Raw genomic sequence first — 215,778 nt, forward strand, 5'->3', positions numbered from 1 at the left:
CTCGGTACGCGTCGGCACCAAGCTTGGCGAGATCGCCGCGCGCAGCGTCAAGCGCGTCGGGCTGGAACTCGGCGGCAAGGGCCCGCAGATCGTCTTCGCCGATGCTGACCTCGAGGCAGCTGCCGATGGCATTGCATACGGCGTCTATCACAATGGCGGGCAGTGCTGCATTTCCGGCAGCCGGCTATTGGTCCAGGAAGGCATCCGCGACGCATTGATGGAGCGCCTGCTCGACATTTCGCGCAAGGTCACCTTCGGCGACCCCCTGAACGATCGCACAAAGATCGGCGCGATGATCTCCGAGGCGCATGTCGAGAAGGTTCATTCCTACGTGGAAGCCGGCATCGCATCCGGCGCGGAACTGCTGCTCGGCGGCGAGCGCGTCGGCAAGGACAAGGGCATCTATTACGCCCCCACGGTGTTTGCCGGCGTCAAGCCACAGATGTCGATCGCCCGCGAGGAGATATTCGGACCGGTGCTCTCGACCATGACCTTCAAGACCGCGGACGAGGCCGTCGCGCTTGCCAATGCCAGCGAGTTCGGCCTTTCCGCCTCGGTATGGTCGACCAACCTCGAAAACGCGATGCAGAGCATCCGCCGCATTCGCGCCGGCCGCTGCTGGATCAACAGCGTCATCGACGGGACGCCGGAACTGCCGATCGGCGGCTACAAGAAAAGCGGCCTCGGCCGCGAGCTCGGCCGCTACGGCTTCGATGAATATTCCCAGTTCAAGGGCGTGCACGTGACGTTCGGGCGACCGGCGCCGTGGTTCGGCTGACAGGGAAACAAGGGACAGGGCGTTTCCGCTTTTGGGAGAAGGCGGGACGTCTGGGAGGAAAATCTCGGCCGGCGTGATCTTTGGTCGGAGCCCGCCAGCCGAGACTTGGGTCTTTCGACCCGCATTGCACATCCAAAGGGAGGATACGCAAATGAAATTGACCAGGTTGAAAACCGCAGCACTCGCCGCGGGTATCGCCACGATGATGACATCTACGGCATTGGCCGCCGACGTCAAGGCAACGATGATCATCTATCTCGATCCGAGCGTCCAGTTCTTCAACCCCGTGGTGAAGGGCGCCAAGGATGCGGCGGCACAGTTCGGCGTTGATCTCGACGTGCAATACGCCAACAACGATCCGGTCCGCCAGAACGACCTGATCGAGAGCGCCACGGCAGCCGGCGTCGATGGCATCGCCGTCGCCATCTCCTCGTCGGATGCCTTCGATGAAAGCATCTGCGCGGCCGTGAAGGCCGGCATCGTCGTCATCGGTTTCAACAACGACGACCTAGAGGGCGCCAAGGGCAATTGCCGCCAGGCCTATGTCGGCATGAACGAGTTCTCCTCCGGCTACGAGCTCGGAAACCGGATGATCAAGGAATTCGGCCTGAAGTCGGGCGACGTCGTCTTCAATCCGCGCGAGATCCCCGAGGCGAGCTTCGCGGTCGCGCGCGGCGGCGGCATCGAGAAGGCGATGAAGGAGGCCGGCATCAAGGTCGAGACGGTCCGCGCCGGGCTTGATCCGGCCGAGGCGCAGAACATCATGGCGCAGTTCCTGATCGCCAACCCCGGCGTCAAGGCCGTGTTCGGCACGGGCTCGGTCACCTCGACCGTCGGCGCCGGCGCCATCAAGGACGCAGGCGTGAAGGTTCCGTTCGGCGGCTTCGACCTCGCGGTCGAGATCGTCAATGCGGTCGAATCCGGTGCGATGTTCGCGACCATGGACCAGCAGCCCTACCTGCAGGGCTACTATCCGATCGCCCAGATCGCACTCTCGAAGAAGTACGGGCTGACCCCGACCGACGTCGACACGGGGCAGGGCGCCTTCCTCGACAAGTCGCGCATCAGCTCGGTCAAGCCGCTGATCGGCAGCTTCCGCTAACCGCGTTTCGTGGGAGCCTGCCGGCAATGCCGGCGGGTTCTCCGTCTCCAATCGATCGAGTACCAGACCGTGACACCAATTCTCGCAGAAAGTGCCGCGCCCCGGTCGCGGACGCAGAAACAACCGATTATCCGGCAGATCATGGCGATGCCGGCAGGCGCGATCTTCCTCGTCTTCATGACGCTGCAGATCGTCTGCATCGCAGGCGCGCTTCTCTATCCCGATCAGTTTCGCTACCTCTCGCCGCAGAACCTGACGATCCTGATGAAGGCGATCCCCGTGCTGGGCTGCCTGGCGCTCGGCGCCGGCGTGCTGATGATCGCGGGCGAATTCGACCTCTCCATCGGCTCCGTCTACACCTTCACCGCCATCTTGATGGCAAGCCTCGTCGGCGCCGGAATGAGCGCCTTCATAGCGGCACCCCTCGGCGTCTTGGCCGGCATCATGATCGGCTTGCTCAACGGCCACATCACGCTGCGCTTCGGGCTGCCGTCCTTCATCGTGACGCTGGGCGGCCTCTTGTTCTGGCGCGGCGCGGTGCTGCTCTATAACGGCGCCGTCCAGGTGCGCTTCGATCCGGAGCCGATCTTCACCAGCCTGTTTTCCGGCACGCTGCTCGGCATCAATGCCGCCTTCATCTGGATCGTGCTCTTCGTCGTCGGCTTTCACTACCTGGTCCACCGCCACCGCTTCGGCAACCACGTCTTCGCCACCGGCGGCAATCGCGGTGCTGCGGAAGCGATCGGCATCAACACCAACCGCGTCAAGCTGGTGGCCTTCGCGATCGCCGGCGGCATGGCGGCTGTGGCCGGCATCATTGCCACATCGCGTGTCGGCAGCGTGCAGCCGGGGCAGGGGGCCGGGCTGGAACTGCAGGCGATCGCCGCTTGCGTGATCGGCGGATTGTCGTTGCGCGGCGGGCGCGGCTCGATCGTCGGCGTCTTTCTCGGCGTGTTGCTCATCCACACGATCACCGACGTGCTGCTTCTCTTGCGTGCACCCGGCTTCTATCTCGACATGTTCATCGCGACGCTGATCGTGCTGGCCGCCATCTTCAACCACCTTATCGAGCGGCGAGGTCTTGCGTGATGTCGGCCCCCAATCTTCTTGAACTGCACAATATCTCCAAGAGCTTCGGCGCGCTGACGGCGCTGCGCAATCTGAGCTTCCATATCGGCGAAGGCGAAGTGGTGGGATTGCTCGGCGACAACGGCGCCGGCAAGTCGACGACAGTCAATCTGATCTCAGGCATCCACAAGCCGACGGACGGTTATCTCAGCGTCGATGGCAAAAAGACAGCGTTCACCTGCCGCTCGGATTCCGCCGATGCCGGGATCGAGACCATCTATCAGCATACGGCGCTGGTGGATTCGCTATCGATCACCCGCAACATCTTCATGGGCCGCGAACTCACCGATCGCTTCGGCTTCCTGCGCCAGCGCGAAATGCGCGAGATCGCCATGGACGTGCTTGAGAACGCCGTCCATATCTCGGGCATTGACAGCCCCGATACGCTTGTCGGCAACCTCTCCGGCGGCCAGAAGCAGGCCGTCGCCATCGCCCGCGCGGTCTATTTCAAGAAGCGCGTGCTGCTTCTCGACGAGCCGACCTCGGCGCTGTCGGTGCGCGAGACGGAAGCGCTCTTGAACCAGGTGCTGAAGCTCAAGGCGGAAAACGTCTCCAGCGTGCTTGTGACCCACAACATCTACCACGCCTATCAGGTCTGCGATCGCTTCGTCATCATGAGCCACGGCACCAAGGTGTTCGATGTCGACAAGGCGGACACGACGATCAACCAGCTGACCGAATATGTCGTGCTCACCTGATCCCACCCAACAGACAGAAGGGGCATAGCCCGTGACCATTTCAGTATCAGTACGCCAGGTCGTCGGACCCGAGGATGCCGCAAGGCGAGACACCAAGGGCCTGCGCGACGGCTTCGTGATCGAGGAGCTGTTTCGCCCTGGTGAGGCCAATCTCACCTACAGCCACCTCGATCGCATGATCGTCGGCGGCGTAACGCCGACTGCCGGTCCTCTGGAGATCGCCGCCATCGCCGAGACCGGCACGGAGCGCTTTCTCGACCGGCGCGAGGCCGCCATCGTCAATATCGGCGGTGCCGGCACGGTGAGCGTCTCGGGAAAGCCTTACGAACTCGGCTTTCAGGAGGCGCTTTACGTCGGAATGGGCGAGGGTGCTTTGAGCTTCGCCAGCCGCGATCCGGCGGAGCCGGCGCTTTTCTATCTGTTAAGCGCACCGGCGCATCGGACGTGCCCGACGGTGCACATCACCCGTGAGATGGCGAGGAAGGTGGTCGTGGGCTCGGCGGAGGAATCCAACGCCCGCACCATCAACCAATATGTCCATCCAGACGTCTGCGACAGCTGCCAATTGCTGGTGGGGCTGACGATGTTCGAACCCGGCTCGGTCTGGAACACCATGCCGGCGCATGTTCACGATCGGCGCATGGAGGTCTATCTCTATTTCGGCATGCAGGAAACGACGCGCATCTTCCATTTCATGGGCGAGCCCAGCGAGACGCGGCATGTCGTCCTGAAGAACCACGACGCGGTGCTGTCGCCCGGCTGGTCCATACACTCTGGCGCTGGCACCGGTCGCTACGCCTTCATCTGGGCGATGGCCGGCGATAACATGAGCTTCACCGACATGGACAAGGTGCCGATGGAAGACCTGCGATGAGCCTTTTCGATCTTATCGGCCGCTGGGCCATCGTTACCGGCGCCAATACCGGCATCGGCCAGGCCATCGCGGTCGGGCTTGCGCAAGCAGGCGCGGATATCGTCGGCGTTGGTCGATCGGCGATGGACGAGACAGCGGACGCGGTCACGTCGACGGGGCGCCGGTTCGTATCGCTCAAGGCGGACCTGTCCGATACCGGGGAGGCGAAGGCCGTTATCGAACGCGCCCTTGCCGCCGGCGTCTCGCCCGATATCCTCGTCAACAATGCCGGCATCATCCGCCGCGCCGATGCGCTGGAGTTTACGGAGGAGGATTGGGATGCGGTGCTCGACACCAACCTGAAATCGGTCTTCTTCCTCTGCCAGGCATTCGCGAAGGCCGCATTGGCACGCCAAGCGCCGGCGAAGATCATCAACATTGCCTCGCTGCTGTCGTTCCAGGGTGGTATCCGCATTCCATCCTACACGGCCTCGAAGAGCGGGCTTGCTGGCATCACCCGGCTGATGGCAAACGAATGGGCCTCGAAGGGCATCAACGTGAACGCCATCGCCCCCGGCTATGTCGAAACCAACAACACAGAGGCGCTTCGAGCCGATGCGGAGCGCAGCGCGGATATCCTCAAACGCATTCCGGCGGCCCGCTGGGCCAAGGCCGAGGATATGGCGGGCACGGCGGTCTATCTTGCGTCGCGCGCTTCCGATTATGTTCATGGCACGGTGCTGCCGGTCGACGGCGGCTGGCTTGCCCGATAGGAGATGATGATGGCCGATCACTACACGCTTCCCGACGATATCACCTGGACGGAGGTTGCGCCTGGCAACCGGCGCGCCGTTCTGTCGCACCGCCCGGAAATGATGCTCGTCGCCTTCAGCTTCGAGCCCGGCGCCATTGGCGCGCCGCACTCGCATCCGCACACACAGGTGAGCTATGTCGCCGAGGGCGCCTTCGACGTTACCGTGGATGGCGTCACCACCCGGCTCGACGCCGGTTCCAGCTTCATCGTCGCTCCCAATCTGGTGCATGGCGTCGTTGCGCTTGAGAAGGGCCTCTTGATCGACACGTTCACACCGCGGCGGGACGATTTCCTATAGGCGAGGTACATGCGGCACGAACCGACGATCTGTGGGTCGCCGGCGCCTTGCGGATCTCTCGGAGGTAACGTAGACCCGGGTTGATATTTGCCGCCGTGAGAGAATGCCTTTTCATGATCGATGATGGTTCGTCCGATATTTATGCGATTGCCGATGTCCACGGGCGTGCAGACCTTCTGGAAGTCCTGCTGCGTCATATCGCCGACACCTCCGCCGAGCGCCAATCGAAGCCCACCGTCATCTTTCTGGGCGATCTGATTGATCGCGGACCACGGAGCCCCCAGGTTCTCGATCTCGTGGCGTCCACGCTCGACCTCTATCCGGGCTCGCAACTGATCCTGGGCAACCACGATTTCTACCTGCGCTCACTGCTGCGCGGGGAACTTGCCCCCGAGGACGCAGTCAACTGGATGGATTGGGGCGGTGTTGCTACCGTCAGCGCCTATTCTCGCCGGCCGGTGCCTGACTTCAGGGGCATCGCCGCTGATATACGCGAGGCTTTCCCGCATCATGCCACCTTGCTGGACAGTGCGCTGACCTACAGGCAGATCGGCAGCTTCTGTTTTGTTCATGCCGGAATTCGTCCGGGAGTGTCGCTGGCCGCGCAGACCGATTATGACCTGAGGTGGATACGCGCGGGCTTCCTCGACCATGTCGAAGCCTTCGAGTACATCGTTGTCCACGGCCACACGATCACGAATTCCCTGCGCCCCGAAGTCTACGACAATCGTATTGCCATCGATACCGCGGCTTACCGAACCGGCCGCCTGAGCGCGGCCGTCATCCGGCACGACAAGCTCTCGCATTTCATCTGCACGGCCCTCGGCGCCACCGGTGAGATTACCGTTGAAAACTGGCGAGCTGACTGACGGCTCTAAATTCCGGACCCGTCCAGCAGCAGCACATCGTCAGCCTCCCAAGGGGAAGGCATGGATGCCCGGCTGAAATTGGCCGATGGCATCGGCATCCAACACTTCAGTTCCGGTTCGGCGTAAGCAATGATGCGCCCGGGCGAGGAATCGGAAGCACGCCAGCCCTCCGCACCATACTGATCGCCATGCGACCAGTATGCGAGATCGACTTCAGCCTGTCCCTGTTCCGAAGGGTAGATCGTGACAAGAATCCGGCTGCCGTCTCTCGGCGCGCTCAGCATGTGGCGCCAACGATTTGGTTCGTCCATCATTTCTCCTCCGGTGTCAGGCTTCGAGTGTCGCCTTCCCACGCGGAGCGGTCAACTCAAACCTTTCGCAATCCAGTCGACAGGTTTTAAGAGCTTGTGCGTGGCCGGGGTCTGTGCGCCACGACCGATTTTACTAATATCCTCTATCGCGGTAGCATGAATTCAGTCTGGGAGGACTGGCGACATGCTGGAGTTGGATTTCGGGCTTTCCGAAATGGCGGAGACGATCCGCGAGACGACGCATCGCTTTGCGACTGATCGCATTGCCCCGCTTGCATCAGGGATCGATCGGGAGGATCGGTTTCCGATCGAGCTCTGGCCGGAACTGGGGTCGCTCGGTCTGCATGGCGTGACCGTCGCCGAGGCCGATGGCGGGCTGGGGCTGGGCTATATCGAACATGTCGTCGCCTGCGAAGAAATCAGCCGCGCCTCCGCATCTGTCGGTCTGTCCTACGGCGCTCACTCCAATCTCTGCATCAACCAGATCGCCCGCTGGGGATCTCCCGAACAGAAACAGCGTTACCTTCCCGCGCTGATAGCGGGCGCGCATGTCGGAAGCCTCGCCATGTCGGAGGCGGGGGCGGGCTCGGACGTGGTGTCCATGCGGCTGCGCGCCGATAAGGTGAGCGGCGGCTATCGCCTCAACGGAACCAAGTTCTGGATCACCAATGCGCCCTATGCCGATACGCTTGTGGTCTACGCCAAGACCGTGCCCGATGGCGGCTCGCGGGGGATCACCGCCTTTCTTGTCGAGAAGGACTTCAAGGGTTTCTCCATCGGTCAGAAGATCGACAAGGTCGGCATGCGGGGATCACCGACGGCCGAACTGGTTTTCGATGACTGTCATGTTCCTGAAGAGAACATCATGGGCCCGCTGGATGGTGGCGCCAAGGTGTTGATGTCCGGGCTCGATTACGAGCGGGTCGTGCTGTCGGGCATCCAGCTCGGCATCATGCAGGCCTGTCTGGACGTCGTGCTTCCCTATGTCCGGGAGCGCAAGCAGTTCGGAACGCCGATAGGAAGCTTCCAGCTGATGCAGGCGAAGGTCGCGGACATGGTGGTTGCGCTGAATTCAGCCCGCGCCTATGTCTATGCGGTGGCGAAAGCCTGCGATGCCGGCAGGACGACGCGGCATGATGCGGCGGGCGCAATCCTTTACGCGTCGGAAAGTGCCGTGCGAGTGGCCGAGCAGGCGGTGCAGGCGCTGGGTGGCGCGGGATATACCCGGGATTGGCCGGTCGAGCGGTACTGGCGGGACGCCAAGCTTCTCGACATCGGCGCCGGCACCAATGAAATACGCCGCATGCTGATCGGCCGCGAGGTCATCGGCGGCGAAGGGAGAGGCTAATGGCTGAGCTGCAGACGATGCTCGACCGCGCCTCCGACAATTTCGCAACCAACCGGGCCCACAATCAGGCGCTGGTCGAAGAGCTTCGATCGCGGGTGGCGGCTGCCGCTCGTGGTGGCTCCGAGAAGCATCGCGAGCGCCATGTCACGCGCGGCAAGCTTCTTCCCCGCGACCGCGTCCAGCGCCTTCTCGATCCCGGCTCGCCATTCCTCGAGATCGGACAGCTCGCCGCTAACGGCATGTATGACGACGAGGCGCCCGGCGCGGGCATGATCGCGGGCATCGGGCGGATCTGCGGCGCCGAATGCATGATCGTCGCGCACGACCCGACCGTGAAGGGCGGCGCCTATTTCCCGATGACGGTAAAGAAGCACCTGCGGGCGCAGGAGATCGCGTGGGAGAACCGGCTGGCCTGCATCTATCTGGTGGATTCCGGCGGCGCCAACCTGCCGCATCAGGCGGAGGTGTTTCCCGACCGCGATCATTTCGGGCGCATCTTCTACAACCAGGCGCAGATGTCGGCGGCGGGCATCGCCCAGATCGCCTGCGTCATGGGAAGCTGCACGGCAGGCGGCGCATATGTTCCGGCGATGTCGGACGAAACCGTCATCGTCCGCAATCAGGGAACGATCTTCCTGGCCGGCCCACCGCTCGTGAAGGCGGCGACGGGGGAGATCATCTCGGCCGAGGAACTCGGCGGCGCCGACACCCACGGTCGCAAGTCCGGCGTCGTCGATCACGTCGCGGAAAACGACGAGCATGCGCTGCTCATTGTTCGCGATATCGTCGCCACGCTCAATCGTCCGAAGCGCGTCGATATCGACGTGGTCGAGCCGCAGCCGCCGAAGCTCGATCCGCAGGAGCTCTACGGCATTATCCCGCGCGACGTCCGCACGCCCTATGACGTTCGCGAGGTCATTGCCCGCATCGTCGACGGCTCGGAATTGCAGGAGTTCAAGGCGCTCTACGGCACCACGCTGGTCTGCGGCTTCGCCCGCATCTGGGGCATCCCCGTCGCCATTCTCGCCAACAACGGCGTGCTGTTTTCCGAGAGCGCGCTGAAGGGCGCCCATTTCATCGAGCTCGCCTGCCAGCGGCGCATCCCGCTGCTCTTCCTTCAGAACATCTCCGGCTTCATGGTCGGCGGGAAGTATGAAGCCGAGGGGATCGCCAAGAACGGCGCGAAACTGGTGACCGCTGTGGCAACGGCATCGGTCCCGAAGATAACGGTGCTGATCGGCGGTAGCTTCGGCGCCGGCAATTATGGCATGTGCGGCCGCGCCTATCAGCCGCGCTTCCTGTTCACCTGGCCGAATGCGCGCATCTCCGTCATGGGCGGTGAGCAGGCCGCATCCGTGCTGGCAACCGTGCACCGGGATGCCGAGCGCTGGAGCCCGGAGGAGACGGAGGCTTTCAAGGCGCCGATCCGGCAGAAATACGAGGACGAGGGCAACCCCTATTATGCCACCGCGCGACTATGGGACGACGGCGTCATCGATCCCGCCCAGACGCGCGATGTGCTCGGCCTGGCATTCGCCTCGACGCTCAACGCGCCGATACCGCAGCAGGCCCAGTTCGGCCTGTTTCGCATGTAGCCGTCGAAGCAGGGAGAGGAGAGATCGTGATAGAAAGCCTGCTGATCGCCAATCGCGGCGAGATCGCAAGACGGATCATGAGAACGGCGCGACGGCTCGGCATCCGCACGATCGCCGTCCATTCCGATGTCGACGGCCGGATGCCCTTCGTGCGCGAGGCCGATGAGGCGGTCTGCATCGGCCCGGCAGCCGCGAGGGACAGCTATAACATGCAGGACCGGGTCATCGAGGCGGCGATCAGGACAGGCGCCCGGGCGATCCATCCGGGTTACGGCTTTCTCTCGGAGAATGCCGAGTTCGCCGATGCCGTCATCGCTTCCGGCCTGATCTGGGTCGGCGCACCGGCGGCGGCGATCCGCACCATGGGGCTCAAGGATGCGGCCAAGCAGCGGATGATGGCGGCCGGCGTTCCGGTTGCGCCGGGCTACCTCGGCGAGGATCAGGCCGACCAACGGCTGAAGCGGGAGGCGGACGCGATCGGCTATCCCGTCCTCATCAAGGCCGTGGCGGGCGGTGGCGGCAAGGGCATGCGCCGGGTCGAGCGGGCGGACGAGTTTGCGGCGGCGCTCGCCAGCTGCCGGCGCGAAGCCGCTGCGGCCTTTGGTGACGACCGCGTCCTTCTCGAAAAGTACGTCCGCTCCCCGAGGCACATCGAGGTTCAGGTCTTCGGCGATAAGCACGGCAATGTCGTCCATCTGTTCGAGCGCGATTGCTCGCTGCAGCGGCGCCATCAGAAGGTCATCGAGGAAGCGCCGGCGCCGGGCATGGATACGCGGACGCGCGAGGTGGTCTGCGAGGCTGCGGTCAAGGCTGCGCGGGCGGTAGACTATGTCGGCGCGGGAACGATCGAGTTCATCGCCGACGCCTCGCGGGGACTTAGGCCCGACCGCATCTGGTTCATGGAAATGAACACACGGCTGCAGGTCGAGCATCCCGTCACCGAAGCGATCACCGGCCAGGATCTGGTCGAATGGCAGATAAGGGTCGCGTCGGGCGAGCCGCTGCCGCTGCGGCAGGAGCAGCTATCGATCGACGGCTGGGCGATGGAGGCCCGGCTCTACGCCGAGAACCCTTCCACCGGCTTCCTGCCGTCGACTGGAACGCTCGCCCATCTCCGGTTCCCCGAGGGCATCAGGGTCGACAGCGGCGTCGAGGAGGGCGACGAGGTGAGCCCGCATTACGATCCGATGATCGCCAAGCTGATCAGCCACGGCGCCACGCGATGGGACGCGGCGCGGCGATTGGCGCGGGCGGCTGCTGGTGTCGAGATCTGGCCCGTTCGAACGAATGCTGCCTTCCTCAAGCGAACGCTTGTTCATCCCGATTTTCTCGAAGGCGAGGTCGATACCGGCTTCATCGAGCGGCACGCGTCCGATCTGATCCCGCCGACCGAGCCTGGCAGCCGAGTGCTGCAGGCCGCCGCCCGGGCGGTGCTACCGGAGCCGGCAGGGGATATCTGGAGGGCGGCAACGGGCTTCAGGATGAACGCGCCCGCGTACCGCGAAGTCGGCGTCGAGGTCGGCGACCGGCCTTATCGGGTCGAGATCGAGGACGGCGGCCAGCCGGTCACGACAGCGCCAGGCGTTCTCTTCATCGATGGGGAGGCGTGGAGCTACGGGCTGCCCCGCGCCGGACATGCAGGCGCGGGCGCCGGGGATTCCGATGGGGCCATCATCGCGCCGATGCCCGGCAGGGTAATCGCGGTCACGGTCGCGGAGGGGGACAGGGTCAAGAGAGGGCAGGCGCTTGCCGTCATCGAGGCTATGAAGATGGAGCAGACGCTGAGCGCGCCATTCGACGGCGTCGTTTCGGAGTTGAAGGCAAAAGAAGGCGCGCAGATCGTCGAGGGCAGCCTTCTCATGCGGCTGGAAGGAGATACGTGATGGCCGGGCGTCACTTCGAGGACTGGTCGATCGGCGATAGGATTTCCCATGAAATCCGGCGCACGGTCACCGAGACCGACAATCTCCTGTTTTCCGCCATGACGCATAATCCGCAGCCGTTGCACATCGATGCGGAAGCGGCAAGGGCCAGCGAATTCGGGCAGATACTCGTCAACGGCACCTTCACTTTCGCGCTGATGGTGGGCCTGTCTGTCGGCGATACGACGTTGGGCACGCTGGTCGCCAATCTGGGTTACGACAAGATGGTGATGCCGAAGCCGGTCTTCATCGGCGATACGATGCGCGCCGAAACCGAGGTCGTCGATCTCAGGGAGAGCCGGTCGCGGCCCGCCGCCGGCATCGTCACCTTTCAGCACGAACTGATCAACCAGCGAAACGAGGTGGTTTGCCGGTGCCTGCGCACGGTGCTGATCCTGAGGAGACCCGTATGAGGTTGCGCTCGCTGCTCTTCGTTCCCGGCGACCGGCCGGACCGGATGGAAAAGGCGCTCGGCCTTTCCGCCGATGCCCTGATCCTCGATCTGGAAGACTCCGTGGCGCCGGCACGGAAACCCGAGGCCAGAAAAGCCGTCGCCTCCTTTCTGCGGTCGGCGGAGCGGCGCGCTAGGCTCTTCGTCCGCATCAACGCACTGGATAGCGGCTTGCTAGAAGACGATCTCGCAGCGGTTCTCGATGCGCGTCCCGACGCGCTGGTCCTGCCCAAGGCGGAAGGCAGCGCCAGCGTCGAGGCGCTGGCGGCCTTGGCGCCCGGCGTGCCGATCCTGCCGATCGCCACCGAGACGCCGTCGGCCATCTTCCAGCTCGGCAGCTACGTTGCTGCACGCGATCTTCTCCTCGGGCTCACCTGGGGCGCGGAGGACCTGCCGGCCGCCATCGGCGCCACTACCGCCCGCAACGAGGATGGCAGCTATACCAGCCCTTATGAGGTCGTCCGCTCGCTCACCCTGTTCGCCGGTCATGCGATCGGCGCGGCCGTGGTCGACACCGTCTATCCCGATTTTCGCGATTCTGAAGGCATGCAGCGCTACGCGCAACGGGCGCGCCGCGACGGCTTCACCGGGATGATGGCCATCCATCCCTCGCAGGTGCCTGTGATTAACGCAGCTTTCACGCCGGCTGCGGACGAAATTGCGCGCGCGGTGGCGATCATCGACGCCTTCTCTGTTAACCCCGATGCAGGCGTCCTGCAACTGGATGGCCGGATGATCGATGCCCCGCATCTGCGGCAGGCACGCCGGATTATCGAAGCTTCGAAATAGGCGGAACGAAATGGCGGCGGCAAGCGCTGCGTCGGTCACTGCCGTCATCCCTCGGCAGCCAGGATTGTTTGCATTTTATTAAATATGATTCGAATTCCCGCCGGACCGATATGATCGATCCGGCGGCGGCTGCGTTCTACTCCTGCAACGTCAAGAGGAACGCCAATGAAAAGGCCAGCCCGCATTGTACTTGTCGTCGAGGATGAACCGTTCATCCGTCTCTCTCTCGCTGATATACTCGAGGATGCCGGTTACGCGGTCATCGAGGCCGGTTCGGTGCTGGAGGCGGTGGGTGTCCTTGGCCTGAGATCCGATATCGACGCGATCTTCACCGACGTCGATATGCCGGGCGGACTTGATGGCATCGACCTCGCAAGAATGGTGGCGAGCGTCAGCGCCAGTATCGGGATCGTCGTGACGTCGGGCCGAGCGATCGATCCGAAGGCGCTGCCGGAACGCGCGCTCTTCGTGCCCAAGCCTTATAGCGAAGCTCACGCATTGCGCGTGGTGAATGACGTGATCGAGCAGGGCGATAGAGCAATAGCGCGTGCCGCGAGCTAAGCGGCGGCATGCTGGCCGCGATCAACTCCGCGACCTGTGCCGGTGCTTGACGATGCGTGAAATGACGTTGCGCTTCTTCTTGCGCGGAACGAGATCGACGTCGCTGACCAGCCGCGCGCCTCCTTCGCGGCGTTCCAGCGTGATCTTGCGGCTGTGGAACGCCTCCAGCTCGGCGCGATGCCCGACGCTGATGATGGTGGCCTTCGGAAGGTCTTCGATCAGCATTGCCATCAGATGGTCCTGGCTCTTCTCGTCAAGCGCCGAGGTTGCTTCGTCGAGCACGATGATATCAGGGACATGCAAGAGAAGTCGCGCGAAGGCGAGGCGCTGTTTTTCGCCGCCCGATAACGTCTGATCCCACGGCGCATCTTCCTCGATCTTCTCCTTGAGATGGCCGAGACCGACCTTTTCAAGGGCGGCGCCTATCTCCTCGATCGTCCAATCGCCGGCATCTCGTGGATAGGCAACGGCACGGCGAAGCGTGCCCGAGGGGATGTATGGCCGTTGCGGCAGCATGAACAGCCGCATGTCGGGATCGAAGTCGACGCTGCCTTCGCCCCAGGGCCAAAGCCCGGCAATGGCTCGCACCAGTGTGCTCTTGCCCGAACCGGACTCGCCGGCGACCAGCACGCGTTCGCCCGGTTCGATCTCCACCTGCGTTTCCTTGACCAGAGCCGTTCCATCGCCCAGCGACACCGAGAGGTCGTTGAGGTTGAGGATCGCCGCGCCCTTCGGCTTGCCGCGCTTGATGCGCCCGAGCGTATCGCTTTGCTCGGCCCGCTCCAGTCCGTCGATCGACATCATCAGCGATGCGACGCGGCGCGCGCAGGCGTTCCAGTCGGCGAGGCGCGGATAATTGTCGACCAGCCAGCCGAACGCGCTCTGCACGATGGTGAAGGCTGATGCCGCCTGCATCACCTGTCCCAAGCTCATACTGCCATCGAGGAATTTTGGAGCGCAGAGCAGCACGGGGACGACCGGCGCGATCAGCAGCGATCCATGCGAGACGATGGTCGTGCGCATATACTGGCGCGCAAGCAGCGCCCACTGGTGCAGCACGTTGCCGAAGGTCTTGTCGAGATCGTTGCGCTCTTCCTCTTCGCCGCCGAGAAGCGCGATGCTCTCGCCGTTCTCCCGCACACGCGTCAGCGTATAACGAAACTCCGCCTCCACCTGGTTCTTCACCTCCGAGACCTGGACGAAGTGGCGCCCGATGAAGGCGATCGAGCTCGAGGTTATTACCGCGTAAAGCACGGCGGTAACGACGAGAAAGCCCGGTATCGTGATGACAGTGCCGCCGATGGGAAGCGAAAGGGCGCCGCCGATCATCCACAGCACAACGATGAACGTGGATGCCGATACGAAGGCCGCGATCACGCCGGCCACGAAATCGACGGGAGATTCGGTGGCGATCCGCATATCCTCGGAGAGACGCGCCTCGGGGTTCCTATGGTCGCCGTCGATCAGGTTGAGCTGGTAATAACGGCCATTGGCAAGCCATCGGCCGATCAGCGCCTTGGTGAGCCAGGAGCGCCAACGCCGCTGCATCTTCATGCGCATGTAGACCTGGATCGTGACGAGCGCGACGCTGCCGAGAACGAGCGGCGGAAAGAGCGCGCCGAAGAAATAGACGGTCGGAGCATCGCGTCGCTCGATCGCATCGAACAGACCGCGGTTCCAGACATTGATGCCGTATTGGAAGCCGACATTGAGGCCGATCATCACCAGCAGCCCGATCGAAAGCGGCCATGCCAGCGTGTCGCCATGCCGTGCCCAGTAGCCGCGGGCGCTGATCCAGAACCGCTTGAGAAGATAGGCCTTGCGCGCTCGCTCGAATTCCTCGGGCGTCATGTCGGTTTGCGGTTCGACAGGCTCCGGCGGAGGAACTGGCTCGGCGGCCGGGACCTTGTCTTCGGCTGTATCCGCAGCGCCATCCGGTTGCCTGCCGTCCGGCGATTTCGCACTGGTATCGACATCCCTCATACCGGCATAACGTCAGTGAACTCAGAAAGTTTCACGGCGGCAAACGCCAATGCCTTGCGTTGAAAGCCGCAATGGGCAGGTGCTGACGGGATGCTTTAAATATCTGAAATAGCAGTGATAGTCGAAACGAATTACGCGCCTTGCATCGCATCGATCAGCGCGTACACCATACGCTTCACCGCGTGATCTTACCGAGATACGAAAAGAGCGATCGGTAAGGAAGCCAGATGTGCGGAGAGGTTGATCTCATTGCCCTGCAACTCGGCATGGGAAAAAAGCTCATACCTGGCACCGGACAATTCGCGGGGAAGGTCGATGACCGTGTCCTCCCAGAAATCGGGTGAGGTTTCGAGCGTCCCAGCCTCCAGGCGACCGTACATCAATCTCGCGGCGACCGTTATTGCGTAGTGGCCTTGATCGTCGTGTCGGGCAAATGCAACGACATGCGCGCTTCGCTTGCCCCGTGCAAAGAGGGGTAGATAGTGTCCGCGGGAAAACAGCCGTGCGCGCGTTTTGCGCATGCCTAGCACCAGCCGTATCACGTGTTGCTTCAACAACGCGAATTGCTGCCTTCCGCCAAGCGTTACGTCGGCGTCGGCCTCGGCCGCGATTCTCAAGTCAAGCAATTGGCGATTGTCCGGATCAACCAGGCTGAGGTCCATCCGTTCCGATCCCTGATAGATGTCAGGGATCCCCGGAGCGGTCAGCTTGATCAAAGTCTGCGCGAGGCTATTGACGTGACCAGCGCCGATGATCGCCTGCATGGCGTCTTCGAAGTGTCGACGGAATTCCTCGTTCTCCGGCGAGGTCATGGCGGCCGCGTAGTCCCTTACCGCAGCCTCATAGCGGGCGTCAGGTTCATTCCAGCTGGTGCCGAGTTTTGCTTCCCGAACGGCTTTTTCCGCGTAGGCAAGGAAGCGGTCGCTCAGGTCGGTCTCCGCTTCCTCTTCAGGCCAGCAGCCTGCGAGCGCCTGATAGAGCATCCACTCGAGTGCCGCATCCGGCACGACACGGTCGCCATCCGCGGTCACGTACGGGTGGTTCAGCTGCGTCCAACGATCAAGGGCGGCACTCCACGACGCAGGCGCTTCGCTCAGCGCGTAAAGCCGCGCGCGCGCATCCTCACCGCGTTTCGTGTCGTGCGTCGAGGTTGCCGACAAGCCATGAGGTTGGGTCCTCAGCCGTTCCTGCATCAGCCTGTGGAAGCCCTGAACATCTTCGGGCGCGGCTTGCGGCTCGCCGCCGACTTCATTCAGGGCCAGCATCGCATTGGATCGGTAGAACAATGTGTCCTCCACCGCCTTGGCCATGATCGGTCCGCTCAATTGCTGGAACCTCTGGCGCAACATCGGTAGAGATCCATCCTGAAGTGTTGCCTGCAGCCAGGTGAGCGGTTTACTGCAGTAAACTCGATCGGCTGCCATGTCCGTCGCGCCTTGCAGGATGCTGCTGTCCCGCTCGTTCAGCACACCATCCGCGCCATAGGTTCGATAGACCGGAAAGGCTATGAGCAGCTCCCTGATCGTGTCGGCAACATCCTTTTTGTCGAAGTCGGGTCGGGCGCGCAAAACGTGCTTCACCAGCGTGTTCACCTCACCGGCAAAATTCTCATCGACCATCAGTGCCTTGGCGGCGCGAAGCTCATCTCCGTGCTGTTCGCGATGAAGCTTTCGCTTAGAGTAGAGAGAACGCATAGCCTCCCATCCACCGCGATCGACGAAAAGATTCGATAGCGCCGTGATAAACTCGTAACCGGTCGTCCCCTCGACGGGCCATTCGGCTGGAAGCGTTTCGCCATGGCCGAGGATTTTCTCGACGACGATAAATATCTCCGGGCCGACCGCATGTCGCAGTTTCGTCAGGTAAGTCGCGGGATCGGCTAGTCCATCGATATGATCGAGGCGCAAGCCCTGTACCTGACCCGAGCGAACGAGTTCGAACACCAGCTGGTGGGCATCATCGAACACCTCAACGTCTTCGACGCGCAAGCCCACCAAGCCCGTGACCTCGAAAAAGCGGCGATAGCTCAGATGTCGGGCCGCTGTCTTCCAGAATGTCAGTTGCCAGTGCTGCGCGTCGTGCAGTTTCCTGATCCCGTCGCCATCGAGCGGCAGCGACAATGCTCCGGTGCTTTTGGGGTCGAGAGGGAGAGCCGTGTCGAAGTAAAAGAGGCTTGGCTGTCCGGTCTTGGTGTCCATCCGGACATCAAGCTCCCCATCCGCGATGGCATCCTCGAATGGCTTGCCGAGGATGGGCAGGGTCAGGCGTTCGCTCCAGTCGATGTCGAAATGCCGCGCGTACCGGCTGGCGCTACCATGAGCAAGCACGTCGGCCCACCAGGCGTTCTCCGTGGAAGCGGCCATATGATTAGGCACGATGTCGATGATCAGGCCGAGATCGGCGCGCTGAAGCGCCTCGCAGAGGCGATCGAAGCCTCGGCGCCCGCCCAATGTTTCGTCGATCTGGTTGCAGTCCGTGACGTCATAACCATGTGTCGAGCCTGCAACGGCGGACATGATCGGAGAAAGATAAAGATGGCTGATACCGAGGTCGTGAAGATAAGGGACCAGCTTTTCGGCGCGTTCGAAGTTCATGCCGTTGCGTAGCTGCAGGCGATAGGTGGCTGTCGGGATATTCATACGCTGACGCTCCAGAACACCGACCATGGTTCGATCATGCTCCCCGGTGTTCCCAAGTGTAGGATTTTCTCGCCATCGAAACTTTCATCAGGGGCCTCCAAAGCTTCGTTGCCGGGATTGCAAAGGAGATGAAGCGACCTGCCGTCGCTCAGCGGCCATCTCACGGATACAAGTGGCAAGCATTCCCTATCGAACGAGCCGCAGCCGATACTCCCCAGCAGCGGAAGAATGTGCCGACGCCTGAGCGCGAGCAGGTTTGCATAGAAGGAGAGATGTTGCGCGCCAGGCTGTCCGTCGAGTTTCGACCAGTCAAGTTTTGCGGACTCGAAGACAACGGCCTCCGTTGGGTCCAAAAGATCGTCTGCATCGAACCCCGGCAATTTCGAAAGCTCTTCGCGCCTGCCGCGTCGGACCTTTTCGTTCAGTTCGGCATCGAAGTCGCAGAAATACGGAAACGGCTGGTTGGCATTCCACTCCTCGCCCATGAACAGCATCGGGATCTGCGGCGCCAGCAGGTAGATTGAAGCGAGTGCTCTGATAACGCGGTCGGGCAGCCCACTGATGACACGATCACCCATGGCGCGGTTGCCGATCTGATCGTGGTTCTGAATGAACGAGATGAAGGCGGTTGGTGGTAAATCAGCGCTGCGCTTCCCGCGGGCCTTTCCGCGATAGGGCATGTGCTGCCCCTGGAAAACAAACCCCTCGGCCAAGGTCTTTCCGAGGAGGGGCGCCGCCGGCGTGTAGTCCGCGTAGTATCCAAATGTCTCGTCGGTGGCCAGGACATGAAGGGCATGGTGGATATCGTCGTTCCACTGGGCGTCGAACAGATGAGCTCTGCCCTCCTGGTCACGTGTCAGAAGATCGCTGTCGTTTTCCTCGTTCTCGACGATCAGGTGCACGTGCCTGTTGCCTGCCGCCTCGCGGACACGGCGGGCCAGCACATCGAGGATATGGTCGTCGCCGTCGTCCTTCATGGCGTGAACCGCATCCAGCCGCAGGCCATCGAAGCGGAACTCGGTGATCCAGTAGATGGCGTTCTCCAGTATGAACTGCCGTATGGGATCACTGCTCTCCCCGTCGAAGTTCACGGCGGGACCCCAGGGTGTATCGTGTCGATCCGTAAACAGCGGCGCATAACCCGGCATGTAATTTCCGTCCGGCCCGAAATGATTGTAGACCACGTCGAGGAACACACTGATGCCGCGCAGGTGCGCCTCGTCGATCAATCTTTTCAGATGCTCTGGTCGCCCATAGCTGCTCTCCGGTGCATAGGGATAGACGCCATCGTACCCCCATCCCCGTCTTCCGGGGAAATCCGCGACCGGCATGATCTGGATCGCCGTGATGCCGAGGGACTGAAGGTGGTCGAGGCGGTCGATGGCGGCGAGGAAGGTGCCCTGCTGCGTGAAGGCGCCGATATGCAGCTCGTAGAGAACCGTCTCATCCCACGGCCGCCCGCGCCACTCCGGAACGCTCCAGGTGAAAGAACTCCCGTTGATGACTTCGCTCTGGCCGTGAACATCGTCCGGCTGGAATCTTGATGCGGGGTCCGGAACGGTCAGCCCACTGTCCAGAACGAAACTGTACAGCGATCCGGGGCGGGCTTCAGTCGAAGTATAGTGATGCCACCCGTCGCTCGATGCTCTCATGGGCCCGCGCTGAATGCCGTCGATTTGCAAGAATACGCTACGTTGGGAAGGCGCCCACAGCCTGAATTCGACGCCATGATCGGATACGCTCGGGCCGAATGCAAACATGGGGTCTCCTTTAAGCATTGTTATGGGAGACGCGGGTCCACGGGTTTCGCCCGTTCGTCGAACACGGGCGGTTTTGCGCAGCCATGGTTTATCCCTCGAACATCAGTGCGCATCCGAAACACCCAAATGAGGTTTAGGTTCCAACAACGGTTGACGCGGCGTGCTTGGCGGCGATCCAACCGGTTGTTGTATTCCTTGAGAAACTAGCATTTTCAGAGAACTTCAAGAAAACATTGCAATATGCTAATATAAACGGATGGCGATAATTCGTTGCACATTAGGTCGCCCTGTTCGGCTGGCGTCATTTTTCAGCCCACCACGTTTCCGTGACACAGCATTCACTTGTTTCTCCGAGGGAGGGAGCAATGGGGAGGTTTTGGGCGGCTTCGGCTGTCATCTTTCACAGGGCGTTTTCTTCAAGATCCACCGGATTGCCGATATTTTTCGCAGCGCTCGTTGTCGCCGCCGGTGCGGCGGAGGCCCAACAGCCTACGGATGCGCAGCGCAATGCCGTTCGCTCGGCCTGCAGGTCGGATTTCATCGCCCAATGTTCCGGTGTAACGCCCGGCGGCATGGAGGCGTTGAATTGCCTGCAGCAGCACAGCAGCTCGCTGTCGAAAGCCTGCCGTGCGGCGATCTCCGGTCTCGAAGGACAAAAGAAAACATCGAACGATCCGGCATCCGGGCAGGCTCCGGCAAGTCAACCGCCTGCCGCTGCAACGGCTCCCGCGGCAGCACAGCCGACGGCCGCGCAGCGAGATGCGGTCAAGTCGGCCTGCCGGTCCGATTTCATGGCGCAATGCCCAGGTGTGGCGCCGGGCGGAGCGCAGGCGCTTTCCTGCCTTCAGCAGCACGGCGCGGCGCTCTCGCCAGCCTGTCAATCGGCAATCGGCGCGCTTGGAGGCGCGGGAACTTCCGGCGGCGGAAGCGTGGCCAAGGGTGCGGGCAACAGTAGCGCGCCGGCCGCGGCCCCGATGGCGTCCTTCACGCCGCGCGAGGAATTGATTGTCGTGCGACGCACGTGCGGACCGGACTTCCGCGCGCTTTGTCATGCCGTGCCGCTCGGCGGCGGCCGGGGCGTGAACTGTCTGCGCGACAATTACCAGCGGCTTTCGCCAACATGTCAGAAGGTTCTGAGCAGCGGCCTCTAACCGTTTTTCGCCATATCGGTCGATACGTCATCGATTGCTCAAGGGAAAGGCATTGCCATGTCATTGATCTCCTGTGTTGAAAGGCTCGCCGGCATGGCCGCCTATGGCTTTCTCGTCGCCTGCCTGGGATTGTCCAATGCTGCTGCGGCCGATGATGCCAAGAGTATCCTGAAGGCCATGTCGGATTATCTGTCAGCGCAAAAGACGATGTCCTTCAGCTATCAATCCTCGATCGAGGCAGTCACGCCGGATTTCGAGAAGCTGCAGTTCGTCAGCTCCGGCACGGCGAGCTTGACGCGCCCGGACAAGCTGCGCGTCACCAGGACCGGCGGCTTTGCCGATGTCGATGTCGGCTTCGACGGATCGACGCTGACCGTCCACGGCAAGAATCTCGACGCTTATGCGAGTGTCCAGGCCAAGGGGTCGGTGGACGAACTGCTGGATCGGCTGATCGGCGCAGGATTGGAGGCGCCCGGAAGCGATCTTCTCGCCCAAAATCCCTTCGATCTGCTGATGACGGATGTGACGTCGGCAAAGCATGTCTCGAGTGCTTATGTGGACGGGGTGGAATGCGAATATCTGGCGTTTCGGACGCCGGAGATCGACTGGGAGATCTGGATACAAAGCGGCGATAAGCCGGTTCCGCGCCGGTACGTCATTACCAGCAAGCACGTCGTGCAGGCGCCGCAATACACGCTCGAGATCAGCGATTTCAAGACCGGAAACGACGTCGCTGCAATGCCTTACAAGATCGATATCCCGGCCAGCGCCAAGAAAGTCGATCTGAGTGAACTGCAGTCGCTCGACGAACTGCCGGTGCCCAGCCAACCGGGAGAAAGCAAATGAGATATTCCACGGCCCTGATCGCTGCGGGATTGGCCGCGGCATTCCTCTTCATGGACGCCCGCCTGCAACCGGGCGGGTGGTCGCTCGATCTCGCCACGCCCGCCCACGCCGTTATTGGTCGACCGCTGACCCCGCTCTCCTACGCCGGCGTCGCCCGCCGCACGACCCGCCGCGCCGTCGTCGGGACGACAACGACCGTTGCCGTGCTGCCGGCAGGCTGTGTCTACGGGGCCTATTATGGCGGCTACTACTATCGCTGCGGATCCGGCTACTACGCCAAGAGCGGCAATGTCTACGTGCGCGTGGTGGTGCAATAGGGGCTTTGGAGTCCTAGATCCGTTCCGCTTTTCTTCGAATCGCGGAACAGCTCCATCCTTTTGTTTTCACGCAATTCCAGACGGAAAACCGCGTCGCACTTTTCCTGGGATTGCTCTAGAAACGTGCGACCACGTTCACCTGTACGGCGCTGGACTGCAAGCCGTCGCCGAATTCGCCGGAGTAGCCAAGCGTCAGGCGGGCTGACTTCGAGAGTTTTACGGACACGCCAAGCTGCGCCAGCAAAGAATCCTGCGGCATCTCGGCACCCTCTATGAAGAAAGGCGAGCCGCCCGCGAAGGCGAGGCTTGAATAAGGCGCGACGCTGCCGATCAGGTGTCGCCAACCCAGCATCCCCGAGACGCCGACCGGCACGTCGTTCACCGGAAAGTCCATCGACCAGCGCATGCCGACCGTGGACGCCGCGATGGCGTCGTTGCCGCCGGAACCCGAAAGAGCAGCATCGCCGCCGCTTTCCCTGAACGCATCTGTGTTGAGGTTTACATAGGCGATGTTGGCGAAGGGCTGGAGCTTGATGCCATCGAACTCAAGCGCCCACGAGATGTCCGCGAACACCTGGCTGGTGGCGCTGGCGTAGTCGGCCGTCAGCCGATCGGCAAACGTTCCGAACGATATGTCGCGCCGGGTCGACGCTTCGTTGTGGCTGTAGATCGCGCCGCCGGCAAGCGTCACCGGACCGAGCTGGCCCATCGCGTAGAGGCCGGCGTGGTAGGAATCGGTGGTCGCCTGCGAGAACGAGTTCTGACCGTAGCCGACTATCCCGCCGATGCGCCATTGCTCGGCGATCGGCGCATCGGCGCCGAAGACGATACCGTTTGTCGTCACATCGATCCCGGTGGCATTGCCGTTGCCCGACCAGACGTTGGACGACATGTAGCCGGTGGACCAGAACGCCACCTCGTCGTCGCGCTGACCGGTGCCGGAGACAATCTCGTCGAGAATGGCGTCGCGGGGAAAGCGGCTCTGCCAGAGCAGCGCGCTTTTCAGCGAAGCATGCACCTCGCCGCTCAATTGCGAAAAGGCGTTGTTGGCGGTGGCGGCATCCAGCGGCAGGACGGCGTCGTAGACGGTGTTTCCCGAGCCCAGTGCCTCGACGGCGGCCGCGGTCGCCCGGCGGTTAGCGGTGTCGGCGATATCGGCGAACTGCACGTCGTTTCGGTCGAGCTGCATGCCGATGGATGTCGCGTCATAGATCAGCGTCGGAGAGAGGAAGGCGAAATCGCTCGACACAGTGTCGAAGGTCCCCGCGATGCTGCCGGCGGTCAGGATCGTATAACTGGTGGTCGTTCCGTAGCTCCCGCTGGCCGCCTTGATCGCCAGCGTCCCGCCCTCGATCGAAACGGCACCCGTCGCATCCACCCTGTCGGAAAGGCCGCTGGCGCCGATATCCACCTGATAGGTCGAGCCCGCGCGAAAGGTCACGTCGCCATTGACGCCGAGCGTTGCGATACCAGGCCCCGGCGCCAGTATGCCGCCCGCGTTGACGGCGAGGCCGCCGACACTGCCGCTGCCCGACAGAAGCCCGCCGTCATCGACATCGACGGCTCCGGATATTGTGCCGTCGTTGATCAGCGAGCCGCCCGAAACCGTGGCCGCGCCGGCGATCGTCCCGGTGTTGGAGAAGGTGCCGGCGTTGTTCTCAAGCGCCGCGATCGTCCCGTCGTTCGCGGCGGTGCCGGAATTGGTGACGGTACCCGCCACCGCGCCGCTGTTGTTGACGAATGTACCCGCCGCCTCGACGTCGACATCGGCCAGGGTCGCATTGTTGACAACGCTGCCTCCGTTGACGGTGGTGGTGCCGGTCACCGTGCCGCCGGCGTTGTTGGTGAACGTGCCCGCATCGTTCTGGACCGACGCGATCGTGCCGGCATTGGTCACGGTGCCTGAATTGCGGATCGCGCCCGCGGTGGCGCCCTGGTTGTTGACGAAGGCCGCGACCGCCGCGACGTCCGCATCGGTAATGACGAAATTGTTGGTGACCGTGCCACCTTTGATGATGGTCTGCCCGGCAATCGTCCCATCGGTATTGTTGGTGAACTCGCCGCCCGTATTCGTCAGGCTGGCGATGGTCCCGGCGTTGGATGCGGTGCCGGCATTGGTGACGGCGCCTGCGGTGGCGCCGGTGGTATTGGTGAAGGTGCCGCCGGCCGCGACGTTGACGTCGTTGAGGCTGGCATTGTTCGTTACGCTACCGCCGTTAACGTTGGTGCTGCCGGTGACGACGCCACCGGCGTTGTTGGTGAAGGCGCCGGCGTCGTTCTGAACGGAGGCGATCGTGCCGGCGTTGCTGACCGTGCCGGAATTGCGGATCGCTCCGGCGGTCGCACCCTGATTGTTGACGAAGGCGGCGACCGCCGCGACATCGGCGTCGGTGATGACGAAATTGTTGGTGACCGTGCCGCCTTCGACGGTCGTCTTGCCGGTGATCGTGCCGCCGGCATTGTTGGTGAAGGTCCCGGCCGTGTTGGTCAGGCTTGCGATGGTCCCGGCATTGGATGCCGTGCCGGCATTCGTCACTGCCCCGGCCGTGGCGTCCGTGGTATTGGTGAACGTGCCGCCCGTTCCGACATTGACGCTATTCAGGCTGGCGTTGTTCGTCACGTCGCCGCCGTTGATGACGGTCGCACCGGTGACGACGCCATCAGTATTGTTGGTGAAAGAGCCGGCGTCGTTCTGAACGGATGCGATCGTGCCGGCATTGGTAATGGTGCCGGAATTCCTGACCGCGCCCGCGCTGGCGCCCTGGTTGTTGACGAAGGCGGCGACCGCCGCGACATCGGCGTCGGTGATGACGAAATTGTTGGTGACGGTGCCGCCCATGACCGTCGTCTTCCCCGTCACCGTGCCGCCTGCGTTGTTGGTGAAATTGCCGGCCGTGTTGGTCAGGCTGCCGACGGTTCCGGCATTGGATGTGGTGCCGGCATTGGTTACCGTCTCGACGGCGCCGCCGCTGTTGTTGACGAATGTCGCGCCGGTGGACACGTCGACGTCGCCCGTCGATCCGTTGTTGGAAAGCGCGGTCCCCGTTCCGACCGAGGCACTGTCGAGCGTTCCGTTGACCGTTACGTTGCCGTTGTTGAGGTTCAGCCGGCCATTGAGGTGACCGTCGAGCGAGAGGCTGCCGCCGTCGAGGTCGACGTTAGAGCTCACCACCCCGCCGGAATTGATGCTCAAGCTGCCGGAGTTGATCGTCGTGCCAGAGGTCGTGTTCAGCGTGCCGGTGCTGGTCACCGTGACGTTTCCGCCGTCCACAGCCAGTTCGCCGACCGTCACGTCGTTGGTAACCTGAGGAGAGCCGCTATCGACGTTTGCGATATCTGTGGCTCCGGGTGCCGAGGGCGTCCAGTTGGAGGAATTGCTGAATTCGTTGTCCCCGCCGCCGCCCGACCACGCCGATTGCGCAAGGCCATGCGCCGGCACCACGGCGGAAGCCAGTGCCGTAAACAAGCCGAGACGGCGCGAGAATGCCGGGAGCAGTGGTTTCATCAGGATCGGCCGACGCTAGCGAGCACCCCGCCATGCATCGGCGGGACGGTTAACGATTCCTATAGAACCCTGGTTAACGAAGTCTTACGAAGAGCCTGAAGGCGGCTTGCCGATCGAGCCGCGTTCGATCAGTGGGCACTCGATCTTGATCTTCTGCGTGGTGCGATGGGAGGAGATGCCCTCGTTCTGATCGAGCAGGGCACCCACTGCCCATCGCGCCATCTCGTCATGGGGCAGAAGCACGGTCGAAAGCGGCGGCACCATATAGGAGGCGAGATCCTCGTCGTCGAAACCGACGACGGAGATATCCTCCGGTACCTTCAGGCCGCGGCTCTTGATGGCATCGTAGGCCCCGACGGCCATGCGATCGTTGAAGCAGAAGATCGCGGTCGGCGGGTCGGGCCGGTCGAGCAGCCGCAACGTCAGTTCGCGGCCGCCGTTGACCGTCCAGCCGCCGGTGAGAATGAGATCCTCGTCGACGGGCACGTCCCAGGTGGTCAGGGCCTGCCGGTATCCCTTTTCGCGCTCGCGGGCGGCGTCGATCCAGTCCTCGCCCTTGAGGTGGGCGATCCGCCGGTGCCCGGCTTTTAGCAGCGCCACGGTTGCCGCATGCCCGCCCGCGACATCGCCGGGGACGACGGAAGGATGGCGGCGGTGCTTGTCGTAGCAGTTGACCAGAACCGTCGGGATGTCGTTTAGCCGCTCGGGTGCGACAATCTGGCGGGTCGTCAGCGTCGTGTAGAGGATGCCGATGACGTTGAGTTCCTGCAGCAGGTCGAAGGCGGCCGCCTCTATCTTCGGGTCGAGCCGGGTGCAGAAGGTGGCGATCAGCACGTCCTGCAGCGCGGCTTCGTCCCGCGCACCCTCGATGAAGGGCATGGCGAAGGGGGTCGTGCTGACCTCGTCGATCAACAGGCCGATAACGGGCCGGCGATGTTCGGGAACGTGATGGCGAGGTCCCTTGCGGTAGCCGAGCGCCTCGGCCGCCTCCATCACCCGCGTCCGGGTCGCCTCCGAAACGCGGGGATTGCTGACCCCGTTCAATACCAGCGATACCGTTGCCTGTGAGACGCCTGCACGCTGTGCAACGTCAACCATGGTTGCACGCTTGGTCAAACTCGGTCCCACTTCATCGATCGGCCATCTCCTTCATTAAATTACAGAAAATTTGCTTTCCGACAACCGGCCAAGGCGCGATGCGGGCTATGGAATTTTCCGCTTGCCACTAGGTTATAATGCCGATACGCATAACTAATAATATTACTAATAAGATTATGCGCAAGGGAGGGACTACATGACTGCCCATGTCACGCCCGCTTTGTCGCCATCGCATGATGTGCGCGAGCGAATGACACTCGACGGCCTCTGGCAGTTCAGGTTCGAAGGCCAGACCGAATGGCGGACGACGTCGGTTCCTTCCGTCTGGCAATCCGAATTCGCCGATCTGCGCGATGCTTTCGGCACGGCGGTTTATCGTCGGCGTTTCGCGCTTCCCGGCGAATGGGCCGGCCGCGAGATCGTGCTGCATTTCGGCGCCGTGAACTATTTCTCCGAAATCTCCGTCAACGGTCGGTCGATCGGCGCCAATGAAGGCGGCTATCTGCCGTTCTCGCTCGTAATCCCGCGCGACGTGCTGAAGGCCGACAACGAGATCGAGGTCAGCGTGACGCTGCCGAGCGCCGATGCGGTGAAGTATCCGGATTTCCCCTTCGCCGAGATCCCGCACGGCAAGCAGAGCTGGTACGGGCCGCTCGGCGGCATCTGGCAGTCCGTGACGCTCGAGGCGCGCGATGCCATGCATATCAAGCACGCAACGATCAATGCCGATCTCGGCTCCGGCAACGTTCGCGTCGATCTTGATCTCTCGACTGCGGCGGGCGATGCCGAGGTTCAGGTCGTGATCCATGGACCCGATGGCGCCTTGCAGGCGACCGCGACGGGCAGGGGGCAAACTCTCGGCCTCACCGTGCCGAACGTAAAGCCATGGTCGCCGGAAACGCCCAATCTCTACCGCGCGGATATCAGCCTTGTCTCGGCGGGTTCAGTCGTCGACGCGACATCGGTTACCTTCGGATTTCGGACCATCGAGACGCGGGACGGAAAGCTTTTCCTGAACGGTGAACCGCTCTACATGCGCGCCGCGCTCGACCAGGATTATTACCCCGAGGGCATCTGCACGCCGCCGTCGCTCGAATTCCTCGAGGATCAGGCGCGCAAGGCAAAGGCGCTCGGGCTGAACACGCTGCGCGTTCACATCAAGGTTCCCGATCCGCGCTACTACGACGTTGCCGATCGCCTCGGCCTGTTGATCTGGACGGAAATTCCGAACGTCCAGACGTTCACGGAGGCCTCCGCCCGCCGCATGCGCGACACGATGGAGGGGATCATCCGGCGCGACGGCCACCATCCGTCGATCATCGCCTGGACGATCATCAACGAGGATTGGGGCACGCGTCTCGTCGAGAATGCGGATCACCGCCGCTGGCTGGTCGAGACCTTCGACTGGCTGAAGGCGCGCGATTCCGGCCGCCTCGTCACCGATAATTCCGCCTGCTTCCCGAACTTCCACGTCAAGTCCGATCTCAACGACTATCACTACTACCGCTCGGTGCCGGAGCGCCGCGAGGAGTGGGACGACATCACAAGCCAGTTCGCGACCGGCGCCGAATGGACATATTCCAGCCTCGGCGATGCTCAGTGGCGGGGAGACGAACCGCTGATCGTCTCCGAGTTCGGCGTCTGGGGATTGCCGGACCCGTCGAAGCTGCTGCTAGAGGATGGCTCCGAACCGTTCTGGATGGAAACTGGAGCCACCTGGGGCGATGGCGTCGCCTATCCGCACGGCGTGCAGAAGCGTTTCCGGGCGCTGCATCTCGACACCGTCTTCAAGGATTTCGGCTCCTTCATCGAGGCGGCGCAGTGGTACCAGTTCGCCAACCTCAAATACGAGATCGAGGTGATGCGCGCGCATCCCGAGATCGTCGGCTACGTCATCACGGAGTTCACCGACGTCCATTGGGAAGCCAACGGCCTGCTGGATATCAACCGCAACCCGCGCGTTTTCCACGACCGGTTCGCCAGCATCAACACGGATATCGTCATCGTCGCGCGCCCCAAGGCATGGTCTGCCTATTCCGGTGACGTGCTTGACGTCGATCTCTCGGTGGCGACCGGTGGCGCGTCCATCCCCGAGGGGGCGACGATCCGCTGGAGCTACGGCCAGGATGGCGAACGCCCGCTTCCGGCCATGGGTGCCAACGCGATAGCGCGCGCCGGCACCGTGCCGCTGACGATGCCGGAAACAGCAGGCAACCGCACGCTCAGCATCGCGTTCGAGGTCACGGCCGGCGGCCGGCGCATTGCCGCCAATGTCCTCGACATCGCGCTTTACGCCAAACGCAACGCGGCCGGCCTGCCGACGATCGCATCCAGAGATCCGGCACTTCGCGCCTTCGCCGAAAAGCTCGGCTATCCGGTCTCGGAGCCCGAAGCGGCCGACGTCAACCTGGCCCATGCCCTCGACGAGAGCGATATCGAGGCGATGCGCCACGGCGCGCGCTATCTTGTCATCGCCGACGGCAGCGTCGCCACGCATCGCAACCTGCGCACGGATATTCCCGCCGGTGAAATGCCCTATCGCGCGATGAGCGTCGACGAGCGCGACATGCCAGTTGGTATCGACCAGCAGGTGCCCGGAATCGGCCTCATCGCCCGCGAGGGCACGCTCTGGCGCGGAGACTGGATCGCGAACTTCAGCTGGATTCGCCGCGAGGGCGCCTTCGCATCGCTGCCGGGCGGCCCGCTGCTCGATCTGTCCTTCGAAAAGGTCGTCCCGCACCACGTCATGACCGGTTTCCGCACCTTCGAATATGCCGGGCCGGTTCACGGCGGGCTGGTGATCGGCTGGGTCCACAAGCCGGCGGTCACGATCGCCGAGCGCCGCGTCGGGAAGGGCAGGCTCGTCGCGACGACGTTCCGGCTGACCAACGCGCCCGCCGGCACCGACCCCGTGGCGGCGACCCTTTTCGATGCCATGATCGCTACCGTCAACCAGAGCAAAGGATGAGGAGAGGCCGCTTGTTCCGCCGAAGGGCGATGATGGAGATGCTCTAAAAAAACAGACGTAGAACGTGTTTTCGCAAGCAATAGGAGGAGATTGCGATGAAAGCCAGAATGAGAAGCATATTGATGGCGGCGGCGCTGACCCTGGCGTCCGGTGCCGCCTTCGCCGCCGATCCGGTCGAAATCACGCTGCAGCGCTTCTTCGGCGCCTGCGATGCCGATTGGGGGAGCAACACCGACGTCAGCAAGGCCGTCGGCGAGTGCGGCATCATCACCTCGCAGATCAACAAGTTCGTTGCCGACAATCCCGACATCAAGATCAACGTCAACACCGTGGAATGGCCGGGCTACGACCAGCTGACCGCGCAGATCGCATCGGGCGAGCCGCCGGATGTCGTCACCATGCATGAATCCGTCCTGTCCGATTATCAATCCAAGGGACTGATCGAGCCGCTGGACGACATGCTCAAGGCTGCCGGCGTCGATCCCGCCGCGTTCACCGCTGCGGGTCGCGAAGGTGTGACGAAGGAAGGCCAGATCTTCGGCCTGCCGATCGATTCCCACACCATGCTGTGGCACATCAACATGAACTATTTCCGCCAGGCCGGCCTCGTCAACGACGACGGTACGCCGATGCTGCCCAAGACCGCCGACGAGCTTCTTGCGCAGGCAAAGCAGTTCAAGGAAAAGACCGGCAAGCCCTACCTCGTGCAGAGCATGACCAACGAGAAGGGCGCCTTTTATCGTGCGCTCTACATCTACCTCACGCAGATGAAGTCGGACTTCTTCGCCGATCCGACGCATGTGAAGCTCAACACGCCCGAAGCCAAGAAGGTCGTCCAGCTGTTCAAGGACATCTACGATCAGGACCTGACGACCAAGGACGAGGATTATGCCGCCTCGCTCTCCGGCTTCACCAAGGGTGAGGGCGGCGTTCTCCTGAACGGTACCTGGGTGGTGGGTGACTTCGACGCGCAGTCGAAGCAGGCCGACAACCCGCTCAGCAACGGCTACGCCGTCTATCCTTATCCGCCGGTCTTTGGCGGCGAACCGGCCTACTGGTCGGATGGTCACTCCTGGGCGGTTACGAAGAAGGACCGCACGCCGGAGCAGACGGCCGCCATCGGCAAGTTCATGAAGTTCATGGCGGACCACAACTTCGACTGGGCACGCACCGGCCACCTTCCGGCGCAGCAGGCGGTGATCGATTCCGCCGAGTTCAAGGCGCTGCCGCACCGCACGACGATCCTCAGCATCGCCAACGTCGCCAAGCCGCTGCCGGCGCAGGTGCGCCACCAGTTCGCCGTCAACGACACGATCGGCGAGGAAATCGCTGCGGCCATCATGGGCCAGAAGGACATCGAGGCCGCGCTCACCGATGCCGAGACGCGCGTCAACGATCTGCTGGCGAACTGATCATCACCATGGTTCATCCGGCTTCAGCCGGGTGAACCACTGTCGGACGCCGGGCGAATGAAGAACGGCTTCAACCGTCCACGGCAAACCTGGTGGCGTCGAAGTCGTCTTCGGCGAGATCGAACGCCTCGTCTTCCTCGTCCTCATCGAAGTCGGTGCCATGCAGCCGCGGTGCGGTCATCTCCACGGCGCTACCCGGAGCACTGAGCGCCCATGTCACCAGGGATCGCGTCGAGATCCCCCCAACGCCAGCGGAAATGACCGGCATCGTAAAGGCGATCGGCGTGGGTGCCGACGTTTCGCCATTCAGGCCCGAAAGTGCTGCGCGCTGCTGGCTTGCGATCAAGAGTTCACCGGAATGCCCCTTGCCGACGACGAGGCTTGCCAGCGTCACCGGTGGTTTCATCGTCGGCAACGCCGGCGAGATCGACGCGACGGTGATGCCGTCGACCTGCGGGCGGGTGATCGGCAGCGGGATCACGAGCGAAGCAACCTCCGGCATCGGAGGTGTGGCGGTTTCGTCGTTCACCTTGTTGCTGGCTGCCAGTGCGAGCGCCTCGCGCGCGCGGCTCTGCGGTATCGGCAGCATCGCCGTTGCAAGGCGGCTGGGAAGCTTGGCGGGTGTGACGTCGGCACCGGCATCGTCGTCCTCGCCGGTATCGCGGGCAACCTCGATCGGCCGCGTGCTCCGCTTCTTCTTCTCAGCGAGAGCGAGATTGTAGCCGGGAAGTGCCTTGCCGTCGGCAGGCAGATGGATCGTGCGGCCGTCAGGAAACAGGCGCACCAGTTCCTGCCGCGACATGCGCGGCCAGGCGCGCACGTTGCCCACGTCGAGATGCACGAACGGCGAGCCTGATTTCGGGTAGTAGCCGACGCCGCCGACCTCAGCCTGCATGGCGAGCGCCCGGAGCGTCGTCAGCTTCACGCCCGGAATGTAGAAATCCATGGCCTTGCCGAGCATGTGCTGGCTTTTCTTCGCGACGCCGGTGTTGCGCGAACGGTTGCGCAGCATGCTGTTCGTCGCCGGCGAGCGATAGGCGGACACCACGTGGATCGGCTCCTTGGCGCCGCTGCGCTGATAGACTTCCCAGACGAGATCGAGCAGCCTGGGGTCCATCCGCGTCGGTTCGTTGCGGCGCCAGTCGCGCAGGAAGCGATTGATCCGCGCAAGGCCTTTCGGGTCGAACTTGCCGTTCCGCTTGAAGACGATCGTCGCCTTTTCGCCGGTATGCGTGAAGTAGAGTTTTAGCGCGCGCTCGTCGGTCGCGGCCTGCGCCGTTCCGGCGATGCAGGCGAATACCAAGAGAGCGATCAGGACCACGCGGTGGGCGACGGAGAAGAGGGCCAGCGCCACCGTGGCGGTCGGGATGGTCAGGATTGTTTGATGCAGGAACACGATACTCGTCCGCGATAAAAGGGATCCATGACGCGCATCCGCAACGCCGCTTTGGGGCAATTATGGTCAATGGAACCTTAACGGAGGGTTTAAGCACGCGCGAATGTACGCATATGGGACGATGCGGCGCTCGCCGGCTGTGGGAAAACGGCCTGATGCCGATGACATCAGGCGTCGTTCGGAGTAACGACCACATCCGTAAGCCGATACGACAGACCATCGCCTGAGCAGCGATGGTATCCGGCAGTATTTTCAGTTTCACCGCCGTCAACCGAACCTGACAGAACACTCGGGTCGACCGACGGGGCGGTGAGGACATTGGGGGAGTGCATGAGCGAGACGGGCGGTTATTTTCCACGTTGGCGGTTGAAGACGGAAGGGCGCATCCTGCCTGACGAGCGGCTGCCGACCGGCCAGACGGTGGTGCTCGGCTTCCAGCACGTCGTGGCCATGTTCGGCTCGACGGTGCTGGCGCCGATGATCATGGGCTTCGATCCCAATGTCTCGATCCTGCTGTCGGGTATCGCGACGCTCATCTTCTTCGTGGCCGTCGGCGGACGCGTGCCGAGCTATCTCGGCTCGTCCTTCGCCTTCATCGGGCCGGTGCTGGTGGCGACGGCTGCCTCGGCCGGTGCGCCAAATCCGAACATCGCGATCGCGCTCGGCGGTATCATCGCGGCCGGCGCGCTCTACACGCTGATCGGCATCGTCACCATGCTCGCCGGCCATCGCTGGATCGAGCGGCTGATGCCGCCGGTGCTGACCGGCGCAATCGTTGCCGCCATCGGCCTGGTGCTGGCGCCGATCGCGATTGCCAGCGCTTCGGGCACCGGTGCGGCGAGCCCTGAGGGCAGCCAGCTTTCACGCTGGGTGGCACTGCTCACCGTTGCCGCCGTCGGCCTGATCGCCGTCTACGCGCCCGGCATGACCCGCCGACTGCCGATCCTGCTCGGCGGCGCGATTTCCTACCTCGCTTATCTCGTGTTGGCGAATGGTCTCGGCCTCGGCACGCCGATCGATTTCTCCGGCGTCGCGGCCGCCGCCTGGTTCGGCCTGCCGCATTTCACGACGCCGGTGTTCTCGGCCTCGGCGATGACGCTGATTGCTCCCGTCGTCGTCATCCTGGTTGCGGAAAACCTCGGGCATATCAAGGCGATCGGCGCGATGACAGGCCGCAATCTCGATCCCTATCTCGGCCGTGCCTTCATCGGCGACGGCATAGCGACCATGCTCTCCGGCTTTCTCGGCGGCACGGGCATGACCACCTATGCGGAGAACATGGGCGTCATGGCGGTTACCCGCATCTTCTCGACGCTGGTCTTCCTGGTCGCCGCCGCGGTCGCCATTCTCCTCGGCTTCTCGCCCAAGTTCGGCGCTCTCATCCAGACGATTCCCGGCCCCGTTCTCGGCGGCCTTTCGATCGTCGTCTTCGGCCTGATCGCGGCGACCGCGGGGCGCATCTGGGTGGAGAACAAGGTCGATTTCGCAGAGCCCCGCAACCTGATCACGGTAGGTGTCGCGCTCGTGCTGGGCGCCGGCAACTTCAAGCTCGACGTCGCGGGCTTCACGCTCGACGGGATCGGCACGGCGACGATCGGCGCAATCGTGCTTTACCACGCGCTGGGTTTCGCGCGTCGCCGGAGCAACTGAAAAGCGCTCGCCTTATACGATACGGCTCACCCGCTGCTGAAACGGCGGGTGAGTCAACGTGAGCGCAACCAGATCGATCAGGAAATCCTGACCTGCGCGGCAAATCTGAACCCTTGCGCATGAACGGCATGAACCGGCAGCTCGACGTGAGCGGATTTGGCCTTCTGGCGCAACCGCCGGAGGACTGCGTCGATGCTGCGGCTATCAGCGGCGAGATTTTCATATCCGATCGCTTCGGCGATTTCCCTGCGCGTAACGACCGAGCCGTCGGCCTGGGCCATGCGCTTCAATAGTTGAGCTTCACGCCCGGATAGTCTGATGACGTCACCGGAGGGCGATACGAGCCGATGTCCGGCGATATCCAGCCGCCAGGCCGGCGCCGATTCATTCGTCGGCGACGGCGCCCGCCCCTTGATGCGCCGGGCAAGATTTCTGATCGCGAGGACGAGTTCGGCGCCATCGACGGGTTTGGTGAGGTAAACATCGGCGCCCGCGTTATATCCCTTGAGGCGGTCGTCACGACCGGCGCGTGCCGTCAGGATGATGATGCCTATGTCGATCTGGGCCTGAAGCTGCTGCGTCAGTTCGATACCATTGCCGTCAGGCAGGCCTATGTCTAAGAGGGCGACATCGAACTGCTTCCGGGCAATCGCCTTGGTGAACTCGGTGACCGATGCAACCTCGGTAACCACGATAGAGTTGAGGCGGAGGAAGTCAGTCACGCCTTGGCGCAACACATTATCGTCTTCGAGGAAAACAACTTCGATGTGCCTCGATACAGTGGCCTTGTCTTGAAATCTCGCGGGAATGCTCATGCTATTGGCTGAAAATTATATTCTAGACCATATTTCGGGGGCGGAGAATCGATCGCCGACACCCGGACGACTTCGGAGCTTCATAGAAGCTCTATTCCTGTTATCAAGACGACAAACACTTTCCAGCTTCGATTTGTTCCCGCTTTGGCTCCTTCTTTTCTTTCCGCTCGCATTGTTTGCAGCGAGCTCAATTCAAGCGGCGCCCGCTTGGCCCGCAAAGGTTCTTGCCGTTCCGCCGCATTTTAGCGGTGAGCTGTCGCTTGATGGTTTCGCCGAGGCGGCGGTCGGGGAAACGAACGAAACCACCCTGTCCGACATGCTCGGCACACGATCCGGTAACTTCAAGCCAATTGCCGGCCACGATTTCAACATGGGATTCGTGCAGCAATCCGGCTGGATGCGCTTTGCGATACGATTGGCCGATGGCAGGGACGCCGCGCAGGAAACCCTGCTTTTATCGCTGCTCCCGAATTTCACGGATATTCTCAATGTCTTTGTTGCGGTGGATCGGCCGGGGCTGACGGCTGAGAATTTCATTCGCTTCGACATGGGGGATCATGAGCCGCTTCCGCCCTACAGCCTTACCGGGCTGGACAACATTATTCCCCTGACGATTTCGTCCGGCGACACACTGCTTGTGTATGTCCGCGCCGCCAATATCGACTCGACGCTCAATCTTTCCGCACGGATATTCTCGCCGAATGACTACGATGCGAGAAGCACGGTCGGCCCGTTGGTCGTGGGGCTATGGTTCGGTGGAATGGCCATCCTCGTCATCATCCAGATCGTCTTTTTCTGCCTGGATCGCCGGGAATTCTACCTGCTGCTCGGCCTCAACATCTTCGGCACCATACTTATCTACTTCGGCGGCCTCGGCCTTTCCAGGATATTCCTGTTTCCGGCCGGCGGGGTCGGAAATGATCTGTTCATCGGTATCACGGATTGGCTCGGCCTGACGGCCGGCGCCCTTTCCATAGCCAGCGTTCTCGATCTGCGGAGCCGTTATCCGCGGCTCAACCACGTCTTCCTGCTTGCCGCTCTGATCGGCCTTCTCGGCGTCTTTTTCGTTCTCATCGGGCATAACAAGCTCTACACGCCGATTGCCGGCATCACCATCGTGGTGATCGCCACCGCGGCCTTCCTTGTCACGGCCATCGACTTCCGCGCCGCGAAAGAAATCGAAGGAGGGCTCAAACTCGCTGCTTTCGCACTACTCTGGATAGGGCTGTTCCTCACATTGGGCCAGCGACATGGCGTCATTCCGTTGCCGAATTGGGTTGCCCAATCCTACGGCCTGGTGAGCATCGTCCACTTCGTCCTGTTGACGGGTTCGCTTGCCGTACGCCTGCGAAAGGCCGAAAGCGCGGGGCGTGCGGCCGATCGCCGTGCAGTCGAAGCCGCGACAGCCGCTCGGAAATGGGCAAGCGAACTGGTTGTAGAGCGCACCGCCGAGCTCGTGGAGGCACGCCGCATGGCGGAGTTGGCGCTGCAATCCGAGCTTGATGCGCAAGCACATCAGGTGCGGTTCATGGAGGTGATTTCTCATGAATATCGCACGCCGCTGGCGATCATCCGCTCAAACATCGAAAGCGTTCGTTTTACGCTGCCTTCAAACGATGACGACAATCGTGCCAGGCTTGAACGTGCCGCGCAAGGGATTACCCGCCTCGTCGAGGTCGTGGAGATCAACCTGGCGCGAAGTCGTATGCAGGGGGTGTCCTTCAAGCCGCGGATGGAGCGGCTTTCCGTATCGGGATTGATCGATGCGACCCTTGAACATGCACGTGATCTCCTGCAGGGCGCCAAGATCAGAGATGAGGTTTCCGCATCCGCGAGAGACGCCGAGATCGTCGGCGACAACGATATGCTTATCCTCGCGCTTATCAACCTGCTGGAAAATGCCGCGAAGTTTTCCCCCTCAGATCGAAGCGTTCAGCTCAGCGTCGCGCGGAACGAAGACACTGTCGTCGTCAGCGTTCGGGACTGGGGTATCGGCATCCCCGACGAGGAACTGGAACTGGTCAAGGAGCGGGCAACACGGGGTTCGAATGCCGCGCATATCGAGGGAACCGGCATGGGGCTGTCGCTCGTATCGCGAATCACGGCAGCGCATGACGGCTGTTTTACGCTTGAAAATGCAGCCGGCAGGGGAGCCGTCGCATCGATTTTCCTGCCGTCGGCTTGAAAGCCGGCGGTAGCGAGCGATCAATCGCTACAGCTGATGCGCGTATGTCACGCAAACCGTTCCAAATCGTTCCAAACCGTTCCAATTGCGTCCTATCTTGGCGCGGTCCGTAAACGTATTTCCTTCGACGAAACGCGATCCTGCGTGAATCGAAATGGGCTGACATGTCTCTTAACTTGAGAAAACGGAATTTCTTCCAAGGTACCGCGCTCTGCGGTATCTTCTGTGCCATCGCCGCGTCCACGGCATTCGGCCAGCAGATAACCGGCGCAGTCGCGCTGAGTGATAACGGCGCCACGGCGCTGGAACGGGTCTATGGCCAGGACATAGACCAAACCTATGTCTATCGAGTGGTCGATGTTGCCACGGGCCAGCGCATCACGCTGTTGCCGGATCTCCTGTTCAAGGACATCACGGCATCGAATCTGAGCGCCAACGGCAAGAGCGTGATCGGCACACACAGAAACATCGACACCGGACTGACCTCTGCCTTCGTGTGGACCAAAGATGGCAATTATGTCGATATCGGTCTGCTTGAGGGGCAGCAGACGACCGCAAGCGGGATCAGCGCGAATGGATCTGCCGTCGTCGGCACGGCCAGCAATGATCCGGTCTACCTCCAGGGATACTACTGGAGCAAAGAAAACGGAATCCGCGGCATCGGTTACCTCGATGGTGGCAGCAAGTCCTCTGCCAGGGCAATCAGCGCCGACGGATCGACCGTTGTTGGCTGGGCCGACACCCTCAATGGCGATCGGCATGCGGTAATGTGGATAGCCGACGAACAGTTTCTTTGGGATCTTGACCAAAACAGCCTTTACGACCAGTCCAGCGCTGATCTGGTGAGCAGCGACGGCTCCGTCATTGCCGGTGCGTTCTCGATCGGCTCAGCTGGGAACCGGGTCTTCCGCTGGACGGAACTGACCGGCATGCAGGATATCGGCGACGTAGGTACCGTAAATAGCGGTAGGACGTACCTGAATGCGATGAGCGAAGACGGTCGCTACCTCGTCGGTAACAGCACGGTCGATAACAACGAAATCCGCGCATTCCGCTATGATGCAATTGGCGATTCCGCCTCGAACTCCGCGCCGATGAGGAACCTTGGCGTCCTGGAGGGCGGCAACTATTCCAACGCCAAGGACGTCAGCGATGACGGCAGCGTGGTCGTCGGCCAGGCACGGGACGCGGAAAACGTCGACCGTGGCTTCCGCTGGACGGAAGATACGGGCATGCAGACCGTCGAGGACTGGCTTGCCAAGAACGGCGCAAATATCGGTAATTTCACGACGAGTTCGGCCGACTTCGTTTCCGCCGACGGCAAAATCATCATGGGTACGGCGTCGGACTACACGGCCTATATCGCCCGTCTTGGCAGCGGCATCATCAATCCCGAAAAGTTCCTGCAGACCGTCGGCGGAACCAGCGGCGTTGCCGTCGGCTACGGTATTTCCAACGCCAACACGATCATGTTCGGTGCGCAAGGCGAGCCGATGCGCAACCTGCTTGCAACCGGCCAGAAGTCGGTATGGGGCACGTTCGACGGCGGCTATGACAATGGCGATGTCTCCGATGGCGGTCTCGGCCTTGGCGAATTCGGCTTCGGCTATGGCATTGCCGATGGCGTCACCGCCCGCCTTTCCGGCGGCGGCACCTTCACCAAGCAGAACCTCGATGATGACGGCGGCGACGTGCGTCAGCGCGGCTTCTACCTTTCGCCGGAAGTCTCCGCGAACGTTGGCGGCAATATCTATGTGACCGCCGGCGGTTATTGGGGACGCGGCAGCATCGATAGCCATCGCGGTTATCTCAATGGCGCCGTCACCGATTTCTCCGATGGCAGCACCAACTCCGAGACCTGGGGCGCCAAGCTTCGCTTCGACTGGCTGAACGCCGTGACGATCAACGACACCGCGATCACGCCTTACGCGGCGCTGTCCTACACGCATACCAAGGTCGACGGCTTTGCCGAAACCAACGGCTCCTTCCCCGTCAGCTATGACGGGTCCGAGGACCACTCGACGGTCGTGCGTATCGGTGCCGACTTCGTTCGCCCGCTGACCGAGAAGGTTCGCCTGCTTGCGAAGGCGGAAGCCGACTACCAGTTCGAGAACCGTACGGCTTCCACCAGCGGCACGATCATCGGCCTCAGCGACTTCAACCTCGACGGTCAGGATCAGAAGCAGTTCTGGCTGCGCGGCGGCGTCGGCGCCGAATTCGATGTCGGCAAGGCCAGCACCGCGTCGGTCATGGTCAACGCCACGACGCAGGGTCAGGATCCCGACGTCTGGGTCCGCACAAATCTGACGGTCAAGTTCTGATTGTCACGATCGCAACATCGAAACCCCGGAAGCGATTCCGGGGTTTTGTCATTGGGGCATATGTCTTTACGGCCCTTCGCACACCGGTGCGCGCGCCGTGGCGGTCTCTCCGGCTTCCGCGCCATAGGCGCGCAGGCCCTGGGCGTCGAGGTGGATGATCCGGTAGCAGGGGTTGCCGCCGGTCCACATCGGCGCCGGATCGTCGAGATCGGTGATGAAGCGGTGGGAGCAGGCCTGACCGGACGAGAAAGCGATGCCTTCGGCGCTGGTACCGGCAAGCGGCACATGGATATGGCCGAAGACGATATGGCGCACGCCAGCGGGGTGCGCGGCGAGGCGCTTCATGATGGCTCCGTCGTCATGCATGCCGATGTTGTTGAAATGGGCGATGCCGCAATCCATCGGCGGATGGTGGATGAACACGGTGACCGGCAGATCGCCGGCGCCGTCTAGCGCCGCATCGAGAAACGCCAGCCGGTCCTCGCCATAGATGCCGCCGATCACGCCGCCCTCATGGCTGTCGAGGAAGAGCAGCCGGCCGAATGCCGTGTCGATGAAGGACTGGACATAGCCGTTCTCGTCGCGCGGGTGATCCGCGAAGACGGCCACGAAGTTCGGACGGTCGTCATGGTTGCCCAGCATCAGGCGAACCGGGAAAGGCATGGGCGCCAGTACGTCTCGCAGGATCTCGTAGGCCTCGGGGTCGCCGTAGTTGCACAGGTCGCCCGTGATCACGAGCAAGTCGGCATCCGCATGCTTGGCGAGGATATCGGCGGCCGCGGCGCGCAGCTGTTTTTCGGGATCGACGCCGTTCACGACGATGCCCGACGGCATGAGATGCGTATCGGTGAGCTGGATGATTTTCATGGATGGTCTCTCGAAACAAAAAGCGGCCGCGGAGGAAACCTCCGCGGCCTTTATGGGTGGGATGAAGCCGATTACTTCGACATCAGCGCGTTGGTCTGCGCGACGATCTGCTTCAGGCCGTCTTCCGGCGTGACTTCGCCGCGCATGACGGTGCCGATGATGTCGCGCTGGGTGCGCCAGATGCGGACGGAGTCGCCGCCCGGATAGCCGGCCCAGGGAAGCGAGCGATCGGCCTGCAGCGAGGCCGTCTTCACATTCGGATGCTCGGCATAGTAGGGCTCGAGGAAGTCGGGGCCGGTGGCGAGCTTGTTGGTCGGCAGGTAGCCGGTGATGCGCACGATGGTGTTCTGCGCTTCCGGACCGGTGACCCACTTGAGGTACTTCCAGGCCGCGTCCTGCTTGGTCTTGTCCTGGGTGAGGATGACCGCGGAGTTGCCGCCCGTGGGAACGCCGCCCTTTTCCGGGTTGTCGAGCGGGAAGGTCGTGGTCTTCAGCTGGAAGCGGTCGCCGACCAGCGCCTCGATGGTCTGCACGTGAGCAGGCGTCGAGAACACGAAGCCGGTGAGGCCGGCGCCGAACTGTTGGCGCGACTGGTCCCAGTCGAGCAGCGTCTGGCCGCCTTCGGTCACGAACTGGCGGGTCAGCTTCAGGGCATTGAGACCGATCTCGTTGTCGAAGGCGACCTTCTTCGTCTTTTCGTCGACGAGCGTGCCGCCCTGTTCGAAGACCAGCGACTGCCAGAGCCAGTCATCCGGCCAGCCGTTGATGTCGTAGCCCATGCCTGAAATCTTCGGGTCGAGCGCGTGGATCTTCTTGGCGAGCTCGATCAGGCCGGGGAAGGTCTTCGGCATGTTGTCGGGGTCGCCGCCGGCCTTCTTCACGAGGTCGGCGTTGACGTACATGATCGGCGAGGAGGCATTGACCGGCAGACCGTACTGCTTGCCGTCGATCTGGCCGAGGGCCGCCATCTTCGGGCTGTAGTTCTTGTCGAGGAAGGCTTGGCCGCCTTCGGCTTCGATGAAGGGCGTAAGCTCGGTGATCTGCTTGCGCGGCAGGAGCGTGTGCACCAGTTCGGCCGTCAGATTGTAGCCGGAGAAATAGACGTCGGGCAGGTTGCCGGTCACGGCCGAACGCAGCACCTGCTGCTGGCCTTCGTTGTAGCCCGGCGCCGGCGCGAGGAAGTTGATCTTGATGCCGGGGTTGTTCTTCATGAACTCATCGGCCAGCGGCTGATGGAATTTGGTGAAGCCGGGCAGGTTGTAGAGCACGTTGAGGGTGACGTCCTCGGCAAGGCTGGGCGTGGCGAAGCCGGCGGCGGCAAGGCCAAGGACCAGGCCGCTCACGGCGGCGCGGCGGGTAATGTTCATATTAAAATCTCCAGAATGAAAGTTGGGAGGAAGGAGGAGAGGCTGCGGTTCGACCGGGTCACTTAACCCCGGTCATGGTGATGCCCTCGATGAAATGTCGACGGGCAAGGAGGAAGCAGATGGCCATCGGCGCCGTGATCATCGCCGCTCCGGCCATCAGCGCACCGTAGTTGGCGCCGGATTCGACATCGGCGAAGAACAGCATGCCGAGCGGCGGCGGTGCGAGATTGGTGTCGGTGACGACGATCATCGGCCAATAGAGGTCGTTCCAGTGGGCGACCAACGAGAAGATCGCGAAGGCGGCCAGCGACGGCAGCGAGCCGCGCAGCACCAGCCCGAAGCAGATCTCCAGCTCCGAGAAGCCGTCCATGCGCGCCGCCTCGATGATCTCGTCGGGATAGCTGCGGAAGGACTGGTGGAAGAGGAAAATCGCGAAGACCGAGAGGAAGAACGGTGCCATCATCGCGAAGTAGGTGTTGAGCAGATCCGCCTTGGCGAGGCCGACGAAGAGCGGCAGCGCCAGGGCCTGCATCGGCACGCAGAGCGCGGCGATGACGAGTGTCAGCAGCAGCTTGCGGCCGGGAAAGCGCAGCTTGGCGAGCGCGTAGGCGGCGGGAACGGCGGTTGCCACCTGTACGACGAGGATGCCGAGGCAGACGATGACGCCGTTCAGCATGAAGCGGGCCATCGGCACCTGGCCGGCGGCGCGGGCATAGTTGTCGGCGGCGTCGAACTGCCTGGGGATCGGCCACAGCGAGACGTCGAAGATCTCGGCCGGCGATCGGATCGAGGTCAGCATCATCCAGTAGAACGGCAGGAGCATCGGGATGGCGCCGAGCGCCAGCACGAGATGCGGCAGGTATTTGCGAAGGCCGACCATCAGTAGTGCACCTTCCGGTCCATGTGCACCATCTGACCGATCGACAGGATCAGGACGATGGCGAGGAAAATCAGGGTGAGGGCTGCGGCATAGCCGGTGTTCGAATATTCGAAGCCTTCGAGGTAGAGATCGAACAGCAGCGTCTCCGAGCCGAAGCGGCCCCTGGTCAGTACCGCTACCGTCTCGAAAACCTTGAAAGCGGAGATCGAGGTGGTGACGACGACGAACAGCGTCGTCGGCCCGAGCATCGGCCACGTGACGGTCAGGAAACGGTCGATCGGGTTCTTGGCGCCGTCGAGCCGCGCTGCCTCGTGCAAATCCTTCGGGATCGCGGTCAGGCCGGCGAGAAACAGCACCATGTTGAAACCAAGCACCTGCCAGATGCCGATGATCGCCATGGTCGGGATCAGGAGCACGGGGTCGGATAGGAAGGCGACCGGCTCGAAGCCGAAGGCCTTGATCGCTGCGTTCACGGGGCCGAGCGATGGGTGCAGCAGGAACTGCCACACGGTCGCCATGGCAACCAGCGTTGCGGTGACCGGCAGGAAGTAGGCGACTTCCCAGACGGCGCGACTGCGCTTGCGGCTATAGACCAGCATGGCGATGCCGAGCGCCAGGAACACGCCTGCCGGAATGACGATGACGGCATAGATCACCGTGTTTTTCAGCGAGCGCAGGAAAACCGGGTCGTGAAAGGCCTTGGTGAAGTTCTGCAGTCCGACGAACTCGGTCGACAGGGCGCCGAGCTGGTAATCGGTCACCGAGAAGACGGTGAGAACGATCATCGGAATGATGTAGAAGGCCAGAAGAAGCAGTACAGAGGGTGCTGCGAACAGCAGCCCCAGCCACATCATCCGGCGTTCGGTCCTGGAGCGCTGCGGCCGCGCTTTTGCCGGTGCGAAGGCGGCGGTTTCGGCGATGCTCATACGGCCTCCCGTTCGCGCACGGAAATCTCCAGACGCTTGCCATCGACGCCGAACAGGTGGGCGCGGCTTTCGGTGAAGCCGAGGTTGATCATGCCGTCGATCGCGGTATCGGCACTCTCGCCGGCGTGCTGGCGCATGACGATCTTCACCGACTGGTCGTCGATGAGATGGCAGGTGACGAAGCGGTCGGCGCCATAGGTCTCGATGCGCGAGATGCGCGCCGGCAGGCCCGTCTTGCCCGGGTGCAGGTCTTCCGCGCGGATGCCGAGCGTCGCCGGCCCGCTTGCATTCGCTGGTGCCTCCATGCCGAATTCCCGGCCGAAGGCCGCGATGCGACCGATGGAAGTGATCTCGACCGGCAGGAGATTGATCGACGGTGTGCCGATGAAGCGCGCGACGGTCAGCGTCGCCGGCCGCTGGTAGAGTTCGTCCGGCGTGCCCAGCTGCTCGATCCGGCCTTCCGACATCAGCGCGATGCGGTCGGACATCGTCATGGCTTCGATCTGGTCATGGGTGACGTAGATGAAGGTGGCGCCGAGCCGGCGGTGCAGACCCGTGAGCTCCTCGCGCATATGGGCGCGCAGCTTGGCATCGAGGTTCGACAGCGGCTCGTCCATCAGGAAGGCAGCGGGCGAGCGCACCAGCGCGCGGGCAAGCGCCACGCGCTGCCGCTGGCCGCCGGAAAGCTGCGCTGGCTTGCGGTCGAGAAGATGCGAGATCTGCAGCACCTCGGCGGCGTCGGTCACGGCCGCGTCGATCTCGCGCAGTATGTCGGCCTTGGCGGCGATGCGGCCGACAAGCGGCAGGCGGCCGGCCAGCGACAGGCGGCGCATCCTGAGCGGGGTCGCGATATTCTGGCGCACCGTCATGTGCGGATAGAGCGCGTAGGACTGGAACACCATCGCTAGATTGCGGTCGCTCGGGTCGGCGTCGGTCACGTCGCTGCTGCCGATCGAGACGCTGCCGCGGTCCGGCGTCTCAAGCCCGGCGATGATCCGCAGAAGCGTCGATTTCCCGCAACCCGACATGCCGACCAGCGACAGGAACTCGCCCGGGCGAATGGAAAGATCGATCCCTTTCAGGACGTCGTCGGCTCCGAAACCTTTTCCGATACCCGACAGTTCAAGCGATTGCGGCTGCATACGGCACTCCTTTTCGGGGAGCGTATGGAAGCGCCACGTGACAGCGGGACGACAGTTTTGAGAAAGTTAGGTTACAGTCCGGTGACGGGTATCGAACGATCCGCCACATATGCATGGAGCGCGTGGCAGTTATGCCTTGCCTCATCGCCATAGCAGCGCCATTTAACTGTCATATCTGATCGGCCTAAAATAACAACAGACGCTGCGGCCCTTGGGCACGCGCGAGGAGACCGTCGTGCAAGACATTTCCAAGACTTTGAGTGAAATGACCATCAAGGAGCGGACAAGCCTCCTCGATACCGTCGCGGACGCGCTCGAGGCGGTCGCCGAAGAGGCCGAGGACGAAGGCGACGCGCTCTTCGTATCGAACTCCATGTGCGTCGCCAACACGATCCGCGGCATGTGCGGCGATCTCTCGCCCCGCGACCTTGCGGCCGCGGAACTGCTGATGGAACAGGGAATCATGCTCGTCCATCAGTTCTCGACCCGCAAGCATCTTTCCAAGCTTCACTAGCTCGAATACCCATTCCAAGGTCCTAAACCGTGCCGCGGTGACCGTGGCGGAAGGTCCGTTTTCGTACGGATATCGGCTGGGTAAGGTGTCATTAACCTCCGTTAGAAATCATGCATATGCATACATAACGGAGGTCACATGTCGCAACTTCATTTGATTGATCACCTCGATGCCGCAAGAATGCTCGCGGAGCGGGGAGATCGTCCATTCTTGGCCTATCTCATCAGGATGGCAAAGGATGAGGCGCTTGGCGTGCGGTATCATGAGGCCGAATGCCCGACCTCGCCTGCGGACGATATGATAAGCGTGATGCAGGGCTCGGCGGGCTGACCTGCGTTGCCCGCGTCGACGCATTTATGTGAATGACGCGGCGAGGTGATCGGCGAGACGCAGCGCGAAGGCGACGGCTGGCAGCGTGGGATTTGCCTGGCCTGATGTGGGAAATATGGAACTTCCCGCGACGAAGAGATTTCGCAGGTCGTGCACCCGGCAATCCTTGTCGACGATACCGGTACGGGCGGTTGCGGACATGGGTGTCAGCCCAATCTGATGGTAGCCGTCAAGCGCCTGGGTGTTTATCCAATCCTCCAGGCTCTCTCTCGGTTTGAGCATGCTCAGCCGCCCTTCGCCATTTCGTCGCAGCCGTGCATCCATCGCCTCATGCGCCCGAACAACGGATGTGAAGTCCTCGCCGCGGTAGCGAAAATCGACATCAAGGCGCCTGCAGCCGTTCTCGTCGCGCCGATCGCTCAGCGTTACCCGGCTTCGGGCATTCGGCAATTGTTCGGCATGATAGCGCAGCAGGTAGGTGTTGGTCGGGCTGATCAACCTCGATTGGGGCGCGTCCCCCGGCATGGCCTTTCGCCAGGCCATGCGAGAGCCCTCGGCTAAAGTGCGCCAGGGGTTGGCGACCGCGTTTCGAAGATGATCCGCCATTACGCCCTTCGCCGAGAGCGAATGGCGCCGCGTGGGGTGGCGAATGTCGGCGATCGCATGGCGCAGGAGATGCAGCAGGGACCCCGCGCCGTTGCCGGGAATGACCTCGTCGGGTCGCGGGCTGTCTGGCCAGAAGACGATGTTTGCCAGCGCAAGCCGCTGCTGCGTGGCATCGCTCGGCTGCAGCCGGTTACGGAAGACCGTGCCCGTTCGCGAGAGCTTGAAGAAGTAGCGTTCCGCGGCCTGCGCGGTGGTAAAGCTGACGGTCGCGATCTGCCCCGTCAGATGACCCATGTAATTGCGGCCGAGCGGTCCGTCGGTTCCGCCGAACATGCGTTGATGGGACAGCTGGGTTTCCATCAGCAACCGCGCATTCTCGCGTCCGCCGGCCGCGAGCACGAAGGCGGGTGCCTCGACGACATGGCGGGTACCGTGAACCATGCATTCCAGTGCCGTTATCGCCGCGTGCTCAGGGTCGACCTTGAGATCGGTGACCGTGCAATCCCGGATGATCGCGATATTGCACATGTCCCGCAGGCTGAGGCGATGGGCGCGCGCCGTGTTGCGCAGGCGTGCCCAGGTCTCCAACGAGTTCGCCGCGCCGGTGGCGGCGGCCCTATCATTGGGCTCCAGATCGGCCGTCAGCATATGCCGTGCCGGTTCGTAATACCGCCTGAGTTCTTCATGGCCGATCGGCCAGCTTGCCTCCGGCACATGGTCGCGCCGGGCGAAATCGATGTCATCGAGCTCGACGCAGCGTCCGCCCCAACGTAGCGAGGCGCCACCGACCGCACGCACCACCGTCTGCTCCGAATGACCATGATATTCAGGATCGAAATGCGCGAGCGCGGACAATGCCTGCGCCCTGGTCGTGCGCCACTGCCGCCCGGATTCCAAAATGATGACACGCGTGCCTTGACGGGCGAGCGAAATCGCCAGCGACAGGCCAACCGGTCCCGCGCCGACGATGCAGATCTGACCCCAGTTCTCCGGAAGCCCGGCCAGCTCAGTAAACATCCGTGATGATACCCTTCCCCATCAGGCAACATCAGCAGAACTGGCACAACGCACGATGGTTCCCGTCAAAACACTCTTTCGTTGCATTTCATCGCGCGGAAAAAGTGCTGCGCTCGGGAGGCGACCGGTCCGGAATTCTCAACGCTGGCCGCGAGCCACGTCCGTCGGCGACAGCAATGCGCCGATTTCGGAGGAGGGCAGGGGTTTGGAAAACAGGAAGCCCTGCAGATATTCGCAGCCGGCCGTCGCCAGAAACTGCATCTGCTCCTCGGTCTCCACACCTTCCGCCACCACTTCCAGCTCAAGGATTTTGCCGAGCGATATGATTGCCGACGTCAGGGCCATGTCGCCACTGTCTCCGGGAATGTCCGCGATGAACGAACGGTCGATCTTGAGGCGCGAGATCGGGAAGCGCTTCAGGGTGCTCAGGCTCGAATAGCCGGTCCCGAAGTCGTCGATCGACAGGTTGACGCCCAGCCGTTTCAGCTCGTGCATGCGCGCGATCGCGCCCTCGACATCCCGCATGATCAGGCTCTCGGTCACTTCAAGCTCCAACCACTGGGGATCCAGGCCGGATTGCTCCAGCGCCGCCGCGACATGGTCGACGAGACCCGCTTCCTGGAATTGTCTGGCGGACACATTGACCGCGACGCTGCACGGTGCGAGGCCGAGATCCTGCCACCGGCGGGCCTGCCGGCAAGCCTCCATAAGCACGAACTCGCCGATCGGAACGATCAGCCCGGTTTCCTCGGCGAGTGGAATAAAGGACCCGGGCGGCAGCAAGCCTTTTTGCGGGTGCTGCCACCTGACCAGCGCTTCCATGCCGGTGACAGCGCCGGTATTCATGCTCTTCTGCGGCTGGTAGTGGATCACGAATTCCTGCCGCTCCACGGCGCGGCGCAACTCGTCGATGGTCGCCAGCTTGGTGCGCGCCTCCGCGGCCATCGAGGGGCTGAAGATCTGGATGCCGTTGCGTCCGGCATCCTTGACGCGATAGAGCGCCATGTCGGCGTTGGCGAAGAGTTCGGAAGCGGTATCGCCATGCTGCGCGAAGAACGCGACGCCGATGCTGCAGGTCGTGAGAATCTCGACACCGCCAACGACCAGCCGCTGGGATACGGTCGTGAGGATCGTCCGCAAGGTCTCCATGGCTTCGTCGGCATTGCCGAGCACCACGACGAACTCGTCGCCGCCGATGCGCGACAGGATGTCTTCCGGGCCAAGCAGCGAAGAGATGCGCCGTGCGACCACTTTCAGAAGCTCGTCGCCGGCGCCATGGCCGAGGCTGTCATTCACCAGCTTGAAATTGTCGAGATCGAGAAAGGCGACGGCCAAGGATTGCTGTTGCGCCGCGGCGCTCTTCAGCATCGCGTCCAGCTTGCGGTCGAGCAGGCTTCGGTTCGGCAGGCCGGTCAGGATGTCGTGCTCGGCGAGGAAAGCGATGTGCGCGATGTCGCGATGGCGGTCGATCGCAATTCCGATCGTCTGGGCGACACCGAGCAGAAACTCCCGAAGGCCGGCTTCCGCCAGTGCCGCCGCCGATACCGCGAGCACGCCATGCCTGCCACCGTCGCGGGAGAAGATCGGAAACTGGACGCAGCCGTCGTCGACCGGTTCACCCTCGCGATCGTCCAGAACGAACGTTATGGTCGCGCCGGGAAGAAGGCGCTGAAGCAGCGTCTGCCCGTCCTTCAGCAGGGAATCGAACTCCATGCCCCGCGCGACGTCCTGCAGCAGCCGGGTCTGGGCGCTCATCAGTTCCTCGGCGCGCTTCCTGGCGGAGATATCCCGCGACGCCCCCACGACGCCGATGACCGTGCCGTCGCGATCCCGCAGCGGAACGCGCGACATCATCAGCCAGCCTTGTCCCTTGAGCCTGCGTTCCTCTATGCCGAGGTCCGGTTCGCCCGATGCGATGACCTTGCTTTCCAGCGAGTCGATGTCGCGAGCGGCAACGCCCGGATGTATATCGGCATCGGTCAGGCCGACCATCTCGCGCATGTGGGAAAAGCCATTGTTCGCAACGATCGCCCGATTGGCGAACAGGAAGCGTCCCTTGGTGTCCTTGGCGTAGATGAAATCGGGCACATGATTGATCATGGCCTCCAGGCGTTCATACTGCTGCGAGAGCGCCAGATATTGCTGCTGGAGCGCTTCGAACGTCGCGGCACTCTCGCCATCGATCTCCGCGATATCCTGTGCTCCCGAAATCCTGCCCGCCGGTCGATCCATGTCGCTCTCCACTCGCGACAGACCATAGGCATCCCCGGTTATTCAAGAATGAACGCGGTCGAGAGAAATTGCGGCACTGCAAAATCAGTCTCTCCAGGCAAAGACATCCGCTGGTTTCGCTACCCCCCTCAGCGGGAATGTTCCCACCTGCCGGAATTTCTCCGGGACTTGCGCGGCAAAGGCGGCGGAGGCGAGCAGGCTGTGGCCGACCGTATCCGCAAGCTTCTCGATCCGCGCCGCCTCGTTGACCGCGCTGCCGATCGCCGTGAAATCGAGGCGGCGGGAGGCGCCGACGTTGCCGTAGAAAACCTCGCCCACATGAAGGGCGATATCGGCAAGGATCGCCGGTTCGCCACGCTCGACCCGGCTCCGGTTCAGCGTTTCGGTTGCCCGCATGGCTGCCTGTGCCGCCGACAAAGCCCTCGCGCAGGCATCGGCGGGCTCACCGTTATCGACAGGGAAGATGGCGAGAACGCTATCCCCCATGAATTTCAGAACCTCGCCGCCGTGCTCTTCCACGGAATTGACGATGGCTTCGAAGCTCTCGTTCAGCCAGGTCACGATCCTGCCGGGCGCCCAGGCTTCGTTGAGCGAGGTGAAGTTCTTGAGATCGGCGAAGAGGATGGCGGCGTGAATCGCCTCGCCGCCGCCGCGTCGCGTCTCGCCCTTCAGGATGCGCCCGCTCGTTCGCGTGCCGGTATAGACGGCGAGCATGTCGGTGGCGACCCGCATGGCGGCAATCCGGGAGCAGACGAGCCCCAGCGCCGGCGTCAGCCTGTCGATCGCTGCGATTTGTTCGTCGGTGAAGCCGTTGGGTGCGTCGACGGCAAAGGAAATGCCGACGCCCTCAAGCGCGGTCTCGCCGGGAAAGGGAACGAGCTTCATGATGTAGTCGGTCGCGCCGAAAGCGGCCAGTTCGTCGAACAGCGGGAAGGAAACGGTGGACGTCCGCTCGGGCAGCCGCCAGCGGCCATGCAGGAGATCATTGGATAGCAGATAGAAGATCGGCGAGCGCTCGAACATTTCCTGCCCCGCTTCGCCATGCCCCTGCACCTCGGTGGAAAGGGACGTGTCCTTGAACCACACCACTGCGAAGCCCCGCTGCATCGGATCGATGGATGGCATGGCGACAGAAACACGTACCAGCGGATAGCCGAGAGCGAGAAGCCTCTCGACCAGCCCGCCGAGGATGTCCTCGATACCGTTCTCGGAAAGCCCTTCACCGATGATCCAGTCGATCAATCCATCGATTTCGCCGCGCTCGCTGCCTGTCACGCCTTGCTCCTTGCGACCTTCGTCAGGTGATCCGGATCTCCGGTCACGATAGCACAGTCCGGCCACATGCGCCGCCGGTGCGGCGCGGCGATCGCCATAGTGCCGCCACAGACTTCAGTCCAATCTCGCTTGGAATACAAGCGGATGATGAAATGAGAGTCCTGGTTCTATTGGCGACCATCCTGTTGCTGGCCGCGCTTCCGGCGCGGGCGCAGGTTTACGGGCCGTATGACGGATATGACGACTATGGTGGTTATAGCTATGACGATCCCTACGGGGCCTATCCACCACCGCCCGATTACGGTCCGCCGCCGGACTATCGCGAGCCTATGCCGCAGCGCCGCCAACCGTCAACGCGGGCGGGCAGGGGCACCATCGTCATCGCCACCCGCGCCCACACCCTGATCTACACGACGCCTCGGGGCGAAGAGATCGCCTATCCCATTGCTGTCGGACGCGAAGGCAAGCAGTGGTACGGCACGACGCGGGTGGTGTCGAAGCGCGAGCATCCCGAATGGCGCCCGACACCCAGCATGCGCCAGAAAAACCCGAGACTTCCCGCGGTCGTCAGACCCGGCCCTTCCAACCCGCTCGGCACCCGCGCTATCTATCTCGCCGACGGACTTTTGCGCATCCACGGCACGAACGATCCGTCGTCTATCGGCAAGAACGCGTCGAGCGGATGCTTCCGCATGTACCGGGAGGACGTCGAGCAGCTTTATGAGATGGTCCAGCCGGGAACCCGCGTCATCGTCCATCGATGATCGCGCCGGCCTCGACCTTCCGGCGGATTTCAGCTAGTCGGGAGGACGACCTTTCCCGCCACCACGATTGATCTGGAGCAGAAGCAGAAAAGATGTTGTCACCCAATCCCCTCGCGTCCCAAGCCTTTGATGCCTTCCTGTTCGACATGGATGGCACGATCCTCGATTCCAGCGCCGCGTCGGAACGCGTGTGGGGCGAGTGGGCGCGTGAACAGGGTATTCCGACGCCGCCCTATCACGGCAGGCGTGTCGAGGACACGATGGCGGACCTCAAGGATGCCGGGATCGACCCCGTAAGAGGCGCTGCGGAGGTCACGGCGCGGGAGCTGGTCGATCTCGAAGGTGTTGTGCCGATCCCCGGTGCCGTCGAATTTCTGTCCAAGCTGCCGCCGGAGCGGTGGGCGGTCGTCACCTCCGCGCCGCGCGAGCTTGCCCTGCGCCGCATCAAGGCGGCCGGCCTGCCGCTGCCGCCGACGCTGGTTTCGGCCGAGGACGTCACGACGGGCAAGCCGTCGCCGGATCCGTTCCTGGCCGGTGCCAGGAAGCTCGGCGTGGACCCGAGCCGCTGCCTCGTCTTCGAGGATGCCGATGCCGGCATCCGTGCCGGAGAAGCGGCGGGCTGCTCCGTTCTCGTCATTCTCCATACCGACAGCACGACCATGAAGGATCGCCCCGGCGTCGCCGATTACATCGGCATCCATCCGGAAGTCGTCGATGGCGCGCTTGTCCTGCGGCCGTAAGTCGTTCGGCTCTTAGGTAGCTGTGCGCCGGACAGTGCCATAAAAATGCCCGCCGCGAGACCAGCGGCGGGCATCTGCTCTTCGGCTCGGGAGAGATTGAGCCTTAGATGTTGGCGAGCAACTCGTTGATGCGAGACTCCATGTCGGTAAGCGCGGCGTCGACATCCTTCTGCCCGGTGATCGCGGCGCTCATTTCCTGGCCGATGATGTCCTGGATCGCGAACTGGCGCTGGACGGTCGAGGGCAGGGGGGTGCCGAGGGTGGCGATGGCCGAGATCGTGTCGCGGTGCGGCAGCGCCTTGAACTCCTTGGAGTCGAGCACGGCCTTGACCGCCGGCAGGTGGCCGGTGCGCGACCAGTCGAAGTCGTTGTCGTGGAAGAACTTGAGGAACTTGCCGATCGCGGCGGTCTCTTCCTCCGAGCGGTCCTTCGTCGAAACGGCCCAGCTGTGGCCGTCGGCATATTGCGACTTCTTGCCGGCAAAGAGCTGCGGATACGGATAGACCGCATAGCCGCCCTTGTTCAGCGCCGTTCCAGCGGTTTCCGACGAGGCATTGTAGTCACCGATCACCCAGGTGCCGTTCAGGTGCACGCCGCCTTCGCCTGCGAGAAAGGCGTTGATGCTGGCGGCGTAGTCGAGATCCTTCGTCGTGTCGCCATTATCGTAGATCGCCTTGTAGAGTTCGAGCACCTTCTTGGCCTCGGGCGTATTGAGCTTCACCTGCTTCGGATCCGCGAAGAAAGCGGAATCCTGCTGGAAGAGATAGGTATAGAGGTTGCGGGTGTAGAGCGCGACTTCGTTGGCGAGGTTCTGGACGAAGTAGGGCTTGCCGGTCTTTTCCTTGAACTGCTTGGCCTGCGCCAGAAGCTCTTCCGGGCTGGTCGGCAGCTTCGGCGTGCCGTCGGCATTGACGAGATCGGCCTTTTTGAAGAGGTCCATGTTGATATGGTAGAGCATGGTCCAGTTGTCGATCGGCAGGCCGTAGATCTTGCCGTCCTTCGTCACGCCGCCGAGTGCGGCATCGGTGAAATCGCTGGAGGCGACGCCGACGGACTTCAGCATGTCGTCGAGCGGCATGATCAGGCCCTTGGTCTGGTAATCCGTGAGAACCGATTGGTGGATGGTGACGATATCCGGCGGATCGCCGGCTGCGAACTGCGCTGTCAGCTGGTCATAGCCCGGCCATTCGACCGTGGTCACCGTCACATGCACATCGGGATTGTCGGCGTTGAACTTGTTGATCAGCGAGGTGATGATGCCGCATTCGCCGACGGCCTTGCTGACGTCGGTGTTGGTGCCCCAGTCGGCATCGCAGGCGCCGAAGAAACGCTGCACGGTCAGTTCCGTCGCGGCGAACGCCGGCGAGGCGCCTACGAGCGCGATCACGGACGCCGCCGCCAGCATGTATTTCCTGAAGTGATGTGTCATGCCCTTCTCCTCCTCTTCGGGGTTTTGCCCCATAGGTTGGCTTCCTCCCAGGAAGCCGGTTGCGACGTCACCGCTCGAAGTCTCAGCGCACGGCGGCGCCGGAGACCGCTGTGACGATGTATTTCTGGAAAAACAGGTAGAGAATGAGGATCGGCGCGCTGGCAAAGACCGCCTGCGACATCAGGAAGCCGAGGCCTTCCGACTGCGCGAAGTTGGTCTGTGTCGAGGCGATGCCGACCGTCAGCGTATACATTTCCTTCTTGGTGCCCGAGATCAGCGGCCAGAAGTAATCGTTCCACGCGCCCAGGAAGGTGAAGATGCCGAGCGTCGCCTGCGCTGGAACCGTCAGCGGCAGGAGGACCTTCCAGAAGATCTTGAAGCGGCTGGCATTGTCGAGCAGCGCCGCCTCGTCGAGCTCCTTGGGGATGGCGCGGAAATACTGCGTCATCAGGAACACGCCGAAGGGTGCTGACAAGCCCGGCAGGATCAGGCCGTGATAGGTGTTGTGGAACTTCAGCCAGCTGAACAGCTGGTGGCGGGCAATCAGCACCGCCTGCTCGGGAATGGCGAGCCCCAGCAACACGATGATGAACAGCGCGTTGCGATAGGGGAAGTTCAGCCGCGCGAAGCCGTAGCCGGCGAGCGACGACAGCACCAGCGTGCCGATGGTCAGGCCGCCGGCGACGATCACGCTGTTCAGCACCCAACGGAACACCGAGGAGGTCGCCAGGATGTTGAGGTAGTTGTTGATCGTGTAGGGCGCGTTGAAGACGGAGTTCATGTCCGCCATCAGCTCCTTGTTATCCTTCAGCGACAGGCCGATCACCCACAGCACCGGCGCAAGCATGACCAGCGCGCAGAGGATGGCGAGGAAAAGGATCACGCGGTCGCCCAGCGAACGGCCGACCATGTTGCCACCAGTTGCGAGACTCATCCTTCTTCTCCCTTCCGGCGCGAAATGACGTACTGCGCCATGGCGGCGACGAGGATCAGCATGAAGAGGATTTCGGAGGCAGCAGCACCCAGCCCGAGATCCCATTTGGTGAAGGCCGCTTCGTAGATGTAGAAGACGATCGGCTTGGAGACGTTGTTCGGTCCGCCCATGGTCATGAGCTTTGCCTGGCCGAAGAGCTGGAACTGCATGACGATCTGGATGATCACGACCAGCGCGAAAGTGCGGCGGATCGACGGAAGCGTGATGTACCAGAGCGTACGGAGACGGCTGGCATTGTCGAGCGCCGCCGCCTCGTAGATATCGCCCGGGATCTGCTGCAGGGCGGAGAGGAAGAGCATCATCGGCAGGCCGATGCACCACCAGATGGTGGCGATCGCGATGCCGATCATCGCCAGCTTCGGATCGGAAAGAAACGCCGGCGGCGTCGCGCCGAACCAGCCGAAGATGGTGGCGAGCAGGCCGAAATTGCCGATGAAGACGATGCGCCAGATCAGCGTGACGATGGTGACCGACAGGACCGAGGACGAGAAGTAGATGGTGCGAAGCGCAGCCGCCGTTCGCGTCTTGCGGTTCAGCGCCAGCGCCAGCATCAGGCCGAGAATGGCGAGCGTCGGCACCGTGAGCAGCACGAAGTAGAAGGTGTTGCCGATCGCCTGGATGAAGATCTTGTCGCGAAACAGCCGGAAGTAATTGTCGATGCCGACGAAGCGGCCGACGCCGAAGGCGTCCGCCTTGTGCAGGCTGAGCCAGATGCCCCAGAACAGCGGCACGATGAGCAGCGTCACGAAGAAGAACAGATAGGGCAGAACGAAGATCGCGTTGCGCCAGAGTGGCGCGTTGATGTTCTGCACCTTGATGCGCGCTGAGGCCTTGGCGAGCGCGGCTGTGCCCGACAGCGTTGTCTCAGCCATGCCCCGGCTCCTCGTTGTGCCACGCGCGTCCCTCGTCGTCGAAGAGATGCGTTCTGCTGCCGTCGAGCGTCAGGCCTACCTCGTCGCCAATCGCGACGCGGCTGTTGCCGATATCCTCGGCGACGATGACGCTGCCGTCCTTCAGCCGGGTATAGAGCAGCGTCCGGTCGCCCAGGCGTTCGAGCACGTCGACCTTGCCCGTCGTGGTGGCGGGAACGCCGTTGGCGAGCTTCACCGCCTCGGCGCGGATGCCGAGCGCATGGCTGCCGCCGTTGAGCCCGGCGGCGCGGATCGCGGTTTGCAGCTGCGTGCCGTCGGGCAGCCTGGCGCTGACGAAACCGTTCTCGTCGGAGATGCCGATATCGAGGAAGTTCATCGTCGGCGAGCCGACGAAGGTGGCGACGAAGCGGCTGGCCGGGCGGGAGTATATCTCCATCGGCGTGCCGATCTGCTCGATCTTGCGGTTGTTCATGACGACGATGCGGTCGGCGAGCGTCATCGCCTCGATCTGGTCGTGCGTGACGAAGATCATCGTCGATTTCACGCGGTTGCGAAGCTGCGCGAGCTCGACGCGGGTGCGCACGCGCAGCGCCGCATCGAGGTTCGACAAGGGTTCGTCGAACAGGAACGCCTTCGGTTCCTTGACGATGGCGCGGCCGATGGCGACGCGCTGGCGCTGGCCGCCGGAGAGCTGGCCGGGCTTGCGCTCCAGGAGGTGCCCGATCTCCAGCATGCGGGCGGCTTCCGCAACGCGCGCCGAGATCACTTCCGAGGGTACCGCGATGTTGCGGAGCCCGAAGGCCATGTTGTCGGCGACCGTCATGTGCGGATAGAGCGCGTAGCTCTGGAACACCATCGCGATGTCGCGCTGGCCCGGCGGCAGCGTGTCGATGCGTTCGCCATTGATCGAGATCGTGCCTTCGTCGACACTTTCGAGCCCGGCGATCATTCTCAGAAGAGTGGACTTTCCGCAGCCGGACGGGCCGAGGAAGACCATGAACTCGTTGGCCTTGATCGACAGCGACAAGCCGTCGAGAACGGTCATCGAGCCATAGCGCTTGCTGACATTATTGATTTCGATATTCGCCGTCATCCGGCTGCTCCCATGCTGCAGTCAGAATCCGGAAATTCGATATGGACACGCGATTGACGCAGGCCAACGGTGGCGGCCACTGCCTTGGCAGGCAGGTGACCGTCCGTCAGTGATAGCGCCAAAATAGAAGCTGTTGCTCCCATCTTCTCCTCCCAGGTGGCACGTCAAATCTGGTGCGCCGACGTTAAATCATACAATTACGATGTCAACATATGCCGGATATGTATCGTATATTGTGATTTAGTCTATCAGCCCTGCAGGCGGATGACGCGGTAGGAGAGCGGCGCGATCTTCGCGGTCAGCTTTCCATCCGCAAACGCCGAGCCGCTTGCCTTCACCGGCACCACGTTGTCCGGCTTTTCGGCCGTGTTGGTGATGCTGAGATCGGAGTGGGCAACGACCTGATCGTCGATGACCTTGAGGTTGCCGAATTCGAGCAGGCTGGCGTCGAGATCGAGCGCCTCGGTGCCGTGGCGGTTGACGATGAAGAAGGTGACGGTCTTGGCGTCCTTGTCGTGGACGGCCGAGACGTCGAGATAGGGAACGCTGCCGACATCCTCGACCTCGTAGGCGGGGCTGTCGACCATCAGCTTCAGCGCCGTGCCGCGGCCGTAGACCGAGGCGAAGTAGTAGGGATAGAAGATCGTCTGGCGCCATGCGGCACCACCCGGCGTCGTCATGATCGGGGCGATGACGTTGACCAGCTGCGCCAGGCAGGCGATCTTCACGACATCGGCGCGGTTGATGAAGGTGTTCAGGATGCAGCCGACCTGCAGCACGTCCTCGAAATTATAATCGTCCTCCAGCAGCGCCGGGGCATGCGGCCAGCCGTTTGCGCCGGCGAGCGTGGCCTTGTCGCGCTCCTTGGAGTGGTACCAGACGTTCCACTCGTCGAAGGAGATGTAGACGTCCTTGGTCGAGCGCTTCTTCGCCTTGATGTAGTCGATGACGCCGGCGACCGTGCCGATGTAGTTGTCGAGCTCGATACTGCGGGCCAGATAGTTCGCCGTGTTCTTCTCGCGGTTCTCGAAATACATGTGCAGCGAGATGTAGTCGACCTCGTTATAGGTGTGGTCGAGGACGGTCGCTTCCCATTCCGGGTAGGTTGGCATGTGGGCATTGGACGAGCCGCAGACGACGAGCTCGAGCGAGCTGTCGAAGGCGCGCATGGCCTTGGCGGTTTCGTGGGCCAGACGGCCGTATTCGTCGGCCGTCTTATGGCCGATCTGCCAGGGGCCGTCCATTTCGTTGCCGAGGCACCAGAGCTTGACGTCCCAGGGCTCGGAGCGGCCGTTGGCGATGCGCTTGTCGCTCCACTCGCTGCCGCCGGGATGGTTCACATATTCGAGGAAGTTGCGGGCTTCATCGAGGCCGCGCGAGCCGAGGTTGACGGCCAGCATCATCTCGGTCTTGGCCGAGACGCACCATTCCGCGAATTCGTGCATGCCGACCTGGTTGCTCTCGGAGGTGTGCCAGGCAAGGTCGAGGCGCGTCGGGCGGCTTTCCTTGGGACCGATGCCGTCTTCCCAGTTATAGGCCGAAACGAAGTTGCCGCCGGGATAGCGCACGATGGGAACGTTGAGTTCCTTGACGAGATCGATCACGTCCTTGCGCATGCCGTTTTCGTCGGCGGTCGCATGGTCGGGTTCGTAGATGCCGGTATAGACGGCGCGGCCGAGATGCTCGATGAACGAGCCGTACAGGCGCGGGTCGATGTCCGAGATCGTGTATTTGCTGTGCGCGGTTACCGCAGCCTTCATGATATCCTCCACTATATCAATCTTTGTGATCTGTATCACAATTTGAGGTGAATAAAGCGGAAGCCTTGCCCGCGGTCAAGGACAAAATTCGGAAAATCGGATATGGCTAGCGGGTCTTGATACGCAGCAGGATATCCTGGTCGTAATTGCCGAAACCGCGCCCGAAAATATTGATGCCGCCGGGATGCTTGGCGTCATCCCGCACGCCGATCCGCAGGCGAATCGAGTGGTGCTCGTCGAGCTTCAGATCGGCAAGCGTCACGTCGGATATCCGCAATCCATCGACGAAGGCGCCGTCGTCATTGATGCGGAAGCTCTTCAGCTTTCCGTATTGCGAGCCCTTCAGCTTCCACCAATCCGGCGTGAAAACCCCGCGTTTGTCGCCGAAATCGCCCGGAGACGTCCAGGTGCCGATATCGGCGCCATTGACCGTCAGCGTGATGTCGGATGGCCAGTCGGCGCTGGTGCCGGGCACTTCCGAGCTCAGCTCCATGACGAATTCCACCTCGCGGATGCGGGTGTTGGTCAGCCGCGCATTGTTGGGGAACTGGTATTCGACGTGCCCACGCGTGAACCAGATCAGCGCCGTCTTCATGCGATCCGGATCGAGAAAGGTGTTGGGAACGTCGAGCAGCCCGATGATCCCGTCCACCGAGCAGAGCCCGCACGGCGCCGTCACGTCGTAGCTGGTATAGAGGCCGAGCGGCATCGCCACCTCGATCGCATCCGGTTCGGTTTCCTTGATTTCATTCTTGAAGACCACGAGGATCTCGTCATAGACGCTGTGGCAGACCTTCTGGTTGCCCTTGCGGGCCTTCTGCGCCTCGGTGCGGATCAACCCGGCATCCTCGAGCATCTGCACGTTGGTGGAGACGCTGGACTGCGGCAGGTCAAGGATATCAGCGATTTCGTTGACGTTCAGCGGACCTTTTTCATGCAGCAGCTTCAATACGGAAACCCTTGCCGGCGACGCCAGGCCCTTCAGAATGGGCATCCCTTCTTCGGGATCGACGACGAGAAAGTTGCGGCTCATGAGTGGTCCGTTCGCGGAAGATGAAAATGCGTATTGCTGTTGTATATCGATATTTTTGATTTGTTCAATTGCTGCTAATGAAAATGCCGATATGGGGAACAGCAACGCGGCCATATGTGGAATGTGAGCGGAGCCTCCGACCGCAACGATGTTGGAAGGCCCGATTGAACAAGTCTGTTGTTACTCCGTTGTACTTCACATATATATGCGAAGCCAACGGAGGGCTGCTCGATGTTGAAAAACACGACCATGAATCTGCCGGATGAATTGGTTGCAAAGGTCAGGGCCTACGCCGCGCAGAATCGCACGACCATGACCGCGATCGTGCGCGAGCACTTTGAAGCGATCACCGAGCCGGAGAGGGATATTTCCGAAGAAGACCCGCTTCTGGCTTACTCAAAAGGCCTGCTCTCAAGGCGAGAGGCTGTTCGCCGCCTTGGTCTGAGGGACTACGCCGACCTGCTCGTTGCGCTGGGAGACGCCGACCTTCCAATGCCGCTTTCCCCGGTACACGAAATCGAAAACCAGGCTGCCACCTTTGCAAGGCTTTGGAGGATGGGGTGAAGAGGTGCACGATCATCCTGCCCGATGCGGGTCCGATCAATAGCCTTTGGGTCGCTGATCGGCTTGATCTGCTGCTTGAACTGGATATGCGGATTGTGATCGTTGACGCCGTCTATGACGAACTCACCAGCGATCTTTCCTATCTGAAGGATGCCGAGGTCAAGGATTTCATCGACGGCAACTCTCCCCCTTTCCTGATCGAGCGGACGGACATAGGTGAGACCGAGCGGCAAAAGCGGCGGCTTGGAAAAAAGCTGAAGAAGAACGCCGGGGAGCTCGCCATGGTCGATTTCCTCTCCGATGAAGGAGGTCTTGAGCGTTATCTCAAGGCCAACGAGCCTGTCGCCATCCTGTACGAGGATGCAGGCCTGAGGGTTTTCAACAGGCCGCCAAATCTCCACCTGATCTCAACTGTGGGCCTGCTCCGTGGATTGGAGGATGTGGGTGTTATCGCATCGGCGGACGCGGTGATTGATGAAATGCTTCATCCAAGCAAGCCCGGCAGAAGGCCCGAGGATGCGAGAAAGTTCACCGATCTTCCTGACGGAATCGATGAACCTGCAGCTATCGATAGCTCCTGGAAGCCCTGAACGGGAGGGCTGCTTTGTCTATTCCCGGCGAATTTTAGCGGCTGCGTTTCCGCCATGGTCATGATCCCGTGATAAGACAGGATCAACGCAATATGGGGTCGCCGATTTTGAGAACCGTTCTCCGCACGACACTGCCGCTTCTCGTTGTTCTGGTGCCGACGCTTGCTGCCGCGCAAGGATGGCAGAGCGACGGGCAGGGGACATCCACATGGTCCGTGGCGCCATCGGAAGGGCAGTGCAATGTCAGCCAGGCGAAGAACCTCGCGCGCCGCGCCGGCATCATCCGCACCGATGTCGTCTATCAGGACAACGATACGCTGACGCTCCGGGGACTGACGGAATGGGGCGAGCGGCGGGACATCATCTTCGCCAATGTCCGCGGCTGCCCCGAGATCGGCTTCCAAGACGTGCTGCCCCTGAATCAGCGGCAGACACAGCCGCCGCCAGTTCAGAGACGCTAAAAAAGCCCCGCGGCTGAGCCGCGGGACTTCTTGAGGCCGTGACCGGGAGAGAGTTGGTCAGGCGGCCTGAACCTTGCGCGCCGTGCGCGCCCATGCCGGCAGCCAGTCGCCGTGCGCGGCCAGCAGTTCGTCCGTCATAGCCCAGATCTGGTCGAGGTCGAGTTCTGCCGCCGTATGCGGGTCCATCATCGCTGCGTGATAGATGTGCTCGCGATTTTCAGTCATCAGCGCCTGAACCGTCAGCTCCTGCACGTTGATGTTGGTGCGCATCAGCGCGGTAAGCTGCGGCGGGAGATCACCGATGAAGGTCGGCTGAATGCCGGATGCATCGACGAGGCAGGGCACTTCGGCGGCGCAATTGGACGGCAGCGAGGTGATGCAGCCGTTGTTGCGGACGTTGCCGTAGATCACCGAGGGTTCGCCGGTCCAGACAGAGTTGATGATCGAGGAGGCATATTCCTTCGACTGCTTGACCTCGATCTTGTCGGCCGAGCGATAGGCTTCCGCCTGGCCCTTCCAGCGCTCGATCTGCTCGATGCAGCGCTTCGGATATTCGTCGAGCGGAATGCCGAACTTCTCGATCAGGTCCTCGCGACCTTCCTTGATGAAGTAGGGCGTGTACTCCGCGAAGTGTTCCGAGCTTTCGGTGACGAAATAACCCAGACGCGTCAGCATCTCGTAGCGCACCTTGTTCGGGCAACGCGGGTTCCAGCCGGGCTTCGGCGCACGACCCTCGCGGTAGGCGCGCACCAGATCCGGATAGAGGTCCTTGTAGGAGCCGTCGGGCTGGCGATGCTCGAACTTCAGATAGAAAGCCATGTGGTTGATGCCGGCCGAGCGGTAGCGGATATCCTCGTAGGGGATGTCGAGATCGTGGGCGAGTTCCATCGCCGTGCCCTGCACCGAGTGGCAGAGACCGACCTGCTTGATGGTGGGATACTTCTCGGCGATCGCCCAGGTATTGATCGCCATCGGGTTGACGTATTGCAGCATGATCGCTTCCGGGCAGACGGCGAGCATGTCTTCGCAGATCTTCCACAGATGCGGCACGGTGCGCAGACCGCGCATGATGCCGCCGACGCCAAGCGTATCGGCGATCGTCTGGCGCAGGCCGAACTTCTTCGGAATGTCGAAGTCGGTCACCGTGCAGGGCTCATAGCCGCCGATCTGGAAGGCGACGACCACGAAGTCGGCTCCATCGAGCGCCTTGCGCTGGTCCGAATAGGTCTCGGCCTTGGCCTTTGCGCCCAGCGTCGAGATCAGCTTGTTGACGACGATGGCGCTTTCTTCCAGGCGCTGCGGATTGATGTCCATCAGGGCGATGGTCGCGCCCGACAGCGCGGGCCGCTGCAGCACGTCGCCGATGATGTTCTTCATGAAGACGGTGGAACCAGCTCCGATGAAGGTGATCTTGGGGTTTCTTGCCATAATATCCTCCGGCATTGGCAATCAGGCTACCTCGAAAGCGGCTTTGACGAGCCGTTCGGTGTAGGCGGTCTTGGGATTGGTGAGAACTTCGTTGACGGGTCCCTCTTCCATGATCTTGCCATGCTGCATGACAATCACCCGGTGGCAGAGGGCACGCACGACCTTGAGATCGTGCGAAATGAAAAGATAGCTGAGGCCGCGCTCGTCCTGCAGCTTGCGCAAGAGCTCGATGATCTGCGCCTGCACCGAGAGGTCGAGCGCCGACGTCGGCTCGTCGAGCAGAATGAATTCCGGCTCGAGCGCGATGGCACGGGCAATGGCGATACGCTGGCGCTGGCCGCCCGAGAACTCGTGCGGAAAGCGCGACAGGATATTGCCCGGCATACCCGCCGAAATCAGTGCTTCGCGCACGCGGTCCAGCCGCTCGGCCTTGGTGGCGCCGAGCTTGTTGACCACAAGCCCTTCCTCGATGATCTGGCCGATCGTCATGCGCGGGTTGAGCGACGAGAACGGGTCCTGGAAGACGATCTGCATGCGCGAGCGCAGCGGCCGCATCTCCGTGCGCGACTTGCCGTGGATCGGCTGGCGGTCGAAATAGATCTCGCCATTGTCGGCATCGTTCAGCCTGAGCAGCGCCTGCCCGAAGGTCGTCTTGCCGGAACCGGATTCGCCGACGAGGCCAAGCGTTTCGTGCTTTCGCAGCGTCAGCCCCAGGCTGTCGACCGCCACGAGTTCCTTCGGCTCCGGCTTGAAGAACGTGCCGTGCCGCATCATGAAGGACACGCGCACGCCCTTGGCGTCGAGAATGATCTCGGAGCCCTCGGGCAGCGGATTGGCCTGGCCGCGCGGCTCGGAGCTCAGGAGATGCTTGGTGTAGGCATGCTGCGGATTGGCGAAGAGCTTTTCCGTTGTGTTGTGCTCGCGCATTTCGCCGTGCTGCATCACGTAGACGTAGTCGGAGAACTGCCGGACGACTGTCAGGTCGTGGGTGATCAGGATCACCGCCATCCGCATCGCCTTCTGCAGGTTGCGGATGAGGTTGAGGATCTGCGCCTGCACGGTGACGTCGAGCGCGGTGGTCGGCTCGTCGGCGATCAGCACGTCGGGATCGTTGGAGAGCGCCATGGCGATCATCACGCGCTGGCGCTGGCCGCCGGAGAGCTGGTGCGGATACTGCTTCAGGCGCGCTTCGGGATCCGGAATCTGCACCTGCTTCAGAAGCTCGAGCGCGCGCGCTTCCGCCTGCTTCTTACTCACCTTGCGGTGGACGCGGATCGCTTCGACGATCTGGCTGCCGATCGTGTAGATCGGGTTGAGCGAGCTCATCGGCTCCTGGAAGATCATCGAGATCCGGTCGCCGCGCAGCTTGCGGCGCTCGCGCTCGGGATATTTCAGGATATTGGCGCCGTCATAGTCGACCGTCGATTTCGGCGCGACGACGGCGCGCTTCGACAGGAGCCCCATGACGGTGCGGGCCGTGACCGACTTGCCGGAACCTGACTCGCCGACGATGGCGATGGTTTCCCCGCGGTACAGCTGGAAGGAGATATCCTTCACCGCTTCCACGGTTCCATGCTCGACCTTGAAGTTGACGCCGATGTTGCGGGCGTCGATGACCGGGCTTTCCGTGTGCGCATCGTGATCGAAGCGGACGGGCGGGGCGAACGAGTTGACGAGTGCGAGAGCCATGTTCTTCACCTCAATCAATAGGGATCGACCGCGTCGCGCAGACCGTCGCCGAGCGCGTTGAACGCGAAGACGGTGACGAGCACGAAGCCGACGGGAGCGAGAATCCAGGGATAGGTGCCGATCACCGAATAGTTGGCGGTGTCCTGCAGCATCAGCCCCCAGGAGATGAGCGGTGGCTTCACGGCAAAACCGAGGAAACCGAGGAAGGATTCGAGCAGCACGACGCTCGGGATATGTAGCGTGACGGCAACGATCACGTGGCTCATCACGTTCGGGAAGATGTGCTGGAAGATGATGCGCCGGTCGGTCGCGCCGACGGCCATCGCCGCGCGCACATAATCGATGCGGGCGAGCGCCAGCGTCTTGCCGCGCACCTCGCGCGACATCTGCGCCCAGCCGAGTGCCGACATGACGACGATGACGAAGGCGAGGAAGACGTTGGTCGGCGCCGTCACCGGGATCAGCGAGGTCAGCGCCAGATAGAGCGGCAGCTGCGGAAAGGCGAGCACGATCTCCACGAAGCGCTGTACCCAGGCATCGAACGAGCCGCCGAAATAGCCGGAAACCATGCCGACGGTGGTACCGATGACCGTGACGATGAAGACGACGGTCAGTGCGATGGTGAGCGAGATGCGCGAGCCGATGATGGCGCGCGAGAGCACGTCACGGCCGAACTTGTCGGTGCCGAGGAAATGCACCGGCTGGCCGTCGACCGAGCCGAAGAAATGGCGGTCGGTCGGGATCAGGCCGAGCAGCCGGTACTCCGACCCCTTGACGAAGAAACCGAGCAGGCGCGGATTGTCATAGTCGGGGCCGACGATCGGCTGGAAGGTCACCGGATCGAGTTCCTCGGATTCACCCAAGGCATAGACCCGCGGCGGATAGGTGAGATTGCCGTCCTTGTCGTGGAAGCTCACCATCTGCGGCGGCGCGAAGCCGGTATCGGTGGCCTTGGGGTCCATCGGCGCGAAGAAATCGGCGAAGACTGCCATCAGGAGCAGCAGGCCGACGAGCACGAGGCCCATCATGCCGGTCCAGGAGCGGCGCAGGCGACGCCAGACGAGCGAAAGATAGCTCTCGTTGCCGGCTGGATGGCCCGTGACGGTCTCTTCGTGCGGCGGCGGGGGAGCGGAATCGAAGGCGAGCATATCAGGCTCCTCCGTACTGGCGGACGCGTGGGTCCAGCATGGCAAGCAGCATGTCGGCGATGATGTTGCCGACGATGAGCGTGGCGGAAAGAACCATCATGAAAGTGGCGGTGACATAGACGTCGCCGATCGCCATGGAGCCGACGATGGCCGGGCCGACAGTCGGCAGCGAGAAGATGATCGCCGTCTCGATTTCGCCGGTCAGCATGTAGGGGAGCACGACGCCCTGGTACATGACGAGCGGGTGTAGTGCGTTTGGCACTGCATGGCGCATCACGACCGCGCTGCCCGACAGACCCTTGGCGCGGGCCGTTTCGACATATTGCGCGTTCAGCGTATCCAGGAGATTGCCGCGCATGACGCGCATGTTGTAGGCGAGGCCGCCGAAGGTGGCGATGGCGACGACTGGCCAGACATGGCTGACGAGGTCGACGAATTTCGCCCAGGACCACGGCGCGCCGCCATATTGCGGCGAGAAGAAGCTGCCGATCTCCGAGACGTTGAACTGGAAGACGAGGAGGTAGACGATGATCAGCGCCATCAGGAAGCGCGGCACCGTCATGCCGAGGAAGGAGACGCCAGAGAGCAGGCTGTCGATCCAGCTGTACTGGCGGGTGGCCGCCCATATGCCGAAGCCGATGCCGAGAACCGACGCGAAGATGTGGCAGACAAGGGCAAGCAGCAGCGTGCGCGGCAGACGCTCGGCCACGACGTCGGCGACCGGCTTGTTGTAGAACATGCTGTAGCCGAAATCACCCTGGGTGATGATGCCCTTGATCCAGGCGAAATACTGGATGACCATCGGCTGATCGAGACCATGGGCAACGCGGTAGGCCTGGGCCTGCGCGTCGGCGGCTTCGAAGGACGCGCCGCTCTGGTTGATCAGCTGGGATCTTATGTAGTCGGCATAGTCGCCCGGCGGAGCCTGGATGATCGCGAAGGTCACGATGCTCAGGATGATCAGGACGGGGATGGCGGACGCTATGCGCACGAGCAGGAAGCGTAACATCGGGCTCGTTTCTCCTTGCTGCCAGTCGCGCCTCTCGGTGCGGCCGGCTTGTTGATCTTGCCCGGCCGCGCATGACGCGCGGCCGGTCCGTTTCTTCGGGAGGAGAACCTTAGTTGATCGGACCTTTTTCGCCGGGCTTGCCGGGCAGCTGCTCAGGGAACAGCTCGTATTTGCCCTGCTTGTCGGCGGCCACCCACAGACGTTCGCGGATGACGCTATCTTCAGCCCAGTTGAACATGAAGATCGGAGTACCAGCCGGCACGTTCGAGAAGCGCTTGTTGATGATCAGCGCACCCGGATATTCCGTGAGCCCGACGGTATCGACGTTCTCGGTCGCGACCTTCTGGTACTGCTTCATCAGCTCGACGCGCTCGTTGTTGTCCTGGCTCGTCTGGAACTTGGTGACGATATCAACGAGCTTTTCTTCGTAGGGCATCAGGTCGACCTTGCCGTCCTTGCCGGCGCGGTGCTGCCAGCTGGTGCGCGGTCCGACTGGCGCGAGCTGCTCGGTGTTCTGCACCACGGAGGCCAGTTCCGGCGAGCTGCGCTGGATCAGCCAGTCGAAACGACCGCCGTAATGCGCGTCGTCACGCTTCGGGCCGTCGAGGGCATTGAGGATGACCTTGACGCCCAGCTTCTCCATCTGGCCGACGACACCCTCGGCGAGGCTCTTGTCGGTTGCATAGCCGTTATTGACCAGCAGCACGATCTCGACGTTCTTGCCGCCTTCGGTCGATGCGGGGAAGTTCACGAAACCGTCGCCGTCGGTATCCTTCAGGCCGACCTTTTCAAGCAGCGCCTTGGCGCCCTTGAGGTCGAAGGGATAGTAGACCACGGAGTTGCGGTCGTAGAAGCTCGTGCCCGAGGAGAGACCACCCGGATAGATCGCCGTGAACGGACCCTTGACCAGCGAGTCGCCGATCGCCTTGCGATCGAGGCCCATGGTGATCGCCTTGCGGAAGTCCTCGTTGCGGTTCAGTTCACGCACCGCCTGGCTGCGGGCATCCGGTTCACCCCAGCCGTTGCCGGAGAGGTTCATGCGCATGTTGTAGCCGATCAGGCGCGGGCCGAAGGCGAGACGGGCCGGTGCCGTCTTTTCGGCGGCGCGCTTCAACGACGCCACGAAGTTTTCCGGCTGCTCCAGGTTTGAGATGTCGCCGGAGCCGGCAACGGCCTGCACGTCGCGGTCCGCCCAGGTGGAGAGCTTGTAGTGCAGCTCGTTGAGGTAAGGCAGCTGATTGCCCTTCTCGTCGACCTTCCAGTAGTAGGGGTTGCGGCGCATCACGATGATATCGTCGGGACGATATTCGACCGGCACCCAGCCGCCCATGACCGGCATGTTCATGTACTCAGGCGGGAAGGCGTTCTTGAACTGGTCGTAGGTGTTCTTCGAATATTTCGGATGCTGGGGCTTCAGGATATGCGACGGGCCCGGGCAGAAGCTCGGATAGGCCATCGTGTAGAGGTACTGCTTCGGGAAGGCTTCCTTGAAAGTCCATTCGACCGTGTAGTCGTCGATCTTCTTCAGCGTGGTTCCCTCGCCGAAGGCCTCGGGCGAGGCGCCGCCGCCGAGCGGCGAGACGTTCGGGTCGATGACCTCGTCTTCCCAATAGAACATGATGTCGTCGGCGTTGAAGGCGACGCCGTCAGACCACTTGGCGCCTTCGATCAGGTGCATGGTCAGCTTGTGGCCGTCCTCGGACCATTCCCAGCTCTTGGCGAGGTTCGGAAGCGGCTCGGTGTCCTTGGCTTCGACCTGGAAGAGCGGCGCGGTGCGCGTCAGGCACTCGGAGAGGCCGATGTCGATGCCGCCCCAGCCCTGCGTCTGGCCGGCGCCGTAGTTCCAGCCTTCCGGCCGGCCGCCGATGACGTGACGCAGCGTATCGCCGTAGACACCGATGCCGTCGACCATGTTTTCGGTCTTGAAGACCAGCGGCTCCTTGGGGAGGCGGTCCTTGACGGGTGGCAGCTTGCCGGTATCGACGAAGTTCTTCTTCACCCAATCCGGCTCGTTATAGGACGGCAGCGCCTTGAATTCCTCGATGGTATCGCGCGCCACATACTTGATCTTGCCTTCCGCCGGAAACTGCGGCGGAACGGGCGGTGTCGTCGGCTCGGAGGCGTAGGCGCTCAAAGCCGAAACGGAGACGCTCAGCGCCAGTCCGGCCAGAACGCCAAGGTTGCGGTAATGTCTCATCGTCTCTCCCTTTTGTATCGGGGCGCTTGTCGGCTGCCCCGGTTCTCCTCAACGATCCGGAAACGGGCTTGCGGCGATGGCGTCCCCTCCTTGGAACGCCATCGCCACCCGTCCTCCGGGAAACTTACACGGCCTGCTTGAGCGCCGCTTTCTCGGCGCGGAGCTCGTCGATCGAGCGGACGTTGCGGCGTGCCGCACCTGCCCATTCACGGGTCTTCACCGTCGATTTTGCAAGACGCTCCTTTGCCGCCGGAACGGCATCGGCGTACTGCGGCAGCCAGCGGGCCTGGGCGACCACCATTTCGTCCACCATCTGCCAGACTTCCTCCGGTGTCGAGACCGCACCGACCAGCGGGTCGTGTAGGACGGCGAGCTTCAGAAGATCGATGTCGCCGCTGATGGCGGCATGCACCGACATGCGCTGGACGTTGATCGAGGCCATGCAGGTCGCAGCACACGCTTCCGGAATGGTGATGCCGGAGACCATGTTGATGCCGAAGCGATCGACGAAGCCGGGCGATTCGATGATCGCATCCGACGGCAGGTTGGTGATCACGCCGTTGTTCTTGAGGTTGAAGTGACCGCGATAGACCCGGCCGGTTTCCAGCGCCTCGAGGATGTGGCTGGCATGCTCGTTGGAGCGCTTGGCCGGATCGATCGGCTTTTCGGCCGAAGCGAGGAACTGCGGGAATTCCGTTTCGAACCAGTTGCGGGTTTCGGTGGAGTGGCGGAGATACCCGCCGGTTTCGCCGTGGATCCAGTCGGACATGTCGATCCACTTGGTGATTTCATCAGGCCGCTTGCGATACCAGGGCAGGTATTCGGACAGGTGGCCGTTGCTCTCCGTCGAATAGACGCCGAAGCGCTTCAAGACGTCGATACGCAGCTTTTCCTGCTGCGAGAAGACAGGATGCGCCTCGAAGGCGGCGACCAGCTCGTCCTTGCCGATCTTGCGGCCGTTGAGCTTCAGATCGACGAACCAGGTCTGGTGATTGATGCCCGAGCAGATGTAGTCGAGCTCGGAGACCGACTTGGCGCCAAGAACTTCGGCGATCTGTTCGGCGCCGTGCTGGACGCCGTGGCAGAGACCGACGGTATCGACCTTGCCGTATTCGATCGCGGCCCAGGTGTTCATCGCCATCGGGTTCGCGTAGTTCAGGAACTTGGCGCCCGGTTCGGCAACCTCGCGGATATCCTTGCAGAAGTCGAGGATGACGGGGATGTTGCGCTGGCCGTAGAGAATGCCGCCGGCGCAGATCGTGTCACCGACGCACTGGTCGATGCCGTATTTCAGCGGAATGCGGATATCGTCGGCATAGGCTTCGAGGCCGCCGACGCGCACGCAGCTGATGACATAGCGCGCGCCGGTCAGCGCCTCGCGACGGTTGGTCGTCGCCGTCACCTTGGTCGGCAGCTTGTTCGATGCAACAATCGTGTCGAGGATCTGCTTGATCATCTGCAGATTGTGCTCGCTCATGTCGGTGAGCGCGAATTCGATGTCCCGGAATTCCGGAACGCACAGAATGTCGGTGAACAGCTTTTTCGTGAAGCCGACGCTGCCTGCGCCGATGATAGCGATTTTGAAACTCATGATCCTAGCCTCGATGCGATTAAAATGCCGGGATTGGATAACAGGAAGAAGAATAGGCCGCGGGCTTGCGTCCGACGCCGAAAAAGGCCAGAAATCCGGCTTATTCTCCTCCCCGCCACTCCATAAGCCCGGCGGTGTTCTCTCTCTTGGGGCGGATTATGCGTAAAAAAATCGGGGCCGCCAGAGAAGGATTATGCTTTCATGGGTAATTCTGTGCTGCAGGATTTGATCGACCGCGGACCGTCCATGCGCACGGTTTCGCTGCCGCGCGGCCGACAATCCCTGCACACCATGCCGACAAGCACCGGTTACGAGGTTCGCGAGAATGCCACCTATGACTGGGACGGCCGAAAGCGCGGGCAGACGCCTTTTACCGTATTGCAGCATACGATCAGCGGCGCGGGCAATCTGCGCTACGAGAATCGCGAGCTCAAGGTGAAGGAGGGCGAGACGCTGCTGGTACTGGTTCCGCACAATCACCGCTACTGGCTGGAGGATGGCGACCGCTGGGAGTTCTTCTGGATTTCGATGAACGGCGAGGAGGCGCTGCGCATCCATCGCTCTATCCTGGCCGTCACCGGCCCGATCCTCAAGCTGCAGCCGCAGACGATCGAGCATCTTGCCGATTGCAGCCTGCGACTTATCACCGGCGGCGAGACGCCGGGGCTGGCATCGTCGATCGCCTATGAGGCCGCGATGGCGCTCTATGACGACGTGTTCGGTTCGCATCCCGTGTTCAGCGAGGAATACCGGACGATGCAGCACGTGATCGATTACATCACCGACAATCTGGAGAGACCACTGCCGGTGGAAGACCTTGCAAGGGTGGCCGGCCTCAGCCGCGCGCACTTCTCGCGAATGTTCGCCGCCAACGAAGGCCTGCCGCCGGCGGAATACGTGCTGCAGAAACGGCTGAAGCGCGCCGTGAAGCTTTTGACGAAGACCGCCCACATGCCGGTAAAGGAGGTGGCGATCCGCTCCGGCTTCGAGGATGCCAACTACTTCTCCAAGGTCTTCCGTCGCGTCTACGGCACCAATCCGACGGAATTCCGCACCACGGGCATGTATGCCAGCGTCGGCAAGCCGCGCTGACGGCTACTCCGACAACAACCGTTCCATTCAGGATGGCAGCTATGCAGCGCTGTGTATTGGCCTGCGGCGCGGATGACGCTAAGTCGCGCCCGGGAGGTTAGACAGAATGGAGCCTCCGATGGAATTCAACCCGCCTCCCGGCATGGAACTCACCCTGCGCACGCTGGCAATGCCGGCCGATGCCAATCCCGCCGGCGATATCTTCGGCGGCTGGGTGATGTCGCAGATGGACCTCGCGGCTTTCGTTCGCGCCAACGACATCGCCAAGGGCCGCACCGTCACCGTCGCGGTGCACGAGATCGTCTTCAAGAAACCGGTCAAGATCGGCGATACGCTGTGCGTCTATACCGCGATCGAAAAGGTCGGACGCACCTCGATCACGCTGCGCGTCGAAGCCTGGACCCGCCGGCACTACGAGACCTCGCGCGAGAAGGTGACGGATGCCGTTTTCGTCATGGTGGCGGTGGACGACGACGGCAAGCCGCGCCCGATTCCCGCGGACTGAGAGGGCGGCGAAACGGGCGGCCGCTGAACGCATGCCGCCCGGAATCTAAAAAAATCGCCCGCGCATTTTCCCCGCAGCCGAAACCTGCGCCTACACTGATCGCGTCCCGTCATCGGATACACCGGCAGGCGTGCCGGCGAGGCGGGATCGGCGCGGGGCGTGAGGGTAGGACGCGAAACCTCATGCTCCGGGTCCGAGAAAATGGTCTCCCTCCGGGGCTGGCGGAATATCGCGCTTACGCGCGCTGTCCGTCGGATTGCCCTGGACGTGCCTGTGAGGCACACAACGTCGTCGCGAAGGCTTGGAAGGCGGCTGCAGAGGGACCGGAGTTCGGGCATAAACCGCCGAACGGGGTGCTGGAAGGCACCATATTTACTTACTCAATCGAGGTGATTTCCAGCACCCCGTCCGAGTGAAGTGCCGTGCATGGTGGAACCACGGGTCCTTGGGCGGCGTGGGGTTTTGGTGTGTTTGTGGGGATGCGGTGTGGGAAGTGAATGATCGAGAGGTTTTGCCGTGGAACACCCCCCTCTGCCTGCCGGCATCTCCCCCCACAGGTGGGGGAGAAGACTCGTGGCCCGCTCACAGTCCTGGCTCGACAGCGCCACGGGTTAAGCCCTCCCCCTTGTGGGGAGGGTTGGGAGGGGTCTTTATCCTACGCGCTCACATCGAACGTTTACAAAAACCTGACCTGAGCGATTTCCAGCTTGTTGGGGGAGATGTCCGGCAGGACAGAGAGGGCGCCCCACGGCATCACAATCAGGTTGGCGGGCCAACCATCCCCCTCAAGACGCCGGCGTGAACCGTGCCACCAGCGCATGGCGGTCGCCGGGGTAGGTGAAGCGGACGTGGGTGACGGGGCCGGTGTTGCTCCAGGTGCGGCGCTCGACGACGAGGCAGGCGGTGTTGCGCGGGATGTCGAGGGCCGCGGCTTCGTCGGTTCCGGCGGCGATGGCATGGATGCGGTGCTCTGCGGCACTCCAGGGGATCTGCTCGATCAACCAGGCGCCCGGCGCGATCACCGAGAAATCGGCAGCGGCGGCTTCGGGCACGGTGGCGAGGCTGATCAGGCGCTCCTCGAGGCAGAAGGGTCGCCCGCCGGCCAGGTGCACGCAGGTGGCCTCCAGCATCGGGGAAGCCTGTTCCACCTCCAGCCGCCGGACATCGTCCGCCTTGGCCCTGCGCTCGACCCGCTTGGAAAGCGTGAAGGCGTAGGGCAGGCCGAGCGACTGGACCTCGGTCTTGATGTCGTGGATCTCAAGCACCGCCGATTGCGCCTGCGGTCGGGTGACGAAGCTGCCGGACTTGCGGCGGCGCTCGATCAGGCCGGCCTTGGCCAGCTGCGTCAGCACCTTGTTCACCGTCATGCGCGAGCAGTCATACTGCTTGGTAAGCTCGAGCTCGAAGGGAATCCGGTGTCCCGGCGGCCACTCGCCGGAGACGATGCGTCCTTCGATGTCGTTGAGGATCCGCTGGTGCAAGGTTTCGTCCCTGCTCTTTGTCATCGTAACGCTCCGGTTTCGCTTTCCGCTCTAGCCGGAATGCGGGACGCAGAAAAGCCCTCAGGCCGCCAGCAGTTCGCCCATAGCCTTGAGAAAACGTCGGTTGATCGCCTTCCGGCCGACATGGCGGCCGCCCTCGACCTGCTTGCGACCGAGCGCCCAGACGCTGTCGATGCCGATGCCATCGGCGAAGATCCAGTGGTCGAGAAGCTGGTCGCCGGAGAGGTAGGGAACCGCCGAGGTGTCGAGCGCGACGATATCGGCGTTGTGTCCGACCGCAAGCCCGCCCGGCGCCCTCAGCGCCGCGCCGCTGCCTGAGATCGCCTGGTCGAACAGCATGCGTCCGGTCGAGCCCCCGGGGGCTGCGACGACGTTGCGGGCCTGACGTGCCAGACGCTGCGAATATTCCAGTTGCCGCAATTCGCCGGGCAGCGAGATCGACACGTTGGAATCCGAGCCGACGCCGTAGCGTCCACCCTCTTCGAGAAACAGCGGCGCCCGGAAGGTGCCGTCGCCGAGATTGGCTTCGGTGATCGGGCAGAGGCCGGCGATCGCGCCGCGCCGCGCCATCTCGCGTGTCTCCTCGTCGGTCATGTGGGTGGCATGGATCAGGCACCAGCGGCCGTCAACCGGGGCATTCGCCAGCAGCCACTCGACGGGCCGGGCGCCGGACCAGGCGATGCAGTCCTCGACCTCCTTCACCTGCTCGGCGACATGGATGTGGATGGGCCCGTCGCCGGTCATCGGCACGAGTTCCCGCAGTTCTTCCGGTGTCGTCGCCCTCAGACTATGCGGCGCAAGCCCGAGCTCTGCGCCATCGAGCCCATCCGTCACCTTGCGGCAGCCGTCCATCAGTCGCGCAAAGCTGTCGAGCGAGTTGATGAAGCGGCGCTGTCCGTCGATCGGCGCGGCCCCGCCGAAGCCGGAATGGGCGTAGAAGACCGGCAGCAGCGTCAGCCCGATGCCGGCTGCAGCGCTCGCCGCGCCGATCCGCCCGGCGAGTTCGGCGATATCGGCATAGGGCCGGCCGTCCCTGTCGTGATGCAGGTAATGAAATTCGCCGACACGGGAGAAGCCGGCCTCCAGCATCTCCATGTAGAGCTGCGCCGCCACCGCCTCGACGTGATCAGGCGTCATCGACAGCGCGAACTTGTACATGACCGTGCGCCAACTCCAGAAGCTGTCGCTGGCCGGACCCCGCACTTCCGCAAGGCCGGCCATGGCGCGCTGGAAGGCGTGACTGTGAAGGTTCCCCATGGCCGGAACGAGCGTATGATGGCGTTCGTCGGCGGGATTGGCGGCAGCGCCTTTCTCCACCGAGGCGATGCGGCCGTCTGTTATCGTCAGGCGCACGTCGACCTGCCACCCCTGCGGCAGCAGTGCCGCGCCCGCGTGTAGTGTGGTCGCAACCGTTCGGGGCATGGCGGTTTTTCTCCTCTTCGGCGCCGGCTCTCTTTACTCCCGAGAAAGGCGCGCAAATTTCTTCTTGTCAGGCATTTATTATGTATATACATGTTTGCACATAAGGAAAGGCGCAAAGCTGATGAACGGGAACAATATTTCGCAGCATGAGCCCTCCGGGCAAGCCAGACCGCACTTGTGGCGCAACGCGCGGCTGGCAACCCTCGATCCGGCCAAAGCCGGTCTCGGCGTTGTCGAAAAAGGGGCCGTTGTCGTCGAGGACGGTCACATCACCTTTGCCGGTTCCGAGGCCGAGCTGCCGGCCCTGGCCATCGAGCGGGCCGAGATCACCGATCTGGAAGGCCGCTGGATCACGCCCGGCCTCATCGACTGCCACACGCACATTGTTCACGGCGGCAACCGCGCCCGTGAATTCGAGATGCGGCTCGAAGGCGCCACCTATGAAGAGGTGGCAAGGGCAGGGGGCGGCATCGTCTCCTCGGTCACGGCCACCAACGCGCTCGACGTCGAGGGGCTGGTCGAGGCGAGCCTGCCGCGGCTCGACACGCTGCTTGCCGAAGGCGTCACGACGATCGAAATCAAGTCGGGTTATGGGCTGAGCATCGAGGGCGAGTTGAAGATGCTGCGTGCCGCGCGCCAGCTCGGGCGCATCCGCCCGGTTCGCATCGTCACCTCCTATCTCGGGGCCCACGCCACGCCGGTCGAGTACAAGGGCCGCAACAGCAGCTACATCACCGATATCGTGCTTCCGGCTCTGGAACAGGCCTGCGCGGAAGACCTCGTCGATGCGGTCGATGGCTTCTGCGAGGGCATCGCCTTCTCAACTGTCGAGATCGCCCGTGTCTTCGACCGCGCCCGGCAGCTTGGTCTGCCCGTCAAGCTTCATGCCGAGCAGCTCTCCAATCTCGGCGGCGCCCGGCTTGCCGCCTCCTATGGCGCTCTGTCGGCCGATCACCTCGAATATCTCGACACCGAAGGGGTGGCCGCCATGGCGGCGGCGGGCACGGTGGCGGTGTTGCTGCCCGGCGCCTTCTACGCCATCAATGAGCAGCAGAAGCCACCGGTCGCTGAACTGCGCGAAGCCGGCGTTCCCATCGCCATCGCCACCGACTGCAATCCCGGCACCTCTCCACTGACCTCGCTGCTGCTCACCATGAACATGTCGGCCACCCTGTTCGGTCTCACGGTCGAGGAATGCATCAAAGGCGCCACCCGAGAGGGTGCGCGCGCCCTTGGCCTCATCGGCGAGACCGGCACGCTCGAAGCCGGCAAGTCGGCCGATTTCGCCATCTGGGATGTCGAGAGCCTTGCCGAACTCGTCTACCGCATCGGCTTCAACCCGCTTCATGCACACGTCTTCAAGGGCGAAAGGATCGACCGTTGACCATCACTCTTCACCCCGGCTCCGTATCGCTCAAGGATCTGGAAACGATCTACTGGACCGGCGAACCATCAGTGCTCGACCGCTCCTTCGACGCCGGCATCAACAAGGCCGCAGCCCGCATCGCAGAAATCGCCGCCGGGAACGCGCCTGTTTACGGCATCAACACCGGCTTCGGAAAACTCGCCTCGATCAAGATCGACAGCGCCGACGTGGCGACACTGCAGCGCAACCTCATCCTGTCGCATTGCTGCGGCGTCGGCGCGCCGCTCAATGAAAACATCGTGCGGCTGATCATGGCCCTGAAACTCGTCTCGCTCGGCCGCGGTGCCTCCGGCGTGCGGCTGGAGCTTGTGCGGCTGATCGAGGGGATGCTGGAAAAAGGCGTCATCCCCGTCATTCCCGAAAAAGGCTCCGTCGGCGCCTCCGGCGATCTCGCGCCGCTGGCGCACATGGCCGCCGTGATGATGGGCGAGGCCGAGGCCTTCTACAAGGGCGAGCGTCTCTCCGGCGCCGCCGCACTCGACAAGGCCGGTCTGACGCCGGTGGTGCTCGCCGCCAAGGAAGGCCTGGCGCTGATCAACGGCACCCAGACCTCGACCGCGCTGGCGCTCGCCGGCCTGTTCCGCGCCCACCGCGCCGCCCAGGCGGCCTTGATCACCGGCGCCATGTCCACTGATGCCGCCATGGGATCATCCGCCCCGTTCCACCCTGATATCCACACGCTGCGCGGCCACAAGGGCCAGATCGACACCGCCGCCGCCCTGCGCGCGTTGCTCGACAATTCCGTCATCCGCCAGAGCCATATCGAGGGCGATGAGCGCGTTCAGGATCCCTACTGCATCCGCTGCCAGCCGCAGGTGGACGGCGCCTGCCTCGACCTGCTGCGCTCGGTGGCCCGCACGCTGGAGATCGAGGCCAATGCGGTGACCGACAACCCGCTGGTGCTCTCGGACAATTCCGTCGTTTCCGGCGGCAATTTCCACGCCGAACCGGTCGCCTTCGCCGCCGACCAGATCGCCCTCGCGGTCTGCGAGATCGGCGCCATCTCCCAGCGCCGCATTGCGCTGCTCGTCGATCCGGCGCTCTCCTACGGCCTGCCGGCGTTCCTCGCCAAGAAGCCCGGTCTCAACTCCGGCCTGATGATCGCCGAAGTCACCTCGGCGGCGCTGATGTCGGAAAACAAGCAGATGTCGCATCCAGCCTCGGTCGACAGCACACCAACCTCGGCCAACCAGGAAGACCACGTCTCCATGGCCTGCCACGGCGCCCGCCGGTTGTTGCCGATGACCGACAACCTGTTCTCTATCATCGGCATCGAGGCGCTGACGGCGGCCCAGGGTGTGGAATTCCGCGCACCGCTTGCCACCAGCCCGGAACTTTCGAGCGCCATCGCAGCAATCCGCGCCGTGGTGCCGACGCTGGAGGTTGACCGCTACATGGCAGATGATCTGCAGGCGGCGAGCGATCTGGTGGCCTCGGGTGGGCTGAATGCGGCGGTGTCGTCGGGCATTCTGCCGGTGCTGGAGAGGTGATGGTGATGATGAATATCGAGTTCTGGAGTTCAAACCCCTCCCCAACCCCTCCCCACAAGGGGGAGGGGCTCGATGTTGCGGCCGGCCTTTCCGTTGCGGCAGGAATCTCGAACGTCGAGTTGGCGGATAACGCTCAGGGGTCGCCCCAGGTTAGCCCCTCCCCCTTGTGGGGAGGGGTTGGGGAGGGGTCTTCGCGATGATCACCCACGAAACCCACCAGGGCACATCCCCCATCATCCTCGGCTTCCCCCACACCGGCACCGACGTGCCGCCTGCCATATGGGACCGCCTGAACGACAACGGCAGGCTGCTCGCCGACACCGACTGGCACATCCACGATCTCTATGACGGCCTCATCGATGGCGTGACCACCGTCCGCGCCACCTTCCACCGCTACGTCATCGACGCCAACCGCGATCCGTCGGGCACCAGCCTCTATCCCGGCCAGAACACCACCGGCCTCGTGCCTGAAACGGATTTCGACGGCCTGTCGATCTGGAAGGAAGGCGCCGCACCCAACGAAGCCGATATCACTGAACGCCTGCGCGATTTCCACGCGCCCTATCACGCGGCGCTTGCAGGCGAGATCGAGCGGGTGAAGGCCATCCACGGCGTCGCCATCCTCTACGACTGCCATTCGATCCGCTCGCACATCCCCTTCCTGTTCAACGGCAAGCTGCCGGATTTCAATATCGGCACCGACATGGGCAAGACCTGCGACCATGCGATCGAGCAAGCGGTTGTCGCGGCGACCGCCTCGGCCACCGGTTACGACAGCATTCTCAACGGCCGCTTCAAGGGCGGTTGGACGACCCGGCATTATGGACGGCCGGAGACGGGCGTGCATGCGATCCAGATGGAGCTCGCGCAATCCACGCATCTTGCAACCGAAAAGCCGCCCTTCGCCTACGACACCGCCAAGGCCGACCGGCTGCGCGTCCACCTGAAAGACATCCTGGAGCGCATCGCCGAGATCGCGCCCAGCCTCAAGCAGCAAGCCTGAAACAACATCCAACCCGGACAAGGGGAACCGCAATGACCACCAATCCACGCCACAACATTCGCGAAATTCGTGCCCCTCGTGGCCCCGAGCTCAACGCCAAGAGCTGGATGACCGAAGCGCCTCTGCGCATGCTGATGAACAATCTCGACCCCGACGTCGCCGAAAACCCGCACGAGCTGGTCGTCTATGGCGGCATCGGCCGCGCCGCCCGCACCTGGGCCGATTTCGACCAGATCGTCGCGACGCTGAAGACGCTGACGGAGGAAGAGACGCTGCTCATCCAATCCGGCAAGCCGGTCGGCGTGTTCCGCACCCACAAGGATGCGCCGCGCGTCTTGATCGCCAACTCCAACCTGGTGCCGCATTGGGCGACCTGGGACCATTTCAACGAGCTGGATAAGAAGGGTCTTGCCATGTACGGCCAGATGACCGCCGGCTCGTGGATCTATATCGGCACGCAGGGTATTGTGCAGGGTACCTACGAGACCTTCGTCGAAGCCGGCCGCCAGCACTATGGTGGCGACCTCAAGGGCAAGTGGATCCTGACCGGCGGCCTCGGCGGCATGGGCGGCGCGCAGCCGCTGGCAGCCGTCATGGCCGGCGCCTGCTGCCTCGCCGTGGAGAGTGACGAGACCCGCATCGATTTTCGTCTTCGCACCCGCTATGTCGACGAGAAGGCATCGAGCCTCGATGAAGCGCTCGCCCTGATCGACAAGTGGACCAAGGCGGGGGAGGCCAAGTCCGTTGGCCTGCTCGGCAACGCGGCCGAGATCTTCCCGGAACTCGTGCGCCGCATGAAGGCCGGCGGCCCGCGCCCCGATATCGTCACCGACCAGACCTCGGCGCATGATCCGCTCAATGGTTACCTGCCGATCGGCTGGACCGTCGCCGAGCACAAGGCCAAGCGCGAAAGCGACCCGAAGGCCGTCGAGGCCGCCGCCCGCGCCTCGATGAAGCAACACGTCGAAGCCATGGTTGCCTTCTGGGATGCCGGCGTGCCGACGCTCGATTACGGCAACAACATCCGCCAGGTCGCCAAGGATGAGGGCCTGGAAAATGCCTTCGCCTTCCCGGGCTTCGTGCCGGCCTATATCCGCCCGCTGTTTTGCCGCGGCATCGGCCCGTTCCGCTGGGCAGCGCTTTCGGGCGATCCTGAGGATATCTACAAGACCGACGCCAAGGTGAAAGAACTGCTGCCCGACAACAAGCACCTGCACAACTGGCTCGACATGGCCCGCGAGCGCATCTCCTTCCAGGGCTTGCCGGCGCGCATTTGCTGGGTCGGCTTGGGCGATCGTCACCGCCTGGCGCTTGCTTTCAACGAGATGGTCAAGAACGGCGAACTCTCGGCCCCCGTCGTCATCGGCCGCGACCATCTCGACTCGGGCTCGGTCGCCTCGCCGAACCGCGAGACGGAAGCGATGCAGGACGGCTCGGACGCCGTGTCCGACTGGCCGCTCCTCAACGCGCTCCTCAACACCGCATCCGGCGCCACCTGGGTGTCGCTGCACCACGGCGGCGGCGTCGGCATGGGCTTCAGCCAGCATTCGGGCGTCGTCATCTGCGCCGATGGCTCCGACGATGCGGCAAAGCGCCTGGAACGCGTTCTCTGGAACGACCCGGCGACCGGCGTCATGCGCCACGCCGATGCCGGCTACGACATCGCCATCGATTGCGCCAAGGAGAAGGGCCTGCGGCTGCCGGGGATATTGGGGAACTGAGCCTACACGAGACGGATAGGGCCGCCGTATTTCGCGACGGTCTTATCCACCGTTATCAGGGAAAGACCTTCTGAAAAGGATTGCGCGACAAGAACCCGATCGAAAGGATCCTTGTGAATATGAGGAAGCCCCATCACCGCCAGAGCATGTTTGCCCAGCAATGGAAGCTCTTCATAGCCGTTCGCTAATAGATTGGTTCTAAGCTTTTCCGGATTGACTTCGAAATCGGTAAATCGCTTAAGAGATGCCTTGATCGCGATTTCCCAGATACTGATCGTGGAAAAGAAGATCTTGTTGTCCATGTCTTCAATCAGCTCGCGCGCCTTCGCCGGGAGGCGCCACGAAACTCCTGTCATCCAAAGCAGGATATGCGTATCGACGAGAAGTTTCATAGGTCTTTGAACTTGTCGGGATTGCCGTAGAACATCTCTTCGATTTCTTCGGCCATCATCGTATCAAAGTCATCCGGCACCTTAATCTGGCCATCCATGAAACCGATACGACGCTTTTTTGGCAGATCCGATTCAATCGGCACAACCTTTCCAATCGGCTTGCCGGCCTTGGCGATGATGAAAGACTCGCCGTTGGCAACACGCTCCATCAGCCGAGACAAATGCGTCTTCGCTTCATGAATGTTCACGGTTTCCACCATCATCAGCCTCCATTAGACTTAGTCCACTAAACTTAGTTTACTCCCCTCCCTTTTGCAACCTCCGGAGATTCCATGCCCCGCGCCACAATCCTGACCGCCACTAGCTACCGCCGCATGCCGTGGAAGAACGGCGGCGGGGAGACGGTGGAGATCGCGATTTCTCCAGAGGGAGCGGCTCTTTCCGCGTTCGACTGGCGGATCAGCATGGCGACGGTAGCGACCGACGGGCCGTTTTCGATTTTCCCCGAAATCGATCGGACGCTCTCGGTTCTCGATGGCGAAGGGATGTCGCTTGCGATCAACGGCCGCGCGCCTGTACTGCTGACCCAAACGAGCGATCCGCTGGCGTTTCCCGCCGACGTCGCTGTGTCGGCGACGCTCAAATCCGGGCCGATCACCGATCTCAATGTCATGACGCGACGTGGCGGCTGGCGGCACCGGGTTGAGCGCATCGTCATCGATGGCGCGGTCACGTTGGGCGGCGCGGCCGGCACGCTGCTCGTGTTTTGCCATCGCGGCGCGCTGGATATTGCCATGCCCGACGGCCAGGCGTCGCTGGCTGAAGGCGACACGCTGCTGCTGCGGGACGCAGCAGGCATGTCGCTCGAGATGGATGGCCGGGCGCTCTGCTACCTTATCACCATGGATGCCGCCTGACGCGGCAGCTACCGACAAGCCGCAATCGTCCGCACGGCAAATCACCCGCAAAACAATATTGTCACCATAGTCTATAAAATAGATAGTTTTATCTGTGTGGCGATCATGGCCCGCCTTAGTGTTTTCCCGTCGAAACACGTTGAGCCGACGCACAAGCGCGGCATCTGGGGGCGAAACATGAATATCAAGGGCATTATCGCGGGACTTACACTTGGCGTGGCTGCGGTGGCCGCGCCGTTCCTCGCGCAGGCAGCCGACAAGAAAGTCGTCGTTGCCTACCAGACGGACGCGCTGCCGTCGTCGGTCGCCATCGCCAACGGCGAGTTCGCCAAGGCGACGGGCTATGACATCGACTTTCGCAAGTTCAATTCCGGCGCCGAAATCTTCGCAGCAATCGCCTCGGGCGATGTGCAGGTCGGCTATGTCGGCTCCAGCCCGTTCGCGGCCGCCACCTCGCGCGGCCTTGCGGTCAAGGCCTTCTACCTCTCCTCGATCTCCGGCATCGACGAGGCGCTGGTCGTCCGTGACGGTTCGGGGATCTCCTCGCTCGACGACCTGGGGCAAGAAGCTGGCGGCAGCCCCCGTCTCCACCGATCACTACCAGCTACTGGCGCTGATCAAATCGCTCGGCCTCAGCGAGAAGGACGTACAGGTCTTCGCCATCCCGCAGCCCGAGATCGTCGCCAGCTACAATCGTGGCGATATCGACGGCGGCTTCGTCTGGGATCCGGCGCTGACCGAACTGAAGAAGAAGGGCAAGGTGCTCGTCACCTCGAAGGACGTTGCCGACAAGGGCGCGCCGACCTTCTCGGCCTGGGTCGCGGCCTCGAAATTCGCCGATGAGAACCCTGCATTTCTGAAGGGCTTCGCCGGCGTCATCAACACCTATTACGCCTCCTTCGCCAAGGACAAGAAGGCTTGGGATGCCGACAGCGAGAATGCCAAGCTGCTCGCCAAGACGCTCGGCGGCACGCCTGAACAGCAGGCGGCGGCGCTGAAGAACCTGACGCTTCTGACGCCCGACATCCAGGCATCCGACGCATGGCTCGGCGGCGGTGAAAAGGCCGGTGCGGCCAAGATCCTCAAGGATACCGCGACCTTCCTGAAGGAGCAGGGCAAGGTCAGCGAAGTGCTCCCGAGCTACGCTGCCTTCGTGACCGCGGATGCGCTGGCCAATCCGAGCAACTGAGCCGATGTCGGCAACGACGCTGGCGCGACACCGCGCCGGCGTCCTCATTTCAGAAAGACCACCATGCTCAAAGTCGATCACGCGAGCGTCTATTTCCAGACACGAGACGGCCGGACGGTTCACGCGCTCGACCGCGTCTCGCTCGCCATTCCCGAAAACAGCTTCGTCGTGGCGCTCGGCGCCTCCGGCTGCGGCAAGTCCACGCTGCTCAACGCCATCGCCGGCTTCCTGCCGCTGTCGGAGGGCGCGATCACGCTGGACGGGCGGCCCGTCACCTCGCCGGGCGCCGATCGCGGCGTCGTGTTCCAGAAGGACACGCTGCTCCCCTGGAAGACGGTGATCGACAATGTCGCCCTCGGCCTGAAATTCGCCGGTGTGCCAAGAAATGCCCGCCGCGAGCGCGCCGAGCAATTGTTGCACCTGGTCGGGCTCAAGGATTTCGCGGCCGCCTTCCCCTATGAGCTCTCCGGCGGCATGCGCCAGCGGGTCGGCATTGCCAGAGCGCTCGCCACCGAGCCCGCCGTGCTATTGATGGACGAGCCCTTCGGCGCGCTCGACAGCCTCACCCGCGAACAGATGCAGGAGCTGCTGGTGTCGATCTGGAAGGAGACGCATACCCGCATCTTCTTCATCACCCACTCGATCGAGGAGGCGCTGTTTCTCGGCACCCAGGTCGTGGTGATGTCGCCGCGCCCGGGCCGCATCGTTGCCCGCTTCGACCTCGATTTCGTTCGTCGCTTCGCCGAGACCGGTGATGCCAGGGCGGTGAAGACATCGCCGGAGTTCGCCAATCTGCGCGAGGAAATTCGAGACATCCTGCATGGGTCGGAAGAGCTGAGGAGTGCCGCCGAATGAGCGATTTCACCGAAACCGGCCGCGTCGTCATCGGCTCGCCTGCGGAACAGCCGAAACTCGTCAAGATGAAAGGCTTCGGCGCCGGCGAAAAGCCGACCGTGCTGATCAGCATCGCAACCGCGCTCGTGCTTCTCGCCGCCTGGTGGCTCGTGGCAAAACTGGCGCTGGTGCCGCATCTCTTCCTGCCGACGCCACAGGAGGTCTGGACGCAGGTGGGGGCGATCTACAATGACGGCTATGCCGGCGCCTCGCTCTATGAGCATGTGTCCGCAAGCCTTTTCCGCATCGTCACCGCTGCCGCCATCGCGACGGTCGTCGGCATTCCCGTCGGCCTGCTGATGGGCTTGAACCGATGGGTCAAGGGCGTGCTGGATACGCCGATCGAATTCTACTGGCCGCTGCCGCCGCTTGCCTATCTGCCGCTGATGATCATCTGGCTCGGCATCGGCGAGACTTCCAAGGTGACGCTGCTGGTGCTTGCCATGTTCGCGCCGATCTGCCTTTCGGCGCAGGCCGGTGTCCGCTCGCTGCCGATCGAGCGCGTCAACGCCGCCCGGTCGCTTGGCGCCCGGCCCTGGCAGATTCTCGTTAGCATCGTGTTGCCCTCGGCGCTGCCGGAGATCCTGACGGGGCTGAGGATCGCGCTCGGCATCGGCTGGGGCACGCTGGTGGCCGCTGAGCTGATCGCCTCGACGCGAGGGATCGGCTACATGATCATGTCGGCGTCGCAGTTTCTGGCCACCGACGTCGTCTTCGTCGGCATCGGCATCATCGCCGCCTGCGCCTTCTCCTTCAGCGCCGCCATCCGCATCCTGGAAGCCGTGCTCGTGCCGTGGAAGGGGAAAAGCTAGAAGCAGTGGCGATGCAGTTTGCGAGCGCCACCGCGATCGGCTTGGCTACGCCTTGAACTTGGCTTCCAGCACGTCGAGCATGTCGAAGGCCGTGAGGATGTTGCCAAACAGGTAATCCGCGGATGGCAGCTCCATCTTTTCGCCCTTGAGGTTGGCGAAGGTCGGCAGCGCCTTGAGCTTTTCGCTCATCGCGCCCGGACCCTTGGCGCCCTCGTCCTCAAGAAGCAGGATGAAATCGGCCTCCAGAAGATCGAGCCGTTCGAGGCTGATGTTGATGAAGCCGTCATTGCTGGTGATCTGCTGCTGCGGGGGTGCGCGGAAGCCCACATCCTTCAGCACGCTCCAGGTGAACGAGGTGTCCTGCAGCATGTAGCGCACGAGATTGGTGCGAACACGGGCAATCGTCGCCGTTCCGATATTGCCGCTGATCGCTTGGCGCACCTGACCGACGCGCTCGTCGTATTTCGCCAGGAGGTCTGTCGCCTGCGTCTGACGACCGGTGGCACTCGCAATCGTCGTAAGCGTCTTGCGCCAGTCCTTGGGCTGCACGTCGATGAGCACGGTGGGTGCGATCTGACTGTAGCGATCGTACATGCCCTGCAGATCGGGGATGTCGTCGTTGCTCATCAGGATGAGGTCGGGCTCGAGCGTTAGCACCGTTTCGAAATTGGGCTCCCCCGACGATCCGATGTAGCCGAGATCGGCCGGCAGACGCTCGGCGACTCCCTTCGCGAAACCGCCCGTGAAGTTCGGCCGGGATGCGCCGACAGGTGTAATTCCGAGCGCGACGGTCGGCTGCAGCACGTCGTCGCCATCCGATACGACCACCCGCTTCGGCGATTTCGGCACCTGCACCGGACCAAACATGCCATCCACGGTGATCGTCTCTTCCTGGGCCAGCACCGGGCCGGCCGCAAGCAGCAGCGATGCGGCAATGATCTCGCGTCGTGTCAGTCGCAGCGACAATGTCTTATCCTTTCGTTGTCCTGTCGGAATTGTCATGCAGTCCGCGCGGCACCACCAGCGGCGTGCCGACGACCGGATCCTCGATGATGATGCTGTCGAGGCCGAACACCTCGCGGACCAGCGACTCGGTCACGATGTCGGCGGGCTTGCCCTCGGCGATGGCGCGGCCGCCGCGCATGGCAATCATGTGGGTGGCGTGGCGGCAGGCCTGGTTGAGGTCGTGCAGCACGGCGGCGATCGTGTAGCCGCGCTCGCGGTTGAGCCGCTCCAGCAGAAGCATCAGCTCCATCTGGTGGGCGATATCGAGGAAGGTGGTCGGTTCGTCGAGCAGCAGAAGCGGGGTCTCCTGCGCCAGCACCATGGCAATCCAGGCCCGCTGACGCTGGCCGCCAGACAATTCGTTGACGCGGCGGCCGGCGAGATCGTTCATGCCGGTGGCTTCGATCGCCGAGGCCACAGCCTGTTCGTCGGCACGGCTCCACTGGCGTAGCAGGTTCTGGTGTGGGTAGCGGCCACAGGCAACGAGTTCGGTGACTGTAATGCCGTCGGGCGCCACCGAGCTCTGCGGCATGAGGCCGACGCTGCGGGCGAACTCCTTGCCCGGGATGCTCGAAATCGCGCGGCCGTCGAGCAGGACGTCGCCCCGGCCGGGCATCAGCAGCCGCGACAGGGCTTGCAGCAGCGTGGATTTTCCACAGGCATTGGGTCCCACGATCGCGGTGAAGGACCCTGATGGAACCGTCACGGACAAATCCCGCGCGATGACGGACTTGCCGTATGCGAGTTCGACGGACTGCGCCTCGAGACGGGGAGCGGTTTGAAGGTTCACGCGCGACGTGCCTCCCTGATGATCAGCCAAAGGAAATAGGTGCCGCCGATGCACAGCGTCACGACGCCGACGGGGAGCTGGGTGGGCGCGAAGCCGTGCTGCGCGACGTAATCGGCACTCGACAGCAATACGGCGCCGGTTGCCATGGATGCGGCAAGCGAGGTGCCCGCCGTGCGGGTGATCGCATGGGCGATCGGTGGCGAAGCCAGCGCGACGAAGGGAATGGGGCCGGCAACCGCCGTCACGAGCGCGGTGGCGACGATGGCGAGCGCCATCAGCGCCAGCCGCGCCGCTTCGACCGGCACACCAAGCGCCTTGGCGCGGCTGTCGCCCATCTCCATGAGGCGCAGCGGCCGCGAGAGCATGAGCGCCAGGAGGATGACCGGAATGGCCAGCCACAGGATCAGCGACAGCTGCTGGCCGGTGATCTTGGCGAGCGACCCCATGCCCCAGGTGCTGGCGGCCATTGCCGTCGACAGCGACGATTTGAGCAGGATCCAGTGGTTGGCCGAGGTCAGCATGGCGCTGATGCCGATGCCCACGACAATCAGCTGAAATCCCTGGATACCCTTGCGCCAGGTGAGCAGGTAGACCACGAGTGCAGTGACAAGGCCGCCGGCTATGGCGCTGCCGGCGAGCACCAGCCAGCTGCCGCCGGCAAAGGTGATCGCCAGGATGGCGCCGGTATAGGCGCCTGCGTCGAAGCCGACAATATCGGGGCTGCCGAGCGGATTGCGGGTGACCGATTGAAAGACCGCGCCGCCCAGCCCCAGCAGGGCGCCGAGGATGGCGGCGCCGGCGGCCCGCGGCATGCGCCAGTCCAGCACGACCATGCGGACGCGGCGCTCGCCGCCACCCGTCATCACGTTCAGGACGTCGAGAACGGGAACGTGCATCTGCCCGCTGACGAGGGCGGCGATCATGATGGCGGCGGCAAGCGCGAAAAGCGCGGAGCATGTGATGAGCAGACGCCTGTCGATCAGCAAGGCGAGCCGTTCGCCGGGCGCACGGAGGATGATGCGTCGCCGGGAAAAGGAGGAATGCAGGCTCATAGCGCGCTGACCTTTCGCGTGCGGACCAGCCAGACGAGAACGGGGGCGCCGATGAAGGCGGTGACGATTCCCACCTGGATCTCGGCGGGACGCATGCTGAAACGGCCAAGGATATCGGCGCCCAGCAGGACGATAGGTGCGAGAAGAAGCGTGTAGGAAAAAATCCAGCGCTGATCGGTGCCGGCGATCCATCGCGCCGCGTATGGAACCATCAGCCCGATGAAGCCCAGCGGCCCGGCCGCCGCTGTCGCTGCACCGGTCAGCAGCATGACAGCGAGGACGACCACCGCGCGGGCACCGCCGATGCCGGCGCCCAGCGACCGGGCCTGATCGTCTCCGAGTGCCACGACATTGAGAACCGGTGCCGATATCATCGCCAGCACGATGCCGATGACGATGAACGGTGCGGTGACCGCAAGATTGTCGTAACCGGTGACTGCCAGCGAACCGACCTCCCAGTTGAGCATATGATCGAACGTATTCGGGTCGAGAAAGATCAGCGTTGAGGTGAGGCCGCGCAGCACCGAACCGATAGCCACTCCGGCCAGCGTCAGACGCAAAGGCGTGGCGCCGGCGCGTCCACCCATGGCTGCCAGATAGACGGCGATGGCCGCAAGCCCGGTGCCGGCGAAGGAGAACCAGATCAGCGAAAGGGGATGGGTGATGCCCAGGAGCCCGATGGCGACGACCATAGCAAATGCCGCGCCGGCGTTGATCCCCAGCACGCCGGGATCGGCCAGCGGGTTGCGGGTCAACGCCTGCATCAGCGCACCGGATAACGCAAAGGCGATACCTGCCATGACGCCGAGCAGTGTCCGGGGAAGGCGAAGCGACCAGATGGTCTCGCTATCCGTGGTGCTGCCCGGAGAGATGAATGCGGAGACGACGTCACTAAGCGGTATCGTTCGCGCGCCGACCGCCAGGGAGAGACAGACAACGAAAGCGAGAGCGCCGGCTGCGATCACCAGGCCGAGGACGCGACCGCTTCGACTGCCTATCCTTTCGGTTCTTGCTGCAAATGTGGTATCCGCCGGAGAGTGGGCGCTCATGAAACCTATCGCTGGTCCTTCACGAGATCGCCTCCCTTCGATCTATTGCTGACAAATTGTGTCAGCTTTTGACCATCTGAGGTCATTGAAGTCAATTCGTTATTCAGTGAAAGCTCGATCAGGAGATCGTGAACGACCGCACTCGGCGAGCGGGATACCCGCGATCGCCGGTGATTTAATCTACTAATTTTGTAGAAAATTCGTTGCGAAATGATCCATGCGAATTTAAATGATACGATCGGTCTTCCGCAGTAGGATGGGACCGACCGGAACATGGAATTGAACCTGCGCGCATGATGGATCAAGAGAGGCTCTTTTCCGACAGACCGCGAGCAGGGTCGCCGCATGCGGTGACCGTTGCCGTCATCGGGGGAGGGGTGTCCGGTGCGGGCGTCGCCTATCATCTGGCGCTCGCTCTCAGCGAAGAGAGATTCGATATCGTCGTCTTCGAACCGCGGGCGGAGATCGGCCGCGGCCTTGCTTACGATACCCTCGATCCCGCGCATCGGATCAACGTGCCGGCGGTACGAATGAGTCTGCTGCCTGATCATCCGGAAGATTTCGTGGAATGGATCGAGCGAAACGACGCTCTCACCGACGATCCGGAGGCGGTTCGGCCGAATGGTGCCGTTTTTCCGCGCCGCGCGCTGTTCGGCGCTTATGTCGCGTCCGCCTTGCGGCCGTTCGTCGATACTGGGGTTATCAAGCATCGGCGGGCGAAGGTTGCGCATGTCGAGCGTGCCGATGGCCATTGGACCGTGTTCGACAGCGAAGGACGCGGCACGGAAGCAGACCTTCTTGTCATCGCGACCAGCCATCCGGCGCCGGACGCGCCCGCCAATCTCGCGCGGGCGCTCGAGGGACATCCTCGCTTCGTTGCGGATTCAACGGTGCCGGGATCACTCGATGTGATCCGTCCCGAGGACAGGGTCCTGATCGTCGGCAACGGCCTGACCTCGGCGGATATCGTGGCGTCGCTCAGCCGCAACGGCCACCGTGGGCCGATCACCTCGATCTCGCGGCGCGGCCTGCGTTCGCGCGGTCACGCGCCCCGCCAGCAGGATCCGTTCGGCGACTTCGAGGCCGTGCCTGTCGATAGCGCCAGCGGCCTTTTGCGCAGCGTCCGCCAGGCAATCGGCGAGGCGGCGTCGCAAGGTGTGACCTGGCATGCCGTCATCGATCAGGTGCGCGGCCATGGCCATGACATCTGGCGGAACCTCCCGGTTGCCGAGCGGCGACGTATCGTGCGTCACCTGAGGCCCTTCTGGGACGTTCACCGGTTCCGTATCGCCCCGCAGGTGGAAGAGGTCCTGGACAATGCAGTGGCTTCGGGTCGCCTGGAGATACTGGCAGCGTCCGTTGGCTCCATTGTGCGTTCGGGCGAGGAGATATCCGTGACGCTGCGGAGAAAACATGCCGCGCCGCTCGAACGCGTCTACGACGCCGTTGTCGTCACGACCGGCCCCGCCCATGGCGGCATTCTGGACAGCCAGCCATGGCTGGCGGCCCTGCGCGACGAGGGATATCTACGGCTCGATCCCACGGGTCTCGGTCTCGCCTGCACCGAGCGCTCGGAAGCGATCGGCGCCGACGGGCAGGCCGATCCGTCGCTTCTGATCTCAGGCCCGCTGGCACGAGGCACGTTCGGCGAACTGATGGGACTGCCGCAGATCACCGAGCATGCGGTTTTCGTCGCCAATGAACTTGCCGCCAAGGTTAGGGCGTTTCGCGGATAGGCTCAGCTTTCGCGTTCGGCGAAGGCTTCCAGTTCGGGATCGAAATCGACCTTCACGACGTTGTTGAATACGGCGGTTGCCAGCATGATCCCGGCGAAGGCGACGAGATCGACCAGCGTCTTCGCGTCGTAGCGTTCCTTCAGCTTCGCCCAGATGTCGTCCGGCACGGCGTTGGAATCGGCGACGATCGCCTTGCCGAAACGATCTAGAAGCGCCTCCTCCTCGGAAAGCACCAGTGCATCGGGATCGAAGCCGTTGTTGATCAGCGCGCGCCGGAAGAAGGTGATGGCGATCTTCGATTTGGTGGCCTTGGAGATCGCGTGGGAGAAGATCCAGATGGAGCGGTCGGGGACGTTGGACAGTTCGGCGCGCAGCGTGAACCACTCCGCATAGATGCGATGGGCCGAAGGCGAATGAAGAAGCGTGCGCTTCATGTTGGTCATCCGGCCGCGAACCGCGACTTCTTCGTCGTGGGCGGCCTTGATCTCGGCGGAGGCAGTGGCGTAGTCGATCTGCGGGATATGGCTCATGATGTGGGCTCGTTCGTCGTGCATTGTGGCCTCGCCAGGATGGACGAGACCGCCGAGTGTTACTCCAGGACGGACCGTGCAGGAAGGATGAATGGAGAAGTTAGTCGCGGGTGACTGAATGAACGATCGCTTTTGATGCGCTACGCCGCGTGGGTCCGCGAGACGTAACGCGGGTCGGCGAAGCAGTAGCGGTTGCGTCCGCCGCTCTTGGCGTCGTAGAGCGCTCCATCGGCGGCGGCAAAGATATCCTTGGGCTCGGCGTAACCTGCGGCAAGCGCCACACCCACCGAGGCGCCGATGCCGAGTTGCCTGCCGGTCTCGTCGCATGCACCGGCAATCGACGTCACGATCGTGCCGGCGATCCGCTCCGCTTCATCCGGCGAGGAGCAGCGATGCAGCACGGCGAATTCGTCACCGCCGATCCGGGCAATGAGGTCTGCACCGGCGAGTGATTCCCTGAGGCACCTTCCCGCCGCGATCAAACATTGGTCACCGGCCTGGTGTCCCAGCCGGTCGTTGACCTGCTTGAAGCCGTCCAGATCGATGAGGAAAAGCGCCAGTTGCTGCTTCGAGGCGGACGCGGCGCAGAGCGCCTGGAACCTCGATTGAAACTGCGTGCGGTTCGGCAGGTCGGTCAGCATGTCGAATTCCGCGAGATGACGGATCTCGTCGAACATCTTCTTTTCGGCGGTGATATCCTGCTTCATGCCGAAAATGCGGACGGGGGTGTCGCCCTCGCATTCGACCGTGGCGGTGATCCGGATCCAGCGGTGGTTGCCCTTGGCGGTGATGATCTCGGCGTCGAGGCTGAAGCCGTCGCGCTCGCGGATCGCCCTGCTGCGCCGCTCGGTCAGTTCGGCAAGGGATTTTTCGGAGTAGAGCTTGACGAGTTCATTCCGGTCCAGCGGGTGTCCGAGAGGGAGGTCGAAGAGCTCGTAGACCATGTCGGTCCAGGCCAGCCGTTCGTCCTTGAGATCGCATTCCCAGACACCGATGCGAGCCGCGCGCGAGGAGTGGTCGAACAGCTTCTTCAGGTGGGCGAGGGCGTCGACCGTGCTGTCGGCGGTCGCTTCCCGTGCGCTTCGCGGCATGCCGGTGAGCCGCGAGGTGACCTGACGCACAATCGATGACAACATTTATCGTTCCTGCATGAGCAAAAAGGCCTTCATGCCTTCCAGTCTGCATCTTCTTCAGCAAAGGTTGACGTTGTGCTGCAGAAGTAGCTTTCCCACTGATTTTTTAGGGGAAAAAGCGATCATGCCTAACGAACTGCTAAATCAGCAATTGTCGATTTTCGGCAGAGTCCGATCAGGATGCGGAACGCCGCGCCGCCATGGCGTCGGTGGTCTCCGCCGGCGTTGAGGCGTTGCCGTCGCCGGCGCGTGCGAGGCGCCCCATTGCACGCAACCGATCGATCAGATCGCTGCCGTCGCTCGACGCTCTCGTGCGCTCGAGCTGTTCATATTCGAGTGCCGCCTGCTGCCAATGTTGGCCGCTGCGACCCTCCGGCCGGCCTTCGGCCTCCCAGAGCGCGTAGGCGCGCTGATTGATCCAATCGTCCTTGCTTCGAAACATGAGTGACCCCGAACAATAGAAGAATGAAAACCTATTCTTCGAGGGTTGCAGACACAGCTTAGCAAGTCGTTACCGCAGTGCAGCAATGACACCCGGATTCTGCAATCATTGCTGCGTGCGACACTTAGTCCGATTTGGCAGCGCTTCGTTCTTCTTCCGGCAGCCACGAGCGGTAAAGCGGATGATCGGGCTCGATCGGCAGCCGGCTCGGCTGGCCGGTGCGCTGCGAATGATAGGCCGCCGTCACAAGTTCGAGCGAGTTGCGCGCATCCTGCAGCGTCACCGGCGGCTCGCCGCCGTCGACGAGAGCCCGATGGAACAACTCGAACTGGCGGGTATAGCCGTCTTCCTTGATCTCGTAGCCCGCGAGCGCCGTATCGACGCGCTGCTGGTGCTCCTCGGTCCCGGCAATGAACGACCAGGGATCGCGGCCCATGGTGTAGGGCTCGAGGATGCTTTCGGCCACGAGATCGTTGAAGCAGAAGCGCAGCCGCGAGATCTCCTTGCGGGACCCCAGCGTCATCGACAGCGTCGCCAGCGAGCCGTTCTGCATCTTCACCGCCAGCGCGGCCGTGTCCTCCACCTGAATCGGATTGACCAGCGTGGCGCCATAGGAAAAGACCTCGGCGCAGGCGCCGTGCACATAGTTCAGCATGTCGTGGGCATGGATCGCGTGACCGAGCAGGCCGCCGCCGAGTTCCGTCGCCCATTTTCCCCGCCAGGGAACGGCGTAGTAATCCGGCCCACGCCACCAGTGTGTTTCGATGGTGGTAAGGAACGGCGCGCCGGTCAGCCTGTGCTCGATCAACATCTTCAGCTTCTGCAGGCCGGAGCCGTAGCGATACTGGAAGATCGGCATCAGTTTCGGACCAGCGGCCCGCTCGACGATGCGGCTCATCTCGTCGACCTCGGCGATCGAGCCGAACAGCGGCTTTTCGCAGATCACGTGCTTTCCCGCCTCGATCGCCTTGCGGCAAAGGTCGAAATGCGAGCTCGGCGGTGTGCAGATGTCGATGACGTCGATATCCGGCCGGGCGATCAGCGTCTCGGCATCCTGGGTGTACTCTGCGATGCCGAATTCATCGCAGAGCGCTCTGCCGCGTTCCTCGTCCAGCGAGCAAAGGACGGGAACTTCGAACAGGTCCCTGTTCCAGGAAAAGCCGGCGAGGTGGCGCGAGGCGATGCCGGCTCCGATGACGCCGACGCGAAACTTCTGGGGCATGGCGGTCTCCTCAGCGATGGCCCAGGCGCGCGGCCTTGGCTTGTGCTTCGAGCGACAGGCGGCAGACTTCGTAGACATGCGCCTGAGGCATCGCGGTTTCGCTGCGCGCCTTGACGTCGGCAACGAAGGCATCGAAGTAGTCGAGCTTCTCGTTGCTGCAGTCGATGTGGGTCATCTCCTTGCCGTTGACGAGGAAGAGGTGATCCTTGCCCGGGCGGCCTGTTATATCGATGTATTTGCGCAGCTCGATGTAGCCTTCGGTTCCCAGGATCGTCAGACGCCCGTCGCCCCAGGTCGGCAGCGCCTCGGGCGTGAACCAGTCGACGCGGATATATCCCGACGCCTTGTCGGAGCGCAGCAGCACTTCGCCGAAATCCTGGAAGGCCGGCCTGTCAGGCATACCGAAATTGCCGACCGAGCTTGCGACGACTTCACCCGATGTGGAGCCGGTGTAGAACAGGAACTGGTCTACCTGATGCGAGGCGATATCGACGATGATGCCGCCGAATTTTTCCGGGTCGAAGAACCAGTCGGGCCGGGTCGGCAACTGCAGGCGGTGGGGGCCCATGCCGAGCGTCTGGATGACGGTGCCGATGGCGCCTTCGCGGACAAGCTTACCTGCCTTGACCGCAGAGCGCACGCAATGGCGTTCGGAGAAGCAGATCGAAAAGATCCGACCCGTTTCGGCGACCGTCTTCTCGATTTCTTCCAGCTGCGAGAAGGTCGTCACGCCGGGCTTGTCCGTCATCACGTCCTTGCCGGATTTCATCGCCCGGATCGCAAGGCCGGCGCGGTCGGCGGGAACGGCGGCGATGCAGATCACGTCGATCGAAGGATCGGCGAAGATCGCGTCTCGATCGATCTGCGGCGCATCGGGATAGGTGGTCTTGAAGTTTTCCAGCAGCGCCGGGACCGATGTGCGGGGGCAATAGCCCACGAACTCGGCACCTGCCGCCAGCAATCCCTTCACGTGATCGAACGTATGCCCATGGTCGATCCCCACGACGGCAAATCTCAACATCGCGACACTTTCCTCCTGATATGCTCCGGCGTTCGGACCAACGGAATCCGTGGACGCCCTCCTCGCTTGGGAACAGACCGCGAAAGGACCTGCCTGTCAAGGCCGAGGCGCCGGTGTCGATCGTCGAAAATCACGTTAAGTATATGAAAAATATAAATATATTTTTGTATCTAAATAGTTATTTACTAACCGGGTTCGAGGTGGCACGATATATGCACCGTCACGAGAGGTTCCTTTTGTTGTTGGAGGAAGAATGACGGCTTTGATTACTGACATTGCAAGCGCCGCGGGACAGCTGGAGACAGCGATACTGAATGCAACGGTTACCCGTGCCGAGCTCTATTCGGCGACCAACTCTCTGAAAACGAAAGCGAAAATCCTCCCACAGGTACTGGTGCAACAGTACCCGCAGCTATCGTCGATCGAATGCGAACTGCGCGGTGTGCTGGAAACCTGCTCACAGGCCATTGACCGGAAATCGATCAATCCGGTGGTCGCAAAAGCGGCAATCTCGCTCGCGCACGAGTATCAGATCGTCATAGAGGGGCTGAAGCGGGAGACCGTCTAGTATCCCGGCCTTTGCCTCACATGGCAATCAGGCGCCGAGCTACAACCGCGTCCATACGAGCGAGCGGCAGATCACCTTCATCGTGCAGCCGCGCATCTTCACCGTGTCGCCTGAGAGCGTCAGCACGCCCTCGAAGGTCTTCCGGCTGTCGGGTTCGGTGATCGTCCCTGAAAAGCTGCCATTCGCCCCGGTAAACGATCCGATCGTTTGACCGGCGTGCTCGCCAGTTTTCATGGTGATGCAGAAGCCCTTGCCGCATTCACCGATCACTGCCGTCGTTCCTACCGGCGTCTTCCAGAGGCCGACAACCGGATCCTGCGCCAGCCCGGGCGACGTCACTGACACCGCGTTCATCAGCGCCAGAGGCGCCGCCAAAAGAGATAGCCTTTCCATGGGACACTCCCATCGGTTCTTTAACAAGGTCAAAGTGGCCAATGCGCCGCCTGCCATGATCTGTGCGCGATAAGCAGCGCGGCAATGGCCCTGTGCGTGTCAGGAAATTCATATAGGCAGGAAGAATGGCAAGGCAAAGGCAAACGACGTAAAGGCAAACGGGAGACTGCCCCGGCAATCTCCCGCTTGCTTCGATCGATCAGCAGCTCGGCTCTACGCTTCCAGCCACTTCACCTGTTCCGGCGTCAGCTTGATGTCGAGCGCAGAGAGGCTGTCCTCCAGCTCGGCGATCGTGCGCGGCCCGATCAGCGGAATGACCGGGAAGGGCTGGGCGATGACATAGGCGAGCGCGATGTGGATCGGGCTACGGCCAAGCTTGTCGGCGAGCTCGATCGCCCGGTCGCGGCGTTCGAAGTTGCGGTCGGAATACCAGCAACGAACGATTTCCTCGTCGTCACGCTTGTCGCGTCCGGCGCGGTCGGTGAAGAAGCCTCGACCCTGACTCGACCATGCGAAGTTCGGCACCTGCCGTTCGGCAAGCCACCGCTTCCACTCATCGGTGGAGGACGTCACGCATCCGGCCCAGATCGGGTCGAGCATTTCGGCCAGCGAGTAGTTGTTCGACAGCGCCGCGGGCGCCGCCTTGCCGTTCTTCGCCGCATAGGCCGCCGCCTCGTCCATGCGCTCGCGGGTCCAGTTGGAGCCGCCGAAGATGCCGCGGATGCGGCCGCGCTTGACCTCGGCATCCATGGCATCGACGAACTCGCCGACCGGAACGTCGGTGTTGTCTCGGTGCATGAAATAGATGTCGACATAGTCGGTCTTCAGGCGGTTCAGCGACTGGTCGAGCTGCTTGGCGATCACGTCGGGATAGACGAGCGGCGAGTGCGCGCCCTTGCCGATCAGCACGATCTCCTCGCGGTTTACACCGCGGCTCGTGTGCCAATCACCGAAGATGCTCTCGGTCTTGCCACCGCCATAGACGAAGGCGGTGTCGAAGACGTTGCCGCCGGCTTCATAGAAGGCGTCTAGGGTCAGCGACGCGGCGGCGAAGCTCGGGAAAAACTCGAAGCCGAGGGTGACCACCGATGCTGGCTTGGAGATGCCGGGGATCTGGCGCTTCGGGATGCTGTTGCCGAGCGCGACCTTGCCGCCGGCGAGGTTGGACGTGCGCTTGGCGGCTTTCTCGACGCTGTATTCGAGGCCGATCGACGCGCGCCATTGGTCGAGGACGCGAAGGTTTCCGATGGAATCCGCCCAGTTCATGCCCGGCGCGGTGAACTCCGTCTTGCCGGCACGGATCGCGTCGCCCGCGGCATCCACCTCGAAGGAGTAGAGCCAGCGCTCTTCCTTGACTTCGACGGTCTGCTGCTCGTTGCCCTTGATGATCTCGATCTTGCCGACGCCGCCCTTGTGTCCGGAAGCGAACCAAAAGTCCTTGACCTCGATGCGGCCATCCGAGCCGATGATGCGGAGCGTATTGTCCTGGTTCGCCATGATCGAGCACGAGACCTCGGCGATGATACCGCTAGGGAACTGCAGTACTGCCGATGCCCACTCATCGACACCGGACTGGCCGAGATGGCCGACGCCCGAAACCTTCGTAGGCTCCACGAACGGCTTGCCCTCGGCCGCACCGGCAATCAGGCGTACCATCGAGACGGGATAGCCGCCGACATCGAGAATGCCGCCGCCGGCCGTCTCGTTGGCGAACAGCCGATGCTCCGGCCGGAAGGTGCCCATGTCGAAGCCGAAGCTGGAGCGGATGATGCGAACCGTGCCGATGACGCCGCTCTTGACCAGCTCGAGCAGCTTGGCGGTCTGCGGGTGCAGGCGGTACATGAAGGCCTCGCCGGCAAATACGCCGGCCTTTTTGGCTTCATGGTAGATGGCATCGGCGTCGAAGGCCGTCAGCGCGATCGGCTTTTCGACGAGCACATGCTTGCCTGCGCGGATGGCCTTGATCGCCCATTCGGCATGGCCGGTATGCGGGACGGCGATGTAGACGGCGTCGATATGGCTGTCCTGCAACAGTGCCTCGTAGCCGTTGACGATGCGGGCGCCTGGGAAATTGTCGGCGAGGCCCGGCTTGTCGGGGTTGCGGGTGGCGATCGCGGCGAGCTTGCCGGTGCGCGAGTGGGCGATGCCGTCGGCGAAGGTGCGCGCGATGGTGCCTGGGCCGATGATGCCCCAGCGGATCGGTTGATCTGAGCTCATGGAATATCCTCTTTCATTGCTCTGTCTTGGGAGGGATCTGCGATCAGCGCAGCCGTTTGCCGGCGCTGTCGAACAGGAAGGTGCGCCGGGCAGGGAGCCCGACGGTAAGTTGGTCGCGATTGCCTGCCGTTCGCGATTCCGGTCTCTCGATGATCAGCTGCTCGCCCTCTGCCGTCGTGGCGTAGATGTAGCTGGTGTTGCCGAGATGCTCGGCGACATCGACCGCGACGGTGAGATCCGCGTCGCCCTTGGTGGCATCGACGAAATGCTCCGGCCGAAGCCCGAGCGTCACAAGGGTGCCGACGTCGACCGGGCTGGTCAGCGGCAGGGCGAGGCGAACGCTGTTGTCGGCGGCAAGCGCCACGGTAACGGTCGCGGCGTCGCGGGCGACGACCTCGGCCTTCAGGAAGTTCATCTTCGGAGAGCCGACGAAGCCGGCGACGAACTGGTTGGCGGGATCGTCGTAGAGATCGAGCGGCGCGCCGATCTGCTCGATGTTGCCGGCGCGGAGCACGACGATCTTGTCGGCCAGCGTCATCGCTTCGGTCTGGTCGTGGGTCACGTAGATCATCGTCGTGCCGAGCTGCTTGTGCAGCCTCGAGATCTCGACGCGCATCTGCACGCGCAACTCAGCATCGAGGTTGGAGAGCGGCTCGTCGAACAGGAACACCTGCGGCTCGCGTACGATCGCCCGGCCGATGGCAACGCGCTGGCGCTGGCCGCCGGAAAGCTGTTTCGGTCGGCGCTGCATCAGCTCGTTGATCTGCAGGATGTTGGCAGCGTGCTGCACGCGCTTTTCCGTGTCTTCCTTCGCATTGCCGTTCATGCGCAGGCCGAAGCTCAGGTTCTCCTCGACGGTCATGTGCGGGTAAAGCGCGTAGGACTGGAAGACCATGGCGATGCCGCGGTCCGCCGGCTCGACATCGTTGACGACCTTGCCGCCGATGTTGATCTCGCCGCCGGATATGTCCTCCAGCCCGGCGATCATCCTGAGCAGCGTGGACTTGCCGCAGCCGGACGGGCCGACGAAGACGACGAACTCGCCGTCCTTCACCTCGAGATTGGCGCCATGAATGATTTCCAGCGCGCCGAAGCGCTTGATGACGTTGGTCAGTGAAAGCTCTGCCATGCGGCCTCCGATTATTTGACTGCGCCGGCCGCGATGCCAGCGATGAAGTGGCGCTGCAGAGCCACGAAGACGACGAGGATGGGTGCGGTGAGCAGCACCGCGCCGGCCATGATGCCGCCCCAGGACACCTTGGTGAGCCCGATCAGCGTGCCGAGCGCCACGGGCGCGGTCACCATACCGGGCTTTGAGTTGATCAGCAGCGGCCAGAGGTAGTTGTTCCAGGACACCAGGAAGAGGATGATCGACAGCGCCGCCATGGTCGGCCGCGCCAGGGGCAGGGCGACGCGCAGGAAGATCTGCCACTCCTTGACGCCTTCGACGCGGGCGGCGTCGAAGAGTTCGCCGGGCATCATCGAAAACGCTTGGCGCATGAAGAGCACGCCGAGCGAGTTGAACAGCGGCGGCACGATCAGCGCCACCCAGGTGTTCGCCAGCTTGAACTCGCGGGCGACCATGATGAACTGCGGGATGACGACAACGGCGAACGGCAGGGTGATGGTGCCGAGGATGATGGCGGTGACGACGGTGCGGCCGGCGAAGCGATAGCGCGCCAGCGCCCACCCGGCCATCGAGGTCAGCATCACCGAAAGCACGGTGTAAATGACCGCAACGGTGATCGAGATGAACATCGCGCGCAGGAAGTTTGTATCGGCCTGCAGGTTCTCGAAGTTGGCGATGAAGTTCGTCGACGGCCAGAGCACGATTTCCGGGCTGAAGATGCCGTAGTCGGGCATGGTCGAGAAGACGAACATCATCCACAGCGGGAAGAGCCAGATGATCGCCAGCGGCGTCAGCACCGCATGCAGCGCGATCTTGCGGAAGAGCAGGGATTGCGACTTGGAACTCATTTCGGCTCTCTCCCGATCCACAGGTTGAACAGCGAGATGGCGATGGCCAGCGCCGCCATGGTGTAGGCGATCGCCGAGGCGTAGCCGAAGTTCAGCGACAGGAAGCCCTGCCGGTAGAGCAGCAGGCCGAGCGTCTCTGTGCCGCCGCCGGGGCCGCCGCGATTGGTGATGAGGAAGGGCTCGGTGAAGAGCTGCATCGTGCCGATGACGGAAAGCACCACGCAGAAGAGAATGATGGGGCGCAACAGCGGCAGCGTGATGTGGAAGAACTGCTGCGTCTTGCTCACGCGGTCGAGTGTCGCGGCTTCGTAGACGTCCTCGGGGATCGACTGCAGGCCGGCGAGAATGATGATGGCGTTGTAGCCCGCCCAGCGCCAGGTGACCGCGATGATGACGAGCGCCATCGCCGCGTTGGGATTATCGAACCAGGAGACGGCGGGAATGCCGACCGAGGTGATGAGCTTGTTGACGATGCCGAAATCGATGCTGAACATCAGCCGGAAGACCGCCGCGTAGGCGACCTCGCCGACCACCACGGGTGCGAAGAAGGCGAAGCGGAATAGTGGCCGCGCCTTCAGGAGCGGCGAGTTCAGGAGCACCGCCATGACGGTGGCGATCGCGATCATCACGGGAACCTGGATCAGCAGGATGATCAGCGTGTTGTAGAGCGCGTTGTAGAAGGCCGGGTCGTGGAACAGGCGGCCCCAGTTGGCCGAGGCGCTGAACTTCCACGGATTGATGCGGGTGTTCTGAAACGAGATCAGAAACGAATTGATGATCGGCCAAATCCAGAAGGTCGCGAAGACCAGCAGATATGGCGCGAGGAACGCGTAGGCGCTCCGGGTCCGGATCGGCATGTCATTCTCCTCAAAGACGAAACGAGCCATCCACCAGGGATGGGCCGGACGCGTTGTAGCGCCCGGCTTGGTCACTCATTCCGCGATAGGGAGGCCGGTCGCAGAAGCGATCTGGTTGGCGGCGTCGTCGAGGGCAGCCTTCGCGTCGGGATAACCGCCGGCGAAATACTTGGTCTGCGCGGCCTTGTAGATCGCGTCGGCATCCGTCTGGAACTGCGTGCCGCGGCTCGGCTTGATCTTCGGCAGGGTCGAGAGAATGTCGGCCCAGACCTTCTGGCCGCCCCAATAGGGCTGCGGTTCATTGACGAAAGGATCCTGCACGGCGGAGAGCAGCGAGGGAACGAGACCGAAGGACTTCAGCATCGCGACCTGGCCTTCGTTGGTGCCGAGCGCGTAATCGACATAGGTCCAGGCGGCTTCCTTGTTTTCGGAGTTGGCGGCGATGGCGAGCGACGAGCCGCCGAGGTTGGCCGCGTGCGGGCCGTCGGGCGTGAGGCTCGGCATCATGTAGACGCCCCACTTGCCGGAAAGATCGGGCGAGCCGGAGCGCACAGTGCCTTCGTACCAGCCGCCATACATCTGGCTGGCGACCTTGCCGGCGGTGTTGGCCTGAATCTTTTCGTCCCAGATCGCCGCCGTCAGCGTGCCGGCGTCCTTCATCTGCTTGACCTTTTCCAGGGTCGCGACGCAGGCGGGCTGGTTGATGGTGATGTTCTGGCCATCCGTCGAGAAGTAGCCGCAGCCCTGCTCGTTGGAGATCATGCGGAACCACTCGCTGTCGCCGTTGAAGTCGGCTTGCGCCATGACGACACCAGGATTGGCTTCGGAGATCTTCTTGCCGGCCGCGATGAAATCGTCCCAGCTCTTGATGGATGCCGGATCGACGCCTGCCTTCTCGTAGAAATCGCGGCGATAGAAGACGGCGACCGGGCCGGAATCCCAGGGCATGGCATAGGCGACGTCGCCGACTTCGAGCTCGGTGCGCTTGAATTCCGGGAATTTCGCCTGGATATCGGTGTTGTAGCCGAGGTCCTTCAGGTTGGCGAAGCAATCGGGAAAGCGGTTCCAGAAGATCTCCGCCTCGAAGTTCTCGACGGTGACGATATCGGGCAGACCCTCGCCGCCTGCGGCGCAGGCAGCCAGCATCTTGTCGAACACTTGCTGGTTGCCGAGATCCTCCACGGTGACCTTGATGTCGGGATGCTGCTTGTTGAAACCCTCGAGCGTGGACTTCAGCGCCGATGCGGCGACGTTCCAGCTCCAGATGGTGAGATTGGCCGACTGTGCAAATGCCGAGCCCGATGAGAGAAGCGCAACCGCGGCGGTTGCACCGATAAGTTTGAAGCGCATTGAAAATCCTCCCTTTTCAATTGCCGTCCCTTAGCGAACGCGGATAGACTATCTGGAAGGGAGCCGCTGTCTCCTAAAAAGGGAACATGGATTTGGCGGAAAGTAAGATTGAAAAGCGGGCTGTCTATCAGCCGGGAGCGAGCAGCATCGAAGGATTGCCGACGGCACTCCAGATGTTTCACAACCATCCGCCCAGGATGCTGATGCCGCATTGGCATGTGCAGGTCGAGCTGAACTACATCATGCGCGGCAACGTGCATTATCGGCTGAACGGCCATGATATCAGCATGAAGGCCGGCGACATGTGCCTCTTCTGGGGTGGGCAGCCGCACCAGATGGACGAAAGCAGCGACGATGCGATCTATGCCGGCGGGCACCTGCCGCTGGTCTATTTCTTCCGCCTGCGCCTGCCGATCAATGTTTCCAGCCGTCTGATGAAGGGCGAGATCCTTTTCACCTCCGCGACCGACGCCGCCGACGTCGAGAACTTTCCGCGCTGGGTCAGCTACGCCAAGTCCGGCGATCCCGCCAAGGCGCAGCATGCGGTGGAAGAGATGCTGCTGCGCATCGAACGCATCCTGCTCGATCCCTATTCGATGCTGGCGCCGAACGGCATGTCGGCGACCGATGACGTGGAGCAGGCTTATCCGCAGTCGTCGCGCAGCGTCGCGCGCATGTGCGATTTCATCGCCGCGAATTTCCTGCTGGAGATCGATTCGGTCGATATTGCCCGCGCCGCCGATCTTCATCCGAAATACGCGATGAACCTCTTCAAGAAGACGACGGGCATGACGCTCAGCAAATATGTGAACCTGCTCAGGCTCTCCCGCGCCCAGGCCATGCTGATGAACGACGGCGCCAACGTGCTGCAGGTGGCGATGGACAGCGGGTTCGGCTCGATCAGCGCCTTCAACAAATCCTTCCGCCACATCGCCGGCATGTCGCCATCGGACTTCCGGCGCGATGCGCGGATGCTCACGCAATATACCCTGCAGGCATGATCAGCTCGGCTGTTCGCCGGTTCTTGACGACGCGAACAGCCGGTAGAGCAGCTCCGCCGAGGCCGAAAGTTCCCGGTCGCGGAGCTTGACGAGCCCGAAGCCCGGCACCGAGATGTCCCGTTCCACCGCCAGCCGACGTAAGAGACCGTGCTGCTCGAAGAGTTCGCCCACGGGTTCGGCGAAGATGCCAAGCCGGTCGCTCTGCATCATCAGGAGCAGGGTCAGCAACGCGTCCGAGGTGGAGACGATGCTGGTGGGGACGATTCCGTGGCGCCTGATGTAGTCGTCGGCGACCTGCCGCAGGAATGAGCCGTGCGGCTGCAGCACCCAACTGTGGGCGCGCATCTCGTCCTCGGTGACGACAGCTTTGGCTGCTAGCGGATGATTGGCAGCCGCGACCACGCGCAGGGTCTCCTGGCCGATCGGTACGTAGTCGAAGAGCAGCGGGTTCATGCCGCTCGGTATGCGGCAGACCGCGAAATCGAGCCTGCGGCTTAGCACGTCTTCCAAAAGCACATCGCTGCTGCCGACGGAGATGCTGACATCGATCGTCGGGTGCGTCTCGAACATGCGCTGTAGGGCTGGTGCGACATAATCGGCGGCGGGGGTCATGATCGTCCCGAAGGCGACGCTGCCGCCCTGGCCGGCGGCGGCAACGACCATCTCGTATTCGGCGCGCTGCGCTTCAGCGAGCAGCATCTTGGCGTGGCGCACGATCACCTCGCCCTGCGGCGTCGGCACCAGGCCGCGGTTGTGGCGCTCGAAAAGCTGGTGGCCGGACATCTGCTCCAGTTCGTTCAGCGTGCGCGACAAGGCCGGCTGCGAAACACCGAACATTTCGGCCACGACCCCCAGCTTTCCATGCTCGCTGAGCGCCACAAGCATCTTCATGTGCCGCAGCTTGAAACCATCAAGTCCCATGATTTTCCCGCTTGATATAAATTATCCGCATATCAGAATGCGAAAGACTGATTAGAAAATCGCCTGACGATCAGCTAAATGCATGACAGCAATCGCGTCAACGCAAGGAAACCAGCATGGCCGAGAAAACACCGTCTTCCCACAATCCAACCGCCGTTCAGGAGCAGGCAGACAAGCCCCAGCTCCGCTCGCGGGCCTGGTTCGACAATCTCGCCAACCCCGACATGACCGCTCTCTATCTTGAGCGCTACATGAATTTCGGCCTGAGCCAGGAAGAGCTGCAGTCCGGTCGCCCGATCGTCGGCATCGCGCAGACGGGCTCGGATCTCTCGCCCTGCAACCGCCACCACCTCGAGCTCGCCAAGCGCGTTCGCGAGGGCATTCGCGACGCCGGTGGCATCGCGATCGAATTTCCCGTCCATCCGATCCAGGAAACCGGCAAGCGCCCGACCGCCGGCCTCGACCGCAACCTGTCCTATCTCGGCCTCGTCGAGGTGCTCTACGGCTATCCGCTCGACGGCGTCGTGCTGACGATCGGCTGCGACAAGACCACACCGGCCTGTCTTATGGCCGCGGCAACCGTGAACATTCCCGCGATCGCGTTGTCCGTCGGCCCGATGCTCAATGGCTGGTTCCGTGGCGAGCGCACGGGCTCCGGCACCATCGTATGGAAGGCGCGCGAGATGATGGCGCGCGGCGAGATCGACTATCAGGGTTTCGTCAAGCTCGTCGCTTCCTCCGCACCTTCGACCGGCTACTGCAACACCATGGGCACGGCGACGACGATGAACTCGCTGGCCGAAGCGCTGGGCATGCAGCTGCCGGGTGCTGCCGCCATTCCGGCGCCCTATCGCGACCGCCAGGAGATTTCCTACGAAACCGGCCTTCGCATCGTCGAGATGGTGCGGGAGGACCTGAAGCCTTCCGACATTCTTACCAAGGAAGCCTTCATCAACGCCATTCGCGTCAACTCGGCGATCGGCGGCTCGACCAACGCGCCGATCCATCTGAATGCGCTCGCTCGGCACGTCGGCGTGGAGCTGACGGTGGACGACTGGCAGACCTATGGCGAGGATATCCCGCTCTTGGTCAACCTGCAGCCGGCCGGCGAATATCTCGGCGAGGACTACTACCACGCCGGCGGCGTGCCCGCCGTCATGGGTGAGCTCATCAAGCACGAGTTGCTGAACACGAGCGCGATGACCGCCAACGGCAAAACGGTGGGCGAGAACTACACTTCCGCGATGATCGAGGACGAGAAGGTTATTCGCCCGTTCGAGCGGCCGCTGAAGGAGCGCGCCGGTTTCCGCGTACTGAAGGGCAATCTCTTCTCCTCGGCGATCATGAAGACCAGCGTGATCTCGCCCGAGTTCCGCGACCGCTATCTCTCCAATCCAGACGATCCGGAAGCCTTCGTGGGACGCGCCGTCGTTTTCGATGGGCCGGAGGATTATCACCACCGCATCGACGATCCGTCGCTCGGCATCGATGCCTCGACGGTGCTGTTCATGCGCGGCGCCGGGCCGATCGGCTATCCGGGGGCGGCCGAGGTCGTCAACATGCGGGCGCCGGACTATTTGCTGAAGCAGGGCATCTCCTCGCTTCCCTGCATCGGCGACGGTCGCCAGTCCGGCACGTCGGGCTCACCGTCGATCCTCAACGCCTCGCCGGAAGCGGCGGCGGGCGGCGGACTGGCGGTTCTGAAGACCGGCGACCAGGTGCGCATCGACCTGAAGAACGGGTCGGCGAACATCCTGATCAGCAACGAGGAACTGGCGGAGCGTCATGCCGCGCTGAAGGCGGCGGGCGGATATGTCTATCCGGAAAGCCAGACGCCGTGGCAGGAGATCCAGCGCAACTATGTCGGCCAAATGGAAACCGGGGCGGTGCTCGAGCCGGCCGTGAAATACCAGCGGATCGCCCAGACCAAGGGCATTCCGCGCGACAACCACTAGGGCGTCCTGATCCTTATATCGGCCCGGCAATGGTTTTTCTCCATTGCCGGGCCTTGTCGTTCCCGGGCGAATATGATGGATTTTGGCCGCCGCTAGGTTGGAGGGCGGCGCTTCCCTTTCATACGAGAGCGCATCCATCGCTCGCCGTGACGGAATCTGCATATGTCTCATACTCTTCTCGATGCCGCCGCCTCGGGCGGCCTGTTTGTCGGCCGTGTCTGGAACCCCGAGGTGGAAGGACCGAGCGTCGTTTCGCTTCGCGGCGACGAGCTGATCGACATCACCTCGAAGCGGATACCGACGCTGAGCGCCCTGCTGGAGATGGACGATGCGGCGGAGATCACGCGTTCGGCGACCGGCAAGAGTCTCGGCACCCTTGCCGAGATCGCGGCGAACAGCACCGGCAAGCCGGACCGCGCGCGGCCTTATCTTCTTGCGCCGGCCGACCTTCAGGCGATCAAGGCCTGCGGCGTGACCTTCGCGCAGTCGATGATCGAGCGGGTCATCGAGGAGAAGGCGGCGGGCAATCCCGATCGCGCCGCTTCGATCCGCGAGCGCGTCAGCGACCTGATCGGCGGCAGCCTCAACAATCTGAAAGCCGGCTCGCAGGAAGCAGAGAAGGTCAAGCAGGCGCTGATCGCCGAAGGCATGTGGTCGCAATATCTCGAAGTCGGCATCGGGCCGGATGCGGAGGTCTTCACCAAGGCGCCGGTGCTGTCGTCCGTGGGCTGGGGCGCCGATGTCGGCCTGCACCCAATCTCGACCTGGAACAACCCCGAGCCGGAGATCGTGCTTGCTGTCAACAGCCGCGGCGAGATCAGGGGTGCCACGCTCGGCAACGACGTCAACCTGCGCGATGTCGAGGGCCGTTCCGCGCTGCTGCTCGGCAAGGCCAAGGACAACAACGCCTCCTGCTCGATCGGTCCGTTCATTCGCCTGTTCGACGCCAGCTACGGCCTCGATGACATCCGCAGCGCCGAGCTTGATCTCAAGGTGACTGGGGAAGACGGCTTCGTGCTGCATGGCAAGAGCTCGATGTCGAAGATCAGCCGCGATCCGACCGATCTGGTCCGGCAGACCTGCGGCGCGCATCATCAATATCCCGATGGCTTCATGCTCTTCCTGGGGACGCTGTTTGCGCCGACACAGGACCGCGACACGCCGAACCAGGGGTTCACTCACAAGGTGGGAGATATGGTGGAAATCTCCTCCGCCGGTCTCGGCTCGCTTGCCAATACCGTCAGGCTTTCCACCGAATGCGCGCCATGGACGTTTGGTATCTCGGCGCTGATGGCAAATTTAGGTAAGCGAGGGATTCTCTAGCCACGGCAGTTTAAAATTGCTCTCGCTCGCGCTGGCAAAAGGCGCGGGCGGCCACATATTTCACGACATGTGTCGTTGCTAGTAGGATACCAAGATGAGGACCAAAGCACTTGCATTGCTGCTCTGTCTTGCCGCGGTGACAGGTTGCTCCACCGCCACGGATTTCTCATCGCCCGGCCTTGATCCGATTCCTGGCAGTATCACCTATGGCGGCCAGCCGCGCACCAAGCTCACGAAGTCGCCCATCGGCTCTTCCTTCCCGCATAATTTCATCGACCAGTACGGGCAGCAGGTGGAAGAAACCTATATCATCCAGCCAGACCGTTCGCTGAAGATCGCACATCGCGAAATCAGGCCCATACGTTTCGGACGTGACTGACGATCTCCCGTTGCGATGGAACCGCAACCGTCGCGCCGCATTTACAATCAACTGGGTTCACGTTTTCGGCAGCGCGTATTGCGAAGCGGGCAAAAACTAATAATTGAATTCGGTACGTGACTGAGACACACTTATCCGGGTGTCATGCCGGTCTTTTGATCGGAATCCCATGCTCGGATCGATACATGGAAACATTTGTGATGAATGCCAAGACACCGAATGCCATCGATACATATGTAGGCTCCCGAGTGCGTATGCGCCGGCAGTTGCTGGGTTTGAGTCAGGAAAGACTGGCCGAACAGATCGGCGTCACCTTCCAGCAGGTGCAGAAATACGAGAAGGGCATGAACCGTATCGGCGCCAGCCGGTTGCAGCGTATCGCCGAGGTCCTGAGCACGCCGCCCAGCTTCTTCTTTCAGCAGGACGAGTCGGCGCCGCTTTCCCTGGCGGGGTTGGAAATTGCCGGCAACAGTGATCCCGTGGCCGAATTTCTTCAATCGAAAGAAGGGCTTGCGCTCAATCGCGCATTCATGAAGATCACCGATACGCAACTTCGCGAAAAGATCGTTGCACTCGTCAAGGCGATGGCGACCGCGCAGGAAGGCCGCGACGTCGCGACCGATGACAGCAAGCAGGACAGCTCGTTCGTTTGAGGAACGGAGCATTGGTGTCGTCGCCGTCCATCCTCGCGGGCGGTAGCGACGCGCATTTCCGCTTGACGGTCGGCAGATTCCCCTATCGTCGCGCCAATGGGAGTGAAGTTCACTTCTTGCCGTCACCGCACGTCGCCGCCCGTGCATTTTCCCCGATTCCGACATGGTTGCCAGACTCAACCACAGCGCTTGTTGCGGAAGGGCGATTTCGGCGGAAGTCCACGTCACGCAGTTGTCACGCCTGCAGGCCGCCAAAATCCGCTAGTGTGCCTGGAAATGGGCTGACAGGGGAGCAAAATGCAATCGAGGGTGGACGAGAAAGTAAAGGAACTGGCGTCGCTGATGAGGCTGATTGCCTTTGCCAGGCAAAATGCGGTCGAGCTGGATGCCGACATCTCTGCCTACTGCCTTGAGTTGGCTCTCGACGCGTTGAAGCAGAAGCTTAAGGCAGCAGGTGGCGATACGCTTGCCGAGGCTGGCCCGGAATTGCACAGGGTTGCCGTCCATTGAAGGCTACCGCGTTTGGCGCATCCCTTCGGCCGAAATCCCGCGACTGCGATCTTGAAGTGGTGAACCTGCTCGGTTAACCATTGCCTCGTTGGTCGATCGACACCTTTGGGAACAATCTATGAAGTTTACCGCAGTAAACTCGCATGAAACAGCTGCGCTGGTTGTCATTCATGGCGCCTAAGAATCCCTTCTCAGGATTGGTGGGCAGCGTCAGGAAGCCGACGGTGGCAAGCGGAGCCGAGGATATGATCGAGGAGGGCGCGACCGTCATCGATCTCGATCCCGCCCTGATCGACAATTCCTTTGTCACTGACCGTCTTGTCGAAGTGGACGAGCAATTCCGGGAGCTGGTCGAGGCGATCCGTGTCCGCGGCCAGGATTCTCCTATTCTGGTTCGTCCGCATCCCACCAGGGAAGGGCGCTACCAGATCGCTTTCGGGCACCGTCGCGCTCGTGCGGCGCGTGAGCTTGGGCGACCCGTTCGCGCCGTTGTGAAAAAGCTCGACGATCGCGACCACGTCATCGCCCAGGGGCAAGAAAACTCGGCGCGCGCCGATCTGTCGTTCATCGAGCGAACGATGTTTGCCGACAAGCTCGACAAACTGGGTTTCGATCGCGAGACGATCATGGCGGCGTTGAGCGCTGAAAAGACGACCGTCTCCAAGATGCTCTCGGTTACCAAGCGCATTCCCGCCGATGTTCTCACGGCTATCGGCGCTGCCCGAGCGATCGGCCGTGACCGCTGGCACGATCTCTCGGTCACCTTCGAAACCGAGAACGTCGATGACCGCGCCGCGCGAATTGTCGCCACGCCGGAATTCGAGGCAGCGGAGCCGGACAGGCGGTTCGATATGCTGGTCGCGTCGCTCGGCCGTGCCAACCCCACCGGCCGCCCGGTGATGCCATTGCCGGTCGAGCACTGGCGTTCCTACGACGGCGAGGCGAGGGCGAAGATCAAGAACGATGGCGCGCAATGCACGATCACTCTGCGCGCTGAGCAGGCATCGGCGTTCGGCGTCTATCTGGCCTCCAATCTCGACGGCCTCTATCAGGCGTTCGAGAAGGCCCAAAGGTCACGCAAGGCTTGAGGGGCTTGGCGGCGGCGGGGGCTTTCTGGTAAGAGTTCGTTCTCTCAAGAAACGAAACTGAAATGAAAGCGTTGACGTCATGTTCCTGAGCGACCGCCAAACTGAGATCGTCGGCATGGCAAGGTCCCAGGGGCGGGTTTTCGTCGAGGAACTGGCGTCGCATTTCATGGTGACGCCGCAAACGATCCGCAAGGATCTGAACGATCTCTGTGACGCACAGGTTCTGACACGGGTCCATGGCGGCGCGACTTTTCCGAGCAGTACGGAGAATGTGAAATACGAGGCCCGGCGACAGATCGCTGCCGCCGAGAAACAGGCGATTGGTATCGCCGCCGCACAGCTCATTCCCGAAAGAGCCTCGCTTTTTATCAACATTGGTACGACGACCGAAGCGGTTGGCGAGGCGCTGGCGAACCACCATGAACTGATGGTCATCACCAACAACATCAATGTCGCCAACCGTTTGCGTTTGCTGCCCTCGATCGAGGTGGTGATCGCGGGCGGTGTGGTGCGCTCTGCCGATGGCGGAATCGTCGGAGAAGCGGCAGTCGATTTCATCCGCCAGTTCAAGGTGGATTACGCCGTGATCGGCGCTTCGGCGATCGACGAGGATGGCGCGCTGCTTGATTACGATTTTCGTGAGGTGAAGGTGGCGCAGGCGATCATCGCCAATGCCCGTCATGTCATTTTGGTGGCCGACTCGACGAAATTCGAGCGCACCGCGCCGGTGCGGATCGGGCAGTTGCCGCAGGTCCACACCTTCATCACCGATCGCTGCATCACGCCCTCCATCCGCCGTCTCTGTCAGGAAAACAGCGTCAAGCTGATCGAGACGAGCACGCCCTGACGCTAACGCAACCCTCCCTTCCTTTCGTTTAGAGCGGAGCCCCCGATCATGAGCCTTGAGAGTGTCCGCGCGTTCTTCAGCGCCAACGCGCCCGATATCGATATCATCGAAACCGCCGAGAGTTCGTCGACCGTGGCGCTGGCGGCCGAGGCGCATGGGGTGGATCCGGCGCAGATCGCCAAGACGATCTGCCTGCGTGTCGGGGAAAGGACCCTCCTCGTGGTCACCGGCGGCCTCGCGCGGATCGACAACAGGAAGTTCAAGGATGCCTTCGGCGGCAAGGGCCGGATGCTCGGCGCCGAGGAAGTGGTCGAAGTCACGAGCCACCCGGTCGGCGGCGTTTGCCCTTTTGGCTTGCCGTCGGCGATACCCGTTTATTGTGACATTTCCCTGAAGCAATTCGAGGAGGTGGTGCCCGCCGCCGGCTCCACCAATTCGGCGGTGCGCATCTCGACCGGGCGATTGGCGGCGTTGACCGGCGCCACATGGGTCGACGTCTGCCAGTAACGAATGACTCGGGCACGCTTACAAAGCCGTGATTGGCTTCCTATATAGCGAACGAGTAAAGTTTCGCTGCCATAGGGGAGAAATTGAATGCCACGTGCCTTTTCGCGTTTTGCCAAGATTGCGGCGATTGCCGTTCTGACAGGCGCCAGTGTCTTTGCATCGATCAGCGATGCCGATGCGCGACGGGCCGGCGGCTTCGGTTTCGGTAGCCGCGGTGCGCGTACATTCCAGGCGCCGCCTGTTACCCGCACCGCACCGGCACCGGCTGCCCCGATCGACCGCACGATGACCCAGCGTCCGCAGACGCAGGCACCCGCAGCGGGCCAGCAGATGAACACGCCGCGTCCCGGTCTCTTCGGCGGCTTCGGTCGCTCCATGATCGGTGGTCTTGTTGCCGGTGGCCTGCTCGGCATGCTGCTGGGTCATGGTTTCGGCGGCGGCTTCGGTTTCCTCGGCATGCTGCTGCAGATCGGCCTGATTGCCTTGGCGATCTCTTTCGCCATGCGCTTCTTCGCCAGCCGTCGCCAGGCCGCCTATGGTTCGCCGGCGCAGGGTGCAAGCGCCTACAACATGGCGCCGCCGGCCGGAAATTCGTCGTTCAAGATACCGTCCATCGGCTCGGGCTCAGGCTTCGGTGCGTCGCAGTCGCAGCCGCAGCGCAGCACCAAGGCCAATGATGAAATCGGCCTGACGCAGCGCGATCTCGATCAGTTCGAGACGCTCCTGACCGAGGTACAGACCGCTTATGGCGCCGAGGATTACGGTGCACTGCGTCGCCTGACGACGCCGGAGGCGATGTCCTATCTGGCTGAAGAGCTTGGCGAAAACGCCACCAACGGCGTCCGCAACAAGGTGTCCGACGTCAAGCTGCTGCAAGGCGATATCGCCGAGGCGTGGCGCGAGGACGGCGCGGAATACGCAACGCTTGCAATGCGTTATTCGTCTATCGACGCCATGGTCGAACGTGAGGGTGGCCGGGTGGTGAGCGGCGACGACAGCCGGCCGACGGAAACGACCGAAGTCTGGACCTTCGTGCGACGCACAGGCAAGGATTGGACATTGGCGGCGATCCAGGGCACGGAGCAGCGCGCCGCCTGAAGCCCCTCAGGTATCCTCCGGCGCTCCTGAGGGGAGCGCCGTCGCCCGTTAAGGTGCGGGCTGTCCTGTCAGGATGAAGTAGCCCCACATCAAGAGAAATGCCGCGACAACCGCAGCAATGACGAGCAGCTTGCGCAGGCCGGGGCGCGGCTGCTTGACGGGCTTGGGTTTGCGGAACTTGATGACATTGTCGCTCACCGGCGCACCTTCCTCGATATTTCCATTCGTCTCCGAATATTGCGCATCGCGCCCCATCCTTCAACGGCAAAGGCGCGTTTCCTTCTACGCATTGGCCGCAAGGAGTAAGGCTGCTCGGTTGTGATCCGAACAGTATCTGCCCTCCGCAGCCAGCCTCTCTGTCAGCGTGTCCCGGTACGACCCGCGAAGGCGGCGGAAAGCCGGGCGTTCATGGCGCGCGCCGGGGAGGCGGATGGCTGGGAAGCGACGGAAGCGAAACGGATTTCGGCTTCGCCGGCGTCGAGCCTGAACTGTGCGAGCAGTTCGTTCAGGGTCGCCGCCTGCGTTGCAAGGCTATGGCTTGCGGCAGTGGTCTGCTCGACCATCGCGGCATTCTGCTGCGTCCCTTGGTCCATCAGGTTTACCGACGTATTGATCTCGGAGAGCCCTGTCGATTGTTCCCTGCTCGACACCACGATCGACGCGACATTGGTGCTGATCTGCTGCACGTTGGCGACGATCGCCTCCAGGGCGGTTCCGGTCTGGCCAACGAGGGCCACGCCATCGCGTACCCTTTCGCCCGACACCGTAATCAGCGCCTTGATCTCGCGCGCGGCCGAAGCCGAGCGCTGTGCCAGCTCGCGCACTTCCTGTGCCACCACGGCAAAGCCCTTGCCCGCTTCGCCGGCGCGCGCCGCCTCGACACCCGCGTTCAGCGCCAGCAGATTGGTCTGGAAGGCGATGTCGTCGATGACGCCGATGATGTTTCCGATCTCGTTAGACGATTTTTCGATCGCCTCCATGGCGCCCACGGCGTGGTGGACGATATCGCCGGAGCGTTCGGCGTCCGTGCGGGTATGGTTGACGAGTTGTCCAGCCTCGCCGGCACGTGTGGCTGAATCCTTCACCGCAGCGGTAACCTGTTCGAGCGCTGCCGCGGTTTCCTCGACCGAAGCGGCCTGCTGTTCGGTTCGCTTCGAGAGGTCGTCCGCAGCGGCGCGGATTTCGTTGGCGCCGGCATCGATCATGCGCGCATTCTCGCCGACCGCCTGCAGAACGCTCTGCAGCTTGGCGACGGAATCGTTGAAGCTCTGCCGCAAGCCATCGAGATGATCGGCGAAAGGCTGGCGCAGGCGGAAAGTCATGTCGCCATCGGCGAGATTGGTCAGGCCGCTGCCCAGTGCCTCGACCGCGAATGAGACTTCCGCGGCTTCGCGCGCCTTCTGGTCCTCGCGGACAATACGCTCGCGTTCGCTGAGCGAGCGGTTTGCCTCGGTCTCCCTCTCCAGCCGCTCTCGCTCCAGTGCATTCTGCCGGAACACGGAAACGGCGGCCGCCATTTCGCCGATTTCGTCGCGGCGGTCCGCATGCGGGATTTCGATGTTGCTGTCGCCGGCGGCGAGTGCGTTCATCGCCTGCGTGATCGAGCCGATCGGGCGGGTCACGCGTATGTAGCTGAGAAGCGCCGCGCCGCCAGCAAGCGCCACCGCAACCGCTACGCCAGCGATTGTCGAGATCGAGATGAAGTCGCCGGCGTCCTGCGCCTCCTGGCGGTCCTGCGCGGCCGAAACCTTGTTGTCGTTGATCAGTTCCTGCAAGACCTTGCCGATTTCCGCCCCCTTCGGGACCATCTGAGCGATCACAGCCTTCGCTTCATCCACTTTCGCGTTGGCCATCAGATCGATGAACTGCGTGCCGAACGCATCGTATTCGCCAACCAGCTTTTGAAGCGCCCCGAACTTCGCCTTCGATGCCTGCAGGGTAATGGTATCGCCGAACTCGCGGAAAGCGTCGTCACGCTCCTTCGCCTTTGCGCGGAGCTGATCCAGCCAGCGCTGCTGGTCGTCGACACCATCAGACGACAGCGTCATCAGATAGAGGCGGCGCACGTCGGACATCACGCGGTCCATGTTGGCGATCATTAGAGAGCGGTCCATACGCAGGCTAAGGTTGCCGACCTGGCCCTCGAGCTGCCAGACCGAGCGCATGCCCGCAGCGCCTTGCACGACGAGCATCATGACAATCATCGCGAAAAGGATTGGAAGAAGTATCTTGATTTTGACGGAGGCCATGCAAATACCGAAGGTTCAAAATGGATGCTGAAACGCTACGTCCCTTATGACATCTCGGTTTGAATAAAGCCTTACCACCAAAGCTTTTAGCGGAAATTTCCTGCAATTGACGATTGTCAAGTTGCAAGGGCTTTCGGACCGTGCGTCCCTCGCGGCGGCGAAGTCCAAGTGGCCCACGCCACAAGGCGGTGACACTACGAACCGCAAAAAAATGCCCCGCTTTCGCGGGGCGAATTCCGAGAGACTCAGTTGCTCCGAGGGGAAACGGGCAACTGATCAACAATAGATTGTAAAAACGAACATCTCAATCGTAATCGACGATGCCCCTATGGTTTTGTGCCGGTATCCGTCGACGGCGTCTGCGGGGTCGCTGCAGGCGGCGTTGCCGGGGTCATCGGGTCGGGCGCCGACTGTGTGATCGGCGGTTTGGTCGATGCGGTTGTGCCGGAATCGACGCCGGCCGTTCCTCCCCACTGCATCCAGGCGAAAGCCGCGATGAGGACGACTGCAGCCACCGCGATCCAGGCGCCCCAGTTGCCACGGCCGTTGGGCCGGGTACGCAGGTCAAGTTCACTGTTTCTGTTGGGGTCGAAAGACATGATCTTTCCTCCACGTTGACATGGAGAATGAATTCGAGACTGCTAAAATTGTTCCACGATGGAACTATTTCATCAGAAGCCGGGTCAGGCTTCGTTCGTCCTTTACCCCGTCCTGATAGAAATGCAGGATCGAGGATGCCAGCTGCTCCCGTTCGTCTTCCGACATCCCGTGCTGGGCGGCCAGCGTTTCGAACACGCGTTCGCACAGGGCGATGTCGTCATTTTGCAACGGCACTTTAACGGCCGCGACAAGCTTGCGGATCATGTCTGCCTTCCCTCGATAAGCTCACTAAATTAGTAGGGGAGACAGTGATTGCTTCAAGATCAGCAGCGGCGCGTCACGGCTATTTGATAGAAATGCCGTTTTCCAATAGTCCCTGCTTCAGCTGTTCGATGAGGTCTCGCCGGGTTTCCGACCATTTGCGGGTCTCTGCCCAATATTCCATCTTGAGCGTCGTCTTGTCCGCCGTCAGATCGTCGGTAAAGACGCGAGGGGCGGGGCTGTTGCGCACGCGCTTGTCGCTACGGATGATGTCGAGCAGAGTTTTCTTGACCTTCGCAGTATCCTCGTCGTTGGCAACGGCGATCGACAGTTCCTGTCTCCGGTCGGGCTCACGGCTGTGGTTGATGATGGGGGTATTCCACAGCGTCGAGTTCGGTGCGAGAAGATAGAGGCCGTCGGGGGTCTTCAGTTGTGTTGCGAAGAGCCCGATCTCCTTGACGTAGCCCTTCACGCTCGCGGTCTCGATGTATTCGCCGACGCGCAACGGACGAAGCACCAGCAGCATGATGCCAGCCGCGATATTCTGCAGCGTCCCCTGCAGCGCAAGGCCGATTGCCAGACCTGCGGCGCCCAACGCAGCGACGATTGACGTCGTCTGCACTCCGAACTGACCGAGCACGGTAACGAAGACGAGAACGAGGAGCCCGTAGTGCAATACGTTTTCGAAGAAGCGGGCAAGCGTTTCGTCGATGCCATGGATGCGGGAAATACCCCTGTAGGCCCAGCGGCTGATAAGACCGGACAACAGCCAGCCTCCGACAAGCAGGATGATCGCGCCGAGGATCGAGAAACCGTATTGTACGATAAGCGCGGTTGCCTGGCTGAACGCCGTGCGTGTGGCGACAACCACGTTTGTAGCCTGATTTTCCATCGTCATCTCCGTATTCGACACAGGTGCCAAATAGGTCGAGAAGATTAATGTTCCAATATTTTCATGTTGATACCGGTGAGGACCATGCCCGCCGGGCAGTCAGAGGGTGGCCAGAACGCGGTTCGGCACGCTGCTGCCGTAGTTGTTACGGATAGCGACCTTGTGTTCGAGGGCGGCTATAACGTCGGGCGAAAAATCGACTCCGTAAAGCTGCTCTACATCAGGCAAGCCGCCCGGCGTGAATACGTTGATTTCCAGGATCTTGTCGCCGACGATGTCCAGGCCAACGAGGAACATGCCGTCCGCGATGAGTTTCGGCCGTACGGCGTCGGCCACCTCGAGTATCTTCGGCGTGATCTTGGCCGCCGCGGCGGTACCCGCCGCATTCATGTTCGAACGCACTTCACCCTTGGCCGGAACGCGGCGGAACGCCGCATAGGTGCCATCCCGCTCCAGCGGCTTGCCGTTCATCAAAAACAGGCGGATGTCGCCTTCTGTCGCATCGGGAAGATAGCCCTGGGCGATAAGATAGCCTTCGCCGCTTACCGCCTCGAAGATTTGGTTGAGGTTGGATTCCTTGTTGGAGGCGATCTTGAAGACATGCCGGCCGCCCGACCCCTGAAGGGGCTTGAGGATGACGCCTTGCTTATGCGCTGCTATGAAATCCCGGATCTCGTCTATGTTTTTCGAGATCAGCGTCGTCGGGCGGACGCTTTGCGGAAAATCCTGGAAATAAAGCTTGTTCTGAGCTCGCGACAGACCGTCCGGATCGTTGACGGTGATGACGCCGCGCTCGACAGCGAGCCTGCCGAACATGGCGCCGACATGGGCCGCCCAGGGCCGTTCGTCCGCGTCCTCCGAGGGATCGTTGCGCAGGAACAGCACATCTACTTCCGAGATGTCGATGGTTTCAGCCTGCCATTTGCCGTCATGGAGAGTGGCGACGAAGGAATCTGCCTTCTTTTGCTTGGGCGGAGGCACGACGGCGCGCACCAGCAGGCTGTCGTCGGCGCGCATGATGAAATCACCCGGCGTGACATAGCAGACCTCGTGGCCGCGCGCGATGGCGGCGAGCGCCAGCGCCGTCGTGGTATAATAGGAGGCTTCGCCCGCAATGGAATTCACTAAAAACGCAATCCGCATCTACTCTCCCCTTGGCTGTAACATGTCGATCGGGCGCATTCCCTGCCGGGCGCATGCCATTCCGTGTTTGCCCGCTGCGGTTTCCAGGAAAAGCGGACGCACGACGGGCTGCCGCAACAAACCGCGCGACGCCAGTTCCTCCATGACGTTGAAATGCGAGGAGGCGATTTTCCCCATCCAGAACGGCTCAAGCGCGCCGCCGCTGCCGAGATGAGCCAGAAGCTCAAGCAGTCCGCGGAGATAGATGGCATCCTTGGCGAGCCGTCCCCCCCTGTAGAGCCGCAGCACGAGATTGAAGGCAAGCGCTTCGGGGAAGTCGTGGTCCCTGTTCAGGATGGCGAAGGTCTCGGCGAAGCTGGCGCCATCGAGCATCGCGGCGCAGCCGACAACCCGACCGGCGATCAGCCGCAGGCGTTCAGTTGTCATGCCGCCTGAGAGATATTCGGCGAAGACCGCCAAACCTTCCTGCATCCCCTCGTATCCGGACAGCCCGGAGCGGAACAGGCGCAGCCCCTGGGCCGAGCCGTTGAAGTAGGTGAGGAGGTGGACGCCGATCTCGTGCGACAGCAAGGGTTCGACACGGTGCGGATCCATCGATGTATCCGTCGAGATCAGCAGGCGATTACCTGAGACCATCAGGCCGGACGGAAGGTCATCACGAAGCTCGATGCGTGCATCGAAGCTGCTGTACTGCTTCCTATACGTCTCGATCATGTCCGCGGCCTGACGTGCGACGGCAAGGCCATCCATATCGGGCGGAGCGAGTTCTTGAGTTTTGCTCCGAGCATCCGACAGGTCCTGAAGGATGGTGGTTGCTTCAGTTAGAAGCTGTGTTTCAACGGGCCCATAAATCGCCCGGCCGAACTCCACGAACCGCGGCGTATGTCGCGAGGCGATCAAAGAGAGCTGCAGGTCGAGCTCCTGCTGCTTTTCGCGGTAGAGGTTATAGAGCAGCGGATCTTCCATATGGTCGAAGGAGATTGCGAACAGCTTCCGCTTCGCGGTCTCGATCTGCACCGTCAGCGGGCGATAGAGGAATACAGGTTCTGTCCGATAGCCGCCGGCCTTGAACGCATCGAAGGCGGCTTCCGCGTTTATCGGCGTCACCGTCAACAGAAAGTCGAAGGATTGAGCCACCTCGTCGATGGCGCGATCCACCCTCGTTACCGCGTCGACGATGGCCTTGCGGCCGAGCGCACGGTGTGTCGAGACCGTGAGGCTTTGGTGGCGTTCGATGAACGAGGCGAACGCCTGGAGGGCGGCATCGAACATCATGGCAACCAGGATCTCGCGCAACTCCGGATAAAAGGTGCCATCCGGTTGCCGGTAAACGGGAGCAAAGCGAACCGATATCGCCGAACATCCGGATTGCCTGGCCATTCGAGCGATGGCGTCCGCCGGCGGCTTCTGCTGCTTCTGTACAAGGGGCCTGCGAAACCGCGCCTTGCTTCGGCCCACCGCGGTCGAGAACACGTCAGCCGCCGTTGCGGCATCCGGCGTGGACCATACGCGGACGTCGAAGGCGGGCAGGAACGGCGCGTCTTCGGATGGAGGGGTGTCGTGTTCAAGCTCGCCGACATCCAGCAGCAAGAATGCGCCAAACATTTCCTTCAGAACCGGGGCGATGGTCTCGATGAGAGGCTGCAGAGCAGTGCGGTTTGCGGTCACCAGATAGGAGGCATTGGCTTGCGCAATGGCGCGGGCGACGGGCTCGTCGTCGTCATCGGCGACATGGACGCAGAGGAACGGCAACGGCCGGTCGATATGCAGCCGTCCGCCATCCGGCAGATCACGCCGAACCGGTTTCTTCGCACGGATGCAACTGACGATCTCGTCGAGAAAATCCGCCTCGGGAGGGGCTGCCAGCGTGTGAACGCTTTTCATGACACACGCTCCAACGCTCGTTCGAGCAGCGGCACCGTGGACGCTAACATGTCGCGAAGTTCGAGCAGGGTTTCCGTATCGGGCTCGCCGGTCCACTCGTCCATGAAGAACTTCTTGAACTCGACAGCGATGGCGCAGCCCGTTTGCGGAAAATGCTTGTGAATGAAGCGGGTTTGCTCGCCTTTTCCCTGGAACGCGACGTTTTCGCGGACGTGGAGCGCGCGACCGCGAATGCGAAAACCGCCAAGGTGATCGATCAGCTCATCGACGAGATCGCCCCAACGATCGCGATCCATCGAGAACGTACCGATATTGATATCCGGTGCATCGACCGGATCGCTTGGCGGGGCGTTGGGGCCAGCGCGCCGGTGATTGTAGCTATGGACATCCAGCACCGCGAACCGGCCGTGTTGACGCTCGATAGCCGTTAGCGTGGTGCGCAGCGCTTCGTAGTAGCCATCGTGTATCTCAAGGGAAGTCGCCACATGCGACTCGGACAGGTCCGTATTCCAGACCTTCAACCCCCAGGCCTGCTCTGGCCGGAGATAGACAGCGCCGTCGCGATCTCTGTTCAAGTCGACCTCGAAACGCGAACGGCGGAACACGATACGATTGGGGACGCGGCCTATGATGAACTCGGTAAACGGATCCTCTTCCCGCATCCGCTCCTCGGGAGCGAGAGCGTAGAGTTCCGCGATCTCGGGCCGCACCACGTGCCCCTCGTGGATCGCCGTCGCGACGACGCAGGAGGCGCCTCTGTCTATCGTCCACAGAGACGACGGGTCGTGGTCATCACGTGCCATGAAAGACCGGGACGGAATGGGCTGTACCCTTTCTTGTCTGGCCGAACAGCCCGGTTAGAGCTGACGGGACTGTTGTTCGGCTTGCTGCGAGATTTTCTGGATTCGCTGGACTTGCACGTTCAGCCGGCTCGTTTCCAGCGCGGAGAGCGCCGGACGCCTCACGATGGGCGGCTGTCGTGTTTCGTTGGCGTCCACCGGGTTCATCGATTTCGTATGCATGCTTCTACCTGGGAATGCGGGCGCCATGCGCCCATGCGACATATAAGGGATCGGCACCGCATGCCGATCCGGATCGATCAGACGACGCTGACGCTTGGCAAATGCGTAATGACTTCCGCTCTCTTGTCCTTCGACAGCGGTTCAATTCGACTTTGCCAGAAAGACTTCGCTTCGGCGCTGTCGGCCTCCCACTCTCGCGTGGAAACCAGATTGTCATCGTTGGCCGAACGTCGCTTGCCGCCAAGCCGAACATATTCCTGGGCAAGTTCGAGTGCTTCGGTAGGCAATGGTGAGGGTGGGTTTGTCATGTGCGCCTCCTCATGTCGTGGCGCGCAAGGTGCACTCGGCACTTTGCGCTCGTTTTGTCATCGGCGAAGCAGGCGCATGGCCAGCGAGACGACGAACAGCACAACGAAAATGAAGAACAGAACCTGAGCGATAGACGCGGAAGCGCCGGCAATGCCACCGAAACCCAGAACGCCCGCAATCAGCGCGACAACCAGAAATACAAGAGCATAATAAAGCATGATAGTCTCCTTTCTCCGTTCCCTAAAAAACGGAGATCGGTCGACTAAGTTCCATCGTCGGGAAAAAGCGATGATCTAGGACAACGAACCTAAAGCCGCTCTCGTAAAGCGGTCGCCCTCATGCGGGGCTGGCGGCTCCGCCGCGCCCAGATAGAAGCGCAATGGGGCGATGAGGGCGAACCAAAGTGATGCGCCGAGCATGAAGGACGCGGTGACACTGTCGTCGGAGGCGTGGGCAAATGGAAGCAGCGCCGAGCCGACAACGACGGCCATGCGAAGCGCCCATTCGTTCTCACGCTTGCCGATCGCGGATGCACGCAGTGCCTTGTAGTCGCTGACGCCGTAGGGGCCACCCTCTCCGCGCTTCAGCAGCTGCCAAGCGGAGGGGAGGGCGAGCGCCAGAAGCGCGCCCTGGCAGAGCAAGAGCAGTTCCCCCTGCATGAAAAACAGGGTTGCAATCATAAGAAATGTCGCGGAAATCAGGTTCCACACCGGCTCCAGCGTGTCCGGCCGCTGGCCGGTAAGCACGTGCCACCGCCTCAGCAACATTGCCGCGCCCTGCAGCAATGGCTCATCCACGTAACGATTGATCCAGTTCATGCGCTCGCCCAACATGCGTTGCCACCGAGCGTCCCTCATCATGAAAATGGGTCGTTATCGTGGCATTCGAGCCTCGTCGGGCGAAGTTGCGCCAAGTGATGTGTAATTGCCTATGGTCGCACGAGCGGCATTTCAGTGGCGCACATGTTCCGGCTTGTTCTTGGTCTTGGTGGACGCGAACTCCTCAAGTTCCTTCTCGGTCATCGATTCGACCATGCCTTTAGAGGCACCCTTGAGTTTGGTTCTGGGGGTTTCACCGCGTTTGGCTGACAGCGCCGCACCCGCGGCTTTCTGCTGCGCTTTCGATTTGGCCGGCATCATGAAACTCCTTTTTCTGTTGCCGAAAGCGATCATTTTTCCTTGACGAAGATGTCCGCTTCCACTGCCGCGGCGATGAAGGCATTGCGTGCCTCCGATGGCGGCCGCTGACCGCTCAATACCTGCCTGCATGTTCGTTTTGCACTCTTCAGATTTCGCCCGCGGGCAACCGGCCATGCATTATTTAGAATGGTCGCGGCCTCGCTGGTATTCGAGATAGTCCTGAACTCTCCGGTCCGGTGGATTTGAAAGGAGAGCGGCCTACTCCATCGTTTCGGATCCATAACGCAATACCTCCGATGAGAGATAAACGCTGCGACGACGATGACGTTCCGATCACGCGATTTTTCTTGCAGGAGCCAATAGGGCGCGTGCATCTGCCAGCGAATCCGGATGCCTCATATGCAAAATTTGCGCTGCTCACATTAATGGCAACACGCTATATATTTGGGCATCGAAAAAGGAGATATGCAATGAAAATAACCAATCGGATCGTCGAATACTTCCAGCTCAACAAGGCCTACCGCGAACTGCAGCGCCTGGATGATGCTGCTCTCAAGGATATCGGCGTCAGCCGCTCGGACATGAAGCGTCGCGTATACGGCCGTTGATCCAAGTTAGCATGACAACAGTATGTAAGGCTCGCCGATGCGGGCCTTTGTTGTTTCTGGTGGCCGATCCCTGCTCACAGCGCGCCCTCCGCTCTCATCGTCGGCTCGCCCTGTGAGCCGCTGTTAGATGATGCCCATCGATCCTTTCCAGCTCGGCCTTTCCATCCTTTTCACGTAAACACGAAATTGTGTGGCCTCGACGACTGGCGGCCTGCACGCTCTGGGTTATCCTGCGACCGCAAGGCGAACTGGATCAGGCACGCACACGCCTGTTCGTTGACCGCCGGAAACAGTCGTGTGGGTGGGACCGGCACGCAAGGATGGAGGAAAAGAGATGAACCGTCTGACGGCGAAGGACTTTCCGCAGGAACTGCTCGAGCTCTACGACTATTATGCCCACGGCAGGATAACCAAACGCGAGTTTCTCGATCGCGCCGCCAAGTATGCGGTGGGAGGCGTAACGGCCGCCGCCATTCTCTCCTCGATGAGCCCGAACTATGCGCTGGCCACCCAGGTCGAGTTTACCGATCCCGATATCGTTGCCGAATACATCACCTACCCCTCGCCGAAGGGCAATGGCGATGTCCGCGCCTATCTCGTTCGCCCCGCCAAGGCGACAGGCAAGGTACCGGCCGTGGTGGTCGTGCACGAGAACAGAGGTCTCAATCCCTATATCGAGGATGTGGCGCGCCGTGTCGCCAAGGCGGGCTTCATCGCGCTCGCTCCGGATGGGCTGACATCGGTTGGAGGCTATCCCGGCAATGACGAGAAGGGCCGCGAACTGCAGCAGAAGGTCGATCCGGAGAAGTTGATGAATGACTTCTTCGCGGCGATCGAGTTCATGATGAAAAGCGACATGACCACCGGCAAGGTCGGCATCACCGGCTTTTGCTATGGTGGCGGCGTGGCCAATGCCGCAGCGGTTGCCTACCCGGAACTTGCGGCTGCGGTACCTTTCTACGGCCGACAGCCCAAGGCGGAAAGCGTGCCGAGCATCAAGGCGCCGCTTCTCTTGCATTATGCCGAGCTCGACAAGGGCATTACCGATGGTTGGCCGCCTTACGAGGAAGCGTTGAAGGCAAACAACAAGACTTACGAAGCCTACATCTATCCCGGCGTCAATCACGGTTTCCACAATGACTCCACGCCGCGCTACGACGAAGCTGCAGCCAAGCTTGCCTGGGACCGGACAATCGACTGGTTCAAGCGCTATCTTGCTTGATGGGACGCTCCAACTAAAACGCCGCCCCTCTTCGGGGCGGCACGATTGTCAGATTGCGCTCGCAAGCTTGGCTTCGATATAGAGCCGACGAAGCTTGAGCGTCAGCGGACCTGGCTCGCCGGTGCCCACAGGCTGGCCGTCGATCCGGGTCACCGGAAGCACGAAATTGGTCGCCGACGTGATGAACGCTTCCGCCGCTTGCTTGGCTTCCTCGGGCGTGAAGGCTCGCTCCTCAACTTCGATGCCAGCCTGTCTCGCGATGTCGAGCACGCTGAGACGCGTGATGCCATGCAGGATGGCGTTGGACAGGCCACGGGTAACGAGCTTGCCGTCCGCAGTAATGATGTGGGATGTCGCCGAGCTGGCCTCGGTGACGAAGCCGTCCTCGACGAGCCATGCGTCATCCGCGCCCATTTCGGAAGCCTTCATTTTTGCCATCGAAGGGTAGAGCAGCTGCACGGTCTTGATATCGCGGCGTCCCCATCGCTGATCGGGTACAAGGGCGACGGAGATGCCGGTCGTCACCTTCGGGTTGTCGAGGACGGCCTTGGCCTGCGTGAAGAGAACGAGCGTCGGTTTGGCATCGACAGGGAACGCGAAATCGCGGTCGGCGGCGCCGCGCGAAATCTGCAGGTAGATCAGGCCCTCGTTCAGGTCGTTGCGACGCACGATCTCGCGGTGAACGGCGAGCAGCTCCTCGTCCGTCAGCGGGCAGTCGATGCCGAGCTCGGCCATCGACCGCTTGAGGCGGGCGCTGTGGCCGGAATATTCCAGCAGCTTTCCGCCGATGACGCCGGTGACTTCATAAATGGCATCCGCGAAGAGAAAGCCGCGGTCGAAAATCGAAACCTTGGCTTCGGCTTCGGCGAGCCATTCGCCGTTGAGATAGACGGTGCGGGACAATGTAGATTCCTCGTTCAATTCTGGGGTTTGGCAAAGGCTGAGATATCGATCCCGGCGGTTGTGAGTTTGTCGCGCAACGCGCGCGCCGTGATCGCGGCTCCCGGCGTATCGCCGTGAATGCAGACGGTTGCGGCATCGACAGGGAGGCGTCCGCCGCCGATCGTCGGGATCACCTTGTCCGAGATCATGGTGAGAACCTGATCGACGCTCGCTTCGACATCATGAATGACGGCGCCTTCCATCTGGCGCGGCGCCAGCATGCCGTTGTCCGTGTAGCGCCTATCCGCGTAGACCTCGCAGGCGACCGCAATACCCGCCGCTTCCGCGGCGCGCATCGTTTCGGAGTAGGGCAGCGTGATGAAGACCAGCTTCGGATCGACCGCCTTGATGGCGCGGACGCAGACCTCGGCAAGCACGCTATCCTCTGCCGCCATGTTGCCGAGCGAGCCATGGGTTTTGACATGAGTGATCGGCCAATCCAGCGCGGTGGCCATGCCCTGGATTGCGGCGATCTGGTAGATCAGCTGGGCTTCGATATCCTCGGGACGCTCGCCCGAAATGCGACGGCGCCCGAAGCCATAGAGATCCATGAAGGACGGGTGGGCGCCGATGGCAACCCCATGCTTTCGAGCGGAAAGAATGGTGTCGCGCATCACGACCGGATCGCCTGCATGAAAGCCGCAGGCGATGTTCGCGGTGGTGATGACCTCCATCATGGCGGCATCGTCGCCGATCTTGTAGGCGCCGAAGCTCTCGCCCATGTCACAGTTCAAATCGATGGTCGGCAATACCGGTTTCCTTGTGAAAAGAGCAGGCTAGGTCGAAACGCGGCAGCCTGTTCCGCAGTGCGAATTGGACTTGACATACAGGTGGTGTACTGAAATGACAAGGACATACTCTTGAGAATCCCGAGTGAGGCACGTGATAACAATAGCGACAGTCGAACGCGCTTTCCATTCGCACGCTCATGGCGATTGGGCTTGTTCGGCTTTTGACCCGGCAGGGGCCAGGCAATGCCCGTGAACGCGCAATCATCAGCCGGTTATCCGCGTGTCGCCGCCTGTGGAGACAGCGCTCTGGTGATCGAGCTTGCCGACCATATCGACGAGGCGATCAACGCGCGGGTGATCGCGCTGGCGGCCGCGCTGGCCGCCGATCCCATTGCCGGCATCATTGAAACGGTCCCCACCTACCGCTCGCTTCTCGTCGCCTACGATCCAGTCATCGTCCGTGGGCGGACGCTGTCGACGCTGCTGCTTGAGCGTCTGGCCGCGCTGGCGCCGTCCGGCGATGTACCGCGACAGATCGTCGTGCCGGTGCTCTATGGCGGCGAGGCCGGTCTGGACCTGGACGAACTGTCGGAAATGAAAGGGCTTACGCGCGACGAACTGATCAGCCTTCATTCCTCGGCGCGCTACCGGGTCTACATGATTGGCTTCGCGCCGGGCTTCGCCTACCTCGGCGGGCTGCCCGAGACGCTGCATACGCCGCGGCTTGCGGTGCCGCGCCAGAGAATAGAAGCGAGCGCCATCGGTATCGGAGGCATGCAGGCAAGTATCAATTCGGTTCCCGGCCCCAGCGGCTGGCGGTTTATCGGGCGGACGCCGCTGAAGGCTTTCGATCCGACGCGTGAGAAACCATTTCTGCTGCGCGCGGGAGATCACGTTCGCTTTCGACCGATCGATCGCGATGAGGCCGAGCACCTCGATGCCGCCGTCGCGAGCGGCGCGGCGGTCGAGGAATGGGAGGCGGCGTGAACACTCTCGATATCATGCATGCCGGTCCCATGTTGACGGTTCAGGACCTCGGACGCAGCGGACTGCTTAATCTCGGCGTTTCCGGAGCAGGGCCGATGGACCGGCCGGCGATGATGCTCGCCAATCGCCTGGCCGGAAACGAAGACGGCGCGGCCACGCTTGAGTTCGCCCATGTCGGCGGTCAATTCACGGTTCAGCAGCCGGTGCGCTTCGCCGTCACGGGTGGCGTCGTCGATATATCGGTTGACGGCAAGCCTCGGCACGGCTGGGAAAGCCATCATCTTCTGCCGGGGCAGGTCTTGAAGATTGGCGCGCTACGCCAGTCGGTATGGGGCTATCTGGCAATCTCCGGGGGCATCGAGACCCCGCCGGTTCTGAACGCGCGTTCGACACATCTTCGCTCCGGCCTCGGCGGCCTGGAAGGCCGGCGGCTCGCCGTTGGCGACACGCTGCCGGTGGGAGCAACGACGCCGCGATCGTTGATGGCTTTGCGCAAACCTATTCATCGTCCCATCGGACCGATCCGTGTCATCCCCGGACCGCAGATGGACCATTTCGACGTGGCAACCTGGGCAACCTTCCTGCAGGAGCCGTTCAAGGTGACCGCCAGCCGTGACCGCATGGCGCAGGTGCTGGACGGCCCGGTTATCACGGCTGCGCGCGGACACGACATCGTCTCCGACGGTACCGTTGCGGGCTCTATCCAGGTGCCGTCCTCGGGCCGCCCGATCGTTCTCATGGCCGAGCGGCAGACGACCGGCGGCTATCCGAAGATCGCCACGGTGGCCTCGGTCGACCTGCCGAGACTGGCGCAGACCGCAACGGGCGCCACCATCCGGTTTCGCTCGATCACGCAGGACGAGGCCGAGGAAATGCTGATCGCCCAATCGCGCGATTTCGCCGCCACGCTGGCCGATCTCGAGGTCAAGCTCGAAACCCCCGCAATTCTGGAGGATGTCTGACATGAGCCAACCGCTTGCAAAGCAGGCCTATGGCAAGATCATCGAAATGATCCTTGCCGGAATGCTGAAGCCGGGCGATGTCCTGCAGGAGGCGAAGCTCGGTGACGAGCTTGCCATGTCACGCACCCCGGTGCGCGAGGCCATCAAGCGGATCGAGGCCGAGGGGCTTGCCGTCCAGGAGGGCCGGTTCCTCAAGGTGCGTACGCTGACGATCGCCGAGGTCGAGGAGATATTCTTCCTGAGAGGCGTGATCGAGAGCCACTGCGTGCGCAACGCCACATCGATCGCATCAGGCACGCTCGACGATCTGGAGAGAAGAGTGATGGCGCTGATCGCGCAGGGGCCAGGCGAGGATGACGAGGAGCGCGTCGTCGATGACGATTTCCACCTGTCCTTCGCGCGCGCGGCCGGCAACCAGATGATGGTCCGCACGATCCGCGACCTTCGCAGGCGAACCTGCATGTTCGACCACAGTCTCGTGCCCGCACGTTTCCTCAAGGGCTGCAACGAACATCTCGAGATCATCAAGGCTATCCGCGAGAAGGACGGCGCGCGCGCCGGACAGCTCATGAAAGCGCATGTCGGAAATGCCCGGGATGCCATCCTCGAACGCCTGAAGGCCGAACAAGCGAGAGCAACACGATGAAGTGCCTGGTTGTTCAGCCCATCCACTCCGATGGCCTCGATCTGCTGCGTGACGGCGGTGTCGAGCCTGTCATCAGCCCGGCTTCCGACATGGACACGGTGTCGCGGGCGATTGCGGGCTGCGACGCCGTCATCACGCGTGACGCCGGTCTCTCCTCCGGTGCCATTCTCGCCGGCGATCGCCTCAAGGTCATCGTCGTCCACGGTGCCGGGCATGACGCCGTCGACAAGGTTGCTGCGGCGAGGAAGGGCGTCATGGTCTGCAACACGCCGGGTGCGAATGCGCGATCGGTCTCCGAGCTCGCGCTCGGCCTCGCGCTCTCGGCGGCACGGCTGATCCCCGCCGCGGATAGCGCGGTGCGTGCTGGAATAAAGGGGTTTCGCGAGGCCGAGACATTCCACGAGCTCGCCGGCAAGACGGCACTCATCGTCGGATGGGGCGCAACCGGCGCGGGCCTTGGACGAATGCTCGACAGCGCGTTCGGCATGCGCATCCTCGTCTTTTCGCCGCGCGCGGCGGATATCGGAGGTTACCAGCGCGTCCGGACTTTGTCCGAGGGGTTGACCCAGGCCGATCTCGTTTCGCTTCATACGCCCATGCGTGACGAGACGCGTGGGATGCTCAACGCCGAGACGTTCGCGGCGACGAAGCCCGGTGCCATCCTCGTCAATACGGCACGGGCCGGTTTGATCGACGAAGCCGCGCTTGCCGCGGCGCTTGCCGAGGGTACGATCGGTGCCGCCGCCCTCGACGTCTATTCGTCGGAAGCGCCGCACGGTCCGCTCGCGGCATCGAACCGGGTGATCTTCACGCCACATCTCGGCGGCACGACCGGAGAGGCGCTCCGGCGGGTCGCCGTCGGCGCCGCGCGCAACGTGCTCATGGCCCTGTCGGGCGAGAAGCCCCCCACAACAATAGATCCATTGCCCGAGGTAGCAGCATGAGCCGCATCATCAAAGACACCGTTGACCGGCTCCTAGATCGCATCAACGCCATCTCGGATACTGGTCCGGGGTTCACGCGTCCCTCGTACAGCCCGCTGGAGAGCCAGGCCCATGCCGTTGTCGCGGAGGAAGCGGAGCGTCTCGGGCTGACGGTCACGCGCGATGCCGCACTCAATCTTTTCGCGCGCCTGCCCGGCCGCGACCGGAATGCAGCGCCGCTTTATGTCGGCTCGCATGTCGATACCGTTGCCATGGGCGGCGCCTTTGACGGCGCAGCCGGCGTGGCTGGCGCGGTCGCTCTTGCTGCGGCCTTCGTAGATAGCGGCGAACGTCCGCCGGTCGATCTGGTGGTCACGGTGACGCGCGCCGAGGAAAGCGTCTGGTTCCCGGTTTCCTACATCGGCTCCAGGTCTGCATTGGGCCGCCTGACCGCACCGGAGCTGCAGGCCGTGCGCGCCGATACAGGCAGGACGCTTACCGATCACATCCGCGCGGAGGGTGGTCAGCCCGAAGAGATCCTGAGCGGAGCGGGGCTTGCTGCCGCGCGGTTCATCGAGCTGCATATCGAGCAGGGACCGGTGCTCGACAATGCCGGCGAGCCGTTCGGCATCGTCGATGGCGTTCGCGGCGGTCTTCGCTACCGCCAGGCGCGTATCGATGGAACCTGGGCGCATTCTGGCGGCGCGCCGCGCTCGGCGCGGTCGGATACGGTGTTCGCGCTTGCCGATCTCGTCGTCGCCATGGATCGTCGATGGGGAGAAGTGCTGGAGACCGGTCAGGACCTCGCCGTGACGTTCGGCAGGGTCGATGCGGCCACGCCTGAGCATGCATTCGCCAAGGTGCCCGGCCGCACGGATTTCTGTATCGATCTGCGCAGCGACGATGTGGCGGTGCTCGAACGGATGGATGAAGCATTCAAGGCCGAGATCGCCGCGGTCGAGGCGGCGCGTGGCGTTCGCTTCGATCTCGGCGCGCAGTCGCGCAGCCACCCGACGAAACTGTCCGCCGCTCTGGGCGATCAGATCGCGACGGCCGCCGGCAGGCTCGGTTTTGCGCCCCGCCGCATGCTGTCGGGCGGCGGTCACGACGCGGCCGCCTTCGCGCAGGCCGGCTGGGAGTCGGTGATGGTGTTCCTGCGCAACTGGAACGGGAGCCACAATCCCGACGAAGCAATGAACCCCGAAGACCTCGCGAGCGCGGTTGCCACATTGCACGAGGCCATCGCCTTCGAGACAACGGGAGCAGCCGATGAGTGAGAAGGAAACATTGGCGCAGCAGGTCTACCGCGACCTCAAGCAGCGAATTCTGGAAGGCAAGTTCACTGCCGAGGACATGCTGACCGAGCGGACGCTCGCGCTGGAATCCGGCATTTCGCGCACCCCGCTGCGCGCCGCGATCTCACGGCTCGAGAAGGAGGACGTGATTTCGCGACTGCCGAACGGCGCCCTGATGGTACGGCCGGTCACTGTCGAACAGTTGCTGGAGATCGTCCAGACCCGGCGCCTGCTGGAAGGCGCTGCCGCCGAGACGGCGGCGACCCGTCCGCTCACCCCGGCGCTCGCCGATGCGCGCGAGCGCATGCGCGCCTATGCCGGCGGCGGCGATATCGCTTTTGACCACTTCTGGCTCGATGACGATGCATTCCATGATGCCGTCGCGCACGCGGCGGGCCTGCCTTTGCTCGCGACCATGCTCACCGAGATGCGCGGCATCGCGCGTCGCTGCACCATCACCCGCACCCACGACCGGTTCGACCAGCAGGCGCGCGAGCATATCGCCGTTATCGATGCGATCGAGGCCGGCAACGGCGAGGCGGCGCGGATCGCGATGGAAGGCCACTTCGACAGCGTCCGGGCGCGATTCCTCGGATGGCTGGCACGCACATAAGATAAGACGATGCATTCCCAATCTCTCACTGAAGATATCGATCGGCTTTTGGGCAGCGAGGCCGCCTTCTCCCGCGAGGAGTTCGCGCTTCGGCAGGCAAAAGCCCAGGCGGCGGTGCTTGCGAGCGGTCACGAGGCGCTTGTCGTCACCGGCCCTGAAACGATCTACTGGCTGACGGGCCGCCAGACGGCGGGATATTTCGCCTTTCAGGCGCTGGTGCTGCCCGCCGACGGCGAGGTCACGCTTCTCGTTCGGCAGTTGGAGCTGTTCGGAACGATCGCCAATACCTGGCTCTCCGACATTGTCGCTTATCAGGATGGAGAGAGCCCGGTGGAAGCCCTGGTCGCGCTGCTTCGAAGGAAGCACATCCGGCGACCGGCAATCGAGCTCGGCGGCTGGTTTCTCGCCCCACGCTTGGCGGGCGAGATCGCCGCAAGCCTGGGGTTTTCCGACCTGCCCGACGGCTCGGCTCTTTTGCCGCCGCTGAGGATGACGAAATCCCCGGCGGAGCTGGACGCCGTCCGCGCCGCCGCCCGCTATGCCGAAGCCGGCATGATCGCGGCGATCGAGGCATGCTCCGACAAGGCCGACGAGAATGGGATCGCGGCCGCGATGCTGAACGCGGCCACGCTGGCCGGCTCGGAAGCCATGGCCATGGAACCGCTGGTGTCATCGGGTCCGCGCAGTGGCCTTCCGCACATGACATGGCGTCGCAGACAGCTGCAGAGCGGCGATCCCGTATTCCTCGAACTCGCCGGAAGCCATGCGCGCTATCACGCGGCGCTGATGCGCGCCGTCTGGATCGGCACACCGCCTGATGAGGCGCAGCGCATGATGGATTGCTCCCTGCGGGCGCTCGAAGCGGCTCTTGCGGCAATCCGGCCCGGCGTTCCATGCGCAGAGCCTCACAATGCCGCGCAGGCCGTCATCGACGACGCTGGCTATACCGCCGCCTTTCGCAAGCGCATCGGTTATTCCATGGGCGTGGCATTCGCGCCGGACTGGGGGGAGGGCTCGATCCTCAGCCTGTTCTCCGACGTATCCCGGCCGATCGAGGCCGGCATGGTCTTCCACCTGCCGGCGACGCTGCGCAGCTACGGCTGTTGGACCGTCGGCGCATCGGAAACCGTGATCGTTTCCGAACATGGCGCCGAACCGCTGTCGAGCCTGCCGCGCCAACTGACCATTCGCTGATATCAATCAATATACATCAATGGAGACCCCGCATGCGCTCATTGTTCCACCTGGCCTACCACATCACCGATCTTGACGAAGCGCGCCGCTTCTATGGCGGCGTTCTCGGTTGCGCCGAAGGCCGTTCCACGGACACCTGGGTCGACTTCGACTTCTTCGGCCACCAGATCTCGCTTCACCTCGGTAAGCCGTTTGAAGTGACGCGCACCGGCAAGGTGGGCGACCATATGGTGATGATGCCGCATCTCGGCGTCGTTCTTCCGCTGGAGGATTGGTTTGCGCTCGCCGAGCGCCTCCAGAAGGGCGGCATCGCCTTCGACATCCCGCCGGTCGTACGCTTCGAAGGCGAACCCGGCGAACAGCGCACGATGTTCTTCTTCGATCCGAGTGGCAACCCGATCGAGGTCAAGGGTTTCAAGGACTTCGACAGCGTTTTCGCGCATTGATCGAAAAGGCCCGGGCAGTTTCGGCTGTCCGGGCCTTTTACGTTAGCTCTGCGTATGAGCGCGGAAAGCCGCGTGGCGGTCCTAGAAGATGCTCGGAGACTTCGTCAGCAGTTCGTTGCCGTCCTTGCCGATGATGATGATGTCCTCGAAGAAGGCGGCGCCGACGCCATCGAGAGAGAGGAAGGCTTCGACGCCGAACACCATGTCCTGCTCGACGATATCCTCAGGCGTGGACATGCTGGTCGAGATACGGGGCAGTTCGAAACCGAGCCCGATGCCGTGACCGTAGAACGGAAAGTTCTTCATGATCGGCGAGATCGATCCGCCGAATGCCGCGGTCATGCGGTCGCCTTCGGCAGCCACATCCAGGAGCCTGACGCCCGGCCGCAGCATGTCCGAGAGACGATGGACGATGTTGCCGGCGGCTTCGATCAGCCGCATCTGCTCGCTGTTCGCCTTTCCGCGGACCGCCGTGCGGCCGGGATCGAGATAGTAGCCCTGGAACAACGCGCCGTGCAGCGTTCCCGTGACGATGTCGCCGATCGCGGGCACGTCGGCGCTGTATCCCGTCAGCGGAAAGCGCTGATCGAAGCCGAGCGTCTCGCCATGGTTGGTGCCGATCATCTGGATGCGGCCCCCGCGCCGGACGACCTCGCGCGCCGCCTCGCCGGCCGCCTCGCGTTCTGACAGGCCGCTGATCAGGCCCTTCATCAGGACGTCGACACCCGCCGTCGCCGTTTCGCCGGCGGTGCGATAACAGTCGAGCTCGCGCTGGCTCTTGATGCGGCGAACGGAGCGGACGAGGTCGTCGGCGGCCACCCATTCGATATCGGGCGCCACAGCCTCGAGCTGGCGGTAGTATTTCACCGGAATGAAGTTGGTGCCGACGAGAGCCACGCGACCGGTGACGCCGCGCTCGACCAGCGCGCGTGCCACGCTCTCGAAGGGATGATTGCTGGTGCGGACGTCCTCGATCGAAACGAGATCGCGACGCACCTCGGGCTCGTCGATATGAAGCTGCGGCGCGCGCCCGCCCTGCAGAATGACACCCGCGAATGACCGCGCCGTCCAGATCAGCGAATCCATACCGCTGCTGATCGCGTAGTGATTGGAGAGATAAAGGACGTCGCCGCAGTTGTCCGTCGTCCCGCCGCCCCTTCCGAAGACCACCGCGGTTTCGAAGCCCCGCGCCTTCATCTCCGCCTGAACGCGGCTCCAGCGTCCCTCGTATTCGTCCAGCGGGAAGTAGGAATTCATCATTTTCACTCCGAAGTTCGTCGGGATAAGAAGGGCGGCAAATTTCGGTACACCGCGAGTATCCGGCCGTCAATCGCGGTATGTCTGTTTTTGAGGCGAAGCGGGAAGAATGTCGTTGCTCCTGCTCCATGTGATCTAAAAGCGGGCATATGTTGCGCAAATAACATACAATCAGCCTAATTTTTGAATTGTAAATTGTTGAAATTACTACTTGAACTCCACTGGTATACTGAATAGGGTTGAGATCAGTCGCCGGGCAAAGGCTGGTGCTGCATTTTTAGTCAGCCCCAAGCCCGGCAATGTATGAGAGAAACGAGTGTCAATGAGCCTATCCAACGAGACTGTTCCCGCCAGTAGGGGGCGCGCCTTTCAGATGAAGGCCGGCCAGTTTGCGGTAATCACGAACACCCACGGCAATCAGGTCGTCGACACCTGGGCACTCGCGGCCGAGGACCGGTTCGAAACGTCGTCGCTCGATCATACGCGCTCCGTGAACAGCAATATCTTCTTCACCGAGGGCATGGCGCTCATCAGCTCGCGCCGCCGCGCCATGCTGACGATGATAAGGGACAGCGCGAAGGTCAGGCACGACACCTTGCTTTGCCCCTGCAACCACGAGCTCTATCAACAGCTGGGCTGTCAGGAATATCATCGCAGCTGCACCGATAATTTCCACGAAGCGATTTCGGAGTACGGGATCGAGCTGCCGCAGACGCCTGCATCCTTAAACCTGTTCATGAACGTACCTGTGACCGATGATGGAACAGTCGATCGCGTTCCTCCGGATACGGCAGCCGGCGACTTCGTGGTCCTGCGTGCGGAAATCGACCTGCTCCTTGTCCTTTCCGCCTGCCCGCAGGACATCACGCTGATCAACGGTCCGTCGCGCACGCCCAAGGATATTGCCGTGCGCATCGTCGACACATTGCCCCCGGAGGTGTTCGCATGACCGGCTCCCTTCTTACACTCCGCGAGATCCGCAAGAGCTTCGGAGACAACGAGGTCCTGAAAGGCGTGTCCGTCACCGTGGAGCCGGGCGAGGTAGTCTCGATCATCGGCGCCAGCGGTTCCGGCAAGAGCACGTTCCTGCGCTCCATCAACGCGCTTGAGATGCCGCAGTCCGGTTTCATGGAATTCGAGGAACTGTCCTTCGATTTTCGCAGCGGTTCGCGCTTCTTTCCGACGCCGGCGCAATTGCAGTCGCTGCGCTCGCGCGTCGGCATGGTCTTCCAGAGCTACAATCTCTGGCCTCACATGACCGTGCTGGAAAACGTGACGCACGCGCCGATGCGCCTCCTGAAGATGCCCAGGGCGCAGGCGGTCGAGGAAGCCGAGGCGCTTCTGGCCCGCATCGGGCTCTATGAGAAGCGCGACAGCTATCCGGCCCGTCTGTCCGGCGGCCAGCAGCAGCGCGTGGCGATCGCGCGCGCGCTGGCGATGAAGCCACGCCTGATGCTGTTCGACGAAGTGACATCGGCGCTCGACCCGGAACTGGTGCATGAGGTGCTGGTGCTGATGGCGTCGCTTGCCGCCGACGGCATGACGATGCTGCTCGTCACCCACGAGATCGCCTTCGCGCGGGACGTTTCCTCCCGCGTCATGTTCTTCGACAAGGGCGTGATCGCGGAGGAGGGAACACCGGATGTCCTGCGCCACCCCGAGAGCGACAGGTTGAAACAGTTCCTTCATCGCATCCTGCATGACGAGGTTGGTCATTCCATTTCCAGCGATCGTGGAGCGCAGGCCTGATGAGCGGTATCATTGAAGAATTTCGTCTGTATGGACCCGGCTTCCTCGAAGCCGCCTGGACGGTTTTTGCCCTGACCCTTCTCACCATCGTCGTGAGCTGGGCATGCGGCCTGCTGGCCGCCCTGGCGCAGCGCTCCAAGTGGAAATCGGCTCGCGTGGCGGCCGGCTTCTACATCTGGTTCATTCGCGGCACGCCGACGTTGATTCAGGTCTTCATCATCTACTTCGGCCTGCCGCAGTTCGGCATACGGTTGTCGCCGTTCGCCGCCGGTGTGCTGGCGCTGGGCGTCAACAGCGGCGCTTACGTGGCGGAGATCGTCCGTGGCGGCCTCACCGCCATTCCCCGTGGCCAGATGGAATCGGCGCTGGCGCTTGGTTTCAGCCCCAGCGAAACGATGCGCACGGTCATCCTGCCGCAGGTGTTTCGCATCATCCTGCCGTCGATCACCAACGAGGCGATCTCGACCTTGAAGAACACGTCGCTTCTGTCGACGATCACGGTGGTGGAACTGACGCTCTACGCGCAGACGCTGATCGCGGCCACCTTCCGCCCCTTCGAATTCTACATCGCCGTCGCCGTCATTTATCTCGTGCTGACGACAATCCTGACGTTCTTCGCCTCCTGGCTGGAGCGCCGCTATGCCAAGATGGCCTGAGGAAGCAAGATGTCCGTTCTTCCGATCGATTCACTGGAAACTCCTCGCTTTTGCGGCGTACCGACCTTCATGCGCCTGCCGCAGGCAACGACCCTGAAGGGACTGGACGCGGCGGTCATCGGTCTGCCGTCGGACTCCGGCGGACCTTATCGCACCGGCGCCCGTTTCGCACCCAATGCCGTTCGCGCCATGTCGGTCATGTTGCGGCCGATCAATCCCTATCGGGGCAACATCAACGTCTTCGAGACGCTGCGGATCGCCGATGTCGGCGATGCCAACGTCGTGCCGGGCTACGAAATGGAATCGCTCGAACGCATCGAGGAATCGGTGGCGGCGCTGGCGGCGGAAGGCATCGTGCCATTCGGCATCGGCGGGGACCACTCCATCTCGCTTGCCGAGATCAGGGCGCTTTCCAAGGTGCACGGACCGATCTCGCTGGTTCATTTCGATTCCCACAACGACACCTGGGACAAGTATTTCGCCGGCAAGAAGTACAGCGCCGGCACGCCCTTTCGCCGCGGTGTCGAGGAAATGGTCATCGATCCGAGCCGCTCAATCCAGATCGGCATGCGCGGCTCGCTGTTCCAGAAGAACGACATCAGCCAGTCTATCGATCTCGGCTACGACGTGCTGACCACGGATGAGACGCTCGATCTCGGGCCGGCCGCGCTGGCGCAGCGCATTGCCGACCGCGTCGCCGGGCGACCGGTGTTCCTCTCGTTCGACATGGACTTCATCGATCCTTCGGCGGCACCCGCCGTGCAGACGCCGGAAGCCGGCGGGCCGACAGCGCGCGAGACGCTGCAGATCCTGCGCGCACTGAAGGACATCAATCTCGTGGGCTGCGACGTGGTGGAGGCCAATCCGCTCTATGACGGCCCGGGCCAGATCACCGCGCTGATGGCGGCCACCGTGATGGCCGAACTGATGGCACTGCTTGCTTCCCAGCGGCTTCAATCGCCGGGCTGAACGAAAACCGGCGTGACGACGCCGCGTGAATGAACTCCGTGAAAACACAAACAGGGAACTGAAACATGAAACTGAAGACGTTGATCGTAACCGCCGCCGCGCTTGCCGGCATGGCGATGACCTCCCTGGCGCAGGCCGCCGATCTGGAGCTGCTGCAGCCGGGCAAACTGCTCGTCGCCACCGAAGGCACCTACGCCCCGTTCAGCATGCGCTCGCCCGATGGCAAGCTCGATGGCCTGGAAATCCGGGTCATGACCGAGGTCGCCAAGCGCCTGAACCTCGAATACACTCCCGTCCTCATCAAGTGGGACTCGCTGCTGGTCGGCCTGCAGGCGGACCAGTATGACGTGATCAGCGCCGCGATGGACATCACGGAAGCCCGCCAGCAGCAGGTGACCTTCTCCAACGGCTGGCTCGAATCCGGTGGCCGCGTCGTCGTCGGCAACGATTCTCCGATCAAGACCGCCGAAGACCTCAAGGGCAAGACGGTCGGTGCGCTGGTCGCCTCGAACTGGACGAAGATCGCCGAAGAGAAGGGCGCCACGGCCAAGGGCTACAAGGCCGAGTCCGACGCCATGCAGGATCTCGTCAACGGCAATGTCGACGCTGTCATTACCGATGCGATCGCTGCCGCTTACGCCATCAAGTCCGCCAACATGCCGCTCAAGATGACCGACGATGCGGTCAGCCACGTTCAGAAGGGCTTTGCCTTCAAGAAGGGCAAGCCGCAGCTGGTGGAGGCCGTGAACAAGGCGCTTACCGATATGGTCGCCGATGGTACCTATGCAAAGCTGACGACCGATCTCGTCGGCTTCGATCCGGCGCCGAAGGATCCGATCAAGACCATCCAGTAAGACCGTCGCGGCGGGCTCGTCACGGGCCCGCCGCTCTTCTTTCCAAAGCATTCAATTCGACAAGAAAAAGATCGCCGCATGCCCAGTTTGATTGCTCTCGTCACCCGCCTCTCGAAGCCCGCCGAAGAAGCCTGGTTGACAAGCTTACGGGCGGCCATGCCGGCGGAGACCATTCTGCCCATCGGCGACATGTCCGGTGCCGAGCTGGAGCGCGCCGAGATCGCGATCGTCGCCAATCCGGATCCGGCCGATCTCAATCGCTTGCCTAACCTGAAATGGGTGCAGAGCCTGTGGGCCGGGGTCGAGCGGCTGGTGCTGGAGCTCGAGGGATTCGCTCCGCCGATCGTTCGGCTCATCGATCCACGTCTGGCAGAGACCATGGCAGAAGCCGTGCTTGCCTGGACACTCTATCTCTCGCGCGACATGCCGGCCTACGGCGCCCAGCAGCGCGACCGCGTATGGAAGCAGTTGCCCTATCGCGCGGCGCGGGACACGCGTGTTGGCCTACTTGGACTCGGCGAACTCGGAAGTGCCGCTGCGGAAAAACTGCTGTTGGCCGGCTTCGATGTCGCCGGCTGGAGCCGAACCGCCAGGGAGCTTCCCGAAATCAGGACATTCTCCGGCGCGCAGGGACTGGATGAGATGCTCTCCCAGTCCGACATTCTCGTCTGCCTGCTGCCGCTGACGGCGGAGACCACGGGCCTTCTGGGCACGCGCCAGTTCGAGCGTCTTCCAGAAGGTGCGGGTTTCATCAACTTCGCGCGCGGCAAGATCGTCCGCACGGACGATCTGATGGCGGCTCTCGATAAGGGTCGGCTGAAGCATGCGGTGCTCGACGTTTTCGAGACGGAGCCGCTCGAGGAGGGAAGCCCGCTCTGGAGCCACCCGGGCATTACCGTTCTGCCACATATCTCGGCGCCGACCAATCAATCGACAGCGGCGAAGATCGCAGCCGCCAATATCGCCGCGTTCCGTGCTTCCGGCATGTTGCCCGACGGCATCGATTTCGCGCGCGGTTATTGATCAGAAAGCAACGGCTCGCTTTGGCAAGCCGTTGCTCGTTTCAGTCTATCGCGTGGCCGTGACCGGTTCCGCCTCGTCATCTTCCGTACGGTTCGAGAAGTAGTTGGCGATCAGCGCCCCCGAGATGTTGTGCCAGACGCTGAAGATGGCGCTCGGCACCGCCGCGAGCGGCGAGAAGTAGGCGGTCGCAAGCGCCGCGCCGAGGCCGCTGTTCTGCATGCCGACTTCGATCGCCAGCGCCTTGCGCTTGTACAGGTTGAGGCCGAAGGCCTTGGCCGCGAAGAATCCGAGAAGATAGCCGAGGCCGTTGTGCAGCACGACGACGGCGAAGATCAGCAGGCCGGACTGTGCTATCGCACCCTTGCTGGCGCCAACGACGGCCGCGACGATGAGGACGATGCCCACGACGCTGACCAGAGGCAAGACCGGGATCGCGGCAGTGACGAGGCGCGGCAACGCCTTCTGCGCGATGAAGCCGAGCGCCAGCGGCAGGATGATGACCTGCAGGATGCTGACGAACATCGCCCAGGCGTTAACGGGGAGATACTGGCTGGCGAACATCCAGACGAGGAACGGCGTTACGATCGGAGCGGCAAGCGTGGTAACGCTGGTGCAGGCGACGCTGAGCGCGACGTCTCCCTTGGCGAGATAGGTCATGACGTTGCTCGACGTGCCGCCGGGGCAGCAGCCGACCAGAATGACGCCGGCGGCGACTTCGGGCGGCATTGGGATGACGCGGGTAAGAAGCAGGGCCAGCGCCGGCATGATCACGAAATGCGCGACGACACCGATCGCCACTTCCAGCGGGCGGCGCCCGAGTTCCCTGAAGTCGTCGATCGAGATCGTCAGGCCCATCCCGAACATGATGATGCCGAGCAGGGTGACGATGTAGGGAGCGACGTGCTTGAATGTTTCGGGAAAGAAGAAGCCGAGCACGGCGAACAGGATGACCCAGAGTGCGAACGTCTTGCCGACGAACGCGGAGAAGGATGCGAGCGCTTTCAATTTAGTCTCCTAAGATAGTCTTTGCGGCGCAGTATTCCTCACAGTCCGGGTGTCAAGCGCAGGTGAGGCCGTGAGCGTCCACTGCTGGTGCTTTTTGTCGGAAAGTAGCGCCGAAGGGGTTGCGTCGGGCTTGCGTCCGAGGTGGTTGTTGGGGATAGAGGCGAAGACGATCAGGCGAGGCCGATTGCATCAGTCGAACAATGGGAGTGCTTGTTTCATGGTGGAGAGTTCGCGCGAGCGATCCGACGAGGAGCAAGCTGTGCCGCGGTCAAGACCGGCGCGGATATTCTATCTTGTGCTCGGCATCTTAATGCTCGTGCTAGGCTTCATCGGCGCGTTGCTACCGGTCATGCCGACGACGATCTTCCTGATCCTGGCGGCGTGGTGCTTCGGGCGATCATCGCCTCGGCTGGAGGCATGGCTGCTCGATCATCCGCGTTTCGGCCCGACGCTTCGCGCCTGGCGCGAGAATGGCGCCGTTCCGCCCCACATAAAGCTTATCGCGGTGCTGGGAATGCTGACGGGTTACGCGATCTTCTTCGTGGCGGTTGCGCCAAGCGTGTGGTTGGCACTCGCGGTCGCCGCCGGCATGCTTGCCTGCGCGGGCTATGTGATAAGCCGTCCCGACGCTTGACGAGGTGGCCCGGAAAGTCCTCGCAGGATGCTTGCGGGCTTGACCCGATGTCTCAAGGCTGACAGGTGATCACCTAAAACGTCTCAGACAAGTGGAGCTATGCATGGACCAGAAACTCTTCAAGAGCCTGTGCAAGGACGGCAAGTTCAAGGAAGCCCTCGGCCTGGCCACGCAGGGGCGGGAGCAGGAGAAGTTTACGCCGAGCCGCTTTTCCATCGACAAGAAGACCGGCCTGCCGATCTTCTACCGCGGCAACAAGCGGGTGGAAGCGGACGAAACGGGCGAATGGCACCTGTCGAAGAATACCAAGTTCTAGCGGGCGCCTCCGTCGGCGGCGAATTGGTTGCGACAAAAGGCGGTTGGCTTTGCCCATCGCATCGCCCTATGTTGCTCTCACCGTTACTGGAGGAGAAATGCCATGGAATATCGTCGCCTCGGAAGATCCGGCCTGAAGGTCAGTGAGTTCTCGTTCGGATCGTGGGTCACCTTCGGCAGGCAGGTCGAGGGCGACGATGCCGTGAGCCTGATGGCGCATGCCTATGACAACGGCATAAATTTCTTCGACAATGCCGAAGGCTACGAGAGCGGCAAATCCGAAATCGTCATGGGCGAGGCATTGAAGACGCTGGGATGGAGCCGCGACAGCTTCGTCGTTTCCAGCAAGGTCTTCTGGGGTGGCAGCAAGCCGACGCAGCGCGGGCTCTCGCGCAAGCATGTGACCGATGCGGCGCACGCAGCGCTGAAGCGGCTGCAAGTTGACTATCTCGACCTCTACTTCTGCCACCGGCCGGATATCGATACGCCGATCGAGGAAACGGTGCGCGCGATGCACGATCTCGTGGCGCAGGGCAAGATCCTCTATTGGGGCACATCGGAATGGTCGGCGCAGCAGCTGACGGAAGCCTATGCCGTTGCCCGCGACCTGCGTATCACCCCGCCGACGATGGAGCAGCCGCAATATAACCTCTTCGAGCGCCAGAAGGTCGAAGGCGACTATCTGCCGCTCTACGATCTGATGGGCCTCGGCACGACGATCTGGTCTCCCCTGGCGTCGGGCGTGCTCACCGGCAAGTACAACAACGGCGTCCCTAACGACAGCCGCATGAACCTGCCCGGCTACGAATGGTTGAAGGAGAAGTGGACGAGCGAGGCGGGTCGCGCCCAGTTGGCGAAGGTTGGCGAGTTGGCTGGTCTTGCGAAGGAGATCGATCTGTCGATCACGCATCTCGCGCTGCTTTGGTGCCTTGCAAACCCACACGTCTCCACGGTCATTCTCGGCGCGTCGCGCAAGAGCCAGCTGGAGGATAACCTTGCGGCACTCGCTCATAAGGACAAGCTGACGCCTGACGTGCTTGAGCGGATCGACGCCATCGTCAGGAACAAGCCGGCCGCGCCCGCACGGTTCTGATCCCAAGAGGTGCAAGCGATCAACGAAAATTGAAAGCCCGCGCCTCGCGGGCGGTCGCGATCCCGCGAGGCTATGTTACAGTCGTGAGACTTGGATAGCGCAGGTCGGTTGATGCTCACAACGCTCGCGGTGCTCATGAATCTTACCGGTGTCGCCGCGACGGCGGCGCCCGCAAGCAACGAAGTCGACGTCGCCCTTGTCCTGGCGGTCGACACGTCGCGCTCGATGGATCTCGACGAAGTCCGCATCCAGCGTGAGGGCTATGTCGAGGCCCTGAAGCATCAGGAATTCCTGAACGCGGTCAGGAACGGCCTGACCGGTCGCATTGCCATCAGCTATTTCGAATGGGCGGGTTATGTGGTGCCCGACTCCGTCATCGACTGGACGGTGATCGAAACAAAGCAGGATGCCGATGCTTTTGCCGACAAGCTGGAGGCGCGTCCCGTTATCACCCAGCGACGCACCTCGATTTCGGCGGCTGTCGCGCAAGGCGCCACGATGATCGTCTCCAGTCCCTATAGCGGCATGCGGAAGGTGATCGACGTATCAGGGGATGGACCGAACAATTCCGGTGATCCGGTCTTGCCTGTAAGAGACAAGGCGGTAGCGGCCGGCATCACCATCAACGGTCTGGCAATCATGCTGCGGCCATCGGAAGCGCCGGGTGGACTCGACCGATATTATGCGGATTGCGTGATCGGGGGACCGGGCTCGTTCGTGCTGCCGGTTCACAAGGTGGAGGACTTCGCTGTCGCGATCCGCCGCAAGCTGGTGCTTGAAGTCAGCGGACTGGATCCGCTCGTCAAGAAGATCGCAGCCACTCAGGCGGGAAGCGATTGCCTCATCGGCGAAAAACAGTGGCAGAATCTCTTCGACCGCTGAGTGAAACAGCCGCATCGGTGATGCGGCTGTCGCAGGGTGTCAGAGCGCGCGCAGATCTTCCGCGGCGGTCTTGCCGGATCGGCGATCCTGCGTCGGCTCAAAACTGACCTTCTGGCCATCATTCAAACCCTGAAGGCCCGACCGCTGAACGGCAGAGATGTGAACGAACACATCAGGCGCGCCGTTATCCGGCTGGATGAAGCCATAGCCTTTTTCAGAATTGAACCACTTAACTGTACCAGTTGCCACTTTATATCCTCGGTTGTTTCCCAGCGTCGCCAACATAAGGTTGGCGACTTGTTTGGCAAGAGGGAAACGCGAAGATATCTGCGCGAGACCGAAACTCGTCTCGGCGAGCCGTCTCAAGATCGGTAGTCGGGCACCGTCTGAGCGAGAACGCGATGAAGGCTCTCCAGGTGCATCCGGGCGCTCTCGGGATCGCCCTCGCGTATCTGTTTTGCCGCCGCCGCAGCGATGTGCTCGGGCACCGGCAGCAGCGATCTTCCCGTGCTCATTGCCTTGATCTGCACTTCGGCGGCGCGCTCGAGATAATAAAGATCATCCCAGGCTTCAGCGATATTCGGCGCGCAGACCATGACGCCGTGGTTGCGCATGAACAGGATGTCCTTGTCACCCAGCACGGCGGCGATCCTGTCGCCTTCGCTCTCGTCGAGCGCAAGGCCATTATAGTTTTCGTCGACGGCAACGCGTCCATAGAACTTCAGCGCCGTCTGCCCGGCCCAGACGAAGGGGGCGCCTTCGATCATGCTGAGCGCCGTCGCATTCGGCATATGGGTGTGAAAGGCCGCGCCGACCCTCGGCGACATCCTGTGCAGACGTGCATGGATGAAGAAGGCGGTCGCCTCCGGCACGCCGTTGCCTTCCACGACATTGCCCTCGAAGTCGCAGATCAACAGCGATGATGCCGTTGCTTCCTGGAACGCCCAGCCGAGGCGGTTGACGAGAAACAGGTTGGGATGTCCGGGCACGACGGCGGAGAAGTGATTGCAGATGCCTTCTTCCAGACCGAGCTTCGCCGCCGTTCTCAGGCAGGCGGCGAGATCGACACGCGCCTGCCAGATCTCCTCGGTATCGAGCGAGGCATTGCGCAGAATGGCCGGTTGTCCGTTGGGAAGATTGAGTTCGTGAGCCATCAGGTCCTCTGCAGTAAAATCCAGCCGGCAGTTAAAAGCAGGCCGGGCACGTTGTCGAGCGTCGGTATCATTTCGTCGCGACGATAATCGCTCAGTGGCTTGCGCCGGTTCCATGGTCTGCTCGAACCGCACGAAAGCCGAGTTCGCGCGCCGCCGCAAGGTCGGATTTCTGATGCCTGACATCACCGGCGACAAGGCGGTCTAGCCATTTCCCCGATATTTTCTCTGATGGCGAGAACTCCATCGTCGTGAGGTTGTCGGACTGTGCCTTGACCACGCTAAGCCCGCGTAAATATTACGATAGTTTCAATCTGGCGCCGTTGATGTCGCGCCATCGGTTCGCGCAATACGCGTGTCACGATGAAGTCACAACACTTTCTGGCAGGCTTGTGCTTAGTTGCCGGTCGGCGCGTTGCGGCAGAGGAGCGAACAAGGCCGCGCATGCGATCGGTGTAACAGTCGGGCGAGGGCGGCGCAGGCGCTTTTTCGCTCGAACCAATGGTATCGCAGCGTCGGTGCATGGACGCTGGGATGGGGCACCGGAGGATTACCTTCGCGTGCCTATCAACTAGCGGCAGGTATGAATGTCAGTCCACTTTAGAGCAATAACGCCTGACGAGGCGGCCGGTAGCGCAGAAATCATAGTCCAGGCATATGCTGAACCGCCGTGGTTCGAGCAATGGTCGATTGAAAATGCTGTAGCTCGTCTGAATGAGATGACGACAACACCTGGCTGCCTGACCATAGGCGCGGTGTTGGAAGATAGTCTAATCGGCTTCGGCTTTGCGCTTCCTCATACGACGGTGGCCGGTCGCGGACTGATGGTCGCGGAGATTGCCATCATGCCGCCGTATCAGCGCAAGGGGCTTGGATCCGCTCTATTGCGGCACATCGAACGCGAGGCTCGGGCCGCCGATTACCTGCATGTTTGGTTGGTATCGCAACGAGACGGCGGAGTCGCTGACTACTATCGGGGTAACGGTTATACCCAATCCAGCAAGCTCGGCATCTACACCAAGCTGCTGCGATAGGTTTACCGCCGGCCGGTTCAATGCGCCTTGAGTTGGGCCGCGCCGCCAAAGGGAGCAAAGTCGCGAACGGCAGCGTTTGGTATGTCGAGAATCTCGCGATTGATTGCCTGAAGCGCAAGATCGAGCCAGTGTATCGCGCTTGCGAGCTCGACATCCTGCGCCACGTACCTGGCATAAGTGACCATTCGCGCAAGCGCCGCCAGCTCATCCAGATCGTCGATGGATCGTTCGTTGAGGCTTTCGCCCGTAAAGTTCGCCGATGTCGTGCCCATGCTCAGTCCCCCAATATCGCCGTCGATCATACCGGCAGCGGATGTCGCGGGCGCGTGAAAAACGCGTGACACAACCTTGGATGAATGGCGAAGCCAGCTTATGTCCGGCCGGAACGAAAGAGAAATGTCTGATGCAGTTTCCACCCGACCTCTTGAGAGCTGCGTTCTTCCGGCGTGGCGAGCACTGCCTCCACCAAGGCCAGCGCGTCTATCCGCTTCTGGTCGATCGTCCCCGTGACGAGCAGCTCAAGCAGCACTTCGGCGTTCTCGATAAGCCCTGGACCGCAGTTGCTTACAACCGAACGCCAACTGCGGCGCTTGAAGAAGAGGCTGGCGGCGGCTGTCTGCAGAGCGACGCGCAATTGGTGTGAAATGAGTTCGGCATCTTCGAGATGATCGAGTGTCGACCTGACATTCACCAGCGGCAACGTCAGTGGCTTGCAGCCCAATTCCGCGGGACCGTGGAGCAACGCAACATCGGCATCGTCGACAGTGACGCCGCTCGCGTACTCCTTGAATATGCGTCCAATACCCATCATGCCGAAGGCTTGGCATTCGGCGGCGCGCAAAGCGCCCATGCTCGCCGCGCCGAATATAGTTACGTTTTGCGAGAGCGCATGGAGAATTTCCTTGTGCCAGATCGGTGCCGTGTATTCGAAGCCGCCATCGACAATGCCGATTACCGTTGCGCCATCGCGCACGGCCCGAAGCACATCGCCTTGTACCGCTGGCGGACGGATATCGATGCGACTTTCGGAAAAGGCGACGGCATCGGGAAGGCTGGGACCGACGAATACGACCCTCATGTCAGGATCGCCGCCGCGATCGCCCGGGGGCCGAAGCGTCGCGCCCGGTTCCCGGCCGGGTTTTCCAGCGCTGGAATGAAAATTTTCACGACACTGAACGGAAGCGATGGCGCGGAGAGAGGCAAAGCGATTACGGCGCCGATTTGCCGCGTCTTCAATGCGCAAAGCACATGATCGAGGTGTTCGCCGAGGGACGCCTGTTCCGCCGCCCTACCCAATGTTGGCAACCTGGGTAGTGCGGCGAATGCACTTCTCGTCTGCTCGGGCAGGCGTTCAGAAAAAGTCTCCGGCGAAATGTCGTCACGCGCGCCGCTTATATAGGTCAGGCGGGACTGCACGGCTTCCGTTATGGCACGGATCGCCGCGCGGATGGGGGAAGGGTGGGCGCCGCTGCCGCCGGTAACTTCAACGAAACGAACGTTCGGGTCGTGCAATACCGCTTTCGGCGCCAGCAGGGCGCTGAAGCAGGGGATGCCGATGTCGCTGGTGATGTCGAAGAGCTTTATTGACAGGTCGCTCGAGAGGATCTTCGCCAACAGCCCATCGAGCTCAGGATCGCCGAAGCCGGCGGGGTCGACGCATCTCGCGTAACGGCTATCGTCACTTCCCACTTGCCAGAGGATATAGGCATCGCGCTCGATCCGTTCGAGGATGCCATGAAAGATCGCCTCATCGAGTGTATTGCCCGAAGCCAGGCCATCCGACGACATCCAGAAGCGGCTGTCGCGCGTTTGATCGAGGATGGCCGCCTCATAGGGGACATGGACCTGACGGCCCGACAGCAGCTCGCGGGCGGCCGCCCACTCGATATCGTCGTCGGGCGCGATATCATCCTTGCCCTGCCCGATAAGGCTGTCCAGTCTCTCGAAGTCCTGTCCAGCCTCGCACAGTGATTTCGGCGTCGCGAAAACCGTCTGCACAGCCGGTTCTGCGGCGACGGCGCGTTCCAATGCTTCCATGACTGCGGAAACCTTCGCGTCATCGTCGGAAAGACCCTTACCCTGCGCAACCACGATAGACCGCGCGTTGGGCGCATAGGCACACCAAACAGGGATGCCGATACAATCGAGGCCGGTATGGCGCGCAACGCGGGTTATACCGAACGCAGCCAACAGCGGCGTAACCCGCTCAAGGGTCTTCGCCGGCGACATGGTGCGATCGGAATATCTCGCCAAGGGACCGTCGGTCAGCGGACGAGTTCAGCCGACGACGTGACCGGAGAAGGCTTCCTTTGCCGACGAGACGGCAATCGCGAAGTCGACCTTCTTGGCAAATGTGCCGCCAGCCTTGCGGATTTCAGCCACTCTCGCCAGATCGCCCGTCACGTCGATCGGCTTTACGGTACCGGATTCCAGATCGGCGATCCAAAGCCCTGCTTCGCCTTCAACGCCAAAAACAACTGCCTTTGCCATCAGACTTCCCCTCGTGTTGTCTATCAGAAGCCAGCCTTGAGCAGGCCCTCCCGATAGAGATCCTTCTGCCAAGATTCCTTGAACGGTACGACCGCGAGCCATTTCTCGACATCGAAAACCGGATTCACGGCTTCGGCGCGTTGCCGGTAAAGTTGGGCCCGCTTCCTGTCGCCGAGCATCGCGCAACTCGCGGCCGCGATGCGGTGGGCAGGCGCCTTGTCCTTCATGGCACCGACATAATCCATGGCCTCCTCATATCTCTCGAGGAAGTAGCTCGCGCCTGCCGCGCACCAGAGATAGGAGTCGGGCGATATCGGATTGAGCGCCATCGCCTTCTGTATTTTGGCAAGTGCATCCGCGGGCCGGGAAGCGTGAACGAGGGTGTCCGCGTGGCTATAGATGACGTCGGCAAAGTGCGGGCTCAATTCCTCGGCCAGTTGAAGAGCCTCGACGCTGCCGTCGACATCGCCAAGATAGAGTTTGGTTACGCCGAGCTCGCGGAAGCCGCCGGGGGATCCTTCGTCGCGTTCTATCGCTCTTGCGGCGCTCTGCTCGGCCATGCGAAGGAGCTCTTCGTTGCCCTGCGCCGTCACGAGCCATTCGCTGGTATAGGTGCGCGACAGGCCGGTAAAGGCGGGCGAGAAATCGCCGTTGTACCTTAGAGCCTCCTTGAAGGCGGCGCGCGCACGCCGAATATGAGGAAGCGTGAGTTTTCCGACCAAGCTCGCGCCGATGAGATAGGAATGGTAGGCCTGCGGGCTCGCTTCCCAACTGAGGCGTTGTTGTTCCTTTTTCGCCAGTTCCGTCACCACCGACGCCGTCAGTTGCTGGGCAATCAGCCGCCTCTGCGTGGGCAACGTGTCGGCGGTCATCGAAAACCGTGTGGCCCAGATGATCTCATCCGTTGGGAAGTAGATGAGCTGCGCGTAGAGGCCCTCGCCGGACAATCTCGTGTCCAGCAGATATGAAATCGAGTAGCGGCCGACAACGGTGGACTTATCGGAATCGCGCCGGATTTGCTCGGCCGTATGTGGTGCGACGATCGATATGTTTCTCAGTGCGCAAAGCTCGATCGTGACATCCTCGATCAGCGCGCCGGCAAGGGGCAGCCCGGCTTCGTTACCGTCCGAGGTCGGCGGCAGGAGGACCATGCGAGGCAGCGCCGGCGTGGAACTCTCGCCAGCGCCAACAGTCGATGCCTCGTAGGGTCCCTGCGGACGGGCGAAATGCTTCGTCGCAGATGACCTGGGTTCCAGATTGTCTCCGACCCGGTTTGTGCCCGGCAGTTCACGCAGCATCGCCCTGATCTGCTCGTCTCCGGAATCCTTTTCCAGCAGATACAGGCCGGCGGCCGATAGCGCGCGAAAATCCTCCGCACTTTCGGCCTGTGGGAGCGCTGCCAGCAACGCCTCGCGCAGTTTCAGGTGATGGTGATGCCGTTCTCGTTCGATCCACGCCTCGATCAAGCGAGTGGCGGGTCTGATGCTGCCGGCAAAGTCGCGACGCAGCAGGTCGGCAATGGCCTTTAACTTATCGAGTGCCGGCGTGTCGGCATCGATGATCTCAAGATCGACCGAAAGCAGTTCGACGCGCAGCTTTATCGCGGTCGGGGTAATTGAAAAGGGAACGTTGTCGTTGGCGCCGTCCACCTGGCGTATACGCGAAATCAACTTGCGCAGGTTTAGACCGGCCAGTTCAGCCTCGGCGTCGGCCCAGAGAAACTCCGCCAGTTCGTGGCGGCTGAGTTCATGCTCTCTGCAGGTAAATAGATAGGCGGCCATAAGCACGGCCTTGGCCGGGTAGCGCACAGCTTCGCCGGTCTCGTCGCTCATGCGCAGGTCGCCAAATGTTTGCAGATGCAGCACGAATTATCCTCTGCCGGTTTCCAGTTGCTCCCAGTTGTTGCTGGAGAGGCTCGAAGCGCCAAGGCTTCTCGCCAGAGCCAGCAGCTTTTGCCGGACATTTGCATCTTCGATGGCAAGGAATGCCTTGCTCAGGGCAATGCCCTCCTTGGAACTCATGAATTGGGCAATCTCGTCCGATTCCGCCCGCGCTCCCATCATCTCGGAAGGAGCGGCATTTTCAAAGAAATAACCAACGGGCACAGCAAAAATATCCGCGATCAATTGCAGGCGGCTCGCGCCGATGCGGTTGATGCCCTTTTCGTATTTTTGGATCTGCTGAAAGGTAATGCCCAGCGATTCCGCCAGATTGCTCTGGCTCATGCCAAGCGCTTTGCGCCGCTGTCGGACACGGCCCCCGACGTAGACATCAACGGCATTCGCAGATTTTGCCTTCATCGTCCGTCCATCCCACGTTGAGAAGAGAGCGGCATCATGACGCTTTCTCAGAAAAATGCAACCAAAAGTACATTTTGCAAATGCGTAATATCACCGCGGCAACGGCGATGAGTTTGTGGGCGCCCAACGGTGCCCGGAATGCATGGCCAGCTTTGAATGGACCGGTCTCCCTGGCTTCCTTGCTGGCCACAGAATCAGCATTGTTTCAGATGGAATATTCTCAAATATGCGACCGACGATTGTGTCACGTCGATTTCACGCACGTGTTTGCCTCTTTGTGATTATTGTCTGCTCATCGAAGTTCTAGGAATGGCACGGGTCGTCGGTTTCGACAATGGCCGGCCCTCGAACCGATGATTTGCCACTCAAGAAAAGATTTTCATATGCGATCCGATCAGTTCGATGACCTTTGCCAAGAGTCCGGAGAAACAAGCACCATGGAATTGCCAACAATAGAAGTCAGCCACGCAGACAGGCTCTTCGCTTGCCGACAGAAGGTCGAGGAAGCCGTCCATCGGATCATCTTCGGGGAGGAATTGGTTCAGTTTTCCTCGGCCGAAATCGCCATGGCTATCGCCGATGTCGCCGATGACTACATCCTGACCGTCGCCAAGCAGCAAGCTGCCAGGCATTAGTGCCTCGCTATCCTTGTGCCGACGGAATAGATGCGCCGTCGGCATGGCCATAGGCTTGAACGCTTAGCGCGCAAGCGCATGTGGCGGCGCCAGTCTATCGCAGGCCACATAGGCCGATTTCATGACAAACGCGATCATGTTATTGTTGATCTCGCGACCGGTTCTATGCCACAGCTATGCCGCCGCCTGCAGGTGCAGGCTGGCGACGGAAAATCTCACACGATCGTCTGCCGGCCGCTTGCCGTCTTCCGTCACGTCGAACGGGAAGCGCTCGAAGGCGTAATGAGGCTCGCAGGATCAAGTGCGCGACATGAACAGGACATTTCATCGGATTATGGTTGCGGATCGCCGGATGCTCACACCGGGTATGGTGCGATTGACGTTCGCCGGCGACGATCTGGCCGCATTCCATTCCTCCGGCATTGGCGACGAATATCTTCGGCTGTTCTTTCCCGACACGGAAACCGGCGAATTGGTTTTGCCGATCATCGATGAAAATGGTGGTTGGACCTATCCCGAGGGTAAGCCGCCGGTTCGTTGCGCGACCTACACGGTTCGCCGTTTCGATGCCGAGGCAAAGCGAATGGATATCGATTTTGTCGTGCACGAGGGAGGCGTTGCCAGCGAATGGGCGCAATCCGCGCGGCTTGGCGACGAGATGGTCATCAACAATCCACGCGGCCTCTATGTGCCTCCAGACGACATGCAATGGCAATTGCTGATTGCCGACGCCACCGGTCTCCCGGCCCTTGCACGTCTGCTGGAACAGACACCACGCGGGATCAAGTCCCGAATATTCATCGAGGTCGCGTCTGCTGCGGACGAGCAGAGTCTTCCCGAACATCCCGGCGCGACCGTCACGTGGTTGCACGGTTGCGGGAACGGCATAGCGCCGAGCAGATTGGAAGAGATCATGCGGTCGGTGCGATTTCCGTCCACTCCCGGCTATATTTGGGTTGCCGGGGAGCAGAAGGCTGTCCGTGCGATCCGTAAATATGTTCGCCAGGAGCTCAAGCTTCCGGCCGATCGTTACAAGCTGGTCGCCTACTGGATTGAAAAGCGGCAGGAGTGGACAGCCGCGTGGGAGGCCCTCGACCCGGCTATCCGGCAGCAGATCGAAGCCGCCTGGACTTCCGGCCGTGACGAGGAAGAGGTGCGCGACGAGCTCGAGACGACGTTGGAGAAATTCGATCTGTGAGTGCACGCACGCCGTAACTTACCATGCGTCGCTTAGCGCTTTTCCCGTTTCAGTTCTTGGCAGAACCCGCTCGCTGCCCTCCCATGAAAGCAAGCGCCGGCCGAGGTGAAATGCGTGGGGATAAGCCATACGGACCCATGAGGAAATGGGCATTTTGCCGTATATTCCAGACAACGGATTCACGGATTCGTCGAGTCCCAATGCACGTGGATGCCGCTGCACTTGCCGCGCGGCAGCGGCGACAGGCCCCGCGGCACCGCGAATAAACGGAACTGATCATGCGCATTCTTCATACCGCGGACCTGCATCTCGGACGCCAGTTCCACGGCATATCGCTGGAGGAGGATCATGCCGCGATCCTGGAACAGCTCCTCGATGCGATAGAGACACATCGACCGGATGTCTTCATCATCGCCGGCGATATCTTCGACCGCGCCGCGCCGCCGGCAAGTTCGGTTCGTCAGTTCAACAACTTTCTCCGCAGGGTGGCGAGTGAAACCGACGCAGCCGTCGTCATGATCGCTGGCAACCACGATTCAGGCGACCGTATCGGCTCGATGTCGGTCATGACCGACGCACGGCGTGCCCTGATCCGTGGCGCGCTTCTGGCCGAGGAGGTTCCGCTGGTCCTGCACGATGCTTCAGGCCCGGTCGCCTTCTCAGGCCTGCCCTTCGCCTACGAGTTCGCGGCGCGCGATTGCTTCGGCGACGAGACCATCGCCATCCCGGAGCACGTCATTCGCGCCCAGATCGCCTCGGCCCGGCGCCATGTCCCTGAGGGAGCGCGATGGGTAGTAGTGGCGCATGCCTTCGTGGAAGGGGGAGCGACCAGCGACGCCGAACGGCCGCTGGCACGCGTCGGCGGAATCGAGACCGTCCGCCACGATACCTTCGAAGGCGCTCACTACGTGGCGCTCGGCCATCTGCATCTGCCGCATCATGTCGGGGCACCGCATATCCGCTACTCCGGCGCGCCGCTCGCATTCGGTTTCGACGAGGCTGGTGGGACAAAGGGCATGACGCTGGTCGATCTCGATGGTGACGGTGCTGCGGCAATTGCCACGATCCCGTTCAAGCCTGCCCGTGGCGTAAGAATTCTGCGCGGAAAGATGGAGGATCTCCTGAGCGGCGAGCCGTCGGATGATTTCATCAAGGCGGTGCTGTCCGACGAGGTGCCGCTGATCGATCCCATGAAGCGCCTGCGCGAGCGATACCCCAATGCCTGCCAGATCGTCTATGCCCGCGACGAACGGGCGCCCGAGATCAAGTCCCTCGTCGGGCTGCAGGCCGCCGTGCACGATCCGGCGCAGGTCATCCGCGACTTCCTTCTGCAGGTGCGCAGCGAAGATCCCGCCGAGGCGGAATTGGAGCTGATCGGGTCCGCACTGGCGGATCTGCGGCAGGTCGAGGTAGACGCATGAGACCGGTCCGGCTGACAATGCAGGCCTTCGGGCCTTATGCCGGTCGCGCGGTGGTGGACTTTCGCGAGGCGATCGCATCCGGGCTCTTCGGCATCTACGGCCCCACAGGGTCCGGAAAGTCGTCGATCTTCAGCGCCATGACCTTCGCGCTGTTCGGCGAGGCGGCCAAGGCCGAGCAGGACACGACATCGCTGCGCTCCGACCATGCCGATGCGACCTTGCCGACCGAAGTGGAGTTCGTCTTCGATATCGGCGCCAAGCGCTATGTGCTCCGCCGCCGCCCGGAACAGACGCGGCCGAAGCAACGCGGCGAAGGCGAGACGCGGGATACGCACGAGGCGTGGTTGTTCGACGCTACCGGGCTTGCTCTGGAGGAGATAACCGAGGCCAATCCCGGCAAGGTGATCGCTGAGAAAAAGACCAGCCACGTTCGCGATGCCGTCATCGAGCTGCTCGGCTACGGCGCCGAGCAGTTCCGGCAGATCGTGCTTTTGCCGCAGGGCAAGTTCGAGACCTTCATGGCGGCGAAGACCGACAAGCGGCTGGAAATCCTGCGCGAGCTTTTCGACGTCTCGATGTATCGCCGCATGGCCGCGAAGTTCAAGGAGGATGCCGCCGCCGCCGAGAAGCAAGTGCGTCAGGAACGCGAATTATGCGCCAGGCAGCTCTCCATGGCTGGTTTCGAGAGCCCTGATGCGCTGGTCGCCGGCATAGATGTGGCCCGGGCGGCAAATGAGGCCGAAGCGCTGAAGGAAGCCGAAGCGGCACAAGCACTTGAGGCCTCGCGATTGCAACTGGCTGCCGCGAGGCAGGTCGAGGATCAGTTCAGGTCGGTCGAGAGAACCGAGCGTGAACTGGAAGCGCTGGTCGCTCGGGAGGAGAGCATCCGGCTGCTTCAGGAGCGGGTGGACAATGCGCGCCGCGCGCAGGCTTTGCTTGACGTGGAGCGCCATGCGCTTGCGGCGCAACATGAAGCGAGACAAGCTGCAGCGGATATGAATACCGCGATCGCCAATAGCGCTGCCGCTGCGGATAAGGCCGCAACAGCTGCCGGTTTGCACGAAGTGGAATTGGCGCGGTCGTCGGAGATCGAAGGCGTTCGCCAAGTGACCGAAGAGTTGCAGCGCCACCAGAAGACCCTCGAGGATGCGGATGGTTATGCCCGAAAGGCAGCGGACGCCCGTACGTCTGTCGGGGAGGCGAAGCGGAATTTCGACGCCGTCGAAAAGCGGCTTGCCGACATGCTCTCACGGAAGGCGGATGCCGAGCGGGCGCTGTCACGTGCGCGGGAAAACCATGTTGCGCGGCAGAGGCTGCAGCACGAGGCTCTGGCTGCCGAGGGCGCGCTGAAGATCGCGGAGAGCTACGGCGCAGCCGTCGGCGCGACCGAGAAGGCCGTTGTTGAGTTGCAGGCGGCCAAGGACATCGATGCGGCGGCAACGCGGCAACTCGCCGACGCCAGGGATCGCTTCGAGGCTGCGGAGCGCGCGCTGGCCGATGCGCAGGCGGTTCATCTGGCGGCGAAGCTCTCGCCGGGCGATGCCTGCCCCGTCTGCGGTTCGGTCGAGCATCCCCTGCCTGCCGCCGGCGGCGTCGGCCATACCGGGTTAGACCAGACATTCCGGCAAACGAAGGTTGCCCGCGATCAGGCGCAGGTCAGGCAGCAGGAAACCGCGCGCCAATGCGCATCCGCCGAGGCCATATGGCAGGAACGCCGGGATCGACTGGATCAATTGCCGAAGCCCGAACAGGCCGCGGGCGAATTGCGCGAAACAATCGCCAGCCTGAATGGCGAGATCGCGGCACTCGGTCCAACCGTAGATTTTGCCGCTGCAGAAGCGGGACTCGCTCAGGCATCGGAGGAAATCCGGTCGACGGAAGTGGAGTGGGATGCCCTGCGCGTCGCCTTCGATGCAGCAAGGACGGAAGAAGCGCTTGCCCGCGACCGGTTCGAACAGGCGATCGCCGTGATCCCCCAGGAATTGCGGTCTGCGACCGTACTTGCCGGGCGGCTGGCGGAGAGAATGCGGGAGCTGACGGCCCGGATCGAAGCGGCGAGAGCGGCCGAGGAGGATGCCAGAACATCGCGCGAGGCGGCTCTCGTTGCAAACATGGCGGCGGATGCGGCAAGGCAGGCGCACGAGAAGGCGGAGATTCGCCGCGAAGAGAACGGCGCGGAATTCCAGCGGCGCCTTGAGGCAAGCGGTTTCGGCCTTGAGCAATTCCAGCAGTTCAAGCAGTGGATTGAGACCATCGACGCCGATTCCGGAGCGGTCGCCGAATATCGCAGTGCGCTCGCGGTTGCGCGAAATGGATTGGACGCTGCAAAGCGTGCCGTAGAAGACAAGGAGCGGCCGGATGTGGCCGCTTTGGAAGAAGCACATCAACTCGTCGAGCAAGCGCTCGATGCGGTGAAGACGGCGCGCGCCGAAGCTCAGGCGCACTTGCGGCAACTAGAGAAGCTGAAGCTCGACATCGCCAGCGAACTGCGCCGGCTTGAGCAGATCGAAACTGAAACGGGTGCGCTTCGCACGCTCGCGGCTCTCTTCAATGCCGACAACCCACTGCGGCTCGATCTCGAGACCTATGCGATCGGCGCGATGTTCGATCAGGTGCTGCTCGCCGCCAACCATCGCCTCGGCCCGATGAGCGGCGGGCGCTTCAGCCTGGAGCGCGAGATCGAGGGCGGCAGCGGCCGTTCGCGGCGCGGCCTCGGCATTCGCGTCTTCGACGTTCACACCGGCAAGGCGCGGGCGACCGCGACGCTGTCGGGCGGCGAGACGTTCATGGCCGCACTGGCGCTGGCGCTCGGGCTCTCGGATATCGTCGAAAGCACGAGCGGGCAGGTGCGGCTCGATACGATCTTCATCGACGAAGGCTTCGGCAGTCTCGATACGGAAAACGAGTCGGGTACGCTCGATCAGGTTCTTCAGGTGCTGAGCAATCTGGCGGGCCAGAGGCGCGTCGTCGGGCTGATCTCGCATGTGCCGCTGGTGCAGGAGACGATTCCAAACGGCTTCTACATTCGCAAGCAGCCGCTCGGAAGCGTTATCGAGGCGCGCGGATTGGCATAGCATGTTTCACCGCGCACCGTCCGATCGGGCGGCGCGCGATGCTGTTATTGACTGCGAGCCTTAGAACTCATCCCAGCCATCGGCCGACGGCGCATAGGCCACGGCGGCGTTCCCGGTATGGCGCATCTGCGGGATCGACGCGTGCTTGGCTGCCGGCGCGCGCTCGACAGGAGCGGCAGCCGGGCGGCGGGCCTGCGGGGTCGACCGGGTCTTGAAGCCGGCCACCATGTCGGCGAGGTTTTGTGTTTCGCGCGACAGGCTTTGCGTCGCGGCTGTTGTCTCCTCGACCATCGCGGCATTCTGCTGGGTTGCCTTGTCCATGTGATCTGCGGAGCTTGCGACTTCCCGCAAGCTGACTGCCTGTTCACTGGTGCTCGCCGTGATCGTGTTGACGAACTGGCTCATCTGGACCACTTCGACGACGATGGCATCGAGAGACTGGCCCGATGCGGTCACTAGGTCTACGCCCTGCTTGACCTGTGTGGCCGAGGTGGAAATCAGCGTCTTGATCTCCTTCGCCGCATCGGCGGAGCGTTGCGCCAGCCCGCGGACTTCCTGCGCGACGACGGCGAAACCACGCCCCGCTTCACCAGCACGCGCAGCCTCGACGCCGGCGTTCAGTGCGAGCAGGTTGGTCTGGAAGGCGATGTCGTCGATAACGCCGATGATGGTGTTGATCTGGTTCGACGACTGCTCGATCGCGGCCATCGCGTTGACGGCATTGCCGACGATTTGTCCGCCTCGCTCGGCCTTGTCCTGGGTCGAGGCGGCGACAACCTTCGCCTGGCTGGCACCCTTGGCGCTTTCGTTGACGGCGGTCGTCACTTCGCCGATCGCCGCGACTGTTTCCTCCAGGCTTGCCGCCTGCTGTTCCGTGCGCTTGGCGAGATCGTTGGAGGCGCTCGAAATCTGCTGCAAGCCGGCGCTGATGGTGCTGACGGCGCTGACGACCGAACTGACGGTTCCCTCGAGAGACGCGATGCTGTCGTTGAACTTGACCCGAATGGTTTCGAACTCAGGCGCGACGGAGTTCTCCATGCGAACCGTCAGGTCGCCGGCGGACAGCGCGCTGAATCCTTGATCGATGGCGTGAACGAAAGCACGGAGGTCTTCGGCCTTGGCGTTGTCGATCTGAAGCTGGCTGTCGCGTTGTGCCTGCTGGGTTGCGCGAGCTTCTGAAGCTTCGCGTTCCAGGCGCTTGTTTTCGTTGGCTGCTTCCTTGAAGACCTGGACGGCGCGCGCCATTGCGCCGATTTCGTCGGGACGCTCCTGCCCATGGATGTCGGCCTGCAGATCGCCAATTGCCAGCCGGCCCATGGTGACGGTGGTGCGTCGGATGAGGCCGGCGAGCGAGCGGGCGAAGATCAGGAATCCAACCAGCGACAGCAGCGACACGACGACCGTGCCGACGAGCGTTGCCGTCAGAGCCTGCCTGCTGGCGACGACGATCGGCGTGACGTCCGAGGCGATTTCGAGAACGCCGATCTTGGCGCCGGAGAAGTCTGTGAAAGGCACGGCCTCGACGACGAAATCCTTGCCGTCGACGGTGGCGAAGCGCCGCTCGTTTTCGCCATCATAGGCGCCCTGAACCTGCTCGGGCGTCAGGATGGATTTATCGGCGAAGGTCGAGGCCTGGATATCGAGCTTGCCATCGACCTTGATGTGAATGGCGATCGCGGCATCGACCGATTTCGCCAACGGGGCGAAATAATCGTTTGTCAGCGCGGTTCCGACGTCGACCACGCCAACCGTCTTGCCGTCCTTGATAACGGGTGCCGTCGCGAACATGCTGACCGCCGTGCGGCCGGGCTCGGTGCCGGCAACAAGGTTCCCCTCCTTGAGGGCGGCCACGATGGTCTTGCGGCGGCTGGTCAGGTCGTCGCCGAACTTGTCCGGCGTATGAATGCGGGCAACAGCCACGCCCTTGGCGTTGCTGAAGGTAATGAGCTGCAGGCCATTGGCCATGATCTTCGGCATGTTGGCCGCGTATTTCGCAACGATGGCTTCGCGGGCATTGCTTGCGATCAGATCCGCCGTTTCGGGCTCGCCGGCCAGCGCCAGCGCCATCGCTGCGGCAGCGCGCTTCTGCGCTTGCATATCCGTCTGGATGACCGCGAGATCGCCTTCTAGTTCTTTCTGAAGCGCGCGGTCGTTCATTTCCGACTGCCGGTACCAGCCAAGGCCGCCGATGGCGGCGCTGGCGAAGAGTACGGCTGCAAATCCGTAGGCAGTAATGCGGATCCAAAGAGGCCGCTTAATGTTGAGTTCATCCATAAAAAATCACCACTGAAAGTAACAGCCGCGGCCGGAAAGTGTTGCACTTCGGGCAAGATGGGGAGAACTCTTAAATTTTATGTAAAACGCCTACAAAGATTTATGACAGGCAAAAATGCCGGAAGATTATCTCTCCCGGTTGCTGCGTTGCAGCAATAATGTCCGGTTCAACGCCAGCCGAGAGCCGGTGCGATATGGGTCAGAATTGCCTCGATGACATGGGCGTTATAGGCGACACCGAGCTGGTTGGGCACCGTCAGCAGCAGCGTATCCGCTTCCGCTATCGCCTCGTCCCTTTTCAATTGCTCGATGAGCGCCTCCGGCTCCGCGGCGTAGCTGCGGCCGAAAACCGCGCGTGTCTTCTCGTCGATGAAGCCGATCTTGTCTTGGCTTTCGCCACTGTGCCCGAAGTAGGCGCGGTCGCGCTCGTCGACCAGCGCGAAGATGCTGCGGCTGACGGAGACGCGGGGTTCGCGGCTGTGGCCGGCCTCTTTCCAGGCCTGGCGATAGGCGCGGATCTGCTCGGCCTGCTGCACGTGGAAGGCTTCGCCCGTCTCGTCGTCCTTAAGCGTCGAACTCTGCAGGTTCATGCCGAGCTTGGCGGCCCAGATGGCGGTCGCGTTGGAGCTCGCGCCCCACCAGATGCGCTCGCGCAGACCCTCGGAATGGGGCTCGAGGCGCAGCTTGCCGGGCGGGTTGGGGAACATGGGACGCGGGTTGGGCTGCGCGAAACCTTCGCCGCGCAGCACGTCGAGAAAGACTTCCGCGTGGCGACGCGCCATATCGGCTTCGCTCTCGCCTTCCGGCGGCGCGTAGCCGAAGTAGCGCCAGCCGTCGATCACCTGCTCGGGCGAGCCACGGCTGATGCCGAGTTGCAGGCGACCGCCGGCGATGAGATCGGCAGCGCCGGCATCTTCGGCCATGTAGAGCGGGTTCTCGTAGCGCATGTCGATGACGGCTGTGCCGATCTCGATCCGGCTGGTCTTGGCGCCGACTGCGGCCAGAAGCGGAAACGGCGCGGCGAGCTGGCGGGCGAAATGGTGCACGCGGAAATAGGCTCCGTCGGCTCCCAGTTCCTCCGCTGCGACCGCGAGGTCGATCGACTGAAGCAAAGCGTCGCCTGCCGACCGGGTCTGCGATTGTGGGGAGGGCGTCCAGTGCCCGAAGGAGAGAAAGCCGATTTTCTTCATGATAGCGCCGCTTCAAAGGGGATGTTGATCGCTGTGCTTCATCGCATGATTGAGGTGCGGCGGATAGGTGCGGGCACGTTTTTGCGTGCCCGCCCAGAGGGTCAGACTTCCTTGAGCAGCTGCTCCGCGATGCGGACGCTGAGTGCCGCACCCGTGAGCGTCGGGTTCATGCAGGATGCAGACGGCATGACGCTGGTGCCGGCGATGAACATGTTCTTGTGGTCATGCGTCCGGCAATCGCGATCGACGACACTGTCCTTCGGGTCATCGCCCATGCGGGTCGTGCCCATTACGTGCTGGCGGTTCTGCCACTTGACGTCGGTCGAAAGCACTTCGGCATCAAGCAGTTGGGCGATCTTGTTCAGATCCTCCAAGCCGCGGTCACGCCCCGCGTTCCAGTAGTCGGTGACGCTGTAGTAGAGCACCGGGACAGGGATGCCGAGCGCGTCGAACTTGGTCTTCGACGGCGTGACGCGGTTTTCGGCCAGCGGCAGCGGTTCGAAGTCGATCGCCCAGTTCAGCGAGCGCGCCGAATACTGCCTGATCTTTTCATCCAGCTTCGAGCCGAGGATGCCCTTTTTGATGAAGCCTTCGGTCATCTGCGCCGTCGGCACGGTGTTGCGCACCTTGATCTTGTAGCTCGGATAGTCCTTGCGGAATGCGCCGTCACGCTGGTTCAGGTAGACCAGGAGCTCGGTCGGGCCTTCGCCCGGCCACATGTCCTCCTTGGTCAGCATGTTCATGCTGATGCCGGTGTGGTCCATGAGGTTGCGGCCGACTTGATCCGAGGAGTTGGCGATGCCACTCGGATATTTGTCGGAGGTCGAGATCAAAAGCAGCTTGGCGGATTCGATGCCGTAGGCCGCGAGTACGAAATATCTCGCCGTCAGCTTGTGCTCCGAATTGTCCGGCTTCTTGTACCAGATCGCGGTGATCTGGCCATCGTCGCCTGCCTCGATCTTGTAGACAACGGAGTTGTCGAGAAGCTTGGCGCCGTGCATCTCTGCTTCGTCGATATGCATCGATCCGTCATATTTGGCGCCGATGGGACAGACCGGGTTGCAGTTGTTGTTGCCTGCGCAGACCGGGCGGCGGCCGTAGGGACGCGAGGCGCGGCCATGCGGCTCGAGCACCGGATTGAAGCCGCCGACGCTGAGCTTCTCGGCCAGCGTCTCGAACATGTAGCTGGAGTTCAGCTGCTTCATCGGGAAGGGCATGGAGCGAGGCGGCATCGGGCCGCCACCCTGGCCGCTCTCGTCCTGGCCGTCGAGACCGGTAACGCCAAGTTCCAGTTCGGCCTTGTTGTAGTAATCCTCGAGATCGTCATAGCCGATCGGCCAGTCGCGGCCGCGACCGTAGAGTGACTGGATCTTGAAGTCGTTCGGGATCATTCGCCACAGCGCGGAACCGAAGTGCCAGGTCGTGCCGCCGACCACACGCAGATAAGAGGTGTTGTACTTAACCGGGCCTTCGTACTGCAGGTAGTCGCCATAGGTGGACGGCGCATGCGGAAGGCTCGGGAACGGGGACCCGGCGCCCTGCAGCTTGGCGTTTGCCAGCGAAAGCTTGATGGGAGCGTTGCGGAAGGTCTCGACGATATCCCGGCGATTGACGCGCGGACCAGCCTCCAGAATGATTACCTTCTTGCCCGCCTTGGCGAGGTTCGCCGCGATGATCCCACCCATCACGCCGGAGCCGATAACGATTACATCCGCATCATATGCGTCATTTGCCATTGTCGTAGTCCTGTCAAATCTTGCTGTCGGGCTTCGGTCCCCAGGCGTTCGGGCCGGGACCGTAGGTCGGAATGGGGAGAATGCCCTGGGTCGGCCGATACATCAGCGACTCGGCATAGGTGATGAGCTCTGCATCCTCGGGATCGCCGACGACGCCCAGATACCAAGCCGATACGATCTTCGTGGCGGTCTTCATCAATGCCGGATCGGTACCGGTCAGGGCCAGGAAGCCGTCCATGTCGGTGGCGCCGGATTGCGTGATCAGCTGCTGAAGGGCGACAAGGTCCGCGCTCAGCGTGGCGTTGCGCTTGCTTAGTGCAGCCAGGAAGCGCCCGCCGATCACCGGGTCGAGCTTGTAGCCGGTCAGGAATTCGGACAGTCGGGTAAACGCCGCGACCTGATCGTCAGCAGCCAGCACCGATGCGGGGCCGGCCAGATCTGCGAAAAGCGCCAGGCCGCCAATGGCGACAGTGCTGCGGAGAAGGCCGCGCCGCGACAGGCTGGGCACAGGGACGGAGGGAGAAGAGGAATCGAAAGGCATTGGAAGTCTCCAGGGGAGCGTTCAATGGAGAAAAGGAAGCGGGCTTCGGCTTAGTTGAGGGCTGCTTTCGGCCGGCGACGCATGACGAGCCAGACGATCAGACCGAGCACGATGACTACAACAGCAGTCATGGCGGGTGCCGCGAAGGGAGCAAGCTTCACGATCAGCGGCTTATCACCACCTTGACGAATACGCAGCACATCGGCCTCGGTAACCTTCAGTGCGGGATTGCCGTACTGGGCCAACACGTAGTTGCTGACATCGGCGATGTCCTTGTCCGAAAGGCGGTCGGTCGGATAGGCGATGTCGGTGCCGAAGCCCGGCATGAACGCTGTCTGATCACCGACCGTCCGATGCAAGCCATACACGATTGTCGAGATCAGATTGTCGGGGCGATCGCCGCCAGTGGCGGTGTTGTGGAACAGTGACGGATAGGCCTTGTTGCCTTGTCCTTCGACCTGATGGCAGGCCGCGCAGGTGCCGCTGAAGATCGCAAAGCCGTTCTGTTCAGGCGCTTGACCCGGCAGACCACGCAGCGTTGCTTCGGCTTGCTCCGAAGGCTGGCCGAAATCGAAGCGCGCCTTGGCTTCTCCGGACGATACCGGCTTGATGTCCTTGAGGTAGGTCACCATCGCGCCGATGTCGTCGTCGTTCAGATGCTGCAGGCTGTTTTCGATGGCCTCGGCCATCGGGCCGGCCGCCTGCGCCTTGCCGGCGACGTGACCTGTTTTCAGATACTGCGTCAACTCGTCGTCGGACCAGCCGCCGATGCCTTCGATCTTGTCCGAAGTGATGTTCGGCGCGTACCAGGAGCCCAGGGAGCCGCCGCCCAGCGCCTTGCTGCCCGTTTCCGCCATGAACAAATTGCGTGGCGTGTGGCAGGTGCTGCAGTGTTCCAGCGCTTCAGCCAGATAGGCGCCGCGGTTCCATTCGGCCGACTTCGATGCGTCGGGCTGGTAACGATCGGTATCCAGGAAAAGCAGGTTCCAGACGGCCATCGAGGCGCGGATGGAGAAGGGGAACGGAAGTTCCGTTTTGCTTGAAACCTGATCGACAGGCTTCACCTCGTGCATGAAGTAGGCGTAGAGCGCCGCGATGTCCTCGTCGGTCAGCTTCGCGTAGGCGGTATAGGGCATCGCGGGATAGAGATGAGTCCCGTCCTTTGCAACGCCGTCGCGTACGGCGCGGGCAAAATCAGCCTCGCTGTAGGCGCCGATGCCATCTTTCGTTGACGGCGTGATGTTCGTCGAGAAGATCGTGCCGAGCGGGGACTGGATGCCGTAACCACCCGCGAAGGGCTGGCCGCCGTGCGGCGCGGTATGACAGGCCGCGCAATCGGCGGCGGTCGCGAGATAGCGTCCCTTTGCGATCAGCGTCGTCTGGTCGCCGCTTGCCGTCGTATCCTGTGCGCTTGCTCCCTCGACACCGGCCACAAGCGCGGAAAGACAAAGCATACCGACAGCTGTTCTACGACAGTGCGACAGAAATGAAGCGATGAAGGAGCGCTGGGGGGGAGCGGTACGGGACAGCATATTGGCTGCTTTCATAGAAAATGAACAATAGTCTACAGCCCATGCTACCGCCTCCCACGAGCAGGACTGACCTTCTTCACCGGAGAGCGGAAAACGCATATCGGCAGAAGAAACCCAAATGGACAAAGCAAATTATTGATATTGCTTGGCTGTATCGATCCCGATAGAGGATCTGGAGGGGTGTGTCGATGCGTCGCGCTACGGCTTGCGTTTCGTCATATCTGCAGGGAGCCTGAGTTGAAATCAGTTTGTTTTAGAAGCAGGTTTCACAAAAAGTGAAGGATCATGATGAGGTTCGATCTGACCGATCTGAGGATATTTGTGTCGGCCGTGGATGGCGGAAGTCTGACGGCTGCCGCCGCGCGCAACAACATTGTTGTCGCCGCCGTCAGCGCAAGGCTGAAACGGCTCGAAGCCTCATTCAATCTTGATCTTTTCGAGAGAACCGGCCGCGGTATCCGGCCGACGCTTGCAGGGGAAATGCTGGCGCGCCACGCCCGCAAGATCATCGGCGATGCCCGGCAGATCGAGGCCGAATTGGAAGAGTTCGCTGACGGACGAAACGGCCGGGTTCGGGTCCTGTCGAACACGAACATCCTGGCGGAGCACATGCCCACGGCGCTCGGGACATTTCTGGCGGCCAATCCCGACATCAACGTCTCGATCAGCGATCGTCCGAGTTTTGAAGTAATCTCCATGCTGAAGAACGGTGACGCCGATGTCGGTGTCGTCGCCGCATCCGCGGATATGAGCGGTCTGGAGCGCACGCGCTTCGTTCCCGACCGCCTGGTGCTCGTCGCGCCGCCGGACTTCGATCTGCCGCAGCAGCGGATCGATTTCGTCCGCATTCTTGATTTTCGTATGATCGGCCTGCAGGAAAAGGTGGCCCTGTCGCAATTCCTGCGGCGCATCGCCAACGAGCTCGGACGAGAGCTGAACATTCGCATGCGGATGGACGGGTTCGAGGGGATCTGCCGGATGGTCGAGTGTGGGGCCGGCGTTGCCGTCATCCCTGAAAGTGCCGCGCGCCGCTATGAAGCCTTCATGAAATTCAGGACCCTGGCAATCCAGGATGGCTGGGCGGAACGCGAACTGTATCTATGCGTGAAGAGCGAGGCGCAACTGCCGCGCTACGCAAGGGCGCTGCTTGCGCATCTGCGGGACTATGCGGCGATGTTTACCACTGCAGATGGTACTTCGGCGACCGGCTAGACTAAACGGCTGCATCATCGAAGGGCGTCCATCCATAGCGGACGCCCTTCTGTACCTGGGACTTAGGCCTTGAAGAAGGCAAGCAGGTCGGGGTTGATCACATCGGCATGGGTTGTTGCCATGCCGTGCGGCAGGCCCTTGTAGACCTTGAGTTCGCCCTTCTTCAGCAGCTTCGAAGACAGCAAGGCCGAATCGGCGATGGGCACGATCTGATCGTCATCCCCGTGCATCACCAGAACGGGAACGTCGATCTTCTTCAGGTCCTCGGTGAAATCGGTCTCGGAAAATGCCTTGATGCAATCGTAATGCGCCTTCGCACCGCCGATCATGCCCTGACGCCACCAATTGTCGATCACGCCCTGCGATACTTTCGCGCCCGGGCGGTTGAAGCCGTAGAAGGGGCCGCTCGGAATGTCGCGATAGAACTGCGCGCGGTTGGCGACGAGGGCTGCCCGGAAGCCGTCGAAGACTTCGAGCGGCAGGCCGCCGGGGTTCTTCTCGGACTTGACCATGATGGGCGGAACAGCACCGATCAGAACGGCCTTGGCGACGCGGCCCTTGCCGCCGTACTGCGCGACGTAGCGGGCCACTTCGCCGCCGCCGGTCGAGTGGCCGACGTGAATGGCGTCCTTCAGGTCCAGATGCTTGGCGAGTTCGGCAACGTCGGCTGCGTAGGTGTCCATCTCGTTTCCGGTTGCCGTCTGGCTGGAGCGGCCGTGTCCGCGGCGGTCATGAGCGATGACCCGGTAGCCCTTGTCGAGGAAATAGAGCATCTGGGCATCCCAATCGTCGGAGCTCAGCGGCCAGCCATGATGGAATACGATCGGCTGGCCGGTGCCCCAATCCTTGTAGAATATCTGGGTGCCGTCCTTGGTGGTGAAAGTGCTGCTGCTCATCGTGCTCTTCTCCTTGGAGGACTTCGTCTTGGTGGCCGCTTTGGCGGAATTGGTAAAAGGCAGGGCTGCCGCTGCGGCAGCAAGACCCAGACCGGCAGTCATCACGCCCCTGCGGGTGGCTTGGCTGTTCGACGCGTTCATTGTGATCTCCTTTGTTGATTTCGCGATAAACAATATCGCGATAAACATATGGCTAATCTGATTTTGGAGCGCTGTCTACAAAAATCGTTATCGCGATACTATTTTGTGATAATCAGAATAAAACGATATAGGGAGACAGTCATGTCTGTTTCGGAAACAGTCCCCTTGGACAACCAGCTGTGCTTCTCGCTCTACGCCGCGAGTATCGCCATCAACCGGCTTTATAAGCCCATGCTCGACGAGATGGGCATAACCTATCCGCAATATCTCGTGCTGAGCGCGCTGGGCGAAGAGGACGGCCGAACGGTGGGCGGCATAGCGGATCGTCTTGCGCTTGAATCCAGCACGATCACGCCGCCGGTCAAGCGGATGGAGGAGGCAGGACTTGTGACGCGCAAGCGTAGCACGGTTGATGAGCGCCAGGTTCACGTATGGTTGACGGATGCCGGACGAAAGCTGCTGGTAAGGAGCAATTGCCTGGGCCAGGCCTTGGTTGAGCGTTCGGGCATGGAGCCAAAGCAGTTCGATGCGTTCAATCAACAGGCCAAGGCGCTGCGTGCGGCACTGGAAGGGTGACGCCGCCGGGTTGGCGCCACTGCGCTTTCGCTGGTCCAAGCCATGTGCCAGATAGAGAAGAGCAAATGACAACGGGATTCGCGCTTCTTTGACCATAGGATTTGCCCATGCTGAGCTGATTGCCGTCCTCGCCGCCGTCACCGGCGGAGAGCCGCGCGTCATGACGGTTCGCTCCGGCGACGCGCTTCCCTCGGGGCCGTTCGAGATGGGGCACCGGACGCTGCAGAGTGGCTTGCGCGAATGGGTTCAGGAGCAGACGGCGCATCCGGTCGGCTATCTCGAGCAACTCTATACCTTCGCCGATCGCGACCGGAACAATGACATTCTTGGCGGGCGCACGATTTCCATCAGCTATCTCGGGCTGGTTCGCGAGCAGGCGGCGCCCGGCGGCGGACGGCCGGGCTGGCATGGCTGGTACGAGTATTTCCCTTGGGAAGACAGGCGATCCGGTTCGCCGCCGGTCCTTGGTGACATCGCCGGGCGGCTGCTGCGCTGGGCGGAGAGTGATCCGCTGAAAAGCGAAGGGCGTCTTCGGCGCGTAGTCTTTGCCTTCGGTCTCGATGGCGCGTGGAACGAGGACATGGTGCTGCAGCGCTACGAGATGCTTTACGAGGCCGGGCTTGTCGCCGAAGCCGGCGCGTCGGCTGAAACCAACCCCGGCCGGGCGATGTTTGCCGACAACAGGCGCATTCTCGCTACCGGTATCGCGCGGCTGCGTGCCAAGATAAAATATCGTCCCGTCGTTTTCGAGTTGATGCCCGAAAGCTTCACGCTGCTGCAGCTGCAGCGCACGGTCGAGGCCCTGGCGGGGCTGACGCTGCACAAGCAGAATTTCCGCCGGCTGATCGAGCAGCAGGAACTGGTCGAGGAAACCGGCGAGAGCGAAAGCGAAACCGGTGGCCGTCCGGCCAAGCTGTTTCGTTACCGCCACGCCGTGCTCGAAGAGCGCGCGCTGTCTGGATCAAAGCTTCCACTCTCCCGCAATTGACATATGCTCGATCTGAGAATATCTATTTGCCCGCGAAATGCTCAAATAGAGCACAATTGGGAGATGGGTCATTAACCGCGTCGTTGCCGCAGCTTCACTCTATGATCGGGTCAGTCGCGTCATTCCGAAAGCGGAATGGATGTCTTACGAGGCGGACGTCGAAGCAATTCTTGAACTCAAGCGGCGGCGCAATGCGGTCATCCTTGCCCACAACTACCAGACGCCGGAAATCTTTCACGGCGTGGCCGATATCGTCGGCGACAGCCTGGCGCTGGCGAGAAAGGCGATCGACGTCGATGCCGATGTCATCGTGCTGGCGGGCGTGCACTTCATGGCGGAGACGGCCAAGCTTCTCAATCCGGGGAAGACCGTTCTGATCCCGGACATGGGCGCCGGCTGCTCGCTGGCGGATTCGATCACACCTGAGGATGTCGCCCTGTTGCGCCAGGCCCATCCCGGCGTTCCCATCATCACCTACGTCAACACATCCGCCGCGGTTAAGGCCGCTTCCGACATCTGCTGCACCTCGGGCAACGCCAAGAAGATCGTCGAAGCGTTGGGCGTCCCGCGTGTGCTGATGATTCCGGACGAATATCTGGCGCGCAACGTCGCCCGCGAGACGAACGTGGAGGTTCTGGCGTGGCATGGCCACTGCGAGGTACATGAACTCTTCACCGCCGACGATATCCGCCAGCTGCGGGAGAACTACCCCGGCGTCACTGTGTTGGCGCATCCCGAATGTCCGCCAGACGTGGTGCTGGAAGCCGATTTCGCCGGCTCCACCGCCGTGATGTCCGACTATGTCGGCGAGAAGCGTCCCGCGCGGGTCGTGCTGCTGACGGAATGCTCGATGAGCGACAATGTCGCGGTCCACCATCCTGAGGTCGAGTTCATTCGCCCCTGCAATCTCTGCCCGCACATGAAGCGGATCACGCTCGCCAACATCCGCACGGCGCTGGAGGAGAACAGGCACGAGGTGACGGTTGACCCCAGCATTGCCGGCGCGGCACGGCGGGCGGTCGAGAGGATGCTTGAGATATGATCGATCTGCTCGGGAAATACGATGGCCGTATCGTGATCGCCGGTAGCGGGCTCGCGGGATTGATGACCGCGCTCACTCTCGCGCCGCAGCCGGTCGTTCTCATCACCCGCGCGGCCCTCGGTACCGAGACGTCAAGCGCCTGGGCGCAAGGCGGCATCGCCGCCGCACTTGGTTCGGATGACGATCCGCAGCTCCATCTGGCGGATACGATCGCCGCCGGCGATGGTCTGTGCGATGCCGAGGTCGTACGCACGATCACGGCGGCGGCTCCCGCTGTCATCGCGACACTCGAGCGGCTGGGCGTTCGGTTCGACCGGGACGACACGGGCGCGTTGTCGCTCGGCCTGGAGGCCGCTCACGCGCGCCGCCGTATCGTCCATGCCAGCGGCGATGCCTCCGGCGCCTCGATCATCGAGGCGCTGACGTGGGCGGCCGCGACCACGCCGTCGATCACGGTGCTGGAACGGGCCGAGGTTCGTGAACTGCTTGTCGAGCAGGGTGCTGTTACCGGGCTTGTCGTGGCGAGAGGCAAAGGGGTCTTTGCGATCCGCACGTCGCGGGTTGTTCTGGCTACCGGCGGCATCGGCGGCCTTTACGACCACACCACCAATCCGACCTCGAATTTCGGTCAGGGGATCGCGGTTGCTGCCAGAGCCGGAGCTGATGTCGCAGACATGGAGTTCGTGCAGTTCCATCCGACCGCTCTGGTCTCGAACAGCCGGCCGTTGGCGCTGGTCAGTGAAGCCGTGCGCGGGGAGGGGGCAATTCTTGTCAACGACAGGGGCGAGCGTTTCATGGCTGGCACCGACGGCGGCGAGCTTGCGCCCCGCGATGTCGTCGCGCGCGCGATCAGTGCCGAGATCTCGGCCGGACGGCGGGTGTTCCTCGATGCGCGGCAGTCGCTCGGCCCGCATTTCGCCGCCCGTTTCCCAACCATCGACCGGCTCTGCCGCAATGCTGGGATCGATCCGGCGCGCCAGGTCATCCCGGTTTGCCCGGCGGTGCACTATCATATGGGCGGTATCGTGACCGACCTTCGCGGACGCAGTTCCTTACCCGGCCTTTGGGTCGTGGGAGAGGCGGCGTCGACGGGACTGCACGGCGCCAACCGGCTTGCCAGCAATTCGCTGCTCGAAGCCGCCGCCATGGGGCTCTGCGCCGGCCATGATCTCGCGGGTACGACTGCCGACCCCGTCATGCCCGTTCCGATGAAACGCACCGTCTCGCCAATGGCGGATGCGTCTATCGTTCGCCCGTTCGTCTCCCGGCATTTCGGCGTGTTGCGCAATGCAACGTCGCTGCGCGCCGCGATCGCCGGCCTTCTGCCGCTCGCGGAAAGCGAAGCTGCTGCCGCCAATCCAGCCTGCGTTGGTCTGCTGATGGCGGTATCCGCGTTGCTCAGAACAGAATCGCGCGGCGCCCACGCGAGAACGGACTTCCCGTCAAAGGACGCAACCGCCAGGCGACGCATCATGACGTTGGCCGAAGCGCTCGACTTCGCTCGCGACCACACGCAAACCCTTGCCCGGAGTGCCTGACATGACGCTTGCCCCCTTGCCCCGCCTGATGATCGAGCCCGCGATCCGCACTGCGCTTCTGGAAGATCTCGGACTTGCCGGCGATATCACCTCGGCCGCCGTCATTCCGGCGGATCATCGCTCGTCGCTCGTCATGGCCGCCCGACAGCCCGGCGTGATTGCCGGTCTCGATGCCGCCGAACTGGCATTTCAACTCGTCGATCCCGCGATCTCCGTCGTTCGCCATCTGTCTGATGGCGCCGCCGTTCGTGCTGGCGATGTGATCGCCACGATCACGGGCCCGTCGCGGGCGCTGCTGACGGGCGAGCGGACGGCATTGAACTTTCTCGGCCATCTCTCCGGCATCGCGACCGTGACCGCCCAGTTGGTCGAGGCAATCAGGGGAACCAGGGCATCGATCGCCTGCACGCGCAAAACGACTCCCGGCCTGCGGTCGCTGGAGAAATACGCGGTGCGCGCTGGCGGCGGCATGAACCACCGCTTCTCACTAAGCGACGCCGTGCTCATCAAGGACAATCATGTAGCGATTGCGGGGAGCGTGTCGGAGGCGGTCCGTCGTGCCAAGGCCGGTGTCGGGCACATGGTCAAGATCGAGCTGGAGGTCGATACGCTCGCGCAGCTTCGCGAGGCGATGGAGATCGGCGTGGATGCCGTGCTGCTCGACAACATGACGCCGACGGAACTTCGGGAGGCGGTTGCGATCGTCGACCGTCGCGCGGTGACGGAAGCGTCCGGCGGCGTGACACTCGAAACGGTCGCCGCAATCGCCGCCTCCGGTGTCGACCTGATCTCGGCTGGTTGGTGCACGCACAGCGCGCCGACGCTCGATATCGGCCTGGACTATCTCAGCTGACCGAGCACCCGGTTCACCTATCGATGGATCGGGTCGATCCAGGGCACGTTCTCTGGTTTCTCGACGGGTTCTATGTCGAGGTTCACCACGACAGGTTCCTGGCCGGAGCGCATCAGCACGCATTCGAGCACCTCGTCGGTGCTGGCGTTGATTTCCTGATGCGGCACGAAAGGCGGCACATAGATGAAATCCCCTGGCCCGGCCTCCGCGGTATATTCCAGTCGCTCGCCCCAGCGCATGCGCGCCTTGCCCTTGAGCACGTAGATGATGCTTTCGAGATCGCCGTGATGATGGGCGCCGGTCTTGGCGTTGGCGTGGATCGTCACGGTACCGGCCCAGATCTTCTCGGCGCCCGCGCGGGCCTTGTTGATCGCGGTGGCGCGGTTCATGCCCGGTGTTTGCGCGGTGTTGGGATCGAGCGCGTTGCCGGGGATGACCTTGATCCCGTGCTCCTTCCAATCGACGGCTGCGTGGTCATGGTCGCCATGGCTGTGCTCTGTGGTCAAGGTCTTCCTCCCCTGCTTTGGGCTCGGCCGGTGAACGGTCAAAGCCGTCTGTTTTCCAGGCTGTCGGCCAGCCTGTTGCGAAGCCTGCGCTTCACCTCGTCGTCCTGCTCTTCCATTGCGGTGACCAGTTCGCGCAGCGTCGAGCGAAGGCCGTGGATCTGGTCAACGAGGTCCATCATCAGGTCGACGCCGGCTTCATTGACCCCGAGGTCGCGGGTGAGGTCTAGGATCAGCCTGCCGCGGGCGACATCGGCGTCGCGAAACTCGCGGCTGTTTCCCCGCGTCTCGGGCAGCAGCCAGCCCTGCTCGACCCAGACATCGAGAACCGTGCCCTCGATTTTCAGGAAGCGGATAAGTTCAAGATCATTCATGGTTACTCTCCCATGCTCTTTCTTGGATCCTGTGGATGCTCCGGCGCCCAGCTTTCCATGAACTCTGTCAGCTTCGGATCGGGCGCGTCGGGGAGCACAATCTTCAGCGAGACATAGATATCGCCCGCCGCACCGCCGCGTTTGGGCGCGCCCTTGCCCTTGAGACGCAGGACCTTGCCGGTGTTGGAGTTCGGCGCAAGCGTCACGTTAACCGGGCCTGATGGCGTCGGCACGCGAACCTTGCCGCCGAGAACGGCTTCGCTGATCGAGATCGGCAGATCGAAGCGGATGTCGTCGCCATCGCGGGTGTAGAAGGCGTGCGGGCGAACGCGGATTTCCACCAGTGCATCGCCCGCCGCCGCGCCGCCTATTCCAGGCTCGCCCTTGCCTTTCAGGCGCAGGGTCTGCCCGTCGCGGGTTCCCGGTGGAATCTGAAGATCAATCGCGGGGCCATCGGGGAGCCTGATCTGCGTCTTCGTGCCGTTCACGGCATCGAGGAAATCGACCTCCATGGAAAAGCGGCGATCCGATCCCTGCGCGCGAAAGCCGCCTCCCTGACGGGTACGCTGCGAGAAGAAGTTGGAGAATATGTCGTCGCTGTCGCCGAAATCGGCGAAGCCGGAGCTGTTGTGGTACGGGTTGCCGGCGCCCGCTCCGGCCGTGTTTGCATAATCCCGATAGTAGTTGCGCTGCGGCTTCTCGGCACCGGTCATGTCGATCTCGCCGCGATCGAAGCGCTTTCGCTTGTCTTCGTCGCCAAGGATCTCGTAGGCGGAGGATATCTCCTTGAAGCGCTCTTCCGCCTTCTTGTCTCCGGGATTGAGATCTGGGTGAAGTTTCTTGGCGAGCTTACGGAATGCGCTTTGAATATCCTTTTGCGAGGCGTCTTTCTTCACGCCCAGAAGCTCGTATGGATCGGTGCTCATACATATCTCCGGTTCGCCGGGCGGAGATCGCCGGCCTTGTTGCCTGCAATATAGGTTGCGCGATCAAGGCAGACGAGGGGCGAAACGGGTCAGTTTCGCCGCAGGTTGATTTCGCTGGTGACCACCTGCTTGCCGGATGCCGGATCCTTGTCGATCGTCTTGATCCGGATGGCGTTGTCGCCCAAGCGCTGGATTGTCATGCTGGCGGTCCGATCGCCGTTGATGATCTTCGACCAGCGAACGGCGAGATTGATGGCATCGCCGCTGCGCCCGCCGTTGAGTTTCGAAACGCCGCCTGAGGGGCCGATATAGCTGCCGCTATATTGCGTTCCCCTCGCTGTGACGGTGGCGGAGACCTCGCGGGAGAGCACGATCAGGCCCGTGCAGGTCCCGTTCATGGACAGCGCCTCGCCGCTGACCTTCGACTGGAAGGTGCAGTCGAGATTGACGGGCGAAGATGCGGTCGTTCGCTTCATCATGCCGCTGCCGGTCCAGCCGCCGGCCAGCGTTTTCAGGAAACCCGCCTCACTTGCCGACACGGAACCGGCGGCGAGCGAGAGCAGGATTGCAAGAGCAGGCGAATTAAGAGTTCTCATCGCATCCTCCCAGATAACGGCGATAGCTCAACAATGCATTTGCTCAGGCCTAGGTTCCCGCTTGCCGAGGCGGCGACGGTCAGCCGACGGTCAGTTGCAGACGGTCACTCCCCAACGCAATTTCGATGACGCCGGGCTCGGACAGCACGATCGCGCCGCAGAGCGTACCCGTGGTGATGAGCGCGCCGCTCTTCAGCGAACTGTCGGGCCGCTGCTTGTCGTCCGCGTAGGCGCTCAGCCACGTGAGCACATCGCCCTTGGGATGACCCGCCGGGCCGTCGTAGATGCTCGCGCCGTTCAACGTCACCTTCAACGGCGCGCCGCCGACAGTGTCGATGATCGTCTTCGGCAGGGCAGGGCCGAGCACATAGCCGCTGTTGCCGAGCCGGTCGGCAAGAAAAAGCAGGAAAGAAAGGGCGCCGCTCTCCCTGATGCCGCTGACAAGCAGTTCGGCTCCCAGATAGACGCTGTCGATCGCGTCGATGATCTCGGCGCGGCTGTACGGCGTATCGCGGTGCGGCAGATCCTTGCCCAATCGCACGGCGATCTCCGCCTCGAATTTCATGCCAGCATGCCAGGGGATCGTCGCGCCGGAAACGGCCTCGTGATAAGGCGAAAGCGGCGCCGTCACAGCCTGTCCATCAGGCGAAACCGTGACCTTCCAGGCATTGCTGGAGATGGTTTCGGCAGCTGCCAGAAAGTTCTGCGCATCCATGGCGTGGCGCAGGTCCGTCGGAAGCGCGAAATCCGCGGTTGGCGCCTGCTCGCCTGCGCGACGAAGGTTGTTCAGGCGGGACGCGAGGGCGCGAGGGTCGAAAGCCGCGGCGGTATCAGTCATGTCGGTCTCCAGCTTGTTCGGAACGCCACTCTATCGGCAACGTTAAGATGGAGCGAGTGGCTGCGATGGAAAGAGTGCTATTCCATCGCAGCGTACCAGGCGCGACGATAATCGTGCAGCCCGGCGATCTCGGTGGGTGCGAAGTGCCGCTCGGCGCCGGGCTTCGGCCGGATGCCGGTGAGGTAGGCCGCGCCCTGGCTGGTGCCCGTCGATCCCGGCAGTGCGATCACATCGCGTCCGGTCAGCGCAGCCAGAATCGTCATGTAGGTCTCGTTGAGCGCAAAGGGGCCTTCGACCACGATCGGCCCCTTCGCACCGATCAGATCGAGGCAGGCTTCGTTCATGAGCGCGAGGTAGAGACAGACGGCGGCGTAGCGCTCGGGGGCGTTGGCGCCCTCGGCGTTGATCCAGCGGGCCTTCCTGCCCGGAAACGGTCCGGACCCGGCAGCGATGTTCGGCAGAAGCATCATGTCGCGCGCGATCACGGGTTCGACGGCGGCATTGGCGGCCTCAGGACCGACAGGACCGATCTCCTCGGACAGTATCGAGAATTCGCGCCCACCCATGAAGCGGGAGGAGGGGACGGCGCGGCCGTAGGCATCAACGTTAGCGAGCGCGTCACGCGTGGGGTCGAGATGGTTGAGATCGCCGCCGACGCCGAAATTGATGACCCAGGTGCCGGTGGAGACCACCGCGAAAGGAGCGGGCCTCGTCACCAGATGCGGCAGCAGTGAGGCGTTGGAATCATGAATGCCGCAATAAACGGGAATGTTCCGCGCTACGCCGATATCGTCGGCGATGCCGGGCAGGACGGGACCCAATACATCGAAGGCCGACCGGACAGGCGCCATGAGATCGCGGATACAGAGCGTGTCGACCAGCGAGGAGTAATCGCCGGTTCGCGGGTTCCAGAGATCCGTGTGGCAACCCAGAGACGTCGCCTCGTTCGCCGCAACGCCCGTCAGCCGCGCCGCCCAGTATTGCGGGTAGGTCACGATGGTCGCGACCCTGGCAAAGTCGTCGGGAAAGGTTGCCTTCTGATAGTGGATCTGAGCACCGAGGTTCAATCCCATCGTCTGATGCGGGGAGAAGGTCTCGTCGAAACCGGGGCGCAGGGCGGCGTAGGCGTCCCTGGTGTCCTGCGGGTATTCATGCTCGTAATCCAGCACCGGCATCGCGAGCGCGCCGGTTTCGTCGAGGAGTGCCGCCGACGCTCCGTGCGTGGTGATGGAAATCGCATCGAACCCCGGCTGCTTCGCAAAACCCTTGAGAGCGTCCAACGTGAACGTCCAGAGGCCTTCCACGTCATAATGCGGGTAGGGACCGTCGTTGAGTACGGCGTTCGGCGTCTTCACCACCGCGATTTCGGCACCGGTGGCGCTATCGAGCACCACCACCTTGGCGTTGGTCTTGCCGATGTCGAGAACGGCGATGCGAGCGTGGTTGGGATGCGCGGTCATGGCATGTGAAAGACGGTGACGAGATCACTCTGGACGGGCGAATTGTCGGGGTTGGTCGCCATGATGTCCCCCATATGCGCCCACCACTTCTTCATGACCGGATGATCCGGCAGGCTGGCCATGGTGTGGTCAGTCGGTCGGGTCAGCACGCCGAACAGCGTATTGGTTTCCCGGTCCAGATGGATCGAATAGTCGCTGGCGCCTGATTTGTGCAGCAGCCCCACCAGTTCCGGCCAAATCTCGTCATGGCGCTTCCTGTACTCGGCTTCCATGCCGGGATTGAGCGTCATCTTGAAGGCGTGTTTTTCGAGCGTCATCAGGAACTCATGGCTTTGATACGGCGGGCGATGATCGGGATGGCGATGGTGATGATCAGCAGCAGGCCGATGAAGATCGACATGACGATGCCGGGAACGTTCAGCAGGCCAAGACCGAAGGTGACGAGGCCCATGACGAAGGCCGCGATCACGACACCGCCGATCTTGCCGGAGCCGCCGAGGATCGAGACGCCGCCGAGAACCACCATGGTGACGACCTCGAGCTCCCAGCCCTGCGCAATCGACGGACGGGTCGAGCCGAGGCGGGAGGTCAGGCAGACCGAGGCGATGCCACTCATGACGCCGGTCAGCACGAAGAGGATGAACTTCACGCGCTCGACCGGGATACCCGAGAAGCGGGCGGCGAAATCATTGTTGCCGATGGTGTAGACCTGGCGGCCGAAGTTGGTGGCGTGCAGCAGGATCGCGAATGCGATCGCCAGCACGATGAACAGCACGAACTCGAAGGAAAAGACCCAGACGACATAGCCCTGGCCGAAGAAAGCGAAATCCTCTGGGTAACCACCATAAGCCTGGTCGCCGAGAACGATGTAGGAAATGCCGCGAAACAGGCTCATCGTGCCTATGGTCACGACGATCGACGGCAGTTTCAGCACCGAGACCAGGAAGCCGTTGAACATGCCGCAAAGCAGACCGACACCGACGCCGATGGCGACGAGACCCGGCGCGCCGACGCCAAGCTGGGCAGCAGCGCCCATGGCGGTCGACGCCAGCGCGATGATGGCGGCCACCGAAAGATCGATCTCGCCCGATATGACGAGCAACGCCATGGCGAAGGCGATCATCGCCTTTTCGGTAAAGTTGAAGGTCGCGTCCGACAGGTTCCAGGCATCAAGGAAGTAAGGCGATGCCAGCGAATTGAAGATGAAGATCAGGACGGCGACACCGAAGAGCAGGACTTCCCAGCTCGACATGATGCGCTTGAACGGAGTTCCCAGGCGGTCGGGGATAACGCGCTTTTCGCTCGGTGTGGAAACGACGGTGCTCATGCTACCACCTCTGCTGGGGTCTCTGCCGCGGCCTTGTCGCGCAGGATGATGCGGCCGCGATTGCGCTCGCGCCGGGCGTTGAAGACGACGGCGAGGATGATCACGGTGCCGGAGATTGCCATCTGCGTGAAGGGCGAGATGCCGATGACGGGCAGCGCGTTCTTGATGACACCGAGAAAGAGGGCGCCGAGCACCGTGCCGATGACCGAACCCACGCCTCCCGCGATCGAGATGCCGCCGATGACGCAGGCCGCGACGCTGTCGAGCTCGAAGCCGTTGGCGATATCGACATAGGCGACCGCGTAGCGAGATACCCAGAGATAGCTGGCGAGACCGGCGAGCGCACCTGATAGCACGAAGGCGAGGAACTTCGTCCAGCCAACATCGATGCCGGCATAGACCGCAGCGGTCGGATTGCCGCCCGCGGCATAGGTCGAGCGGCCGAACTGGGTGTACTTCAACAGCATGTAGATCAGCGCGACGATGATGATCGCGGCCCAGCTCAATACCGGCATGCCGAGGACGACGGTGCGCGGAACATTGAGGAAGGTCGGCGTCATCTGGTGCGCGTTGACCCATTCACCGCCCGACAGCACGAAAGCCATGCCGCGATAGATGGTCAGCGTGCCTAATGTCACGACGATAGGCGGAATCTCAAGCGCCCAAACCAGGAAGCCGTTGATCGCGCCGAGGAAGGCTCCGATCAGGATGGCGGCCAGGATGAGGACGATCAGCGGCAGATCCGGATGGGCCGCGTTCAGCATCGCGATCGCCATGCCGGTGAAGGCGAGGTTCGCGGCAACGGAAAGGTCGATCGACTTGGTCAGGATGACCGTCATTTGCGCAAGGGCCAGGATGATCAGGATCGACGTATCGTTGAAGATACCGGCGAGGTTGCCAGGCGTCGCGAAGCCCTGGGCTCGTGTCGAGAAGACCGCGATCATCGCCGCGATGATGATGAAGAGCAGCGTTTCGCGTTTTTTCAGGAGTCTGGACATGCAGGTTACCTCAAGCGTTACCGGTGGCAGCGCGCACCAGCGTTTCCGGCGTCAGGTCCTTGCGCTCGAATAGGCCGGCCGATAGGCCCTCCTTCATCACAAGAACCCGGTCGGACATTCCGATGATCTCCGGCAGTTCGGACGAGATCATGATGATGGAGAGGCCCTCGGCGGCAAGCTCGCTGATGAAGCCGTGGACGGCGGCCTTCGAGCCGATATCGATGCCCTTGGTCGGCTCGTCGAGAATGATGACCTTCGGCATCGTCGCCAGCCATTTGCCGATCACGACCTTCTGCTGGTTTCCGCCGGACAGCGTGCCGACGGGAACGGAGAGTGCCGCGGCGCGCAGATCGAGCCGCTCGGCATATTTGCGCGCCAGCGCGAATTCGTTGGCCGCTTTCAGGAAGCCCTTGCGCGAGGTGCGCCCGAGCGACGGCAGCGTCATGTTCTGGTAGATCGGCATCGGCAGCGCCAGGCCGTGGCGTCCGCGCTCTTCCGGCACATAGACAATGCCGGCCTTGATCGCGTCGAGCGGCGAGTTGATGCTGATCTCGCGGCCGTCGAGCGTCAGCTTGCCTGACAGAGGCTTGGTGATGCCGAAAAGGGACTGACAGAGTTCGGAGCGGCCGGCGCCGATCAGGCCGTAGATGCCGAGGATCTCACCCTTGCGCAGCGTCAGCGAGATGTCGCGGAACTCCGTCCGGTGACAGTATTTCTCGACCTGCAGGACCGGCGCGCCGATGGCGACATCGATCTTCGGGAACGCGTTCTCGACGTCGCGGCCGACCATCAGGCGGACGATGTCGTCTTGCGGCGTGGTCTTCAGCTTGCCATGACCGACGGCCTTGCCATCGCGGAAAACGACGAAGTTGTCGGCGATCTCGTAGAGCTCGTCGAACTTGTGGCTGATGAAGAGGATCGCCTTGCCCTGCGCCTTCAGTCCTTCGACGATGCGGAAGAGATCGTCGATTTCCTTGCGTGAGAGGGCCGCGGTCGGCTCGTCCATGATGACGATGCGGGCCTCGATCGAGAGCGCGCGCGAGATCGCCACGAGATGGCGCTGCGCGATCGAGAGGTCCTTCAGCCGGATCGTCGGATCGATATTGCTTTCCAGCGAGACGAGCAGCGCCTTGGCGCGGCTGTTCATCAGCTTCCAGTCGATGGTGCGGAAACGGGTGCGCGGCGCGTGGCCGAGGAAGATGTTTTCGGCAACCGTCAGTTCGTCGAAGAGCACGGTTTCCTGATGGATCGCAGTGACGCCAGCGTCGATCGCGGCCTGCGCGTTGGCAAAGGTCGTGGGCTTGCCGTCGACGATGATCTCACCTTTGTTCGGCCGGTAGATGCCGGTCAGGATCTTGACGAGCGTCGACTTGCCCGCGCCGTTTTCGCCGATCAGCGCGGTGACCTTGCCGGGGTAGAGCGCGATACTGACATTATCGAGCGCCTTCACGCCGGGGAATATCTGCGAAATGCCGCGCATCTCGAGAATTGCGGGTACGTCGTTTGTCGCGACGCTTGCAACAGGGTGTTGAAGGGCGTTGTTCATCGGCGCTTACCAGTGTTCATTGGGAAAGGCCCGGCGGCATCCGCCGCCGGGTTTGGTTCGTCCAAGCGAGGTTCAGAAGACCTTCGAGAACTGGTCGATGTTCGAAGCGTTGTAGACGAAGGGATCAGCCATGGCGGCTTCGCCGTTCTCGCCGACCTTGATCTTGCCCATGCGGCCAGCTTCGATCTCGGTGCCCGGTTCGCCGGTCGCGTCACCCTTTACGAGGTGGTAGGCGATCTGCGTTGCGGAGTAGCCGAGGTCGATCGGGTTCCAGATCGCGAATTCCTTCGTAGCACCTGACTTGATCGCGCCGGCCATTTCGGACGGCAGGCCAAGACCCGTTACGTAGACCTTGCCGACCAGACCCTTGTCTTCGACAACCTTGGAAGCGGCCAGAACGCCGACCGTCGTCGGAGCGACGATGACCTTGACGTTCGGGTTCGACTTCAGCAGGCCTTCGGCTTCTCGGTAGGACTTGTCGGAGAGGTCGTCGCCGTAAACGGTGGTGACGAGGTTCAGGCCGTCGAAGTCCTTCAGCTGCTTCTTCATCTGGTCGATCCAGATGTTCTGGTTCGTCGAGGTGGTGGTTGCAGACAGGATCGCGAAGTCACCCTTGCCGCCTTCGAGGTGATCCTTGACGAGCGTCAGGCACATCTTGCCGATCAGTTCGTTCGACGAAGGGTTCAGCTGCAGGATACGGCCGTCCTTGTTGACGCCGGAATCCCAGGAGATGACCTTGATGCCGCGCTGCTTGGCCTTCTTGAGGGCCGGGATGACAGCATCGGGATCGTTGGCGGAGATCGCGATGGCGTCGACGCCCTGCGCGATCAGCGAGTTGATGACTTCGATCTGGCCTTCGGCTGTCGTCGAGGTCGGGCCGGTGTAGATGACTTCCACGCCGCCGAGTTCCTTGGCTGCTTCCTGAGCGCCCTTGTTGGCGGCTTCGAAGAAGCCGTTACCGAGAGACTTCACGACCAGGCCGATCTTGACATCCTTGGCGCTTGCGGCACCGGCCATCAAGGCTACGGCAAAGGCGACGCCCACCGCCAGTGTTTTTGCAAATTTCATGCTTTCATCCTCCCACGTTGTTAAGACTTGACTACATCCTGCCGGCGCCCCTTACGCGACCGACGAGGAATCCTCCCTTGTCTGCGAGACCATGCTCGCGACGACGAGCCTGACGCCCGCATCCTCGATCATCCGCACCGCCTCGTCGGAAATCCCTTCGTCGGTGATCACGGTCGTGACGCGGTCGAGCGGGCATAGAATGAGGCTCGACCGGCGGTTGAACTTGCTGGAATCGACCATGACGACCAGTTCGTCGGCCTGGTGCATCAGCTTCTGCTCGCTCTGAATGATCTGCGCATCTGCTTCCATGATGCCGAGCGGACCAACACCCTGCGCACCGATGAAGAAGCGCCGTGCATAGAAATTGCGGATCGCGTCATTGTCGAAGGGCGACAGGATCAGGCTCTGCTCGCGATAGATCACGCCTCCAGGAACGGTCACCGTGTTCTTCGAGTGCTTGACCAGATGCTCGGCGATGGCGAACGAATTGGTCATCACCTGCATTCGATGCGCAGCCATGAAATGCACCATCTGGAAGGTGGTCGTACCACCGTTGATGATGATGGCGTCGCCAGGATCGCAGAGATCGACGGCTGCGCGCGCAATTGCGCGCTTTTTATCGGAATTGACTGATTCTGAAACCCGGAAAGGCCGGCCAGCAAGATTGCCGAGCTGCGGCGGATGCACAGCTTCTGCTCCGCCTCGCACGCGCCGGATCTTTCCCTGCACGTGAAGGGCCGCGATATCGCGCCGAATCGTCGCCTCGGAAGCCTCTGTCAGTTCGGAAATATCCTGAACCGTCACGACCGACTTTTCCTGTACGGCGCTCAATATGATGCGATGGCGTTCGCGTTCGTGCATGGTTTCCTCCTGCATCGTTTATTTCGCAGTTGTGACAAAGTGTCAATCAGAAGCGATCATATTTTTTCATAGTGCGCTGCAACATAATCGTTTTTGATCGTTTTCGATTGACAACGCCGCTTTTGATGAGCGATACCGTCACCGCAAAGGGCGTATTTCTCATTTCGCGTCCTGAAGAATTCTACATGGGAGGATGACATGGCGGCAACCGTCCGGCTTCTGGATAACCGTTGGGATGACTCGTACGCTGCGGGCTTGGACGAGCCTGGAAAGCTGCTCTATCGCTCCAACCTGCTGGGTGCCGACAAGCGCATCACCAACTACGGCGGCGGCAATACCTCTGCAAAGGTCGTGGAAATCGACCCGCTGACCGGCGAGAAGATCAAGGTTCTCTGGGTCAAGGGTTCCGGCGGCGATGTCGGCACGATCAAGCTCGATGGCTTTGCCACCCTCTACCAGGACAAGCTGGACTCGCTGAAGGGCATCTATAGGGGCGTCGAAGACGAGGACCGCATGGTGGGCTTTCTCCCGCATTGCACCTACAACCTCAACAGCCGCGCCGCTTCGATCGACACGCCGCTGCACGGTTTTGTGCCCTTCACGCATGTCGACCACATGCACCCCGACGCGATCATCGCAATCGCCGCTTCGAAGAACTCCAGGGAATTGACGCAGCAGATCTTCGGTGACGAAATCGGCTGGCTTCCCTGGCGCCGCCCGGGCTTTCAGCTCGGCCTCGACCTCGAAGCCTTCGTCAAGGCGAACCCGAATTCCAAGGGCGTCGTGCTCGAAAGCCATGGTCTCTTCACCTGGGCGAACGACGCCAAGGCCTGCTACGAGCTGACGCTAGAGATCATCAACAAGGCGATCGTCTGGTTTGCCGAAAAGACCGAAGGCAAAACCATCTTCGGTGGTGCCGCCACCCAGAGCCTCCCCGTTGAACAGCGCCGCGCCATCGCCGCCCGCCTGATGCCCGAAATCCGCGGCCGCATCGGCAAGGCGGAGCGCAAGCTCGGTCACTTCGACGATCAGGACGCCGTTCTCGAATTCGTCAACTCGAAGAACTTGGCACCGCTCGGCGCGCTCGGCACCAGCTGCCCCGATCATTTCCTGCGCACCAAGATCCGCCCGCTGATCGTCGATTTCGACCCGGCAAAGCCGGATGTGGATGCGATCGTTGCCGGGCTCGACAAGGCACTCGAAGATTACCGCGCTGATTACGCCCGCTACTACAACGACTGCAAGCATGATAATTCGCCCGCCATGCGCGATGCGAACCCGGTCATCTTCCTCGTTCCCGGCGTCGGCATGCTGTCTTTTGCCCGCGACAAGGCAACGGCCCGCATCGCCAGCGAGTTCTACGTCAACGCCATCAATGTGATGCGCGGCGCGTCGACCGTATCCGAGTATCAGGGCCTGCCTGAGCAGGAAGCCTTCGACATCGAATACTGGCTGCTTGAGGAAGCCAAGCTTCAGCGCATGCCGAAGCCGAAGAGCCTGGCCGGCAAGGTTGCCTTCGTCACCGGCGGCGCCGGCGGCATTGGCCGCGCGACGGCTGCCCGGCTGATCGGCGAAGGTGCCTGCGTGGTGTTGGCCGATATCGATCAGGAAGCACTCGACAGCACCAAGGCCGATTTCGCCAAGCAGTTCGGCGCTGATGCCGTTCGCGGCGTCAAGCTAGATGTGACCAAGGAAGACGGCGTGATCTCGTCCTTCGCGGAAGCCTGCGTCGAATTCGGCGGCGTCGATATCCTCGTGTCCAACGCCGGTATCGCCTCGTCCGCGCCGATCGAAAGCACCGAACTTTCGATGTGGAACAAGAACATCGACATTCTGGCGACCGGCTACTTCCTGGTTTCGCGCGAAGCCTTCCGCCTGTTCCGCAAGCAGAACCTCGGCGGCAACGTCGTGTTCGTCGCCTCCAAGAACGGCCTGGCATCATCGCCGAACGCTGCCGCCTACTGCACGGCCAAGGCTGCCGAGATCCATCTCGCCCGTTGCCTGGCGCTCGAAGGCGCGGAAGCGGGCATTCGCGTCAACACCGTCAACCCGGATGCGGTCCTGCGCGGATCGAAGATCTGGAACGGCGAGTGGCGCGAGCAGCGTGCGGCATCGTCGAAGATCGAGATCAACGAGCTGGAGGAGCACTATCGCAAGCGCTCCATGCTCAAGCTCAACGTCTTCCCCGAAGACATCGCCGAAGCGATCTACTTCCTGGCGTCCGATCTCTCGGCAAAGTCCACCGGCAACATCATCAACGTCGATGCCGGCAACGCGCAGAGCTTCCCGCGCTGATCGCTACCGCCGGAGGATCACCCATATCGCATGGATGATCCCCGGCACGTAGCCGCACAGCGTCAGCAGTATGTTTAGCCAAAACTGCAGGCCGATACCGACCTGCAGGAATACGCCGACAGGTGGCAGGATGATCGCGAAAAGAATGCGTATGATGTCCAAGGTCGCCTCGTTACTGATTTAGGTATTTCACGCATCGAAACGCGGACAGGAGCCGTTTGGTTCGGTGCGAAGAGGGAGGAACTGATGGCCGAAACGAAAATCGCGCAGGATGTGATTGCGCAGGAAAACGACAAGCGCGCATCCGCGCTCAAATCCGATTACGAAGCGCTGGGCGCCAATCTTTCGCGCCGCGGCATCGATATTGAAAACATTACGCGCCGCGTCTCCGAATTCTTCGTGGCCGTCCCGTCCTGGGGCGTCGGCACCGGCGGCACGCGCTTTGCCCGCTTCCCCGGCACCGGCGAACCACGCGGCATCTTCGACAAGTTGGACGATTGCTCCGTCATCAACGAGCTGACGCGTGCCACGCCCAATGTCTCGCTACACATCCCGTGGGACAAGACCGACGTCAGGGAATTGAAAGCCAAGGGCGATCAGCTTGGTCTCGGTTTCGACGCCATGAACTCCAACACCTTCTCCGATGCGCCCGGCCAGACGCATTCCTACAAGTACGGGTCGCTCAGCCACACCGACGCGGCAACGCGCGCGCAGGCCGTCGAGCACAACATCGAATGCATCGAGATCGGCAAGGCGATCGGCTCCAAGGCACTGACCGTCTGGGTCGGTGACGGCTCGAACTTCCCGGGCCAGAGCAATTTCACCCGCTCCTTCGAACGCTATCTCGCCTCGATGGCCGACATCTACAAGGCGCTGCCTGAAGACTGGAAGCTGTTTTCCGAGCACAAGATGTACGAGCCGGCCTTCTACTCGACGGTCGTGCAGGACTGGGGCACGAACTACCTGATCGCCCAGACGCTGGGACCGAAGGCGCATTGCCTCGTCGACCTCGGCCACCATGCGCCGAACACCAATATCGAGATGATCGTCGCCCGTCTGATCCAGTTCGGCAAGCTCGGCGGTTTCCATTTCAACGATTCGAAATACGGCGACGACGACCTCGATGCCGGATCGATCGAGCCATACCGCCTGTTCCTCGTCTTCAACGAACTGGTTGAGGCCGAACAGCGCGGCGTCAACGACTTCAACCCTGCGCACATGATCGACCAGTCCCACAATGTGACCGACCCGATCGAGAGCCTCATCAACAGCGCCAACGAAATCCGACGCGCATATGCGCAGGCGCTGATCGTCGACCGCAAGGCGCTGGCAGGCTTCCAGGACGAGAACGATGCTTTGATGGCGACCGAGACGCTGAAGCGTGGCTATCGCACCGATGTCGAGCCGATCCTGGCCGAAGCCCGTCGCCGTGCCGGCGGCGCCATCGATCCGGTCGCTACTTACCGCGCCAGCGGCTACCGCAAGAAAGTCGCGGCCGAGCGTCCGGCATCCGTCGGCGGCAGCGGCGGTATCATCTGAGCCTCCCAAGGCGAAGCTCTACGGGGTCGTCGGATTGTCCGGCGGCCCGTTCGCATTTCAGCGCCTTTGTGAATACGAAAAGGCCGCCGCTTCATCAGCGACGGCCTTCAGGGGCAGGGAAGAGCCCGAAGTCTCAGCAAAAGCTGCAGGTCGCAGCCGGATTGCTCTGAATGATATTCATGAACTTCTTTACCGGGTTCGGGCGCTGCGCGCGTTTCACCGCTGCTGTCTCCAGGAGTTGCTTGAAATCTTCAAGCTTTACGCCATCGGCGCGCATCACCATGGCGATTAGCGGGTCGCGAAGCGCTTCGGAAATGGTCAGGTCGTCTCTGGTCTTTGTCATGGCTCAGTCCTCCTTTCGTGGGCAGCTGCCCGTGTTCCACTCCCGCGCGTCGGCATTGACTTCAGCGGGCTGTGGTGTTACCGGTAAGTAACAATGCATTTGTTACCGATCGGTCACATCTATGTCAAGGACGCAGTCCTCAAAAATATCAAAAACTTCCAGCGAATTTTCACCAGCGATTACTGAGGCGAGTCTTCCTCCCCGGGAACGTATTGTCTCGACCGCGGCTGAGCTTTTTCGCGAGCACGGCATTCGCGGCATCGGCGTCGATGCCATTGCCGATGCGGCGCTGACCAACAAGATGACGCTCTATCGTCACTTCGGCTCGAAGGACGAATTGGTCTGCGAGACGCTTCGTCGGGCATCCGAGAAGGCCGAGGCGATCTGGCGCGATCTGGAAACAGCCCATCCCGGTGATGCGCGCGCGCAGCTGGTTGCCTGGGTGGAAGCACGCACCCAGAGTCTCTGCGGCGAGCATGTCGGCTGCGATCTCGCCAATGCTGCCATCGAGCTCAAGGGCGAGGGACATCCGGCCTACGGTTTGATCGAGCGTCACAAGGCGGAGCAACGTGATCGGCTGGAAGCGCTCTGTCGCGCGGCCGGTGCGCGCGAACCAACGCTCTTGGCAGATACGCTGACGCTGCTTCTCGAAGGCGCGCGTGTGACGCGCCAGGCCATGGGCAACGACACCTGCTGCGGCCATTTCTCGAAGGCGTGCAACGCGGCGATCACGGCTTTCGCCTAACCCGACGTTCGAGCCTCAAGGAACTTTTCGACATCCGCTTCGTTTTTCATCCGATGTGGAACGCGACGCGAAGTGTCGACATGATCTACGGTTATCTCCAACGTCTGTATGCCAAACGCGCCCAACTTGAAGCCCAGCTTGAGCTCTATGAAGCGCGAAGCTGTTTTGGCGACGAGGAGGTCAGCGACGGCACTGATATCGACCTGCGTGATCGAATTGACGAGATCTCATCGGAGATCGAGGCGCTGGAGCACACGCACAACACCTAGTTCCCGGCATCGAGCAGTTCGATCGTGCGTTGATCGAAACCATCCCCATAATAGCGATCTATGGCCTCGTGAAACGGTGAGCCATGATCGCTGACAGCCGCAAATAGCGTCATGGAAGAGCGGAACTTCACATCATCGGGCGAGCCGAAAATCTCGTGTGCGGTTCGATGGCGAACTGCCAACACCGCCTCAACGCACCGCAGCAGCCGGCTGCCGAGGATCGGCTCCGAGAGATAGGCCGAGGCTTCTTCCGCCGAGCGGATCGCGTACTTCTCGGCCATGGGCGAAGACCCCAGACCCGCAATCTGCGGGAAAATAAACCACATCCAGTGTGTCCGCTTGTGGCCGGATTTCAACTCGCGCAGGGCATGATCGTAGCTGCCCTGCTGCGCCTGAAGAAAGCGTTCTAGGTCGTAGTCGATCGTTGCGGCCATGTATTCCATCCCCTGTGGCTGAAGCCTTTCGGCTCGGTTGCGGCCTCCAAGCTTCAGGTCTACATAGGCAGCTCATGGGCGCGTGCCAGAGCGGGCCATGCGCGAACCGTCACGAGGTAGCTTCCGCGTTCTCTCCCATAAGTTCGAGCACTGCCACAAAACGCGTCCCACGAGTCCCCATGTATTCGTAGGTTCCCCGCATCTGGTTGACGAAGGCCGCGATCAGGCGGGTGCCCATGCCGCTCCTCATTCCGGCATTCTCAAGACCGATCCCATCGTCGGCAACGACGAGGCGTGCGGTTGTAGGGGATATCTTTCGCAGTTCGATCCAGACGTTGCCGCCATCGCGATCCTTGAAGGCATACTTCATGATGTTTGCCAGCAACTCGTTCAGCATCAGCGCCAGCGGCGTTGCCTTGTCCGGATGGACGATGAGGTCATCGATTTCGAAGGTAAGCGTAATCGGGCGTTCGTGGACATCGACCAGCGTCTTAACCAGCGAGGGAATAAGCGCTCTGGCGGAGACACCGGTGAATTCGTCGAACCCGTACATCTGTTCGTGAACGGCCGACATCGCCATGATTCGGTCGTTGAGCTTCTGAACCGCCTCCGGCTCGAAGTTCTGCATTCGAACCAGCGCCATGACCGTTTGCAAGTTGTTCTTCACGCGGTGATGAATTTCCCGCATCAGTACCTGGTTGGTATGCAGCGCGTCGGCAAGACGCTGCATGTTGCGCGCTTCCGCTCGCATCAGGCTTAGAATCCACCATGCCGCCGCCAGTGCGCCGCAGAAGGCGAACAGCACGAGAAGCCCCGCCACTTTCGCATCGTTCCAAAAGGGCTGAAGGGTACCGGCAAGTTCCGCCGAGGCGATCGCCACGAAGGGTGTGCGCTCGACGATGCGATAGGCAACGAGGCGCACCTGGCTGTCGACCGGAGATTGCGAGACGTAAGTTCCCGATGTCCACTTCCGCATATAGTCGTTGAAGAGGACATGATTGGCCATATCCACCGGACCGCCTGGCTCCGGATGGCGGGCAACGAGCTCTCCGTCGCGGCGGATCAGGCTCACGGTGGAATTTTTGCCCAGGGCCACCGCATCCCATACCTGACGAAGGATGTTCGCGTCGAAGGAGATCACCGCGACGCCCGCGAAAACATTCTTGCGTTCCAGCCGCCGGCTGAACACGAAAACCTGCCTGCCGGAAAAGCGGCTTATCATCAGCGCCGAGGTGTATTCGGGAGCACCGTTGGCAAGTCGCGTAAAATAGTCCCGATCGGCGACATCGATCGGCTTCATGTCGCGGTCATTGGAGAAGAGAGTTTTTCCATCAGCGCCGATGACGAAGGCGGTGACGTTGCCGGGTAGATCGGCGACCGCGAGGTTGAGGTCGTGAACGCTCCGGGGGCCCGATGTCATCATTTCCGGCCCAAGCGACTCATCGATGCGGTGCAGCGTTTCACGGGCCAGCGACGTCAGCCAGTTGGCATTGGCAGCGACGATCTTCGAAGCGGCGACGACGCGGTCCACACCGCCTTTTGCCGCGTTCTGGTAGCTCGAATAAAGCCAGACGGCCAAGACCGCGGTGAGCGCCAGAAACATGAGCGCGATGACCGATATCGATGCTCTTCCGGCGGCACGTACGTTCTTGCCTGCAGCGGCCATTCGTTGAACCTGTCTCCGGCGAGTGAAGGGTGTTCAGTCAAGGTAAGTGCGATGGAACGTTTGTGCGAAGCGATACCCGCACCATGACGCGTTTTTCATCGCCGCGAAAGATGTGGCTTAGTCGAATGGTGAACTGGAGGTTGAGTTTCCGATAGCTAATTGACGATGACATCGCCGCTGCGGGCGGTCGAGACACAGTGGCACGTCCTGCCAATCGGCTGTCAGTAGGGGATATGCACAGCGGAGCGCCGATGCTGCACCGTCTGATCCCGGGGGGAATACCTCCGGGATCAATCAATCTCGCTGGACTAACGGTCCGTCAAGCGGCCTTGGCAGCCGCGTCGAGCGGAATTTCGACGTCGATCTCGAGGATCGACATATGCTCGTCGCGATCCATCTTCACGCGGACACGCTCCGCGTCGACATCGACGTGCTTGGCGATGACCGCCAGGATCTCCTCGCGAAGAACGGAGACGAGGTCGGAGCCGACCGAGGAGCGTTCGTGGGCGAGGAGTACCTGAAGGCGCTCGCGGGCGGCGGGTGCCGTCCGCTGTTTGCGGAATAGGGTAAACAGGCTCATGCTGCCCTCCGTCCGAAAATCTTCCCGAAGAAGCCGCGCTTCTCGCCGGGAATGCTGATCTGCACCTCTTCGCCGGCCAGGCGGCGTGCGGCGTCGAAGTAGGCCATCGCGGGCGCGCATTTGGTGTCGGCCAGCGTGACCGGAGCGCCGATGTTGGATGCGCGCAGCACGTCCATGCTTTCGGGAATGATACCCAAAAGCGGGATCGAAAGGATCTCGAGAACGTCGTCGACCTTCAGCATGTCGCCGCGTTCGGCGCGATTCGAATCGTAGCGGGTGAGCAGCAGGTGCTTTTCCATCCGCTCGCCGCGCTCGGCCTTTGCCGTCTTGGAATCAAGCAGACCGATGATACGGTCGGAGTCGCGAACCGAGGACACTTCCGGGTTGGTGACGACAACAGCGACGTCGGCATGGCGCATCGCAAGCGTTGCCCCGCGCTCGATCCCGGCCGGGCTGTCGCAGATGATCCAGTCGAAGTGGCGCTTCAGGTCGGTCATGACCCGCTCGACGCCCTCGGCTGTCAGGTTGTCCTTGTCGCGGGTCTGCGATGCCGGGAGCAGGAACAGGGTCTCGAGACGCTTGTCGCGGATCAGAGCCTGCGGCAGCTTGGCGTCACCCTGGATGACGTTGATGAGGTCGTAGACGACCCGTCGTTCGGCACCCATGACCAGATCGAGATTGCGCAGACCGACGTCGAAATCGACGACGACGACCTTCTCGCCACGCTGTGCGAGCGCTGCCCCCAGCGCCGCCGTCGACGTGGTCTTGCCAACACCCCCCTTGCCGGAGGTGACAACGATCACTTTCCCCATCTTCTTCTCCTGTGTTCTGGCCGCGTCCCGGCTCAGATAAGTTTCTCTGCCCTGATAGTTTCGTCTTCGAGCCATAGCTGAACCGGCTGTCCGCGCAGGTTCGTGGCCATGTCTTCGGCCGTCTTGTAGATGCCGTCGATTGCAACCAGTTCGGCCTCGAGCTTGCGGCAGAAAATGCGCGCCGAAGCGTTGCCGAGGGATCCGGCCATCGCCCTGCCGCGCAGGGTGCCGTAGATATGCACGGAACCGCCGGCGATGATCTCGGAGCCCGAGGCGACCGACCCGATCACGGTGACGTCGCCTTCCGGAAAGATCACCGACTGACCGGAGCGGACCGGCTCACGGATGACCATCGACTGGAGCACTTGGCGGGGCTCGGCTTCGACGGGTTTCTTCGGCAGCTCGATGACCGGTTCGGCGCGCGTCGGTTCGAAATCGGAAACCGGCTTGCCGCCCCGCAACGCCGGCGGCATGCCGGGACCAAGCAGCGACGGGCGCGCGGCTTCCACACCCATGATGCTGACATTGCGGCTTGCGAGTTCCGCGATCAATTCCGCCAACTGTGCGCGGTCGATCTCAAGGTCGGTGACGTCGAGAACGACGGGACGACCAAGGAAAAAACCGGCTGAACGGGCGGCGAGATCATCGAGCCGGACGAGCCAGTCATCGAACGGTAAATCTGGAGAAAGCATGACCGCGAGAAACGAGCGGCCCTTGATGCGGATCGAGCGAGCGTCTGTTAGCACTTTGGTCATCTGCGTTAAGAAATCGTTGATTATTTCTACCTTCGGGATGGTTAACAAAAGGTTAACGCGGACCTCGAACGGCCCACCTCGCGGTAAGATTTGGCTAGATTTCGAGAGGCATCTCGCCGTGTTTGGCAGAGCTCACAGAGCAGGCGAGGGGCTCGCCATTTTTAACCGAGATCCACGACTTCATGGAGCCCACCACCGCTCCCGTGTGCTCGGGATCTTGCGGTTGCCGTCGCTCTCAGCTGGCTCCCGGACCGATTCGATGAATATGATCCGGGTCGGCCCGGCTGAAGATGTTGTGATACTGACGCCTTCTCGGCCGAATCGTCGCGTTCTAAGCGCAACAGGGAAGTGGTGCGACCGCGCGAGTGCGCGACATGTACTACCGACCCGCCCCTGTCTTTGCGAACACGTCACTGACAACCGCGGTTTCGCCGGCTTCGGGATTGTAGTGGGCCAGCCATTTATGTTGAGAGGCCGCTCTGCGCAACGCCGGCGCCGTGAAGTTTCCTTCCTTGAACAAGGCCACAAGCACCGCGCCTGCAATGGAGGTATCCGGCGATGAATGATTTATTCCGTGTTCAGCGCACCATTCGCCGAGCACCTCTTCGATAACCGTCAGCTCCTCCGACCCCAGTGTCATGTTCAAGTGAAATGTCATTTTAGCGCAACCAATCCTTTGCCGAACCTGCACGGCGCTGCGGTAGGTGGAGGCAGCTATCATTTTTTCAAGCTCGTAGATGATGAAAAACTCGTGAGTGCGCGACGGCGGAGCTCGTCGCGGCATACTAATTTAGAACGTTCCAATTATCGATAACTCATCTTCCCGCGCGAATGCAGCGGGAAGCCGATGTTGCGCCGCACTAAGCTGATCGGTGGATGCTGTATCAACTGCGCAATTTTCACTTGACAGCTTTGGAACGTTCCAATTAAAACGCCCTCAGGATTTGAGGGAGGCTGTATTGTCAAAGCGGGTAACCGTTATCGATATCGCGAAGGCGGCGGGCGTGTCGAAGTCGACCGTATCGCTGGTCCTCCAAAATTCGCCGCTCGTAAACCACGAAACCAAGGCGAAGGTGACCGCGACGATGCGGGATCTCGGCTATGTGTATAATCGTGGGGCAGCAAATCTGCGCCAGTCCAGCTCTAATTCCAAGATCATCGGAGTTGTCGTTAACGACCTCACCAACGGCTTCTTTGCCGAGCTTGCCGTTGGTGTCGATACGGTCGTGCAGTCCGCTGGTTTCGTCCAGTTTCTGTCGAACACCGGCGAAAACCTGGACAGGCAGAAGGAAGTCATCGCGTCGATGCGCGAACATGGGATATCCGGCCTTATCCTGTCTCCTGCTCGTGCGACCGAGGCTGCGGATCTGAAGCCGCTTGTAACCGCCGGCATTCCGGTCGTGGTCGCTGTTCGGAATGTCCCCGGCGCCAAGGTTTCATCTGTCGCGTCCGACAATCATGAGGGTATTGCTGCCGCTGTCCGGCATCTGGTTTCCCTGGGTCATAGCCGAATAGCGTTTCTTGGTGGATTTCGGGACACGGCTGTCTTCGAAGAACGGCTCGAGGGGTACCGCGCCGCCGCCTTGGCGTGTTCGCTCGAATACGACCCAAGCCTCATCGTGGACTTCGCTCCGTCCAGGGCAGGGGGCGCGGAGGCGATCTCGAGGGCACTCTCGATCGAGGAAAAGCCAACCGCTGCCGTCTGCTTCAATGATGCTGTTGCCTTCGGAGCCTGTGACGGCTTGAGGGCTAAAGGACTGGAACCCGGGCGGGATTTCGCGGTCGTCGGGTTCGACGACGTGATCGAGGCCAAGACCGCGGTTCCGGCGCTGACTACCATCTCCGTCGATCCACAGGGCATGGGACGCAGGGCGGCTCAACTTCTGCTGAAGCAGATCAATGCGGGCAAAGCCGAGGCCGAGACCATCGTGTCTTCGGTTCGGCTCGTCGTTCGAGAAAGCTGCGGAGCAGTGCACGGCGGATCGCGCGAGAGGAAGCAGGCATGACCGTAGAAGCGTTCGTGAAAGTTGAACAGGACCATATGCACAGATGAGCAAACATGTCTCGCCGGCGGAAGCCGCAGCTCTTATCCCGGACGGTGCCATTGTTTCCGTTTCGTCGTCGAGCGGTCTGGGCTGCCCTGACTTGATGCTCAAGGCAATCGGCGAGCGCTTCGACGAAACCGGCCATCCGCGCGGGATCACCACACTGCACCCGATCGCCGCTGGCGACATGAGCGGCATCAGGGGTGTCGACTATATCGCCAAACGAGGGCTTCTGAAGCGGATCGTCGGCGGCTCTTACCCATCCGGTCCCTCGACCGCGGAGCCGCCGCTGATCTGGCAGATGATCACCAACAACGAGATCCCAGCCTACAACATCCCCTCGGGGATCATGTTCGACATGCATCGCGAGGCCGCCGCCAAACGACCCGGCGTGCTCACCAAGATAGGTCTCGGTACCTTCGTCGACCCGGCGCGGCAGGGCTGCGCCATGAATGCGAAGGGCGCCGAGGCAGCTGTCGTGAAGCGCGTGACGTTCGAGGGCGAGGAATGGCTGTATTTCCCGTCAATCATTCCCGACGTGACGATAATCAGGGCGACGACCGCAGATGAGCGCGGCAACCTCACCTATGAGCACGAAGGCGCCTATCTCGGCGGGCTCGATCAGGCGCTGGCAGCCCGCAACAATGGCGGCATCGTCATCGCGCAGGTTAAGCGGATCACCAAGGAAGGCTCGCTGAAGCCGCACGACGTCCGGGTGCCCGGCATGCTGGTCGATTATGTCGTCGTCGATCCCGACCAGAAGCAGACGACGCAGACGCTCTACGATCCGGCGATCTCTGGCGAGATCTTCCGACCGCTGGACACGTTCCGCGTCCCCGAGTTCAACATCCAGAAGGTGATCGCGCGCCGCGTCGCGCAGGAACTGCAGGGTGGCAGCTGCGTGAACCTCGGTTTCGGCATTTCCGCCAACGTTCCGCGCATCCTGCTCGAAGAGGGGCTGCATGGTTCGGTCACCTGGGTGATCGAACAGGGTGCGGTCGGCGGCGTGCCGCTGCTCGACTTCGCCTTCGGCTGTGCATCCAACGCCGATGCTTACATGCCGTCGCCGTACCAGTTCACCTATTTCCAGGGAGCAGGTTTCGATGCGTCGCTTCTCTCCTTCCTCGAGATCGGTCGCGACGGATCGGTGAACGTCTCGAAGCTCTCCTTCCGCCCGCATGTGACGGCTGGCGCCGGCGGTTTCGTCGACATCACGGCGCGGGCCAGGAAGATCGTCTTTTCCGGCATGTTCAACGCCGGCGCCAAGCTTGATATCGCCGACGGCAAGCTGGTGATCGAGAAGGAAGGCAAGCTGAAGAAGCTCGTCAATGAGGTGGAGCATGTGACCTTCTCCGGTCACCGGGCGATCGAGCAGGGGCAGGACATCACCTATGTCACCGAACGATGCGTCATGAAGTTGACGCCCGAGGGGATCGTGCTGACGGAGATCGCGCCGGGCGTGGACCTTAAGGCGCATATCCTCGACCAGTCCGAATTCCCACTGATCGTCGCCGACAATCTGAAGGTCATGGATGCGAAGCTGTTTTCCGAGGACCTGATCGGCCTGACGCTGCCGCAGAAGAAGCAGCGTGTCCTGGAGGGTACGTTCAATGGCTGACGGAACCGTTCGCGTTGAGATCGAAGGTGCCGTCGCGGTCATCACGGTCGCGCGCCCGGGCAAGCTCAACGCGCTCGACATCGACATGCTGAAGGCGCTGACGGCCGCCTGCGACGAGGTCGAGGCCAATGCGGCTGTGCGCGTCGCGATCCTGACCGGCGAGGGCAAGGCGTTTTCGGCGGGTGGCGATATCAAGGCCTGGGGCGGGATGTCGGCGAACGAGTTCGGGCATGCCTGGGTCCGGTTCGGCCACCGCGTGTTCGAACGGCTGGCGACGCTGAGGGTGCCGCTGATCGCGGCGCTCAACGGCCACGCGCTCGGCGGCGGCCTCGAGCTTGCCGGCACCGCGGACGTCAGAATCGCCGAGGAGCATATCAAGATCGGGCTGCCCGAGACCGGGCTCGGGATGATCCCCGGCTGGTCGGGCACGCAGCGGCTGGTGAAGCGCTTTGGCCCGCAGATCGTCCGGCGCATGGTGCTGGGCGGGGAGATGTTTACGGCGGAGGAGGCCCGGACGCTCGGGCTGGTTGATGCCGTTGTCGAGACCGGCGGTTCGGTTGAGGCTGCCAAGGTCTACGCGGCGCGGGTGGCGTCGCGCGGGCCGGCGGCGATTGAGATCGCCAAGCTGATGATCGCGTCTGCCAACGGCGAGGACAACGGCACGGCGGTCGAGGCGCTGGGCTCGATCCTGGCCGCCAAGACGGCAGATTTGAAAGAGGGCGTCGCCGCGTTCAGCGAGAAGCGTCCCGCGCAGTTCAAGGGAGAATGGTAATGACTGTATTGGTGAACCCGAAGCCGCTGAGCGACAGCACGGTGCGCGACTTCAAGATGCTGATCGATGGGGAATGGGTCGCCGGCACCGGCAGGGGCGAGCCGATCGAGCGCGTGGCGCCAAGCCATGGCGTGGTCGTCAGCCGCTACCAGGCGGGTTCGAAGGCGGATGCCGAACGCGCCATCGCCGCTGCGCGCAAGGCATTCGATACCGGTCCGTGGCCAAGAATGACCGCGTCGGAGCGCTCGGCGATCCTGCTGAAGGCTGCTGACCTGATCGCGGCACGGTCCGAGGAACTGGCCTATCTCGACGCAATCGAGGCCGGCAAGCCGATCAGTCAGGTGCGCGGCGAGATCGCCGGTTCGGTCGATATCTGGCGCTATGCGGCGGCACTGGCGCGCGACCTGCATGGCGAAAGCTACAATACGCTCGGCGACGGCACGCTCGGCGTCGTGCTGCGCGAGGCGATCGGCGTGGTGTCGATCATCACGCCGTGGAATTTCCCGTTCCTGATCGTCGGCCAGAAGCTGCCGTTCGCGCTTGCTGCCGGCTGCACGACGGTCGTGAAGCCGTCGGAGATGACGTCGGGCTCGACGCTTGTTCTCGGCAAAATCCTGCAGGAGGCGGGCGTGCCCGAGGGCGTGGTGAACATCGTCACCGGGACGGGACCCGAAGTAGGAGCGGTGATGACCGCGCATCCCGACGTGGACATGGTCTCGTTCACGGGATCGACCGGCGTCGGAAAGCTCACGATGAGCAATGCGGCGCAGACGCTGAAGAAGGTATCGCTGGAGCTGGGCGGCAAGAACCCGCAGATCGTCTTCCCGGATGCCGATCTCGACGCCTTCATCGATGCCGCCGTGTTCGGCGCCTATTTCAATGCCGGCGAATGCTGCAATGCCGGATCGCGGCTGATCCTGCACAAGAGCATAGCCAAGGACGTCGTCACCCGCGTTGCAGAGCTTGCCAGGCAGGTGAAGGTCGGCGATCCGCTCGATCCGACCACGCAAGTGGGCGCGATCATCACGCCGCAGCATCTCGACAAGATCGCCGGCTACGTCAGCGGCGCGGCGCGTGCGGGCGCCGAGATCGCCCATGGCGGCGGGACGCTCGATCTCGGCATGGGACAGTTCATGGCGCCCACCATACTCTCGCAGGTCACGCCGGGCATGGCGGTAGCGCGCGAGGAGGTATTCGGACCGGTGCTATCGGTTCTGACATTCGAGACGACGGCGGAGGCGATCGAGATCGCCAACGCCATCGACTACGGCCTGTCGGCGGGTGTGTGGAGCAGAGACTTCGACACCTGCCTGACGATCGGTCGCCGGGTGCGGGCAGGAACCGTCTGGATGAACACATTCATGGACGGCGCTTCGGAGCTGCCGTTCGGGGGATACAAGCAGTCCGGTCTCGGACGCGAGCTCGGCCGCCATGCTGTGGAAGATTACACCGAGACGAAGACGCTCAACATGCATATCGGCAGCCGCACCAACTGGTGGATGCCCAGGATCTGACAGCCGGCGGGGAGCCGGTTTGCAGGAACCACGCTCGGGAGGGCGGGGGAATACGGAACGGGAATGGGTCTCGTTTCGCGAACTTGAAAACGGGAGGTTTTCAAATGCGCAGATTTCTAACAGCGACTGCCGTGGTCGCTTTGGCAATGGGTGCCGCGGGCGGTTTGGCGCGCGCTGATGATGTAAAAGAAGTGCAGATGCTGCATTGGTGGACGTCCGGCGGCGAGGCTGCGGCGCTCAACGTGCTGAAGGGCGACCTGGCGAAGGAAGGCTACGCGTGGAAAGACGTGCCGGTCGCGGGCGGTGGCGGCGACGCGGCAATGACCGCGCTGAAGGCGATGGTGGCGGCCGGAACCTATCCGACGGCTTCCCAGATGCTCGGCTATACTGTTCTCGACTACGCGCAGGCCGGTGTGATGGGCGATCTCACCGAAACCGCGAAGAAGGAAGGCTGGGACAAGTCGGTTCCGGAAGCGCTGCAGAAGTTCTCCGTCTATGACGGCAAGTGGGTCGCGGCCCCCGTCAACGTTCACTCCGTCAATTGGCTTTGGATCAACAAGGCCGTGATGGACAAGATCGGCGGCACGCAGCCGAAGACGTTCGAAGACCTCGTTGCCCTGCTCGACAAGGCCAAGGCTGCCGGCGTCACGCCGCTCGCACTCGGCGGCCAGAACTGGCAGGAAGCCACGATGTTCGACAGCGTCGTGCTCTCGACCGGCGGACCGGAGTTCTACAAGAAGGCCTTCAACGAACTCGATGAGGAATCGCTGAAGTCCGACACGATGAAGAAGTCCTTCGACAACCTGGCCACGCTGATCAAGTATGTCGATCCGAACTTCTCCGGCCGCGACTGGAACCTTGCGACCGCGATGGTCATTAAGGGCGACGCGCTGGTGCAGGTCATGGGTGACTGGGCCAAGGGCGAATTCGTCGCCGCCAAGAAGACCCCTGACACCGACTTCCTGTGCTACCGCTTCCCGGGCACCGACGGCAGCGTGATCTACAATTCCGATATGTTCGGCATGTTCAACGTTCCCGAAGATCGCAAGGCCGCCCAGGTGGCGCTTGCGACCGCAACGCTGTCGAAGAGCTTCCAGTCTGCGTTCAACGTGGTCAAGGGCTCTGTTCCTGCTCGTACCGACGTTCCGGATACCGACTTTGATGCTTGCGGCAAGAAAGGCATCGCCGACCTGAAGGCTGCCAACGACGGCGGCACGCTGTTCGGCTCGCTGGCACAGGGCTATGGCGCGCCTCCGGCCGTTGCCAACGCCTATAAGGACGTCGTCTCGAAGTTCGTTCACGGCCAGATCAAGACCTCCGACCAGGCCGTCGAGGAACTCGTGAAGGCGATCGACGACGCCAAGTAATCGGCTCCGAGCATGGTCTTCCCCGTCTCAGATGGCGGGGAAGATGTCGACTGCCAACGTCACCCTTGGGAGGGGGATGAATGTCATGAGCACTATCGCTACCACCAAACCAGAAGTCACAGCGCAGCGCGGAACGTCGTTCTCCATGCGCGGCTGGCTGCAGGACGCGCTGCCGAAGATCGTTCTGGCACCGAGCTTCGCCATCACGCTGGTCTTCGTCTACGGCTTCATCCTTTGGACGGTCTATCTGTCCTTCACCAATTCCAAGACCTTTCCGTCATATGCGCTGACCGGGCCTCGCGCCTATCAACGGCTCTGGCGCTGGACCTTCGAAAGCGATCCGCCGTCGTCCTGGTACACGTCGATCACCAATATGGGGATCTTCGGCTTCCTCTATATCGCGATCTGCCTGGGCCTCGGGCTGCTGCTCGCCATCCTGCTCGATCAGAAAATCCGCGGCGAAGGCATTCTGCGGCCGATCTTCCTCTATCCGATGGCGCTCTCCTTCATCGTTACTGGCGTCGCCTGGAAGTGGTTCCTCGATCCGGGTCTCGGGCTGGAGCAGACGCTGCATCATTTCGGCTGGACAAGCTTCCACTTCGACTGGATCAAGAACAAGGACTTCGTGATCTACACCGTCGTCATCGCCGGCGTTTGGCAGGCGTCGGGCTTCGTCATGGCGATGTTCCTGGCGGGCCTGCGCGGCATCGACAGCGAGATCATGAAGGCGGCGCAGATAGATGGCGCCTCGACGGTGCAGCTCTATCGCCGCATCATCATTCCGCTTCTGAGGCCTGTGTTTCTCTCGGCCTTCATCGTGCTCGCGCACATGGCGATCAAGTCCTACGATCTTGTAGTCGCGCTGACCTCGGGCGGCCCCGGCGGCTCGGCCTGGCTGCCGTCCAACTTCATGTACGAATACACATTCAAGCGCAACGAGATGGCCGTCGGCTCGGCCAGCGCCGTGATCATGCTGATGACCATCTCGGCGATCATTATTCCCTACCTCTATTCGGAACTGCGGGAGAAATCGCGATGAGCATGATCACATCGGATGCCTCCCACATGGCACGCATGCGGATGTTCAACCGCATCTTCATCTACGGTCTCCTGGCGATCTTCGCGATCATCTACCTGATGCCGCTCTTCGTCATGCTGGTCACCTCGTTCAAGACGATGGACGAGATCCAGGGCGGCAACATGTTGTCGCTGCCGGCAGCGCCGACCTTCGAGCCTTGGGTCAAGGCCTGGGGCGAGACCTGCGTCGGCCTCACCTGCGCGGGGATCAAGGGTTACTTCTGGAACTCGATCAAGATGGTCGTTCCCGCCGTCGCGATCTCCACCATCCTCGGCGCGCTCAATGGCTACGTGCTGACCAAATGGCGCTTCCCCGGCCATACGCTGGTCTTCGGACTGATGCTCTTTGCCTGCTTCATCCCCTTCCAGTCGGTGCTGCTGCCGATGGCGACCATTCTCGGCAGTCTCGGCCGTTTCGGCAACACGCTGCGCAACGACATCGGCATGTCGCTCGGCTTCGGCAACCCGACGGTCAACCTCGTCATCGTACACGTTGTCTACGGCCTTGGCTTCACGACGCTGTTCTTCCGCAACTACTACGAGGCTTTCCCGACGGAACTCGTGCGCGCGGCGCAGGTGGATGGCGCGAGCTTCTTCCAGATTTTCCGCCGCATCATGCTGCCGAATTCGCTGCCGATCATCGTCGTGACCGTGATCTACCAGTTTACCAACATCTGGAACGACTTCCTGTTCGCATCCGCTTACGCGGGGACCGGTGAGTCCATGCCGATGACGGTGGCGCTGAACAACGTCGTCAACACGTCCACCGGTGTCGTCGAATACAATGTCAACATGGCCGCCGCGATGATCGCCGCCATGCCCACGCTTCTCGTTTACATCCTCGCCGGCCGCTACTTCGTTCGCGGTCTGATGGCGGGCGCGGTCAAAGGATAATCCCATGGCTTTTCTCGAAATCTCAGGCCTCAGAAAGCGCTTCGGCGCACTGGAAATCCTCAAGGGCATCGATCTTGAGCTGGAAAAGGGCGGCTTTCTCGTACTGGTCGGTCCGTCCGGCTGCGGCAAGTCCACACTGCTCAACACCATCGCCGGGCTCGAAGCCATCACCGAGGGTGACATCAGCGTCGATGGCCGCAGCATCGCAGACCTGCATCCATCCAAACGCGATATCGCAATGGTATTCCAGAGCTACGCGCTCTATCCGAACATGACGGTTTCAGGGAACATCTCCTTCGGCATGGAGATGCGTGGTGTGCCGGCGGACGAACGCAAGGCCGCGATCGACAAGGTCGCGAAGGTGCTGCAGATCGGGCATCTGCTGGACCGCAAGCCGAGCCAGCTTTCGGGCGGGCAGCGGCAGCGCGTCGCCATGGGCCGCGCGCTGGTGCGCGATCCCAAGCTCTTCCTGTTCGATGAGCCGTTGTCGAACCTCGACGCCAAGCTGCGCGTCGACATGCGCATCGAGATCAAGCGGCTGCACCAGGCAACCGGCAAGACGATCGTCTACGTCACGCACGACCAGATCGAAGCGATGACGCTCGCCACCAAGATCGCCGTGATGAAGGACGGGGAAGTGCAGCAGTTCGGCACGCCGGCAGAGATTTACAACAACCCCGCCAACATGTTCGTCGCCGATTTCATGGGATCGCCGGCGATGAATCTCCTGTCCGGCACCATCGAAAGAGGCGCTACAGGCCTTTCCGTCTCGTTGGAACGTCCTGGCGGCGCCCCGATGCTCCTGCCGATCGCTCCGGGGCGCAACTCGCTGGAAGCGCATGCTGGTCGGTCGGTCGTGTTCGGTATCCGGCCTGAGGCACTCACCGATCCCGACGGCGCGGATCGTAACGCGCAGTCGCTGGCCGAGGGTGATTGCCTGATCGAGGTGGTAGAACCGGCTGGTTCCGATACCTTCGCCGTCACCAAGCTCGGCGGCAAGGAGGTGGTCGCGCGGCTGAGGGCGGATGCCCGCATCAGCGCCGGCCAGCAAGCAAGGCTCGCCTTCAACCTCGACAAGGTCGTGTTCTTCGACCCGCAGACACAGGCGCGCATCGCTTGAGGCCCGGCAGGTAGATCGACATGACCATGACGCCAGATATCGTCATCATCGGCTCCGGCATCGGCGGCTCGACGGTTGCCGCAGGCCTTGCCGCCAGCGGCGCTTCGATCCTGATCCTCGAAGCTGGAGAGCGGCTTGCCGACCGGCCCGAAAACCGGGATCCGCGCGCGATCTTCCAGCGTGGGCACTTCCGCCCCAAGGAGACCTGGTACGAGGCCGGCGGCACCGGCTTCAATCCCGGCAACTACTACAATGTCGGCGGCAATTCGAAATTCTTTGGCGCCGTACTATCGCGCTACCGCAAGGAGGACTTCGAGGAGATCCGGCATCAGGAAGGCGTTTCGCCGGCATGGCCGTTTCCCTATGAGGAATTGGAGCCGTGGTATGGCCTCGCCGAAAGGATGTACCAAGTGCGCGGAGCATTGGGCGAGGACCCGACGGAGCCTGTCCATTCATCCGGCTACGCCTTTCCGCCGGTTCCCGACGAACCCGATATCGCGGATGTCAGGCATCGCCTGAAGATGAAAGGACTGCATCCGTTCTCGCTGCCGCTTGGCATCGATATCGATCGATGGCTCGCCAAGGCCAAGACCCCCTGGGATGCGCACCCCAATTCCGACGACGGCAAGATGGATGCGGAGACGGCGGCGCTTTCGCTGGCGCTCAAGCACGACAATGTCAGGATACAGACGGGCGCACGGGTAACGCGGCTGGAGGCGGGCGAGGGCGGGCGCATCGAGCGGGTCACCTATGTGAAATCGGGTGAGACGCACAGCGTTTCGTCGAAGCTGGTAATCCTGTCGGCGGGCGCCGTGCAGTCCTCCGCGCTGCTGCTACGCTCGGCGAGCGATCGCTACAGAACGGGTCTCGCCAATTCCTCCGGCCAGGTCGGCCGCAACTTCATGAACCACAACGCCTCGGCGGTGATTGCCGTATCGCCCCGCTACCGCAATACGTCGATCTACCAGAAGACGTTCGGCTTCAATGATTTCTATCTCTCTGATGGCGCGGGCGGGCCGCCGCTTGGCAACGTGCAGCTCCTCGGACGCATCTCGGGCAAGGTGCTGAAGGGTTCCATGCCGCGCGTGCCGGAGTGGCTGCTTGATCGGATCACCGGCCATGCGATCGATTTCTACGCGATGAGCGAGGATGTTCCCAACCCCGAAAGCCGGGTGAGAGTGGATGGCGAGCGGATCGTGCTGCAATGGCAGCGCACGAACTGGAATGCGCATCTCGCACTGGTCACGAAGCTGAAGCAGATCCTGAAGGCGATCGGTTTCCCGCTGGTTCTGTCACGGCCGTTCGACAAGCGCACGCCGTCGCATCAGTGCGGGACGGTCCGCATCGGCAACGACCCGGCCACCGCGCCGCTGGATACCTTCTGCCGTTCCTATGATCACACGAACCTCTTCGTCGTTGACGCAAGCTTCCTGCCGACCTCCGCGGCTGTGAACCCAGCGCTCACCGTTGCCAGCCAGGCGCTTCGGGTCGCCGATCACATAATCTCCCGGGACCTGACCGTATGACACGCGGCGGGCCTGTCGGTAATTGCATTCAACAGGATTAGCAAAATGCGTTTCGACTACATCATCACAGGAGCTGGCCCCGCTGGATGCGTACTCGCCAACCGGCTGACCGAAGACACAGATGTCAACGTTCTGCTCCTCGAAGCGGGTGGTGGCGATTGGAATCCGCTGTTCCACATGCCGGCCGGCTTTGCGAAAATGACCAAGGGTGTCGCCAGCTGGGGCTGGGAGACCGTTCCCCAGAAACACATGAACGGCCGGGTGCTGCGCTATACGCAGGCGAAGGTGATCGGCGGCGGCTCCTCGATCAACGCTCAGCTCTACACCAGGGGAAACTCGGCGGATTACGATCTGTGGGCCAGCGAAGACGGCTGCGACGGATGGGACTACCGGTCGATCCTTCCATACTTCAAGCGTGCGGAGGACAATCAGCGGTTCTCCGACGATTATCATTCCTATGGCGGGCCTCTCGGCGTTTCCATGCCCGCGGCTCCGCTCCCGATCTGCGACGCTTATATTCGGGCCGGTCAGGAGTTGGGAATTCCCTATAACCCCGACTTCAACGGCAGGCAGCAGGCTGGTGTAGGCTTCTATCAGGTCACCCAGCGCGATCACCGGCGCTCCTCGGCGTCGATGGCCTACCTCTCGCCGATCAAGGGGCGGAAGAACCTTACCATCCGTACCGGCGCGCGTGTGTCGCGCCTCATCGTCGAGGGCAAGCGCGTCACAGGCGTCGAGATTGCCGGCTCGAGTGGAACCGAAATCGTGCGCGCCGAGCGCGAAGTCCTCGTCTCGTCGGGAGCGATCGGTTCACCGAAGCTCCTTCTGCAGTCGGGCATTGGCCCGGCCGAACATCTGCAGTCAGTTGGTGTAAAGGTCGCGCATGATCTGCCTGGCGTTGGCGGCAACCTGCAGGATCACCTTGACCTCTTCGTCATCGCCGAATGCACGGGCGATCACACCTACGACGGCGTTGCCAAGCTTCACCGGACTTTGTGGGCAGGCATGGAATACATGCTTTTTCGAACCGGACCAGTCGCCTCCTCACTCTTCGAAACCGGAGGCTTCTGGTATGCCGATCCCGACGCCCGTTCTCCCGATATCCAGTTCCATCTCGGTCTGGGCTCGGGCATTGAAGCAGGTGTGGAGCGCCTGAAGAACGCCGGCGTAACACTCAATTCGGCTTATCTGCATCCGAGATCGCGCGGAACGGTTCGGCTGTCGTCGTCGGATCCGGCGGCCGCACCGCTCATCGATCCCAATTATTGGTCCGATCCCCACGACCGCAGGATGTCGCTCGAGGGGCTGCGGATAGCGCGCGAGATCATGCAGCAGGATGCGCTGAAGCCGTTCGTCCTCGCTGAGCGCCTGCCGGGTCCCAAGATCGCGACCGAAGAGCAGCTGTTCGAATACGGCTGCGCCAATGCCAAGACTGACCATCACCCGGTTGGCACTTGCAAGATGGGCACCGGGCGTGACGCCGTGGTCGGCCTCGATCTCAAGGTTCACGGTCTTGAGGGGCTTCGTGTTTGCGATTCGTCGGTCATGCCGCGAGTGCCGTCGTGCAACACCAACGCGCCAACCATCATGGTGGGCGAGAAGGGGGCTGATCTCATTCGCGGCCGGCAGCCACTCCCATCGGCGATCTTCACGCACGAGCGCAATGACACCCGCCCCAGAGCCCGATCCGTCGTTCGGTAAACCCAAACGCGTCCCCGGCCGCAGCGGCACAGTAAAAAAGGAATTCGTTCAATGATGGAAGTGAAGGTTGCCGTGCTGGGTGGCTCTGGTTGGATGGGCAAGGTGCATACCATGGCCTACCAGACCTTCCCGCATTTCCTTGGCGTATCCGGCGGGACCGCGCGCGTTGTCGCGATCGTGGAAGCAAATCGCGCAGCGGCGGACGATCTTGCGCGCCGTGCGCCCGGAACAAGGATACTCCATGACTGGCGGCTCGCGGTTAACGATCCGGAGGTCGATCTCATCGATATTTGCCTGCCTGACAGCCTGCACTACGAGGTGGCAAAGGCCGCACTCCTCGCCGGAAAGCACGTCTACTGCGAGAAGCCGCTGGCCAATACGGCCGCCGAAGCGCGCGAACTCGCCGACATCGCCCGCGACAAGGGTGTCATTACGCGGGTCGGACATGCTTTTCCCCGCAACCCTGTTCATGATCTTGCCAAGGAGATCATCGAAGCCGGCGAGATCGGCGAGATCAAGATGTTCAAGGGGTGCCAGCATGTCGACATGTACGGCGATCCGATGGCGCCGTTCATGTGGCGCGCCGACGCCGGCCTTGGCCCGACAGGTATTATTGGCGACACGGGGTCGCACGTTTTCAGCTTCATGGAGTTTCTGGTTGGCCGGGTCAGCTCACTGATCGCCGACAACCTCATCGTCACCGCCAGGCGCCCGGTGGTTGAGGGACTTGGCTACGGTGAGCAAGTCGTCCTCACCGGCGACGAGAAGTGGGCCGATGTCACCAATCCGGATGCAACCAATCTTCTCTGCCGGTTTGAAAACGGCGCCGCGGGAATCGTGGATTTCAGCCGCGTTGCGACTGGTCGAAAATTCCAGCAGACCTATGAGGTTTACGGCACCAAGGGAAGCCTCGCCTACACGTATGATGAGGTAAACCGGCTCCGCTTCTATTCCAACGAGGACCGCGCCGGCCGCGCCGGGTTCCGGGAGATCGACGTCGGCCCCGAACATCCGACCTTCCGTGCCTTCCTGCCACTGCCAAACTTCGCCCTCGGTTACAACGAAAGCAAGATCATCGAGGTAGCGGAAGTCATCAAATCGATCACGACGAACACGCCGATGTGGCCCACCTTCGAAACCGGTCACCACATCTGCCAGATCGTCGATGCGTGCATGGAGTCCTCGCGCGTGAAGCGTTGGGTCGACATACCGCTTGGTTGAGCAAAGATATCAAGGATCTGGCTGATGAGTATCGATGTTCCTCAAGAAATCCTCGACGCATTGACCGATGTGGACATGCCCCGGCAGTTGAGGGAGAAGGCGCCTTCGGAGATCATCCACGCTGACGGATTCGAAATCCCGATCTATCGGACGGGATGCGTAGTCGTGGGCTCGGGAGCCGCGGGTCTGCGCGCCGCCGTGGAACTCGACCGCCGTGGCGGGGATGTGGCGATCATAAGCCAAAGCGCCTGGGGCGGGACCTCGGCCTGCTCTGGATCGGACAAGCAGACGCTTCACACCGCGAATACCGCGGACCAGGGCGACAATTACAAGGCGATGGCACAGGCGATACGGGCTGGCGGCGCCATGGATGAGGATACCGCCTATGTCGAGGCCGTGGGGTCTGGGCGTATGATGGCCTCGCTCCAATATCTCGGTCTCCCGCTTCCGCAAGAGCGGCTTGGTGGTACATTGCGATATCAGACGGACCACGACGAGGTCGGCCGCGCGACGAGTTGCGGCCCGAGGACATCAAGATTGATGGTCAAAGTCCTGGCGGAGGAAGCGAACCGGCTGTCCATTCCCCTCTACAACCATACAACAGCGGTGCGGGTGCTGGTCGACGAAAGCGGGGATACGCGCCAGGTGGTCGGTATCCTCGCCGTCCGTCCGAACGACCGGTCGGACAAGAATCGGCTCGGCCTGGTCATCTTCGCGGCGGAGACAGTGGTGCTTGCGGCCGGGGGGCCTGGGGAACTCTACCGCGATAGCGTCTACCCGAACGGTTGCTTCGGCTCGCTTGGGCTGGCCCTCGAAGCCGGGATTGAGTTGGTCAACCTCACGGAAAGCCAGTTCGGTATAGGCACGCGCCGGGAAGGCTTTCCGTGGAATCTGTCGGGCACATATGTGCAAGCTATACCACACATCTATTCGATCGACGCGGATGGTGCGGAGGATCACTTTCTCGCGCGCTACTATCGAACGACGCAGGAGATGGCGTCGAACATATTCCGCAAGGGCTATCAGTGGCCGTTTCATTCCACCAGAATGCTGGACTTCGGGTCCAGCCTCGTGGACCTCGCGATCTACCGGGAAGGCGCGGCCGGACGCCGCGTCTATATGGATTTCAACCGAAATCCTCTACCGGTGGGGGACGATCTGCCGTTCTCGTTGGAACGGCTCGACGATGACGTAAAGCGCTACCTTGGTACGGCGGGCGCAAACCAGGCGCTTCCCATTCAGCGGTTGCGCCACATGAACCCCCTGTCGATCGAACTCTACCGTCGCTACAAGACCGACATTACCGCGGCGCCGCTTGAGTTCGCCGTGAACAACCAGCATATGAACGGCGGTATCCTGGTTGATATCTGGGGGAGGACGAACCTTACGGGCTGCTACGCGGTGGGCGAAGCAGCCGGCACCCATGGCGTAACGCGACCGGGAGGTGCTGCGTTGAATGCGGGACAGGTCTTCGGAACGCGCGTCGCGGAACATATTAGCGCGAGCGGAAAAGCAGGCAGCGCATCGGAACGCGATTTGCAAGACATCACACAAGCCGCGGTAGCCGAACTTGTTGGGACGTTGAGGTCGGACAGTCCCTTGACGATAAAGAGCATACGGAACGAGGTCCAAGCCAGGATGAGCGATAAAGCTGGGATCATATGCAACGAAAAAAGCGTGTCCGCAGCGTTACTTGAGGCTCGCCAGCTCAACCGCAACATCAGGAGCAAAGGTGTTGCTGTCGAAAGAACATCGGAAACCGCAAGAGCGTTACAATGGCGACAGATGGCGCTGGCGTCCGAGGCGGTGCTGGAGGCGTTGGATTATTTCATCCGTAACGGCGGCGGCAGCCGGGGCGCGCGTGCCATTTGCGACGCCGAAGGCGAGGCCGTTCCGCTAGCGAATTCAGGCGCACTCGAGGCGTTCCGTTTCCGCCGGGAGCGTGACGCACACAAGGATGAGCAAATTATTGTCAGAGTGATTGGGGACAGGCTTCAGACATCGACGCGTCCCAATCGCAGGCTCGATGGGACAACAAGGAACTTCTTTGAGCGCGATTGGCCCGCGTGGCTGACGGGGCAGATATACGATCTTAAAGGCTAGGTAAGGCCGTATGAGCCTGTCGGTGATCCCGGTATGGCTTGCAGGCTGCTAGTCTTGCTCACGCGGCGGTTTCGCCGAGGTCGTCGGCGATGCGCTGACGAGCGCGGTTGACGCGGCTCTTGATCGTGCCCGTGGCGCAATGAAACCGCTGCGCGGCCTCTTCATAGGAGCGTCCTTCTATAAAGACGAATTCGAAAGCCGATCTGAAAGGTTCTTGCAGGCTCCCACACGCACGTTCCAGTTCCTGGCCACGCACTCGCCATTCCTGTTCCGGCGCGACGCTGCCAGCATGGGACGCGCAGTCTTCGAGGCCGACGACTTCTCGCTTGCCGACGCGAAAACGCGTGCAGAACGAGTTTCGCATGATTGTGAAGAGCCACGACTTCAGCTTCGTGCCGGGACGAAACCGATCGATGTTGGATAGCCCCTTGAGGAGCGTTTCCTGCACCAGATCCTCCGCGTCCACAGGGCTCTTGTGAAAGGTTCTCGCGAAAGCATTCAGGGCGGGAATGAGGAGGATGACCTCTTCCTCTATCGAGCAGGCCATCGTTTGTTCGGAAACCATGTTGGATCCTCCAGTCTTTGGAGGAAGAGCCACGGACAGCCTTTGTTCCAACCAGCCCCATAGTTGTACGTTAACGTACAATTAGGCCTAGTGAGCAGCCGGTACCGGATCGAAGAGAGCCCTGGCAATATCGCCGAGTTCATCCGGGTTGTCGGAGAGGACATAGCCGCCGTAGCGTTCTCGGGCAAGATCATGTGGCGGCGTTGCCACGAAAACGAAGGGAATGCCATATTCCTGCAAGCGTTCGACAAGCCGAAAAACCGTCGTTTCGTCGAGCCGAATATCGAGGATCGCGCCATCCACCCGTTGTCGGTCAATGATCGCCATGCCTGACTCAACGGAGGGCGCAGGCGGCATCAGAATTGTTCCCAGACCGCACAGCGCCACACGTATTTCGTCTGCCGCGAAGAAACCTTCCTCGACGATCAGCAGATGTTTTCCGTTCAAAAGGCCAAGGCTGTCCGAGGTATTGTCCATCGCTGGGGTCTTCGTGGTTGATCCATGTGATCCAAACCAAGATCGTAGGCTGAGGTTTCCCGAAACCGGTCGGAGAGCGGCGGTACGGTAGCGTACACTCCTGCTCACGTTGTTGCGGCTGGCTGATTCCGCTATACTTTCTAGGGCATGAGTGGATCAAGCACCAACGTTGCGCTGATTGTTGAGGACGAGCTGTTCATAGTACTCGAGCTCGAGGATGTGTTGCGCGAGCTTGGCTATGGGAAGGTTGAGGCTTTTTCGGATACCGTTGCGGCACTCTCCTGGCTTCAGCACGTCAAGCCAGCAATCGCTATCATCGACTACCATCTGAAAGGCGACACGGCAGAGAATCTTGTTGCCATTCTTGCGGACGCAGAGGTCCCGACGGTTATCTATTCCGGCCGTTCCTACGATCCTCAGACGGATGGCGAGGCCCTGGCCACGTGTGAGTGGCTGATGAAACCTGCCGATGACGCGATGCTCGCGGCAGCGATAGAGCGAGCATCGGCTGCGGGGTAGGCGATCAGCGTGCCGTGAGCGGCAGGCATTGTGGACATAACCCGCCGACAAATAAAGTCGGAACCTTTCGCTGTCGTGCCGGTTGACCTCACATGAGGGGAAGGGTCCGGAGACTTCATCATGTCTTTCATAGCCGTAGACCGCCTGAAGGTAACGAACCATCTTATCAAGCGTCTGTCTGAAACCGCATATGGCATTCTTCAGCCGCACATGGAACGCGTCGATCTGCCGGTGCGGCATTCACTGGTCCATCCTTACCGCCGGACAGATCATGTTTATTTCATCGAATCCGGTATCGCGTCGGTCGTCTCGACCAGCGAAACGGGCGAGAGCGTGGAGGTTGGACACCTCGGGCGTGAGGCGATGGCCGGCGGGCACGTCGTGCTATGTGCCGATAGTACACCGACGAGCACCTACATGCAGGTGGCGGGGGAGGGCATCAGTATTCCCGTCGCGGTCTTCAGGAAGGCGCTCGCCGCCGATGATGACGCCCATGAGCTCTTTCTGCGCTTCATGCAGTATCTTTCGATCCAGGTGGCGCAATCCGCTCTGGCCAACGCGCGTTACGACGTGCCGGCAAGATTGGCGCGCTGGTTGCTGATGTCGCATGACAGGATTGATTCCGACGACCTTCCGCTGACCCATGAGTTCCTTGCCCTCATGCTCGGCGTCCGGCGTTCCGGCGTGACCGACCATCTGCATATCGCGGAGGGCATGCGCGCCATCAAGGCCACGCGGGGCAATATCCGCGTTCTCGACCGGGCAAAGCTGATGGCGATCGCTGGCGACTGTTACGGATTGCCGGAAAAGGAATACGAACGGCTCATGCAGGTGGCAAAGCCTCAAGTGTGACGCGGCTTAACCGAAGCGAGGTCTGTTGAGTTGGGCACCAAAAAGATCCTCGTAGATTCGCTCCGGGGTGCCGTAGCTTCCCGCCGCGATAACTTCCAGCTTCTGCCTATCGAGAATTTTTACATTCCCCCTCGTTGCCCGGATGGCGTGAATGCCCTCGAGAACGTGAAGCTCGTTGGTGATGCCGGATCGCCTGACGCCGAGCATGAGTGCCAGGAATTCGTGGGTCAGCGGAAGGTCGTCGCTCCGCAGCCGATCGTGCACCATCAGCAGCCAGCGTGCGAGGCGCTCATTGATGCTGTACCGTGCATTCGCCAGCGCCGAATTTGCAAGCTGCAGGGCCGCATAGGGGTTGTAGCGGAGCAACAGCTCGAGGAGCACGGGATCCTCTTCGGTCGCGCGTCGCAGACGATCGATCGGCAACGCATATCCGCAACCGCTCACCTGCATGAAAGTCTGGTTCGGCGTGGTGTCCGCAGCCAGCACAATATGGGCAGCTGACATGCCTTCGAAGCCGATGTGCCCGACCTCGACGCTCTCGCCATCAGGGCTCAAGGCGATCATTGAGGCGAGGCCGTTCTCGATAAAATAGGCGTGCGACGGTCGCTCATCGGATTGCACGAGCACTTGCTTAGCCGGCAATTCGACAGGCTGCAGAAAATCGCCAAGGAGGGCCAGACTGTTTTCGGGAAGACTAACTAGAATCCTGTTCCTGATATTGGTTATTTCAAAGCCTGCCATTACGATCCCCGAGTCACCGAACCAATCGGACCCGGTGGCCACCATAGGCGGTAATGCACGCGCTATTCCATAGGCCGACGACCTCTGTGCGGTTTCGACATTCGAGCGGAGGGGACCGCTAAGTCTTTGCTTCTACGATGTTTGCGCCTTCATAATTCATGAGGCCGGCGGGGCGTTCAACCCATGAGAGCGCTGTGGCGACGATCGTCTAAAATGGCGGCAAAGGATAGGTTATACCTGCGTAGTGGACAGGGTTGCCGGTTCGATCGCGGAAACACCGCCCGAGCGCCATGACTTTTCTGATTTCGCCAAAACAGTCCTCGACGCGGTACTCATCAAAATAGGGCCCGCCATCCGCGACCGCCTCGGAGATCGAGTGCGCCACGCGTTTCCGGTCGAGCGGATGGATGCTTGCGATATAGTGTTCGATCGACAGGCCACACAATGCTTCGTCGGGATCCAGGCCGAGGAGCCTGGCAAGCGCCGTATCTGCGTAAAAGACGTTCTTCTCCAAGCACCATGTCCAGATGCCCGGTTCCTCCTCCGAAACTCCAAAGTTCACGTTATGTTGCCCTCCCAATTCGCCCCTCTGACGTCTGCGGTATCAACCCCAGGATGATTGATGGTTATCTGGAGCGAGCAGGGATTCTTTGCCAGCTATCGTCATGAAACGTACAGTTGTCTGCTGGCCGGGGTCACGTCATGGTGGCGCGGTACTCGAACGCGATCACAATAAATCGTTCTCGTAACATTTCGGCGATTTCGCCCGCGCCGTTGTTGCCCAATTTCGAACGCCATCTGATTTCATAGACGAGAGCGTCGCTATGGTCGTCGATCCGTTGAATGGCTGTGAAACGAGCTTCTGATCCCTTGGGAAGCGCCTCCGTGATATCGGGAAGGTGTTCGCGTTTCGGCATCTGAATGGTGACCGAGCTCTTCTGTTCGCATGCGAGCCATGTGGTGATGTGCTTCAGCGGTGAAAGGACGGCGAGGGCGACGATCGTCGCGACGGTGCCGACGATGATCTGGCCGCCGCCGAAGCTTAAGCCGATGGCTGTTATCACCCAAAGCGTTGCCGCCGTCGTCACGCCGGTGGCGATATCGCCCCGCCGGAGGATGGCGCCGCCGCCGATGAACCCCACGCCTGTCAGGATGCCGAGCGGAAAGCGCAGGATGTCCATCGATCCGTTGGCACTTTCGCTGGTGGAAAGGAGGAGGTTCGCCTGGATCATCGATATGCAGGCTGCCAACCCCACCAGCATCGTCGTGCGCAGCCCGGCGGCATGACCGCCTTGCTCCCGGTTGGCGCCGATGAGCAGCCCCGCCACCAGCGTGGCCAGAATGCGGACCGCGATATCTTCCCAGCTTGGATCGGCCGGCATCGTATCAATCAAAGCCGGAGTCCTCTCGGGCGAGTAGATGCAGGCGCTTTCTTCGCACGGGAACCTCCTTTACCGCATGACAAGAAGCTAGGGCGGCGCAGTCAAAAGCAAGTGGTTGATGAAACGGGCAGAATGGCATCAATACCCGGGAACAATTACCGCCACGGTCAGTTCATTACCGAGTTACAGCTGCTCGGATTGCACCATGACCTATGTCGTTTCCCAACCTGTACCCCGCGCATTCAGGTTTCGTCTCCGCTCGATACCCTTCCACTTCGCCGCTGCCTGCCTCATCGGGGCGTTGCTGACCGACATCGCTTATTCGCAAACCATGCAGATGATGTGGACCAATTTTTCCGCTTGGCTGCTGTTGGCTGCTACCGTGTTGGGAGCGCTAGGCTTCGTAGCCGGCATGGTGGATGCCTTTCGCGGGCTGCTCGCGCTACGGACCCTGGCCGGATGGCTCTATGTCTTCGGCTGTGTGATCGTTCTCGCCCTGGCGATCCTCAATTCGTTCGTGCATAGCAGGGACGCCTGGACTTCGGTCATGCCAATGGGGCTCGCCCTTTCCGCAGCGACCGTCGTGCTTATCCTGATCGTTGCCGTGCTTGGCGCACGGGTTCATCGACTGACCGTGGGAGGATGGTGAGATGTTCTTCCGGCACCCCCACCTGCGAACCATGCTCGGCGGATTGCTCTCTTGCGCGGCTACATTGTCGCTTGCCGCCTGCAGCGACGATGAGCCCGATCCTGTCGAGATCGGCCCCAACCCTAAGCTACCCGAACAGTCGCAGTTCTTCGTTCCGCCCATGCATGTCGCAAAGGTCGTCGGCTGGAAGGACGGGGAGACGCCGAAGGTCGCCGACGGGCTGAAGATTCAGGCCATGGCGACGGGCCTGGGCCATCCTCGGTCCATCTACACCTTGCCGAACGGGGATGTCCTGGCGGTCCAATCAACGGCGCCCGAGGGAGAGCCGGTCACCCGCCCCAAGGATCTGATCGTCGGTTGGGTACAGTCTTTCGCAACGGGCGGCGGTGGCGGAAAAAGCGCACCGAGCAACCGCATCACCCTTTTGCGCGACGCCGACGGCGATGGCGTCGCGGAGATAAGCGAGGTCTTCCTCGATCATCTAAACTCGCCCTTCGGCGTGGCGCTGGTTGGCGGTGATCTCTACGTCGCCAATACCGACGCGATCGTGCGCTACCCTTATCGCGAGGGCGAAACCAAGATCACCGAGGCCGGCACAGTGTTGACCGAACTGCCCGGCGGGCCGATCGATCACCACTGGACGAAGAGCCTCGTGGCGAGCGAGGACGGCAATACGCTCTACGTCGGCGTCGGATCCAATAGCAACATCACCGAGAACGGTATCGAGGCGGAGAAAAACCGCGCCGCCATATGGGAGGTCGACCGACAGAGCGGCCGCCATCGCATTTTCGCGGCCGGCCTGCGCAATCCGAACGGCCTGAGCATCGAGCCGCAGACGAAGGCGCTCTGGACCGTCGTCAACGAGAGGGACGAACTCGGTCCCAATCTCGTGCCTGACTACATGACGTCGGTGAAGGACGGTGGTTTCTACGGCTGGCCATACAGCTACTATGGCCAGAATGTCGATCCGCGCGTGATGCCGCAACGTCCGGATCTGGTCGCCAAGGCGATCGTCCCCGACTACGCGCTGAGCTCGCACGTGGCGCCACTCGGCATGACGTTCTACACCGGCGCCAATCTGCCGGAGAGCTATCGCGGCGGTGCCTTCGTCGGCGAGCACGGCAGCTGGAACCGGCATTCGTTCAACGGCTACAAGGTCGTGTTCGTGCCGTTTCGCGACGGCAAGCCTGGCGGCCCGCCCCAGGATGTCGTGACCGGCTTTCTAGACGGCCAGAACCAGGCCCGCGGTCGTCCCGTCGGCGTCGGTGTGGACGGAAAGGGCGCACTGCTGATCGCGGATGACGTCGGCAACACCATCTGGCGCGTGACGGCGCAATGAACCGTCACGAAAGGCCGGTCAGGAACCGTTTGAACGGCGATGTGCTGTGGTACAAGGACGCCGTGATCTATCAGCTTCACGTCAAGAGTTTTTTCGATGCCGACGGAGATGGGGTCGGCGACTTTAAGGGCTTGACCCAAAAGCTCGACTATATCGCCTCGCTTGGCGTCAACACGATCTGGCTGTTGCCATTCTATCCTTCGCCACGCCGCGACGACGGCTACGATATTTCGGACTACCGGGGCATCAGCTCGCAGTACGGTGATATTGACGACTTTCAAGCTTTCGTCGATGCGGCCCATGGGCTGGGAATTCGTGTCGTCGTCGAGTTGGTGGTCAACCACACATCCGACGAGCATCCATGGTTCCAGCGCGCTCGTCGCGCGCCGGCGGGATCGCCGGAGCGTGACTACTATGTCTGGTCGGATACCGATGACAAGTTCGCGGAAACGCGCATCATCTTCGTCGATACGGAGAAGTCGAACTGGAGCTGGGATCCTGTCGCCAAGGCCTATTACTGGCACCGCTTCTATTCTCATCAGCCGGACTTGAACTACCGTAATCCGGAGGTCGTCGAGGAGCTTCTCGACACGATGCGCTTCTGGCTGGACAAGGGCGTCGACGGCTTTCGCCTCGATGCGATCCCGCATCTCGTCGAGCGCGAACACACCGACAATGAAAACCTGCCGGAAACGCATGCGCTTTTGAAACACATTCGCAAGAAGCTCGAGCGGAAGCATCCCGATGTCATACTGTTGGCCGAAGCCAATCTCTGGCAGCAGGAGGCGCGTGAGTATTTCGGTGAGGGTGACGAATGCCATATGGCATTCCATTTTCCGCTGATGCCGCGCATGTTCATGGCGATCGCGAAAGAAAGCGCCAAGCCGATCAAGACGATCCTCCGGCAGACGCTGTCCATTCCGGATGAGTGCCAATGGGCGATCTTTCTTCGTAACCACGACGAGCTGACGCTGGAGATGGTGACCGAAGCAGAGCGGAACTTTCTTTGGGAAACCTACGCGGCCGACAAACGCGCAAGGCTCAACCTTGGTATTCGCCGCCGGCTTTCTCCGCTGATGGGCCAGGATCGTCGCCGGATCGAACTGCTGCATATGCTGTTGCTGTCGCTGCCGGGAAGTCCGGTTCTCTACTACGGCGATGAGATCGGAATGGGAGACAATATCGACCTCGGCGATCGCGACGGAGTGCGAACGCCGATGCAGTGGTCAGACCGCGAGAATGCCGGCTTCTCGCAGGCTGCACCGCCGAAGCTGGCGCTTCCCGTCATCACCGATCCCCAGTTCAGCTATGCGGCCATCAATGTCGCCGAGCAGGATGACGATCCGCATTCCCTGCTCAACTGGATCCGGCAGACGCTGCGGCTTCGCGCCGAACATGCCGCGTTCGGTCGCGGTTCGATGCGGTTTCTAAAGACCGACAACGACAGCGTGCTGGCCTATCTCAGGGAGTGCAGGGACGATATCATTCTCTGCGCTGCCAACCTGTCGAAAACCTCACAGGCTGTCAGGATAGACCTGCCGGACATGCAAGGCCTGGTGCCCGTCGAGCTAACGGGCGAGACGATGTTTCCGGCGATCGGCCGCCAACGCTATTCTCTGACCTTCCAGCCGTATGCGTATTTCTGGTTCAAGCTGACGAATAACGGTGCCGCCACCAGCTGATGTAGACGTCGGCGATCACCTTCGACAAAACCTCGACCCGTTGCAAATCGCGCTCGCTCATCGCTATCAATCCCATCTGCATTCTCCCAGACGTCGTTCAGACCGGGGAGTGTGACATTCCAACCTCCTGAAACCATGGCCGTTATTGTCCTCGTTACATTTGAAAATGGAATCTGCCCCGGTGTGAGTTCATGCTGAAGCGCGACTTGCGGGGCCTCTCAAGCTAACCGGCGTAGCGTATCTGGGCGAGGAGTTTCTTTCGAAAGACCTCTGCCGGCGTTC

Annotated in this window: 206 protein-coding genes and 2 pseudogenes (1 of these 208 cut by a window edge); 103 read left to right on the forward strand and 105 right to left on the reverse strand. The window is 62.0% G+C overall.

The window, feature by feature from the left end; all coding sequences use genetic code 11:
* The 8 genes from QTL95_RS05700 to QTL95_RS05735 all read left to right on the forward strand — a co-directional run.
* Window positions 1–778, forward strand: partial view of an aldehyde dehydrogenase family protein gene (locus tag QTL95_RS05700; RefSeq protein ID WP_289719194.1) — the 3' portion only. It extends 737 nt beyond the left edge of the window; 778 of the gene's 1,515 nt are visible here — the last part of the coding sequence; its start codon lies beyond the left edge, outside the window; the stop codon is at window positions 776–778.
* 151 nt (window positions 779–929) lie between these two features.
* Entirely contained in the window at window positions 930–1,880 is a 951-nt protein-coding gene (locus tag QTL95_RS05705; protein WP_289719002.1) for a sugar ABC transporter substrate-binding protein, read from the forward strand.
* Window positions 1,881–1,949: 69 nt separating this feature from the next.
* Window positions 1,950–2,969: an ABC transporter permease gene (locus QTL95_RS05710; RefSeq protein ID WP_289719003.1), complete on the forward strand. Its 1,020-nt coding sequence runs from the start codon at window positions 1,950–1,952 to the stop codon at window positions 2,967–2,969.
* On the forward strand, window positions 2,969–3,706 hold the full coding sequence (locus tag QTL95_RS05715; protein WP_289719004.1) for an ATP-binding cassette domain-containing protein: 738 nt from the start codon (window positions 2,969–2,971) through the stop codon (window positions 3,704–3,706). The genes QTL95_RS05710 and QTL95_RS05715 overlap by 1 nt, the downstream gene beginning before the upstream one ends.
* A 31-nt stretch (window positions 3,707–3,737) precedes the next feature.
* Window positions 3,738–4,580: a 5-dehydro-4-deoxy-D-glucuronate isomerase gene (gene kduI / locus QTL95_RS05720; RefSeq protein ID WP_289719005.1), complete on the forward strand. Its 843-nt coding sequence runs from the start codon at window positions 3,738–3,740 to the stop codon at window positions 4,578–4,580.
* Window positions 4,577–5,332 (forward strand): 2-dehydro-3-deoxy-D-gluconate 5-dehydrogenase KduD, encoded by a 756-nt coding sequence (kduD, locus tag QTL95_RS05725; protein WP_289719006.1) that lies wholly within the window; start codon window positions 4,577–4,579, stop codon window positions 5,330–5,332. The genes kduI and kduD overlap by 4 nt, the downstream gene beginning before the upstream one ends.
* A 6-nt stretch (window positions 5,333–5,338) precedes the next feature.
* On the forward strand, window positions 5,339–5,671 hold the full coding sequence (locus QTL95_RS05730; protein WP_289719195.1) for a cupin domain-containing protein: 333 nt from the start codon (window positions 5,339–5,341) through the stop codon (window positions 5,669–5,671).
* Between the two features lie 113 nt (window positions 5,672–5,784).
* Window positions 5,785–6,540, forward strand: coding sequence for a metallophosphoesterase (locus QTL95_RS05735; protein ID WP_289719007.1), 756 nt, complete (start codon window positions 5,785–5,787; stop codon window positions 6,538–6,540).
* Window positions 6,541–6,545: 5 nt separating this feature from the next.
* On the opposite strand, the gene QTL95_RS05740 is transcribed toward QTL95_RS05735, so the two are convergent.
* Entirely contained in the window at window positions 6,546–6,851 is a 306-nt protein-coding gene (locus QTL95_RS05740) for a hypothetical protein (protein WP_289719196.1), read from the reverse strand.
* Window positions 6,852–7,035: 184 nt separating this feature from the next.
* Here QTL95_RS05740 and QTL95_RS05745 point away from each other — a divergent pair, with 184 nt between their 5' ends.
* The 6 genes from QTL95_RS05745 (at window position 7,036) to QTL95_RS05770 (ending at window position 13,517) form a co-directional block, all read left to right on the forward strand.
* The gene (locus QTL95_RS05745) at window positions 7,036–8,199 is read left to right on the forward strand and encodes an acyl-CoA dehydrogenase family protein (protein WP_289719008.1); all 1,164 of its coding nucleotides are present in this window, start codon (window positions 7,036–7,038) and stop codon (window positions 8,197–8,199) included.
* Window positions 8,199–9,794 carry a carboxyl transferase domain-containing protein gene (locus tag QTL95_RS05750; RefSeq protein WP_289719009.1) on the forward strand — a complete coding sequence of 532 codons (1,596 nt, stop codon included), beginning with the start codon at window positions 8,199–8,201 and terminating at the stop codon, window positions 9,792–9,794. The genes QTL95_RS05745 and QTL95_RS05750 overlap by 1 nt, the downstream gene beginning before the upstream one ends.
* 26 nt (window positions 9,795–9,820) lie before the next feature.
* Window positions 9,821–11,677, forward strand: coding sequence for an acetyl/propionyl/methylcrotonyl-CoA carboxylase subunit alpha (locus QTL95_RS05755; protein ID WP_289719010.1), 1,857 nt, complete (start codon window positions 9,821–9,823; stop codon window positions 11,675–11,677).
* Window positions 11,677–12,129: a MaoC family dehydratase gene (locus QTL95_RS05760; protein ID WP_289719011.1), complete on the forward strand. Its 453-nt coding sequence runs from the start codon at window positions 11,677–11,679 to the stop codon at window positions 12,127–12,129. The genes QTL95_RS05755 and QTL95_RS05760 overlap by 1 nt, the downstream gene beginning before the upstream one ends.
* Window positions 12,126–12,956, forward strand: a complete 831-nt coding sequence (locus tag QTL95_RS05765) for an HpcH/HpaI aldolase/citrate lyase family protein (protein WP_289719012.1) — start codon at window positions 12,126–12,128, stop codon at window positions 12,954–12,956. Before QTL95_RS05760 ends, QTL95_RS05765 begins: the two co-directional genes overlap by 4 nt.
* Window positions 12,957–13,121: 165 nt before the next feature.
* Window positions 13,122–13,517 (forward strand): response regulator, encoded by a 396-nt coding sequence (locus tag QTL95_RS05770; protein WP_289719013.1) that lies wholly within the window; start codon window positions 13,122–13,124, stop codon window positions 13,515–13,517.
* A 21-nt stretch (window positions 13,518–13,538) separates the two neighbouring features.
* On the opposite strand, the gene QTL95_RS05775 is transcribed toward QTL95_RS05770, so the two are convergent.
* The 3 genes from QTL95_RS05775 to treZ form a co-directional block, all read right to left on the reverse strand.
* Complete coding sequence (locus QTL95_RS05775) at window positions 13,539–15,500, reverse strand: ABC transporter ATP-binding protein/permease (protein WP_289719014.1); 1,962 nt, start codon at window positions 15,498–15,500, stop codon at window positions 13,539–13,541.
* Window positions 15,501–15,688: 188 nt separating this feature from the next.
* Window positions 15,689–18,139 (reverse strand): malto-oligosyltrehalose synthase, encoded by a 2,451-nt coding sequence (gene treY / locus QTL95_RS05780; RefSeq protein WP_289719197.1) that lies wholly within the window; start codon window positions 18,137–18,139, stop codon window positions 15,689–15,691.
* Complete coding sequence (gene treZ / locus QTL95_RS05785) at window positions 18,136–19,917, reverse strand: malto-oligosyltrehalose trehalohydrolase (RefSeq protein ID WP_442981258.1); 1,782 nt, start codon at window positions 19,915–19,917, stop codon at window positions 18,136–18,138. The genes treY and treZ overlap by 4 nt, the downstream gene beginning before the upstream one ends.
* 347 nt (window positions 19,918–20,264) lie before the next feature.
* On the opposite strand from treZ, the gene QTL95_RS05790 reads away from it, so the two are divergent.
* The 3 genes from QTL95_RS05790 to QTL95_RS05800 all read left to right on the forward strand — a co-directional run bounded on the left by QTL95_RS05790 (window position 20,265) and on the right by QTL95_RS05800 (window position 22,213).
* Entirely contained in the window at window positions 20,265–21,050 is a 786-nt protein-coding gene (locus QTL95_RS05790; RefSeq protein WP_289719016.1) for a cysteine rich repeat-containing protein, read from the forward strand.
* 93 nt (window positions 21,051–21,143) lie between these two features.
* Window positions 21,144–21,896, forward strand: coding sequence for a DUF2092 domain-containing protein (locus QTL95_RS05795; protein ID WP_289719198.1), 753 nt, complete (start codon window positions 21,144–21,146; stop codon window positions 21,894–21,896).
* Window positions 21,897–21,946: 50 nt separating this feature from the next.
* Entirely contained in the window at window positions 21,947–22,213 is a 267-nt protein-coding gene (locus tag QTL95_RS05800; RefSeq protein ID WP_289719199.1) for a hypothetical protein, read from the forward strand.
* A gap of 115 nt (window positions 22,214–22,328) precedes the next feature.
* Here the strand turns inward: QTL95_RS05800 and QTL95_RS05805 are convergent, their stop codons facing one another.
* Window positions 22,329–25,718: an autotransporter domain-containing protein gene (locus tag QTL95_RS05805; protein WP_289719017.1), complete on the reverse strand. Its 3,390-nt coding sequence runs from the start codon at window positions 25,716–25,718 to the stop codon at window positions 22,329–22,331.
* Between the two features lie 84 nt (window positions 25,719–25,802).
* The gene (locus tag QTL95_RS05810; RefSeq protein ID WP_289719018.1) at window positions 25,803–26,816 is read right to left on the reverse strand and encodes a LacI family DNA-binding transcriptional regulator; all 1,014 of its coding nucleotides are present in this window, start codon (window positions 26,814–26,816) and stop codon (window positions 25,803–25,805) included.
* A 196-nt stretch (window positions 26,817–27,012) separates the two neighbouring features.
* Between QTL95_RS05810 and QTL95_RS05815 the strand changes: the two genes are divergently transcribed.
* Together QTL95_RS05815 and QTL95_RS05820 are read left to right on the forward strand one after the other, a co-directional pair.
* The gene (locus tag QTL95_RS05815; RefSeq protein ID WP_289719019.1) at window positions 27,013–29,784 is read left to right on the forward strand and encodes a glycoside hydrolase family 2 protein; all 2,772 of its coding nucleotides are present in this window, start codon (window positions 27,013–27,015) and stop codon (window positions 29,782–29,784) included.
* A 95-nt stretch (window positions 29,785–29,879) separates the two neighbouring features.
* Window positions 29,880–31,196 carry an extracellular solute-binding protein gene (locus tag QTL95_RS05820; RefSeq protein WP_289719020.1) on the forward strand — a complete coding sequence of 439 codons (1,317 nt, stop codon included), beginning with the start codon at window positions 29,880–29,882 and terminating at the stop codon, window positions 31,194–31,196.
* Between the two features lie 70 nt (window positions 31,197–31,266).
* On the opposite strand, the gene QTL95_RS05825 is transcribed toward QTL95_RS05820, so the two are convergent.
* A complete protein-coding gene (locus QTL95_RS05825; protein WP_442981259.1) occupies window positions 31,267–32,592 on the reverse strand; it encodes a DUF882 domain-containing protein in 1,326 nt (441 codons plus the stop codon).
* A 330-nt stretch (window positions 32,593–32,922) separates the two neighbouring features.
* Between QTL95_RS05825 and QTL95_RS05830 the strand changes: the two genes are divergently transcribed.
* Window positions 32,923–34,242 (forward strand): solute carrier family 23 protein, encoded by a 1,320-nt coding sequence (locus tag QTL95_RS05830; protein ID WP_289719021.1) that lies wholly within the window; start codon window positions 32,923–32,925, stop codon window positions 34,240–34,242.
* Between the two features lie 77 nt (window positions 34,243–34,319).
* Here the strand turns inward: QTL95_RS05830 and QTL95_RS05835 are convergent, their stop codons facing one another.
* Window positions 34,320–35,057, reverse strand: a complete 738-nt coding sequence (locus QTL95_RS05835; RefSeq protein ID WP_289719022.1) for a response regulator transcription factor — start codon at window positions 35,055–35,057, stop codon at window positions 34,320–34,322.
* Between QTL95_RS05835 and QTL95_RS05840 the strand changes: the two genes are divergently transcribed.
* Window positions 35,056–37,242, forward strand: coding sequence for a sensor histidine kinase (locus QTL95_RS05840; protein WP_289719023.1), 2,187 nt, complete (start codon window positions 35,056–35,058; stop codon window positions 37,240–37,242). The genes QTL95_RS05835 and QTL95_RS05840 overlap by 2 nt on opposite strands.
* A gap of 164 nt (window positions 37,243–37,406) precedes the next feature.
* The gene (locus QTL95_RS05845) at window positions 37,407–39,563 is read left to right on the forward strand and encodes an autotransporter domain-containing protein (protein ID WP_289719024.1); all 2,157 of its coding nucleotides are present in this window, start codon (window positions 37,407–37,409) and stop codon (window positions 39,561–39,563) included.
* Window positions 39,564–39,629: 66 nt separating this feature from the next.
* Here the strand turns inward: QTL95_RS05845 and QTL95_RS05850 are convergent, their stop codons facing one another.
* From QTL95_RS05850 to QTL95_RS05870, 5 genes are all read right to left on the reverse strand, one after another.
* Window positions 39,630–40,430, reverse strand: a complete 801-nt coding sequence (locus QTL95_RS05850; RefSeq protein WP_289719025.1) for a phosphodiesterase — start codon at window positions 40,428–40,430, stop codon at window positions 39,630–39,632.
* Window positions 40,431–40,501: 71 nt separating this feature from the next.
* The gene (locus tag QTL95_RS05855; protein ID WP_289719026.1) at window positions 40,502–41,797 is read right to left on the reverse strand and encodes an ABC transporter substrate-binding protein; all 1,296 of its coding nucleotides are present in this window, start codon (window positions 41,795–41,797) and stop codon (window positions 40,502–40,504) included.
* Between the two features lie 58 nt (window positions 41,798–41,855).
* Window positions 41,856–42,677 carry a carbohydrate ABC transporter permease gene (locus QTL95_RS05860; protein WP_289719027.1) on the reverse strand — a complete coding sequence of 274 codons (822 nt, stop codon included), beginning with the start codon at window positions 42,675–42,677 and terminating at the stop codon, window positions 41,856–41,858.
* Window positions 42,677–43,603, reverse strand: coding sequence for a carbohydrate ABC transporter permease (locus tag QTL95_RS05865; RefSeq protein WP_289719028.1), 927 nt, complete (start codon window positions 43,601–43,603; stop codon window positions 42,677–42,679). The genes QTL95_RS05860 and QTL95_RS05865 overlap by 1 nt, the downstream gene beginning before the upstream one ends.
* Window positions 43,600–44,745, reverse strand: a complete 1,146-nt coding sequence (locus QTL95_RS05870) for an ABC transporter ATP-binding protein (protein ID WP_289719029.1) — start codon at window positions 44,743–44,745, stop codon at window positions 43,600–43,602. The genes QTL95_RS05865 and QTL95_RS05870 overlap by 4 nt, the downstream gene beginning before the upstream one ends.
* A gap of 235 nt (window positions 44,746–44,980) precedes the next feature.
* Between QTL95_RS05870 and QTL95_RS05875 the strand changes: the two genes are divergently transcribed.
* Both QTL95_RS05875 and QTL95_RS05880 read left to right on the forward strand, forming a co-directional pair.
* The gene (locus tag QTL95_RS05875; RefSeq protein WP_289719030.1) at window positions 44,981–45,259 is read left to right on the forward strand and encodes a hypothetical protein; all 279 of its coding nucleotides are present in this window, start codon (window positions 44,981–44,983) and stop codon (window positions 45,257–45,259) included.
* Between the two features lie 138 nt (window positions 45,260–45,397).
* Complete coding sequence (locus QTL95_RS05880) at window positions 45,398–45,589, forward strand: hypothetical protein (protein ID WP_289719031.1); 192 nt, start codon at window positions 45,398–45,400, stop codon at window positions 45,587–45,589.
* 24 nt (window positions 45,590–45,613) lie between these two features.
* Here the strand turns inward: QTL95_RS05880 and QTL95_RS05885 are convergent, their stop codons facing one another.
* The 3 genes from QTL95_RS05885 to QTL95_RS05895 all read right to left on the reverse strand — a co-directional run bounded on the left by QTL95_RS05885 (window position 45,614) and on the right by QTL95_RS05895 (window position 50,719).
* Window positions 45,614–47,212 (reverse strand): FAD-dependent oxidoreductase, encoded by a 1,599-nt coding sequence (locus QTL95_RS05885; protein WP_289719032.1) that lies wholly within the window; start codon window positions 47,210–47,212, stop codon window positions 45,614–45,616.
* 138 nt (window positions 47,213–47,350) lie between these two features.
* On the reverse strand, window positions 47,351–49,444 hold the full coding sequence (locus QTL95_RS05890) for a putative bifunctional diguanylate cyclase/phosphodiesterase (protein WP_289719033.1): 2,094 nt from the start codon (window positions 49,442–49,444) through the stop codon (window positions 47,351–47,353).
* A gap of 84 nt (window positions 49,445–49,528) precedes the next feature.
* Window positions 49,529–50,719 carry an adenylate/guanylate cyclase domain-containing protein gene (locus tag QTL95_RS05895; protein WP_289719034.1) on the reverse strand — a complete coding sequence of 397 codons (1,191 nt, stop codon included), beginning with the start codon at window positions 50,717–50,719 and terminating at the stop codon, window positions 49,529–49,531.
* Window positions 50,720–50,871: 152 nt separating this feature from the next.
* Between QTL95_RS05895 and QTL95_RS05900 the strand changes: the two genes are divergently transcribed.
* Together QTL95_RS05900 and QTL95_RS05905 are read left to right on the forward strand one after the other, a co-directional pair.
* Window positions 50,872–51,483 (forward strand): L,D-transpeptidase, encoded by a 612-nt coding sequence (locus QTL95_RS05900; protein WP_289719035.1) that lies wholly within the window; start codon window positions 50,872–50,874, stop codon window positions 51,481–51,483.
* Between the two features lie 92 nt (window positions 51,484–51,575).
* Window positions 51,576–52,223, forward strand: coding sequence for an HAD-IA family hydrolase (locus tag QTL95_RS05905; protein WP_289719036.1), 648 nt, complete (start codon window positions 51,576–51,578; stop codon window positions 52,221–52,223).
* Between the two features lie 103 nt (window positions 52,224–52,326).
* Here QTL95_RS05905 and QTL95_RS05910 read toward each other — a convergent pair whose 3' ends face one another.
* The 6 genes from QTL95_RS05910 to QTL95_RS05935 form a co-directional block, all read right to left on the reverse strand.
* Window positions 52,327–53,652 carry an ABC transporter substrate-binding protein gene (locus QTL95_RS05910; RefSeq protein ID WP_289719037.1) on the reverse strand — a complete coding sequence of 442 codons (1,326 nt, stop codon included), beginning with the start codon at window positions 53,650–53,652 and terminating at the stop codon, window positions 52,327–52,329.
* An 82-nt stretch (window positions 53,653–53,734) separates the two neighbouring features.
* Window positions 53,735–54,586: a carbohydrate ABC transporter permease gene (locus tag QTL95_RS05915; RefSeq protein WP_289719038.1), complete on the reverse strand. Its 852-nt coding sequence runs from the start codon at window positions 54,584–54,586 to the stop codon at window positions 53,735–53,737.
* A complete protein-coding gene (locus QTL95_RS05920) occupies window positions 54,583–55,518 on the reverse strand; it encodes a carbohydrate ABC transporter permease (protein WP_289719039.1) in 936 nt (311 codons plus the stop codon). The genes QTL95_RS05915 and QTL95_RS05920 overlap by 4 nt, the downstream gene beginning before the upstream one ends.
* Entirely contained in the window at window positions 55,511–56,611 is a 1,101-nt protein-coding gene (locus QTL95_RS05925; protein ID WP_289719040.1) for an ABC transporter ATP-binding protein, read from the reverse strand. Before QTL95_RS05925 ends, QTL95_RS05920 begins: the two co-directional genes overlap by 8 nt.
* A gap of 248 nt (window positions 56,612–56,859) precedes the next feature.
* Entirely contained in the window at window positions 56,860–58,371 is a 1,512-nt protein-coding gene (arfA, locus tag QTL95_RS05930; protein ID WP_289719041.1) for an arabinosylfuranosidase ArfA, read from the reverse strand.
* A gap of 106 nt (window positions 58,372–58,477) precedes the next feature.
* The gene (locus QTL95_RS05935) at window positions 58,478–59,404 is read right to left on the reverse strand and encodes an ArsR/SmtB family transcription factor (protein WP_289719042.1); all 927 of its coding nucleotides are present in this window, start codon (window positions 59,402–59,404) and stop codon (window positions 58,478–58,480) included.
* 231 nt (window positions 59,405–59,635) lie between these two features.
* Between QTL95_RS05935 and QTL95_RS05940 the strand changes: the two genes are divergently transcribed.
* From QTL95_RS05940 to QTL95_RS05950, 3 genes are all read left to right on the forward strand, one after another.
* On the forward strand, window positions 59,636–59,968 hold the full coding sequence (locus QTL95_RS05940; RefSeq protein ID WP_289719043.1) for a hypothetical protein: 333 nt from the start codon (window positions 59,636–59,638) through the stop codon (window positions 59,966–59,968).
* 86 nt (window positions 59,969–60,054) lie between these two features.
* On the forward strand, window positions 60,055–60,558 hold the full coding sequence (locus tag QTL95_RS05945) for a hypothetical protein (protein WP_289719044.1): 504 nt from the start codon (window positions 60,055–60,057) through the stop codon (window positions 60,556–60,558).
* Window positions 60,559–60,650: 92 nt separating this feature from the next.
* A complete protein-coding gene (locus QTL95_RS05950) occupies window positions 60,651–61,019 on the forward strand; it encodes a hypothetical protein (protein ID WP_289719045.1) in 369 nt (122 codons plus the stop codon).
* 57 nt (window positions 61,020–61,076) lie between these two features.
* Here the strand turns inward: QTL95_RS05950 and QTL95_RS05955 are convergent, their stop codons facing one another.
* From QTL95_RS05955 to QTL95_RS05980, 6 genes are all read right to left on the reverse strand, one after another.
* Window positions 61,077–62,447, reverse strand: a complete 1,371-nt coding sequence (locus QTL95_RS05955) for an alpha-glucosidase/alpha-galactosidase (protein WP_289719046.1) — start codon at window positions 62,445–62,447, stop codon at window positions 61,077–61,079.
* A gap of 21 nt (window positions 62,448–62,468) precedes the next feature.
* Complete coding sequence (locus QTL95_RS05960; protein ID WP_289719047.1) at window positions 62,469–64,136, reverse strand: ABC transporter ATP-binding protein; 1,668 nt, start codon at window positions 64,134–64,136, stop codon at window positions 62,469–62,471.
* A gap of 14 nt (window positions 64,137–64,150) precedes the next feature.
* Window positions 64,151–65,284 carry an ABC transporter permease gene (locus tag QTL95_RS05965; protein ID WP_289719048.1) on the reverse strand — a complete coding sequence of 378 codons (1,134 nt, stop codon included), beginning with the start codon at window positions 65,282–65,284 and terminating at the stop codon, window positions 64,151–64,153.
* Between the two features lies 1 nt (window position 65,285).
* Window positions 65,286–66,293, reverse strand: coding sequence for an ABC transporter permease (locus tag QTL95_RS05970; protein WP_289719049.1), 1,008 nt, complete (start codon window positions 66,291–66,293; stop codon window positions 65,286–65,288).
* A gap of 109 nt (window positions 66,294–66,402) precedes the next feature.
* Window positions 66,403–68,490 carry an ABC transporter substrate-binding protein gene (locus QTL95_RS05975; RefSeq protein WP_289719050.1) on the reverse strand — a complete coding sequence of 696 codons (2,088 nt, stop codon included), beginning with the start codon at window positions 68,488–68,490 and terminating at the stop codon, window positions 66,403–66,405.
* A 124-nt stretch (window positions 68,491–68,614) separates the two neighbouring features.
* On the reverse strand, window positions 68,615–70,081 hold the full coding sequence (locus tag QTL95_RS05980) for an alpha-glucosidase/alpha-galactosidase (RefSeq protein WP_289719051.1): 1,467 nt from the start codon (window positions 70,079–70,081) through the stop codon (window positions 68,615–68,617).
* A gap of 201 nt (window positions 70,082–70,282) precedes the next feature.
* Here QTL95_RS05980 and QTL95_RS05985 point away from each other — a divergent pair, with 201 nt between their 5' ends.
* Entirely contained in the window at window positions 70,283–71,173 is an 891-nt protein-coding gene (locus QTL95_RS05985) for an AraC family transcriptional regulator (protein ID WP_289719052.1), read from the forward strand.
* A gap of 118 nt (window positions 71,174–71,291) precedes the next feature.
* On the forward strand, window positions 71,292–71,678 hold the full coding sequence (locus tag QTL95_RS05990) for an acyl-CoA thioesterase (RefSeq protein WP_289719053.1): 387 nt from the start codon (window positions 71,292–71,294) through the stop codon (window positions 71,676–71,678).
* A 785-nt stretch (window positions 71,679–72,463) separates the two neighbouring features.
* On the opposite strand, the gene hutC is transcribed toward QTL95_RS05990, so the two are convergent.
* Window positions 72,464–73,183 (reverse strand): histidine utilization repressor, encoded by a 720-nt coding sequence (gene hutC, locus QTL95_RS05995; RefSeq protein WP_289719054.1) that lies wholly within the window; start codon window positions 73,181–73,183, stop codon window positions 72,464–72,466.
* Window positions 73,184–73,240: 57 nt separating this feature from the next.
* Window positions 73,241–74,602, reverse strand: a complete 1,362-nt coding sequence (locus QTL95_RS06000; protein WP_289719055.1) for a formimidoylglutamate deiminase — start codon at window positions 74,600–74,602, stop codon at window positions 73,241–73,243.
* Window positions 74,603–74,723: 121 nt separating this feature from the next.
* Between QTL95_RS06000 and hutI the strand changes: the two genes are divergently transcribed.
* From hutI to hutU, 4 genes are all read left to right on the forward strand, one after another.
* Window positions 74,724–75,986 carry an imidazolonepropionase gene (hutI, locus tag QTL95_RS06005; RefSeq protein ID WP_289719056.1) on the forward strand — a complete coding sequence of 421 codons (1,263 nt, stop codon included), beginning with the start codon at window positions 74,724–74,726 and terminating at the stop codon, window positions 75,984–75,986.
* Window positions 75,983–77,518 (forward strand): histidine ammonia-lyase, encoded by a 1,536-nt coding sequence (gene hutH / locus QTL95_RS06010; RefSeq protein WP_289719057.1) that lies wholly within the window; start codon window positions 75,983–75,985, stop codon window positions 77,516–77,518. The genes hutI and hutH overlap by 4 nt, the downstream gene beginning before the upstream one ends.
* Window positions 77,519–77,714: 196 nt before the next feature.
* Complete coding sequence (gene hutG / locus QTL95_RS06015; RefSeq protein WP_289719058.1) at window positions 77,715–78,521, forward strand: N-formylglutamate deformylase; 807 nt, start codon at window positions 77,715–77,717, stop codon at window positions 78,519–78,521.
* A gap of 32 nt (window positions 78,522–78,553) precedes the next feature.
* Window positions 78,554–80,242: a urocanate hydratase gene (hutU, locus tag QTL95_RS06020; protein ID WP_289719059.1), complete on the forward strand. Its 1,689-nt coding sequence runs from the start codon at window positions 78,554–78,556 to the stop codon at window positions 80,240–80,242.
* A gap of 2 nt (window positions 80,243–80,244) precedes the next feature.
* Here the strand turns inward: hutU and QTL95_RS06025 are convergent, their stop codons facing one another.
* Window positions 80,245–80,634 (reverse strand): type II toxin-antitoxin system VapC family toxin, encoded by a 390-nt coding sequence (locus QTL95_RS06025; RefSeq protein ID WP_289719060.1) that lies wholly within the window; start codon window positions 80,632–80,634, stop codon window positions 80,245–80,247.
* A complete protein-coding gene (locus QTL95_RS06030; RefSeq protein ID WP_289719201.1) occupies window positions 80,631–80,891 on the reverse strand; it encodes a type II toxin-antitoxin system Phd/YefM family antitoxin in 261 nt (86 codons plus the stop codon). Before QTL95_RS06030 ends, QTL95_RS06025 begins: the two co-directional genes overlap by 4 nt.
* A gap of 75 nt (window positions 80,892–80,966) precedes the next feature.
* Here QTL95_RS06030 and QTL95_RS06035 point away from each other — a divergent pair, with 75 nt between their 5' ends.
* The 4 genes and pseudogenes from QTL95_RS06035 (at window position 80,967) to QTL95_RS06050 (ending at window position 84,446) form a co-directional block, all read left to right on the forward strand.
* On the forward strand, window positions 80,967–81,551 hold the full coding sequence (locus QTL95_RS06035; protein ID WP_289719061.1) for a HutD/Ves family protein: 585 nt from the start codon (window positions 80,967–80,969) through the stop codon (window positions 81,549–81,551).
* Between the two features lie 177 nt (window positions 81,552–81,728).
* Window positions 81,729–82,740 (forward strand): annotated as a pseudogene (gene tauA / locus QTL95_RS06040) (taurine ABC transporter substrate-binding protein).
* A gap of 63 nt (window positions 82,741–82,803) precedes the next feature.
* Window positions 82,804–83,595 carry a taurine ABC transporter ATP-binding protein gene (locus tag QTL95_RS06045; RefSeq protein WP_289719062.1) on the forward strand — a complete coding sequence of 264 codons (792 nt, stop codon included), beginning with the start codon at window positions 82,804–82,806 and terminating at the stop codon, window positions 83,593–83,595.
* Window positions 83,592–84,446, forward strand: coding sequence for an ABC transporter permease subunit (locus QTL95_RS06050; protein ID WP_289719063.1), 855 nt, complete (start codon window positions 83,592–83,594; stop codon window positions 84,444–84,446). Before QTL95_RS06045 ends, QTL95_RS06050 begins: the two co-directional genes overlap by 4 nt.
* 45 nt (window positions 84,447–84,491) lie before the next feature.
* Here the strand turns inward: QTL95_RS06050 and QTL95_RS06055 are convergent, their stop codons facing one another.
* The 4 genes from QTL95_RS06055 to QTL95_RS06070 are packed head-to-tail and all read right to left on the reverse strand — an operon-like array spanning window position 84,492 to window position 88,342.
* Window positions 84,492–85,412, reverse strand: a complete 921-nt coding sequence (locus QTL95_RS06055) for an iron-siderophore ABC transporter substrate-binding protein (RefSeq protein WP_289719064.1) — start codon at window positions 85,410–85,412, stop codon at window positions 84,492–84,494.
* 4 nt (window positions 85,413–85,416) lie between these two features.
* On the reverse strand, window positions 85,417–86,241 hold the full coding sequence (locus QTL95_RS06060) for an ABC transporter ATP-binding protein (RefSeq protein WP_289719065.1): 825 nt from the start codon (window positions 86,239–86,241) through the stop codon (window positions 85,417–85,419).
* Complete coding sequence (locus tag QTL95_RS06065) at window positions 86,238–87,293, reverse strand: FecCD family ABC transporter permease (protein ID WP_289719066.1); 1,056 nt, start codon at window positions 87,291–87,293, stop codon at window positions 86,238–86,240. Before QTL95_RS06065 ends, QTL95_RS06060 begins: the two co-directional genes overlap by 4 nt.
* Window positions 87,290–88,342, reverse strand: a complete 1,053-nt coding sequence (locus tag QTL95_RS06070) for a FecCD family ABC transporter permease (RefSeq protein WP_289719067.1) — start codon at window positions 88,340–88,342, stop codon at window positions 87,290–87,292. Before QTL95_RS06070 ends, QTL95_RS06065 begins: the two co-directional genes overlap by 4 nt.
* A gap of 296 nt (window positions 88,343–88,638) precedes the next feature.
* Here QTL95_RS06070 and QTL95_RS06075 point away from each other — a divergent pair, with 296 nt between their 5' ends.
* Complete coding sequence (locus QTL95_RS06075) at window positions 88,639–90,078, forward strand: FAD/NAD(P)-binding protein (RefSeq protein WP_289719202.1); 1,440 nt, start codon at window positions 88,639–88,641, stop codon at window positions 90,076–90,078.
* A 2-nt stretch (window positions 90,079–90,080) separates the two neighbouring features.
* Here QTL95_RS06075 and QTL95_RS06080 read toward each other — a convergent pair whose 3' ends face one another.
* The 5 genes from QTL95_RS06080 to QTL95_RS06100 all read right to left on the reverse strand — a co-directional run bounded on the left by QTL95_RS06080 (window position 90,081) and on the right by QTL95_RS06100 (window position 94,426).
* Window positions 90,081–90,608, reverse strand: a complete 528-nt coding sequence (locus QTL95_RS06080) for a hypothetical protein (RefSeq protein ID WP_289719203.1) — start codon at window positions 90,606–90,608, stop codon at window positions 90,081–90,083.
* A 140-nt stretch (window positions 90,609–90,748) separates the two neighbouring features.
* Window positions 90,749–91,744, reverse strand: coding sequence for a sensor domain-containing diguanylate cyclase (locus QTL95_RS06085; protein WP_289719068.1), 996 nt, complete (start codon window positions 91,742–91,744; stop codon window positions 90,749–90,751).
* A gap of 172 nt (window positions 91,745–91,916) precedes the next feature.
* Entirely contained in the window at window positions 91,917–92,183 is a 267-nt protein-coding gene (locus QTL95_RS06090) for a DUF2934 domain-containing protein (RefSeq protein WP_289719069.1), read from the reverse strand.
* Window positions 92,184–92,307: 124 nt separating this feature from the next.
* Entirely contained in the window at window positions 92,308–93,405 is a 1,098-nt protein-coding gene (locus QTL95_RS06095) for a Gfo/Idh/MocA family protein (RefSeq protein ID WP_289719070.1), read from the reverse strand.
* 10 nt (window positions 93,406–93,415) lie between these two features.
* Window positions 93,416–94,426 carry a Gfo/Idh/MocA family protein gene (locus QTL95_RS06100; protein WP_289719071.1) on the reverse strand — a complete coding sequence of 337 codons (1,011 nt, stop codon included), beginning with the start codon at window positions 94,424–94,426 and terminating at the stop codon, window positions 93,416–93,418.
* Between the two features lie 253 nt (window positions 94,427–94,679).
* Between QTL95_RS06100 and QTL95_RS06105 the strand changes: the two genes are divergently transcribed.
* On the forward strand, window positions 94,680–94,994 hold the full coding sequence (locus QTL95_RS06105) for a hypothetical protein (RefSeq protein ID WP_289719072.1): 315 nt from the start codon (window positions 94,680–94,682) through the stop codon (window positions 94,992–94,994).
* A 39-nt stretch (window positions 94,995–95,033) separates the two neighbouring features.
* On the opposite strand, the gene QTL95_RS06110 is transcribed toward QTL95_RS06105, so the two are convergent.
* From QTL95_RS06110 to QTL95_RS06135, 6 genes are all read right to left on the reverse strand, one after another.
* Window positions 95,034–95,387: a DUF2147 domain-containing protein gene (locus QTL95_RS06110; protein WP_289719073.1), complete on the reverse strand. Its 354-nt coding sequence runs from the start codon at window positions 95,385–95,387 to the stop codon at window positions 95,034–95,036.
* Window positions 95,388–95,600: 213 nt separating this feature from the next.
* A complete protein-coding gene (locus QTL95_RS06115; RefSeq protein ID WP_289719074.1) occupies window positions 95,601–97,604 on the reverse strand; it encodes an aldo/keto reductase in 2,004 nt (667 codons plus the stop codon).
* 43 nt (window positions 97,605–97,647) lie between these two features.
* A complete protein-coding gene (locus QTL95_RS06120; protein WP_289719075.1) occupies window positions 97,648–98,733 on the reverse strand; it encodes an ABC transporter ATP-binding protein in 1,086 nt (361 codons plus the stop codon).
* A gap of 11 nt (window positions 98,734–98,744) precedes the next feature.
* Window positions 98,745–99,581 carry a carbohydrate ABC transporter permease gene (locus tag QTL95_RS06125; protein WP_289719076.1) on the reverse strand — a complete coding sequence of 279 codons (837 nt, stop codon included), beginning with the start codon at window positions 99,579–99,581 and terminating at the stop codon, window positions 98,745–98,747.
* On the reverse strand, window positions 99,578–100,438 hold the full coding sequence (locus QTL95_RS06130) for a carbohydrate ABC transporter permease (RefSeq protein WP_289719077.1): 861 nt from the start codon (window positions 100,436–100,438) through the stop codon (window positions 99,578–99,580). Before QTL95_RS06130 ends, QTL95_RS06125 begins: the two co-directional genes overlap by 4 nt.
* Window positions 100,439–100,513: 75 nt before the next feature.
* On the reverse strand, window positions 100,514–101,788 hold the full coding sequence (locus QTL95_RS06135) for an ABC transporter substrate-binding protein (RefSeq protein ID WP_289719078.1): 1,275 nt from the start codon (window positions 101,786–101,788) through the stop codon (window positions 100,514–100,516).
* A gap of 86 nt (window positions 101,789–101,874) precedes the next feature.
* On the opposite strand from QTL95_RS06135, the gene QTL95_RS06140 reads away from it, so the two are divergent.
* Window positions 101,875–102,789, forward strand: a complete 915-nt coding sequence (locus QTL95_RS06140; RefSeq protein WP_289719079.1) for a helix-turn-helix domain-containing protein — start codon at window positions 101,875–101,877, stop codon at window positions 102,787–102,789.
* Here QTL95_RS06140 and QTL95_RS06145 read toward each other — a convergent pair whose 3' ends face one another.
* On the reverse strand, window positions 102,790–103,710 hold the full coding sequence (locus QTL95_RS06145) for a LysR substrate-binding domain-containing protein (RefSeq protein ID WP_289719080.1): 921 nt from the start codon (window positions 103,708–103,710) through the stop codon (window positions 102,790–102,792). It lies immediately after the preceding gene.
* A gap of 116 nt (window positions 103,711–103,826) precedes the next feature.
* Here QTL95_RS06145 and QTL95_RS06150 point away from each other — a divergent pair, with 116 nt between their 5' ends.
* From QTL95_RS06150 to QTL95_RS06190, 9 genes are all read left to right on the forward strand, one after another.
* Entirely contained in the window at window positions 103,827–105,665 is a 1,839-nt protein-coding gene (locus QTL95_RS06150) for an IlvD/Edd family dehydratase (RefSeq protein WP_289719081.1), read from the forward strand.
* A 162-nt stretch (window positions 105,666–105,827) separates the two neighbouring features.
* Entirely contained in the window at window positions 105,828–106,988 is a 1,161-nt protein-coding gene (locus QTL95_RS06155; protein WP_289719082.1) for a fumarylacetoacetate hydrolase family protein, read from the forward strand.
* A 94-nt stretch (window positions 106,989–107,082) separates the two neighbouring features.
* Window positions 107,083–107,367, forward strand: a complete 285-nt coding sequence (locus QTL95_RS06160) for a hypothetical protein (protein WP_289719083.1) — start codon at window positions 107,083–107,085, stop codon at window positions 107,365–107,367.
* Between the two features lie 200 nt (window positions 107,368–107,567).
* Window positions 107,568–108,020, forward strand: a complete 453-nt coding sequence (locus tag QTL95_RS06165) for a helix-turn-helix domain-containing protein (RefSeq protein ID WP_289719204.1) — start codon at window positions 107,568–107,570, stop codon at window positions 108,018–108,020.
* 297 nt (window positions 108,021–108,317) lie between these two features.
* Entirely contained in the window at window positions 108,318–108,530 is a 213-nt protein-coding gene (locus tag QTL95_RS06170; protein WP_289719084.1) for a hypothetical protein, read from the forward strand.
* Window positions 108,531–108,700: 170 nt separating this feature from the next.
* Complete coding sequence (repB, locus tag QTL95_RS06175; protein ID WP_289719085.1) at window positions 108,701–109,618, forward strand: plasmid partitioning protein RepB; 918 nt, start codon at window positions 108,701–108,703, stop codon at window positions 109,616–109,618.
* 79 nt (window positions 109,619–109,697) lie between these two features.
* Window positions 109,698–110,465: a DeoR/GlpR family DNA-binding transcription regulator gene (locus tag QTL95_RS06180; protein WP_289719086.1), complete on the forward strand. Its 768-nt coding sequence runs from the start codon at window positions 109,698–109,700 to the stop codon at window positions 110,463–110,465.
* Window positions 110,466–110,513: 48 nt separating this feature from the next.
* The gene (locus QTL95_RS06185; RefSeq protein WP_289719087.1) at window positions 110,514–110,972 is read left to right on the forward strand and encodes a YbaK/EbsC family protein; all 459 of its coding nucleotides are present in this window, start codon (window positions 110,514–110,516) and stop codon (window positions 110,970–110,972) included.
* A gap of 87 nt (window positions 110,973–111,059) precedes the next feature.
* Entirely contained in the window at window positions 111,060–112,070 is a 1,011-nt protein-coding gene (locus QTL95_RS06190) for a Tim44 domain-containing protein (RefSeq protein WP_289719088.1), read from the forward strand.
* A gap of 48 nt (window positions 112,071–112,118) precedes the next feature.
* Here QTL95_RS06190 and QTL95_RS06195 read toward each other — a convergent pair whose 3' ends face one another.
* From QTL95_RS06195 to QTL95_RS28630, 14 genes are all read right to left on the reverse strand, one after another.
* Window positions 112,119–112,268 carry a hypothetical protein gene (locus QTL95_RS06195; protein ID WP_289719089.1) on the reverse strand — a complete coding sequence of 50 codons (150 nt, stop codon included), beginning with the start codon at window positions 112,266–112,268 and terminating at the stop codon, window positions 112,119–112,121.
* 161 nt (window positions 112,269–112,429) lie between these two features.
* On the reverse strand, window positions 112,430–114,319 hold the full coding sequence (locus QTL95_RS06200) for a HAMP domain-containing methyl-accepting chemotaxis protein (RefSeq protein ID WP_289719090.1): 1,890 nt from the start codon (window positions 114,317–114,319) through the stop codon (window positions 112,430–112,432).
* Between the two features lie 326 nt (window positions 114,320–114,645).
* A complete protein-coding gene (locus QTL95_RS06205) occupies window positions 114,646–114,918 on the reverse strand; it encodes a hypothetical protein (protein ID WP_289719091.1) in 273 nt (90 codons plus the stop codon).
* Window positions 114,919–114,982: 64 nt separating this feature from the next.
* On the reverse strand, window positions 114,983–115,183 hold the full coding sequence (locus QTL95_RS06210; RefSeq protein ID WP_289719092.1) for a hypothetical protein: 201 nt from the start codon (window positions 115,181–115,183) through the stop codon (window positions 114,983–114,985).
* A 79-nt stretch (window positions 115,184–115,262) separates the two neighbouring features.
* Entirely contained in the window at window positions 115,263–116,072 is an 810-nt protein-coding gene (locus QTL95_RS06215) for a mechanosensitive ion channel family protein (RefSeq protein ID WP_289719093.1), read from the reverse strand.
* A 99-nt stretch (window positions 116,073–116,171) separates the two neighbouring features.
* On the reverse strand, window positions 116,172–117,215 hold the full coding sequence (locus QTL95_RS06220) for a glutathione synthetase (protein WP_289719094.1): 1,044 nt from the start codon (window positions 117,213–117,215) through the stop codon (window positions 116,172–116,174).
* Complete coding sequence (locus tag QTL95_RS06225; protein WP_289719095.1) at window positions 117,216–119,099, reverse strand: flavohemoglobin expression-modulating QEGLA motif protein; 1,884 nt, start codon at window positions 119,097–119,099, stop codon at window positions 117,216–117,218.
* Window positions 119,096–119,902, reverse strand: coding sequence for an N-formylglutamate amidohydrolase (locus QTL95_RS06230; RefSeq protein WP_289719096.1), 807 nt, complete (start codon window positions 119,900–119,902; stop codon window positions 119,096–119,098). The genes QTL95_RS06225 and QTL95_RS06230 overlap by 4 nt, the downstream gene beginning before the upstream one ends.
* A gap of 54 nt (window positions 119,903–119,956) precedes the next feature.
* Window positions 119,957–120,121, reverse strand: coding sequence for a hypothetical protein (locus tag QTL95_RS06235; RefSeq protein WP_289719097.1), 165 nt, complete (start codon window positions 120,119–120,121; stop codon window positions 119,957–119,959).
* Window positions 120,122–120,198: 77 nt separating this feature from the next.
* Window positions 120,199–120,429, reverse strand: coding sequence for a hypothetical protein (locus tag QTL95_RS06240; RefSeq protein ID WP_289719098.1), 231 nt, complete (start codon window positions 120,427–120,429; stop codon window positions 120,199–120,201).
* Window positions 120,430–120,486: 57 nt separating this feature from the next.
* The gene (locus QTL95_RS06245; RefSeq protein ID WP_037185010.1) at window positions 120,487–120,648 is read right to left on the reverse strand and encodes a DUF1328 domain-containing protein; all 162 of its coding nucleotides are present in this window, start codon (window positions 120,646–120,648) and stop codon (window positions 120,487–120,489) included.
* Window positions 120,649–120,723: 75 nt separating this feature from the next.
* Complete coding sequence (locus tag QTL95_RS06250; protein WP_289719099.1) at window positions 120,724–121,248, reverse strand: hypothetical protein; 525 nt, start codon at window positions 121,246–121,248, stop codon at window positions 120,724–120,726.
* 132 nt (window positions 121,249–121,380) lie between these two features.
* Entirely contained in the window at window positions 121,381–121,566 is a 186-nt protein-coding gene (locus QTL95_RS06255) for a DUF3008 family protein (RefSeq protein ID WP_289719205.1), read from the reverse strand.
* 32 nt (window positions 121,567–121,598) lie between these two features.
* On the reverse strand, window positions 121,599–121,943 hold the full coding sequence (locus tag QTL95_RS28630) for a DUF982 domain-containing protein (RefSeq protein WP_442981260.1): 345 nt from the start codon (window positions 121,941–121,943) through the stop codon (window positions 121,599–121,601).
* Between the two features lie 96 nt (window positions 121,944–122,039).
* On the opposite strand from QTL95_RS28630, the gene QTL95_RS06260 reads away from it, so the two are divergent.
* Window positions 122,040–122,177 (forward strand): DUF1127 domain-containing protein, encoded by a 138-nt coding sequence (locus QTL95_RS06260; protein WP_289719100.1) that lies wholly within the window; start codon window positions 122,040–122,042, stop codon window positions 122,175–122,177.
* Window positions 122,178–122,511: 334 nt separating this feature from the next.
* Window positions 122,512–123,399, forward strand: coding sequence for a YghX family hydrolase (gene yghX / locus QTL95_RS06265; RefSeq protein WP_289719101.1), 888 nt, complete (start codon window positions 122,512–122,514; stop codon window positions 123,397–123,399).
* A gap of 48 nt (window positions 123,400–123,447) precedes the next feature.
* Here the strand turns inward: yghX and QTL95_RS06270 are convergent, their stop codons facing one another.
* Together QTL95_RS06270 and QTL95_RS06275 are read right to left on the reverse strand one after the other, a co-directional pair.
* Window positions 123,448–124,302, reverse strand: a complete 855-nt coding sequence (locus QTL95_RS06270; RefSeq protein WP_289719102.1) for a D-amino-acid transaminase — start codon at window positions 124,300–124,302, stop codon at window positions 123,448–123,450.
* Between the two features lie 14 nt (window positions 124,303–124,316).
* Window positions 124,317–125,090, reverse strand: a complete 774-nt coding sequence (locus QTL95_RS06275) for a LamB/YcsF family protein (RefSeq protein WP_289719103.1) — start codon at window positions 125,088–125,090, stop codon at window positions 124,317–124,319.
* Between the two features lie 225 nt (window positions 125,091–125,315).
* Here QTL95_RS06275 and pxpB point away from each other — a divergent pair, with 225 nt between their 5' ends.
* From pxpB to QTL95_RS06315, 8 genes are read left to right on the forward strand one after another with little or no spacing between them, the layout of a single operon-like run.
* Window positions 125,316–126,059, forward strand: a complete 744-nt coding sequence (gene pxpB / locus QTL95_RS06280; RefSeq protein ID WP_289719104.1) for a 5-oxoprolinase subunit PxpB — start codon at window positions 125,316–125,318, stop codon at window positions 126,057–126,059.
* Window positions 126,056–127,021: a biotin-dependent carboxyltransferase family protein gene (locus tag QTL95_RS06285; protein ID WP_289719105.1), complete on the forward strand. Its 966-nt coding sequence runs from the start codon at window positions 126,056–126,058 to the stop codon at window positions 127,019–127,021. The genes pxpB and QTL95_RS06285 overlap by 4 nt, the downstream gene beginning before the upstream one ends.
* Before the next feature lies 1 nt (window position 127,022).
* On the forward strand, window positions 127,023–127,667 hold the full coding sequence (locus QTL95_RS06290; protein ID WP_289719106.1) for a GntR family transcriptional regulator: 645 nt from the start codon (window positions 127,023–127,025) through the stop codon (window positions 127,665–127,667).
* The gene (locus tag QTL95_RS06295; RefSeq protein WP_289719107.1) at window positions 127,664–128,611 is read left to right on the forward strand and encodes an NAD(P)-dependent oxidoreductase; all 948 of its coding nucleotides are present in this window, start codon (window positions 127,664–127,666) and stop codon (window positions 128,609–128,611) included. Before QTL95_RS06290 ends, QTL95_RS06295 begins: the two co-directional genes overlap by 4 nt.
* The gene (locus tag QTL95_RS06300; protein ID WP_289719108.1) at window positions 128,608–129,867 is read left to right on the forward strand and encodes a hydantoinase/carbamoylase family amidase; all 1,260 of its coding nucleotides are present in this window, start codon (window positions 128,608–128,610) and stop codon (window positions 129,865–129,867) included. Before QTL95_RS06295 ends, QTL95_RS06300 begins: the two co-directional genes overlap by 4 nt.
* Window positions 129,860–130,498, forward strand: a complete 639-nt coding sequence (locus QTL95_RS06305) for a GntR family transcriptional regulator (RefSeq protein WP_289719109.1) — start codon at window positions 129,860–129,862, stop codon at window positions 130,496–130,498. The genes QTL95_RS06300 and QTL95_RS06305 overlap by 8 nt, the downstream gene beginning before the upstream one ends.
* Before the next feature lie 9 nt (window positions 130,499–130,507).
* On the forward strand, window positions 130,508–131,692 hold the full coding sequence (locus QTL95_RS06310; RefSeq protein ID WP_289719110.1) for a M24 family metallopeptidase: 1,185 nt from the start codon (window positions 130,508–130,510) through the stop codon (window positions 131,690–131,692).
* 32 nt (window positions 131,693–131,724) lie between these two features.
* Window positions 131,725–132,138 carry a VOC family protein gene (locus tag QTL95_RS06315; RefSeq protein ID WP_289719111.1) on the forward strand — a complete coding sequence of 138 codons (414 nt, stop codon included), beginning with the start codon at window positions 131,725–131,727 and terminating at the stop codon, window positions 132,136–132,138.
* Between the two features lie 81 nt (window positions 132,139–132,219).
* On the opposite strand, the gene QTL95_RS06320 is transcribed toward QTL95_RS06315, so the two are convergent.
* Window positions 132,220–133,398 (reverse strand): M24 family metallopeptidase, encoded by a 1,179-nt coding sequence (locus QTL95_RS06320; protein WP_289719112.1) that lies wholly within the window; start codon window positions 133,396–133,398, stop codon window positions 132,220–132,222.
* A gap of 319 nt (window positions 133,399–133,717) precedes the next feature.
* Here QTL95_RS06320 and QTL95_RS06325 point away from each other — a divergent pair, with 319 nt between their 5' ends.
* From QTL95_RS06325 to QTL95_RS06350, 6 genes are all read left to right on the forward strand, one after another.
* Entirely contained in the window at window positions 133,718–134,344 is a 627-nt protein-coding gene (locus tag QTL95_RS06325) for an urea carboxylase-associated family protein (RefSeq protein WP_289719113.1), read from the forward strand.
* Window positions 134,341–135,144: an amino acid ABC transporter ATP-binding protein gene (locus QTL95_RS06330; RefSeq protein ID WP_289719114.1), complete on the forward strand. Its 804-nt coding sequence runs from the start codon at window positions 134,341–134,343 to the stop codon at window positions 135,142–135,144. The genes QTL95_RS06325 and QTL95_RS06330 overlap by 4 nt, the downstream gene beginning before the upstream one ends.
* Window positions 135,144–135,800 carry an amino acid ABC transporter permease gene (locus QTL95_RS06335; RefSeq protein ID WP_289719115.1) on the forward strand — a complete coding sequence of 219 codons (657 nt, stop codon included), beginning with the start codon at window positions 135,144–135,146 and terminating at the stop codon, window positions 135,798–135,800. Before QTL95_RS06330 ends, QTL95_RS06335 begins: the two co-directional genes overlap by 1 nt.
* 9 nt (window positions 135,801–135,809) lie before the next feature.
* Window positions 135,810–136,769 (forward strand): agmatinase, encoded by a 960-nt coding sequence (locus QTL95_RS06340; protein WP_289719116.1) that lies wholly within the window; start codon window positions 135,810–135,812, stop codon window positions 136,767–136,769.
* Between the two features lie 65 nt (window positions 136,770–136,834).
* Window positions 136,835–137,623 (forward strand): transporter substrate-binding domain-containing protein, encoded by a 789-nt coding sequence (locus QTL95_RS06345; protein WP_289719117.1) that lies wholly within the window; start codon window positions 136,835–136,837, stop codon window positions 137,621–137,623.
* Window positions 137,624–137,701: 78 nt separating this feature from the next.
* The gene (locus QTL95_RS06350) at window positions 137,702–138,646 is read left to right on the forward strand and encodes a 2-hydroxyacid dehydrogenase (RefSeq protein WP_289719118.1); all 945 of its coding nucleotides are present in this window, start codon (window positions 137,702–137,704) and stop codon (window positions 138,644–138,646) included.
* A 45-nt stretch (window positions 138,647–138,691) separates the two neighbouring features.
* Here the strand turns inward: QTL95_RS06350 and QTL95_RS06355 are convergent, their stop codons facing one another.
* Window positions 138,692–139,651: a bile acid:sodium symporter family protein gene (locus QTL95_RS06355; protein ID WP_289719119.1), complete on the reverse strand. Its 960-nt coding sequence runs from the start codon at window positions 139,649–139,651 to the stop codon at window positions 138,692–138,694.
* Between the two features lie 217 nt (window positions 139,652–139,868).
* Here QTL95_RS06355 and QTL95_RS06360 point away from each other — a divergent pair, with 217 nt between their 5' ends.
* The 4 genes from QTL95_RS06360 to QTL95_RS06375 all read left to right on the forward strand — a co-directional run bounded on the left by QTL95_RS06360 (window position 139,869) and on the right by QTL95_RS06375 (window position 142,575).
* On the forward strand, window positions 139,869–140,285 hold the full coding sequence (locus QTL95_RS06360; RefSeq protein WP_289719120.1) for a YbaN family protein: 417 nt from the start codon (window positions 139,869–139,871) through the stop codon (window positions 140,283–140,285).
* A gap of 103 nt (window positions 140,286–140,388) precedes the next feature.
* A complete protein-coding gene (locus tag QTL95_RS06365; protein ID WP_037184975.1) occupies window positions 140,389–140,601 on the forward strand; it encodes a hypothetical protein in 213 nt (70 codons plus the stop codon).
* A gap of 102 nt (window positions 140,602–140,703) precedes the next feature.
* Complete coding sequence (locus tag QTL95_RS06370) at window positions 140,704–141,693, forward strand: potassium channel beta subunit family protein (protein WP_289719121.1); 990 nt, start codon at window positions 140,704–140,706, stop codon at window positions 141,691–141,693.
* 111 nt (window positions 141,694–141,804) lie between these two features.
* On the forward strand, window positions 141,805–142,575 hold the full coding sequence (locus QTL95_RS06375; RefSeq protein WP_289719122.1) for a DUF1194 domain-containing protein: 771 nt from the start codon (window positions 141,805–141,807) through the stop codon (window positions 142,573–142,575).
* 39 nt (window positions 142,576–142,614) lie between these two features.
* Here the strand turns inward: QTL95_RS06375 and QTL95_RS06380 are convergent, their stop codons facing one another.
* Window positions 142,615–142,824 (reverse strand): cold-shock protein, encoded by a 210-nt coding sequence (locus tag QTL95_RS06380; RefSeq protein WP_037184966.1) that lies wholly within the window; start codon window positions 142,822–142,824, stop codon window positions 142,615–142,617.
* A 113-nt stretch (window positions 142,825–142,937) separates the two neighbouring features.
* Entirely contained in the window at window positions 142,938–143,729 is a 792-nt protein-coding gene (locus QTL95_RS06385; RefSeq protein WP_289719123.1) for an aldolase, read from the reverse strand.
* A gap of 584 nt (window positions 143,730–144,313) precedes the next feature.
* Between QTL95_RS06385 and QTL95_RS06390 the strand changes: the two genes are divergently transcribed.
* Window positions 144,314–144,760 carry a GNAT family N-acetyltransferase gene (locus QTL95_RS06390; protein WP_289719124.1) on the forward strand — a complete coding sequence of 149 codons (447 nt, stop codon included), beginning with the start codon at window positions 144,314–144,316 and terminating at the stop codon, window positions 144,758–144,760.
* Window positions 144,761–144,777: 17 nt separating this feature from the next.
* On the opposite strand, the gene QTL95_RS06395 is transcribed toward QTL95_RS06390, so the two are convergent.
* The 6 genes from QTL95_RS06395 to QTL95_RS06420 form a co-directional block, all read right to left on the reverse strand.
* The gene (locus tag QTL95_RS06395) at window positions 144,778–145,032 is read right to left on the reverse strand and encodes a hypothetical protein (RefSeq protein WP_289719125.1); all 255 of its coding nucleotides are present in this window, start codon (window positions 145,030–145,032) and stop codon (window positions 144,778–144,780) included.
* 98 nt (window positions 145,033–145,130) lie between these two features.
* The gene (locus tag QTL95_RS06400) at window positions 145,131–145,838 is read right to left on the reverse strand and encodes a TfuA-like protein (protein ID WP_289719126.1); all 708 of its coding nucleotides are present in this window, start codon (window positions 145,836–145,838) and stop codon (window positions 145,131–145,133) included.
* Entirely contained in the window at window positions 145,835–146,989 is a 1,155-nt protein-coding gene (locus QTL95_RS06405; RefSeq protein ID WP_289719206.1) for a YcaO-like family protein, read from the reverse strand. Before QTL95_RS06405 ends, QTL95_RS06400 begins: the two co-directional genes overlap by 4 nt.
* A gap of 48 nt (window positions 146,990–147,037) precedes the next feature.
* The gene (locus QTL95_RS06410) at window positions 147,038–147,250 is read right to left on the reverse strand and encodes a hypothetical protein (RefSeq protein ID WP_289719127.1); all 213 of its coding nucleotides are present in this window, start codon (window positions 147,248–147,250) and stop codon (window positions 147,038–147,040) included.
* A gap of 23 nt (window positions 147,251–147,273) precedes the next feature.
* Window positions 147,274–149,115 (reverse strand): peptide antibiotic resistance protein, encoded by a 1,842-nt coding sequence (locus QTL95_RS06415; RefSeq protein WP_289719128.1) that lies wholly within the window; start codon window positions 149,113–149,115, stop codon window positions 147,274–147,276.
* 3 nt (window positions 149,116–149,118) lie between these two features.
* On the reverse strand, window positions 149,119–149,550 hold the full coding sequence (locus QTL95_RS06420; protein WP_289719129.1) for a helix-turn-helix domain-containing protein: 432 nt from the start codon (window positions 149,548–149,550) through the stop codon (window positions 149,119–149,121).
* A gap of 437 nt (window positions 149,551–149,987) precedes the next feature.
* Between QTL95_RS06420 and QTL95_RS06425 the strand changes: the two genes are divergently transcribed.
* The 4 genes from QTL95_RS06425 (at window position 149,988) to QTL95_RS06440 (ending at window position 155,878) form a co-directional block, all read left to right on the forward strand.
* Entirely contained in the window at window positions 149,988–150,185 is a 198-nt protein-coding gene (locus QTL95_RS06425; protein ID WP_289719130.1) for a hypothetical protein, read from the forward strand.
* 334 nt (window positions 150,186–150,519) lie between these two features.
* Window positions 150,520–151,383, forward strand: a complete 864-nt coding sequence (locus QTL95_RS06430; protein WP_289719207.1) for a siderophore-interacting protein — start codon at window positions 150,520–150,522, stop codon at window positions 151,381–151,383.
* 278 nt (window positions 151,384–151,661) lie between these two features.
* Window positions 151,662–152,804, forward strand: a complete 1,143-nt coding sequence (locus QTL95_RS06435; protein ID WP_289719131.1) for an exonuclease SbcCD subunit D — start codon at window positions 151,662–151,664, stop codon at window positions 152,802–152,804.
* A complete protein-coding gene (locus tag QTL95_RS06440; RefSeq protein WP_289719132.1) occupies window positions 152,801–155,878 on the forward strand; it encodes an AAA family ATPase in 3,078 nt (1,025 codons plus the stop codon). Before QTL95_RS06435 ends, QTL95_RS06440 begins: the two co-directional genes overlap by 4 nt.
* A gap of 60 nt (window positions 155,879–155,938) precedes the next feature.
* On the opposite strand, the gene QTL95_RS06445 is transcribed toward QTL95_RS06440, so the two are convergent.
* The 5 genes from QTL95_RS06445 to QTL95_RS06465 form a co-directional block, all read right to left on the reverse strand.
* Entirely contained in the window at window positions 155,939–158,152 is a 2,214-nt protein-coding gene (locus QTL95_RS06445) for a methyl-accepting chemotaxis protein (RefSeq protein WP_289719133.1), read from the reverse strand.
* Between the two features lie 167 nt (window positions 158,153–158,319).
* Entirely contained in the window at window positions 158,320–159,342 is a 1,023-nt protein-coding gene (locus QTL95_RS06450; protein ID WP_289719134.1) for an LLM class flavin-dependent oxidoreductase, read from the reverse strand.
* 101 nt (window positions 159,343–159,443) lie between these two features.
* On the reverse strand, window positions 159,444–161,078 hold the full coding sequence (locus tag QTL95_RS06455; RefSeq protein WP_289719135.1) for a GMC family oxidoreductase: 1,635 nt from the start codon (window positions 161,076–161,078) through the stop codon (window positions 159,444–159,446).
* Window positions 161,079–161,091: 13 nt separating this feature from the next.
* On the reverse strand, window positions 161,092–161,619 hold the full coding sequence (locus QTL95_RS06460; RefSeq protein ID WP_289719136.1) for a sugar dehydrogenase complex small subunit: 528 nt from the start codon (window positions 161,617–161,619) through the stop codon (window positions 161,092–161,094).
* Between the two features lie 50 nt (window positions 161,620–161,669).
* Window positions 161,670–163,073, reverse strand: coding sequence for a c-type cytochrome (locus QTL95_RS06465; RefSeq protein WP_289719137.1), 1,404 nt, complete (start codon window positions 163,071–163,073; stop codon window positions 161,670–161,672).
* Window positions 163,074–163,436: 363 nt separating this feature from the next.
* Between QTL95_RS06465 and QTL95_RS06470 the strand changes: the two genes are divergently transcribed.
* Window positions 163,437–164,363 carry a LysR family transcriptional regulator gene (locus QTL95_RS06470; protein WP_289719138.1) on the forward strand — a complete coding sequence of 309 codons (927 nt, stop codon included), beginning with the start codon at window positions 163,437–163,439 and terminating at the stop codon, window positions 164,361–164,363.
* 62 nt (window positions 164,364–164,425) lie between these two features.
* On the opposite strand, the gene QTL95_RS06475 is transcribed toward QTL95_RS06470, so the two are convergent.
* A complete protein-coding gene (locus QTL95_RS06475; RefSeq protein WP_289719208.1) occupies window positions 164,426–165,259 on the reverse strand; it encodes an alpha/beta fold hydrolase in 834 nt (277 codons plus the stop codon).
* Window positions 165,260–165,541: 282 nt separating this feature from the next.
* Between QTL95_RS06475 and QTL95_RS06480 the strand changes: the two genes are divergently transcribed.
* From QTL95_RS06480 to nadC, 5 genes are all read left to right on the forward strand, one after another.
* Window positions 165,542–165,976: a MarR family winged helix-turn-helix transcriptional regulator gene (locus QTL95_RS06480; protein ID WP_289719139.1), complete on the forward strand. Its 435-nt coding sequence runs from the start codon at window positions 165,542–165,544 to the stop codon at window positions 165,974–165,976.
* Window positions 165,977–166,064: 88 nt separating this feature from the next.
* Window positions 166,065–166,964 carry an NUDIX hydrolase gene (locus QTL95_RS06485; RefSeq protein ID WP_289719140.1) on the forward strand — a complete coding sequence of 300 codons (900 nt, stop codon included), beginning with the start codon at window positions 166,065–166,067 and terminating at the stop codon, window positions 166,962–166,964.
* 70 nt (window positions 166,965–167,034) lie between these two features.
* Window positions 167,035–168,006 carry a quinolinate synthase NadA gene (gene nadA / locus QTL95_RS06490; RefSeq protein ID WP_289719209.1) on the forward strand — a complete coding sequence of 324 codons (972 nt, stop codon included), beginning with the start codon at window positions 167,035–167,037 and terminating at the stop codon, window positions 168,004–168,006.
* Complete coding sequence (locus QTL95_RS06495) at window positions 168,003–169,544, forward strand: L-aspartate oxidase (protein WP_289719141.1); 1,542 nt, start codon at window positions 168,003–168,005, stop codon at window positions 169,542–169,544. Before nadA ends, QTL95_RS06495 begins: the two co-directional genes overlap by 4 nt.
* Before the next feature lies 1 nt (window position 169,545).
* Window positions 169,546–170,397, forward strand: coding sequence for a carboxylating nicotinate-nucleotide diphosphorylase (gene nadC, locus QTL95_RS06500; protein ID WP_289719142.1), 852 nt, complete (start codon window positions 169,546–169,548; stop codon window positions 170,395–170,397).
* A gap of 17 nt (window positions 170,398–170,414) precedes the next feature.
* On the opposite strand, the gene QTL95_RS06505 is transcribed toward nadC, so the two are convergent.
* The 12 genes from QTL95_RS06505 to QTL95_RS06560 all read right to left on the reverse strand — a co-directional run bounded on the left by QTL95_RS06505 (window position 170,415) and on the right by QTL95_RS06560 (window position 180,894).
* Complete coding sequence (locus tag QTL95_RS06505) at window positions 170,415–170,903, reverse strand: cupin domain-containing protein (protein ID WP_289719143.1); 489 nt, start codon at window positions 170,901–170,903, stop codon at window positions 170,415–170,417.
* A 38-nt stretch (window positions 170,904–170,941) separates the two neighbouring features.
* Window positions 170,942–171,274 (reverse strand): chaperone modulator CbpM, encoded by a 333-nt coding sequence (locus tag QTL95_RS06510; RefSeq protein ID WP_289719144.1) that lies wholly within the window; start codon window positions 171,272–171,274, stop codon window positions 170,942–170,944.
* Between the two features lie 2 nt (window positions 171,275–171,276).
* Window positions 171,277–172,200, reverse strand: coding sequence for a J domain-containing protein (locus QTL95_RS06515; protein WP_289719145.1), 924 nt, complete (start codon window positions 172,198–172,200; stop codon window positions 171,277–171,279).
* A gap of 89 nt (window positions 172,201–172,289) precedes the next feature.
* The gene (locus QTL95_RS06520) at window positions 172,290–172,796 is read right to left on the reverse strand and encodes a hypothetical protein (RefSeq protein ID WP_289719146.1); all 507 of its coding nucleotides are present in this window, start codon (window positions 172,794–172,796) and stop codon (window positions 172,290–172,292) included.
* A gap of 79 nt (window positions 172,797–172,875) precedes the next feature.
* Window positions 172,876–173,634, reverse strand: coding sequence for a fumarylacetoacetate hydrolase family protein (locus tag QTL95_RS06525; RefSeq protein ID WP_289719147.1), 759 nt, complete (start codon window positions 173,632–173,634; stop codon window positions 172,876–172,878).
* Window positions 173,635–173,711: 77 nt separating this feature from the next.
* Window positions 173,712–175,094, reverse strand: a complete 1,383-nt coding sequence (locus tag QTL95_RS06530; protein WP_289719148.1) for an FGGY-family carbohydrate kinase — start codon at window positions 175,092–175,094, stop codon at window positions 173,712–173,714.
* Window positions 175,091–175,411, reverse strand: coding sequence for an L-rhamnose mutarotase (gene rhaM / locus QTL95_RS06535; RefSeq protein ID WP_289719149.1), 321 nt, complete (start codon window positions 175,409–175,411; stop codon window positions 175,091–175,093). The genes QTL95_RS06530 and rhaM overlap by 4 nt, the downstream gene beginning before the upstream one ends.
* Window positions 175,411–176,421: an ABC transporter permease gene (locus tag QTL95_RS06540; protein ID WP_289719150.1), complete on the reverse strand. Its 1,011-nt coding sequence runs from the start codon at window positions 176,419–176,421 to the stop codon at window positions 175,411–175,413. The genes rhaM and QTL95_RS06540 overlap by 1 nt, the downstream gene beginning before the upstream one ends.
* Window positions 176,418–177,419, reverse strand: coding sequence for an ABC transporter permease (locus QTL95_RS06545; protein WP_289719151.1), 1,002 nt, complete (start codon window positions 177,417–177,419; stop codon window positions 176,418–176,420). The genes QTL95_RS06540 and QTL95_RS06545 overlap by 4 nt, the downstream gene beginning before the upstream one ends.
* A 10-nt stretch (window positions 177,420–177,429) precedes the next feature.
* The gene (locus QTL95_RS06550) at window positions 177,430–178,965 is read right to left on the reverse strand and encodes a sugar ABC transporter ATP-binding protein (protein ID WP_289719152.1); all 1,536 of its coding nucleotides are present in this window, start codon (window positions 178,963–178,965) and stop codon (window positions 177,430–177,432) included.
* 72 nt (window positions 178,966–179,037) lie between these two features.
* A complete protein-coding gene (gene rhaS, locus QTL95_RS06555; RefSeq protein WP_289719153.1) occupies window positions 179,038–180,033 on the reverse strand; it encodes a rhamnose ABC transporter substrate-binding protein in 996 nt (331 codons plus the stop codon).
* A gap of 51 nt (window positions 180,034–180,084) precedes the next feature.
* Window positions 180,085–180,894: a DeoR/GlpR family DNA-binding transcription regulator gene (locus tag QTL95_RS06560; protein WP_289719154.1), complete on the reverse strand. Its 810-nt coding sequence runs from the start codon at window positions 180,892–180,894 to the stop codon at window positions 180,085–180,087.
* A gap of 198 nt (window positions 180,895–181,092) precedes the next feature.
* Between QTL95_RS06560 and QTL95_RS06565 the strand changes: the two genes are divergently transcribed.
* A complete protein-coding gene (locus QTL95_RS06565; RefSeq protein WP_289719155.1) occupies window positions 181,093–183,189 on the forward strand; it encodes a bifunctional rhamnulose-1-phosphate aldolase/short-chain dehydrogenase in 2,097 nt (698 codons plus the stop codon).
* Between the two features lie 3 nt (window positions 183,190–183,192).
* Here the strand turns inward: QTL95_RS06565 and QTL95_RS06570 are convergent, their stop codons facing one another.
* The gene (locus QTL95_RS06570) at window positions 183,193–183,351 is read right to left on the reverse strand and encodes a YqaE/Pmp3 family membrane protein (RefSeq protein WP_112818784.1); all 159 of its coding nucleotides are present in this window, start codon (window positions 183,349–183,351) and stop codon (window positions 183,193–183,195) included.
* Window positions 183,352–183,435: 84 nt separating this feature from the next.
* Here QTL95_RS06570 and rhaI point away from each other — a divergent pair, with 84 nt between their 5' ends.
* The gene (gene rhaI / locus QTL95_RS06575; RefSeq protein ID WP_289719156.1) at window positions 183,436–184,728 is read left to right on the forward strand and encodes an L-rhamnose catabolism isomerase; all 1,293 of its coding nucleotides are present in this window, start codon (window positions 183,436–183,438) and stop codon (window positions 184,726–184,728) included.
* A 133-nt stretch (window positions 184,729–184,861) separates the two neighbouring features.
* Here the strand turns inward: rhaI and QTL95_RS06580 are convergent, their stop codons facing one another.
* Window positions 184,862–185,071 carry a hypothetical protein gene (locus tag QTL95_RS06580; RefSeq protein ID WP_289719157.1) on the reverse strand — a complete coding sequence of 70 codons (210 nt, stop codon included), beginning with the start codon at window positions 185,069–185,071 and terminating at the stop codon, window positions 184,862–184,864.
* Window positions 185,072–185,192: 121 nt separating this feature from the next.
* On the opposite strand from QTL95_RS06580, the gene QTL95_RS06585 reads away from it, so the two are divergent.
* Both QTL95_RS06585 and QTL95_RS06590 read left to right on the forward strand, forming a co-directional pair.
* Window positions 185,193–185,816 (forward strand): TetR/AcrR family transcriptional regulator, encoded by a 624-nt coding sequence (locus QTL95_RS06585; RefSeq protein WP_289719158.1) that lies wholly within the window; start codon window positions 185,193–185,195, stop codon window positions 185,814–185,816.
* 80 nt (window positions 185,817–185,896) lie between these two features.
* Window positions 185,897–186,085, forward strand: a complete 189-nt coding sequence (locus QTL95_RS06590; protein ID WP_289719159.1) for a hypothetical protein — start codon at window positions 185,897–185,899, stop codon at window positions 186,083–186,085.
* On the opposite strand, the gene QTL95_RS06595 is transcribed toward QTL95_RS06590, so the two are convergent.
* The 6 genes from QTL95_RS06595 to QTL95_RS06620 form a co-directional block, all read right to left on the reverse strand.
* Complete coding sequence (locus tag QTL95_RS06595) at window positions 186,082–186,519, reverse strand: DUF1810 domain-containing protein (RefSeq protein ID WP_289719160.1); 438 nt, start codon at window positions 186,517–186,519, stop codon at window positions 186,082–186,084. The two genes, QTL95_RS06590 and QTL95_RS06595, sit on opposite strands and share 4 nt — an antisense overlap.
* A gap of 109 nt (window positions 186,520–186,628) precedes the next feature.
* Window positions 186,629–188,185: a sensor histidine kinase gene (locus QTL95_RS06600; RefSeq protein ID WP_289719161.1), complete on the reverse strand. Its 1,557-nt coding sequence runs from the start codon at window positions 188,183–188,185 to the stop codon at window positions 186,629–186,631.
* A 319-nt stretch (window positions 188,186–188,504) separates the two neighbouring features.
* On the reverse strand, window positions 188,505–188,765 hold the full coding sequence (gene minE, locus QTL95_RS06605; RefSeq protein WP_037184849.1) for a cell division topological specificity factor MinE: 261 nt from the start codon (window positions 188,763–188,765) through the stop codon (window positions 188,505–188,507).
* Entirely contained in the window at window positions 188,762–189,577 is an 816-nt protein-coding gene (gene minD / locus QTL95_RS06610; RefSeq protein WP_289719162.1) for a septum site-determining protein MinD, read from the reverse strand. The genes minE and minD overlap by 4 nt, the downstream gene beginning before the upstream one ends.
* Before the next feature lie 32 nt (window positions 189,578–189,609).
* Complete coding sequence (gene minC / locus QTL95_RS06615) at window positions 189,610–190,332, reverse strand: septum site-determining protein MinC (RefSeq protein WP_289719163.1); 723 nt, start codon at window positions 190,330–190,332, stop codon at window positions 189,610–189,612.
* A gap of 379 nt (window positions 190,333–190,711) precedes the next feature.
* Window positions 190,712–191,053, reverse strand: a complete 342-nt coding sequence (locus QTL95_RS06620; protein WP_289719164.1) for a hypothetical protein — start codon at window positions 191,051–191,053, stop codon at window positions 190,712–190,714.
* A 238-nt stretch (window positions 191,054–191,291) separates the two neighbouring features.
* On the opposite strand from QTL95_RS06620, the gene QTL95_RS06625 reads away from it, so the two are divergent.
* From QTL95_RS06625 to QTL95_RS06680, 12 genes are all read left to right on the forward strand, one after another.
* Window positions 191,292–192,338, forward strand: a complete 1,047-nt coding sequence (locus QTL95_RS06625) for a LacI family DNA-binding transcriptional regulator (protein WP_289719165.1) — start codon at window positions 191,292–191,294, stop codon at window positions 192,336–192,338.
* Window positions 192,339–192,381: 43 nt separating this feature from the next.
* A complete protein-coding gene (locus QTL95_RS06630) occupies window positions 192,382–193,995 on the forward strand; it encodes an acyl CoA:acetate/3-ketoacid CoA transferase (RefSeq protein ID WP_289719166.1) in 1,614 nt (537 codons plus the stop codon).
* On the forward strand, window positions 193,988–194,767 hold the full coding sequence (locus tag QTL95_RS06635; protein ID WP_289719167.1) for an enoyl-CoA hydratase/isomerase family protein: 780 nt from the start codon (window positions 193,988–193,990) through the stop codon (window positions 194,765–194,767). The genes QTL95_RS06630 and QTL95_RS06635 overlap by 8 nt, the downstream gene beginning before the upstream one ends.
* Complete coding sequence (locus QTL95_RS06640; protein WP_289719168.1) at window positions 194,767–196,281, forward strand: aldehyde dehydrogenase family protein; 1,515 nt, start codon at window positions 194,767–194,769, stop codon at window positions 196,279–196,281. The genes QTL95_RS06635 and QTL95_RS06640 overlap by 1 nt, the downstream gene beginning before the upstream one ends.
* Window positions 196,282–196,385: 104 nt before the next feature.
* The gene (locus QTL95_RS06645) at window positions 196,386–197,648 is read left to right on the forward strand and encodes an ABC transporter substrate-binding protein (protein ID WP_289719169.1); all 1,263 of its coding nucleotides are present in this window, start codon (window positions 196,386–196,388) and stop codon (window positions 197,646–197,648) included.
* Between the two features lie 85 nt (window positions 197,649–197,733).
* Window positions 197,734–198,687: a carbohydrate ABC transporter permease gene (locus QTL95_RS06650; protein WP_026282688.1), complete on the forward strand. Its 954-nt coding sequence runs from the start codon at window positions 197,734–197,736 to the stop codon at window positions 198,685–198,687.
* The gene (locus QTL95_RS06655; protein ID WP_442981261.1) at window positions 198,684–199,619 is read left to right on the forward strand and encodes a carbohydrate ABC transporter permease; all 936 of its coding nucleotides are present in this window, start codon (window positions 198,684–198,686) and stop codon (window positions 199,617–199,619) included. Before QTL95_RS06650 ends, QTL95_RS06655 begins: the two co-directional genes overlap by 4 nt.
* Before the next feature lie 4 nt (window positions 199,620–199,623).
* Entirely contained in the window at window positions 199,624–200,739 is a 1,116-nt protein-coding gene (locus QTL95_RS06660; RefSeq protein ID WP_289719170.1) for an ABC transporter ATP-binding protein, read from the forward strand.
* A 20-nt stretch (window positions 200,740–200,759) separates the two neighbouring features.
* Window positions 200,760–202,265 carry an FAD-dependent oxidoreductase gene (locus tag QTL95_RS06665; RefSeq protein ID WP_289719171.1) on the forward strand — a complete coding sequence of 502 codons (1,506 nt, stop codon included), beginning with the start codon at window positions 200,760–200,762 and terminating at the stop codon, window positions 202,263–202,265.
* Window positions 202,266–202,310: 45 nt separating this feature from the next.
* The gene (locus QTL95_RS06670; protein WP_289719172.1) at window positions 202,311–203,966 is read left to right on the forward strand and encodes a GMC family oxidoreductase; all 1,656 of its coding nucleotides are present in this window, start codon (window positions 202,311–202,313) and stop codon (window positions 203,964–203,966) included.
* A gap of 51 nt (window positions 203,967–204,017) precedes the next feature.
* Window positions 204,018–205,187, forward strand: a complete 1,170-nt coding sequence (locus QTL95_RS06675; protein ID WP_289719173.1) for a Gfo/Idh/MocA family protein — start codon at window positions 204,018–204,020, stop codon at window positions 205,185–205,187.
* Between the two features lie 24 nt (window positions 205,188–205,211).
* Window positions 205,212–207,290, forward strand: a complete 2,079-nt coding sequence (locus tag QTL95_RS06680; RefSeq protein WP_289719174.1) for an FAD-dependent oxidoreductase — start codon at window positions 205,212–205,214, stop codon at window positions 207,288–207,290.
* Between the two features lie 58 nt (window positions 207,291–207,348).
* Here the strand turns inward: QTL95_RS06680 and QTL95_RS06685 are convergent, their stop codons facing one another.
* Both QTL95_RS06685 and QTL95_RS06690 read right to left on the reverse strand, forming a co-directional pair.
* The gene (locus QTL95_RS06685) at window positions 207,349–207,855 is read right to left on the reverse strand and encodes a sigma-70 family RNA polymerase sigma factor (RefSeq protein ID WP_289719175.1); all 507 of its coding nucleotides are present in this window, start codon (window positions 207,853–207,855) and stop codon (window positions 207,349–207,351) included.
* A gap of 87 nt (window positions 207,856–207,942) precedes the next feature.
* Window positions 207,943–208,332, reverse strand: a complete 390-nt coding sequence (locus QTL95_RS06690; protein ID WP_289719176.1) for a response regulator — start codon at window positions 208,330–208,332, stop codon at window positions 207,943–207,945.
* 147 nt (window positions 208,333–208,479) lie between these two features.
* Between QTL95_RS06690 and QTL95_RS06695 the strand changes: the two genes are divergently transcribed.
* Both QTL95_RS06695 and QTL95_RS06700 read left to right on the forward strand, forming a co-directional pair.
* A complete protein-coding gene (locus QTL95_RS06695) occupies window positions 208,480–208,851 on the forward strand; it encodes a response regulator (protein ID WP_289719177.1) in 372 nt (123 codons plus the stop codon).
* Window positions 208,852–208,971: 120 nt separating this feature from the next.
* The gene (locus QTL95_RS06700) at window positions 208,972–209,703 is read left to right on the forward strand and encodes a Crp/Fnr family transcriptional regulator (protein WP_289719178.1); all 732 of its coding nucleotides are present in this window, start codon (window positions 208,972–208,974) and stop codon (window positions 209,701–209,703) included.
* Between the two features lie 6 nt (window positions 209,704–209,709).
* Here QTL95_RS06700 and QTL95_RS06705 read toward each other — a convergent pair whose 3' ends face one another.
* From QTL95_RS06705 to QTL95_RS06715, 3 genes are all read right to left on the reverse strand, one after another.
* Window positions 209,710–210,444 (reverse strand): Crp/Fnr family transcriptional regulator, encoded by a 735-nt coding sequence (locus QTL95_RS06705; RefSeq protein WP_289719179.1) that lies wholly within the window; start codon window positions 210,442–210,444, stop codon window positions 209,710–209,712.
* Between the two features lie 208 nt (window positions 210,445–210,652).
* The gene (locus tag QTL95_RS06710; RefSeq protein WP_289719180.1) at window positions 210,653–211,006 is read right to left on the reverse strand and encodes a PAS domain-containing protein; all 354 of its coding nucleotides are present in this window, start codon (window positions 211,004–211,006) and stop codon (window positions 210,653–210,655) included.
* 133 nt (window positions 211,007–211,139) lie between these two features.
* Window positions 211,140–211,826, reverse strand: coding sequence for an MgtC/SapB family protein (locus QTL95_RS06715; RefSeq protein ID WP_289719211.1), 687 nt, complete (start codon window positions 211,824–211,826; stop codon window positions 211,140–211,142).
* A 205-nt stretch (window positions 211,827–212,031) separates the two neighbouring features.
* Between QTL95_RS06715 and QTL95_RS06720 the strand changes: the two genes are divergently transcribed.
* The 3 genes and pseudogenes from QTL95_RS06720 to treS form a co-directional block, all read left to right on the forward strand.
* Window positions 212,032–212,475 (forward strand): DUF2231 domain-containing protein, encoded by a 444-nt coding sequence (locus QTL95_RS06720; RefSeq protein ID WP_289719181.1) that lies wholly within the window; start codon window positions 212,032–212,034, stop codon window positions 212,473–212,475.
* Window positions 212,476–212,506: 31 nt separating this feature from the next.
* Window positions 212,507–213,814, forward strand: coding sequence for a PQQ-dependent sugar dehydrogenase (locus QTL95_RS06725; protein WP_442981263.1), 1,308 nt, complete (start codon window positions 212,507–212,509; stop codon window positions 213,812–213,814).
* Window positions 213,811–215,469, forward strand: a pseudogene (gene treS, locus QTL95_RS06730) (maltose alpha-D-glucosyltransferase); the annotation flags it as partial. The gene QTL95_RS06725 and the pseudogene treS, both read left to right, overlap by 4 nt.
* Window positions 215,470–215,778 lie beyond the last annotated feature (309 nt).

Source organism: Rhizobium sp. S152 (assembly GCF_030380735.1).
Lineage (GTDB): Bacteria > Pseudomonadota > Alphaproteobacteria > Rhizobiales > Rhizobiaceae > Rhizobium.

Excerpts from the sequence above, each read along its gene's own strand:
- QTL95_RS05705 (WP_289719002.1), top strand. The coding sequence starts at position 930 with ATGAAATTGACCAGGTTGAAAACCGCAGCACTCGCCGCGGGTATCGCC.
- QTL95_RS05715 (WP_289719004.1), top strand. The coding sequence starts at position 2,969 with ATGTCGGCCCCCAATCTTCTTGAACTGCACAATATCTCCAAGAGCTTC.
- kduD (WP_289719006.1), top strand. The coding sequence starts at position 4,577 with ATGAGCCTTTTCGATCTTATCGGCCGCTGGGCCATCGTTACCGGCGCC.
- QTL95_RS05730 (WP_289719195.1), top strand. The coding sequence starts at position 5,339 with ATGATGGCCGATCACTACACGCTTCCCGACGATATCACCTGGACGGAG.
- QTL95_RS05735 (WP_289719007.1), top strand. The coding sequence starts at position 5,785 with ATGATCGATGATGGTTCGTCCGATATTTATGCGATTGCCGATGTCCAC.
- QTL95_RS05740 (WP_289719196.1), bottom strand. The coding sequence starts at position 6,851 with ATGGACGAACCAAATCGTTGGCGCCACATGCTGAGCGCGCCGAGAGAC.
- QTL95_RS05745 (WP_289719008.1), top strand. The coding sequence starts at position 7,036 with ATGCTGGAGTTGGATTTCGGGCTTTCCGAAATGGCGGAGACGATCCGC.
- QTL95_RS05750 (WP_289719009.1), top strand. The coding sequence starts at position 8,199 with ATGGCTGAGCTGCAGACGATGCTCGACCGCGCCTCCGACAATTTCGCA.
- QTL95_RS05760 (WP_289719011.1), top strand. The coding sequence starts at position 11,677 with ATGGCCGGGCGTCACTTCGAGGACTGGTCGATCGGCGATAGGATTTCC.
- QTL95_RS05765 (WP_289719012.1), top strand. The coding sequence starts at position 12,126 with ATGAGGTTGCGCTCGCTGCTCTTCGTTCCCGGCGACCGGCCGGACCGG.
- QTL95_RS05770 (WP_289719013.1), top strand. The coding sequence starts at position 13,122 with ATGAAAAGGCCAGCCCGCATTGTACTTGTCGTCGAGGATGAACCGTTC.
- QTL95_RS05775 (WP_289719014.1), bottom strand. The coding sequence starts at position 15,500 with ATGAGGGATGTCGATACCAGTGCGAAATCGCCGGACGGCAGGCAACCG.
- treY (WP_289719197.1), bottom strand. The coding sequence starts at position 18,139 with ATGAATATCCCGACAGCCACCTATCGCCTGCAGCTACGCAACGGCATG.
- treZ (WP_442981258.1), bottom strand. The coding sequence starts at position 19,917 with ATGCTTAAAGGAGACCCCATGTTTGCATTCGGCCCGAGCGTATCCGAT.
- QTL95_RS05790 (WP_289719016.1), top strand. The coding sequence starts at position 20,265 with ATGGGGAGGTTTTGGGCGGCTTCGGCTGTCATCTTTCACAGGGCGTTT.
- QTL95_RS05795 (WP_289719198.1), top strand. The coding sequence starts at position 21,144 with ATGGCCGCCTATGGCTTTCTCGTCGCCTGCCTGGGATTGTCCAATGCT.
- QTL95_RS05800 (WP_289719199.1), top strand. The coding sequence starts at position 21,947 with ATGGACGCCCGCCTGCAACCGGGCGGGTGGTCGCTCGATCTCGCCACG.
- QTL95_RS05805 (WP_289719017.1), bottom strand. The coding sequence starts at position 25,718 with ATGAAACCACTGCTCCCGGCATTCTCGCGCCGTCTCGGCTTGTTTACG.
- QTL95_RS05810 (WP_289719018.1), bottom strand. The coding sequence starts at position 26,816 with ATGGTTGACGTTGCACAGCGTGCAGGCGTCTCACAGGCAACGGTATCG.
- QTL95_RS05815 (WP_289719019.1), top strand. The coding sequence starts at position 27,013 with ATGACTGCCCATGTCACGCCCGCTTTGTCGCCATCGCATGATGTGCGC.
- QTL95_RS05820 (WP_289719020.1), top strand. The coding sequence starts at position 29,880 with ATGAAAGCCAGAATGAGAAGCATATTGATGGCGGCGGCGCTGACCCTG.
- QTL95_RS05830 (WP_289719021.1), top strand. The coding sequence starts at position 32,923 with ATGAGCGAGACGGGCGGTTATTTTCCACGTTGGCGGTTGAAGACGGAA.
- QTL95_RS05840 (WP_289719023.1), top strand. The coding sequence starts at position 35,056 with ATGCTATTGGCTGAAAATTATATTCTAGACCATATTTCGGGGGCGGAG.
- QTL95_RS05835 (WP_289719022.1), bottom strand. The coding sequence starts at position 35,057 with ATGAGCATTCCCGCGAGATTTCAAGACAAGGCCACTGTATCGAGGCAC.
- QTL95_RS05845 (WP_289719024.1), top strand. The coding sequence starts at position 37,407 with ATGTCTCTTAACTTGAGAAAACGGAATTTCTTCCAAGGTACCGCGCTC.
- QTL95_RS05850 (WP_289719025.1), bottom strand. The coding sequence starts at position 40,430 with ATGAAAATCATCCAGCTCACCGATACGCATCTCATGCCGTCGGGCATC.
- QTL95_RS05855 (WP_289719026.1), bottom strand. The coding sequence starts at position 41,797 with ATGAACATTACCCGCCGCGCCGCCGTGAGCGGCCTGGTCCTTGGCCTT.
- QTL95_RS05860 (WP_289719027.1), bottom strand. The coding sequence starts at position 42,677 with ATGGTCGGCCTTCGCAAATACCTGCCGCATCTCGTGCTGGCGCTCGGC.
- QTL95_RS05865 (WP_289719028.1), bottom strand. The coding sequence starts at position 43,603 with ATGAGCATCGCCGAAACCGCCGCCTTCGCACCGGCAAAAGCGCGGCCG.
- QTL95_RS05870 (WP_289719029.1), bottom strand. The coding sequence starts at position 44,745 with ATGCAGCCGCAATCGCTTGAACTGTCGGGTATCGGAAAAGGTTTCGGA.
- QTL95_RS05880 (WP_289719031.1), top strand. The coding sequence starts at position 45,398 with ATGTCGCAACTTCATTTGATTGATCACCTCGATGCCGCAAGAATGCTC.
- QTL95_RS05885 (WP_289719032.1), bottom strand. The coding sequence starts at position 47,212 with ATGTTTACTGAGCTGGCCGGGCTTCCGGAGAACTGGGGTCAGATCTGC.
- QTL95_RS05890 (WP_289719033.1), bottom strand. The coding sequence starts at position 49,444 with ATGGATCGACCGGCGGGCAGGATTTCGGGAGCACAGGATATCGCGGAG.
- QTL95_RS05900 (WP_289719035.1), top strand. The coding sequence starts at position 50,872 with ATGAGAGTCCTGGTTCTATTGGCGACCATCCTGTTGCTGGCCGCGCTT.
- QTL95_RS05905 (WP_289719036.1), top strand. The coding sequence starts at position 51,576 with ATGTTGTCACCCAATCCCCTCGCGTCCCAAGCCTTTGATGCCTTCCTG.
- QTL95_RS05910 (WP_289719037.1), bottom strand. The coding sequence starts at position 53,652 with ATGACACATCACTTCAGGAAATACATGCTGGCGGCGGCGTCCGTGATC.
- QTL95_RS05915 (WP_289719038.1), bottom strand. The coding sequence starts at position 54,586 with ATGAGTCTCGCAACTGGTGGCAACATGGTCGGCCGTTCGCTGGGCGAC.
- QTL95_RS05920 (WP_289719039.1), bottom strand. The coding sequence starts at position 55,518 with ATGGCTGAGACAACGCTGTCGGGCACAGCCGCGCTCGCCAAGGCCTCA.
- QTL95_RS05925 (WP_289719040.1), bottom strand. The coding sequence starts at position 56,611 with ATGACGGCGAATATCGAAATCAATAATGTCAGCAAGCGCTATGGCTCG.
- arfA (WP_289719041.1), bottom strand. The coding sequence starts at position 58,371 with ATGAAGGCTGCGGTAACCGCGCACAGCAAATACACGATCTCGGACATC.
- QTL95_RS05935 (WP_289719042.1), bottom strand. The coding sequence starts at position 59,404 with ATGAGCCGCAACTTTCTCGTCGTCGATCCCGAAGAAGGGATGCCCATT.
- QTL95_RS05940 (WP_289719043.1), top strand. The coding sequence starts at position 59,636 with ATGTTGAAAAACACGACCATGAATCTGCCGGATGAATTGGTTGCAAAG.
- QTL95_RS05945 (WP_289719044.1), top strand. The coding sequence starts at position 60,055 with ATGCGGATTGTGATCGTTGACGCCGTCTATGACGAACTCACCAGCGAT.
- QTL95_RS05950 (WP_289719045.1), top strand. The coding sequence starts at position 60,651 with ATGGGGTCGCCGATTTTGAGAACCGTTCTCCGCACGACACTGCCGCTT.
- QTL95_RS05955 (WP_289719046.1), bottom strand. The coding sequence starts at position 62,447 with ATGGCAAGAAACCCCAAGATCACCTTCATCGGAGCTGGTTCCACCGTC.
- QTL95_RS05960 (WP_289719047.1), bottom strand. The coding sequence starts at position 64,136 with ATGGCTCTCGCACTCGTCAACTCGTTCGCCCCGCCCGTCCGCTTCGAT.
- QTL95_RS05965 (WP_289719048.1), bottom strand. The coding sequence starts at position 65,284 with ATGCTCGCCTTCGATTCCGCTCCCCCGCCGCCGCACGAAGAGACCGTC.
- QTL95_RS05970 (WP_289719049.1), bottom strand. The coding sequence starts at position 66,293 with ATGTTACGCTTCCTGCTCGTGCGCATAGCGTCCGCCATCCCCGTCCTG.
- QTL95_RS05975 (WP_289719050.1), bottom strand. The coding sequence starts at position 68,490 with ATGAGACATTACCGCAACCTTGGCGTTCTGGCCGGACTGGCGCTGAGC.
- QTL95_RS05980 (WP_289719051.1), bottom strand. The coding sequence starts at position 70,081 with ATGAGTTTCAAAATCGCTATCATCGGCGCAGGCAGCGTCGGCTTCACG.
- QTL95_RS05985 (WP_289719052.1), top strand. The coding sequence starts at position 70,283 with ATGGGTAATTCTGTGCTGCAGGATTTGATCGACCGCGGACCGTCCATG.
- QTL95_RS05990 (WP_289719053.1), top strand. The coding sequence starts at position 71,292 with ATGGAATTCAACCCGCCTCCCGGCATGGAACTCACCCTGCGCACGCTG.
- hutC (WP_289719054.1), bottom strand. The coding sequence starts at position 73,183 with ATGACAAAGAGCAGGGACGAAACCTTGCACCAGCGGATCCTCAACGAC.
- QTL95_RS06000 (WP_289719055.1), bottom strand. The coding sequence starts at position 74,602 with ATGCCCCGAACGGTTGCGACCACACTACACGCGGGCGCGGCACTGCTG.
- hutI (WP_289719056.1), top strand. The coding sequence starts at position 74,724 with ATGAACGGGAACAATATTTCGCAGCATGAGCCCTCCGGGCAAGCCAGA.
- hutG (WP_289719058.1), top strand. The coding sequence starts at position 77,715 with ATGATCACCCACGAAACCCACCAGGGCACATCCCCCATCATCCTCGGC.
- hutU (WP_289719059.1), top strand. The coding sequence starts at position 78,554 with ATGACCACCAATCCACGCCACAACATTCGCGAAATTCGTGCCCCTCGT.
- QTL95_RS06025 (WP_289719060.1), bottom strand. The coding sequence starts at position 80,634 with ATGAAACTTCTCGTCGATACGCATATCCTGCTTTGGATGACAGGAGTT.
- QTL95_RS06035 (WP_289719061.1), top strand. The coding sequence starts at position 80,967 with ATGCCCCGCGCCACAATCCTGACCGCCACTAGCTACCGCCGCATGCCG.
- QTL95_RS06045 (WP_289719062.1), top strand. The coding sequence starts at position 82,804 with ATGCTCAAAGTCGATCACGCGAGCGTCTATTTCCAGACACGAGACGGC.
- QTL95_RS06050 (WP_289719063.1), top strand. The coding sequence starts at position 83,592 with ATGAGCGATTTCACCGAAACCGGCCGCGTCGTCATCGGCTCGCCTGCG.
- QTL95_RS06065 (WP_289719066.1), bottom strand. The coding sequence starts at position 87,293 with ATGAGCCTGCATTCCTCCTTTTCCCGGCGACGCATCATCCTCCGTGCG.
- QTL95_RS06070 (WP_289719067.1), bottom strand. The coding sequence starts at position 88,342 with ATGAGCGCCCACTCTCCGGCGGATACCACATTTGCAGCAAGAACCGAA.
- QTL95_RS06075 (WP_289719202.1), top strand. The coding sequence starts at position 88,639 with ATGGATCAAGAGAGGCTCTTTTCCGACAGACCGCGAGCAGGGTCGCCG.
- QTL95_RS06080 (WP_289719203.1), bottom strand. The coding sequence starts at position 90,608 with ATGAGCCATATCCCGCAGATCGACTACGCCACTGCCTCCGCCGAGATC.
- QTL95_RS06085 (WP_289719068.1), bottom strand. The coding sequence starts at position 91,744 with ATGTTGTCATCGATTGTGCGTCAGGTCACCTCGCGGCTCACCGGCATG.
- QTL95_RS06090 (WP_289719069.1), bottom strand. The coding sequence starts at position 92,183 with ATGTTTCGAAGCAAGGACGATTGGATCAATCAGCGCGCCTACGCGCTC.
- QTL95_RS06095 (WP_289719070.1), bottom strand. The coding sequence starts at position 93,405 with ATGCCCCAGAAGTTTCGCGTCGGCGTCATCGGAGCCGGCATCGCCTCG.
- QTL95_RS06100 (WP_289719071.1), bottom strand. The coding sequence starts at position 94,426 with ATGTTGAGATTTGCCGTCGTGGGGATCGACCATGGGCATACGTTCGAT.
- QTL95_RS06105 (WP_289719072.1), top strand. The coding sequence starts at position 94,680 with ATGACGGCTTTGATTACTGACATTGCAAGCGCCGCGGGACAGCTGGAG.
- QTL95_RS06110 (WP_289719073.1), bottom strand. The coding sequence starts at position 95,387 with ATGGAAAGGCTATCTCTTTTGGCGGCGCCTCTGGCGCTGATGAACGCG.
- QTL95_RS06115 (WP_289719074.1), bottom strand. The coding sequence starts at position 97,604 with ATGAGCTCAGATCAACCGATCCGCTGGGGCATCATCGGCCCAGGCACC.
- QTL95_RS06120 (WP_289719075.1), bottom strand. The coding sequence starts at position 98,733 with ATGGCAGAGCTTTCACTGACCAACGTCATCAAGCGCTTCGGCGCGCTG.
- QTL95_RS06125 (WP_289719076.1), bottom strand. The coding sequence starts at position 99,581 with ATGAGTTCCAAGTCGCAATCCCTGCTCTTCCGCAAGATCGCGCTGCAT.
- QTL95_RS06130 (WP_289719077.1), bottom strand. The coding sequence starts at position 100,438 with ATGCCGATCCGGACCCGGAGCGCCTACGCGTTCCTCGCGCCATATCTG.
- QTL95_RS06135 (WP_289719078.1), bottom strand. The coding sequence starts at position 101,788 with ATGCGCTTCAAACTTATCGGTGCAACCGCCGCGGTTGCGCTTCTCTCA.
- QTL95_RS06140 (WP_289719079.1), top strand. The coding sequence starts at position 101,875 with ATGGATTTGGCGGAAAGTAAGATTGAAAAGCGGGCTGTCTATCAGCCG.
- QTL95_RS06145 (WP_289719080.1), bottom strand. The coding sequence starts at position 103,710 with ATGGGACTTGATGGTTTCAAGCTGCGGCACATGAAGATGCTTGTGGCG.
- QTL95_RS06150 (WP_289719081.1), top strand. The coding sequence starts at position 103,827 with ATGGCCGAGAAAACACCGTCTTCCCACAATCCAACCGCCGTTCAGGAG.
- QTL95_RS06155 (WP_289719082.1), top strand. The coding sequence starts at position 105,828 with ATGTCTCATACTCTTCTCGATGCCGCCGCCTCGGGCGGCCTGTTTGTC.
- QTL95_RS06160 (WP_289719083.1), top strand. The coding sequence starts at position 107,083 with ATGAGGACCAAAGCACTTGCATTGCTGCTCTGTCTTGCCGCGGTGACA.
- QTL95_RS06165 (WP_289719204.1), top strand. The coding sequence starts at position 107,568 with ATGAATGCCAAGACACCGAATGCCATCGATACATATGTAGGCTCCCGA.
- QTL95_RS06170 (WP_289719084.1), top strand. The coding sequence starts at position 108,318 with ATGCAATCGAGGGTGGACGAGAAAGTAAAGGAACTGGCGTCGCTGATG.
- repB (WP_289719085.1), top strand. The coding sequence starts at position 108,701 with ATGGCGCCTAAGAATCCCTTCTCAGGATTGGTGGGCAGCGTCAGGAAG.
- QTL95_RS06180 (WP_289719086.1), top strand. The coding sequence starts at position 109,698 with ATGTTCCTGAGCGACCGCCAAACTGAGATCGTCGGCATGGCAAGGTCC.
- QTL95_RS06185 (WP_289719087.1), top strand. The coding sequence starts at position 110,514 with ATGAGCCTTGAGAGTGTCCGCGCGTTCTTCAGCGCCAACGCGCCCGAT.
- QTL95_RS06190 (WP_289719088.1), top strand. The coding sequence starts at position 111,060 with ATGCCACGTGCCTTTTCGCGTTTTGCCAAGATTGCGGCGATTGCCGTT.
- QTL95_RS06200 (WP_289719090.1), bottom strand. The coding sequence starts at position 114,319 with ATGGCCTCCGTCAAAATCAAGATACTTCTTCCAATCCTTTTCGCGATG.
- QTL95_RS06205 (WP_289719091.1), bottom strand. The coding sequence starts at position 114,918 with ATGTCTTTCGACCCCAACAGAAACAGTGAACTTGACCTGCGTACCCGG.
- QTL95_RS06210 (WP_289719092.1), bottom strand. The coding sequence starts at position 115,183 with ATGATCCGCAAGCTTGTCGCGGCCGTTAAAGTGCCGTTGCAAAATGAC.
- QTL95_RS06215 (WP_289719093.1), bottom strand. The coding sequence starts at position 116,072 with ATGGAAAATCAGGCTACAAACGTGGTTGTCGCCACACGCACGGCGTTC.
- QTL95_RS06220 (WP_289719094.1), bottom strand. The coding sequence starts at position 117,215 with ATGCGGATTGCGTTTTTAGTGAATTCCATTGCGGGCGAAGCCTCCTAT.
- QTL95_RS06225 (WP_289719095.1), bottom strand. The coding sequence starts at position 119,099 with ATGAAAAGCGTTCACACGCTGGCAGCCCCTCCCGAGGCGGATTTTCTC.
- QTL95_RS06230 (WP_289719096.1), bottom strand. The coding sequence starts at position 119,902 with ATGGCACGTGATGACCACGACCCGTCGTCTCTGTGGACGATAGACAGA.
- QTL95_RS06235 (WP_289719097.1), bottom strand. The coding sequence starts at position 120,121 with ATGCATACGAAATCGATGAACCCGGTGGACGCCAACGAAACACGACAG.
- QTL95_RS06240 (WP_289719098.1), bottom strand. The coding sequence starts at position 120,429 with ATGACAAACCCACCCTCACCATTGCCTACCGAAGCACTCGAACTTGCC.
- QTL95_RS06245 (WP_037185010.1), bottom strand. The coding sequence starts at position 120,648 with ATGCTTTATTATGCTCTTGTATTTCTGGTTGTCGCGCTGATTGCGGGC.
- QTL95_RS06250 (WP_289719099.1), bottom strand. The coding sequence starts at position 121,248 with ATGAACTGGATCAATCGTTACGTGGATGAGCCATTGCTGCAGGGCGCG.
- QTL95_RS06255 (WP_289719205.1), bottom strand. The coding sequence starts at position 121,566 with ATGCCGGCCAAATCGAAAGCGCAGCAGAAAGCCGCGGGTGCGGCGCTG.
- QTL95_RS28630 (WP_442981260.1), bottom strand. The coding sequence starts at position 121,943 with ATGCACGCGCCCTATTGGCTCCTGCAAGAAAAATCGCGTGATCGGAAC.
- QTL95_RS06260 (WP_289719100.1), top strand. The coding sequence starts at position 122,040 with ATGAAAATAACCAATCGGATCGTCGAATACTTCCAGCTCAACAAGGCC.
- yghX (WP_289719101.1), top strand. The coding sequence starts at position 122,512 with ATGAACCGTCTGACGGCGAAGGACTTTCCGCAGGAACTGCTCGAGCTC.
- pxpB (WP_289719104.1), top strand. The coding sequence starts at position 125,316 with ATGCCCGTGAACGCGCAATCATCAGCCGGTTATCCGCGTGTCGCCGCC.
- QTL95_RS06290 (WP_289719106.1), top strand. The coding sequence starts at position 127,023 with ATGAGCCAACCGCTTGCAAAGCAGGCCTATGGCAAGATCATCGAAATG.
- QTL95_RS06295 (WP_289719107.1), top strand. The coding sequence starts at position 127,664 with ATGAAGTGCCTGGTTGTTCAGCCCATCCACTCCGATGGCCTCGATCTG.
- QTL95_RS06300 (WP_289719108.1), top strand. The coding sequence starts at position 128,608 with ATGAGCCGCATCATCAAAGACACCGTTGACCGGCTCCTAGATCGCATC.
- QTL95_RS06305 (WP_289719109.1), top strand. The coding sequence starts at position 129,860 with ATGAGTGAGAAGGAAACATTGGCGCAGCAGGTCTACCGCGACCTCAAG.
- QTL95_RS06310 (WP_289719110.1), top strand. The coding sequence starts at position 130,508 with ATGCATTCCCAATCTCTCACTGAAGATATCGATCGGCTTTTGGGCAGC.
- QTL95_RS06315 (WP_289719111.1), top strand. The coding sequence starts at position 131,725 with ATGCGCTCATTGTTCCACCTGGCCTACCACATCACCGATCTTGACGAA.
- QTL95_RS06320 (WP_289719112.1), bottom strand. The coding sequence starts at position 133,398 with ATGATGAATTCCTACTTCCCGCTGGACGAATACGAGGGACGCTGGAGC.
- QTL95_RS06325 (WP_289719113.1), top strand. The coding sequence starts at position 133,718 with ATGAGCCTATCCAACGAGACTGTTCCCGCCAGTAGGGGGCGCGCCTTT.
- QTL95_RS06330 (WP_289719114.1), top strand. The coding sequence starts at position 134,341 with ATGACCGGCTCCCTTCTTACACTCCGCGAGATCCGCAAGAGCTTCGGA.
- QTL95_RS06335 (WP_289719115.1), top strand. The coding sequence starts at position 135,144 with ATGAGCGGTATCATTGAAGAATTTCGTCTGTATGGACCCGGCTTCCTC.
- QTL95_RS06340 (WP_289719116.1), top strand. The coding sequence starts at position 135,810 with ATGTCCGTTCTTCCGATCGATTCACTGGAAACTCCTCGCTTTTGCGGC.
- QTL95_RS06345 (WP_289719117.1), top strand. The coding sequence starts at position 136,835 with ATGAAACTGAAGACGTTGATCGTAACCGCCGCCGCGCTTGCCGGCATG.
- QTL95_RS06350 (WP_289719118.1), top strand. The coding sequence starts at position 137,702 with ATGCCCAGTTTGATTGCTCTCGTCACCCGCCTCTCGAAGCCCGCCGAA.
- QTL95_RS06360 (WP_289719120.1), top strand. The coding sequence starts at position 139,869 with ATGGTGGAGAGTTCGCGCGAGCGATCCGACGAGGAGCAAGCTGTGCCG.
- QTL95_RS06365 (WP_037184975.1), top strand. The coding sequence starts at position 140,389 with ATGGACCAGAAACTCTTCAAGAGCCTGTGCAAGGACGGCAAGTTCAAG.
- QTL95_RS06370 (WP_289719121.1), top strand. The coding sequence starts at position 140,704 with ATGGAATATCGTCGCCTCGGAAGATCCGGCCTGAAGGTCAGTGAGTTC.
- QTL95_RS06375 (WP_289719122.1), top strand. The coding sequence starts at position 141,805 with ATGCTCACAACGCTCGCGGTGCTCATGAATCTTACCGGTGTCGCCGCG.
- QTL95_RS06385 (WP_289719123.1), bottom strand. The coding sequence starts at position 143,729 with ATGGCTCACGAACTCAATCTTCCCAACGGACAACCGGCCATTCTGCGC.
- QTL95_RS06390 (WP_289719124.1), top strand. The coding sequence starts at position 144,314 with ATGTCAGTCCACTTTAGAGCAATAACGCCTGACGAGGCGGCCGGTAGC.
- QTL95_RS06395 (WP_289719125.1), bottom strand. The coding sequence starts at position 145,032 with ATGGGCACGACATCGGCGAACTTTACGGGCGAAAGCCTCAACGAACGA.
- QTL95_RS06400 (WP_289719126.1), bottom strand. The coding sequence starts at position 145,838 with ATGAGGGTCGTATTCGTCGGTCCCAGCCTTCCCGATGCCGTCGCCTTT.
- QTL95_RS06405 (WP_289719206.1), bottom strand. The coding sequence starts at position 146,989 with ATGTCGCCGGCGAAGACCCTTGAGCGGGTTACGCCGCTGTTGGCTGCG.
- QTL95_RS06410 (WP_289719127.1), bottom strand. The coding sequence starts at position 147,250 with ATGGCAAAGGCAGTTGTTTTTGGCGTTGAAGGCGAAGCAGGGCTTTGG.
- QTL95_RS06420 (WP_289719129.1), bottom strand. The coding sequence starts at position 149,550 with ATGAAGGCAAAATCTGCGAATGCCGTTGATGTCTACGTCGGGGGCCGT.
- QTL95_RS06425 (WP_289719130.1), top strand. The coding sequence starts at position 149,988 with ATGGAATTGCCAACAATAGAAGTCAGCCACGCAGACAGGCTCTTCGCT.
- QTL95_RS06430 (WP_289719207.1), top strand. The coding sequence starts at position 150,520 with ATGGTTGCGGATCGCCGGATGCTCACACCGGGTATGGTGCGATTGACG.
- QTL95_RS06435 (WP_289719131.1), top strand. The coding sequence starts at position 151,662 with ATGCGCATTCTTCATACCGCGGACCTGCATCTCGGACGCCAGTTCCAC.
- QTL95_RS06440 (WP_289719132.1), top strand. The coding sequence starts at position 152,801 with ATGAGACCGGTCCGGCTGACAATGCAGGCCTTCGGGCCTTATGCCGGT.
- QTL95_RS06445 (WP_289719133.1), bottom strand. The coding sequence starts at position 158,152 with ATGGATGAACTCAACATTAAGCGGCCTCTTTGGATCCGCATTACTGCC.
- QTL95_RS06450 (WP_289719134.1), bottom strand. The coding sequence starts at position 159,342 with ATGAAGAAAATCGGCTTTCTCTCCTTCGGGCACTGGACGCCCTCCCCA.
- QTL95_RS06455 (WP_289719135.1), bottom strand. The coding sequence starts at position 161,078 with ATGGCAAATGACGCATATGATGCGGATGTAATCGTTATCGGCTCCGGC.
- QTL95_RS06460 (WP_289719136.1), bottom strand. The coding sequence starts at position 161,619 with ATGCCTTTCGATTCCTCTTCTCCCTCCGTCCCTGTGCCCAGCCTGTCG.
- QTL95_RS06465 (WP_289719137.1), bottom strand. The coding sequence starts at position 163,073 with ATGCTTTGTCTTTCCGCGCTTGTGGCCGGTGTCGAGGGAGCAAGCGCA.
- QTL95_RS06470 (WP_289719138.1), top strand. The coding sequence starts at position 163,437 with ATGATGAGGTTCGATCTGACCGATCTGAGGATATTTGTGTCGGCCGTG.
- QTL95_RS06475 (WP_289719208.1), bottom strand. The coding sequence starts at position 165,259 with ATGAGCAGCAGCACTTTCACCACCAAGGACGGCACCCAGATATTCTAC.
- QTL95_RS06480 (WP_289719139.1), top strand. The coding sequence starts at position 165,542 with ATGTCTGTTTCGGAAACAGTCCCCTTGGACAACCAGCTGTGCTTCTCG.
- QTL95_RS06495 (WP_289719141.1), top strand. The coding sequence starts at position 168,003 with ATGATCGATCTGCTCGGGAAATACGATGGCCGTATCGTGATCGCCGGT.
- nadC (WP_289719142.1), top strand. The coding sequence starts at position 169,546 with ATGACGCTTGCCCCCTTGCCCCGCCTGATGATCGAGCCCGCGATCCGC.
- QTL95_RS06510 (WP_289719144.1), bottom strand. The coding sequence starts at position 171,274 with ATGAATGATCTTGAACTTATCCGCTTCCTGAAAATCGAGGGCACGGTT.
- QTL95_RS06515 (WP_289719145.1), bottom strand. The coding sequence starts at position 172,200 with ATGAGCACCGATCCATACGAGCTTCTGGGCGTGAAGAAAGACGCCTCG.
- QTL95_RS06520 (WP_289719146.1), bottom strand. The coding sequence starts at position 172,796 with ATGAGAACTCTTAATTCGCCTGCTCTTGCAATCCTGCTCTCGCTCGCC.
- QTL95_RS06525 (WP_289719147.1), bottom strand. The coding sequence starts at position 173,634 with ATGACTGATACCGCCGCGGCTTTCGACCCTCGCGCCCTCGCGTCCCGC.
- QTL95_RS06530 (WP_289719148.1), bottom strand. The coding sequence starts at position 175,094 with ATGACCGCGCATCCCAACCACGCTCGCATCGCCGTTCTCGACATCGGC.
- rhaM (WP_289719149.1), bottom strand. The coding sequence starts at position 175,411 with ATGACGCTCGAAAAACACGCCTTCAAGATGACGCTCAATCCCGGCATG.
- QTL95_RS06540 (WP_289719150.1), bottom strand. The coding sequence starts at position 176,421 with ATGAGCACCGTCGTTTCCACACCGAGCGAAAAGCGCGTTATCCCCGAC.
- QTL95_RS06545 (WP_289719151.1), bottom strand. The coding sequence starts at position 177,419 with ATGTCCAGACTCCTGAAAAAACGCGAAACGCTGCTCTTCATCATCATC.
- QTL95_RS06550 (WP_289719152.1), bottom strand. The coding sequence starts at position 178,965 with ATGAACAACGCCCTTCAACACCCTGTTGCAAGCGTCGCGACAAACGAC.
- rhaS (WP_289719153.1), bottom strand. The coding sequence starts at position 180,033 with ATGAAATTTGCAAAAACACTGGCGGTGGGCGTCGCCTTTGCCGTAGCC.
- QTL95_RS06560 (WP_289719154.1), bottom strand. The coding sequence starts at position 180,894 with ATGCACGAACGCGAACGCCATCGCATCATATTGAGCGCCGTACAGGAA.
- QTL95_RS06565 (WP_289719155.1), top strand. The coding sequence starts at position 181,093 with ATGGCGGCAACCGTCCGGCTTCTGGATAACCGTTGGGATGACTCGTAC.
- rhaI (WP_289719156.1), top strand. The coding sequence starts at position 183,436 with ATGGCCGAAACGAAAATCGCGCAGGATGTGATTGCGCAGGAAAACGAC.
- QTL95_RS06580 (WP_289719157.1), bottom strand. The coding sequence starts at position 185,071 with ATGACAAAGACCAGAGACGACCTGACCATTTCCGAAGCGCTTCGCGAC.
- QTL95_RS06585 (WP_289719158.1), top strand. The coding sequence starts at position 185,193 with ATGTCAAGGACGCAGTCCTCAAAAATATCAAAAACTTCCAGCGAATTT.
- QTL95_RS06590 (WP_289719159.1), top strand. The coding sequence starts at position 185,897 with ATGATCTACGGTTATCTCCAACGTCTGTATGCCAAACGCGCCCAACTT.
- QTL95_RS06595 (WP_289719160.1), bottom strand. The coding sequence starts at position 186,519 with ATGGCCGCAACGATCGACTACGACCTAGAACGCTTTCTTCAGGCGCAG.
- QTL95_RS06600 (WP_289719161.1), bottom strand. The coding sequence starts at position 188,185 with ATGGCCGCTGCAGGCAAGAACGTACGTGCCGCCGGAAGAGCATCGATA.
- minE (WP_037184849.1), bottom strand. The coding sequence starts at position 188,765 with ATGAGCCTGTTTACCCTATTCCGCAAACAGCGGACGGCACCCGCCGCC.
- minD (WP_289719162.1), bottom strand. The coding sequence starts at position 189,577 with ATGGGGAAAGTGATCGTTGTCACCTCCGGCAAGGGGGGTGTTGGCAAG.
- minC (WP_289719163.1), bottom strand. The coding sequence starts at position 190,332 with ATGACCAAAGTGCTAACAGACGCTCGCTCGATCCGCATCAAGGGCCGC.
- QTL95_RS06620 (WP_289719164.1), bottom strand. The coding sequence starts at position 191,053 with ATGATAGCTGCCTCCACCTACCGCAGCGCCGTGCAGGTTCGGCAAAGG.
- QTL95_RS06630 (WP_289719166.1), top strand. The coding sequence starts at position 192,382 with ATGAGCAAACATGTCTCGCCGGCGGAAGCCGCAGCTCTTATCCCGGAC.
- QTL95_RS06635 (WP_289719167.1), top strand. The coding sequence starts at position 193,988 with ATGGCTGACGGAACCGTTCGCGTTGAGATCGAAGGTGCCGTCGCGGTC.
- QTL95_RS06640 (WP_289719168.1), top strand. The coding sequence starts at position 194,767 with ATGACTGTATTGGTGAACCCGAAGCCGCTGAGCGACAGCACGGTGCGC.
- QTL95_RS06645 (WP_289719169.1), top strand. The coding sequence starts at position 196,386 with ATGCGCAGATTTCTAACAGCGACTGCCGTGGTCGCTTTGGCAATGGGT.
- QTL95_RS06650 (WP_026282688.1), top strand. The coding sequence starts at position 197,734 with ATGAGCACTATCGCTACCACCAAACCAGAAGTCACAGCGCAGCGCGGA.
- QTL95_RS06655 (WP_442981261.1), top strand. The coding sequence starts at position 198,684 with ATGAGCATGATCACATCGGATGCCTCCCACATGGCACGCATGCGGATG.
- QTL95_RS06660 (WP_289719170.1), top strand. The coding sequence starts at position 199,624 with ATGGCTTTTCTCGAAATCTCAGGCCTCAGAAAGCGCTTCGGCGCACTG.
- QTL95_RS06665 (WP_289719171.1), top strand. The coding sequence starts at position 200,760 with ATGACCATGACGCCAGATATCGTCATCATCGGCTCCGGCATCGGCGGC.
- QTL95_RS06670 (WP_289719172.1), top strand. The coding sequence starts at position 202,311 with ATGCGTTTCGACTACATCATCACAGGAGCTGGCCCCGCTGGATGCGTA.
- QTL95_RS06675 (WP_289719173.1), top strand. The coding sequence starts at position 204,018 with ATGATGGAAGTGAAGGTTGCCGTGCTGGGTGGCTCTGGTTGGATGGGC.
- QTL95_RS06680 (WP_289719174.1), top strand. The coding sequence starts at position 205,212 with ATGAGTATCGATGTTCCTCAAGAAATCCTCGACGCATTGACCGATGTG.
- QTL95_RS06685 (WP_289719175.1), bottom strand. The coding sequence starts at position 207,855 with ATGGTTTCCGAACAAACGATGGCCTGCTCGATAGAGGAAGAGGTCATC.
- QTL95_RS06690 (WP_289719176.1), bottom strand. The coding sequence starts at position 208,332 with ATGGACAATACCTCGGACAGCCTTGGCCTTTTGAACGGAAAACATCTG.
- QTL95_RS06695 (WP_289719177.1), top strand. The coding sequence starts at position 208,480 with ATGAGTGGATCAAGCACCAACGTTGCGCTGATTGTTGAGGACGAGCTG.
- QTL95_RS06700 (WP_289719178.1), top strand. The coding sequence starts at position 208,972 with ATGTCTTTCATAGCCGTAGACCGCCTGAAGGTAACGAACCATCTTATC.
- QTL95_RS06705 (WP_289719179.1), bottom strand. The coding sequence starts at position 210,444 with ATGGCAGGCTTTGAAATAACCAATATCAGGAACAGGATTCTAGTTAGT.
- QTL95_RS06715 (WP_289719211.1), bottom strand. The coding sequence starts at position 211,826 with ATGCCGGCCGATCCAAGCTGGGAAGATATCGCGGTCCGCATTCTGGCC.
- QTL95_RS06720 (WP_289719181.1), top strand. The coding sequence starts at position 212,032 with ATGACCTATGTCGTTTCCCAACCTGTACCCCGCGCATTCAGGTTTCGT.
- QTL95_RS06725 (WP_442981263.1), top strand. The coding sequence starts at position 212,507 with ATGCTCGGCGGATTGCTCTCTTGCGCGGCTACATTGTCGCTTGCCGCC.